We start from the raw sequence: 176,741 nt of genomic DNA on the forward strand, positions 1-176,741 counted from the left end.
GCCGGAGGCGGCGAGATTCTTCAGGCTCTGACCCAGATGAGGGAGATGACCGGCTCGGTTCAGGGTGGATCGGGGGAGATGAAATCGGGGAACGAGCAGATGCTCACGGCCATGCGGAACGTGAGCGAGATCACCCTGCGCTCGCGCGACGCCATGGATACGATCATTGCCAGCGTGGAGCAGATCAGCGCCGCCATCGGCGATATCTCCAGCGTGAGCGATGTAAACCATTCCCAGATCGAGGAGATCCTCCGGGCCACGGGCGAACTCAAACTGGCATCGCGGGACACCCTGGCATCGCAGGAAAAAGAACAGGAAGAAGAGCAGGAAAGAGAAGCCCGTCAGAAAAAACAGCCACGGCGCAAAAAAAAGACCCCCCGGGACGAAAAGGCATCCTGAAGCGCTCCGGGCTCCGGTTTTTTCCCTTGACCTATCCCGAAGCAAAGCCGTATCATGGTGCGATTACTCGTCAATGCGTAGTTTTCAATTCACAGGTGGCAAAAAGGAGAAAACATGCGGCTTTTTTTTAGAGATTTTCGTGCTTTGGCAATTACGGTAGGTACCGCACTTATCATAGGTGGTCTTTTCATTTCCTGCGGTGGCGCCGAGACAGAGGGAGAACATCCGGCAAAACGGGACAACGCCGAGACTCTGGTGGTCGGAATGCCCGGGGACCCCCGCTCCCTGGACCCTCACCGGACAAACGACCAGCCCTCAAGTCGTGTGAAGAAGCAGATCTACGATACCCTGATGTACCAGACGTCGGACCTTACCGTAACGGGCGATGGCCTTGCCGAGTCCTACGAGGTGATCAGCCCCACGGAGTTTGCCTTCACCCTGCGCCAGGGAGTTCTCTTCCATAACGGAGAAGAGCTGACTTCGGAAGATGTCAAGTTCACCTTCGAGCGCATGAGGGAGCTGAACGCCCCCGCCGCCTTCCTGGTGAACGCCCTGGATCGGGTAGAAATTATCGACGATTACAACTTCGTCATGCACCTCTCCTTTCCCTTTGGTCCCTTCATCACCCATCTGGCTCACCCTGCAACGGCTATTATAAACAAGAAAGCTGTCCTGGAAGCCGGTGATAACTATGGCAGGAATCCTGTTGGAACCGGTCCTTTTGCGTTTGTGGAATGGCGCTCCGGAGACTCCCTGACGCTCAGGCGCTTCGATGATCATTTCCGCGGTCCCGCCGCCAGCGAGCGGGTTATCTTCCGGATTATAACCGAGGACACCCAGCGAGCCATCGCACTGGAAACGAGCGAGGTCGACCTGATCTATGACGTGGGACCCAACGATTTTCGTGACCTGGCTGCGATTGAAAACGTTATCGGTTTTCAAACCTCGGGCCTCACGACCTTCTACATGGGATTCAACGTCGGCAAAGAACCCTTCGACGATGTGCGGGTCCGACAGGCTATCAACCTTGCCCTGGACGTGGAAGCCGCAACACAGGTTGCGTTCCGCGGCTACGCAACCACCGCCAAGGGACCTCTGGCACCTACCGTCCAGTTTGCGAACACCGATCTCCCCGGCTACGGTTATGACGTGGAACGAGCCAAAGCGCTTTTGGCCGAGGCGGGGTATCCCGACGGGTTTTCCACCTCGATCTGGACAAACGACAACCCCGTGCGCGTAATGTACGCCGAGATTTTCCAGGAACAACTACGCGCTGTGGGTATCGCGGCCAGCATAGAGATTGTTGAGTGGGCTCCTTATCTCGACAGAACCGCCCGGGGCGAGCATGACATGTTCATGCTGGGCTGGGTTGCCGTGACGGGTGATGCCGACTATGGTCTGTACTCCCTCTTCCACTCGGAAGAGTTTGGCGATGCCGGAAACCGCACGTTCTGGGCCCACGAAGAGGTGGACCGCCTCCTGGTGGACGGAAAAACAAACCCCGATCCCCAGGCTCGTGAGGCAGCGTACCTCCAGGCACAGAAGATCATCTTTGAGGAAGCTCCCTGGACTTTTCTGGCCTTCCGCGATGAGCTGAATGCCACCCGCGATTATGTCCAGGGCTTCCAGCCCCACGCAGCGGGTCACCATATCCTGTACCAGGTATACAACAACTAGGTCGTATCCGGTTTCATCCCGCCCCCCTCATGTGGGGGGAGCGGGTCTGGCCCCGCCGATTCCCGGCCGGGGCTGAACTGTTCCAGTGACGAGGGAAGGCCTCACAAAAAAAACCTGATCCCCTCCCGGAAATCCCGCGAAGTCAGGTTCTTTCTGTGATTTGTTCCCCCGACACCCCACATGGGTACATGCAGGGAACGGCCAGGACGTTCCAATACACAGGCCAAGGCAGGAGAAGATGTATAAATATATCCTACGACGCGTATTATTGCTAATCCCGGTGATGCTGGGAGTTTCCTTTGTGGTCTTCACGATCATGTTTTTCACGCCGGGAGATCCGGCAAAGTTACTGTTGGGAGAACGAGCCCCGGAAGCCGAGGTACAAGCCCTGAGAACCCAAATGGGCCTGGATGATCCCTTTGCAATTCAGTACGGCCGGTTCCTGTTTAATGCCCTCCGGGGAGATTTGGGACGTTCTCTTGTAACGCGGCAGCCCGCTGCAATGGAACTCTTCAACCGCTTTCCCGCAACCCTCCTGCTTGCCGCAGCGGGAGTGCTTGTGGCCGTACTTATCGGAATACCGATTGGCATTGTCTCGGCGACCCGGCAGTATTCTCTTTTCGATACTTTTTCCATGATTTTTGCTCTCATCGGCGTGTCCATGCCCAACTTCTGGCAGGGAATCATGATGGTCCTCCTTTTTTCGATCATGCTGCGCGTGTTGCCCTCCAGCGGCTACGGCACACCGGCTCATCTGGTCATGCCGGCGCTTACGATCGGCACCAGCTCAGCAGCAACGATCACGCGAATGACCCGCTCCAGCATGCTCGAGGTGGTCCGTCAGGATTATATTCGCACAGCCCGGGCCAAGGGCCTCAGCGAGCGGGTTGTTATCAACCGCCACGCTCTGAAAAATGCCCTGATCCCCATCGTGACTGTGGTGGGGCTCCAGTTTGGATACCTCCTGGGAGGAGCCGTTCTCACAGAGACGATCTTTTCCTGGCCGGGCGTGGGCCGCCTTATGGTGGATGCCATCCGCCAGCGAGACTACCCTGTCGTGCAGGGAGGGGTTCTCCTTCTGGCCCTGACCTTCAGCGTAGTGAATCTCTTTGTTGACATTCTCTACGCCTATATAGATCCCCGAATCAAGGCGCAGTACAAATAACGAGGACGATAGAATGAAATCTGAAACACCCGAATCCCGAAACTCCACAGACCCACCGCTTCTGAAAACGGATTTGCTTGAATCGGACAGCCTGGAAGCGGAATCCCTTCTCCACGATCAATCCCACTCCCCGGGAGAATCCCCGGAAGGGCAAAACCCTCCTGCAATAAAGGCCTTCACTGCCCACCGAAGCCAATGGGCAGAGGTCTGGCGACGGCTGAAACGGAACCGCATGGCCATGGCAGGGCTCGCTGTAATCGGGTTAATCATTTTTACCGCCTTTTTTGCCGAGATAATCGCTCCCTACGGGTACCGGGAACAGAATCTTGCCCGTATCGCCGATCCTCCAAGCCGTGAACATCTCCTGGGCACAGATGATTTGGGACGAGATATCCTCTCGCGGATCATTTTCGGCGCGCGAGTATCGCTTCAGGTCGGCTTTGTGGCCGTTAGTATCGCCCTGGTTGTGGGGGGAACACTGGGCGCGCTCTCGGGCTTCTACGGCGGCAATGTGGATAATGTGGTGATGCGATTCATGGATGTGTTACTGGCAATCCCCTCGATACTCCTGGCCATTGCCATCGTCTCCGCCTTCGGAGGCGGTCTGGTAAACGTAATGATCGCCGTGGGAATTTCAAATATTCCTGTCTACGCGCGAATTGTGAAGGCCTCGGTTATTTCCATAAAAGAACAGGAGTTCATCGAGGCGGCCCGGGCGGTGGGAGCCAGCGATTTCAGGATCATTACCAAGCATATCCTTCCAAATTCCATGGCGCCTATCATCGTTCAGGGAACTTTGGGGGTAGCCATCGCAATTCTCTCGGCCGCAGGTCTGAGCTTTATCGGCCTGGGCATTGAACCCCCTACCCCTGAATGGGGAGCCATGCTCTCGTCAGGCCGCCACCTCATCAGAAGAAGCCCCCACGTGGCAACATTTCCTGGCCTGGCTATCGTGATAACCATCTTTGCGTTGAATCTTCTCGGCGACGGTCTCCGGGATGCTCTCGATCCACGACTGAAGCAGTAGGAGGTTGTTATGAGCGACACCTTGTTGGAGATCAAAAATCTCAACGTTACGTATTCCACCCAGGAAGGGGTGGTTCAAGCGGTGGAAAACCTCGACCTCACCCTGAACCGAGGAGAAAGCCTGGGACTGGTGGGGGAAACGGGAGCCGGGAAAACGACTACCGCTCTTTCCATCATGCAGCTTGTCCCTGCGCCCCCAGGCAGGATAGAGACCGGGGAAATATGGTTCGACGGTGAAGATCTGCTGAAAAAGCGTATCGAGGAGATGCGCAGCATCCGGGGAAACCGGGTCTCCATGATCTTTCAGGACCCCATGACATCGCTGAACCCGGTCCTCACCGTGGGATTCCAGATCACCGAGGCGATCACCCTGCACCAGAACCTCACGGCAAAGCAGGCCGAACGGCAGGCCCGGGATATGCTGAAACTGGTAGGAATCCCTGAAGGGCGTGTCGATGACTATCCCCACGAGTTTTCCGGAGGGATGCGGCAACGCGTAGGTATCGCCATGGCGCTCTCGTGCAATCCGAAACTTCTCATCGCCGATGAACCCACCACAGCCCTGGATGTTACGATTCAGGCCCAGGTTCTGGACCTGATGAAACGCCTGCGCGAAGAGTTTGGCACGTCGTTGCTTCTCATCACCCACGACCTGGGGGTTGTTGCCGAGGTCTGCGATTCCGTGGCAATCATGTACGCTGGTTCAGTGGTAGAACACACGACCACGCCTCGTCTCTTCGAAAACCCCCGACATCCCTATACCCAGGGACTCTTTAACTCGATCCCGAGTCTGGATGAAGAGGTTCCCCGCCTGAACCCCATCAGGGGACTGATGCCTGACCCTACCGATCTACCCTCGGGGTGCCGTTTCCACCCTCGCTGCCCCCAGGCTATCCCCCTGTGCAGCACCAGAACTCCGGCCCGCACCGACCTCACCCCGGATCATCACGTTCAATGCATGATCTACGAAGGGTTAGTTCCGGGGGCCAACGGGCCAGACCCCAGGAAGGAGAATAACTAGTATGGATGCAGCTACGCAGAAAGATCCGATTCTCTCGGTTCGAAACCTGAAACAGTTTTTTGAGACAAAGCGCGGAACCCTCAAGGCGGTGAACGATATCTCCTTTGACATCTATCCCGGAGAGACTCTGGGCATAGTCGGTGAAAGCGGTTGCGGAAAATCAACTACAGGCCGATCTGTACTCCGCCTGGTGGAACCCACCGGAGGGAGCGTGGTCTTTCAGGGACAGGAGATAACAACCCTTTCACGGCGAGAGGTTCGAAGCTTCCGCAGGGACGCACAACTTATCTTTCAGGATCCCTTTGCTTCTCTGGATCCCCGGATGAGCATCGCTGCCATCATCGCCGAGCCCTTTGAGATATTTAACCTCTATTCCCGGGCTGAACGGGTTGAACGGGTTCAGGCGCTGATGTCACTGGTGGGACTCAGCCCCCGCCTGGCCAACGCCTTCCCCCACGAGCTTGACGGGGGACGACGCCAGCGCGTAGGCGTGGCACGAGCCCTGGCGCTGGACCCAAAGTTCGTCGTCTGTGACGAGCCTGTCTCGGCCCTGGACGTCTCAATCCAGGCCCAGATCCTGAATCTTATTCAGGATCTCCAGGACCGTCTGGACCTGACCTATATGTTTATCTCTCACGACCTCAGCGTGGTCCGCCACATAAGCAACCGCGTGGCGGTAATGTATCTGGGAAAGATCGTCGAGATAACCACGTATCATAAAATCTTCACCGAACCCCGCCATCCCTATACGAAGGCGCTCTTGTCGGCAATACCGATTCCCAAGGTAGGGGCCAAGCGCGAGCGGATTATCCTGGAGGGAGATGTTCCCAGCCCCATCAACCCGCCCAGGGGGTGCATTTTTTCCGGCCGCTGCCCCTTCGTGATGGACAGGTGCAAGGAAGCGCCTCCTGAACTCTACGAGACAGAACCGGAACACCGCGTGGCATGTTTTCTGGCCCATAACGTGGCGGAAACCCCGGATCAGAGTGATACCTAACCCTGTGGGGGCTTTGAGGACTCTGGGGCGACGCACCTGGAAATCCCCACGCGCCCTGCGAGCAGGAGGAGTGTTTCCTCTCTAACCGAAGCGATGCTCTACGGGGACGCCCAGGGCCTGGGCAAGCGTCCGGGCCAGTTCCTTGAGGCTCTCCCGATTGCGGAGAGGCTCCGTCTGAAGAAGCAACGTTTCCCGGGAAGCCGCGTCGCCTGAATCGGGTCCCGACGGATCGGGCGCAAGTTCCAGAAAAAGCTGTGCATAGCCCCGCTGGAAGGGTGCAGAACCAGCACGGCGGGAGCCGATCAACTCCCCCGGAGCAGCTGCTGCATCGGGGTCGAAGGGAGCGCGCAGTCGCACCAGAACCCGCTCCACCCGGGAGAGGCGGTAACGGCGGACCCGACACAGAAAAAACACCCCTACCCCTGCGACGATCTCATCCGACGAAGGAAGAAAACTCCAGAACTCCTGGTAGAGCGCTGCACCAAAGGATAGGAGGGCCAAAAATCCCACAACACCGCGAACCTCGCCGTCGTAGAGAATGACCCCGAGGAAGATCATTGTCAGGAGGACAAAGAACGCCCTCCACCCCCAGCCGAGACGCAGGGCAAGCCCCCCCGCCGGGAGGGACCTCGGCGCAAGCCGATAGACCGTCACGAGGCTACAACACTCCCTTGGTAGAGCGCACCCCCTTCGAGGGGAGATACGCCGCTCCCAAGGCTCGACCGGAAGCCTTGAAAAGAGCCTCTGCAAGATGATGACCGTTCAGACCGTAGCGGCCGAGAATATGCAGATTAATCCGGGCATTCTGGGCAAACCCGGTGAAGAACTCCCTCACCAGGGCCAAATCAAACCGGCCCGCCCAGGGCTGGGGAAAGGAGACCTGGTAGACAAGATAACTCCGCCCACAGGCATCGACCACCACCTCGCCCAGGGAATCGTCCATGGGAACCAGAGAATGGCCGAAGCGCTCCACCGGGCCAAACTGTTCGGTTACACGGGAGAAGAGCGTTCCCAGGACGATACCCGTATCTTCGACGGTATGATGATCGTCGATCTCCAGATCGCCCTTGGCCCTGATCTCCCCCGCAAATCCGCCGTGAAAGAGAAACGCCTGGAGCATATGATCAAAAAAGGGTATTCCTGTATCCACGGAAATCACCCGGTCCCGGAACCCCTGGCTCGGTGAGCCCGACTCCTCCTGAGGCGGCTCCCGAAACGGCTCCGGAAACGTAAGGGATGCAAAAATATCGGTCTCTTTGGTGGTTCGCGAAACTTCCAGATTTCGTACCATGATCTTCTCCTACCAGGAACGGAAGCGGGTTTGAACTTCCGAGAGTCGCGGAGGATCTGCCCCGGCACGACTACAGGTTTTTGCCGCCACAGCTCCGGCAAAGCGGAGCATCTCTTCAAGCTTTTCCCGGCCCAACTCGCCCACCGACTGCTCATTCAGGGCATCCGAATGATAGAGCCATGCCAGAAGAGCCGCATGAAAGGAATCGCCTGCACCAATCGTATCGGCCACGGAGGCTTTCTCCGCCGGCACCTGCACGGAATGGTCCCGCGAATAGGCCCGGGATCCCTGACCTCCCTCGGTAACGATCACCAGTGAAGGCCCCTGGGCCAGAAGAGTCTGCGCACTCTCGGCCAGATCGGAGGAGCCACTCATCCAGAGGAGATCCTCGTCACTCACCTTGACGATGGTGCTGGCCAAAACGGCCCGGCGAATACGCTGGCGATAGGCATCCTCATCGGCTACCAGGGAAGCCCTGATGTTTGGATCGAAGGAGACCACGCACCGGCCCCGGCAGTGCTCGGCCAGAGAAAGAATGGTCGACCCCACGGGATCAGGAATCAGCGCTATCGATCCAAACTGGATCGCCTGGGTTGATTCCGGAAGCTCGGGAAGATCCTCTGGCTGCAACAGTCGGTCTGCAGATCCTTGGGCAAAGAAGGCATACCGGGCCTCACCACGGTCGTTTTTCTTTACAAAGGCCAGCGTAGAGGGGGCATCGTCACGCACGACCAGATCGGTGGCAACACCGTTCTCGACAAGGCCCTGCATGAGCTGATCACCAAAAAAGTCACGGGAAATTCTTCCGAAGAACGCCGCCGGAGCCTCAAGGCGGGCCACGGCGATTGAAGCGTTATAAGGAGACCCTCCAGGAGCGGGAAAAAAGGCGGTTCGTCCACCGGCATCCCGAACGGGTATAAAATCGATTAAAGCTTCTCCAGTGTGAATAATCATGCCTGACATGATACGCGAGGATGGGCTGTACCGCAACGGCTGATTAGTCGCTATACTGTAACAGGGGGCAGAACTTTTTCTGAAAAAGCACGCGAAGGCCCGGGCGGGAATGACCGGAGGAGTTGCCCCGATCTGTACAGGCACTGTACTGCGATAGAAACAAAAATACAGAGAGGACAAGACCGTGCCCAGCCATATCAGCCATGCCCTCTTGGCAGAATCCTGCATTGAATCTCTTGAGAAGAACCCGCGAGGCATCCCCCGGGAACTTCTGCCAGACACCCCCCACTTGCGTTCGCTGGCAGTGCTGGGTGCCCAGGGCCCCGATATTTTTCTGCATAACCACCGCCGGAAACCCCGGGCTTTCCGCTACGGAGCGATCCTGCACCGCAAGGGGAACGCCCGCGTCCTGGCGAGCCTGGCCCTCACGGCGGGAACATCCCGGGAGAGCACCGCCAAAGAGATCCTGTCCCTGCCTGCCCGGGAGCTCGCAGCCTTCTCGCTGGGCTATATCAGCCATGTCTGGCTCGACCGGTTTGTTCATCCCTTTGTGAATTACCGCTCCGGCTGGCGCGGTGTTCCCGACAAGCACCCCGACCGGCCCGCCATGCATGCCTTCCTGGAGCGGATCATCGATATCCAGCTTCTGCGCCTTCTGCGAAATCAGAGTGTTCAGGAGTACCGCTTTCTGGATCGGATATCTCCTCAGCGGCATCAGCTGGTTTTCCTCAGAAAATCCGTGGCCCGGGCGATCCAGGATTCTCTCCGGAGCGCCGGCGATGATCGGGAACTGGAGCGACGAATTGCCAACGCCCTCTACGACAGCCTGAGTTACTACCGTTTCACCGAGTCTCCCGGAGCTGAATATTTTTCCGTTGGCCGTGCGCGAGAGCGGGCGGGTCTCATAACGCCCCGCTGGCTCTCGGTTGTTCACCCTCCCGAGGAGCTGCTCATTCTGGACGGCTTAAACCGGGACCAGGCCCCATGGAAACACCCCTGTGATCCCAGCAGAACCAGCAATGCCACCGTACCATCCCTCTTCAACCGGGCCCAGGCTCGAACCCTGGAGGTCTTTGGCCTCTGGGTTTCGCTGGTCCTGAAAACAGCCCCCCCGGAGAAGATGATCCAAACCCTGGGAGAGGAAAATCTGAATGATGGCATCTCCGGAGATCCTCCCTGCAGGAAGATCCACTGCGACCCCCTTCCTCTGCTCTCACTCTATCACCAGATCAAAAGTGCCTTTGACAAATAATACCCCGGGATGACTCCCGAAATCCCGAGGGCCCCTCCTCGCCGCCGATGACAAGGCAGGTTTCGTCCATGCCAGGAGACAGCTCGTCCCGAATCATCGCCACCGGCGAAACCAGACCTGCCGGGATACTCTGATCGGAAGCACCCCACAGGGGACCAAACCATTGGCGCTCACTCCCCCGCGCCCACCGGGAGGCCTCGGGTGCTCGGCGAAGAAACTCCCGGGAGTCACCCCACCAGTAACGGGGCAACCCCTGACACCGGGAATCGGAGAGGGGCTGGAATATCACCCCCCGAAGCGAGACAATCCGCCGGTCGGGCCTGGGAATGCTTCTCTCGGTCAGGGCTTTTTCTCCCTCGGCGGTCAGGCTCATCTCCCGCTGGTGGTTGAGCATGTGGGAGACCTTCTGGTCCAGCCGCTCCTTGAGGTCTCTCCCGATATAACGCGAGAGGTCGTTCCCTGCCCCCGGCAGGGAGAGGTAGTACTTTACCGCTACTTCCAGATGAAGGATCTCTCCCGCCCAGTTCAGAATAAAATCAAGCTCCCCTATCGAGCGCCGGGAAGGGGACCGTCTTCCTCCCCTCGTCTCCCGACGATAGACGGGAATATCCGATCCCAGGAGTTCCACCAGGGGGTCCATCTTGAACCACCAGGCGAGGAGTCGTTCGAAAAGAAGCCCCCGCCGTCTCCCCACAAAGGGAGCAACCCATTCTCCAAGCGGTGAGGGATCCTTGTCCAGGGCCGACAATCGGGGCGAAACTCTCTCCCAGCTTGCCAGCAGATCTTCCCTGGACAACCAGTGGGAGGGATCGCTCACCAGACAGGGACGATCCCCTCGTGTTTCCCGATCGTCTGATCCCGGAGGCCAGCTCAGATCCAGCACGGGCGCACACAGGGCCGCCCAAACCAGGTCCCTCACCAGGGGGGAGGAGAATCGTTGAAACTCCTCGGGAGGTATCAGGGTCACCGGGGGGGCTCGGGATCATAGGCAAGAACCGGTGCAAGAAGCCTTTCAGCCTCGGCGCAGGAGATTCCCTTCCGGAGAGCCCAATCGGCAACCTGATCACGCTGGATCTTACCCACGCTGAAATAGCGGCTCTCGGGATGGGAGAAGTAGAACCCGCTGGTGGCTGCAGCAGGAACCATCATGTAGCTCTCGGTAAGAGAGATGCCCAGTTTCTCCGCCTCCAGAAGCGAAAAGAGCATCTCCTTGTCCTGATGATCAGGACAGGGAGGATACCCCGGGGCAGGTCTGATTCCCTGGTACCGCACTGCCAGAATATCCTCCTGCGAAAGGTTCTCCCCAGGGGCGTATCCCCACCATGTTCTCCGCACCTCCTGATGGAGTTTCTCGGCAAAGGCCTCGGCCAGCCGGTCTGCCAGGGTTTGTGCAAGGATTGCATGGTAGTCGTCACCCTCGGCGCGGAATTTCTTGAGATACTCCTCCAGCCCCAAACCGGCACAGGTACAGAAGCCGCCAATGTAATCGGGAATATCCGATGATTCCTCCGTCAGATAATCCGAGAGCGAGAGGGAATAGGGAACCCGCTCCTTTCTCTTCTGCTGACGCAGGGTATGCCAACGAGCGATCACCTCCCGGCGGGATTCATCGCGATATATGTTAATGGTATCCGTGGCTGTACGGGCCGCAGGATAGAGAAAAACCGCCCCGGCAGCGCGAGGGAGGCCAGAAGCGATCATGTCGTCGAGCATATCCTGGGCATCCTGGTAGAGTTTGCGCGCTTCGGCTCCCAGGCGGGGATCATCCAGGATATGGGGAAACTTTCCTGTCATCTCCCAGGCAACAAAGAAAAAACTCCAGTCGATGTAGTCCCGAAGCGACTCCAGCGGATAGTCGGGAACGTGTTTGACCCCCACCATGGCTGGTTTCTGAGGAGGCCTGGAGAAATCAGGCCGAAATCGTCTCTCCCGAGCCTCTTCCAGGGAGAGGAAGGTTTTGGCACGGCTTCGCTCCTCCCGCTTCTCCCGCTCCTTCTGGTGCCCCCGGGCAACTTCCCGGGCAAAGGATTCCCTCGATTCTGACGAAAGAAGATTCTTGACGATTCCCGCCGCCAGCGAGGCATCTTTCACATGAACCACCGGCGCCGAGGGATAGGCCGGCGCAATTTTAACGGCCGTGTGAACCCTGCTGGTAGTGGCGCCCCCCAGGAGGAGGGGGATTTTCATTCCCTGGCGTTCCATCTCCTGGGCGAGAAAAACCATCTCCTCCAGGCTGGGGGTGATCAGCCCGGAAACCCCCACTATATCAGCCGCCTCCTCCCGGGCCGCCCGGAGGATATCCTCGGCAGGAACCATCACCCCCAAATCAATGATCTCGTAGTTATTGCTTGCCAGAACGACACTGACAATGTTTTTCCCGATATCATGAACATCACCCTTGACCGTGGCCAGGATAATTTTTCCCCGGGCCGAAGAACCCTCCCCCGAAGCCTTTTCCTCTTCGATGAAAGGAGCAAGGTAGGCCACGGCCTGTTTCATAACACGAGCGCTCTTCACTACCTGGGGAAGAAACATCTTCCCTTCACCAAAGCGTTCACCCACAATATTCATGCCCGCCATGAGAGATTCCTCGATAACCGACAGCGCTCGCGGCGCCCTTTGTCGGGCCTCCTCCACATCCTCCTCGATCCAGCGGGTGATGCCCTTCACCAGGGCGTGAGCCAGACGATCGTCCAAAGGAGCATCTCGCCACTCCAAATCTTCGGTTTGAGCTGTCTTCCGTCCGGCGTAACTCTCGGCCAGCTCCAGAAGCACCTCCGTGGCATTACTGGTCCGATTCAGCACAAGGTCTTCCACAGCGGCACACAGATTCCGGGGAATCTCGTCGTATACTGCCAGTTGCCCGGCGTTGACAATCCCCATGGTCATTCCCGCCTGGAGAGCGTGGTACAAAAAGACAGCGTGAATTGCCTCCCGAACGGCATCCATGCCCCGGAAAGAAAAACTTACATTGCTCACTCCCCCCGACACTTTTGCCAGAGGCAGATTTCCACGGATCCAGCGGGTTGCCTCAAAAAAATCAAGAGCGTAGTTTCGGTGTTCCTCGATGCCCGTACCAATGGCAAAAATATTGGGGTCAAAAATGATATCCTCCGGAGGAAACCCGACCTGCTCGACCAGGATTCGGTAGCTTCTGCGGCAAATATCCCGCTTCCGATCAAGCGTATCCGCCTGCCCCTCCTCGTCAAAGGCCATCACCACCGTGGCCGCCCCGTAGTCAAGGATCGTCCGGGCCTGGTCAATGAAGATCTTCTCTCCCTCTTTCAGGGAGATTGAGTTCACCACGGCCTTCCCCTGGACACAGGCTAACCCAGCCTTGATCACAGAGAACTTGCTGGAATCAATCATGACGGGAACTCGGGAGATATCGGGCTCCGATGCGATCAGATTGAGAAAGCGCACCATTTCACGCTCTCCATCGATCATGGCCTCGTCCATATTGATATCGATGATCTGAGCTCCCCGCTCCACCTGCTCCCGAGCTACGGCAAGAGCCTCCTCGTAGAGCCCTTCCCGGATCAGACGAGCAAACTTCCGGGATCCCGTGATGTTGGTCCGCTCCCCCACGTTCACAAAGCCCGTCGCTTCCGTTACCTCCAGGGGTTCCAACCCGGCCAGGCGCATCGTACGGGGGTTTTTTCGGGGCTTCCGAGGCGGGATATCCCGACAGACCTCCACGATCTGCCTGATATGTTCCGGTGTGGTTCCGCAACAGCCTCCCACAATATTCAGAAGCCCCTCCCGGGCCATCTCTTCGATCACCGAAGCCATTGCTCCGGGGGTGTGGTCGTACTCGCCAAACTCGTTGGGCAGCCCCGCGTTGGGATGGATACTCAGGGGATGTTCCGCTACACGAGCCAGGGCCTGTGCGTGCTGACGCAGCTGATCCGCACCCAGGGCGCAGTTAAGCCCCACCGAGAGAGGATTCCCGTGCCGGAGAGAGTAATAGAAGGCCTCTACGGTTTGACCCGAGAGGGTGCGGCCACTCTGATCGGTGATAGTCCCCGAGATCATCACCGGTACAGGCTGAGTCCGTCCGCGATTGCAGGATGTTATTGCGTGAAGAGCCGCCTTGGCGTTGAGGGTATCAAAAATTGTCTCCACCAGGATAAGATCTGCCCCACCCTCGAGGAGACCCTCCAGGGCGTTCGCGTAATCCTGAGCCAGATCCTGAAAGGTGATCGCCCGATACCCGGGATCGTTCACATCGGGAGAGAGAGAGAGGGTCTTGCTGGTAGGACCCAAAACACCTGCTACAAGACGGGGGCGATCGGGCGTTCGTTCGGTGTACCGGTCGGCCGCAGTCCGAGCTATCCGAGCGCCCTGGCAGTTCAGATTCCGCACAAAGACCGGGTCCTCGAGACCATAGTCACTCTGGGAAACGCTGGTGGCATTAAACGTGTTCGTCTCGATAATATCGGCGCCAGCGGCAAGAAAACTCTCGTGAATTGCCTCCACCTCTCCGGGAAGTACCAGCGAGAGCAGATCGTTATTCCCCTTGAGCTGACCGGGAAGATCCCGGAAAAGCTCCCCCCGGTAGTCCTCCTCGTTCAGACCAAGCTTCTGAATACTGGTCCCCATGGCTCCGTCCAGAAAAAGGATGCGCTCCTGCATGACCTCTCGCAAACCCTGAAATCGATCGTTTCCCATGTCCTGATCACCCCTTCGCTGGCAGATTATTCACGTATTTCACAATCAAGTATGACAAAAGGAGCTATCTCTTTCTACTGCCGCCAGGACCAGGTGCCGGCAGGATCAGATTCTGCCGGAAGATTCAGGTTTTTCGGCAAGACCATTTCTGATACAGTATTGCCATGACAGAACCACTCTTCTATCAGGACCCCCTGGCGAGCACCTTCCAGGCCCGGCTCATTGAAATCTCCCGGGACCGAAAAGAACTCATTCTGGACAGAACGCTTTTCTACCCCCAGGGAGGAGGACAACCCGGCGACCAGGGGACCCTTGAGAACTATTCCGTGATAGACACCCAGAAAGATTCCGACGGGCGTATCATTCATATCCTGGAATCTCCTCTTCCTGGCGGAGTATTAACGGAAACTATCATGACGGGGAAACTGAACTGGGAGTTCCGCTTTGACTATATGCAACAGCATACAGGACAACACCTTCTCTCGGGAGCGCTTTTCCGTATCGCCGGAGCAAATACGGTAAGCGTCCATCAGGGAACAGAGACAACCACCATAGAGATCGACCTCCAAACCCTCTCCCGGGAAACCCTGGAAGCCGTGGAAGATGAGGTGAATTACCAGATTCGCTTGAACGCACCAGTGAAGACCTTTACCGTGGATCACCAGGAGCTCCACGCCTATCCCCTGAGGCGCCCCACGAACCGCACCGGGATAATCCGTCTGGTGGAGATTGAGGGTATTGATCGTGTTGCTTGCGGCGGCGTACACCTTCCCCGGACGGGACTTCTGAACCTGGTACAGACCGTGGGTAGCGAGACGATCCGCAACCGCCTGCGCCTGGCCTTCAAGATCGGCAACCGGGCACTCCGTGACTACCGGGAAAGCCATCGCGGGATCTCCCGAAGCGCCGATCTCTTCTCATGCCGCCCCGGGGAGGTTCCCCACCGCATCAAGGCCGCCCAGGAAGAGCTTCAAGACCTGCATCGCGATCTTCGCCTCCGGACCGAGGCTCTAGCTCAGCACATTCTGAAAGAAACAGGCTCCCCCGAGAGACCTCGGGAACTGCTTCTTGAGGATGAGCCCGAGGACCTCCTGAAAGCTCTGGCCGAGGCGGCCTGCGATGACCCGCAACGCCGGATCATTCTGGTAAACCGTCGCAGAAATGAAGCTCTCTGGGCGATCGTGGTGGGAGAAACGCACCCTTTTCCACAGGAAGAACTCCGCAAGAATGTCCTGACTCCACTCCAGGCAAAGGGCGGTGGCAAACCGCCTCTCTGGCGCGGCGCTCTTCCCGACGCATCTCCCGAGAGGGTCCGAAAAATGACCACAGCCTTCCTTGATCTGTGGCCCTGAACGCTACCGGTTTTCAGGCAACAAGATAGGCATAGCCCAGCAGAGCCCCGAAAAAGATGGTCATGAAAACCGTGACCTGATTGAAACTGAACTTGAAAACCCTCACCGCCTGAAGAAGACTTCCAATCCGGCACACCAGATAGCGGTAGGTTACCAGCGCCAGTACCAGGGTAGCTGCGAAGATCGCAATCTTTTCCGGGGCCAGCGCACCACCAGTGGCGAGGGCTGGCCCGAAGAAGAGCTCCACCGCAGCGCTGCCGAAGAGTCCCCCCGCCAGACACGCTCCGCCGAAGAGGAGCGATACCGTTGCTACATAGGGATCCCGGGGTGAAGGAGTGGTTGCTGGAGGATCGCCAAGCAGAATGGTCGAGTACTTCACAAAGGAGAGGATCGTCCCAAAGTTGATCAAATACAGCCCCAACTCGGCGGGACTACCCTGGAGACCCTGATGAATAAAATACTTGGAAATGCTTCCATTGAAAAAGGGAGCCCCCGTGATCCCCAGGACCCCCGCCACGGTGGCAATCCCCACAGCGGGCATCCGCCGAAGAACCCCCCGGATCTCCCCGTAGGAACGCGTTCCGTATTCTTCGATGATAATCCCTGCCGTGAGAAAGAGCACTCCCTTGAAGAGCGCATGGTTGATCATGTGATACATCCCGCCCCAGAAGGCGACCTGGGATCCCATATTGAGCCCCATCACGATCAGCCCCACCTGACTCACCGTATGATACGCCAGGATAAGCTTGATATCCTTCTGGGCGATCGCCAAAAGAAAACCTGCCGTGGAAGTGAGAAACCCCAGGACCATGAAAAAGAAGTGGGCATCCACCAGGGGGAGGAAGACCTGCCCCAGACGCACCAGCAGGTACACCCCCACCTTTACCTGAACCCCTGAAAGGACCGCTGAGACGATCGCCGGAGCGCTGGCAGCACCATGGGCACGGGGAAGCCATCCAAAAAGCGGAAGAAGCGCCGATTTGAGGGCCACGGCAGTCATGATAAGCGCATACGGCACAAGCCCCGCCCGGGGATCATCAAGAAGAACCAGCCGTCGATGGATCTCTTCCAGGTCCAGAACCCCTGTCAGGCGATAGAGATAGCCGATTCCCAGAAGCATGAAAGCCATGGCGATAAAGTTCATCATCAGATAGAGCATGGCATCGTAGACAGCCTGCTTTTCCTGTTTGTACATGATGAGAATCGCGATAGCGAGCATCCCCAATTCCATGAGGACGTAAATGTTAAAAAGATCCCCGCTGAGGAAAATCCCCAGAATAGCCGCCTCAAGAACCATGAAGAGGAAGAGAAAGGTCTTGTCCCGATAGGTCCCGCGGGTGCTGAAGAGGAAGACCCCGGTAAAAAAGACTGCCGTCAGCAATACCCAGGGAGCCGACAACTGATCCGCCCGCAGGGTAATCGCCACAGGAACGGGCCAGGAAGCCAGACTCTGGACCACTGCCCCCTCCCAGCGAACCTGCCGGAACAAAGCCAGCGCTGCCAGAGTAAGAACCCCATTGGCCGCGAGAAGCACATTCTGATACCAGACGCGGGGAAGCGCAAACGCCACAGCCCCCACAAGGACCGGGAGAAGAACAATTGCATGCAGAGTCATTCCGAAAGACACCCTCGACACGATCAGACCCAGGAGTTCCATGACTACTTCTCCAACCGCCTGATCAGAATCTTCCAGTCCGCCGTGCCATACCGGTAGGCCACTCTCATATACATGGCCAGACACATGGCGACAACCGAAACACCGATAACGATAGCCGTAATCATCAGCGCCTGGGGAAGAGGATCGGCCATCTGCCCGGGAGGAGTTCCCGAAACGGGAGGCCGCGCACCTTCCTGGTAGTTTGCCATCATGAAAAAGGTAATCGCCGCGACATCCATAATCCCCACGGACATAATCGTCTTGATGATATTACGCTGGGTCATGGCTCCGTAGAGCCCCAGAAAGAAGAGCGCCACCGCCAGATCAGAAACGGTTAGAGCTTCTATAAACGCCATGTTTTCCCCGTACCCTCAAAGAAAGCGAAACGCAATACCGCCACCCCCACACCAAAACCAACCTGAATACCTATGAGCAGATCCATCACTGTCAGATAGAGAGGGCGAAACCGGGGATAGCTGTGGAGTAATCCCGGGAAAAGCACCACCACGGGGGCGATCAGAATAAGGGCGAGAAAGACTCGCTGGTACCGGTGAAGATCCTCACTGTTTATATCATCTCGGGGAGAGACCACGTACCGGGCGACCAAGAGCGTTGCCAGAACACTCCCCCCCTGAAACCCTCCCCCAGGCGTATAATGGCCGTTGAGAATTACATAAAATCCCAGAAGAAGAATAAAAGGATACAGAAAACCGATCACCACCTGCAGAATCAGGGATTGCTCGGCCAGATCGGAGTTACTCATCGGCATCGCGCAGCTCCCGGGACGTGGGCAAAAATTGTTTCATTCCGATGATCGCCGTCAGCAGAATCAGGGCCTCGAACATCGTATCGTACATGCGGTAGTTGAGAAGAATCGCGGCGATCGCATTGTGCGCTGCCGTGTCTCCTTCGAAGGACTCGGTGATGTACAGAAAGATCGTAGGCTCCATCTGTTCCTGATGGAGATTCCCCACAGCAGTAACGCCGAAAAAGACGGTCACAACCAGGAGCGCTGACAAGAGATACCTCACTGTTCCTCCTCGGGATCGTAGCGCACCACCCGGACCCCCGCCTCGGTACCGTGAATCCGGAACATCAACTCCAGTTCTTCCAGGGCGAAAGTATCGCGAGAGCCATAGAGAACGATCTCGTCCTGCTCCTCCACGATAACCAGATCGAAGGAGGAACCCCGAAGAGCCTCGTCCAGGGTCGCCTCCGAGAAAACCACCTGGGGCTCCATCTCGCGAAGTTCGAAAAAGTGCCGTATCTCCCGGAGAGCACGGCTTCGTTCCAGATAGTTTACATAGGCATCGGTCATGCGATACCGGTGCCCCTCGGCCAGGACCGCGATGGTATAGACCTTGTTTCGTTTCAGGGCAGCCAGATAGAGGAGCGTCACCAGACCACTCCCGATCACCGCCTCGGCAATGGCCAGCTCCGGCGCAGCGTAGAGCACGTAGAGGAACGCTCCCAGAAGCGAGAAGACCGCCAGATAGATGACGGCCCGCCGCAGGAGCGTACTGTGGATGGCCAAAGCCGCAAAGACCCCCATGAGAAGAATCGTTCCTGTCTCAATCACGGGGCGCTTCCCTTGTCGTAACGGTGCGGGCACGGTACCCGCTGATCCAGGCGGAACGGACGATTGCGTGGGCACCGGCAGAAACGGTAAGAAGCTCGAAAAGCAGGATCAGCAGGAGCTTCAGCGAGACCGGAGAAAAACCGGACAGAAGAATTGCCCCGGCGATAACCGTCATGAATCCAAGGGCCTCCACCTTGGAGGTCACCACAACACGCGCGTAAAATCCATCCAGCCGAAGCACGGCGTAAACCCCGAAGAGGGTGATCAGAAGCCCGAGAACCATGATTGTCTTGCCCAGGAGAGGAACCAGATCCAGCACGCTCACCGAAGCTCTCCTTAGACAACACCCTGGCGCTCAATAAACCGCGCCAGAAGCACTGTAACCAGAAACCCCAGAACCGCAAAGAGCAGGGCCAGGTCCAGCAAATACGACTCAGGGATAGAAACAGCCAGAAGAACCACCGCCAGGGTTACCTTGCTGGCTCCCAGACCAATGCCCAACAGGCGGTCCCACACGGTGGGCCCCAGGATAACTCGCAGGAGACTTCCGAAGGTCGATATTCCAATCAGAATCAGGGCTGTCATCCGAAACATCAGCTCTCGTCCTCTCTCTTGGGCTCCATCACCGCATTCCCCCCGGAGGATCTTCCCAGAAAGACCCGCTCAAACCGTCCTTTTATCATTTCTCCCGCTTCTTCGGGGTCTGTGGTGGGACAATCGATCCAGACGACTTTGAACCGCTTTGTGTCGTAATCCACAGTAACAGTTCCAGGGGTCAGGGTGATGGCATTCGCCACCAGAACACCTGCCAGAGTATCCCGGAGATCGGTTGGCACGTCTACAATCCCCACGTTAATACGATTTGTCAGCGTTACGTATATGGCGTGAATGCCGGATCGCACAATCTCTCCCAGAAGAACCACAACATAGCGAAAAGCTTTCCCCGGTCCAAGACGATATACCCCCTGATACCGCTCCTTCAAGAGAAAGCGGTTGGTGACACAGAGAGCCATGATTCCCAGGATTGTTCCCTCCAGGAGGGTATACAGCGAGAGCGATTCGTTCCAGACAGTCCAGACCAGGAGCAGCATCGCCAGGGAGCCCAGATAATCGCCCCCCCCTCGCAGGGTATCCTTGATGAAGCGGTTTCTGCGAGGATCAATCATCTACTCATGTTCTCCGCGATTCTCCCCGGGGCTTTGGACTGATCAAGATGTCCGGTTTTTTCTGCGTTGTCCATATGCAAGAACCCTCCCGGTCTGGTTGCTCACCCGCTGCGATGATGGCTGGCACCAGGCACCCGTGGCCGTGGCACGCGTGGTCGAGGCACCCGTTGCCGTGGCACGCAAACCACCGGTAAAGTATGATAAAATCGCCCCGCCCTGTCTACGTGAAGATCCGATTCCCCAGAAGGTTTTTCTCGCCCGCAACACACGCGAGGGGCCGTGACAAAGGGACCTGCCGGCACCACATCATGCAGACTACCCTCTCCTTTCCTGCGAGATCTGGGCCTTTAAGGATTTGGCCGCCATGGCATATCCTCCATCGGCAGCATCGATAAAATGAACTTCCGATCCCGACTTCATGTGCATCAAACAGGTCATCAAGGCGCGGTCAGAGCGATGCATACCATAGAACACTAGCCCCTCTTCCCGACGTTGCCGAAAAAAATCTTCCAGAAGAACCGCTTCTTGGGGAGTCGCCGAGACAACCATCTTGAGCGACCCGTCAAACTTCTGAAAATCAGCGTTAACCATGAAGTTTTCCCTGAGCCTTCTGATTTCCATCCCTTGAACCCGCAGGGGGATCTGCCAACTCATAATCAGTTTCATCATCGGGATCATCATTGCCAGGATCATCCCCTGGAGGTGATACCGCAGCCCCCCCCGTTGGCGCGACATAACCCGTTGTTCGCGGTACATCTCCTTCCGGGATATCTTCAGACTCTCCCTGCTCAAAGGGTGGTACCTCGTTTCATCCCCCAGAATTTTCTGCACCCCCCGGAATACGTCCTGCAAAATGGCAACCTCCCGGGTGGATTCAGCTGCTCGAGCCTTCACAATCAGGGAGATCGTCTCTCCTCTGGAACTGGGAACATCGCTCCACCGGCAGGTGAAACCGGCATAGTCAGCCTGCCCCGTTCGCGGCCAATCATCGGGAACAAGCCAGGGGTTATCAGGAGAGGAGTCTTTCAGCAGCCCCTCGGCCATATCGACACCGTTTCCGGTGATTAGCGCCTGGTGGTAGGAATTGCTGATACATACCTTGGCCACCTTAAGTTCGCACCCCCGGTGATAGACATCCCCCACAGGAACCAAGCCAATCCGCAAATCGAGCGAAAACACATCCTTGACCAGCCCTCGGGTATCAGCCAGAACGTCTTTTACCGGGTTCAGAAGATCCGGCGGGATCAGATAGGTCATTCCATCCCCGCCAAAGAGGAAGGGGAAGTTCATGTCATCCCTGATGTTGCTAATCGCCATGACAGCGATACTCCCGGCCGTATTTACCTCTTTATACAACCCCGACTCGATAGCCTGCGTCGAATTGCGGACATCGGTCATGACCACGTACCAGTCTTCGGGAAGATCAAAGAAACGGGAACTCCTGAAGATCTCAGAGAAATCCTCGATAACGGGCATGTTCTCATAGCTCGTAAAGCTTGTAGTCATAGCTATACTATAACCCCGGCTGGATTCGCATGCCACGAATGAACCCCTTCTGTCCACAAATACAAGCACCAGACCTCTTCCATCCATCCTGAAAGATATGGAAGACCCAATTCTCGCCATAGCCCGGGAGCGTTTCGGCCTGGCTTTTCTTTTTCCCTACCAGCGGTTGGTGATCAGCAATATCCTTGAGGCAGCAGAGAGAACAGACGAGGAATCGCGGGCCCTGGGAAAACAGATTGTTATCCTTCCCACGGGAGCAGGCAAGAGCCTCTGCTTTCAACTCCCGGCGGCGGCCCTCCGGGGGATTACTCTGGTGATATATCCTCTCTTGAGCCTCATGAACGACCAGGCTCGGCGTATGGCCTCGGGAGGGTTCTCGGTTGTTCAGTTGCGAGGAGGGCAGTCAGGAAAGGAACGGAAGGAAGCTCTCACAACCATAGCCCGGGGAGACATCGACTTTGTGATCACCAACCCCGAAACCCTCCAGAACCAGACGATCCAGAGGGAACTTCGACGGGCCCGGGTTATCCACGCCGTGATCGACGAGGCCCATTGTGTGAGCGAATGGGGTGACACCTTCAGGCCCGTTTACCTCACCCTGGGCGAGACCCTGGAACGGTTACAGGTTCCCCTGGTGACCGCCTTTACCGCCACGGCGGGAGAAAAAGTTCTGGCCAGGATCAGGGAGAGCGTGTTTCCCGAGGGAGCGGCCCGCCTCATCCAGGGTAATCCCGACCGGGAAAATATTTCCTACCGTGTGCAGCCCTGCATCTCCCTCTCCCGTGCCGTGAGAAGTATTTTTTCCTCAGCTTCTCCCGGGCCCGTGGAGTCGCTCTGGCGCCCCGGAAAGAATCTGGCGCTTCCGGCGATTATCTTCTGCCGGACGCGCAGGGAAACCCGGCTGTACGCAGCGCTGGTTTCCTCCGTCCTGGAGGGCGATCAGGTGATCTGGTATCATGCAGGTCTGGAAAAAGAGGAAAAAGAAGCCAGGGAAAAAGCTTTTTTCGAGTCCTCCCGGGCGGTACTCTGCGCCACCTGCGCGTACGGCATGGGCGTGGACAAGGGAAATATTCGCTCCGTGGTCCACACCTACCTGCCCGATTCGGTGGAGGCCTTTCTTCAGGAAAGCGGCCGCGCCGGAAGGGACCGCGAGCAGGCTCAGTCGATTCTTCTGGTTGACCCCCAGGCAGAAGAGCAATACCGGAGAGACCAGGCCAGGGAAAAGGCGGGCATCCTGCAAGGCGTTGCCTTTGGCACGACCTGCCGGAGAGACCCTCTTCTGGAAGCGATGGGATCGGTCTCGCAAGGTGCTTGCTCTGGCTGCGATCGGTGTGAGGAGCGCCAGGCCCGTCCTCCCTTAATCGCCCCCTCCTCGACAACCGAGACAGCTGCCGCCCGGGTGGTTCGTTCCGCTGTTTCCTCCCGGCCGGGACAATTCATGGTCCACGAGTGGGTTCGAATCCTCCGCGGAAGGGCTTCCTGGCAGGACCACTGCCGGGGGACACCCTGGATCTCCCACTTTGGATCCCTCCGGCACTGGTCAGATGATGAGGTGACCCAAGCGCTGGAGGGGCTTACTGCCCTGGGGGCGCTGCGCCTTCGGCGAAACCGGCGGCTTGTTCCTTCCGAAGGAGCATTTTCCGCCGGAACGCACTGTTCTTCCGGCCATGATTCCACGGACAGACTCCCTTCGCCGGGCGATCACTCTTCGCCAGGCGATCACTCTTCCCCAGGGAGAAGACAGAAAGGGTCACCCCCCACCATTCCCGAGGCCGAGAAGAGCGCCTCGTTGATCGCTGCGGCAGCGTCGATAAAGGTTCGGGGATAGTCCCGGATAATGGCATCGATCGCTGCCGCCCGGTTTGGCAGGGCCCGGCGAATCCGCTCGGCGATGCGTGTTCCGAAATACCAGTTAGCCGACCTCTCGCCCTGCTGGAGCAGGTACGCCTGGAACTCGTTCACCATGAGATACCGGTCATCGGGATCGTAGGACATCCAGGAGAAGAAGGTCTGCCAGAAGTCCCGTTCACGCCGGGATAACCGATGATCCCAATAATCATAGGCGGCACGGCGGAACTCCGGTTCCTCGTAAAACACACCATGCATCGCCTCATGAACCGTCAGGAGCCTCCGAAGGGGAGAAACGCTCTCCTGGCTGATGCTCAGGACCCCGCCCGTTCCCGGCAGCCACCGCTCACCCGCAGGAGCGTCTCCGGAGGACTGTCGTATCAGCAGACCCTGCTCATGGGCGATATCCCTGAGAACCAGCTCTTCCGAGTTCAGTTCAAAACCGGAAGCCTCGGCAGCGTTAAAAAAGTCGGCCAGACCTTCGGGCCGATAATTATGGGCGTTCCATCCGTGCAGATCTTCCAGCTCCTGATTCGAGAGAAGACGCCCCTGGTATCCCCTCTTTTCCACAAAGAAGGCCAGACGGCGGAACATGCGTGCCTGGGTTTGATAGCTCCGGTGGTCCATCCAGAGTATTCTCGGGTACGCAGACCAGGAAAAGAGCTCGAAGTCATCCCGCCGCCAGAGTTCCCGGGGCCACCGCTGGAGTTCCTCCAGGTCGATCAGGATCGGTTCCCGAGGGTTCTCGGGGAGACTGTGGTGACGAATCTCTTTCAAAACCACCCCATCCAGGAGAGGAATCGTGAGGGACTCAGCCCGGGGAAGCCATCGCTGGGGCCAGAGAACGATCTGTCTCTCTCCGGGCCGAAGCTGGACCTGGACTGTTCGGGATTCGCCATCTGATCCTTCCAGGAGAAGGTTCAGACGGGGACGATCCCGTCGATCCAGAAAGAGCTTCTCCTCGGCCCGGTAGCGAATCTCCAGCGAATGGGTGTGATCCCGCACAAGCCGGGTTGTGACGGGGAGAACCAGAGCTTCGTCGTCTGCGACCAGGGGAAGCAGCATATCGGCCTCGAGGACCTCGCCAAGGGTAATTTTTGGCGCCTTCGACCCGAAAAGCAACTCCTCTACCCGGTATCCCCGGGACCCTCGGGGAGCACGAAACTCCACCTCCCAGGGACCGCTTCGGAGCGAGGCCAAAGGAAAGGAGAGACGATACCGCCGCGGGCTCCCATCATCCCCAAGGGATCTCTTGTCTGTCAGCACTCCTGAAAAGGAATACCGAAGCCCTTCGTCTCCTGCAAAGAGAAGGATCTCCCCCCCCGTGATATCTCCTGAGACCGTCACCGTGAGGCGAGGATCGGGATCCGCCACGAAAAGAGGCTCATCCCCGGCTGCCTCAATGCGGTACCGGAAGGGACGATCGCCCTCCTCCAGGGGACCCACAAGAGCTTCTTCCCCGGTTGGCCGCCGGCCCAGGTCTCGCAACTTTAGAGGCAGTTCTCCCTGATCACCTTGAACGGTCACATCCAGGGATTCCAGGGAATGGTTGCACCCCGTGAGAAGAAGGAAAAGAAGAGCCAGCACGGAAGGAAAAACCAGAATATGCAGAAGAATATTAAGAAACCGGACATCACGGGGAGTCCGGGAAAAAGGAGTCCGGGAGAAAATTGTCATGAGAAAAGCACCTTTCTTTTGCTTCGAAGGATCCGAGATTTCAGATTCAGCCCGCCACCGGTCAGGCGCGGGCATCCGGGGCCTTTCAGGAGAGACGAAGAGCACTCAGGGTGATCAGCCGGGCGATCTCCCTTCTGCGGGTATCGCTTATAGCCACATCGGAACGCAACAGATACGCCAGGCGGGTCTCGAACTCTTCGGGAAGAACCGGCAGCGCCAGGAGCGATTCCTGAAGCGTACGCCCCGGCGGTTCAAACTCCCGGTTTACAGCGAAGAGGAGCGACGAGAGAGCCTCCAGGAAGGCCGCCAGGGAAAGCTGGTAAAAGAGCGCCTCCCCCGCGTAGGCTGCACTGGTGAGATCGGCCAGGACATGGTCCATCCGGGCCTGATAGGCAGCTATCCGGGCGGCCCAGAAGGCATCGGGAAGATACTGCAGGGTCTTTCGGGTGGAACGAAGCCAGTCTCCCCGTTCCAGGATCGCTGTAGCCTGGAGGAGACGGAAAAACCCGTAGGTCGAGGTGACTGAAGCTTCAGCTGCACCGCCATCGGAAGCAGCCAGGACGAGGCGGTCTACCTGGTCCACAGGCTTGTACTCAAGCCTGACGGGAATATCCTCCACCATAATCCGGTCCTTCTCGCCGTCCCGGGTGGATTCAAAACTGACAGCAAAGGTAAAAAGCTGCTCCCGCTCCCCCGGTTCCGGAATTGGCCCCCGGTGGTACACATCGTAGCTGATAAAAAAACTGGGGTCGTAACGGTCAGTTCCAAAACGGAGCACCGAGAGCGCCTCCAGGGAATCCCACCCCTGAAGCACCCCCAGGATTTGTTCGTTGGTAGTACGGAGAATTGCATCCATGATAGATCTACTGTAGCATAGACTGCGGAAAATGCCTATTATTGTGTCAGTATTACGACTTCCGGCCAACATCGAACGATCCTGGATGGACCTCCAGGATGCGCTTTTTCGCCGTTGCGGCCTGGATTCTACACGACTCTTTCCTCCGCTCATTCCCCTTGTCCCCCTGGGAGACCTGATCGCGGGAGACCCGGACGACACAGCCCGCAAGAAGACTCTGACCCACACTCTGGAGGGGTTTCGAAAAAAACACACCCTGGAGATCGTCCCGGACACGCCCTCCCCGGAAAACCCCCGGAAGCTTCCGGAACCAGACGCAACGCTTCCCCCGGGAGTTCCTCTGGAAATTGCAGGATTCGCAGAGCTCCGGTCTGCCCTGTCCCGGGAATTCCCGAAGAGGGCCAGGAAAGACGAGTCGCTTCTGGAACGGTCCTTTCGCTGCCCCGCCAGTAGCCTTCTTTGCTCCTGGGAGCCCCTGGAGGAGACCTCACCCCTGGCACAGAGCCTTATTCTGCACCACCACCAGGAGCAATTACTTCCCCGCACACGAGCCTTCTGGCTCAGTGCGATCGAAATCCTGCCCGGACCTGATCAGCGACACTGGTGGAGAGGGGCTCTCTGGAAGGAGATCTTTTGCCGCCGAACCACGGTGAAACCAGAGCCGCCACCCCCGAGGGGCGGAACGGCCCCTGTCCCTCCATATCCAGATCGGCCATGAGACATCCCTGGAGGCACCGGTCTGGACGGAGCATCTGTATTATGTCCGGGCGATCATAGTGCGGTTTCGGCCCTTTTCCTTGGCCAGATACAACGCTCTGTCGGCTGCTTCATTCAGTGCGGCTGCCGAGGAGAAACGGGGGAAATCAGCTATCCCGCAACTCAGGGTGACCATAAACTCCCTGGATCCATCGCTTTGACGCAGAATGGAAAAATCCTGTCGGATTTCCTCCATAATTGTCTCGGCCCAGGAGGCATCGGTATCAAAGAGAATCACCCCGAACTCCTCTCCTCCATAGCGACCTATGGTGTCGCTACGCCGCAGCCGCTCCCGCAAGAGCCGGGAAAGACTCTTTAACACCCGATCTCCCGCCAGATGGCCATAGCGATCGTTCACCTCTTTGAAATGATCCAGGTCGATCATGACAAATGTGAGAGAGAGCCCGATACGACGCGCCCGCTGGACCTCCTGGTGTAGATGTTCTTTCAAGTTTGTGTGGTTTAGAAGACCTGTGAGAGAATCCCGTTCCATATAGAACCGCATCGCCCTGGTCCGGGAAGCCCTGACACGGATCGATGTGACAAAATGCTCGGGAATAACAGGCTTCACGAAAAATCCATCGCCGCCGCTGCACAGAGCTTCAATTTGTTTTCCCGTGTCCTGCTCAACCGAAAGATAGAGGATGGGAACCCCTACAAAACTCTCGTTCTGACGAATGATCCTGGTGAGCTCTGCCCCGGTGCACTCTGGCATGTACATATCCATGACGATCAGTTCGGGCCGGTACTCCACAAGGACGCGGAAAATATTGCTGGGGTCTGTCACAACCGAAGTAACCATGCCAGCCTCTTGCAGAATCAGGGCCGTGTCAGAAACCTGCTCAGGGTCGTCGTCGATGATGAGAATGTGGTAGGGGTCCTCGCGATCACTCCTCATGGCACTGTCCAGGCGTTCCACGAAGGAGGCCATCTCGAGAGGAACCGGCAAAAACATGCTGGCACCGTACCGCACAGATCGAAGCCGGCTCGAAAAATCATCGTTTTTACCGACCAGGGCAAAGACCAACCTCTGATCGTAGCGCTTCTGAAGCCGGGAGATCACCTGAAGCCGACGAACATCCTCGGAGAAATACTCGAGACTTGCCACCACAGCCATGGTGCGGCAGGTGTCGGGGCAGTCGCCCAGACGCAGTCCACATACTTCGGGAAGCAGATCAATCTCGGGCACCAGGAGGAGGGCAAAGCGGAAAACTGCCATCTGCTCCGCAAAATCCTCGGGTATTCCCGGGACACTCCCCAGAAGAACTACCACCCGGTTTGTCTCCACCTCGACCGGAGAGGCTGCCTCCTGGGGAGTCTGATCGGCCCGATCCTCCCCTGCAGCACAGGGCTCCTCGCTCAGCATCTCCCGGGCCATCGCCAGGAAGGCATCGAAAGCCTCGACGGTCTGTTGCGAGGGGCCTTGATCTTCACGCAGGAGATCCTGCTCTACCCGTTCCTCAACCCTCCGGGCTTCCTGCCCCAGCTGCTCGAAACAAAAGGTGGCGGCGCTCCCGGCAAGACGATGCACTCCCAGCCGGAGCCCCCGCAGGGCTTCCTGGTTTCCCGCCTGGGATTGATCTATCTGGGCCTGAAGGGCCCGGAGATCTCCGGGAAGCCTGGCCAGAAAGGTATCGGCCAACTCCTGCAATCTGTTCTGGACACTCTCGGGGAGCTCCTTCATGTTAATATCCCTCCAGCGCGGTAATTGCCTGTTCTGCCTGAGCCGCAATAATCTCGTCGGCGTCTTCCCGCAATACCCGCAACTGGGGAAGAAGATCCAGCGCCCCGGAGTTGGCCGCTGCGATGCATGCGTTGCGAACCAGCCTGGTTCGCCCTGCCCGCATAAGAGGACTTCCGGCGAAGCGGGCGAGCATATCCTCCTCCCGCAGGGACAAAAGATCTCTCAGCAAGAGGAAGCTCCCCCCGCGATGCTGCAAAAACCCCTCTATCCCGGTGGAAGGGACCCCTTGATTGAAGGGACACCGTTCCTGACAAAGGTCGCACCCGAAAACCCAATCTCCCAGGGAACGGGCGAGATCGGGACCGATAACTCCCTGGTATTCGATGGTGAGGTAGGATATGCAACGGCTGGCGTCGATCCGGTGCGGTTCCATTAAGGCCCGGGTAGGACACGAATCGATGCACCGGGAGCACCGATCGGGGCAAGTCCTGGTGCGAGTAGCAGTAGCAGAAGAGGAACAATCCCGAGAGGGCCGATGCTCCCGGAATTTCAACGTCGAGAGGATTTCCCCCAGAAAAAACCAGCTTCCAAAGCGCCGATGGATAATCAGATTGTTTCTGCCGGAAAACCCCAACCCTGCCAACTCCGCGTAGTACCGTTCTGCCAGAGGCGTTGCATCGGTCCAGCTGCGAAAATGATGGTGGGGATACCGCCCCTGCAGAGCCCGCACAACTCTCCGGAGCCGTTTGCCCAGCTCTTTGTGATAATCTCTTCCCCAGGCGTAACGAGCAACCCGTCCAGCCGGTTTGTCCGGTGCCCGAGGTAGCGGCTGATAGTAGTTGAACCCCACAAAAATCATCGATCGACACCCCGGGAGCAGTCCCTGAGGTCGATATCTCATTTCGGCGTGGCGCTCCATCCATTTCATCGTCCCGTGCCTTCCCTGGGACAGCCATTGTCTGAAGACCTCCTCTTCCTTTTCCGGCGCTGACCGGGCATCCATCACAGCAAGACACTTAAGTCCCTCCTGGCGAGCCAGCTCCCGGAGCTCATCATCAACCATGAAGGTTTTCCGTCTCCTCCCGGGAGGGACAAAGCGCCTTCAGGGGACAGGCGCCACAGGCAGGTTTGCGGGAAAAGCAATAACGCCGCCCGTGGTAATTCAGCCGCATACTTGCGGCGTTCCAGTGTTTGCGCGGCAACAGATCTGCCAGGTCATGCTCCAGCTTTACCGGATCATTCTTCTGGCTGAACCCCAAGCGGCGCACAACCCGTCCGAAATGGGTATCTACAATGATCGCCGGTTCATCGTAGATATGCAACAAGACAACCCCGGCGGACTTCCGCCCCACACCGGGGATCTTCACCAGGGACTCCATTGAGCCCGGAACCATACCTTCATGATAGTCTAAAAGGTGACGGGATGCCCCTATAATGCTCTGACTTTTTCGCCGAAAAAACCCCACCGAGTGAATCAGCTGCTCCACCTCCTCCTGCGATGCCTGGGCCAGCTCCCGGGGGCCGGGGAAGCGGGAAAAAAGACCGGGAAGAACAGCGTTTACCTGCTCGTCCGTGGTCTGCGCCGAGAGGATCACCGCAATGAGAAGCTCGAAGGGAGACCGATAATCAAGCATACTGGGGGTTTGCTGGTACTCCCCTTCCAGAATTTTCAGTATTTTCAGGATTCGTTCCGATGAAACATCCATAGCCCGGGTAAGATACCACCTCCCTTCAGGGAAGGAAAGATAGAAACAGGAGGACGGCATAGCCATGGCGCGAGTATTTGTGATTGAAGATAACGAGGGCCTGCGAGAAGCGATCGTCTCGTATCTGGAGCTTTCCGAACACCAGGTCTATCCTTTTGGCACGATTGACGGGGTGATCGAGGCAGCCAGAACCCTGGAACCGGAGCTCTTTATCCTGGATGTGATGCTCCCCGACGGTGATGGCTTTCACCTTGCCAGGTCGTTACGAAAACATCTCTCCACGCCCATTATTTTCCTCACGGCCCGAACCTCCGAATCTGACCGGATCACAGGATTCGAGTTGGGCGGAGATGACTATGTCACCAAGCCCTTCTCCATGAAAGAGCTTGTCTTGCGCGTTCGGGCGGTCCTGAGCCGCGCTGCCTTGGCGACCGGCCCCGCACGGGAAGAAGCCCTGCTTTCCGGGGGCCCCAGGGCATCCGGCGCAATTACCGCTCGATGGATTCTCCCGGATACACCGGAAGCAGGGATGCTTTGCCTGGAGGAAGAGGCTCACCGGATCACCCTGGGAGAAAAGCCTCTGGACCTCACCGCAGCGGAGTGGCGCGTACTGCACCTGCTTGCCGGAAACGAGGGGATCGTCTTTTCTCGCGAACGGATACTCTCCTCGGCCCTGGATTACATCCACGATGCCTCTACCCGAACCGTGGACACCCATATCAAGAATATTCGCTCAAAACTTGGAAATCCTGCCTGGATCCAGACCGTCCGCAGCTTTGGCTATCGCTTTGCCGGAACGAAGCCGCCCCCGGTTCCCTCCCAACCTCATCAACCTTATCAGAAGGAGCTATAGCGGTGACAAGTCTCTTTCGGAGAACCCTGGGGGCCTTTTCCCTTATGGTGCTGCTTCTGACAACCATCCTGGCAGCAGGTCTTTTTTCGGGATACAACCGATCCATCACCGCCTGGGGCAGGGAACGGGAGAGTTCGGTGGAACCGATTGTTCGGGACATTCTCACGGAACATCGAAAAAAAGCGAGTACCCCGGAGGGCTTCCTGCCGGAGGCACTCTCCCGCCTTCCTCTGGATGTGCCAGTTTTCATCTTTGACACCGACCGAGAGATGATCTACTCCAACCGGGGAGCCGGTCGACGTCGCGAAGCAGAAGGAATGACCCTGGCCGCTGTCAGGGATGACCAGAAACGCCATCTCGGGTACTACACCGTTGGCGCAGCACAGTTCCACCGGGATGCAGCAAACCTGGCCCTCCAGGAGGCGCTTTTTCGGGCCGCCCTGGGGGCGATTCTCGCAGCCGGAGCACTTGCCATGATCGCAGCCGGTCTCCTGGCACGATACCTGGCCCATCCTGCTGCAGAGGTTGCTTCCGGGATTGATCGAATCGCTACGGGGGAGAATCTGTCTCCCATTCCGGAAGTGGGCGCACAGGAAATCAGCACCATCGCCCGTTCGGCCAACATTCTTGTCCGGCGCCTCCAGGAGGAGCAACACCTGCGTGCGCAGTGGGTTCGGGATGTTGTCCACGATCTACGCTCCCCCGTTGCCATGGTGACAGCCCAACTGGAAGCCATTGCCGATGGAATCTACGCTCCGGAGGAACAGAGGATTCACCGAATACTGACAGAACTGGGACGAGTCGAAGGACTTATTCAGAATCTGGACGAGCTGATGCGGCTGGAAGCTTCAGAAATCATCCCGGATATCAAAACCTTCTCTCTGGAAGCCCTCCAGGAGAGCCTGCGGAACCGCTTTGACGACGCAGGAAGAGAAAAGAACATCTCTCTCTTCTGGGAAATTGCACCGAGTCCGGAAGAACCTTCCCCCGAAACATCGACATCCCTGACCGCCCCGTCGATCACGGGAGATCAAAACCTTCTCTACCGGGCTACAGCAAACCTCCTGGATAACGCGATCCGCTACACCCCCCCGGAAGGAACGATCCGGTGCATTCTGGAGCGCATGCCCGGGGAGGCGCGAATCACCGTGACAAACAGCGGCGCTCCGATCCCTCCCGATGAGCTGCCCCATCTTTTCGACCGTCTCTATCGGGGAGAATACGCAAGGAACACCCCGGGGTCGGGACTGGGCCTCACCATAGCCCTCCGGATCGCCCGGATTCACCAGGGATCGATCACGGCAACAAGCTCATCGGACCAGGGGACCAGTCTGGTTATTATCATCCCGCAGTAAATCCTCTGGCAGCAAACCGTCGGGGAACCACATCTTCACAAAACACTCACATATCCTCCCTCCGGAATTCACCAGGAACGATAAGTATGGAAAGATGAAACATAAACGCTGGATACTTGCAGGTGCAGTTTTTTTTGCATCTCTCAACTCCGCCTTTGGTTGTGACTATCTCTACACCATCATGGACCAGGCCGGGACAGAACGCGTCCTGAGAGAGGGCGAGACAGCCCTCCTTCGGGCGAACGAGACGTACACCCTGCGCATGGAATACCGGGAAAACCACCGCAACTGTTCTGTCACTCCGGAACAAACCCTGTACCTCCTGGAAGGAGCTCGCTGGAGGGTAGCCAGGGAAAGCCAGCCACTGGTTCTTGTGGCACCTCCTCAGTGGGAACAGCCCGCTTCCCGCAGCCATCGCGGGGATTTCACCTTTCTGGCTTCTCAGGATGGATACTGGACCCTGGAGGTGATTCGCTCCTGCGACCGGGGGGGGTACCACGGAACGATATATCTGGAGGTGAAACCATGAATAAACCAGGCCGCTCCATGTATCGGGTTCTTCCCCAGACAGCCCTCCTCGTTCTGGTTGTGGCCGGAGCAACTCTCCGAAACAGAGGATTTCATACACCGCTGATCCCTGAGCTTCCCGGCCTGTGCCCCCTGGGGGCAGTACAGGCTCTGGCCTCCCTGGATTGGTCGCGACTGGCAGTTCCGGCAGGAGTTATTCTCACGGCCCTTCTGGCAGGACCCGTCTTCTGCGGACGTCTGTGCCCTTTGGGAACCCTTCAGGAGTGGGCAGGACGGCTGGGAAAGCGCATTTTTGGAAAACCTCTTGCCCCTTCCCCGGCTCAGGATACCACCCTGAGCCGAATCCGCTTCGCAGTCCTTCTTCTGGTCATTCTTGTCAGCGCCCCTATCCCTGGAGTTGCGGGAGGATTTTTCTCTTTCGATCTGGACATGATAAACCCCTCCCCTGCCTTTATTCACCTCTGGACACAGGCAGTACCTCTCTCGGCAGTAATGATTCTTTTCACTCTTCTTGCAGTTTCGATTCGCACAGAGCGGCCCTGGTGTCGCTGGCTGTGTCCCTACGGAGCACTTCTCGGCTTCATCGGGAAAGCAAGCCCCGTGAAAATCAGGAGAGTTAACGAGTCCTGCCTGCACTGCAAAAAATGTGACCACTCCTGCCCTATGGGACTAACTCCCTCTTTGGTGGAGGCTGTTCGAGATGGGCGATGCAATCGCTGTGAGCAATGTATTCCGGCCTGCCCCGTACAGAACACACTATCGATGGCCACGCCCCCCAGAACGGCATTATTTTCGAAGATGCGAAAGCCTCTTTCTGGTCCTTATCAGGGAAGGCCTGGCAAAGAGATATCGGGCTGGTCGCTCACAGCAGTGGCGGTACTTCTTTTTTTTACGCCTCTTCTTGCAACCGGAATCATCGGGACACTCAGGGATTCCGCCGCAACCCCTCTTGCAGGTGCCCCCCTCTCCGCCCGAGATATCTCCCCTACGATGACGCTTCAGGAGCTTTCAGAGCAGGCGGGAAAAGATTCTGCAGAATTACTCGAGTTGTTGCGTCTGCCCCTTGAGCTGGATACCTCGCTCATGCTGATAGACCTGGAGGATGAACCGGGACTGGAGGAGATCACCCTGGGGTACATCCGGGCAATCTTCACAGACACTTCACGAGAGCCCCACAGCACCACTACAGCCCCGGGAGATACTCTAAAGTGAAGAACAAACCATAGGAGGTTTATGATGAAAGGTTTTACAATCACCCTTCTGTTTCTTATCGGAGCAGGAACCATCGCAGCATGGGCTCATAGCCCGGTGCGGGAGCACACACCCTCGGGAGACCTCATTGATCCCCCGGGACGAGTTGTCGCCGCCCAGGGAACTATGGACACACTCTCGGGAAATCTGGTGTGGGAGGATCAGGAGTGGCATCTCCGGGAATCCAGCAGCTCCAGGATGTATGAATTGCACATGGGGCCCTACGGACACCAGGAAGAACCCCTTTTCTCCACCGGTGCCACCGCCACCGTGAAAGGCTTTGTCTTGGGAGGCCACATTGCCCCTGTTTCGGTCGAGTCCGAGGGTTCCACCCGGGAATTCTGGACCCCCGCCAGAATTCCCCGCTGGGCAGGATCAGGAGAAGGGGAAGGAAGAGTTGCCTGGGAGCGCGACGATGTCCCCCAAGGGCACCGCCTGGCGGTGGCCGATCCTGGGAACAGAGCGAATCGGGAAAGCGCTGACGACGCCCCCAGGCTTTTGCGGAACCGCAGAACCGACAGTCCTGACTCCCGGGGCACTCCCCAAACCCGGCCTGTGCCCGAGAGAGGACGCGCAAGAAACCAGTAGTTCCCTGTCCCTTCGGAAGCCCCCCGGCAGGGGGGCTTTGCGGAGAGGGCTCGCCCAAGAATGGCCGGATTCCTTCTTCCAGTATCAGATGATCAGGTATCACTCCGGGATTCACTATCCTCACCGGAACTATCCTCACCGGAGCAGACCAGCCCTGTGGCAAACTCCAGAACCCAGGAGGTCCCGCCTCCTTGCACAGGCTCCCTTTGAAGCGATCCCTTCAACTGGCTACACAGGCTCTCAACCAGGGTCATTCCAAAAGAGTTCCGTCGTCTTCGCCCTGGATCGTCCCCGAAACCTCCTGCAGAACCATCTCCAGGAGCTGACCGGGAAGTAAAACCTACCCCGTTGTCAGAAATCGTTACACGCACTGAGGTGGCTGTAGCAGCCGCAAGAGAGACTTTGATCACCCCCCCTTGCCCGGAAGGAAACGCGTGCTTCACCGCATTCAAAACCAGTTCACTCACGATCAGCCCGAAGGGGACCGCCCGATCCAGAAGGCACTCCAGCGCCGGAGGCCCCTCAAGGTGGAAAGAGAGCTTCCGTTCTTCCCGGTAATAGCCCGTTTCGACCTCCTGCATCACCTGATCAGCGTAACTCACCAGGTTCACCCTATCCAGAAGCTCCGAGTTATACAGCGACTCATGCACCGCCGAGAGAGCGAGTATTCGCGTGCGGAGACTTGACAGAACCTCTTGCGCATCCTCATGAAGATCCTCGGCATGGAGGCTCATCAGGCTTGAGACAAGCTGCATGTTGTTCTTCACCCGGTGATGTAACTCCCGCAGGAGGACCTGCTGGGTCTCGTTGGCCGCCAGAAGCTGCTGATAGAGCTGGGAGTTTACGATCGCCACAGCGGCGTTATGGGCCAGAGCAGTAGCAACCTGGATATCTCCCTGGGAAAAGGGCGCCACCCTGGAACGGTCCATGGTAAAGATTCCCACAACCCGGCCTTCCTGAATCAGGGGAACCCCCAGCCAGGACCGGATATGGGCTGACTCGTATCGCCCCTCCTCGGTGAGAAAAAAGGGGTATTGAGACTGGATATCCTCAACCGCTACGGGAGTCTGTTCTTCCAGAACGAAGACATTCGGAAAACGCCGATCCAGGGGAAACTGCAAGCCCACCACCTTCTCGGGTCGGGAAAATCCCCAGACCTGAACAACCCGCAGATGGTGATCTTCCAGGAGCTGGACCGAACCGGTGTCGAAATATACGCTTTCGGCCAGGAGTGCCATCGTATCCTGATAGATCTGTTGCGGTTGCCTGATGGAGCTGTTCAGCCGTACCGCCGATTCAAGCAACGTCTGGAGTCGCCCTGCCAGCCGGGTTGTCCGCAACTCCCCATAATAGCGCTCGGTGATATCGTGAGCAACGATTGAGACTCCACGGGTTCCCTGATCCGGAACATCCACGGGCGTGAGAAAGATTTCAAAGTACCAGCTTCTGCCGTCCACCCGGTACTGTTCTTCCAGAGAGAAGGATTTTCCCGAAAGCGCGCGCTGACACCGCTCACGCCACAGCCCCCGTGCCTCACGAGGGATTTGCTCAACCAGATCCTGCCCTTCATCGATTCGCACGTGAAAGAGGCGAAAGAAGAGTAACAAAAAACTGCGGTTGTACGCCAACAGCCTGAGATCCCGATCCAGGAAACACATGGCGTCGGAGTTGCTATCCAGGAGCAGGCGGAGATTCATCTCGCTCACAGACTCAAGACTAATGGAGGTTTTCCGGAATGGCAAGGTATATTGCTATATCGATATATAATATGCCGTAGCAACCGCTGCTCACGCTACCGGACAAGCGGAGCCGGCAACAGGTTGCACCCGGAAAGAAGCGGCCTCAGAACGACAGAACGCTAGAACGACAGAACGCTAGAACGCTCCCTGAAGGGGCAGGACAAAAGCGTCCCGAAAAACGCAAGGGTACGCAACAATCGCAATTTTCTGGTACGCCCTGGCAGGTATTCCCGCATCGGCCACCGCGATGCGCCCACACGAACCCTCCTGAAGTCCTGTCTTGGGCAACGCCAGACACAGCGTGCGATCAGGCCTGACGGCGCCCTCTGCAGCGACTCCCGTGGTGGCATCCACCCCGCAGGGAATATCCAGCGAGAGAACCTCCGATTCCTGACGGCGGGCTTCATTGATCCAGCGACAAAGCCGGGCTGTGTCGGGATCATCCAGCATCGCCGGACCCGCCGCCGGCATGGCCTCGACGATCAGCCTCGGGCGCCGGGGAAGTTCGGCCAAAGAAGAGGCAACCACACCCTCCGTCTCCAGAAATGCCCGCCACTGGTTTTCCGCTGCCGATGCAAGCCCGGGGAGAGCGATGCTGTTCTGGTGCGGTATCTCGAGAACAACCACAGAGATACCATGATTGGAGAGGTGGCGAGCCAGGGATAATCCCACCGCTCCCGACAGGGTGCCCCGTTCCGGAAGGATCACCACGGGAAGCTCCCGGGAAGATCTTTCGGCGCAAGCCACTGAATAGGCACTCCTGCCGCTGCACTCGATAATCTCGGCAATTCCCGGCGATTTAGTTCGGTCTGCCACGGCCAGAAGCTGGCGCGCCTCCGCCGCCGTTACAGCCGATACGGGGTCTCCTTTTTCGGTCAGGAACAGACGTTGCATCTTTTCTCCATCACCCGTAGCGAGCCAGCACATCCAGGAAGGCTTCCCGGGTTTTCCAGGGGGCTTCCGAGGTGGGGCAATGTCCGCAGTCCTCAATTCGTACCCGCCTTGACGAGGGAACAGCCTCCTGGAAACGATCCAGGGCAGAGACGTCGGTCACCTGATCGCACTCCCCCCACAGAACCGTTACAGGGGAACGGAGCTCTTGCAACCGTTCCCCCAGAGGATCTTCGCCTTGCGAAAAAAGCTGATCAAAAATTCGTTCCAGCACGTCCCGTTTGATCTCGATCTCCCGCAGGGCCGTTCTGCGCAGAAAGCCCGGCAGGGGCCGGGGCTGGTGATAGAGTGTATGCATCATGACGTCCCACTCCGCTTCGTTTCGGGGAAGCAGAAGGTTTCGTCCTGCCCGGTATTCCTCCCAAAAGGGCGTCTGCCGCAACGGACGAATACCGGCCGGGCCGATAAGGATCACCGCTCGGCAGAGATCGGGGATTTCACAGGCCACAAGGCCGGCGATCATGGCTCCCAGGGATGTGCCGATGATTATCGGTGGCTGTCCCCAGCGGACAGCCAGTTCGCGAAGGAGAGAAACACAGACTCCGGCATACCAGGAGGGGGTATACTGATCATCTTCAAGCGGGTAGTGCCCGCCGAAACCGGGAAGATCCACCGCAACAAGCTCCCGGTTTTCCGAGAGCTCGGGGAAAAACGAGAGCCACGAAGAGCCGTCGGAGCCAAACCCGTGAAAAAAAACGACAGGCACGCCCAACACATTTCCGCCCTTGCTCCGGACGTGATACAACGTCCAGGCTCTGCCCGTTCCATCGTGGATAGTACGGTATCGGGCGCGAGCCGCCCTGCGCCGACGTCGTCGATACAGGGTCAGGCGGAATTGATCTCCCCACATATCAGGATGGCCCCAACTTCATCCTTGTTCCCTGCGCCGACTCGCCACGAGGCGCTGTAAATCATGGATGTTGTTCACCACAATCTTGTCGGGATATACACTCATCCTGTTCTGTTTGACAAACTGATTGACCACAGCCTTAACTCTCTCCGGGGGAAGACCGGCCCAGTGGGCGACATCGTTCACTGTGACGGGAAACTCCCAGCGGTCCTGCTCGTAGTTTCGCGGATTTTGTCCCTCGGAGAACATGAGAAATACATCGGCCACCCGAGCCTGCACATCCTCAAGTTTGAGAATGAGAAAGCGCCGTCGCTGATCGTGGATGCGTTTTACAAAGGTTTTCAGGAGCGTAAGAGCAATCTGGGGATTCCCCTGCATGAGAATCTCGAAGTTTGCGCGGTTGAATTCCAGAAGTATCACCTTGTCCAGGGCGATTGCACTGGCGCTGCGAGGAGCTTCTTCCAGGATTGCCATTTCCCCGAAAAGTTCGCCGGGATGGAGGATATCTACGGCCTTTTCCAGTTCACCCATCACCTTGGTGATCTGTACCCGCCCCTCCTGAATCAAGTAAAAGGTATTTCCTGGCTCATACTCGCAAAAAATCATCTGCCCTTTTTTGTAGGTCTTGGCAAAGCGGTCGAAAGCTCCCACGTTACCCCTCCATATCTTTCAGAGCGCGGTCTATTCTCCTGAGCAGGGCTGAATCGTCTCCACCTGAGGCCCGGGCCTTCCCGAGAATCATTTTTGCCTTTTCGCTATTGCCGTTTCGAGCATAACTGGCCCCCACATAATAGAGAACCTCAGCCATTTGAGGCAGACGAGGTACAGCTTGAATCAGTTGGGAGAAATGTCGAAGCGTTGTGGCGTAGTCACCCTTCTCGAAATAGGAACGACCCAGCTCAACCTTTGCCTTCAGGGCATACTCCTCATCATCGGGATAATCCGAAAGAACCTTCTGGTAGTACCCGATAGCTCCCTCGAAATCGTCCTGGGCAAAGGCTCGCTCGCCCTCAAAAAAGAGGCGCGACGGGGACTGCGGAGCCTCCCTTCGGGATGGGGCCTGGCTCACAGCGGCGGAGCCCCCTCCACGGCCCCCCTCGTCGGCAGTGGCCGCTGCACCATGACCGATTCTTTCGAGGTTTTTTCGGGCTTCTTCAAGGTGGCGCCCGTGTGGATAAAGCTCCTGATAGCGGTTCCAAATGTATGTAGCGTGATCAAACTGGCGGGTGCGGTAGTAAAAGAGGGCGCTGTTGTGCAATCCCTCTTCGGGGTCCATCGTGTCCTGCTGTTTCAGCATGGATGAGACTTTCGTGTGTATCCGTCGCAACTGGGAGGAGAAGACCTTGAGCATCTTTACGATAATTCGGGTGTTGGCGCTTACCACCTGCTCAAACTCGGTCACCGAGAACTGGATCAGCTCTGCATCGGTTGAGACGAGGGCGTCTTCCTCACGGGGGTAGCGCCCCAGAGCACTGCGGACCCCAAAAAACTCACCCATTGTCACCAGGTCGTGAATTTCCTGACCCGTCTCGATATCCTGGGAGCGAAGAACCACACGGCCGGACTTCAGGATATAGATACGCTCGTCGGTATCGCCGTGGAAATAGACAACTGAACTAGCTTTGTATCGGACTGACTTGGGCAAAGGTCCTCCCCTGGATGAACTGTAGCGACTTACCATTCAAAAATCAAGCACGAAATACACAGCCACGAAAGATGGCACTTGCCGGGCCTTCCCTCTTATCCTAGTATGAAAGCAAGGAATAGACCAGAAAATGATTTTCGAGACCACAGGAGCGCGGGTTTTCGCAACAGTCCAGGATTTCTTCTACGCCATGGGCTACTGCTACCAGGTTGCACGCGAGACCGCCCTCTTCTTTCTTAAAAAGCGTTCCCGCCAGGTTCTCACACTCCAGATCCTCTTCACAGGCGTGGAAGCGCTCCCGGTAATAGCACTCCTCTCCCTTGGCTTGGGGGCCATTATTATTGTTCAAGGGGCTACTCTCCTGCCTCAGTTCGGACAGGGAGAGCTGGTCTACGCAATCCTGATCACCGTAATCACCCGGGAACTGGGGCCGATCCTGACCGCCTTTGTCGTGACCGCCCGATCAGGCACGGCTATCTCTACCGAACTGGGAAACATGGTGGTAAGCCACGAAATTGAAGCCTACGTTGCAAACGGCATAGATCCCATCAGTTACCTGGTAGTCCCCCGATTTCTGGGGGTGGTTGTATCGGTGGTTCTCCTTAACCTCTACTTCAACCTCTTCGGCCTCCTGGGTTCTTTTCTGGTAACCTCCCTCATCACAACGATCAATCCCAGAGATTACTTCTCCAACCTTCTCAACGCCCTGATTCTTCCGGATATCGCCATCTCTCTGGCGAAGAGCATTGCCTCGGGCGCAATCATATCGCTGGTCGCCACCTACTACGGATTCAAGGTTGACCGCTCGTCCACGGAGGTTCCCGTCATGGCAATACGAAGCGTGGGCCGTGGGTTCACCCTGATAATCATGGTGAATATGTTCCTGACGATTCTCTATTATCTGTGGATATGATATTTATGGACATGACTATGGAGCGCGTGGACACAGAACACACAACAATAGAGCTCCAAAAAGCAGGGTTTTCCCATAGTGGCGAGACGCTGCTTCAGGAAACGTCACTCTCCATCAGCGAGGGATCCTGCGTTCTTGTGATGGGGCCTAGCGGCGCAGGGAAATCGCTCTTGCTAAAAATTCTGGCCGGCATCATTCCTCTTACCACCGGCAGGATTACCCTGGGCGGAACGGACCTCGGCCAGGCTTCAAATCGCGAGATGAAGAGCCTGCGCACACGTCAGGGCTTTGTTTTTCAGGATGCCGCCCTGTGGCAGAACCTCTCGATTCGCCAGAATCTCTCCCTCCCCCTTCAATATAACGGCCCGCACCGCTCACCCCGGCAAATCGAGGAACGGATCGCCTCCCTTGCAAACCGCATCGGGTTTTACCAATCCCTCGATCTCCGCCCGGCCCGCCTCTCCAGCGGAAGCCAGATGATGGTAGGGATCATGAGAGCGCTCATGACAGATCCCGAAATCTGCTTTCTTGACGAACCCAGCAACGGCCTGGATACCGCAACACAGCAAAATCTTCTGGACATCCTCCAGGATTTGAAGCAGCGAGGAAAAACCCTGGTAATCGCCAGTCACGACAGCACTATTGCTTCGAGGCTGGCCGACCAGTTTCTCCTGATTGATCAGGGCGAGGTGATCTTTTTCGACACAGCCCACAATAGCACCCGCGCCGAAAACTCCCGGGTCCGGGAAATCCTCCAGGGTGTGCTGGGTTTGAGCGCAACCTACGATGCTGATATACTGGATATCCTGGGAGGGGGAGATGAGAACCCCTTTGGCTGATCGGGCAACTGCATTCTCGGGGAGGATTTTGTGAAGTTTCGCATTCGTTTTGCCCAACAGGTGGTGGGCGTGTTTTCTCTCATTGCCCTGGTCTCTATTGTAGGAATAATCGTCGCCATGGGCGCAAACCAGCGCTGGTTTGCACGGAACTACGAGTTTTACAGCCTCTTCCCCACAGCCGAGGGTTTGAGCGTGGGCATGTCCATCAGGTACAAGGGTTTTCCAATTGGACGCATAACGGATATCGCCTTGGGCGAGGAAGATTACGTCCGGGTTTATTTCTATGTTCAGGATACATACAAGGACAGGGTTCGGCCCAACAGCGTTCTCCACCTGGTAGCGAGTCCCCTCGGGCTTGGCAGCACCTTGATGTTCTACCAGGGACGGGGAGAAACAGGATCACTCCCCGAGCATAGCATGGTTCCGGCAATCAATAGTTCAATGGGGCAGGAACTCGTACAAAGGGGGCTCGTTCAAATCCCTCCCGCCACGGATGAGATGGCGCGCATCATGGCCCAGATCGAGCCATCCCTTCGGAGCATGACAGAGCTGATGACATCCCTGGACCAGACAATGCACCATGTAAATCTGGCCCTGGCGGGAGAAACAACAGAGCCCCTGGGGCAAACCCTGGCTCAGACCATAACCCTTCTGGCAGAGCTGGAAGAGACCCTGACAGCCACAAGGGAGCCGACTCTGGACATCCTGGGAAGCACCGCCGTTATAACAGGCAACCTGGAACAGACCACGGAAGCACTCCAGGACCCCACAGGATTGATTCCCCGTCTGCTGGATGCCGACGGTTCCATAACCACCTTTCTCAGGGATGAAAACCGCATTTTTAACGAGATCGAGGACATACTGAAGAGCATTAACGCCTCTCTGGCAGAAGTGAACGAACTGGCGATCTTTGCAAACCAGTCGCAACCTCAAATCGCAGGGATTCTCGAAGAGAGTCGCGAGACCCTGGGCATAACCCAGGATGTTCTGGAGGGATTAAGCAACAATCCCCTCATACGACGCGGGATTCCGCCGGAGCTACCTCAGCCTTCAACATTCCGGAGCCATCGCGATGCACAGTTCTGAGATCATCCCGGGATCCCTCCAGGCACGAAACGCCCTCCGGGGCCACCCGCTCTCCTCGGGAAACAGATCCCCGGGCTCTTTCCCGGCGCGAATTGTGCCGGTCCTGGCCACCCTGATTCTGGCAATCCTCTTGAGCATCTCCCTTGGAGGATGTTCCTCGAAACCCGCCACACCGGAGTTTGAAACAGCCCGGAAGAACCAGGCCGCCCGCTACGCCGAGTTTGGAAACAAACAGATCTCCCTGGGAAACTATGATCTGGCTCTGCGATTCTTCACCCTCGCCCTGGAAGAGAACACCGCCGTGGACCACCTGTCAGGAATTGCCCAGGCCCACAACTCTCTTGGTCGGGTCTATCTGGCGGTGGGAGATCTGCAGGAAGCACAGGAGCGTTTTGAAACTGCTCTGGATTTTGCCGGGTTGGCACAGCACCAGGAGGTGCGGATGCAAGCCCAGGTAAACCTGGGGGTCACGCTCCTCCAGTCCGGCGAGAACCAGCGGGCCCGTGCTCTTTTCCAAGAGGCTCTTGGTGCGGTAGAAACCGGCGAGGCCCCTAGCAACGCCATCTTGTACCACAGCATCGCCACGCTTCATGCCCGGGAAGGGGCCTTCGAGAGGGCCAGGCAATATCTGGAGAAAGCCCGGGACATGAACAAGGAAGATGGCCTCTGGGCAGAACTTGCCAGCAACCACTATATGCTGGCCTCCGTCGCGTCACGGCAGGGCCAATACCAGGAAGCACTCCAGGAAGCCTACCAGGCCCTGGCCTACGACAAGCGGGCTGAAAACAGTCCGGGGATTGCAGAAAATCTTTTTGCCCTGGGGGTCATTCATGAGCGCCTTTCCCGGGATCGCGAAGCCTACCAGTACCACCTCCGGGCACTGCGCGTCTATCTGGCAATCCGCAATCGCTCGGGAGCGATCCGCTCTCTGGAAAATCTGGAACAGGTTGCTTCCCGCCTGGGCCGCGACGAGGAAGCTCTTTCGTTCCACCAGCAACGAAAACAGCTCATTTTGGTTCCCCCGGAAGAACTCACCCCGGAGGAACAGTCTCTGGAGGACCTCGCCGGGGAAGAACCTCCATTACCCCTGCCATCCCGGGAATATCAGAGACCTTCACCAGACATGACGGAGAAAGAGGAGGACCCTTCCCCATGAAAAATACCGTAGAAGCTCTCCTGTCCGGCTACGGAACGCTTTTTCAGCGGACCCTTCGAGCTATTTCAACCCTGATAATACTTGCTGCAGCGAGCGCCCTCACCACGATTCCCATCTGGCTTCTGGCAACGCGTGTTCCCCGCCTTTTCAACGGACTGGTCCTGGTCGTTCTTTTGGCGGGGGGGATCTCGATCTTCCGGCAAAAACGCCGTCTGCGCCGTATTGAGGGGGGTGCCGACGCTGCCAGAACGCCCCTGGTTCTTCGCGGGATCTCGCTCCTGGCAGCGCTTTTCGTTCTTGGCGGAATACTCCGAAATTCCCTGGTCCTTGCGCTAGCGGGGGTGATTCTTCTTTCGGGACACCTCGCCTGGAGCCTGGGCAGCTCCCGAGGAAATTCCCGAAGGCATCACCGGGGGAACTGATTCATGCATCACCGAGCGGCCTTCCGGGGGAAGCACGTTCTGATATTTTTCATTCCCCTGCTTCTCCTCCTGGAAGAGGACCAATCCTTTGGGGCTCAGGAGGTTATGCTCCGTCTCGATCGGGATGACCCGCTCTATCTGCAGCACCAGGAGATGCTTGCCGAGTACCGCCATAGCCAGGCTCAGGAGGAGTCGCTTCCTCCCCTTCAAATCCTGCACTATGCCCCCTCTCGGGAGGATACGCTTTTTTCCCTGGCGACCCGCCTGATGATTCCCTACAGTACCATCGCCACCCTGAACCGTTTGTCCCGCCCCGAAATCTCTCCGGGGAGCCTCCTCTCCATTCCTTCCCAGCCGGGAATTTTCCTCTATCCTCATCCAGAGACCCCCCTGGAGGAGGAAGTAACCCGGCGCCTGTCAGGATCCTCGCGAGCCCAAAGGCTGGTACTGCCCAATCCGGAGGATGCCCCCAACTCCCCAGGGATACTCCGTTTCATTCCGGGGGAGGATTTCACCCGCCGGGAACGGGATCTCTTTCTCCGTCCGCACTTCCAGAACCCCCTTCCCGAGGGAGTTTTTTCCTCCCCCTACGGCTACCGAAGACATCCCATGACAGGCAGCCGCTCCTTCCACCGAGGCCTGGACATCGCAGCCCCTTTCGGCAGACCTGTGCGGTCCAGCGCAGACGGCGTGGTTGCCGCCGTGGAGAGGGACCCTCTCTATGGCCTCTCCGTGCGGGTGCACCATGAACGGGAATACACCTCCGTGTATGCCCATCTCCAGGAAGCCCTGGTAGAACCGGGAAGGGCTGTTCGGGCTGGCGAGCCCCTCGGCACCGTGGGGAGCACCGGCTTCTCCACAGGACCTCACCTTCATTTCGAAATTATTCACCAGGGGATACCTCTGGACCCGGAGCTCTTCATACAATGATACACAAACAGGCTTCTTCCACCTTCCCCATCGGGATGCGTCCTGACTTCCCGGATTTTCCGGCCACGATTTTTCCGGTTATGGCCTTTCTGGCAGCTTTTCTTTCCCTGGCTGGAATCTCCCCTTCTTACAGCCAATCCTTCCGAGGAGAGGTGCAGGCACTGGAGCGCATCTCCTCAGCGGAACCGCTGGAGATTCTTCTTGAAGGAGGGGCGGTACTCCTGCTCCTGGGCCAGGAGGAGTTTCCCTATCTTCAGGGATTGCGGATTATTGCGGACCCTTTGCCCCGGGGGATGCCTCCGGGAGGGTTTTCTCTCCTCGTCTTCGGCGATGTGGACCCGCCTCATGAGGAACTCCTTCAGGACGCTCCGGGGCATCTTTCGCTGGCCGGCCGTTCCCTGGCCCGAATTCCCCTGAATCCCGAAAGGAGAGAATCACTAACCATTGAGCTTGCGCCCCCCCGCCCCTTCCCCGGTGAAGCGGCCCCCGGCCTGAGTGCAGCGACAGCAACCTCCAGTTTCTCCCGGGGAGCGATCGCCCTCCAAATTCTTCCCGCAACAAAGGGGTTTCTTCCCCGGCACGACGAGCACGCCCATCGCCTTCGGATAGAACCGATTGTGGCCCCCTTTGGCGGGATCCTGGTGGAGATGGAAGGAGACGCATCCTTGATGGAGAAAGCAAGCCCCCTGCTCTCGCTCAGTCTGGACGGCGAGAACCTCCAACCGGAAACTGCGACCTTTCTCTCCCCGGGAATATACCAACTCCAGGCTCAGGCGGGAGAGTATCTGCAACACCGCCAGAATATCGGTATCGAAGAAGCCGTCACCACCAGAATAACCCTTCAGCCCCACGAACCACGGTCATTCCTTACGTTTCAGGTCCCCTCCGTGGCCGAGGTATTCCTTGATGGAGAGCCCCTTTCAGCCGACAGCGAAAAACCTCTGGAACACCCCCCGGGACTCTATCTTCTTTTCATTGGCCTGGGTGATTTCTTCATCAGCAGATCCATTCTTCTCGAACCCCACGGAGAGTACGAGATCGGCCTGGATCTTGATGTCCTGATCAGGAAGCGGTAAAGTTCCGGGAAGCACTAAAGTTGCCGTCGGGGGGGGACGATAAAAATACCATCGGAGCCCGGGATAGTTCCCCTCCCAGTTTACTATATCGGGCCGATGTCCTTGGCCGGTTCTGCCGAACCGGTCATTTTTTTTACCTTCTATAGCCCCCCTTCACGCCCCGTCCTCTTCGAATCCGGCGCTCTCAAATGTTGACACAGCCTCGCATTCGTCCGTAGAGTCTCTCTATGGATCGAAGACTTAGAATTGCCCTGGGGATTCTCATTGGCGTGCTGGGGACAGCTGTTCTCACGCTGGGCATCATCACCGGATTGGCAATTGCATCAATAGAAAACATCAGAGACCTGGAAAGCCTTCACGACCAGGAATCAGCTCTCCCGTCGCAGATACTCGACCGCCACGGGCGGCTTATTACAGAGTTTTTCTCCGATGAAAACCGGGAGCTCATAACAATTGACGAACTGCCCCGCCACCTGATCTATGCCCTGATCACCCGGGAAGACCAGACGTTTTTTGATCACCGGGGATTCAGTTTCCGTGGAACAGCGCGGGCCGCCTGGAATTTGGTAACAAACCGCTACGTTTCCGGGGGTTCTACCCTGACCCAACAGCTCGCAGGACATCTTTATGCTGACCGGAACGACTTTTCCCTGTACCGGAAAGTTATTGAACTCTGGTGGGCCTTGCAACTCGAACGGCACTGGACGAAATACGAAATTCTGGAAGCCTATCTGAACCGGATGTGGTTCGGCCACGGCAACTACGGTGTTGAGGCAGCGAGCCAGTTTTTCTTTGGCCACTCGGCTCAGGAGCTGACCGTTGCAGAATCGGTCATGCTGGTAATCCAGCTGGCAAATCCCTCTCTGTATTCCCCCATCCGCCGTCCAAATCAGGCACGCAATATGCAGCGAGTCATCCTGAACAGAATGGTTGATCTGGGCTACGCTACCCAGGATGAGGTGGACCTGAGCATGGAGCAGTATTGGTCCACCTACGACTTCACCAGAGCCAATACCTCCACAGCTTTCTTCGAACGAGAGGACCGGGCCCCTTTCTTCTCCGAATATGTTCGTTACGAACTGGAAAACCGCTATCTGCTGGGAACGCTCAACGTCAATACCGACGGGTACGTGGTCCATACAACGCTGGACCTGGATTTCCAGGAGGCCGCCGACCGCCACGTCAGGACAGGGCTGGCCCGGGCAAACAGCGTGTACCGCCAGAATATCGCCTCCCGCGTCTCCCGGGGAGACGATCTTGTTCCGGTTATCGAGTTGCTTGCTCTTGGTTTTGACACCCCCAATCTGCAGGTGGGCCACTCCAAACAGCGGCACCGGGCCCGTCAGGAGTACCAGGAAAATATAAACCCCCTGGTCGATGCGATTACTCTTCTCTTTGGGACCGGCCATGACCCGCTTCGCCACGCTACGCGGGAATCCTACGCCCAGAGACGAAGCACTTCCTTGCGTTCCACCGTAGAAGGTGCGCTTGTCACGCTGGAGAACGATACCGGCCACATTATGGCCATGGTGGGGGGCCGCGAGTTCGAGTCACGCAATCAGTTCAACCGCGCCCTCAGCGGCGCCATGGAACCGGGCTCAGCTTTTAAACCGCTCTACTACGCAGCCGCCATCGATCAGAGGGTGCTCACGCCGGCCACCATGATCTACGACGCCCCCATGGTCTTTACTGCCGATAACGGGGAACCCTACGCACCGCGCAACTTCCGGAACGAGTGGGTTGGCCCCGTGCTCGCCCGCTACGCCCTGGCACGATCCATGAACGTCCCCTCGGTAAAAATTCTCGATATGGTGGGGTTCTCCACCGGCCTGGATGTCTCGGCCCGACTTCTGGGCATTCCCGAGGAGGAGCGGTCTGCCCGGGGCTTTGAGCGGCGCTATCCTGTTGCCTTGGGAACGGTCCAGGTCTCGCCCATCGAAATGGCAGCAGCCTACAGCGCCCTGGCCAACCAGGGCAGACGCCGCACCCCCCTGGGAATCCGCTACATCGAAGACAGAACGGGCAGGGTCATTATGGAGCCCGAGGCGGAGGTCCGGCGGGAAGACCGCCGAAGCGGTGCGCATCAGCCCGTTATCAGCCCCCAGGCAGCGTACGTTATCACGGATATGCTCCAAACGACCGTTACTAGCGGGACCCTCCGCTACGCCCGAAACGTAGCTGGCGGCTTTGACCAGCCCACAGCGGGCAAGACGGGCACGACCCAAAACTGGCGGGCCGCCTGGACCGTAGGCTACACCCCCTATTATTCCACCGCCGTCTGGTTTGGCTTCGACCGTGGCGGGACAAACAGCTTGGGCGTGAACCAGACCGGAGCGATCACCACCGGCCCGGTCTGGGGACAATACATGAAAGACATCCACCGAAACCTTCCTCCCCGGGAGTTTGTCCGCCCCGATGGCATCGTCGAGGCCACCGTTACGGCACGGCAAGGGCTTCTCCCTCCGGCAGACTACTCGGGACGAACAATTCGGGAAGTCTTCATAGCAGGAACGCAACCAACCCAGTTCGACCGGAGCGATCAGTTTGCACAGCAGCAGGCCCCTGAACTGGTGAGCCGCCTGCGAACCTCTCTGGACAGAGCGAGCTTCTCTCTGGACAGCTCCGGCCCTGCCCTGCACCGCCAGCTCGATCTCAGCCTGGACATCTCCCCCGAAGGGCGCCGGGAGCGCACAGCCGACCGGGAGCCCCCGGAAGACCCGACCGATGACCGATGGGATGGCGAAGGCCTTCCCCTGGAATTACTCCAGGATCAACTTGATCTTACCCCCGCACCATGGGATGATGGAGGCGGTGTGAATCCCCTGCTGGATTAACCCGAATTGAGGAAGCAAGGCACATGAAAAACAGGGAAGTGAAAGAAATATCAATCTCGTCGATACGAACGAAGAACCGGACGCGCCAGGATCTTGGAAACCTTGACTCTCTTGTAGCGAGCATCCGAAAAAACGGCCTCCTCCATCCTATAGTAGTTACGGAAGATTTCCTGCTCGTCGCAGGGCACCGGCGCCTGGAAGCGGCCCGCATCCTGGGGTGGCAGACGATAGACTGTAGCATCATCTCTGATACGTCCCAGGAAGAACTCCTGCAGATAGAGCTCGACGAGAACGCCGTCCGGAAAGAGTTTACCAGTGACGAGATGGCCGATGCGCTTTTGAGACTTGACCGAATCCGCAATCCTTCGGGCCTGAAACGTCTCTGGCGAGGTCTGTGCGACCTCGCCAGCAAAATCTGGCAAACCATGACCAGCCCCTACAGAAGATTGACAAACCGCAAAGACAAGCAGACAGAGGAACGAGAGATCCCGCCTCCTGCAACCGGAGAAGACCCCTCGCTGGAGTAGATGCCTGACGACTTCCCATACCAGCCCCTCTGGGCAGGTCAATTCCGGGGGCTTTTCGCCTTCACCCACCACAAAACCCGGGGAGCAACCGGGAGCACCGCTCCCCCGGGTTGAACACAGCCGTTCTTTATTGCAGGTTCAGTACGCGCAAGTCCCCCCGACTTCCCTGAACCAGCACGTGATCTCCCCGCACAACAATATCAGTGTCGGGACTTACCGCATCGGCAGAACGCCTCACAAGAACCAGATCCGAATCGAACTCGCCCACAAAAGCAGCTCCATTCTCCTCGATCAATGTAAGAATAGAATTTCCCTGAAAGACAACCCTGCTGCCGGGCCGCACAGATCGCTCGCTTTCTGCCCGAACCGAAAGAGATGAAGGCTCCAGAAGAAGCATTCTTCGGGTACCGCGGTGAACCGCCAAAAGCCCTCCCCGATACTCCAGAACAGTCCGGCCCGCCAGAGGGATAATCTGCCGCTCGGCCAAAACCGGGCCATCCAGATTCACCACGGCGATCTCATAGCCCCCCTGACCATCGGCCAGGACAAAGGGAACCAGATCGGGCGGCGCAGCCCGATCATGCAGAGTGGCTTGATCCTCAGCTGTGTCCTGATACAACTCTTCAAGCTGATCCATCAGAACCCCCAGTTCAGCCTCTTCAGCAAGCAACTCCTCCTCGCGTTGGTCCAGGGCCTCTTCGCGTTCCCGGAGAGCCTCTTCATCCTCCAGAGATTCATCCTCCGGAGGGGGGGCAGGAGCATCTTCCTGGACAGGCCGATCCGGTTCAGGATCCTGATCAACTTCATGCTCCGGATCTTCCCGGGGAGTTTCGGGAGGCAGAAGGTCATCCTCATCGGCATGGGGGGTGGCCTCGGGCAAAGGATCCTGAGGATCGGCGTCCAGCGCGGGAGCCGGATCCTGCTGGAGGTCCTCTCTCCTGCGCGCAATCTCCTCCCGTTCCTCTTCGATCTCAGCCCGCTCAAGAGCTATCTCATCGAGACGAACCTCTACAACCCGCTCGATAAACTCGATAATTGCCTTGCGGTCATCGATCCCCAGATCGGCGCGGCTCCTCAAGTCGCCGATAACTGCTGGCCCCACAAGCTGGCCCGGGTCAACCGCGTCAAGATCACCGGGATCGCGCCCTCCCCTGAGGGGAACCACCATCTGGGTCTGTCCGGGCCAGTCCCGATAGGAAAGAGCGATACCAACGCGCTGGGGGTCCAGCGCGTTCGACACAGCCTCGCGATAACGGGCCACAAAAAAATCCATATCTCCACGATGGACAGCGTTGTAGATTGTGATAAACCGCGCCAGGAGATCCGCATCACCGCGCTGGTATCCCCAGGCGGTAATCAGGAACTCCGAAAGAATCCTGCGGACATTTTCGATGTGATCAACCCGGGCAGCAGGAGAAAATTCAATGATGTCGGCAGCCCGGCGACGGTCAAGAGGGTCGCCAATGATGCGGCGGATGATATATCGATTGAAATAGTCGTAGGTCTCGTCTTCGGCAGCTCCCTGGCCCAAAGCAGAACCGATCCCGCGTATTGCCTGGGCGGTATCGAACTGCTGGACTTCTCCCAGGAAGCTTTCAAACTCGATATCTGCCCCGGCTGCTGCTTCAAGCTCCGAGCGATCGATCTCCAGAGCGGAGACCGCCGGGAGAGAGCCCGGGACAAGAGAAACGGGAAGAGCTGCAACACCCCCCATCAACAAAAAGAACGAAAGAACGAACGGGCGCCATCGAATTATCATAACACCAGTCAGTATAACCCATCCCATACCATTTCGAAATAACCATTGCGAAATTGCGAATCAAGATCATCTTCCCGGCAGCAGAATTTTCCTTGCCGGGGTTCTTTTCTCCCGCAAGAAGACGTATACTGCCGCCATGTTCGGTTTCCTCATAAAGAAAGCTTTTTTTGATCTCTGGGACAACTTCCTCCCGGTAATGCTCCTGAACCTCGGATTTATCGCCGTGATAGCGCTCCCCATCCTTCTTCCGGCAGCGGTAGCCCCCTTCGGCCCAGTAGCTGGCATCACCGCCCTGATTATTGGTGTTCTTGTGGTCTTCTGCTACATCGGAGGACTGGCTGGCGTCGCACGGACAATCGTTGACTACGAAAGCCTGGAGTGGAATTCTTTCTTCTCCCCGTTGCGGCAGTTCCTCCCGGTGACCCTCTCCCTGGGCGCAGCTGTACTCCTCCACTGCGCACTTCTGCTTGTGGCCATCCCGGTCTACACGGCCTTGGGAAACCTCTTCAGCATTTTTGCCCTGGCCATCCTCTTCTGGATGTCTCTCATCTGGTGGCTCGCGATTCAGTACGTCTTGCCCGTGCGGGCCAGACTCTCCCGGCAGCCTCTGGCTGTCCTGAAAAAATCATTTATTCTGACCCTGGACAATACTTTTTTTACCATCGCCATCGCTCTGGGTGCCGTGGTAATTGCAGTCCTTTCAACCTTTACAGCTTTTCTGCTCCCCGGAGCAGCAGGTATTGCAATCTGGTACCAGGCAGCACTCAAACTCCGCCTCTACAAGTACGATCACCTGGAAGAGACCGTCGATAAAAAAGCCTCTATCCCCTGGGACGCCCTTCTCTACAAGGACCGGGAACGGGTCGGAAAACGAACGCTCCGGGGAATGATCTTTCCCTGGAAAGAATGATTTCAATCTCCAAAAAAAGAACTCGATGAGCGCGCCGAAAAACCGGCCGCCCACCGAGAGCTGTTACTCGCCTCCCGGGGTGTCCGCCTTTTCCGGCGGCCTCAATCTCAGAGCCAGATACAGGAAGGGCGTGTCCAGAAGCGCCACAATGAGCTTGAAGAGATAGGTTGTTATCACAATCTCTACCATAACACCGGCAGGAAAAACTCCCAGAAATGCAATGAGAGTAAAAACGAGACTGTCTATGAGCTGACTCACACCGGTGCTCAGATTATTTCTGAGCCAAAGCGGACCGGGAAATCGCTTCTTCCAGAACTGAAACGCCCAGATATCGTGGGACTGACTCACCAGATAGGCAGCAAGACTGGCAAGCACAATTCGGGGAAGGAGACCAAAGATCGCCACCAGGTGGATCTGCATCTCGTCCGAGGGGGCTGGAGCAAAGAGGAGCGCCAGCTGCATGAGGACCGTAAAGGCCAGAATGGAAAAAAATCCCACCCAGACGCCTCTGGTAGCACTTTTCTTTCCAAATCGTTCCGACAGGATATCCGTAGCGAGAAATGACCCTGCATAGACGATATTTCCCAGGGTCGCTGTCATCCCAAAGAGAATAACCGTCTTGCTGACCTGGAGGTTCGCCGTTATTCCAGCGATGGCAATCCAGATAAAGAGCCCCTGTTTTCCCCAAAAATACCAAGCCAGGGTGATGAGGCCAAAATTCAACATGAGCATACAGAGCCAAAGTAGTTCATTCATCATGGGCAAGAGATTCCTTTCGTATCGAACTTTTCTCGGGGTTCCTTTTTCCCTGTACCAGCGGATTCTGCTCCGGGGGGCGCATCAGGGAACGTAAGGGGTCTCCTATTATCAGTAAGGCGCTGGGCAAGAAAGATTTTGTCCAGACCAAGATCATTCACAAGACCCCGTAGCGCCTGTTCGCTGATCAAGTTGCGTTCTGCAAAAAGGTATACCAGCGCACGTTCGGCCAGACAGGGCACGAGCAGGGCATTCCTGCACAACTGGTCCCGCTCGGTCTCTTCCCGGTGATGCTGGTAAATCCATTGACCCAGCGCGGAACTGTTTGGATCCTGGTGGAGGAGCATCAGCTCCTCCCGAAGCGGTCCGGGAGCACCTGCAGCAGCCCGCTCACCCAGAGGCTTCAGGATAAGGTAGGTGTATTCCTTGCCGGGGAGGACATGGTGCGCACCGCAACGGGTCTCATAGTTCGGCTCGAGCCCATCGTCATGCGTTTGGTCTCCACCCACAATGATCAGCGGATCAAAATAAAGAGCCGGGCACTCCACCCCTCTTCGCAGATAATAGCGATAGGTATAACTGGAATCTTCCAGGCACGATGGATGCTCACAATAGGCCGTGAGAGGGAAGACATCCTGAGCGGCATCCAGCAGAAGCCCCGCCGTATCGTTAAAGAGGGCGTTGCGAAAGTTAAGAATCAGGGTGGGCAAGATAAAGACCAGCCCGCGCTCCACCGTAAGCCGTCGAATAGCGTAGGCAATACGTTCATCATAGAACGATGCTTCATCAAGTATCCAGGTTCCCGTCTCGGGATGATCATCTACAATTTGCTCCAGTTCGTAGGAGGTAGCAATGTCGGCGATGGCTGCTCCCAGCTTTTCGCATCCTCCCCGGTAGCTCAGAACATCCTCAGGAGCTTCAGCAAAACGGCGCTTGTCCAGACGAGATCGAAGAAAGAAGACGTTGCGAAGATCCGCCTCTGATCCCTGAAGCTGTGTGAGGGTCCGGACAGAATCGCTTTTCTTCAAGACCACCCGGGAATCGCGCCAGACCTGGGCAGCGAAGCCGGTCTTGCCTGACCCCATGGGGCCCACCACCAGAATCACGCGCCCTGGCCGACGAAAATCGAAGTGATTGATCGGATGGTGCACGTGAAGCTTTGGCAATCCCAAGGTCTCGAAGAAAGAACGGTAGTTTGAATCCATTACTTTTGTGCCTAATTGTGCCGGGGATCGAGAACAGGGTTTTTCAGGAGGCCGATCCCTTCGATCTCCACCTCGATCACATCATTGTGTATAAGAGGGCCTACCCCCGCAGGAGTGCCCGTGAGGATGATATCACCCTCACGAAGCGTGAAATTTCGTGAGACGAAGGAGATTATTTCAGCAATGGGTGTAATCATCTGGGCTGTGGACCCTCTTTGCACCACACGGCCGTTGCACCGCGTCACTATCTCAAGGTCCTGGGGGTTCGGGATATCGCGGGAAGAAACAATCCGGGGCCCCAGGGGCAGAAAGGTGTCGAAAGACTTGCCCCGGAACCACCCTGAACGATCTCCATTTTGAAGATTGCGCTGGGACACGTCATTCGCGCAGGTGAATCCGAAGATATACTCCCCGGCCCTGGCCGGAGAAATATCAAAACCGTCCCGACCAATTATGATCGCCAGCTCTCCCTCGTAATCGGTCCGTTCCTCCTCGAAGGAATAGTCATCCAGAATCAAGGGCAGACGGATTGCCTCGTGAGGACCAATAATGGATGAGGGCAACTTGGGAAAGAGAACCGGCTCGGGGGGCTCATCGGTTCCAAAGCCGCGAACCTTGACCGAGAGGCTTTCCTGAATATGCTCACGGTAGTTCAGACCCAAGGCGATGACCTTCTCGGGTTGAACGGCATATGTTCCCCCTCCTGCGCAGGGAAGATTCAGAACCTTCTTCATGAGGCGGATTCTACGTCAAAAAACGGGGAAAACTCAATGGGAAAACTGCCCTTCGGCTTTCCGGGCTCGGTCCTGAAGAGATACACATCAAGCACTGCCTGAACCCTGGCAAGATATTCTCTCAAACGCACGTAGACGTGAAGAACCCCGGTGGCATCCTCGGCAGCAAGACCGATCGCATCGACTCCACGATGAGCCGCGATGAAGAGCGCTCGCTCAACGTGAAAGGGCTGGGAGACAATCACAAACCGCTCCTGCCCGAAGACCTGTTGCATTCGCCACACCGAATCAAGGGTGCGAAGCCCTGCATAATCCAGGACAATCACCGATGAGGCCACACCAGCCTCGCGCAACGCGTTATACATGCTCAGTGGTTCGTTATAGCCAACGCTCGAATTGTCTCCGCTGGCGACGATAGCAAGAACTTTTCCCGTCTCGTAGGCCTTGGCAACAGCCTGAATCCGGTGGTGAAAAAACTGGTTTGGCGCCCCTGATCGGGTGTATCGGCTTGTCCCCAGAAGCAGAATAACCGAGTCGGCCGGGAGATCCCGGGGGTCAGTGAGAATCTTCCCCTCTGCAGCGTGCTTCACCACGGCGTGAGAAAAAAAGACCACCAGGAGCACAAAGAGCACTCCCAGCCGCACCACCCTCCAGACGGTGGAGAGGAGAGATATCAGACGGTGCGACATGGCTTGATCAGCGACCGTGATCCCTCATGTTCACGATAGCATCGACAGCCCGCATTCGCACTGTCCGTATGTACGGGCTTGAAGCTGTCTCGATCAGCGCGTTAAGGACTTCGGGATCGGCCAACCCGCCGTTTGCGTCGGAGAGACGCTCCAGAGAAATAATGATCGAGTAGGCCAGGTTGTTGTCAGGCGTGGCCCGGGCATTTTCCCGCAACAGGGTGTGGACCAGATAATCCGATACCTCTCTGTTGTCGTTTAGCCCGATTGAACCCAAGGCGTAGGCAGCTTCAGCAAGGACCACCACCTCGGGATCATCACGAAGGACACGGAGAAGGGTGTTTTTTGCCCGCTCTCCCCCGACCTGGCCCAGAAGCTCCGTGGCCTCACGACGGATCAAGGGGAAATTGTTCACGATTGATCCCTGGGAGCGCACCTGTCGGGAAACACCCTCGGAGGCAAGCGCCTCCAGCACCACATACACTCCGTCAGAGGCGGCCCCCTGCTCGACCATGGCCCGTATGCTCCGAAGCGCCAGACGCTTCATTTCGGGATCCGTTCCAAGAGCCTGGCTCCGAAGAATCTGAAGCTCGATATCCTGACTCAGGAAGAGATCCTCAATTGTTCTACTCGGAGCACCTTCCTGTTCCTCCGCAATAATCCAAAGAGGCGCCATCAGCAACAGACCAAGCAACAGATATTTCATTTTCATTGTGTCCCTCACATCTCCCTGAAGCGAACTATACCCTAAAAGGTATCGATCTTCCACACATTATTTACATTTCTCAACAGGTACAGCACGTAAGGCCGTTCGTTGATAACCATTATCGCTTCCACCACGTCTTCACTCAGAAAGACCAGATCATCCAGCCGGGCATTGGCCCTGCTGGGAACCACAACGTAGGAAAAGTAATCTTCCAGGGATCTCAAGACGATGTTGTTCCGAACCAGGACGGAACTTTGCGAGCTCTGGTGAAGCGTTTCAGGATCCGAGTAGACCCGGCTATACCGCTCGGTGAGCCTATTCTTCCAGGCCGGGAAATCGCGTCGCCGGATGATCTCGTTCAACTCGAGGATCGTTTCCTCCACTTCCAGAAAGGTCCTGTCGTAGACAGCTTCCGATATTTGGGGAGGCTCGGGCTCCGGTTCTGGTTCAGGCTCCGGTTCAGGCTCGGGCTCGGGTTCTGGTTCAGGCTCGGGTTCTGGTTCAGGCTCGGGTTCTGGTTCAGGCTCGGGTTCTGGTTCAGGCTCGGGTTCTGGTTCAGGCTCGGGTTCTGGTTCTGGTTCAGGCTCGGGTTCTGGTTCAGGCTCGATCTCAGGCCGGAGATCCTCTTGAGGATCGGGGAAACCCGGCTCCTCCTCAAGATCGACCGAGGCGCATCCCCCCAGGACCCCCAGGGCAAAAAGGGAAGCCGCCGCGAGGAAAAGAAGAAAAAATCGCCCCTTGCAGTCTTTCATGAGGTTAGTGTAGCCGGGTCACGAGAGAAGTGTCAATTTTATTGTGTCTCTGCAGGGTTTATTGTTGCCCTGAGTCCGCTCTCTCCGTACAATGCACTCTGGAGAAAAAAGGAAGCAATCATGGCCACTGTCCGGGACGTCCAGAAAATCATACACCGCTATGCTCGACACATACGGGGTCCGCGCTTTTCCCTGCTGGCGCTGATGGAGTACATCCCTTCCTTCGTGCGCCGTTACCAGGATGACCATCCGGAGCTTGAGCTCCTGCTGGGTCCGGACTCGCAGGATCTGCTCTTGGGTCATCTGGACCAGTTGGAGCAGGCAGGGATAATCGAGTTGACTCGAGAAACTCCTTCGACCCCTCCCTCCTCCATATACTACAATACCTTTTACACGGCCGAGATCCAGCGATGGTACACTCGCATGAATGACGACAAGAGTTTGTCTTTCCCGACCGAGGAGGACATTCCCGTCCCCATTCCTTCTCACATTATTCAAACCGTGGCGGTGGCGGAAAATCTGATGCACTGGATTGAGGCGGAGGAAGAAGAACCAGGGCAGATTCTGCGCCTCCGCTTTCCCGACGGGGTCAATCCCTTGATTACCACGGTCCGCTCCCTCCGGGAGCAGATGCTTCCCCTGGTCCTGGCAAAGATCAGAGACTACCTGCGCAGCGACAACACAGCCAGCTTTATGGAGACCAAGCTGCGGGCAATCTTCCGGAACCGGGAGATGCTCGTCCGCGATGAGATAGAGACGGCCCAGATTCGCCCGAACGAGGCCCTGCAGTCGATCTTGAAACCAAATGATTTTCAGTTTCACTTCTGGACCCAAATGTCCAGCATGATTATCAAGGAATACGCTCAAAAAGGGGAAAAGCTGGACCGGGAGCACTCCTTTTGTCAGGCAGCCTACTTGCTGGGCTACTACGTGGTTCACCACAAGACCTCTGTGCAGAAGGATCAACAACGGGAAGAGGCCCGCAAAATTCTCCGGGGCCATCTGCAAAAACCGCCCTACGTCTTCGAGCTTCATGATCTCTACATGCTCACCGACGATCGCGGTGTCCTTTTGACCAAAAAGATTGCCCGATCCGACATCGAAACCTGGATACAGGAGATGCTGAAACGTCCTTCCGAGCAGGAAATATCCGAACTTGTCTCGTTTGACACTCCCGAGAAAAAGGGCCTCATCATCCACTCAGGCCAATATGTACCGCTCTTGCTCCGCCTCATCCAATCAGCAGCACCAGTGCTACGCCGCTCCCTGACGCACAGAATGCTGACCGAGTTGCAGGATGACCAACGGGAAGACTGGCATAAAGACGACGCCGCTTTCGAGTTTGAACTCCTGGAGCAGGTTCGCCGGGAGTTCCCCCTGCTCTACGGCCTGGCCTCGTTTAAGACGCTTTTTCTGGTCCTGGATGGCCAGGATCTTCCCCAGCACGAAAAAACCCCCGCCATGGCCATGATAGATCGCTCAAAGCACTCTCTCCGCAGCTGGTCCTCAATCCTGAAGATTACTCGGGAGGAGGTCTTTCGGGACGCCCGGATACAACTCCCCTTCTGGATGGTGATCCCTGTCCTGGGCAGTCTGATCCGACTCTTCCGGGCAATGTTCTCCTCCTCCGGAGCCGATAAAAAGACGCAAAACAAGGCAAAACCAAAGGAAAAGAACCCACCCCGACCAACCAGCAGCCGTGGCAGGAAGCAGCATTTCCAGGCGCAGATCGAAGATTTACAATCCCGCTACCTCTCCCCCGGACAAAGCCCCCAGGATCGACTCGACCAGCTGAGACAATCCTGGAATCCCCTGATCGATCCCACAGCCCACGAGAATCTTGTCCAGGATGTGAACACCCTTTGCCGTGACATTCTGCGCCGTCGACGGTACGACCGCTCACTTCAGCCGCCCTCACCCGAACACATCAGGGATCTTGCCCGGAAGATCGCGGCCTCCAGCTCCTTCGAGCGCATCAAGCGCCAAAAAGATCTTCAGACCTATCTCGAACTCTACATGCTCACCTTACTCAAGAAGGTGTAATCTACCCGCGAAAGACGATCATGGTCATGTCGTCCTGGGCGGGGGTTCCTTCCGCGAAGGCTGAGACCGACGAAACAACCCCGTTGAGAACCGCTCGGGCGCCGGATCTTCCGGCCTCAACCAGAGCTTCTGCCTCGTTTTGAACAGCCTCAATCAACCGCTGAAGCCCAAACTCGTCACCCTGGCGGTTGACTGCTTCCAGGAATCCATCGGTATACAGAATACCCCAGGAACCCGCTGGAAAGGAAATTGTCCTGGAAGGATATCGCACGTTTGGTTCAATACCCACCGGCAACCCTTCCACATCGAATTCTCCCTGAACCCTTCCCTCGGGGCTTACCAGCAGGAGGGGGTGGTGGCCGGCGCTTGCTACCACGGCCTCGCCACGGGCAGTATTGATGATCACAATGCCCACCGTGGCAAAACGGTCCTCTCCGACGCTGCCACTCACGGCTGCGTTAATCATGCGAAGAACCTCTCCTGCATCGCAGGTTTCTTCCAGGGCCAGCCGGGCAGCTGTGCGGACGATCATCATCACCAGGGCAGCAGGAACTCCCTTGCCAGCCACATCGCCCACAATGAGAGCGACCCGATCGCCATCGAGGGAAACGATATCGTAATAATCACCACCCACACCCCGAACGGGACGACACACGGCCGCAATATCAGCTCCGGAGGCACTCACATCAGCTGGAGCGAGAAAAGACTCCTGTATGGTCGAGGCAATTTCCAGATCGCGTTCGAGCCGCCGAGCCTTGAGAAGGCGTGCGTACGCCTCATAGTTCTCCATGGCAAGGGCAACAAAGTTCACCATGCTCTGGGCCCGCGAGAGATCGGCCCGGTTAAAAAGCTGGGGATTGTCCCGGCGGGCGATCGACACAAGCCCCGATACACGTTGATTGATGACCAGGGGAAGGGTCATGAACGAACGCAGATGCAACACCCGGTCCTCGGCGTGTACCGCCAGGGCAGGATTTTTGCGCGCCTCCGGGATGAGTAAAGGAGTTCCTGTTTTCAGGACCTCCCCCCACAGCGGTGTAGCAAATCCCAGAGGGATCTGTTCCAGGTAGTTCCGCAGGGCAAGGGGTTTTGTCTTCACGATATCAGGAATCGGCACGGGAGGAGGAAAGAAACCGTGCACGGCACGAATACGGAGCTCTCCCTCCACTTCGGTAACCACGGCACCGCAGTCAGCATGGGTAGCTCGCAGTATTGTTTCCAGAGCGGGAGGAAGAATCAGATGGGTATCCCTCTCCCGAAGATCTCCTATCTTCGACATGAAGTCGAAGATGTAATCGGTGTTTTGCTGCTGAAAACGAACTTCCCGCTGGAAGGCCCTGACTGAACTGGGGAAAAGCGCAACTCCAGCGGTCCAGAAGGGCGCCGTCCCCGCCAGGAGCAACGCGATCTGAAACCGCCCCGACGCCAGAGGCCATAACAGAAGCGAAACGGCACTCACCACGAGAGCTGTCCCCAAATACGGACGCATATCCTCAACATCCTGGGCCGAGGCAAGATTGTACCGATCAACCCTGAAAAGAGCGATTCCGGCAAGACCTGCCAGAATCGGTGGCAGAAAAAAAGACCGCCGGTAGATTCCCGAGGGAAAGAGCAGACACAGAAGCCCCACCCCAAGAGTGACACCGATCGCCGTCCAGAGCGTCCTGTTTGTCCGCCGATAGAGGCCTGTCCATACGATGAGGCAAAGAAACCCGCCGGTCATCCCCCAGACAAGAAAGAGCTTCCGGACTGGAGGAGAAAGAGGGGCAAACCAGATGATCCCATCACGCAGAAGAATGATCAGAGCCGCAAGAATCAGCGGCCTGACGTCCTCACGGTTGCAGATACGGGAAAAAAACACAAAAATTGCAACAAGGGAGAGAGAGAAAAAGAAAAGGACCCCGGCAGACGAAACAGTAATATTGTTGACCATTGGGCGCCTTTCAAGCTATCACCAGGAAGGTTTCCGGTCAATCAGGCAGAGACCGTCTGCCGGGAGAGGATTCAAACAGCCATGTCCAATAGTAGCCCGTCAGGAAAAAGGCTCTCGTCTATCGCAGCAGGCATCCTGCATTCTGCTTTGCTCGGCACGTTGCTGGGGGTGGTCCTGCTGGGGACAGCCCTCTCCTGCAGCCGGGGAGAAACGGCACAGACCACCCCTGGGGACCAAGGCGCCTCCCCGCATGATGCGATCCGGACCGCCCGGGATTTTCAAGTCCCATCCTCCTTTCTCCAGGGAACTCTGGTCTACTACCGGCCCGATCGTGACGAATCAGGCTGCGTCGAAGCAACTCAGCACGGACAGGGAGACCTCCTGGAAACGGCAGAACCGGTTCGCCCCCTTGACTGGGGTCCCCGGGATGAACTACCCACCGAAAACAGGCGGCCCCGGGTGTATGTAACCTTCGATCAGCCCCTGGTGCCCCTGGCCATGCTCGGCACGGAACAACGGGAAAGCTCTGTGCTGACTCTGGACCCACCGATTCCCGGACGATATCGCTGGTACGGCTCCCGCACCATCGCCTTCACCCCCGACGAACCAATCGACGGCCAGCGACCGATCCGGGTCAGCCTGGGGCAGGCCCTTCTTTCCGGAGACGGGTCTGCTCTCCACAGGGACTATCGGGACTTTAGCTTCAGTTTTTTCCGGGAACATCTGGATCTGGTGCAGGTCCTTCCCGATGGCGGTGATCAGATCCCGAACCCTCTTCAGCTTCCTCCAGATCAACGGCGCTTCACGCTCCTCTTTAACGGGCCTGTCGATCCAGACCATGTAAAAAATTACATCCGCCTTGAAGTGGGCCAGAGAGAAGGAGCAGGCCAGAAAGAAACAGAAGAAAAAAAGACCTCACCCCCTGAAGCTCCCGGCTTCTCCCTGACCCATCCCCGGCACGAATCGGTTCAGGGAGATCTTAATCTTCGCGCACGCAGCCTGGTGCTGGAACTGGAGGAAGCCCTCCCGGAGAACAGAGAAATCCGGATTATTCTGGAAGCTGGAGCGAGTCCCTTTCCGGGATACATCGCCACAACCGGGGATTCGGTTCACACCTTTCACACCATCACTCCCTTCAAAAAGACCGGTTTCTCAACCCGTTCCTACGCTTTTGCCCGCAGCCCCCAAGGTGACAGCAACCCCCTCTACATCGAGTTCAGCCACCCCCTGGATAAGGATAGTCTCGATGGAAACATCACGGTGAGCCTTGACCTCAAAGACGAGGCTGTGACGGAGTTCCTGGACGTTCATCGACAGATCCTTCGCGTAAACAATCTTCCCGTGGTCTACGAATCGACCTACACCCTCACCCTGGGAGCAAACCTGAGGGACATCTACGGCCGAACCCTGGGCACCCCCCGGGATCTGACGATCGAAGTCCCCCGGGCTACCCGCTATTCTCACTTCCCGAACAGGGGCAGTCGCTTTCTTGAAGCTCAGTTTGAACCGAAGATCATTTTCGAACATCAGAATATCGACGACGGAGTCTGGCTCGCAGCTTCCATCGACGATCCCTTTGAATCCTTTCCGGCAGAACGCCTGGAACCCTACGATTTCAGCGACGTTCCCGAGAACACCCGCTGGTTTGATGTGCTGAATTTGAGTCCCTATCTGAAGGCCAACGGCACAGGCTGGGTAGGACTCTCCTGGAACTTTGCAGAAAAAAATCACCGGGGAGAACGACCTTCCTGGGCCCAGGCGAACCTCCAGTTGCAAGTAACAAATCTTGGCCTGAGCGTTCGCTATGGCTACAACAGGGTCCTGGTGTGGGTGCGGGACCTTCGTGATAACAACCCCGTAGCGGGCGCCATGGTCAGCCTCCTCCCGTCTTCAAGAGAGACTGACCATGGGCACAGGGCCCTCACCGACTCCAGGGGGCTGGCGGCCATTGATATTGCGCCGGGAGTCTTCCGTGGCATCTACACAAACAGGAACGACTGGGATGATTTCATCATCCGCGTGAAGAGTGACTCCGATCTGGTGGAATTCAAGCCGAACCACAGTCATAACGCCTGGGCCCAGGGCATCAGGGCATCCCGAAATCCCGGTGGAATCGAAGACCCTCAACGAGCAACCTTTCTTTTCAACGACCGGGGAATCTACCGTCCGGGAGAGACCATAACCTTTCGGGGAATAGATCGCGATCTGATTCTTGGAGAATACCAGGTCTACCAGGGTGACTACACGATAAAACTCGTTTCCAGCGACTGGCGCGCCCAGGGTGACTACGGTTCGATTTCAGGCATTACCACTGAAAACGGAGGCTTCCATGGCAGCTTTGAACTCCCCCGGGAGATGAACCCCGGATTCTACTACCTGGAATACGCTCGTGAAGGAGCACCAGCTCACGACCGGGAGCGCCTGCCCGTGCAGGTGGCGTATTTCCGCCGGGCCGCTTTCTCAGTGAGCCTTCAGCCTCCTGACTACCAGGTTCTGGCCGGAGAACAGGCCGCAGTGGGCATCTCTGCAGAGTATCTTGCAGGGGGGGCCATGACTGCGGCTCCCTATCACTACGATCTGAGCCGGGAACCGGTAGTTTACCAACCACCGGGCAGAGAGTGGGAGGATTATCGTTTTGGACCAAAGCAACCCCGGACAGGCCGGAGTCATCTTGCCCAGGGCCAGGGACAGCTTGATAATACCGGCCGGGCTCTGGAGCAGATATCCTTCGATTTCTCCGGGACTGCCCGGGGAGTGCCCCAGAAGTACCAGATCGAGGCACGGGTGCAAGATGCCGACAGCCAGGAAATAGCCGGCCGGACCAGCTTTATCGTTCATCCAGCCGAGATCTATGCCGCCATGAGAATATCCCGGAAAACCCGGGGTCACTGGGGCGGTTATTTCGTCGAAGCACAAACCCCCTTCCAGGTAGACCTTCGCCTGGCAAGAATCGACGGCAGTCTTCCCCCGGAGGATTATCCCGGCAAGGATACCTTTGAACTGGAGGTTGTCAGAACCGAATGGAAGATGGTGCAGCAACAGGGCCTGGGCGGGCGCATCCACACCCGCTATGAACCCGAGGAAGTGACCGTCCTTCGCCGGGAGATATCCTTCCGGAATTCTGCCGGTCGGCTGGAACTAAACCTCCCCGAGTCAGGCAGCTATACCCTTCGCCTGGACGGGACCGACAGCCAGGGACGGGCTGTTCTTACCGAACTGGAACTCTACGCCTCGGGCAGCGGCTTTACCCGCTGGGGAGGCGACACGGCCCGTTCCATCCGCCTACAGCCTGACCGAGCCGTGTACCAGGCGGGAGACCTGGCACGGATCTTTGTCCAGACGCCGCTTCCCCGGGGCGAGTACCTTCTGACCACCGAACGGGAAGGTCTTCTCTCTCACGAAATAATCACCATCGAGGGTAGCCAAAGCGTGATCGAGATTCCTCTGGAAGAGGCCCACGTACCGGTTCTCTACGTTATGCTCACCAGCGCCAGCGAACGCCAGGAGACTCCATCAAGTTATTTTGAGCCGGACCTGGGAAAGCCCAGAGGTTACTTTGGCGCGGCCCTGCTGGAAATTGATCCTGATCCGAGGCGATTCGATATAGAGATCAATCCTTCCCGCCAGGGCTACGCGCCGGGCGAAACAGCCCGGGTGCAACTACGTGTTTCCCGTCAGGGTCATCCCCTGGAAGGAGCAGAAGTCACCCTTATGGCAACAGACCGGGGCGTGCTCGACCTGATCGATCATCGGGTGCCTGATCCAGTGAGTTTTTTCTATAATCCCGGGCGATTTCCCCTGGGAACGGCCGGGGCCGACTCGCGATCTCTCCTGATCGACCCCGTCACCTACGACATAACGAGTCTTCAGGGAGGAGAGGCCGGTGCAGGAAAAGGCATGGACCGAAGCGATTTTCGTCCCACGGCGTTCTTTGAACCCTTTCTGACAAGCGACGCCGACGGCCTGATCGAGGTGGACATTAATCTTCCCGATACCCTGACCACCTACCGGCTCACCGCTCTGGGTGTAAAGGATAACACCTTTGCACTGGAAGAGTCCGAATTGCTCGTAAGCAGTCCCCTGCCGATGAGGGCCAGCCTGCCCAGGAAACTCCGAGAGCGGGACACAGCCCGAGCCGGGGTGGTCTTGAGGAATCTTTCGGGCACCTCCAGAAATGTTCGCATCACACTCGATCTCCAGGCCCCTCCCGATGGCGATTCTCCGGCAGGGCTTGTTCTGGATGGAGCCGAAGAAATCACTCTGACCCTGGAGAACAACGAGTCCAGGGAGGTCTCTTTCCAGATCGGCGCTCTCCGACAGGGAACGTACGATCTGGTCTTTGATCTCCATGCCCGAGACATCGAGGGAGATATCTTCCAGGACCGCCTTCGAGCCAGCCTGGAGGTTGAACGGGGGATAACCAGCGAGAGCGTCGCAGTTTTTGGGACAGTGCCCCCGGGAACCGGCGAAGACCCCGGAAAGGTACGGGAGGGTTTTTCCTTCCCCCATGCCGCAGCCCCGGGGTTTGGAGAACTCCGGCTGCAGTTTCACACAACACGGCTGCACCAGCTCTCACGGGAAGTTGCCGCCCTGGATGAGATCTGGCACGTTTCACTCTCTTCACGAATCGCTCGTCTTACCTCACCGCTCCTCCTGGGCAAGGGTTTCACAGAGCTTACCGGAAGAAGAGGGGATCATCAGGAAGATTTGAGAACCCTTGTGGCGGAAATTGAGACCCTCCAGCACAGCGACGGAGGATTTGTCGAGTTTACCGATCTCCTGGCGGGGATCACATCATCGAACCCCTGGACCACTCTGAGAACGGCTCATTTTCTGGCGGAATACACCCGGCTCTACGAGGAAGAACTCCCGCGAGGTTTGGACAAGGAATCCCTGGGCCTGTACCTGGGCCGCCTGGTTCAGGACTCCCGGCAAGATATTCATCTCCGGAGTTATGCCTTTTTTGCAGGATCGCTCCTTCAGGGGACAAGCCTGGGGGCAGCCCGCACCCTGTTGCAAGAAGAGACCGCTCTCGGGATGGATTGCCTGGGGCTGATTGCCCTGGGAGTCCTTCAAAACCCCAAAGATCCCGGTGCAGCAGAAACCATTGCCCGGGATGTTCTGCGAAAAATGATGAATCTCGTGAACATCAGTCCCCGGGGAGTCGAATTTCTTCAGACCTACCAGGCCAGACACTACTTTGACTCTCCTGCCCGCCGGCTGTCGCTTCTCTCTCTATTACTGGAGACCCTGGAGCCCGATTCACCGCATCTGGATCGGGTAGCTCACAGCCTGGTGCAGGAACTTACAGCCCAAAACTGGAGCGGTCGGGACGACCTGCTCTGGGGAGTGAGGGCACTCGCGCGGCCGTTGGCTCACGGCGATACGTCGCACATCGAATCCCCGGAGGAGGAAGCCCTGGGTGTCTCTATCAACGAGACAGAAGTTCTTTCAGCGAAAGCCCCCGGCCTCTACGACGGAACAGACCTCTTCACCTTTCCCCTCCACGAGCCCCCCCTTTCGGCACTGCCCCGGGACACGGAAGTCCCCCTGGAGCTGTTCCTGCAGGGATCGCGGGATCTGCACTATGCGGCGGTTATGACCTATGCCTTACCCGGAGAGATTCTCCATTCCCGCGATGAGGGGCTGGGAGTCAACCGATGGATAGAGACGCTGGAGGGCGAAACCCTTGCGGCTCAGGAACTGCAACGGGGAGAAACCTACCGCATGGTCATACACCTGGAGGCTCCCTCGCAGTACTATAATCTCGCGCTCCGGGCACCCCTCCCATCGGGGGCAGAAGTGATCGACGGGAGCCTCAAGACCAGCGGGCAATACACAGCCCGGGGAGGGATCGAGCAGCGCAGCTGGCAACGGGAGACCCAGTATGGTGACACCCGGGAATACATCGACGAGGGGTATCTCTATCCAGGACCAGACGGATGGCACCACCATTCGCTGCAACCGATCCGCCGGATCTTCGATAGCGAAATTCAATACTACTTCTCCTCTTTTTATGCGGGAAGCCAGACCATCAGCTTTCTTTTCCGGGCTCTTTATCCCGGCATGTATCCCCTGCCCCCGGCCCGGGCTGAACTCCTTCAGGAACCGGAGGTCTTCGGACGAACCGCAGGGACGCTCTCGATCATACAATGAGGTATCGGAGTCTCAATCAGGTAAGGACCACCAAGGGCCGTCCCCCGGGGAAGCGCCCCTCTGCTGTCCCGCCTCCCTTGATCATTCTTCTGGGGCTGGCCGGGGCCGTGGCGATCACCCTCTACGGGTTTGCACGGTTCTCGGCTTTCCCCGAACTGGAGGAATTTCTCCGGCATCCCCTCTCACGGGACGTTCTTGATCGTCGGGGGAGGGTGCTGTACCGGGAAGACCTCCATGACGGAACCCGGCGTGAGTGGACACCCCTGGAAGAGATCCCCCGAGGTGTTGTGCAGGCCTTTATCGCCGGGGAAGACCAGCGTTTCTTCTCGCATCGTGGAGTAGATCCCCTGGCAGCAATACGAGCGGCCTTCCAGAACCTGCGAGAAAAACGCACCATTAGCGGCGCCAGCACCATCACCATGCAACTGGCCCGAATCATTGCCCCCCATGGGGGAGGAATCCGGGGAAAAGCTCTCGAGAGCTGGAACGCCCTGCGGCTGGAAACCCGGCTGAAAAAGCAGGACCTTCTTGAATTATACCTGAACAGAATCCCCTTTGGACGAGGGGCCGAGGGTGTCGCCAGCGCTGCAATGGTCTATTTCGGCCGCCCCCTGGAGACGCTTTCCCCGCCCCAGGCGGCACTCCTGTCAGTATTTCCCCGCAGCCCCTCACGATACAACCCGCAAAACCACCCCGAAGGCCTGCAGGAAGCAGCCGTCCTGATCGGTCGCCGCATGAACCCGCCCCAAGTCGCGGCAGAAATACAAGCTGCCCTGGACCAATGCGCCAGCCTGCCCCGGCAGACCGGGACGATCAGGGCCCCTCATTTCGCCCTCCGCGTACTTCGGGAACATCCCCAGGACACAACGGCGCCCCCCTCCTCGCGAAGCCGCCTGCGCACTACCCTGGATATGTCGGTTCAGCAGACTGCCGAAACGCTGGCTGCGTCAGCTCTTGCGGAGGCCCGGGATCAACGCCTGCAAAACGCCGCTGTTCTGGTTATCGAGAACTCCTCGGGAGACGTGCTGGCCTACGTGGGCAACACCGATTTTTTTGACCACTCCAGGGGAGGTCAGATCGACGCGGTTCGAATACGACGTCAGCCAGGAAGCACCCTGAAGCCCTTTCTCTACGCCCTGGCGCTGGAGCAGGGATACACCGCTGCATCGATCCTCCCGGATATTCCTCTGGCCCTGGGCAGCTACGAGACCTACATACCCCGAAACTTCGACCATAGTTTCTCCGGGCCGGTCCGCCTGCGCGAGGCCCTCGCCTCAAGCCTGAACATACCGGCCGTGTGGATGGTTTCGCGCCTGGGCGTGGGGACCTTTGTGGACCAGCTGGTGAGACTGGGCTTTGATCTGGAACCGCAACGCACCAGCGCAGGAGCGGGCATTGCCCTGGGAAGCGTTGAGGTCACCCTGGAGGAACTTACCCGCGCCTACACCGCTTTTATCAACAACGGCCGCGCCCTGGAACTCCGGTTCATACCCGGCCAGGGCCCTCCCGAATCTCTCCCCGGAAGAGGTTGCAGCCCCGCCACGGCGGGGATCATCCGCGATATCCTGGGCGATGCTCCGTCGCGATTTCGAGGCTTCGGCCACTACAGCCTCTTGCGCACGGCCTACCCCTCCTTTTTCAAGACCGGCACGGCAAACCAGTTCTCGAATATCTGGGCCGTGGGGGCTTCTCCGGAAATTACCGTCGGGGTCTGGATGGGAAATGTTCACGGCCAGACCGTGCAGGGTCTCACTGGATCAAGTGTCCCGGCCCGCGTGGTTGTGGGTATTCTTGACCACTTCAGCTCACCCGGGAGCAGGTTCCCCGAGATTCCCCACGTCCAGGAGAGATGGATCTCCAGCATAAGCGGCGGCGAGGTCTCTGCCGATGACCCCTACGCTGTGCTCGAGTACTTTCTCCCGGGAACCGGACCGGATCCCGATACCTGGCACCGGGGGCCTGCGGGAGAGGTCCTCTATCCTCCCGAGTATGCCCCCTGGGCGCAGGACCATCGCCTCGCTTCCCGCCCCACCCCGGCGACACCAGGCTCTACCTGGGGAAAGCCGGATTCCACCTGGGGGCGAATTACCCATCCCAACAACGGGGCACAGTACTTTCCGGACCCCTATCTCAAGATTGATGAATCCCAGGCCCTTCGCATAGAGATTGTGGGGGAAGGCTCGTGGCTGGGACTCTACAAAAACTCTGTCCTGATCAAACAAGCCTCTCCGCCCTTTCGGGTTCATCAGCCCCTCTCCCGGGGCCGGCATATCCTGGAGCTCAAGGATCAGGCCGGAGAAGTTCTGGACCGGGTGCACTTTCACGTGGGGCGATGAGAGGGGGCCTCGGCAAAGCGGGCCAAATCATCGCCCTCAAAACGATAATACTCCTTCTCTGATACCACCCGTGCACCCAGGTCCCGATAAAACGTTCCGGCACCGGGGTTTGTCGCTTCTGCCGTCCAGTCGAAGCGGCTACATCCTCTGGCCCAGGCCAAACGGGCCAGGTGTTTCATCACCCTCTTCCCGACTCCCTGCCCCCGGGCCCGGGAGGAGACAAAGAGCTCTTTCATGTAGAGTTGCCCCGATCTGCCAGGAGCGGGATACATGATCGCGTAGGTAGCAAAAGCCAGGACACGCTCGTCATCGCAAGCCACAATCACGGACACTCCCGAGGGTTCCGCCAGAATCCTCTCCAGATAGGCCATGGCCTCTTGGCAGGAGCTTTCCTTCTTGCCTCGATAGAAGAGTTCCCACTCCCACAACAGCGGCACCAGAAGACGAAACAGATCTTTCTCGAGAGGTTTAATATCCATCACGACCTCACACTTCTTTTGCCACAGGCCGGATCACTCCCTGTTCCAGTCCCGTTTAATCTGCGCCGGGACACCATTCACCAGCACCATCTACTCTAAATCCGGAACGCCGACGATTCAGGCCTCACAAACCCACGCAAATCATTATAATAGGGTTATGGATCGACCGGAATCGTTTTTTCTTGCACCGGCTCTCTTCCTCCTTCTGACTCTACCGTTGCCGGGGCAGAACCAGGAAGATTTTCTCCTCCAGGAGGTCCTCTGCTTTCGCGAGGTCCAGGGAAGTCAGGCTCCGGCGGTCGAAGAGCCCCTTCTTCTTCAGGAACCTCTCTTTCTTGATGAGGCAGCCCTCAGAATCCTTTTCTATCCCGGCCACGAGAGGGACCTCAACAGCGAGATCCACCCCGGGAAAGAGCATCCTGGAAGGAATGAGTCAGAACCCTTCGGGGAAGCCCGGGAACTGGAGAGACTCCCTTACCACTACTCGTCCCGGTCGTTCAGGGGAGCAATGTACCGCATTGTTCTGCCACCAATCACAGTGGACAGCGGAACAAGCCCGGCCCTGAAGCTGGGACACGTGGTCGACTTCGATACGGTCTACGTGAACGGCTGGTTTCTTGGACGCAACGGAGGCGTTTCCCTGGGCGGAGCCGACGAAGCTTTCGGCATCTCCCGCCTCTATCGAATCCCCGCAAACCACCTCTATCGGGACAGGGAGAATATCATCTCGATCTACACATCGGCCCGGCCCTGGGGCCAGGCAGGAACCTACTCGCGCCCCCTCCTTGGGCCATATCATCATTTTACGCGGCAGCGGGCCGTGACCGATACGATCAAATATATGCTGACCGCCTGCTACGCCATGACGGGGCTTTTTTTCCTCACCCTCTACGCCCGTCGAAGATCTTTGGCAGAGCACTTTTTTTTCGGACTCTTCTGCCTGGCCGTGGCAGTATATTTTTTCTTCCGGATTCAAACGAGTCTGGTATTTCTTGATAACTACGCCAGAGCTGCCCGCTTTGAACTTGCTTCTCTCTGGGTAGCAATCCCCTGCTTTATGCTCTTTGTGATGCAGTACTTCAAAGAGCCCGTCAGAGCGATCCACGCCGGATACCTGGCCTTCTCCGCGATATGCCTGGTCCTCGTTCCTCTGCACCCCAGCACTCTCTTTCTGACCAGGATCAATTTCTCGGTAATTCAGCTCTCCTGGGTTCTTCCGCTGGCGGTGGTCATGAAAACACTCTTCAAGAACTTCCGCAGCTCCCCCGCAGCGTATCTTATGTTTGTCTCTTCCTTGATCATGGTTTTCCTCACGATGGTAGACATCTATATCAGCAGAAACCATAGGGGAAGCAGCAACATGGCTTTCATTACCCAGTACGCCCTTTTCCCCTACACCATGGCCATCGCTCTGGCCACGATTCATAACCTGGTGCGTCTCTATGACGAGGTGGAGCGCCTCACCGTGCTGGCCCACCGCGACAGCCTGACCGGGGCGTTTGCCCGGCATCAGGGAGAAAAACTTGCTGCAGCCTTACTGGATCAAGCAGCCCGAACCTCCAAACCTGTAAGTTTTCTCGTTCTTGACCTGGATCACTTTAAGTTGGTGAACGACACCTACGGTCACGCTGCAGGGGATACCGTTTTAAGGCGGATCGGAGAACTCTTGAGAAATACCTTTCGCAAGAAAGATCTGATCTTCCGCTTCGGCGGCGAAGAGTTTTGCCTCCTCCTGCCGGACACATCGTGTGCCGAGGCCCAGGCCATTGCAGAACGGCTCAGGAGGACGGTAGAATCCCTGAAAATTCCCGAAGTCGATCCCGGGCTCACTCTGAGCGCGAGCATCGGAATCTCGGTCTACCCCGAGTGCGGGTCAGCCCAGGAGGAACTCTTCCAGCGGGCCGATCAGGCCCTGTATACTGCCAAGAAGCAGGGTCGGAATATGGTGGTCTGCTGCCCCACACAGCACCCCTGATCTGACACAGCAGCTGTTCCCCCTGTCGCATCACCCCCCAAGGCATTATTGTTCCTCCCTACTTGTCCCTCCTCGTGGTATTATCATCCATGAAAGGGCTACACCGGGAGAAGAAAAATTTGGCCACCCTACGAGACACCCTGAAGCGCAACACCCGCCCCCCGCAGGGCCGATACATCCTCATCCTGGGGCTGGTCATCCTCGCCGGCACCTGGTCTATCACCTTCTGGGTGATCCGGGATGATTACCATCTCGAGATCAGCCGGGGCAAAGACTATGCTCGCAGCGTGGCCACGGTTCTGGAAAAACACGCCGCCGGAACGTTCTCACAAATCGAGTCGTCTCTTCTGCTGCTTCGGGAAAATTGGGAATCGGACATCAGCCCTGAAGAAATGAGCAGCCTCCTGGAAATTTTTGTGGCCTCCCGCAGCAATCTCTTTAACCTGATATCGGTGATTGATTCTTCCGGAGAGGTAGTTGCAACAGATCAGTCTATTTTTGAGCCGACCTTCAGCGGCGACCGGCCCTTTTTCCTGCACCACCACCAATCAACAGGAAGATCCCCCCATCTGGGAGAACCCACCCTGGGGCGTCTCACGGGAAGGTGGTACCTCCCGGTAAGCCTGCGCCTCGAAGATTCCCGAGGGACTTTTGCAGGGGTTCTTCTGGCCTCGGTGAACCCTTTTTATTTCTCCGAGCTCTTTCGGGATCTCCAGATGGAACGAGGATCCCTTATCTATCTTTTCGACCGTCAGGGGACTCTATACACGGGACTGCAGGATGGCAATGAACTTGACCTGACCCGAGACCTCACCCGTCTTTCCCTCAATTCTGATCTCCCGGGACTTGGCCGAAACCCCTTTTCCGGCGTGGGCGCGAGCGATCTGGATCAGATCCAACGCATCAAACACCGCCGTCCAGTGAGAGACCGGGAAATCTTTGTAGCGGTAGAAACAGACTATGCCCTCTGGATGCAGCGGTTCTATCTGCGACGCAACTACTACGTGGGTATGCAACTTATCTTTTCCGCAGCCGTTGCCCTGGTTATTCTCCGTCTGCGTCACCTCCTGGCCGCCCGGGAGGCAGCCAACCTGGAGCTGGACAGGTTCTTCTCCTCGGCCATCGACCTGCTCTGTATAGCCAACACCGAGGGAACGCTTCTGCGAGTTAACCGGGAATGGGAGAAGGCCCTGGGATACCCCGTGGAGGAAATCGAAAACAGGAAATTTCTTGATTTCATTCATCCTGACGATCTAGCAAAAACACAGGCCACTATAGAAGATTTGAAAACCCAAGGAACAGTGGAAAACTTCATTAACCGCTATCAACGGAAGGACGGCCAGTACCGGCACATCGAATGGCGCACGAGACCCCACGGGGACCTGCTCTACGCAGCAGCCCGGGATATCACCGATCGAATCGAAACAGAGCAACGCCTGCGTGCAGCAGAAGAGCAACTCCGGCAGCAGCTGGCAGAGAAAGAAACACTCCTGGGCGAACTGAATCACCGGGTAAAGAACAACCTCTCCGTGGTAGCAGGCCTTCTCAATCTGCAGGCCGAGGAGATATCCTCACCCGAGGAGGCGGTGGCCGCTCTTGCCAAAAGCAGGGATCGAATCATGGCCATGTCCGTGGTACACCAGATGCTTTACTCCCGAAAAGACTGCTCCAGCATTTCCATGCGGGACTACATTGAGGAACTTTCACACCACCTGGCCTGCGCCCATTCAGGCCAAAGGGTCTCCCTTGAGCTTGACCTTGAAGACCTCTTCGCCCGGATCGAGACGGCGATACCCCTGGGAATTATACTGAATGAACTCATAACAAATGCCTTCAAGCACGCCTTCGCCGATCCACACGCAAGAGCAACAATCCGGATAACCCTCGCGGCACACCCCGGTTTCTGGAGACTTACCGTTTCCGACAACGGTCCGGGCTTCCAAGACGATGCACGGAGAAGCTCCTCGCTGGGACTCACCCTGGTGGAAATGCTGATGAAGCAGCTCAAGGGAACCCTCACGATCCTCACCGACGAGGGCAGTTTTTTTCAACTCGACATACCGGAAACGGTCGTCCACGAGTCCTGATACCCCCGAAAATCGTCCTTCCCGATAATCCTGTACGATTTACTCCCCTCTTTCGCGATATATCCTCTCTTGTTGCGGATGCTCCGGGAAGAGCGGATACTCCGGGAGAAATTATCCCCCTGTAATGCTTTTCTTTCTTCCGCAAAAACCAACCCCTTCAGGGAAGGACGCCCATGGTCTACAAGAAGAACCAAACCGATGAAAAAGCGACTGATGAAAAACCCGGAACCGCTCCTGGGGGATGGCGGAGAATGAAACCCCTCAGGATAAAAACGTTGAAGCTGCAAACAAAACTCAGCGCACTTCTCTTTCTGTTAACGTCCCTGATTATAACGATTTTTTCTGTAACAGGCTTCATCTCTTCCAGAACGCTTTCAAGCCAGATGGTTTTTCAGGGACTCCGCCAGGACCTCTCTTCACTCCAACAGAGCGTAGAAAACTGGGCTGAAAAAAAACTGGTCCTCATAGATAGCGCAGGACAAATCTTTGAAACCCCCGGCATGTATAAGACTCTGCGACAGTTCGGTCCGGGCCATACAAACCACCATCCCTTTCTTCAATCCTCAGGTTACGACGATGCCGTGGGCACACTCTATTTGGCATTTCACGATGGCCTTCACACCACCGGGAGCGCCTGGAACATCCCCGATGACTACGATCCACGGGAACGGGGTTGGTACCAAAGCGCGGTGCACCAGGAAGGACCAGGTTTTTCCGATTCCTACGTCGATGCTCACACAGGAAATCTTGTCATAACTGCCGCGCGCCCCCTTTTCGATCAGGAGGGAGACATCTTTGGTGTGCTGGCAACAGACATATCCCTGGAGCAGGTGACAGAAGCTATCTCGGCGTACTGCCTTGGTGACGGAGGATATGCCTTTCTTCTGAATGAAGAAGGAAATCTGCTGGCTCACCCCGATGAAAACTTGGTTGGAACTCCCCTCCAGGAGAATGACGGTTACAAGGATGTGGCCAGAATGCTCCTCGGCCATCCCGATCAGGAAGACCCGGAAGAAGTCTTCTCTGCTTCAATCAACGGTTCTCCCCACATCATTCGCTCCGTGTCATTAGCTGATTTCGGATGGCGCCTGGCCATGGCCGTTCCCCGGGAAACCCTCCAGGCCCCCTTGAGAAGGCTTAACGGTCATTTCATTTTTCTGGGAATTATCTCGCTGGCTACGGTGCTTTTTGCCTCTTTCATGGTCGGCCTTCGCCTGACCAAACCAATAAAGGAACTTTCAAGCTATCTCGACGTTCTTGCCGGGGGCAGACTTGATTGTGCCGTCCCATCGTGGACAGAAAAACGGGAAGACGAAATAGGAGTCCTGGCCTCAAGCACCCGCACGCTCCAGCATCGCCTCTCCGGCGTGGTCTCGTCGATTCGGGAAATCTCACATCGTGTGAACAGGGATAGCGGAAGCCTTCAAAACATCGGTCAAGAGGTATCGAACGGTGCCGGGAACACCGCTCACGTGGCCCAGCAGCTTTCGGAGGGGGCTTCACAACAAGCAGCTTCGGTGGAGGAGGTCTCCTCGGCCATGGAAGAGATGGCGGCCAACATACGGCAAAGTGCCGATAACGCCGAGGCCACCGAAAAAATCGCCCTCGAGTCATCCCAAAAGGCACAGCAAAGCGGCCAGGCCGCCGCAGAAGCCGTGGAAGCCATGCGGCAAATCGCCGACAAAATCGGCATCATCGAGGATATCGCCCGGGAAACCAACATGCTCTCCCTGAACGCCGCCATTGAAGCAGCCCGGGCAGGAGAACAAGGCAAGGGCTTTGCCGTTGTCGCCGCGCAGGTGCGAAAACTCGCAGAAAACTCTGCCAGCGCCGCACGAGAAATCGGAACTCTCAGCGCCCGGTCCATGGAAACTGTCCAGAACGCGGGGGAACTTCTGGACGAAACCGTCCCGGGGATCAGGAAAACTGCTGATTTGGTCCAGGAGATCACCGCTTCGGCCAGGGAGATGAGCGCTGGGGCACGACAGGTAAGCGAAGCCATGGTCCAGCTCGATACGATGGTGCAGCACACCTCTTCAGCCTCCGAGGAAGTGGCTGCCACAAGCGAGCAACAATCGGTACAAACAGGCCAGCTTTCTCTGGAAACAGGAAAACTCCGGAATCTTGCCCGGGAGTTGGAGCAACTGGTGGACTTTTTCTCGACCTAGCCTGTGCCCGGAAGGCTTGTATGATCAGAATAACTTCCCTCCACGGGATATCAGGAGCTCTGCAATGATGATTTCGATTCCCCAAGTCTTTTGCCTCTTGCTGCTGCTTGCGGGATATCTTTTCCTGCTGTGGCGGAGAGCGCTCTGTTCAAGACAGAAGCTATACAGGGATACTCTCACCGGCCTGCCCAGCCGCACAGCCTTTGACCGGGATTATCTGCACCGACGGAATAAAGCTGCGCCGGAAGCAGTCATCTTTCTCTCTGTCAATAATCTCCGCAGGGTGAATGAACTCTTCGGATATCGACAAGGCGACGCGATGCTCCAAAAAGCATCACGACACATAGAAGGTCTTCTTCCACCTTTGGCAGAGCTGTACCGCTTTTCCGGAGAGACCTTTGTCATTACCTGTCCCAGGGAGTACCACCCGTCACTTCTGGCCCAGACGATTCTGGAAGGCCTGGGAGAGCTTTCTCCCGAAGGGACCGCACCCTTTACCCTCCTTTGTACGGCGGGGATCGCCCGGAAGGGGCAGGAAGGACTCCATACCGTCGATGATCTTGTTCGCGGGGCAGCTGCGGCGAATGCAGAATCACAGCAGATCAAGGAGCCCTTCCTCTTCTACACAAAAACTCTGAAGACAACAGCTCTCCGGAAAGTCCACATTGCCCGCCTGCTCTGCGAGGCTGTGGAGGAGGAGTCCTTTACCCTGCACTACCAGCCGATCCACGATGGCGATGGAGAAATCGCTGCCCTTGAAGCGTTATTGCGCTGGAGCCCGCCACCCCTGGGTCCGGTGTCGCCTGCCGAGTTTATTCCCCTGGCGGAGTCATCGGGGCTGATCACCCCTTTAGGCGATACGGTGATTCATCGAGTCCTTGAAGAAATATCTTCGCTTCCCCCGGCTGTTCGTCCCCCGGTCCACATCAATATATCACCAGTGCAGATGCAATCCTCTCATCTCCTGGAAACCCTAGACCAGGCCACCCAAAAAAGGGGAATCACCAGGAGCGGGATAGTTTTGGAGATAACAGAAAGCCACTTGATTAAAGAACTTCCGGCGTGCAACCGCCTTCTGAAAGAACTCCGCCGAAGAGGATACAAAATAGCACTCGACGACTTTGGCACCGGCTTTTCCTCGCTTCAGTATTTGCAACATCTTCCCGTGGACACCCTCAAAATCGACAGATCCTTCTTGCAATACCGACAGGCACCAGAACGAACCTCCCGAATTCTGTCTGCCCTGAACGATCTTGGAAACCATTTACATCTTTCGGTAATTGCCGAGGGTCTGGAAACGGAGGAACAGTTTCATCTGCTTCGAAGCATCGGCTTTCGTCAGTTCCAGGGATATTTCTTTTCCCGTCCCAAACCCCTCGTTGATCTGCTCCCCCTGTTTTCGGGGAGCCCTCTCTCTCGAGAAACAACACCGGCAGAACATTAAAACGAGACACAAAAAACAGAACCAACCAAAACCCAGAACCAAGGAGAATCACAGCTCATGAACATCTTGAGACAATCTACTCAACAAAGCAGACGCGGTTTCAGAACGCTCCAAACGTCGATGATTATCGTTTTCGGGGCATCTACTGCTCTTATCCTTCTTATGACAGCGGTCATTCTGCTGCACCATGTCCGGGCTACGCTGACAGACGAGACGGAAGAATCTCTCCTGGAGCTGGCTCAGACAGCAGGAGTACTTATGAACGACCGTTTTCAGGACATGATCACATCCCTGGATTCTGTCTCCCGCCAGGATATTCTCACCGATGGAACACCCTGGGCAGAGATTTCCGAAAACCTGCAGGACCAGGCGGAAGCCCTGGGATACGATACCTTCGGACTGGTTGACCTGGAAGGAATAAACCGGCGAACCCTGGACCAGGCCGTTACGGACGTATCCGATCGCGATTACTACCGGCTGGCCCGCAGGGGCCAACCGAACGTGTCAGAGGTTCTTATCAGTCGGGCCACGGGGGAACCAATTATGATCGTGGCCGTACCGGTGATGCGCCAGGGAGAAATCCAGAGTGTACTCATCGGCGTGCGCGATACAAGAGTTTTTGAAACCCTGGTGAACACCGTGGGGATCGGGGAGCGAGGGTACTCCTACGTTATTAACGATGAAGGAACAATTGTGGGACACAGGGATCACAAGCTGGTCCAGGAACGGTGGAACGCAATGGATGAAGCGCGCTCGAACCCTGACTATAGGGAAATGGCCCGTGTACTGGGCCATGCTGCCCAGAGGGAGTCGGGAACGGGCCGGTACTTTTATCAGGGAGAGGAGCGCCTCATGGGATACGCTCCCATTGGAGAGACAGGATTTTCCGTTCTTGTAGGATCCTACTGGCACGATATCATCGCGCCCCTGCGGTTGTTGCAATTTATCTTTGCCGGTGTGGCAATAGCGGGTCTGCTCCTGGGAACAGCCACTATCGCCGTTGTGAGCAGGACAATTACGAAACCAATCACAGATCTTGTCCCGGTGGTAGAAAAAATTGCACGCCTCGATCTCTCTGTGCGGGACCTCGCGGCTCACGAGATTTCGAGAATGGAATCGGTTCGATTGCGCCGTGATGAGATCGGTGAAATGGCCCGAAGCATAGCAAAAATGGAAGAAAGCCTGCGCGATTCCGTCACCAGAGTTCAGGCCGTGGGTATCGCTGTGACAGGAAAAACCGAAGAGCTTGCCGATATCGAGCGGCTGGTATCTCAGGGAGCTGGCCAGATGACAACTGTGGCAGAAGAACTTTCCCAGGGATCTTCCGAGCAAGCAGCTTCGGTGGAGGAGGTCTCCTCGGCCATGGAAGAGATGGCGGCCAACATACGGCAAAGTGCCGATAACGCCGAGGCCACCGAAAAAATCGCCCTCGAGTCATCCCAAAAGGCACAGCAAAGCGGCCAGGCCGCCGCAGAAGCCGTGGAAGCCATGCGGCAAATCGCCGACAAAATCGGCATCATCGAGGATATCGCCCGGGAAACCAACATGCTCTCCCTGAACGCCGCCATTGAAGCAGCCCGGGCAGGAGAACAAGGCAAGGGCTTTGCCGTTGTCGCCGCGCAGGTGCGAAAACTCGCAGAAAACTCTGCCAGCGCCGCACGAGAAATCGGAACTCTCAGCGCCCGGTCCATGGAAACTGTCCAGAACGCGGGGGAACTTCTGGACGAAACCGTCCCGGGGATCAGGAAAACTGCTGATTTGGTCCAGGAGATCACCGCTTCGGCCAGGGAGATGAGCGCTGGGGCACGACAGGTAAGCGAAGCCATGGTCCAGCTCGATACGATGGTGCAGCAAAACGCTGCGGCCGCCGAAGAGGTGGCTAGTACCAGCGAAGACCAGTCCGGCCAGACCGAGAACCTCTCACTTTCGACCCGGGAGCTCCGCAGTCAGGCTCAATCTCTGGCCGAGGTTGTCTCCCGCTTCACTCTTTCCGCGGAGCTGCACAGTCAATCTAAGGACGACCACGAGGCATGAAGAATCGCTTCCCCCGGCTCGTCGGGAGCAGGAGGGAAGTTTCTAAATCATCAACACCCGGAAAGGCCCTGGAGTTCCCAAGGGCCTTTCCGGAGTTGGAGAATATCAGTCACATCGTTATGTAAAACTCGATTCTACTGCCAGAAGCGTGTCGGCAGGGTATCGGGATGGATGACCTTGCGGTCGATACAGCCAGACCACGTTCTGACTCATTCCTCTTGCTCGGCCGAGGCATTTAACCGGCAGATCTCCTGCACGCTGAAAACTTTATCGATATCAAGGATGATAATAAACTCATCATTCCTCTTTCCCATACCCTGAATGAAGGAATTTTCCAGAACGGTTCCGAACTTTGGCGCAGGTTCAATCGAATCTGCCCCAAGATCAATTACCTCCTGAACAGAGTCGGTCAGAGCCCCCAGAACTGCGGCCTCTCCCTTCACGGTGACTTCCATTACTATTATGGCCGTATCGATGGTTTCCTCGGTTCGATCCATCCCGAACTTTTGTTTCAGATCGATCACGGGAACAACCGTTCCCCGCAAGTTGATTATTCCCCGAACGTATTCAAGGGTCTTGGGGACCTTCACGATGCGAGGTAATTCCAGGACTTCCCGAACCCGGTCGACCTCCACACCGTATTGCTCTCCTGCCACGGTAAAGGTCAATAGTTGCACGTCCTGCCTCACAGTTCCTTCCAGAGACACGTTTCTCAAATCCTTCCCGTCCGAGGGGTTCTCGACGGGAGTTTCTCTCATTTGCTGCACAGGAGCTCCTCCTTTGTGTATTCCATGGAAAAGTTATTTTTTGATATCTCTTCAATAATTTCTCCATCTACCGATAGAGATTCAAGAAGTCTGGGAATATCAAGAATGAGAGAGATATCCCCATCTCCCAGAATCGTCGAGCTGCTGATCTCCGCAACTCTTCCCAGAAGACCCTTCAGGGGTTTGATCACCACCTGGTTCTGGCCGATGATCTCGTCCACTACGATTCCTCCTCTGTGAAACCCTGAATCGACCACAACTACATGGGCCAGCTCGGGATGACTCCCCCCGATTCCCAAATGCCCCCTTAAATCAACCAAGGGCAGAGGCTTGCCCTGGTGATGCAGGATCCGCTGCGTTGAAGAGAGCAGTTGCCGGGCCTGCGGCAGGATAAAGCATTCCTTCACATCGTTCAGGTGGATCGAGAAATGGTGATCCCCCAGGCGGACCTGCAAGCTGTCGATAATCGCCAGAGTAAGGGGAATTCGAATGGTGAAGGTCGTTCCCTGGCCCTCGCGAAAATCAAGAAAGAGATGACCCGCCAGTTTTTCCACTTCGGCAAGAACGGCGTCGGTGCCTACGCCCCGACCGGAAACGGAGGTTACCCGGGAAGCCGTTGAGAATCCTGGCCGGGAGAGCAGGCCCAGCACTTCATCATGCAATAGCGAACTGTCAGGAGAAAGAAGCCCCTGGGCGACGGCTTTCTGGCGAACCTTCTCTATGTCGATTCCCGCCCCATCGTCGGCAACGTCTATCTCGACCTGGGAACCAACATATCGGGCTCGCAAGGAGATCTTTCCCCGCGAGGATTTTCCCCGTTTCATGCGGTCCTGAGGCGACTCAATGCCATGATCGATGCTGTTGCGGATCATGTGAACCAGACAAGATTTCAGGGAATCCATCACCGTTTTGTCCAGCTCGGTTTCCCCGCCTTCAATCTCCAGATCCACCTCTTTGCCCATCTCCACCGATAGATCTCTCACAATCCTCCGGAAACCGACAAACATATTCTGCAACGGAACCAGGCGCATTCCCATGATCCGCTCACGCAGATCGCTGACAAGAAAATCAAGCTCTTCGCTGATCTCATCAAGAACAGGATCCTTCACCTCCCCCACGTGCAACGACAGGCGCTCTTTCAGGGTAACCAGTTCTCCCACAAGATCAACGGCAGCATTCACTTTTTGATCCGATACAAGAAGCGCTGCGGCCTGAGACGTCTGATCGCGAGTTTTTTTCTGCTTCTGCAGAAATTTCTGCTCTTCCAGGGCTGTCTCCAGCTCTTCTTCATCGACAATGCCTTGCATTACTGCCAGCTCACCCAGCTTTTTGTTCTGTTTCTGTGCCTCCAGAAGCTCCTGGATCTGCTCGTCCGTAATGTGACACCGCCTCTGGAGAATCTCTCCCAACAGGGGAGTTTTATCTCCGTCCCAATCGAAGGGGATTGTCTCCACCGAGAGAGTGCTCCCGGATTCCACAAAAAGGAAAACCTCCCGTACCGATTCTTCGCTTTTCGGCGTTACCAGAAGAATATCAAAATCCAGGTAACACAGGGTGGGATCGAAGGAATCCCAGGAGGGCAACCGAACGTCCTGAGCGCTGATCTGCACAGGACCCAACGATGCCAGTTCGTGGAAGAGCCCCCTGAGACGCGTTCCGTTCTGAAGTATTCCGGGGGCGGGATGAAAGCGCAGGTGAAAGACCTGTTTCCCGGAACAAGGAGCACTGTCTTCCCTAGTCATACCACAGGCTGCTTCTGTTACTTCCTGCCACCCCTCCACATGGGGCGGCAGATCGGGATCTTCCAGCATTGCCGTGATTCTATCCAATCCCGCAAGGGACTCCTCGATCACTCCCCTGGTAACGGTCATCTTTCCTGCCCGAATACTATCAAAGGCGTTTTCCATGGCATGGGCCTGGGCCGAAATGTTCTCAAAACCGAACATGGCTCCGGACCCTTTCAGAGTATGCATGTTTCGAAAGATCCTCTGGAGAAGATCTCCGTCCCGAGGAGCCTCCTCCAGGGAGACCAAGTCCTGCTCCAGGATTTGAAGAAGAGAACGGGATTCCTGAAAAAACAAGTCCGGCGAAAAATCCATCAGGCTCCACCTTCCTGGCTCATCCCGGCCAGGGGGGCCCTCTCCAACCGGGAAAATTCCTCTTCGGAGCAAGCAAGGTCGGGGAAATAATGGTGGCAACCAAGATCAATGATGGCCTCTTTCACCGCCGAAGACATGAGCGACATGAAATCAACGCGGATTCCCCTGGAGAATGCCTCCCGATCGAGGATAACAAGAATCTGCACAAAAGGAAGTCCTGTACTTGTCACGCCTCGGGTGTCAACCTGAATCGTCTGTTCGCGTTCCGCCCTGTGAAGGGTCTCATGAAACTCCGCAAAAATTCGTCCGGCGTCGCGGAGGGAAATATCTCCAGCGAAGGCAATTCGAAAGCCCCGGGGGGTCGCTTCAACAGATATATCTGCCATCTTTTACATCTCCTCAAAACTGTAGTCCAACTCATCCTGACTCAGAAGCGCCTGCTGCTCCAGGACCGATATGCCCCGCTCCTCCCTTGTATGCGAAGAGCGCCCTGGCAGGGCGGGTTTCCTGTCGGGAGAAACCTTCCGGGAGGGTGATTCTTCGGGCTTCCTGGCTTCTTCGGGCTTCCTGGCTTCTTCGGGCTTCCTGAATTCCTCAGGTTCTGACAGGGCCTTTGGTTCCTCGACCTTCCTGTCCTTCCCATGCTCACCAGATTCTCCTGAGTCTCCTCCGCGAGAACGGCCCAGAAGGGTGAAATACTCGGCAATCCCTTCAAGCTTTTGCGCCTGCTCAAGGAGAGCCTGGGAGGTTTTTGCCAGGGCATCGGTCTGCCCCGACTGCTCCTCACTGGTGGCAGCAACCTCTTCGGAAGCCGATGCTGTTTGCTGGACTACCTGGTCCAACTGCAGCACCGCCTGACTCACCTGGTCTGCGCCAGCACTCATTTCTCTGGTGGATGATGTTATCTCCCGAACCAAATTAGCTGTTTTCTCTATCTCCGGAACGGTTTCATCTAGCAGGTTCCCGGCTTCCTCGGCGATGCGCACCGATTCAGCGCTGATTTGGCGTATCTCCCTGGCTGCGTCACCGGAGTTCTCCGCCAGTTTTCTCACTTGGGCAGCCACAACGGCAAAGCCCTTTCCCTGCTCTCCGGCCCGGGCCGCCTCAATGGCGGCGTTCAGGGAGAGCATATTTGTCTCCCGGGCAATATCTTCGATAATGTTGATCTTTTCGGCGATCGTCTTCATGGCAACTACGGTATCTGACACAGCAACACCACTACGCTGGGCCTTTTCCGCCGAAAGGACCGCTATCTGCTGAGTTGTCTCGGCATTGTCTGCGCTTTGCCGAATATTTGCGGCCATCTGCTCCATGGACGCCGAAACCTCCTCCACCGAGGCGGCCTGCTCCGAAGCCCCCTGGGATAGCTGCTGCGCCACGGCCGCCATCTGGGAGGTTCCTGAAGAAACATCGCTGCTTATTTTTGCCAGCCCCCGGCTACTGGCAGTTATTGCCTGGGCTCCGTCTTGAATGTTCCCCACAATCTGGTTCATCTTTGCGCTTATAGCTCCCTGAGCCCGAGCGAGATCTCCCCACTCATCGCGTTTTCGAAGGTAGTACTGCTCGTACTCGGAGGAAAGATCCCGAGTCAGGTCCCCCCTCGCATATTCCTGGGCCTGATCAACAAAATCTTTCAGAAGCAATGCCGTACTTCGCGCCACAAGGAAAGCAGTAGCCACAACGGCCAGGACTGCCAGGACGACCAGCCCCACAATAACCCAGGAGATCCGCACCAGAGGAGCGGCCAGGTCAGAATAGGGCAACAGGTAAGCCACAGACCAGTTGGGAGACCCGGGAACGGGTGCATAGATTGCGTGATATCGCTCCCCTTCAGGGTTTCGATAATCGCCCCTGCCAGAAAGGCCCTGCAGGATTTCCCGGGCTATAGAGTCCAACCCCTGGTATCCGTCGGCTTGGGCGATGTTCAGACTAAGTACCAGGGCAGACTGTGCATCACCGATGATCATTCCCGTGCCGTCTACAACGGACCCCCGGCCGTGACGGCCAAAGCGCATGGCCCGGGTAAGATCACCCAGAGCTTCCAGGGTAACAGAGGCTCCAAGAATACCCGTGACCTCGCCCTGGCTATCCCGCAGGGCCTGAGCGACCACGGCTATTGGATTTCCCGTGGCCACACTCCTCATTCCCTGGCTCATAGCGTAGTCCCGACCCTCCTGGTAGATAGCCCGGACGTAATCCCGGTGAGAGAGATTTCCCGTGAGTCCGTCGCTGGTCATAAAATCGCCCGACGGGTCCACAAAAAAGAGATTTTCGAACTCTTCAGGAATCGTCTCGTGTCTTCGAAGAACTTCCTGAATAATCCGGTGGGGTTCTCCTGTCTGAAACTGTTCTCCCCGGGAAATCTGGCGGACCGTGTTCAGATGCCCCTCCAGCCATCGTCCTGCCTCGGAACTGCGGGCATCCACAATTTCCCGGGAGAGTTCCTCGACGGTGCCATTCTGGATCTGCAGGATTTGCCAGAGGAGCACGGCTCCCACAAAAAAGAGAACGCCCGCCGAGACACCTCCAAAGAGGAGGGTCATCTCTGTTCTGATTGTCTTGAAGCCTCGCCACCGATAGCGCCATTTTTTTTCGCCTGTTCCCACGTTTGTGCCTCCCCGAAAATTTCCAGAGACCAGAGAAGCACGAAAATCGTCGTCTGATCGTCCAGATTTATCGGAGAGGACCCGTAAAAGGAACTACAGGGCCGCCAGGGATGCTTCCTCGGAGGATTGAGGTTCTTCGCAGAGTTTTCGGTACTCCGTGGGTGTCATGGAACAATAGCGCTTGAACAGAGCATTGAAGCTCGATTTTGAACGGAACCCCGAGGCGAAGGCCACATCGATTAGTTTTATCCGGCCTGACGATTGGTCGCGCAACAGCTCCTGGGCACGCTGAAGACGATAGGAGTTGATAAACTCCGAAAAGTTCTGTTGAAGAACCTGATTCAGGGCCTGGGAAAGCGAATGCCGACTCAGGGTGAGTTCTCCTGCCAGCTTGTCCAGTGTAAGTTCAGGATCCAGATATCGTTCCCGAACCTCCACGTGGTGACGCGTCCGAGCCAGAATCTGCACCGCTTCGACCAGACTCAGGGAAGATCGAACGTAGCGGTTCATACTGCGCTCCCCCGCCCTCTTGCCTGGTGGAATTACCGGATCGTCTGTTGCGTCAAGAGCTTCGGTCTCTTCTGGGGCATCCTGCCGGGCTCCCTCGCCAAAGGGCCGGGGAAGAAGTTCACGAATTCCCGTATCGAGGCCCTTGTAACCTGTGTAATGGAGCAGGAGGAACATATAGACCGCTGTAATTCGATGAAACGGGAAATACGTCGAGTGCAGATTAAAGACCATTATTTGCAAAGGAACGGAAAAAAAGGCGTAGCCCACGGTGAGGGCCAGAAAAACCGCCGTAGTAACCCGAGCTGCCGTGACAACCGTGAGTATCCAGGCCTGACGCTGTGCCTCAAGACGCTGGTTGCCAACCCGTTCAAGGGATGCTTCGAACAACTCGGTATTCATTCGCCCCACATAGCAGAAAAAGTGTAGCACCTGGACCAGGACAGGCCCCACACAGAGAAGATATCCCAACCCTCCGTCCTCCCTGGTGGGAGTCAAATCGGGGAGCACATACAGCACAAGGGGTGCTATGACAATGAAGTGCAGAATGAAAGGAATACTGTGAAGCAGGATATCTCGCCACCCCCGGAAATGGCCGGGTCTCATCACCGACCGGACATAAAAAAGCAGGGCAGGTCCGTAGATCCAGCGAACCGAGAGCCAGGCCATGAAAAGAAAGGGGTTTTCTGCCGGCTGGTGAAACTCGCGGTACAGGAGCCGCGCAAGAGCGATCCCGAAGCACAGAAAGAGCAGAGAAAGCCACGTTCCCGCATGGCGATACTCCCGGGCGGAGGCGCGGGCCTTCCAGGAGAGGAAGGCAAAGAGAAAACTATTTACAATACCGATTGTCGTGATGAAATATACAAACGATGACACACCTCCACCCCTCTGCATGCCCGCCAAGCCACCCCGAGTCCTCCAGGACACCCCGGAAAACCGCATCGAGACCTGTCGGGAGAATTATTGTATTGACAGTTTTGATTACATCCGCCCGATACGCTTCAGACTCATAAAGAGGCCCATGGAACGAACCAAGGCAGAATACACCGAGGTTTCGCAAAACACAACATTTTTTTCGTAATATGGAAGACAATTTTCAGAAAAAACCTTTTTTTCTTGACGGTAGAAAGGAGGAGTGTTTAACTGGTCTCACCCCCGCATCCCGGGCATTTCCTGAAACCCCGACGGTCCGGGAGGAGCCCTCACAACCCAGCTAAGGAGCACTAACCATGAGCAAAACCGATCGGGCGCAACACTATCTGGCAATCGACCAGGGAGGACAAGCAACCCGGGCCATCCTCTTCGATAATAATGGAACTGCCCTGGCAGAGTTCAGCGCACCCATAACGACGAGCCATCCCGCCCCCGACCAGGTCGAACACGATCCCGAGGAGATGGCTCGATCGGTTCAGGAGGCCCTTTCGGGGCTGGCTGAGATACTCGGCGACCAGCCCCCCCCTGTGCAATCTGCGGGTTTTGCCACACAGCGCTCCAGTGTGGCCTTCTGGGACCGCTCTTCGGGTGCAGCTTTGGCTCCAATTGCCTCGTGGCAGGACCGTCGTGATGCTTCGCATTTGGAGACACTCCCTCGTGAGGCATCGCAAGAGATACCCCGTATTACGGGCTTGCGAATATCTCCTCACTACGGAGCAAACAAGTTGCGCTGGTTTCTCAAAAACCACGAAGCGGTCAAGGCAGCGGCCGAGGCGGGAACGCTCTGCTGTGGCCCCCTGGCAAGTTTTCTTCTGGCTCGATCTCTCCATGAAAGCCCTGCCTTCGCTGACCCGGCCAACGCATCCCGGACGTTGCTCTGGGATGTACACACCAAAAACTGGTCTGACTATCTTCTCCATCTCTTTCAGATACCACAGGACGTGCTTCCCGAATCGGTACCCAGCAGGCATGCCTACGGCACGATCAGCCTGGGCCAGCAGGTCATTCCCGTTACCGTTTGTACCGGGGATCAATCGGCTGCGGTCTTTGCGGCAGGCAAGCTGGACGAGGAAGCGGTCTATGTAAATATCGGAACCGGCGCATTCATCCAGAAACCAACCCGAGCCCGCCACGATGATGCAGCACCACTCCTGCAAAGCGTTGTCTGGGACGATGGCAGTGAGGGCATCCGCGTTCTTGAGGGAACGATCAACGGGGCAGCAGGGGCCCTGGTGGAGTGGATTGGCCAGGAAGAACCAAACTGGGCCAGGTATCTCAATGGCTGGCTCGAAGAGACCCAAGATCCGCCTCTCTTCCTCAATGGAGTCTCTGGCCTGGCGGCTCCCTACTGGATACCTGATTTCCCCTCCTGCTACGTCGGTCACAACGCTTCCGAGGCCCCTTTGAGCGCCCGTGCCACGGCTGTGGCCGAGAGTGTGATCTTTCTGCTGGAAGAAAACCGACGGGTTCTGGAGGAAAAGGGCGAGCCTGTAAAACGAATCATCATCACCGGAGGGCTGGCAAAAAGCGATGCCCTGTGTCAGCGTCTGGCTTCCCTGACGAAATGCGAGGTGATTCGGCCCAGCTACAGCGAAGCCACAGCCCGGGGACTCTGCTATCTCTTGAGAAGCTGCGAAGAAGACGCCACGGAGGAATCCTGGCAGGCTGCGTCGGGGGCATCCCTGCACTTTTTGCCGCGCCAGGCCGTAGAACTCCACCGGCGATACCAGGCCTGGCGGGAAGAGCTTCTTCGCCGCCTGACCTGACCCAGCACTTATCCGGCCCTGAAGCAGTCGAAACGCTTCAGGGCCGGATCGAGCGGCCCCTATTTCATCTTGAGCCGGCCCACAGCGGCCTGGACCAGCCCGAAGTAGTCCTTGAAATCCGAAGCTGTTGCCCGGGTCACCACATCGGCCAGACGCCATCGATCGTCGTTACCTCGGGTAATCTCGTCAAGCTGGAAGCCCGGGCCAATCCGTTCTACTGCGTCCTGGATAGCGTTCATGTTTGCTTCCCAGCCGAGGCCACTTCCGTTGCTCCAGTAGGACGAATCCCGTTTGGTGACGCCGCCGTAGGCGGTGGAGGTCACCGGGAGAGGGTCTCCGTCAAAACTCTGGTGGATCGCGAAAGCTCCTTCCTGGATTCCATGAAACCACCGGGCCATGGTCTCCTGGTTTCTCAGGATCTCCAGATCCAGAAGAACGTTTCCGGCAGGATTACCTTGATCGTCGGCGGCGACGTAGGCCAAAGCAGTTCCCACGGAGACTCCCCTGTAGGGTTTCCCCTGGTAGGAGACATGGCGAGCAACAAAGATCTCGTTTCCCCGCACCTGATAGGAGAGGGTATTCTCCCGAGTCCACTGGTCCGAGTCGATATCGACAATGGCCAGGGTATGGGGAAGAAAGGCCTCGTCTATGTGAGCCGAAAGGGCTCCCTTATCATCGGTGGTGACCACAGCCATGCCCACATAGCCTCCGTGGACGTAGGCGTAGGCCTCGGAACGTTGGCCCGGAGCAAATCCTGCAGGTGGCGGGGGAGCTCCACAAGCCACCAGAAGTACCACAGCTGCCACAAAAAGGGTAAAAACACCAAAAACCATTTTCTTGTTCATCATTATCTCCTTGCAATCGCATCTATCTGCAATTACATGATAATTTTACTACACAAAGAGAGAAAAAGGAAAGCCTTTCACTCTGGTATTTCTTGATGGCATCGGATATCTTGGATCGGACGATTCAAAGGAGCAGAAAGACAGTGACGCTGTACCAGTTCGCGCGAATAGTAGAGCTCCGGACCAAGATTGTGAGCATCTCTTCCTTCAGTCTGGGAATCCTTGCGGCGGTTGCCTCGTCGGGCAGATTTCTCCCGGGGCGGACAGGATTAATGGTGGCGGCCGTTCTCGCCGTGGACATGGGAACCACAGCCTTTAATACCTTCTTTGACTACTGGACCGGGGTTGATCGACAGCAGACAAACCGGGAGGCCGATAAGGTCCTGGTCCACCAGCGGGTAGCGCCGGGAATCGCCCTGATTGTGGCGCTTATCCTGTACGCCCTTGCCATAATCCTGGGACTCCTCCTTGCGATTCTGGTAAACCCCCTGATAGCGCCAGCAGGAGCCCTCTGCCTGGCTGTGGGGTTCCTCTATAACGGAGGCCCGCGCCCCATTTCCCGGACTCCCTGGGGCGAGTTTTTTGCGGGGGGGTTTTTGGGGTGGTTTCTGCTGTGTCTCACCATCTTTGTTCATAACGGAGGAATCGCTCCCGGGGAGTTGCTCCTGGGCATCCCCTCGGGATTCTTCATCGCCTCCATCCTGACGGTGAACAATACTTGCGATATCCAGGGAGACGCCCTGGCTGGACGAAAAACCCTCTCGATACAAGCCGGGAGAAACGTCGGTGAATCCCTGGTCTACATTCAGGGGTTTCTCGCCTACGGGTCTCTCTTCATCCTGGGCTGGGCGGGGTTCCTCCATCATACCGCGCAGATTACAGCCCCCCTCTTTTTCGCTCTCTCAATTCCCCTCTACGCGCTCATGCACCGTCAGGGCTTTTCTCACGAGACAAAGAGCGCGTCAATGCAACGAATCTCGGCAGCGTTTCTTCTCTTCTCGGTCAGCCTGGCGTTGCCCCTGGGCCTTGCAGCCCTGGAAAGCATCATCAGCGGGGGTCAGTAAGTATTAAGCACGACCTGATCTAGGCGCTTCTGCGCAAAAGCCGTGTTGTAGCCTCCTGGAGGGTATCACGATCGGCCCCCGGAGGAAGGCGCAGAATTTCCCGCTCTGCCCGGCGGGTATAGCGTTCCGCCACAGACCAGGTTTCCTGAAAGGCGCCGCACCGGGAAACCAGTCGGCGGACCTCCTCAAGGGCATGAACTCTTGTCCTGCGCCATCGGGCATGGCGAGCCTGATCGGCGAGTTTTGGCAGAATCTTTCCGGAATCCTTTTGCATCGCCAAAATGAGTGGCAGAGTCACGACACCGGCACGCAGATCAGTTCCTCGGGGCTTCCCCGTCTTCCGGGGATCTCCTGCGATATCCAGGAGGTCATCTATAATCTGGAACCCCACCCCCAGGTTGTATCCCACTCGCCTCAGGGGCTCTATCAGATCTTTCGAGGGAGTATCGGCCTCAAGGGCACCGGCATGAAAACTCAAGGCGAAGAGAACCGCCGTTTTTCCCACAATCCGATGCAGGTAGCGGCGCGGAGAGAGGTTAAACCGAAGGGAACCCCCTGGCAAACCAGAAGCCGGGGACTCATCAAGCCCTGACGATTCATCAATAACCGACGAGACAAGCCTGGCCACCGAAGGCGTAAGAAGGCGCAGACCCTCCTGACCGCTGGACTTTGCAAAGAGGGCAAAACTCCGGGCAAAGAGATAATCACCGGCAAGGACAGCCCGCTTGCTCCCCAGGGTGATATGAAGGGAATCTCCTCCACGACGTGTTCTGGCGCCGTCGACTATATCGTCGTGAATAAGCGATGCCATGTGAAGCATCTCTATCGCGGCAGCCCGCTCTATGGCCCCCTCTCCCAGGGGCACTCCCCCGTTACCAATCCTGCCGGCGAGAACAACAAAGCCGGGCCGCAGAAATTTTGCGTCTCTCCTGGTGAGGTCCGAGAGAGCCCTGGATATGAGCCCCCCGGGGCCTGCCGTCTCCTGATCTATAAGATGTTGCACTCGTTCCAGCTCATGCTGAACCTCGGGATATCCTGCCCAGAAACTCAATCTCGTGGTTCTCCTATGTAGAGGTAGGTTTTTTTCGCGATTGACCGTTTGTTCCACCAGCGCTTGAGCCAGGGCATGAGATAATGATCCAGGCCGAATCCTCGACCTCCACCTCCGAGCATCACCAGCGAAGCAGCCATGTACCAGAGAAGTTCCGGGTTTCCCCAGCCGGAACTGATGAAAAGGAGGCTGAACACGATGGAGACCCCCGCAGCCAGGAAGGTAAAACACCCGGCGATGAGAGCCAGACCAATTCCAATTTGTCCGATCACCACCGCTGCCTGCAGCAGGAAGGCCAAGAGGGGCGATGCGGAGAGAATATTTTCCGCGAACCAGGTATAAGGAGCAATAGCCTCGATTAGAGGCTGACCGTAGGCATCGGCTCCCTCGGTTGCGGCCGAGACTGCATCAGCGGCGCCAAAGGAGACGCCGGGCAACTGAATTGATTCGGGCCAGACGTTCATAAGCCCATCGTAGCCGGGGTAGAGCCACCCCTCCCGAATATGCTTGATCCCCTCGTGAAGCCATTTTCCCCCCAGAAAGAGACGCAGAGGCACCGTCCAGTAGACAGGAACCTTCCAGGAAAAGTGCCCCCGAAAAAGAGATCGCCCTCCCTGTATGGTGAGGAACTGACCACTGATGTACTCCCAGCAGGCGTTTACTCCGGCCAGACCGAAGAGATAATGCAGGTTCACCAGGTGCTTCATGGCCAGTGCCCAGAATCCCGCCAGCGAAACCCCCAGAACATCCGCAACTCCCCACTTGCTCCCCACGGAAACCATGAAGCCATGATAGGCCGAGCGGAAGGGACGAAGCTCCTTCCCTTCTATTGATGCGATGATATTATGAGCCGCCGTGTCGGCCGTCTGAAGCGCCGTCTCTACGATCTGGGGAACCACATGCTCCTCCTCAACATACCAGAGCACGTCGCCCACCAGATAAATCTCATCCCTGTCCACGGACTGCATATAATCGTTTACCAGAATGCGCCCACGCTGTCCTACCACGTAGCGCTCTGATTCGTCGAACCAGCATCCGGCCATGCCGTGGATCCCCTCCACGGAGGCGACGGAGCATTCTCCCCGGGCTGTGTGGCCCTTCGTAAGGTTCAGGCGATTGCTGAGCTCACCCCCGTGGACCCCGGCGGTCCATATGAAGGTCTCCGTATGAATGGTTGTGTCGCCCAGGAAAACCTTTCCTGCCTCCGCAGCGGTAACAGGAGCCCTCAAGAGAAGTTCTCCCCCCATCGAGCGGAGGCGCTTTTCCGCCTTCTTTTGCAACTTCTCCGGGAGGATAGGAAGAATACTATCCTGGGCTTCCACCAGAAGCACTCTCACATCCCGCTCGTCGATGTGATAGGCAGGACACAGTTCCTTTTTCCGTTCCAGCAGTTCTCCTGCCAGCTCCACCCCGGTGAATCCCGCTCCTGCAATGGTGAAGGTCAGCATCTGGCGTCTTTTTTCGGGATCAAGCTGTTTTGCAGCCTCGCGAAACTGCCGTTCCACGTGACCACGTATCCGCAGAGCATCCTCCAGAGACCAGAGAGTAAAACTGTATTCCTGTGCACCAGGTATATCAAAGAACTCCGGCGCTCCACCGGAGCCGATAACCAGAAAATCGTAGGGATATCGCGCCGCCGAGGACAGGAGCTCCTTGCCATCGAGATCTATACCCGTTATCTCATCCACCACAACCCCGACGGGCGAGGCTCCAAAGATTTTCTTGAAACTTACCTGAACAGCCTCGGGCCCGGTCCGTGAACCGGCGACCTCGTGAAGCTCGGTCATGAGGGTGTGGTAGGGGTTTTTATCGATCAGGGTGATCTCCACGGAAGGGTTTCGAGAGAACCGCTTCAGCAGCTTTTTGGCCACCTGCACCCCTCCATAGCCTCCCCCGAGAATTACTATACGCTTCTTTTCGCTCATTTCTTTCCCCTTCCTTCGCAATCAATACACAATATTACAAATACTATCATGAATTTCCAGTGCTTGAACGAAGTTCCTGACCTTTTCACAAAGAATCCCCGAAGGAGCCGCTTCTGAGGTTGATTGCACCCGATCCCGAAAAATGGAGGCACTCAACCCCAGGCCGCCTCAGAAAAGACTCGTGAAATACTCCGCCACGGCCTGTTTGGGCAAGCGGTAGCGGACTGTCACCTGGGGATCAACCACCTGGGCAATCTCGGTATGGCCCGCCAAACTCATCAGCATGGTCGATTCTGCCAGGGAGAGTCCCGTCTTGTGCTGAACGAGATCTGCCATGGTGGCCACGGCCCGTTTTGTGGCGGAGTCCAGGGTCTCTCCCGAAACAATGGCGTAAAAATCCTGGTCATCCTCCAGCAGGGGATGCTCCAGCGGAGGAATGGTCGAGGCCGACCCGGGAATCACCGAGAGCCGGAAGGTGAGTTCGGCAGCCACCTCAAGGCCGCTCACGCCGATTTCCCCATCACCCATGGCACCATGGACGTCGCCGGCACCAAAAAGAGCACCCTCATGAAATACGGGAAGATACAGGGTCGCGCCCTCCCGGATTACCCGATTATCCATGTTTCCGCCGTGATCCCCGGGCACGCCGTTCGGAACAGCCTCCCCCCGGGGCGCCACTCCAATGACACCGATCATCTTGTTCAGAGGCAGAGAAATTTTCTCGTTAAAACGAACCCGATCGTCCACAGAAAGGATCCTGACCTGGGCAGCCTCGATGCGATCACCCAGAACCCCCGCCCCGGGAACAACGCAAACGATCCCGGAATCGGCGATCTTGATTCCCAGAACCTCTACCTTCAGAATATCCCCTGGTTGTGCACCGCGAAGAGCGACAGGGCCTGTAGCAGGGTTCACCTGGTTCCAGTCGAGGCCCGAGAAGTCTTCGGGGGTGGAAATCTGGTTGGAGAAGCAATCTCGTGTAACCATCTGAATCTCGGCACCGCTTTCAACGGTGACCACCGGTATCAGCTCGCTGTGAAAGGCGTAAAAAATCGATTCATCGTCGATGCGCATGTATTCCTCCTGCTTTTTTCTGGTGAAACTCCAAGAATATCATGCTTTCTGCAACGTGTGGTTCCCGGAAGACCTCTGCAGGCGAATGCCCCGGACCCAACGGACCTCACGACGGGCGTGATTGACAGCATCCATCCGGTGGGGCAAAGTTCTATCGGGAAGGCATATCAAACCGGCCAGGGAGCTTCCCCTTCCGGAAAAATCGCCCCCGGGTCAAGGAGCACACCAATCAGCACCAATCGCCCCCCCCACCGGACAGCCTGCATCACCGGCGCCACCAGCGGAATCGGTAAAGCCTTTGCCCAGGCCCTCTCCAACCAGGGATGGAGCCTCATCCTGACAGGCCGTCGCCGGGAAGTTCTTGAAGATTTTGCCAAAGAGCTATCCCGAAACGTGCCCCGGAATCCTCCCGTGAGGATTGTCCTAGGGGATCTTCGGGAGTCCGAAACCCGGGAGCAGCTCATGGCGGTGCTCAGGGAGACTCCGGGGCTGGAACTGCTCATCCACAACGCCGGCTACGGTCTGGACAGACCCTTTCTGGAGGCATCACCGGAAGATGTCCTGGCCATGGGGGAGCTCCACGTTCAATGCACAACCTTTCTGGTGAACCAGACAGTGCCGCTACTCTCTGGCCAGTCCTCCGTCTCTGGCCAAGCTCCAGGAATCATTCTGGTCTCATCGGCAGCGGCCTTTCTCCCCTCACCAGGGCCGGCCCTCTACACCGCCACCAAGGCCTTCATTGTCTCTTTGGGGATCGCCCTCTTTCCGGAACTCTCCCGACGGAATATAGCCCTTCAGGTACTGTGCCCCGGCTTCACCCGCACTGATTTTCATGCCCGCCTGGGCTGGCACCCCCGGAGGCTCCAAAACCGGGGGCTGATTCGCTGGATGGACCCCCGGAAAGTGGCGGAACTCTCGCTTCGCCGACTGTGGAACGGCCCCCTCGGGCTCCATCGGCGATCACCCGTCTACATTCCAGGCCTCTCCAACCGGCTCATCCTGCGCCTTGCCAGGCTGATACCGCGAAGAATCTACACCATTCTGGCCCGATCCTGGTGATCCGCAACCATGTCGGGCAACCAGCACAACCCGACAGAACCCCAAAGGCAAAGTGATCGCGCTCCTTGCCTAAGGGGCCAAGCCCTTCTATACTCTGGCCACGATGATAGACCTGAACGTAACCTATGCAGGCCTCTCCCTGAAGAGCCCGGTGATCGTCGAGTTTCTTGACACCCTTCCTCCACCGGAAATCGTGGAAAACCTGAACGCCATCGGTGCCGGAGCCGTGATCTTGCCGCCCCTGGACGAGGAACGTCTCTCCTGGAGCGAAAACGATCAGGAAGTAACCGGAAACAACCAGACCGACGGAGCCGTTCGCGACAGCGAGAAAATCCGTCGGCGACTGAACTATGACGCCTATCTGGAGCACCTGGAAAAAATTTCAGACCTGACGGAAATACCACTCCTCACGCCCCTCCAGTGCACGAGAAGAAGCGACTGGCTCAACACCACCCGGGCTATGGAAATGGCCGGAGCCAGCGCGGTTATCCTGATGCCCCTGAGGGAGGACCGTTGGCGAGCGATGCGGTCTGACCGTCTGGAAAAGGAGATCCTCAGGACAAGCGTCGGCGTGGCTCCCAAGACAAACCTTCCCGTGACCGTTCAACTCCCTGCTGCACCCTACGGAATGCAGGCCCTGGTCCACGCCCTGGGAGAAGGCTCCATCAAGGGGATATTCCTCAAAAGCTCTTCGGCCTTGACCGCCATCGATATCGAGACCATCTCCACCGATTCCCGGGCTATTCACGACCGCCGTTCTGACGCGGAATTTGTCACGATCCTGTCGTCTATCCAACTCCTCTACCGTCGGGTCACCCCCCATATCGCCGCACGCCTGCCCCTGGGCCAACCCGACAGCCTGGCAGAAAGCCTCCTGGCCGGCGCAACCCTGGGAACCATTCCCGTCCCCGCAGGAAAAGAGGTTGAAGCAGGCTCCTGGGCCAGGGACTACCAGGAAGCGCTCCTTCGGTGGATGCGCCGAAAAAACTTTACCAGCCTCTTCGATCTTCGGGGAAGCCTCAGCGAAAGCCGCCGCTCCAGCTCCCTGGAAAACCCCCGGGAACCCGGGAGCTAACCGGACACCTCTCCGGCACACCCCGGGAAAATCCCGGCGCCACCCGCCGGGCCGGCGGGTCGGGCTCTCCGCTCCAATTCCTCGGTGGCGCCGGGTCGCGGCTGCCTTCCCGGCTCACTCCCGCTCGCCGCGCAGCCGCTGCGCCCCCTGCGGGATTTCCGCTCCGATCCCTGGCGCAAAACCCCGCAGCAAGCGAATCACCCCTTTCGTCAGGAAGCAATCCGCAGAGCAAGACGGGAAAACCACCATCGCAACCGATCCCAGCCCCGGCGCAGAACTCCCCCCGCCTCTATGGGCTGAGTAAACCACAACGGAACCTCCAGCAGAGGCTCCGTACCCAAACGATACCGTACCATTCCCGCAGGTGAAGCCCTATCCTGGGGAGCCCAGAAACTATCAGGCACCTCCACCTCCCCCCGGAGCAGACTCTCCGTCCCGGCAGGAATCACAACAGACAGGTTTTGGGTCGCCGCCACCGTTCCATACCGCTCCTTCCCCCCCCAGATGGGAACCTCCTGCGGCGGAGGAAGGGTCAGGGAGACGGTCTGAAACGAGGAAAACGCCCAGTCAAAGAGACTGATCGCATCGCTGGAACGCCGCCGCCCCCCCTCAAGGTGTGTCGGCCCCGCCACGCCAAGAACCACAGCGATCAGACGCTGATCTCCCCGCCGTGCTGTGGCAACCACATTATATCCGGCGGCACTGGTGTAACCCGTCTTCATTCCATCAACCCCGGGATAATCCCGCAAGAGAGTGTTCCGGTTGTACTGAACAATCGTGTTTCCCTGAAGCCGCCCCCCCGGGAAATGCTTCGCCTCGGGGTAAGCAAAAGACTGCATTGAAAAGAGCTGCGGCAACGATTCGGGCCAGCGCTCTATCAAAATTCGGGTAAAATAAGCGATCTCCCGGGCTGTAATCCTGTTTCCCGGGCTCAGCCCCGAGGGCTCCTCAAAATAGAGTCGTTTCAGGCCCAGGGAGTGGACTGTATTGTTCATCTCGCCGGCAAAAGCACTAACTGATCCAGCCACGCGAAGCGCGACCTCCACGGCAGCATCATTTCCGCTTGATACCGCCAACCCCCGCAGAAGGTCCCAGCCGTTCACCCGCTGGTCAGGACCAAGAAACATGAGGGAACTTCGCGGAGGCATGGCGCGGGCATAAGCCTCGGGGTGTACCGGCAAGGCCTCATCCAAAGGAAAAGCTCCCCGTCGTGACGCTTCCAGCGCCGTATAAACCGTAACCAGCTTTGTCACTGAAGCGGGAACCCACTCATTATCAAGACCCTTCTCGTAGAGGATCGTTCCCGTGGTATAATCCATGATCGCCACAACCGGAGCGTATTCTACAATCGGCGGGGGAACCGAAAAGCGTTCCGCTGCAGTCTCTTCCCCGGAGGACCTTGTCGACAGGACAACATCCTTCAGCCTGTCGGCCTTCCCTGTCTCATCGGCCAGAGCAGGCCATGGCACAAGAGAAAGGGCAAGGGAAAACAGCAGGGTCCGGAAGAAACCCCGTGAAAAAAGCGACATCCTTTCCAGGGAACGCTTCTCTCTTTCCAGGGAACGCTCCTTTGAAGATTCCTCCGGTTCGATGAAAATCCTTCGTGATGAAATCATGTACCCTGTACTATCAAGAGATCTTCAAAATGTCTATCCGGGGGATGGTAAAACTATTCCGAAAGCTCCTGTCCGTTCTGGTTTCAGGGGCGAAGGGAGAACAAAAAATCCCTTTGCGTTGCAGGAGAAGTCGGTGTATACTACTGTATGTAAACGATTGCATTGCTCAACACGAACCTGCAGGAGAGGAACTCATGTCTGAAACACGAATGCCTGTGAATCCCCCCGCCGAGCGGTTGCGGGGCAACCTGCCGCGAATAGGAATCCGTCCAACCATTGACGGTCGCCTTCGGGGCGTTCGGGAGAGCCTGGAAGAGCAGACCATGAACATGGCGCGCGCCGCAAAGAAGCTCTTTGAGGAAACCCTGCGATACCCCAACGGGCTCCCCGTAGAAGTAGTGATCTCCGATACCACCATCGGCCGGGTCGCCGAGGCGGCCCAGTGCGCGGCCCAGTTTGAGCGCGAAGGGGTTGCAGTATCGCTCACGGTAACACCCTGCTGGTGTTACGGTTCGGAAACAATCGATATGACCCCCCTTATCCCGAAAGCAATTTGGGGGTTCAACGGAACCGAGCGCCCCGGCGCGGTTTACCTGGCAGCGGCCCTGGCCGGACACGCCCAGAAGGGAATCCCCGCCTTCGGAATCTACGGCCAGGACGTCCAGGATAGCGACGATCAAAGCGTCCCCCCCGATGTGCGGGAAAAACTCCTGCGCTTTGCCCAGGCCGGCCTTGCCGTAGCCTACATGCGCGGGAAAAGCTACCTCTCCATGGGCGGTTCCAGCATGGGGATCGCCGGATGTTATGTGACCGAGAGCTTTTTCAAGGATTACCTGGGAATGCGCAACGAATACATCGACATGAGCGAGTTCATCCGCCGCATGGAGCAGGAAATCTACGACAGGGACGAATACGCCCGGGCTCTGGCCTGGGTGAGGGAGCTCTGCCAGGAGGGGGACGATCCCAATCAGCCCGAGCACCAGCGCACACGGCAGCAGAAGGACCAGGACTGGGAGACCAGCGTCAAGATGGCTCTGATCGCCAGGGATCTGATGACGGGGAATCCCCGTCTCGCCGAAGAAGGCCACGGCGAGGAGGCCCTGGGCCATAACGCCCTGGCCGCAGGGTTTCAGGGCCAGCGCCAGTGGACCGATTTCATGCCCAACGGCGACATGATGGAGGCGATTCTTACGTCAAGTTTTGACTGGAACGGCATCCGCCAACCCTACATGGTGGCCACAGAAAACGACAACCTCAACGCCATGACCATGACCTTCGGCCACCTCCTCACAGGGAGCGCCCAGATTTTTGCCGACGTTCGCACCTACTGGAGCCCCGAGGCAGTTCATCGCGTCACGGGAACGGAGCTCACCGGCCGGGCTGCCGGCGGAATCATCCATCTGATTAACTCCGGCCCCGCGGCACTGGATGGAACAGGGGAGCAGGAAATTGACGGGAAACCGGCGATGAAACCCTGGTGGGAGATCACCCCCGAAGAAGCCCGCCGGTGCCTGAAGGCAACAAAGTGGCGTGCTGCAGAGCTGGGCTACTTCCGGGGCGGAGGCTGGAGCACAGACTACACCACCCGGGGAGAGATGCCTGTAACCATGGCCCGAATCAATATTGTGGCCGGCTTGGGGCCAGCCCTCCAGATCGCCGAAGGATGGGCTGTGGAAATTCCCGAAGACGTTCACACCACTCTGGATGATCGGACAAACCCCACCTGGCCCACCACCTGGTTTGTTCCACGCCTGGCCGACAACAGCCGATTCCGCGATGTCTATACAGTTATGGCCAGCTGGGGTGCGAACCATGGTGCGATCGGCTACGGCCACTACGGAGCGGACCTGATCACCCTGGCAGGAATGCTGCGAATCCCCGTCTACATGCACAATATTCCCGAGGATCAAATCTTCCGGCCCAGCGCGTGGACACTCTTCGGAATGGACCTGGAATCGGGTGATTTTCGGGCGTGCCAGAACTTTGGCCCTCTCTACAAGGGATCCTGAAAGGAGAAAGCGCGATGCTTCGAGGAATAAAGAGCATCATCAGCCCCGAACTTCTCCACGTGCTGGCCTCGATGGGTCACGGTGACGAGCTGGTCCTGGGCGATGGAAACTTCCCCGCCGCGACCCTGGGTCGCCGGGTCGTCCGGGCCGACGGTCATGGAGTTCCGCCCTTGCTGGAGGCAATTCTCCAGCTCTTCCCACTGGATACCTTTGTGGCTCAACCGGCGGCGCTCATGGAGGTCCTCCCCGGATCGGGGGATCCGCCTCTCATATGGGAGACCTACGAGAAGATCCTCCGCGAGGCTCACCCCCCTCACGCCGGGGCGGGCTTTGAGATGGTGGAACGCTTCGCCTTCTACGAGCGGGCGAGCCAGGCCTTTGCCGTGGTTGCCACAGGCGAGACGGCTCTCTACGCGAATATCATTCTCAAAAAGGGCGTCATCACCGACTAACCCCCGCCTTCACGAGGCTGCCCCTTCCGGGCAGCCTCCGTTTTGTCTCTGCCCCTGCAACCTGGCCCTTTCCACCTTTTGCATATCACTCCTTGCAGGCTCTCCCTCGTCCATCCCTGAGATGACCCGAGAAAATTCTTGCGTATTTCTTTCTTATGACTTATTATTCTCTAATGAAAGGCGGATCAAAAGGTTATGATTCCACAGCTTAACGAAAAGGAACAGCAAATACTCACCCTTCTGGTGAGAGATCCCAATCTGGGCGTGACCGATCTTGCAGAGCATCTGGCTGTATCGGCTGTAACGATGCGCGCCTACCTGAAAAGCCTGAGCGAAAAGGGTTACCTCTACCGGGTCCGGGGAGGAGCGGTTCCCACCATTCACCCGGAGATCATAGAACGAGAACAGTCACGGCAAGCGGAAAAACACGCCATAGCCCGGGTTGCAGCAGAGATGGTTCAGGACGGAGACACCATTATGATCGAAGCGGGCACCACCACAGCTATGATCGCCCGATTTCTTCTGGGAAAACGGGATATCAGCGTTGTCACCAACAACGCCTTCGCTCTGGGACACTGCCGGGGAAACCCGGGACTCCGCGTTCAGGTTGTAGGAGGAGAATACCGCCCCGCAACGGAGAGTATCGTAGGTCCCGTAGCACTGGAACACATCAAGCGTTTCCGCGTGCGCATTGCCTTTGTGGGAACCGACGGATTCTCGGCAACCCATGGCCTCTCGACCCATCTGGTTGAGGGGGCCGAGGTGGTGAAAGCCATGGCCGCCCAGGCCGATCAGGTGGTCGTCCTGGCCGACAGCAGCAAGTTCAACAAAAGCGGCTTTGTCAAGGTCCTCCCCCTGGAAGAGGTTACCACCATTATCGTGGACAAAGACCTTTCCCCGGAGGACGCCCGGGCAATCGAAGAAACAGGACCGCAGGTTCTGCGGGCAGGAACAGAATCGGAGGAATAATGGCAGATACAGTACTTCTTCCGCAGCAGGGAAACTCTGTGGAGAGCGTAATCCTGTTGCAGTGGACAAAACAGGTGGGCGAGACGGTGGAACCAGGAGACGTGCTTTGCGAGGTGGAAACCGATAAAACCACCATGGAGGTGGAGTCTACAGCCCGGGGAACTCTTCTGAAGCAGCTATTCCAGGAGGGAGACGAGGTTCCGGTAAAGACGGCCCTGGCCCTTGTGGGAGAACCGGGGGAAGAGGCAGACACCACCACTCCCGGCATCGCAGAGAGCAGGGAACCCCGGAATCCTCCTGAAACAGCTTCGCCCAGAGCACCGGGAACCGATTCTGCCCGTGAGAACAGGGCCGCTCCGGCGGGCACTCTCGAGAGTGCCGCAAGCCCCCGGGCAAAAACGAGAGCTTCTGCCGAGGGCATCCTGCTTGAGGAACTCCGCGGTTCGGGCCCCGGAGGAAGAATCATCGAACGTGACGTTGTCGCTTCGATTGCCCGTCAGGACGATCTGTTTCAGGAAGATCGCCAGCAGGACACCCCCTCCCGGACTGATAAAATCAGGGAACCCGAGGCCCGCCCCGACGCGGAAACGCCTCCGCCCGTGGAGAGCACCCTGCCCCTTCAGGGCGTGAGAAAAGTAATCGCCCAGCGCATGCGGGAATCTCTCGCCACAACGGCCCAGTTCACCCTCCAGACCAGCGCCGATGCCAGGGCACTTCTGGCCCTGCGCAGCCGTTTCAAAAAAGACGGCGCGCCCCTGGGCCTCGATCAGATCACCATCAACGACATGATCCTCTTTGCAACGACCCGGACCCTTCCCGACTACCCGGCCCTGAACGCCCATTTGGTGGAAGGAGAAATTCGCCGTTTCAACCGGGTAGATCTCTCCTTTGCCGTCGATACCGAACGGGGACTCATGGTACCAACCATAGCCGCCGCCGAAACCCTCTCCTTGAAAGACCTGGCCGAAAGAGGGAAAGACCTGGTCCGGCGATGTCTCTCGGGCAAAGCCTCCGGGGAAGATCTCGCACCGGGAACCTTCACCATCACAAATCTGGGGTCCCTGGGAATTGAAGCCTTTACACCTGTCCTGAATCCCCCTCAGGTGGCGATTCTCGGCGTGAACACCATCACTGTAAAAGCAGTTCTGGATGAGGACGGCCAGGTTCAACACTATCCGCATATCGGGCTTTCCCTCACGGTGGACCACCAGGTGGTAGACGGAGCGCCGGCGGCACGCTTCCTCCAGGAGCTGGCACGTCGCGTGTCCCGAATCGACCTCCTGCTGGCGCAATAAGGGAGGCAACGGTGAAACACTACGACCTGATCGTTCTGGGAGGAGGCCCCGCCGGGTACATTGCAGCCGAGCGTGCCGCCGCCCTGGGAAAAACCGTACTCCTGGCAGAGAAAAAAGCCATCGGGGGAACCTGCCTGAACGAAGGCTGCATCCCGACCAAATCTCTTCTTTACGGGGCAAAGATATACACCCAGGCCAGAAACTCGGCTTCCCTGGGGGTAACAGCCCGGGATGTCACCTTCGATCTGGCGGTGGCCATGAAACACAAAGCATCGGTAATTGCGACGCTTCAAAAGGGAATCCTGGGTCAATTAAAACGCCTGGGAGTGGACCTTCGCACGGGCCAGGGCACGTTCCTGCGACCGGGTCTTGTCTCCATTGAGGGAGAGGAGATCGGGGGAACCTTCATCCTTCTTGCCCAGGGAAGCTCCAGCGCCCGCCCGCCCATTCCCGGGTCCCGGGATAACCCCCGAGTCGTGACCAGCAGGGAGATTCTGGAGATTCAGAAGCAGCCCGAACGGCTCGCCGTGATCGGAGGTGGCTACATCGGAATGGAGTTTGCCGCCTTCTTTGCCTCGATCGGCACGGACGTAACAGTGATAGAAATGATGCCCGAGATCATCCCCTCGCTGGAGCCGGAGATGGCCCGGAATTTGCGCAAGCATCTGCCGGAGATATCTTTCCGCACGGGGTACCGGGTAGACCGGATTCAGGACGAAACGATCCATATCAGCCCCGTTGCGGATGATCGCTCGGGCCCCGCCGCAGAACCGGAGACGATCCAGGCCGATCTGATCCTCCTCTCCACAGGACGCGTCTCCCGCGCCGTTGAGGAAGGCCTTGGATCAGCCGGCGTGGCCCTCCACCAGGGTTGCGTGGTGGTCGACGAGTACCTCCAGACGAACCTTCCCGGTGTCTACGCGGCAGGGGATATTACCGGAAAAATGCTCCTGGCCCACGCGGCGTATCGCATGGGAGAGGTCGCCGTTTCCCACATGTTTCGTGAAGATTCTCTCTCGAAGGAAGCCACAAGCGCCGCCGGACGGCAGAACTGGCCCAACAGGATGCGCTTCGATACCATCCCCTGGGTGGTATTCACAAGCCCCGAGGTGGCAGGCTGCGGCCTCACCGCCCGGGAGGCTGAGGCCCGGGGGTACCAGACCCGGACAGTTACTCTGCCCCTGATGGTGAGCGGGCGCTACGTGGCTGAACACCCCCGGGAAAAGGGCACCGTCACCGTCGTGGTCAACGCCGGCGACAGGCGCCTTCTGGGGGTTCAGATGCTGGGAAGCGGCACCAGCGAGATCATCCACAGCGCCGCCGCCATGATTGAAACGGGCTGGACCGTGGAAAATCTGCGAAAAATTGTCTTTCCCCACCCCACAGTAAGCGAAGCCCTGCGCGATGCCCTCTGGGCGGTCCCCTCGGGAGCACCCCGGGATATGACATCTCATACCGCCGGATCACAGAATACCGCTGGAGCGAAAACACACAGAAAGGATACCAACCATGCCTAAGGAACAGCTTGTCCATCCCCGGGACGTACGAAAAAAAGATACCCTCACGATCGCCCCTATCGCCGTGAATCACTACCGGAGCGATCCTGGAGCAGAGAAGAAGCGCTACGGAGTTCAGCGCCTTCAGCGGGTGTACCACGATATGGTGGTGATTCGTGAGTTCGAGACAATGCTCAACACCATCAAGATGACCGGCGAGTGGGAAGGAATCTCCTACAACCACGCCGGCCCCGCCCACCTTTCCATAGGACAGGAGAGCGCCGCCGTGGGCCAGGCCATGCATCTGGATGCACAGGATTTCATCTTTGGCAGTCATCGGAGCCACGGCGAGATACTTGCCAAGTGCTTCTCAGCGATTGCCCAAAGCGATGAAGCCACCCTCCAGGGGGTGATGGAAACCTATCTGGAGGGTGACATTCTCCGGGTTCTGGAGAAACAGGGCACGACCGGGTCCGTAACAGACCTGGCTGAAGATTTTATCCTCTACGGAACCCTGGCCGAGATCTTCGCACGCAACACAGGACTCAACCGGGGGCTGGGCGGATCCATGCACGCCTTCTTTGCCCCCTTCGGGAGCATGCCCAACAACGCGATCGTCGGAGGAAGCGCCGATATCGCCCTGGGATCGGCACTGTACAAACGAATCAATAAAAAGCCGGGAATCGTCATCGCGAACATAGGCGATGCCAGCGCCGCCTGCGGCCCTGTCTGGGAGGCGATCATGATCTCCGCTATGGATCAATACCGTACACTCTGGCCCGGGGAGATCGGAGGAGCACCTCCGGTGATATTCAATTTCTTCAACAATTTCTACGGCATGGGCGGACAAACCGTGGGAGAAACCATGGGCTTCAAGGTACTGGCGCGTTTGGGAGCAGGCGTCAACGAGGAGAACATGCACGCCGAACGTGTGGACGGGTCTAACCCTCTGGCCGTTGCCGACGCGATCCTCCGCAAAAAGACCATTCTCGCCGAGGGACGCGGACCGGTTCTTCTGGACACCATCACCTACCGGATCAGTGGCCACTCTCCCTCGGACGCCTCAAGCTATCGCTCCAAAGAAGAGGTCGATCTCTGGAAGGATCACGATCCGATTCAGGAGTTCCGCTCGTATCTGCTGAAAAACGGCATGGCCGATGAATCATCACTCCAGGAGATAGACCTCCAGGTCCGGGAAAAACTGATCAAGGCGACCCGCCTGGCGACAGACCTGACGGAAAGCCCCCGGATGAATCCCGAAGACATCGCCCGATACATGTTCAGCAACAGCCGGGCCGAGGCCCTTGACCAGGGCGATCCCCAGGTGCTTCTTCCCCTGAACGAAAACCCCCGGCTAAAACAGCTCGAGAAAAAAGAGCGCTTTGGCATCGGACCCGACGGCACAGCCTTTTCCAGGATGAAGACCTATCAGCTCCGGGATGCCCTTTTCGAGGCGATGATCCACCGCTTTTACAAAGATCCCACCATGGTCGCCTACGGTGAGGAGAACCGGGACTGGGGAGGCGCCTTCGCCGTTTACCGGGGTCTCACCGAAGCGCTCCCTTATCAGCGCCTCTTCAACAGCTCCATCGCCGAGGGTGCTATCGTCGGTAGCGGCGTGGGCTACGCACTCTCGGGTGGTCGCGCTGTGGTCGAACTGATGTACAACGACTTCATGGGGAGAGCCGGCGACGAAATTTTCAACCAGATGGCGAAATGGCAGGCCATGAGCGCCGGTGTTCTCAAGATGCCTCTGGTAGTTCGGGTCTCGGTGGGCAGCAAATACGGCGCACAACACTCCCAGGACTGGAGCAGCATAACCTCCCACATCCCCGGCCTGAAGGTCTACTTTCCGGCAACCCCCTACGATGCCAAGGGAATGCTCAACGAAGCCCTGGCAGGAACAGACCCGGTAATCTTCTTCGAAAGCCAGCGCCTCTACGACATTGGCGAGCTCTTCCACACCGATGGCGTACCCCGGGAATACTACGAGATACCCCCGGGAGAACCCGATATCAAGAGAGCAGGTACGGATCTCACTATAGTCACCATCGGCGCAACCCTCTACCGGGCCCTGGACGCAGCGGACGATCTGCAGGAACGCTACGGAATATCTGCAGAAGTGATCGATGCCCGCTTTATTAACCCCCTGAATCTGGAACCGATCGTCGAATCGGTGCGCAAGACAGGCAGGCTCGTTCTTGCCTCCGATGCCGTGGAACGGGGAAGCTTCCTCTATTCCCTGGGCGGGACCGTGGCACAACTCGCCTTTGACCACCTGGACGCTCCACCTGTGGTGGTGGGGTCCCGCAACTGGATTACTCCCGCCTCGGAGCTGGAAGATTCTTTCTTTCCCCAGAAAGAGTGGATCATCGACTCAATCCACGAGAAGATCCTCCCCTTGCCGGGTCATCAGGTATCGACGGTACAAACCAACGGAGAGCTCCTCCGTCGTTATCGGGAGGGGGTCTGATTTCATGAAAAATCTGACACCCGAGACGTTTCAGGCAGCCCTGCGGGGCTGCTCCTGGAACGGCTTCAGCGCTCTGACGGTCCGCGCCGCCTCCACGGAGGAGGCACAGCGGTACGGGGACACACAACCAGAAGATGACCCGGCGATACTCCATATCTCCCCGGAAACAGACTCCGTGGAAGATCTGGTGGACCAGTGGATCGCCTATACCCGCCGCAGCGGGAAGACCCCGGGAGTCGTCCTCTGGGATTCCCGGTGTTTTCTCCTGGGCGAGAACCAGGATTCCCTGGGAGCACCTTCTTCCCTCGTCCCGGAGAAGCTGGGCCTTCCCGAGGAGCGTTCCTCAGTAATTCGTAACAAGGTGACGCTCATCACGGGAGGAGCCCAGGGATTCGGCCTCGAAATTGCCCGGGAACTCGCTGCAGCGGGAGCCCAGGTCATCCTGGCGGACCTGAATCTGCAGGGCGCCCGGAGGGAAGCGGAAAAACTCAACACCCTTTGCCAGGGAACACGCCATCTTGCGCTGAGTCTCGATGTGACGAAGGAAGAATCGGTGCAGGCCCTCTACAGGGAGGTTCTCCGCCACTACGGCGGCCTGGATCTGGTGATTAGCAACGCCGGAGTTCTGAAGGCGGGAAGCGTCCGGGACCTTCCCCTGGAGGATTTTCAGCTGGTAACAAGCGTAAATTATACCGGCTTCTTTCTCATGACGAAACACGCCGTCCCGATTCTGGCAGATCAAAACGCTGCGGCCCGGATTGCAGCGGCCCGGGAGCATCACCCCCGGCCACCCTTCAGCACCGATATCATCGAGATCAACTCCAAGAGCGGACTCTCGGGGAGCAACCGGAACGGAGCCTACGCCGGGAGCAAGTTCGGCGGCATCGGCCTGGTCCAGAGTTTTGCCCTGGAGCTGATCGGGGAGAATATCAAGATCAACGCCGTCTGCCCGGGGAACTTTCTGGACGGCCCCCTCTGGAGCGACCCTGAAGAGGGGCTCTTTGTGCAGTACCTGCGAACGGGGAAGGTCCCCGGGGCAAGAACGCTGGAAGATGTCCGCCGTTTCTACGAGGAACGGGTCCCGATGAAACGGGGCTGTACCGGCCGGGACGTGGTGCGAGCAATTCTCTACGTGGTGGAACAGCAGTACGAGACGGGCCAGGCCCTCCCCGTTACGGGAGGGCAGGAAATGCTGCGATAGCGCCTTCGAGGAGATCCTCGGGACGGTGGAGATCGCTCTGGCGGGCGATCTCGCCGTACCGGGCAATCCGCTCTGGCAAAGAGAGACTCCCCAGGGGGTTTCCCTGGTGAAAGAGCCCCCAGCGAGGATCCAGGGCAGAGAGCTTTTCGTGAGCGATCAGCCCCCAGGTGTTGGTTATCAGGTGGCGAAACTCCGGTTTCATCACCTCGGGGCAGGTAAAAACCTGACGACTGGAATTGATGTCGACACCGCTGATCTCCATCAAACCATGACATTCCGAGAGCTCTCTCACCCGCTTCAGCTGCTGAGGGGTGTTCCGGGGCGGCATGTACGTGACGGCGCGAAACCCGATCCGGGGCAGCTCCAGAAAGAGCTCATCAAGAAAGGCATCCTCGAAAGCCTGGGCAGCCTTGTCACCCGTGGGCGATTCTCCCACGTCGCCCAGATAGGCGTAAGCTGGAACAGCCCCGACCTCGTTCCCGAAGGCCACCACCTCCTCCACGGGCAGACACTCGGCCCGGGAAGGCTGGATAAAGAAGCGTTCCACAAAATGTCCCTTGAAAGCCCCCAGGAGATCGTAGCGGTAATGAGGGTTCTTCCGATCAAGGAGAGCCTCTTCCTGCGACGGCGAAAGGGTCAGACCGAAATCACCCCTCAGCGCCTGGACCAGCTTCTCTCCCCGGCCAAAATGCTCCTCCACCAGAGAGGCAAGAGCAAAAAGAATGTGCCTCTCGGTGACGCTCCCGCCCCGGTCTGCCCAGGAAAGAGGGAGAACGTGACGGTCAAAATCGACCTTCGGGAGCCCCCGGGAAGCGAGGATTTCGTTAAGGCGTTCCACTTGGGCGCGATTGCGCTCGTTCCGGACATCCTGAAGCGGGGCCAGGAAAGCCTCTACCCCGGGAACCTGCGGGAGAGGAACACCATGAAGAACCATGTAGGCGATACCGATGGAGTCGGGGTTGTTCAGGCGCTTTTTCGCGAAGGGGGTGTTCTCGAAGCTGACCCGCAGTTCTGCTCCCACGGTGGAACCAATGCCCACAATGCGTGCCGCCTCGACAAGCTCCCGGGCAGCACCTATAGAATCGTGATCGACACTCCCCACAGCACGAAGCCCGCTCCAGCGAGCCAGGAAGGCTGCAGCTGCCGGTGAGTAGGGACTGAAGGAATAATGGGTATGGATGTGGTTATTGACTTCCTCCGTGCAGGGCCGATCGGCGAGATCCCCGGCACGAGAAGAAACCAGATCACTCAGGGCTTGCAGGCGCTGAGCCTGACCATCCTGCTCCAGCGCGGCGAGATTATCAAAGATGTCTGTCATCGGTGTCTGTACTCCCGTGATTCCCTGGTGCGGTGGCAGATTGAGAGGCTTTCAACAGCAGGATCAGGACTCCTGCAGGACCGCTACGACCTCCTGGATCACCCGCTCGGCGTCTTCGTTGGCCACCTGGCAGGTTCCGGCTGCTACATGACCACCCCCACCGTAGGAAAGCATGAGTTCGCCGATATTTGTGGTGCACCCCTCGTTGAAAATTGATTTTCCCACGGTGAGGACCGTATTTTGCCGCTTGAACCCCCAGAGGATTTGTACCGAGACGGTCGATTCAGGAAAGAGGGCGTATTTTACAAAGCGATTCCCTGCGTAAATTGTCTCCTGGGTTCGCATATCGACTACCAGAACCCGGTCATCCATTTTACCTACGGTCCTGAGCTGTTTCTGGAAGAGCTCCCGGTGCTCCTGATAGAGTTCTACCCGTTCGGTCACGTCGGGAAGCTCCAGGATATCCTCAATGTCGTGATTTCGGCAGTAATCGATCAGGTCCATCATGAGCTGGTAATTGGAAATACGGAAGTTTCGGAACCGGCCAAGCCCTGTCCGTGCGTCCATGATGAAGTTCAGGAGGTTCCATCCTTCGGGGTTCAGAACCTCCTCCATGGTGAAATCAGCGCTATCGCCCTTGTCCACGGCAGTCATCATATCGTGACTGATCGATGGAAACGCCTGTTCCCCCCCGAAGTGATTGTACACCACCCGAGCAGTGCTGGGTGCCGAGGGATCGCATATGTAGCGCTCCTGCTCTCCCACCCTTACCGATTCGGAATAATGATGATCGAAGGCCTGATATACCCCCTCAACGTAGGGAAGGTTTGTGGTTATATCATCGCTGGAGATTGCAATAAGACCATCCTGCATATCCTTCGGGTGAACGAACTTTATTTCGTCTATCAGGCCCCGGTCGCGGAGCAAAACCGCACACACGAGCCCATCGAAATCACTTCGAGTCACGAGCCGGAACTTCTTGTCGCCTGATTCCATTACACCTCCGCCTGCGGAAACAGTGTACCCGAATAAAATTGATTTCTCAAGTAAAACAGGAAAAATGGCATTTGCCCCGGGGAAAGGGATCCTCAAGGAATATTGAATGGACAATTCCATCTCCTTGTACTATAACGGCACTCAATGGAACGAAAGGAATCATACCAGACAGACCCCACTCTCCAGGAGACCTTTCTGGCCTGTGACGTGGGAGGAACCAACACCAGTTGCGCCCTGGTGGGGCGCAGGGGGACCGGGTTTACAATTCTTGAACGCTATCAGTACAAGTCGCAGCAGCTCTCCTCCCTGGAAGAGGCCCTGGAGGATGTAAAGGCCAAACTTCCGGCTCTCCCGCCCTCTCTGAGACCCCGGGCAGCCTGCGTAAGCGGAGCAGGCCCGGTCCGGGCGGGCCGTTGCCATCTTACAAACCTCTCCTGGAACATTGAGCAATCTTCCCTGGAGTCTCTCCTGGGAATGGCCGTGGCTGTCATAAATGATTTTACCTCGATCAGCTACGGGATTCCTCTCCTGGACACCACCGATTCCGAAAGAATTACACGAGTATTCACCCCCCCCGCTGGTTCTCCCGAACCAACGCCTGCTGGACACACCGTGCGGGCCGTGGTGGGAGCGGGGACGGGCCTCGGCGTGGGGTACGTGGTGGAACACCAGGAGGGGTACATAGCCCTGCCCTCGGAAGGCGGCCATGCTCCCTTCGCTCCCTACGACGATTTCAGCCGGGATCTTCTCGATTTTGTTTCCCGTCACGAGCCTGCCCCGCCGGGGGCTGAATGCTTCGTCTCCGGTCGGGGGATCACTAACATCCTCAACTTTTTCCGTGAGACGGGCCGGATTCCCCGGGAATCCCCCCTCGCCTCGCCGCCTCCGGAAACAGATCAGGCCCAACTGGTTTCCCGTGAGGCCGCTCGGGGAGACGCCTGCGCCGGGGAGATCATGCGCCGTTTTGTCACCAACTACGGCCATGCCGCCAAGGCTGCGGCGCTTCATTTTCTCCCCCTGGGAGGGCTGTATCTTGCGGGAGGAATCGTAACAAAAAACGAAGCGTGGTTTCTGGAAGACCACCGCTTCACAGAGGCTTTTCAGGGCAGTTACAGGGAGAACATCCAGGCGCTGCTCCAGAGCATCCCCGTCTTTGTCGTGCGGGATTACGAAGTCTCCCTGTACGGGGCTGCCTACGGGGCGTATCTGACGACGCGATAAAAACCCGCTCCCACCCCGATAGGAAGCCCTTGCACTGCCATTGGGTGCCACCAGGCACCCCCAGAGAGGAACAACCAATGAAGAGTGACAAGACCCCCCAGGACGCAACAACAATCCCCCCGGCTCTGCGACAGCGATTACTTGAGTCGGGCCTGGACGCCGACCGATCGATCCAGATCCTGAATAACCTGAACCAGGGCCGCTACGATGCAATCGAACCGATCCGTCCCCAGGGAATCCCCCGGATCGACGGGCAACAGGTGATCGACCGAACCGTACCGACAACACTGGCCATCCCCGATGAACGTTACCAGACCCGGCTCCGGGAGCTGGCACCGGAGATCCCCCTGGAACGCTTTGGCCGCCTGGAAGGGAGCGACCGCCTTTTATCCCAGGAAGATCTTGAAGATATCGGAGTGCTCCTCTACCCGTACCTCTCCTACGGAGTCCTCAACGGCGGTAGCGCAACCAGCTATGGCGACAGAAAAAAGAACGAGTCCCTCGATCCGGGGCTACTGGATCTCTACCAGGAGGAGTTCTCCCGGCTGGCGCCGGAGCTTGCGGGAAAGCCCAAGGGAATAACCCCCGCCTGGGTAAACCCCGACGGTTCCCGGGGGGCAAGTTTTCTGGAACTCAAGTTCCGGATGGTTCTTCTGGCAGGGCTTCGGTACACACGCAGAGCAGCCCGTTTTCGGGTGACGCCTCCCGAGAATTTGACTCCCGGCCTGCCCTTTTTCGAGATGACCAGCCAGGCCACGGAGGCCCCTCTGCGAGAAGCCTACCAGGCCTTCCTGGAGAGCCCTCTCCTGAAGGACTTCCCCGGCACAAAGAAAGCCCTCGAGACCGAACACGCCCAGCAACCCCTTCTGGCGGCTTTTACCCACAGTAGCCAGGGACGTCCCCGAGCGATCTTTGCAGAAGCCTTCGGGAAACCCGGAGAACCTCTGGGCCTCCCCGGGGGCCACGGCCAGAACTTCTCCGTCCTGGCACCGATCTACCGAAAACTTTTTGCCCGAGGAAAACGCTTTGTCTATATCGGAAATGTGGATAACCTGGGATTTACCCTGGACCCGGTGTCGCTGGCGATCACAGCTCTGCGCCAGGCCCCCGGAGCCTTCGATTTTTCCTTCCGCACTCCCGTGGACGTAAAAGGAGGCGTTCTCGTATTCGACCAGCAGGGCAAGCTCAACTGCGCCGATATCGGCGCGGCCATATCCAGGGAGGACGTTCTTGCGGCGGAGGAACAGGGTGATCGGATACTTTTCAACTGCGCCACAGGCCTTTTGGACCTGGAATACCTGACGAACCACCTGGACCGGATTATCCGGGATCTGCCCATGCGGATTTCCGATCAGGACAAGGATGCGGGGCGTTACAGCCAGGCCGAACAGGTCACCTGGGAGGTGATTGCCATGCTGGAAAAACCCCTGGTCTTCGGAATTGATAAATACCGGCGCTTTCTTGCAGCCAAGATGCTCCTGGAGACGCTTCTCACCAGCGGCCTGCACCTCGAGAAAGCCCGGGAGCTGCAACCTACGGTGGACCAGCTCTCACAGGGACTGGAGCGGCTTCTGAGGGAAGAATACGGCATGAACCTTGAAAAGGGGCGATGGGTACCCCAAAGCCCTCAGGAAGTGCTCTGACCGCGTCTGGCCGGCCGGAACTCCCGGACCGACCGGAACTCTCGGGCGGCCAAGAACGGGGCACCCGGAAGCGCTCCGGGAACCTGAAGCAACAGAAAGGTTTCAGGAGCCCTGGAAATCCCGGTACAGGAGACTGTGCTGGATTCCCTGGTTATTCTGATACTTTCCGCTCTGGTAGGGCTCGTAGGCCCCCTCCAGGGTGTGGTAGAAGATCTGGCAGATCTCTACCCCTGCGTAGATGCGGATCGGCTGCACGCAGAACATCTCCAGCGTCCAGAATCCGCGAAACCCCACATCACCAAATCCGGCCGTAACATGAATAAAGAGACCTAACCGCCCCACCGAGGAGCGGCCCTCCAGCATCGGAACAAACCCGTCGGTAGCAGTAAACTCCACAGTTCGGCCCAGATACAACTTCTGGGGCTCCAGGAGCAATCCCTCGGGGGGAATCGAAACCTCATCGGAGAAGTTTTCTACCCGCATATCCAGCGTTCTGTTTCGGTATACCCGAAGCATGTTGTGGAGTTTGAGGTTATAGCTGTTCGGATTGAGCTGACTATCGCTGAAGGGATCGATAACGATCCGCTCGCCCAGGTGGGACTTGATTTCGCGTCCCGACAGAATCACGAAGCCCCTCCCTGCGAGCGGTGTCCATACAACCGCCGCGTTGGATCGCGACGAACCAGTTTCAAGGGGATGCCTTACATCAGGTCTTTGGGACGACGCCCCTGATGACCCGTTTTTTCACAGACAGCGAAGTGGCGCATTTTCCCGTTCTCGAAGGTACTCTTCATAACAATCTTGCCACCCCACCGACTCATCAAGTCCTGTGCACCCTCACGGCGGGCGTTCTTTGAAATTTTCCCTGCCATTTGTTTGCCTCCTCTATCAGACACATAGAAGCGCCGATGTTTACCGGCGCTGCGGTACTATGGCAAAATACGGCGTCTCTTGCAAGGGCAGAAGCCCTTTTTTAGGATTATTCCTGCGCCGTATCAAACCGAACATAACTAACCGCCGAACCGGACATCGCCCGGGGCTTGCGGAGCTCCACAATGACCCGTCTCACTACAGGATACGAAGTTGTAATCAGCGAGGCAACCCCAACTGCCGCAGCCTCGAGCAAACCGTAGCGACTTTCCCGCAGATGGTCCGCGACAAGACGCGCCACCGCCGAATAGTCCACCGCATCGGCCAGATCGTCGCGAGCGGCAGCGCGGGAGAAATCATACTCCATTGCAAGATCGACCACCAGGGGTTGCTCGGCCTGGCGCTCGGCAGGGCGAACGCCGATGATGCAGGAGACCTCCTGGTCCCGAAAGCCCGTTGTTCCGCGCATCTACCTGGCCTCCTCCGGGGAAATCCTCGACATATCCTGATCGTCCTCAAAGAAGACCATATCCTCGGGACGGGCGATGATGCGCCGGGAGCGGCCCGTTGCAAGAATCTCTCCAGCCTCGGAGGTGTGCTTTCCGGCCAGCGCCTCAAGCTCGCTACTTGAAAAAGACGAAACGATCTTCACTCCCTCATTTACCATCACCACCGAACCAGCCTCAAAGGATCCTTCCACAGCGACGATCCCCGAGGGAAGGAGGCTGTTGTGGTTTCTGATCGCCTTCATGGCCCCGGAATCGACGATGATTTTTCCCCGGGGTGCGCTGTGGAGAAGCCAGCGGGAGCGGTTCTTCAGCCTTCGACGAGCGCCAAAGACGGTTCCGACCTCTTCCCCCTCGAGGATTCGTGCCAGAACACGCTCCTCCCGACCATGAGCAAGGATCACGCGGCACCCTCCCTCGGCAGCGATCTGGACAGCTCGCAACTTGGTGGCCATCCCTCCTGTGCCCAGCGATGACCCGGCCCTCCCGGCGGCGGCGATCATGACAGGTGTCACCGACTCTACCCGGGAGATCAGCTCCGCCTCGGGGCTGGTTCGGGGATCGGCCGAGTAGTAGCCCGGAACGTCGCTCAGAAGAACCAGAAGCTCGGCGTCGACCTTGCTGGCGATAAGTGCGCTGAGTTGATCGTTATCTCCAAAGGCCCGAGATATTTCAGCCACGGCCACGCTGTCGTTTTCATTGAAAACGGGCAACACTCCCAGTTCCAGAAGGCGTTCCACAGCATTTCGCATCTGAACGTAGCTCGTCCGGTCGTTCAGAACCTCCCGGGTCAGCAGGACCTGGGCGATTGGCACACCCTGGCGGGAAAAACTCTCGCGATAGACCTGCATCAGCAAAGGTTGCCCCACGGCCGCGCAGGCCTGCCGGAGCACTACATCCTGAACACGTCCGGTGATCCCCAGTTCCCTGGCCCCCAACCCGATCGCTCCGGAGGAGACCAGGCAGACCTCACGTCCCGCCGAGCGAAGTGCGGCGATCTGTTGAGCCAGTTCCTCAATGTACGCCCGGTCTATCCGGTCATTCAGGGTGAGAACATTGGTACCAACCTTCACCACAACCCGGCGAAGCCCCTCAAAATTACGCATCGTCCTCCCCGGAACAGGAACTCTCCCGAAGCGGAAGCTCCCGGTGAGTAAAAGACCGCACCCCCGAAGCGTAATCGGCCACAATGTGGCCTGCCCCGGCAAGAATCCATTTGGAACTTAAAAGGCCCTCCACTCCCACGGGTCCCCGGGCATGAATGCGGGTAGTACTGACTCCCACTTCTGCACCCAAACCGTAGCGAAAACCATCGGCAAAGCGGGTGCTGGCGTTCCACATGACCGAGGCTGAATCAACCTCGGCGATAAACCGCCGGGCCCGGTCCTCGTCGGTGGTGACGATGGCATCGGTATGACCGCTACCCCAGGTATTAATGTGATCCACCGCTTCCTGAAGAGAATCGACGACCCGGACCGCCAGAATCTTGTCCAGATACTCCGCAGCCCAATCCTCATCGGAGGCAGCCTCGATCCCCGGGAGAACCTCCCGGGTACGGGGACATCCCCGCAAGGCCACGCCCTGATCCTGCAACGCCCGGGCCACGTCAGGCAAGAGCCGGGAGAGCTCATCCTGATGAATCAGAAGCGTCTCGGCGGCGTTGCAGACCGCCTCGTACTGGGTCTTGGCGTCCACCGTCACAGCCCGAGCCACGGCCGGATCGGCACTGCGGTCCAGATAGACATGGCACACTCCATCAGCGTGGCCCAGCACGGGTATTCGGGTATTGTCCATAATGAACCGGACAAAGTCGTTGGAGCCTCGAGGGATAATCAGATCGATCCAGCCATCGAGCCGAAGCAATTCCCCCACATCCTGACGAGTCTCGATCAGGGCCAGCCATCCCGGGGGGATTCCTGCCGAGACGGCGGCATCGTGAATAATCCTGGCCAGGACACGATTGCTTTCCAGGGCCTCGGAACCACCCTTGAGAATCACCCCGTTGCCGCTTTTCAGCGCCAGGGAAGCGATCTGGATAAGTGCATCGGGCCTGGATTCGAAGATCATGGCGATCACCCCGATGGGCGTTGTCCTGCGCGTGAGAAGAAGCCCCTGGTCAAGCTCGCGGCGTTCCAGGACGGTTCCCACCGGATCGGGAAGAGCTGTCACCGAACGAAGGCCTTCCAGGGCCTGGCGTCGCTTCTCGGGACCAAAACTCAACCGGCGTTGCAGGGGATCAGCCAGATTCGCTTCGCGGGCCCGGGCACAATCAACCTGGTTGGCCGATTCTATCTGCCGATCGGCCGCCTCCAGGGCCCGGGCAACCTCTTTCAGCGCGGCATCCCGGACCCGACCGGAGCAAGCTGCCAGCACCCGGGCTGCCCCCCGAACCCCTCGGGCCCGATCTTCTACGGTGGATCTGCTCATTTCGCACCTCCCCCCCGTGTGTGCAGGGCATCACCCGGGCCGGTATCGTTGCGTAACCGCCCGGCAGCCTCCCTGAGAAGCCCCACCGTCTCGTCCCAGCCGATGCAGGCATCGGTAATGGACTGGCCATAGACAAGCCGGGATGGATCTCCTGCAAGATCCTGACGCCCGGCCACAAGGTTGCTCTCCAGCATGAACCCCGTGATAGATCGCCTTCCCCCAAGCCGCTGATCCAGGATCGACGAGAGAACCTTTGTCTGCCGCCGGGGGTCTTTTTCGCTGTTTCCGTGGCTGCAATCCACCAGGATGTTCAAGGGCAGATCCATGGAACGCAGAAGCTCCTCGACCCGCACAATATCCCAGCTCTGATAGTTGGGGCCGCCCCGCCCTCCCCGAAGGATAACGTGGACGGCTCTGTTGCCGGTGGTATGAATCACGGCGGTGCTGCCTTCCTGATCGATCCCGATAAAGCTGTGGGGCCGGAGAGAGCTGATCATGGCGTTCAGGGCAGTCTCGATACTTCCATCGGTGCCGTTTTTAAACCCCACAGGCATGGAGAGACCACTGGCCATCTCACGGTGCGTCTGGCTTTCGATCGTGCGGGCTCCGATGGAGGCCCAGGAGACCAGATCATCGATGTACTGGGGAACGATCGGATCCAGCATCTCGCTACCGGCGGGAACTCCCATGGCGGTGACCGCCAGAAGAATCTCCCGGGCTGTATGAAGCCCCTGATCGATATCGTAACTACCGTCCAGATTGGGGTCCAGAATAAGTCCCCGCCACCCCAGGGCAGTGCGGGGTTTCTCGAAGTAGACCCTCATCACCAGGAGCAGGACATCGGAGAGCTCTTCCTGAAGGACCCTGATCTTCCGGGCATAGTCGATGGCAGAGCGACCGTCGTGGATCGAGCAGGGCCCCACTACCGCCACCATCCGGGGGTCACGGCCCTCCAGGATATCGGTGATCTCCCGGCGGCTTCTCAGGACCGTCTCGGCGCAGGCATCGCTGATAGGCAGGCGCCTCTTGAGTTCAGCCGGTGCCAGCAGAGGCGACTCGGCAGTTACATGTATATCACTGATCTTCGGCATACCCGAGAGAGTACCCACTCCGGCGATCCCTGTCGATACCGTGGCACACCACAGGCCAGTGGTTTCCCCCGGGACTTATCTTGAGAGCTCAATCGGGTGGGTGACTCGGGAGACTCTTTTCGGGCTTCCAGGGTTGCGGGGCTGCGGGTTTCCGGGGTTGCGGGGCTGCGGGGCTGCGGGTTTCCGGGGTTCCGGGGTTGCGGGGCTGCGGGTTTCCGGGGTTCCGGGGTTGCGCTCTTGCCTCGGGGGCTCCCCTGTGATACCTATTACCTCATGAACAACCAGGCCATGAACAGGATCGCACGCCGGCGAATAGCCCAACTGCTGCAGAGCAGCCCCTCGGAGACCATCCAGGAAGTTCCCGGCTGGGTCCGCACCAAACGGGACTCCAAGAACGTCTGTTTCCTCGAACTCAACGATGGAAGCTCTCTCCAGGGCCTTCAGGCGATCATAGACAAGAGCGCCACCGATCTTCAGAACACCCTGGATCGCCTCCAGACGGGGGCTTCCGTGATTGCCCGGGGAACTCTGGTGGCATCTCCCGGAAAAGGTCAGTCCGTCGAACTGTCCTGCACGGAGCTGGACCTCCTGGGCGAGGCGCCGGCCGAGAGCTACCCCCTCCAGAAGAAACGCCACTCCTTCGAGTTTCTCCGGGAAATTGCCCACCTCCGGGGCCGCACCAATACTTTTGGGGCAGTCATGCGTGTGCGCAACCGCCTCAGCATCGCCGTGCACCAGTTCTTTCAGGAACGGGAGTTTCTGTATCTCAATACTCCCATCATCACTGCCAGCGACGCCGAGGGAGCGGGAGCCCTTTTCCAGGTAACAACCCTGGATGTGAACAACCCGCCGCGCCGGGAGGATGGCTCTCTGGACTACAGCGAGGACTTTTTCGGGAAACCGGCCTATCTCACCGTGAGCGGCCAGCTCAACGCCGAGGCCTACGCCACGGCCCTGGACCGGGTCTATACCTTTGGACCGACCTTTCGGGCAGAGAACTCCAACACCACGCGCCACCTGGCAGAGTTCTGGATGATCGAACCGGAGATGGCTTTCTGCGATCTTGAGGGTAATATGAGCCTGGCCGAGGATTTTGTCCGGTTTCTCCTGAAGGATATACTGGATCGGTGCCCTGAAGACATGGCCTTCTTTGACAAACGAATCGAGCCGGGCATCGTGGAAAGCCTCCGCACAGTTGCCGAGAGCGATTTCCGGAGAATGACCTACACCGAGGCGATCGACGTCCTTGAAAAGAGCGGCCGTTCCTTCTCTTTCTCGCCACACTGGGGGATCGACCTTCAAACGGAGCACGAGAAGTTTCTCACCGAGGACTACGCCCAGGGGCCGGTGATCGTCACTGACTACCCCCGGGAGATCAAGGCCTTCTACATGAAGCAGAACCCTGACGGGAAGACCGTCCGCGCCATGGATGTGCTGGTTCCCCGCCTGGGAGAAATCATCGGAGGAAGCCAGCGCGAAGAGGGGCTTGAACCATTGGAGAAGGCGATCCGCCGTTGCGGCCTCGAGACCGAATCCTATCAGTGGTATCTGGATCTGCGGCGCTTTGGAACGGTGCCCCACGCCGGGTTCGGCCTGGGTTTTGAGCGCCTCGTGCGGTATGTCACGGGAATGCAGAACATCCGCGATGTAATTCCCTTTCCCCGGGCCGTGGGAAGCGCCGAGTTTTAGCCAGTTCCAGGCGGCCCCAGGGCCGCCTGGAATGGTTCTAGCCCTGCCGGACCCACTCCCGCACGCAGGCTACCAGCTCGCGACCTCGCGTGGCGATCAAATCCAGATCGTCTTCTTTTGGAGCACCCAGAAACTCCAGGGGCTCAAGGAAGTCCCAGTTCATCTTGTAGCGCGTCATAATCTCGTCCAGCTCTTTCTGGGCGCCACCGGACCAGCCGTAACTTCCAAACCGGAAGGCCTTCCGGTTCAGGGCTTTCTTTCGGCCTAACTCATCCAGGACCACCGCCATGGGGGCAAACATCTTGTACTCGTAGGTTGGCATGGCCAGAACTACACCGCTGGAACTCCAGACATCGCGGAGGATCTCGGAATAGTGGCTCTGGGGAACCTGGTGCTCGTGAACCGTAACTCCCTCGGCCTCAATCGCTTCAACTATTCTCCGCACTCCCCGCTCGGTATTCCCGTACATGGAGCCCCAGATCACGGTGATCTCTTCCTTGGCAGGCCCCTTGCTATAGGAGGCATATCGCTTGTAGTCGTCGATTATTTTCTGGGGGTTGCTGCGCCAGACGATCCCGTGTCCGGGAGCAATGATCTTGACCGGCAGTTTTTCCGTCTTGGCGATCGCCTTCTGGGTTGGCCCCGAAAAGGGCCCGACAATGTTCGCATAATATCGGCTGGCCTGGCGCTCGAAAAAATCAATCTCCTCCTGCGAAAGTTGATCGTCGTAGGGGGAATCGGTGATCGCGCCAAAGGAACCGAAGGCATCACAGGGGAAGAGTGTTCCCGTCTTGGTATCGAAGGTGGCCATCGTCTCGGGCCAATGGACATTCGGGATCTCTTCGAAGGCGAGAACATGACCGTTTCCCAGATCCAGGGTGTCACCGGACTTGACCACCATTACCTCGTTGTCAATCTCGAAAAAAGCCTTCAGGAGCGCCTGGGCCTTCGCAGTGGTCACAATCTTGAAATCGGGACGGATTTTCTTGAAATCCTCAAGCCATCCCGAATGATCAGGCTCCATATGGTTGATAACCACATAATCGATATCGTTATAATCTATCCCCATTTGGGCAAACTGATCAAAGAGCACCTGCGGGGTGCCGTCCCAGTTGCACACTCCATCGATGATAGCGACCTTCTCGCCCTTTACAATGTAGGAGTTCATGGAGACACCCTCGGGAATCGGCCACATCCCCTCGAAGAGGATGTCCGTGACATTGGCCGAGAGGCGCCAGGTATTTTCGGTAACGTGCGTAGTCTTCATTGGTTAATTTGCTCCGTCCTTGTAGCGTTGTGGAGGATAAGGTACTACCAGAGCAGGCTGGTCATCAAGAAAGCGGGATATCTTTTTCCGCAGCCCCCCTCGGCCTGGGGGGGGTTGCAAGAAACCGGTCCAGGGCATCGGCAAAAGCCTTTTGCTCGCGCTTTCCGAAGGTCACCGCCCTGGTCATGGTCTCAAGCCCCTGGGCACGGATCGCTGCCCGGGCATCGCGCAGGGAACGAAGCTCCCGAATCGAATCCCGCTCAAAGAGCCGCCCCCGGTCGTTCATTACCGGGATACCCAACTCGACCAGACGCTCTGCCAGAGGGATATCCCGCGTAACCACCAGGACAATCCCCCGGGCAGCGACAGTTTCCCGCAAAAGGTAGTCATCGACGTCCTCCTCCTGGATGACCAGCATCTCCAGGAGATCCCCTCCGGTCTTTCCGAGAGGAAGCGCACGGTTGGCGCAGAAACGGACGGGGATGCCCCTCCTCCCGGGAATCCGCTGAAGGATCTCCCGAACCGGCACGGGGCAGGAATCGCCGTCAACCCAGATCTCTACCCCGACAGCAATGGAGTCAGGGTGTTCATGATCGTTCATCACCGGACACCCCGGATACAGAACCCTCAGCTCCGACACGAACCGTGGCGGGCGTGAAAGAAAGCGTTCCTGGAAGAGCCGCGATATACGCCGAGGCAACTCCAGGACCGGAAACGTCCCACTTCTCCGCAGCGTGATCAAGAAAAACCGACTCTCCCGATTCCAGAAGAAGACCATCACAAACAACAGGCCCCTCTGTGGCAAGAAGGATCGCCGGCCCTTCCCGCTTTTCTATCCGGCCCTCCCGGGGCACGCGAACCAGCTCGAACTCCCGGGCTGGTGTAACGTAGACCCGAAGGCCCTGCTGATTGCATCCCGAGGACGGATGGGGCAAAAAACTCTCGAAAGAGAGAATCCGGGCCAGCTCCCGGCAATCCACGTGTTTCTCGGTGCACCCCGAACGCAAGACGTTGTCAGAGTTTGCCATGATCTCCACTCCAGCACCGCGCAGATACGCATGAAGCACCCGAGACCCCAGGAAGACAGCCTCACCGGGTTGGAGATGAAAAAGATTCAGATAAAGCGGCGCGAACGCCCCGGGATCTCCGGGATACTGGCCCAGAAGTTCCCGGACCCACCAGTAGCGGTCCCGGGTTTCGTTGCGCCCCTCCAGGCAGGAACTCAGGGTCCGAACCAAGTCGTCCCGGAAGGAACGGTCGAGACCGCACTCAAGGAGCGCTAGAAAAAGCTTTTCCCAGGTCTCCTCCCGGGGATCCTCAAGAAACGGCTCCAGCGCCTCGTCCAGCAGGGGGTGGTTCAGGCGCGCCAGCGAAGAAGAGAGAACCAGAAACTCCCGGCGCAACTCCTCCAGAGGCCGAAAGCCGCACAACCCCCAGAACTCCGTGAGCGCACAGATGAGTTCCGGCTTGTGGTTCTGGTCTCGATAGGTTCGGAGCGGAGCGTCCCGGGGAACTCCCTGTGCCTCTTCCCGGGCAAATCCCTCCCGAGCCTGCTCCCGATCAGGATGAGCCTGAATGGAGAGCCCCTTGCCCGCAGTCAGAACTTTCAGCAGAAAGGGCAGACCCGGCATATCCTCGCCGGGAGCCTGCAACTCCAGGGACCGGGGCCCCAGCAAAGCGGGAGATTCCGCAAGAAACGAGGCCAGGGAGACCGTCTCTCCCCGGGGGGTTACAATCTGACTTGCCCCGTTCGGGTGCGAGCCCATCCATAATTCCGCCTCGGGGCGCCCCCCCGGGGATCGCCCCTGGATCTTTGCCAGCAAATCAGGGCTTCCCCAAGCATACTGTTTCACCTGATTGATCATTTTATAGTGTGCCACACAGCGATGCTACCGGCCTCTTCAGGTCCGGTCAAGGGTCTTCTCCAGGGCCAAGCTTCACCGTAAGCCAGCCCTGCGCCGTTGCCTCCAGAAGGCCTCACCGGATAGAATAGGGCCGTTATGAAACAATCACAGCTGCAAAAAATTCGGTATACCTACGAACCCAAGCTTCCCCCGGCCATCCGGGGAGATATCGCATCGATCTCCCTTTCCCTGGGAGAACCCACCCAGGCCCTCAGCGATCAGGAGGCCCTGAAAAAAACATTTGCCCACACCTACGGCAAACCCATCGCCACCATGCAGGCCAGCGGCAACAATCCCCAGGCATCGGTGCAGCGCACCGTGGGCGTCATCCTCTCGGGAGGACAGGCCCCAGGCGGTCACAACGTCATTTCGGGCATCTTCGACGCCCTGAAGAAAGCAAACCCCCAAAACAAGCTCCTGGGGTTTCTGGGAGGACCCTCGGGCCTTGTGGAAGACCAGAAAATCGAGATCACCGCTGAATACATGAATGATTTCCGCAACACTGGAGGATTCGATATAATCGGCAGCGGTCGCACCAAGATCGAGACCCCGGAACAGTTCGCCGCAGCCCGAAAAACCTGCCAGACCAACAAGATCGATGCCCTGGTCGTAATCGGCGGTGACGACAGCAACACCAACGCAGCCCTTCTGGCCGAGTATTTTGTTGCCCAGGGAGATCCCGTACAGGTTATCGGCGTACCCAAGACGATCGACGGTGACCTGAAAAACGAATATATCGAGGCATCCTTTGGCTTTGACACCGCCGTGAAGACCTATTCAGAGCTCATCGGCAACATCCAGCGCGACGCCAACAGTGCAAAAAAATACTGGCACTTTATCAAGCTCATGGGTCGCTCGGCCAGCCACATCGCCCTGGAGTGCGCCCTCCAGACCCGGCCCACGGCCTGCATCATCTCTGAAGAGGTGGCCGAAAAGAAACAAACCCTCCAGCAGATCGTCTCCTCCCTGGCAGAAATCGTGGCAAAGCGCGCCGAAGGAGGTGAAAACTTTGGCGTCGTCCTGATTCCCGAAGGCCTGATCGAGTTCATTCCCGAGATGGGGCGCCTGATTTCCGAAGTGAACGATCTCCTGGCTATTCACAGCACGGAGTTCTCCGGAATATCCGGACCCGACGAACAAGCCCGCTGGCTTTCCGGAAAGCTGAGCACCGAGAGCGCACCGGTTTTCACCTCTCTGCCCCGGGATATCCAGCACCAGCTCCTGATGGATCGCGATCCCCACGGAAACGTTCAGGTCTCCCGAATCGAGACGGAGAAGCTCCTGATCCAAATGGTGAGCGAAGAACTCAACGAACGAGCCCGGACAGGGTCCTACCAGGGCATATTCAACGCGCTGAACCATTTCTTTGGCTACGAGGGTCGTTGCGCCTTCCCCAGCAATTTTGACGCCGACTACACCTACTCCCTGGGATACAGCGCGTTTGTGCTGATCGCCAACGGTCTCACGGGCTATCTCTCCAGCGTCCGGAAGATCGCTCAACCTGCCAGTGAGTGGGTTGCAGGCGGCATCCCCCTGACAATGATGATGAACATGGAGCAACGCCACGGCGAGAAGAAACCGGTTATCAAGAAAGCTCTGGTAGAACTGGAAGGGGCTCCCTTTACCTATTTCGCCCGCCATCGGGACGAATGGGCAACCCGAACATCCTTCGTCTATCCTGGCGCCATCCAGTACTACGGACCCGACGAGATCTGTAACCAGCCCACGATCACCCTGCGGCTTGAACAGGGCCTGGAGGCCTGACCGGCAGAACCGCTGCGTCCTTCCCGGACGTAGCAAAATTAAGCCCCGGGCACAAGGACCCGGGGCTTTTTATCCTGCCGATACCGGCCTCCCCTACTCCTCGGGAGAGCCCTTGAGAACCGAAAGAAACGCCGACTGGGGCAGCTCCACGTTCCCCACAGTCTTCATTCGCTTCTTGCCTTCCTTCTGTTTTTCCAGAAGCTTTCGCTTCCGGCTGATATCACCACCGTAGCATTTGGCGGTCACATCCTTTCTCAGAGCCGGGATCGTCTCCCGGGCAATAACAGTTCCCCCGATTGCCCCCTGGATGGGCACCTTGAACTGATGCCGGGGAATCTCCTGTCGCAACTGCTTGCAGGCAGCCCGGGCGCGGCGCTCGGCGTTTCCCCGATAGACCAGCATGGAGAGGGCATCCACGGGCTTGCCATTCACCAGAATATCCAGTCGCGCGAGCTGGACCGGCCTGCGATCGATGAGCTCGTAGTCAAATGACGCATAGCCTCGCGAAAGAGATTTCAGGTTATCATAGAAATCAAAGAGAACCTCCGCCAGCGGCATCTCGAAGACGAGTTCGACCCGGGAGGTATCGAGATAGATCATATCTTTCTGAATGCCCCGGCGGTCGTTGCAGAGGCTCAGCATCGGCCCCAGATAGGTATCGGGAGTAATGATCGAGGCCCGGATAAAAGGCTCCATGGCAAGCTTGATCGTCCCCGGATCCGGATAATCCATGGGACTGTCCACCAGAAGCCTGGTCCCGTCGTTCAGTTCGATCTCGTATTCAACCGACGGAGCCGTCAGGACCAGGTTCAGATCAAACTCCCGCTCGAGTCGCTCCTGGATGACCTCGAGATGGAGCATTCCCAGAAAGCCGCAGCGGAATCCGAATCCCAGGGCTGCGGAATTATCCTTCTCGAAGACCAGCGAGGCATCGTTGAGGCGAAGTTTATCCATGGCCTGAACAAGCCCCTGGTACTCGTTCGTGTCAACAGGGTAAATGGAAGAGAACACCACAGGCTTCACTTCCCGAAAACCGGGAAGCGCAGTCTTGCACCGCGCGTCGGGACGCGTCACGGTATCACCCACCCGAACATCACGGATGGTCTTGATTCCGGCAATAAGATACCCCACATCACCAGCCGAGAGTTGCCCCGTTTTCTCCAGGGCGATCTTGAAACGGCCGATCTCCTCCACCTCGTACTGGAGTCCACTGGACCACATCTCAATGGTATCGCCCGGTTTCAGCGTGCCGTCAAAGACGCGCAGGTGAACGATAACCCCGCGATAGGGATCGTAATGGCTGTCAAAGACCAGGGCCTGAAGCGGTTTCTCGGGTTCTCCGGCGGGAGCGGGAATATGCTCTACAATGGCCCGCAGCAGGTCCTCCACACCCTGGCCGGTCTTTCCACTCACCAGGACGGCCTCGTCGGGATCAAGACCCAAATCATGGTTGATCTGATGGAGGCAGTTATCGATATCGGCGGCCGGCAAATCGATCTTGTTGATCACCGGTATAATATGAAGGTCGTGATCGAAGGCAAGATAGAGGTTGCTCAAGGTCTGGGCCTCCACGCCCTGTGCCGCATCGATAAGCAACACAGCGCCTTCGCAGGAAGAGATAGCCCGGGAGACCTCGTAGGAAAAATCTACGTGACCCGGTGTATCAACCAGATTAAGGAGGTATAACCCGTCCTCGAACTCCACGGGAAGAGTGACAGCCTGGCTTTTGATCGTGATTCCCCGTTCACGCTCAATGTCCATGGAGTCCAGGAGCTGATCACGGAAATCCCGCTCTTCCACAATTTTGGAGCGCTGGATAAAACGATCAGCCAGGGTAGATTTGCCATGATCAATGTGTGCAATAATGCAAAAATTACGGACGTTCCTTTGGTTCATCAAGATGCAGTTGTACTACGCTGCACGGGAGGATTGCAAGCGCACCGAAGCAACACCCCCAGGGACACGGAACGCCCGGGTATCAGAGGATCCTGGAGACCCCGCGCTGTCCCGCGCGGCGAGGAGATCAGAGAGCGAAGCCGAGCTGGGCCATCGTTGCAAAGAGCTTTTGTTGCTCGATGGGCTTCACCAGATACGCATCGGCCTCGCCATGGTAGTAGGCATCCACCACGTTTCGGGGATCACCCAGGGCGGTGGTCATGATGACCGAGACCCGGTCCTTATGGTGGACGCCGATTGATTCCTCGAACTTCCGGATTTCCTGAAGTGCCTCATGACCGTCCATATTCGGCATCATGATATCCAGCAAGATCAGCTCATAGGGGGTTTTCTCCTCCCAGGCAAGCTGGAACGCCTGGACCGCTTCGTCCCCGTCGACAACCACATCGACATACACCTCGGGCATCCCCTGGAACAGAGCCTGAAGGAACCTCCGGCTGCCAAAATCATCTTCCACTATCAGAATCCGCATGGGCTCTCTCCTTGCACATAGTCTGTATCCATACACTTAACCGATACCATGAATTGCCTCTGTTATCACCGATCGGGCACCCCGGATATTTCCTCTCCGAAGAAGCAGATAGACCCGGAAAAAAACTTCGGAGTTACCCAACCCCGGCGTGCTTTTACCCTCCAGGGCATGACGCTGCCTTTTTGCGTAGGCAGCCGCTTCGGAGACCTTCTCCTGATCAAGAAGATCCAGCAGCCGCTTGAAGGGCTCGGGAACGGGGGGCGCCTCTGGCAGTTCTTCCTGATTTTTCCCGGAACCTCCCGGGTTCGGATCGGCCCAGGAAGAATCCTCGCACCCCCGGGAAAGGACCGAGATGATAGATCGGGCCGTTACAGGCTCGGCCACGTAACAGAGTGAATCCCCGTGCCCCGAGAGGCTTCTACGTTCACGGGCAGGGCCGATAACTATTACCCGCTCCGCTACACCACCCCATTTCCCGGAATCTCCCCTGTCTGCGGGGTCATCTCCTTCTCCGGCTCCTTCTCCGGAAACCCGGCCGGAGGCGCATGTCCTGTATTCATCAAACCCCAAGAGGAGCACTCCTCCAGGGGGAAGATCTTCCTCCCTTGCCACCACTGCTCCGCCATAGCGGGTGATCCAGGGGGTAATAACCCTGCTGATGAGATGGTCCGACACAGCCACGGTGATCCCTGAGAAATCAGGCATCAGTTCGGGATCATCCTCAAGACAAGTCGGGAGAGTCAGAGAGCAGCACGCCCGAGTTCCTCCGTTTTCCCGGGACTGAAGCGTAATATCCCCCCCCATGGCGTGGGCAAAGCGCCGGGCGATAGCCAGCCCGAGGCCGGTCCCTCCGGCAGTGCGGGTGCGGGAGTCTTCCAGCTGCAGGAAGGCCTCGAAGGCTGATTCACGGTGCTCATCGGGGATTCCCACGCCAGTATCCTCGACCTGCAGTTCAACACGCGCCTGTCCGGCCGGGATATCATCGGAGGATCCCCTGGAGACGGAGAGAGACACTATGACCTCTCCCGAGGGGGTAAATTTTATCGCGTTCGAGAGAAGATTGTTCAGTATCTGCCGAATCCGCTGAGGATCGCCCTGAACCTCACCTGGTATCGGGGCAGCCTCCACCAGGGCAAGCCGTATCCCCCGCGCCATAGCTTCGGGAGCATGGGCCTGGACCGTGGATTGAACCAGTTCGGTGAGGGAAAAGGGATCCTGCAATAACCTCCCGAATCCCGCCTCGTAGGTAGAGAAATCAAGAATATCCGTCACCAGGCGGATCATCGTCTCGGCAGAGCTATGGGTAATTCGAAGATACTCCTGAAACGATGGATCATCGGGCGAATCACGCATGAGACGGGTCATACCCAGAATCGCGTTCAGGGGAGTGCGAAACTCGTGACTCATCCTCGCCATGAACTCGCTCTTTGCCCGGGCAGCGCTCTCGGCGGCATCGCGGGAAGCGATCAGTTTCTGCTGGTACTCCAGGGGCTTGGTCACATCCCGGAAGACGATGACCCAGGCCCCTCCGCTCAGACCGCAGTCTTCCACGGGAATCCTCGATAGCTGTGCAGGAAAGGAGGTGCCATTTTTCCTGCGAAGCCTGACAACCCGTCCGGGCATTTCGTCCAGGATATCCGGGGTTTCCTGAACAACAAGAACGTCCGGAAGACTTTCTCCCAGGGCATCCTCCCGCTTCCACCCCAGAAGTTTCTCTGCAGCGGCGTTGATGAGGATTACCGTTTCATTTGAGGAGGTAGTGAGAACGCCATCGTCGATCGTGTTCATGGTGGCGTCGAGAATCGCCCGCTGAATGCGCAGGTTCTGCTCGGCGTAATGCTTGAAAAGGGCCATCTCGATAGAGATTACCAGCTCGCGCTCCTGAAAGGGCTTCAGCAGATACCCGTAGGCCTGGGCCTCCTTGGCCCGCGCCAGATTCTGTCGATCAGAAAAGGCTGTAAGAAATATCGAGGGAATCCCGAAGCGCTCGCGAATTCTCTCAGCCACCATGATTCCGTCAAGTTCCCCCACGATCTGGATATCCATCAGGGCCAAATCAGGGGATTCACTCTGGGCCAGAGCGAGAGCTGTATCGCCATCCCTGGCAATACCTACCACCCGGAATCCCAGCGATTCCAGGCGAGTCTGGATATCGAGTGCAACAATCCGCTCGTCTTCAACGATGAGAATCGATGCTACCACTGCGCCCCACCCGTTCAAGAACGTTTCGAACGATCTCGTTTAATCCAACGATCTGGTCAACAGCACCACGTTTTACCGCCTCCTGGGGCATCCCGTAGACGATGCAGCTTTTCTCATCCTGGGCGATCGTCCAGGCCCCGACATCGTGCATCTCCTTCATTCCCCGGGCTCCATCGTCTCCCATGCCTGTCATGATCACACCGATTGCGTTTTGACCGGCACTCTGGGCAGCGGACCGAAAGAGGACATCCACCGAGGGGCGATGGCGACTCACCAGCGGGCCCTCCCGAACTTCCACATAATAACGGGCTCCGCTGCGCCGAATCAGGAGATGCTTGTTGCCAGGAGCGATGAGAGCACGGCCCGTGAGAATCGTGTCATTATGCTCGGCTTCCTTCACAGTAATCTCGCAGAGCGAATCCAGGCGGGTTGCAAAGGCGGCGGTGAACTTCTCCGGCATATGCTGAACAATAACGATCCCCGGAGCGTTCAGAGGCATCTCTTCCAGGAAAACCCGCAACGCTTCGGTTCCTCCCGTGGAAGCTCCGACACAGACGATCTTTTCCGTTGTATCGGGGATTCTCTTTCCAGTGGGGGGCGGCAGGATGGCGTCGGCGGTTTGCTTGGGCTGAAGGCCTTCCTCCCGGCGAGAGCGACTGCCAGGGGGTATATCCTGTTTCCGTGGCGGCGCAGGAGCCTCCCGGGATTCCACTGAACCCGAAGGGGCCGAGCCGTGAAGCGAGGGGATTGAGAACCGCGCTGCGTAGGCAGCCCGGACAGCGTCATAAACCCGGACCCGGGACTCTTCCAAAAAGGTCTTGGTACCAACCTTGGGTTTTTCCACAATTTCCAGAGCGCCGTATTCCAGCGCCGTCAGGGCATTCACGGAACCGGATTCTGCCATGGAGGAGCAGATCACCACCGGCATGGGGTGCTGACGCATGAGATGGCGGAGAAAACTCAAACCGTCCATGCGGGGCATCTCGATGTCCAGGGTTATGACATCGGGAGCACAGGAGGCCATTTTCTTGGCTGCTATGTAGGGATCAGGAGCGATTCCAACCACTTCGAAATCGCTGTTCTGCTCAAAGATCTGGGTAAGGGTTTGCCGGACCACAGCAGAATCATCAATGATCATTACTTTTATTTTTCCTGCCATTATCTCGCTCCTCCTATTCTGTTGATCCTTCAAGACGGCGATACACAGTAGGGGCCACCGATTCAAAGGGGAGGTTGCTGCTTGCCATGCTTTCGGAGTGACCAAGAAAGAGATACCCCCCGGGCACCAGGTAATCGCAGAGACGCCGCAAGAGCGCCTCCTGGCGATGCCGATCAAAATAAATAATCACATTTCTGCAGAATATTACGTGAAACAGATCACGCATGGGGTATTTTTCCTGCATCAGGTTAAGACGCTTGAAGAGGACGTTCTGACGAACCTCGGGGCGCAGGCGAACGAGGTCGGCAGCGCGATCGCGGCTCCGCAGAAAATAGCGTTTCCGCAGAACCTGCGAAACTGGCTGTATCCGTCCGGCCGGGTAAACGGCTTTTTCTGCGACATGCAGAACCGCCGTAGAGATATCGGTACCCAGAATGCGGTAGGAAAAAGCAGGGTTCACCCGACGGAACTCCTCGAAAGTCACGGCCAGGCTGTAGGCTTCTTCCCCCGTTGAAGACGCCGCAGACCAGGCCAAAAAGGGTTTCTCCATTCCCCACCCCTGTGATGCCTGGCGGGGCAGAAGGGAGTCTCTCAAGTAATCAAAATGCTCGGGTTCCCGGAAGAAATCGGTCTTGTTGGTGGTCACCACGTCGATCATGTGCACGATCTCACCGTCGTCGCAGGAAAAGACGTGTTCTACATATTCATCGAAGGAAGCCATGGAAAGCGCCCGCAACCGTTTTCGCAGGCGCCCCTCCAGCATGACCCGTTTCACCGGAGGCATCTTGATTCCCACCTCACCCTCGATAAAGGCACTCAGGCGCTGGAACTGCTTGTCACTCAGCGAGGCTTCCGGCATGACTTATCTGACCTGTGAGGCGCTGAATATCCAGAATTAAAGCGACGGTACCATCACCCAGGATGGTCGCGCCGCTTACGGCTTCGATGGAACGATACATTTGTCCAAGATTTTTTATCACCGTCTGATGTTCTCCCACAACTTGATCTACAATAAATCCAACCCGGCCAATTCCCGTCATGACCACCACAGCCTGCTCGATAGCAGGCCGCTCACCGGAGACACTAAAGATCCGGCGCAGATTCACCAAAGGAAGTAGTTCTCCCCTGTTATGTATCGTGTCTTTCTCGCGGGAGTCATGTCGTTGATACTCGACACACTCCTCAACATTTGCCAGAGGCACCACAAAGCGCTCGGAGCCGATCCTGACCAGCAACCCGTCGATGATAGCCAGGGTAAGGGGGATTGTCATCACCAGCGCCGTTCCCTGAGCGGGCCGAGGGTCAAAACTGACCGTTCCACCAATGGCGTCCATCTCGCGGCGGACCACATCCATCCCGACGCCTCTTCCTGAAACGGTGGTTACCTCCCGGGCCGTTGAAAATCCCGGCTGGAAGACCAGATCGTAGACTTCCTGGTCTTCCAGGGAGATGCCCGGCGATACCAGCCCCTTATCAATAGCGATTGAGAGGATTCGCTCCCGGTCGAGTCCATGGCCGTCATCTTCCACGCGGATTTCAACGGAGGCTCCCACGTGGCGGGCCCGGAGAGCAACCTTTCCGCAGGAGGGCTTCCCCGCAGCCTTGCGAACCGCAGGGGGCTCTATGCCGTGGTCAATACTGTTTCGAATCACATGGACCAAAGGGTCCTGAAGCCGCTCAAGGACCGACTTATCCAGCGCGGTCTCCCCTCCCGATGTAATCAGCTCGACATCCTTGCCGAGGTCTCGCGAAAGATCCCGAACCAATCGTCTGAACCGGCTGAAGATACTCGCCACAGGGAGCATCCTGATGCTCATGGTGTGATCCCTGAGAGACGCGATAAGACGCTCAAAGGTTTCGGCAACCGTCTCGAGAGCAGCCTGGTCAACCTGGTCCTCCTGGGCAACCTGGGAGAGACGGGCCTGCAGGGTTACCAGCTCCCCCACCAGATCAACAAGATCATCCAGCTTTTCAGACTGGACGCGAATGCTGGAGGTTCCTTCCCCACTAACACCTTTCTCCCGGGTCTTGCGGGCGTGTTCCTGCTCCCGAAGAGCAGAATTGATCTCATCGGAATCAACCCCCTGCTCGAGCAGGACCTGGCCAAGTTTTTTCTGTCCCTCCAGGGCCTCCTTCACCACCTCGGCAGCAACAACCCCTCGATCGACCAGTATCTGCCCTAAACGCTTGTACTGCCCGCTGTCATCGGAGAGATCGATCGAATCGAACTTGCTAATCGAGAGAGTGCTGGAATCCTCCACAAAGAGAAAAACTTCCCGGATTGACCCTTCAGTGGCTGCGGTGGTTAAAAAAATATCCCATGAGACAAGGCAGTCCAGGGCTTCAACCGCCTCGAGACTGGTAATTTTTCCGGTATGAGCCACGACGGTACAGGACCCAAGCCCCTGGAGTTCTTCCAGGAGAAGCAAAGGATTGGTGCCGTTTCTCATGATTTCCCGGTGGGGAGAAAAGCGGATAAACCACGTCTCGGGAGGGGCTGACTCGGAGGGTTCCCTGGATGACGTCTCCTTCAGGGAAGAGCCGGGGGAAGATGGCACCGGAGAGGAGGTGTCTTCTCCGAACTCCGGGTCAGATTCAGTCTCCTTCGAGGAAACCCCGTCCCCGCCGGCGTCCTCCCCGCGCTCCGGAATCTGCTCCCGGGATATGGAAACAATTGAAGCCAGCATATCCTGGAGCTCCCGAGAGCGCACCGATCCTGAGGGATCATCAGGCTCATCCAGCATGAACAGAATATGGTCCCGGCAATGGAGAGTCGCATCTACCAAGTCCTCCGTTACCGGGACAATACCGTCACGCACCTCCTGCAAACTGGACTCCACATGGTGTGCAAAGGCCGAGATTTTATCGAACCCGAACATCCCGGCCGATCCTTTGATGGTATGCATCACCCGGAATACCGCAGCGATGTTCTCGGAATCCTGCGGATTCTGTTCCAGCTCCAGCAGGGACTGCTCCAGACCGTTCAGAAGCTCCCGCGCTTCGGTACGAAAACTTTCCTGAAAACCGTCAATCATGGAGGTTCCCCGTTTTTGCAAAACCCGAGAGCGTCTGATCAAGCTGACGCCCTTCACGGACCATTTCTGCAATGAACCCGCCCTGATACAGCCGCCGGGCGACCTGGTCGGGTACCGCTCCCGTGATATGCAACTCTTTCCCCTGAGCTTCGGCGTACCGGCGTGCTCCGTAGAGGAGCTGTATGCCGGCTAGATCTATTTCATCGGCCTGACTGAGACTTATTAACACCATGGGCACCGTCTCAAAGGCCTGCCGGATCTCTTCGGCCCTGGCTTCGACGGTCGTCAGGGTAACAGCCCCAACCAGATTTACCACTTTGACATTCGAACTCATCCCGTCCTCGCTTACCGCAGACATCCCAAGGAAATTCTGCTCGAAATATCGCGCCACCGGAAACACCAACCCCAGGTGACCGGCAACACGCACCATCAGTAGTATAAGACAGAACGGCGATACTTTGCCTTCCCGAGGGGAAAAAACTCCCGAAAGAGGCCAGACAAATTTAATTAGAGGAAAGAATCGGTCTCGAGAAAAGACCCGAGCTGAAGACCACTCTCAAGGAAACCGGCTTTTCGCTTTTTGATCACGATCTGAATGAAAGCGGCCCGAAGATCGGTATCAACGCGCCAGTTGCGCAACGAGAAGGGGTCGTTTGGTGAGAGGCTGGACTCATCGGCCGATGTTCCGGGAAAAACCTCGGTTATTACATAGTCGGGTCCCCAGGGAGGACTGGATATCTCCTCCACGTTCATACCGAAGAGAACAGGAAACAGGGCCTCAATAGGCTGCCTCTTTAGAGCCTCCTCAACGGGGCTGAAAGGACGGGAGTCCAGGGCGATCACCCGGGATATTTCTTCCCTTCGGTTTTCCCTGGACCATCGGGTGTGTAAAAGATCCCCGGGACGTCGCTCCAGGATAATGTCCTGCGCCGAGGAGAGAGTCTTCACAGGACGACCCTGGATCGAACGCAGGATTTCCCCCTCCCGAACACCGGCCCGGTGGGCGGGAGACCCCGGAGCAACGTAGACGACCCGGAGCCCTTCCCGACCGGCATGAACGGCAAAGCCAAGCCAGGGGTGAACCACCTCTCCTCCCAGGAAAAGGCGAGGAAAAAAATGCCGCACCCAGTAGGAAGGAATAGCAAAGTTGACCCCTTCGAACTGCGGTATTCCTGCAAAGACGATTCCCGCTACCTGTCCATCGGGCAATATGAGGGGCCCACCGCTGTTTCCGGGGTTCACAGGAGCATCGATCTGGACAGCCTCCCCCATCTGGAAGAACCGCCGACCTTCAGCAGAGACAATTCCTGCTGTTATGGTGCTGTCGAGCCCCCCGGGGGATCCCAAAGCAAGGACTCTTTCCCCGGGAGTAAGACGTCGCGTATCGCTGAGAGAGAAGACATAGGGTGCATCCAGCTCCACCTTCAGGAGAGCCAGATCAAAGACGCGATCATACCCGATCACCCTTGCAGGAATCCGCTCATTGGGACGGCCGGCAAGTTTCACGTAGAGCCGGGAAAACCCGTTGTAGGTAGGATCAACCTCGCTGTAGATGACATGGTAATTTGTCAGCAAATACCCCCGGGGATCGATGAAAAACCCGCTTCCGATTCCGCGATCGGGGACTCCTACGCCCTGGGAGATCCTCATCCCCCGGTTTACCCAAACCGTAACGGTCCCGGCGAGCATTTCCGGCGGCGTTCGGGAAGAGACCGCAATGAGCGGCGGCAGATCATCACCCTCGTCACGTTCCTTCAGAGCTTTCAGAATCCGCTCTGCCGCTTCATCGTTATTAAAGGTCCGGGCAATTTCCAGAAAACGCAGTGCTTCGTCCTGACCAAGATCATCCAGGGTAGAGCGACGAAGCAGGAGATAGAGCGCCAGGACAGGCTCTTCACGATCCAGCTCCTGCCCGGCCCAACGGAGAAGCAAATCGTCCCGGGAGAGAGAATCTTCCTGAAGGAGCTCCGGTGGCGCCTTGGTCCCTACGTTGAGGGGGTCTTCCTGAAGGACGGCCAGGTTCCAGCGAGCCTGAAGCGCCAGGCTGTAATCCTCATCAGCCAGAGCCTGCCGGTACTCCTCATGCCACTGCCCAAAAACGCCCTGAAGAGTTTCCCGAACCCACTCCGGTTCCAGCAACTCCCGGTGCAGGCCGTAGGTAAGGCGGTCGATAGCGGCACCCACCTTTCCTTCCTCCAGGTGTTGCTCTACCCGTTGCACCACAAGGTCTCTTCTGTCCAGGGGGGGGCCAAACTGATCGGGACCGGAGGAGACGCATCCCGCCAGCGCACAGGCCGCCAGCACCATAGATATCACCAGAAACGAAGACTTTCGTTGATTGCTTCTCATCGTATCACTCCCAATTCCCGCAACTGCTCCGTCGCCTCCCGAGCCTGATGACTATTGAGGGTTCGGGCATCGTCGGACCCGAGCTGACGAAGAAAGCGGTCATCTCTGGGGGTCAAGGTAACACGCCCGGCCAGACCATTCCAGAGGGAGAAGGGCTCTCCTCCGACCCGGGAAGGAAGGTCCGTGACGAAACCATCCGTCTCTTCCAGGCGCAACCCGATGTCATGAGGCACAGGCCGTGCCGGAATCCAGAGAACACTTCGGGACGGGCACACCCGCTCGGCAGGGGGAACCTCACTCCACCGTGATCCCTGGCCCTCTTCCTCACGGTCCAGATGGTAACGAACCACCCTGGATACCAAAGGATAGCGGGAATAGTACACCCCAAGGACGCTCTCAGGCTGCTCCTGTTTTGCGCCGTCCACCCGGTCCTGATCCTGGTTGTAGCTCTGGCGGAAGAAGAAAACCAGGTTGCCTTCAGCCCCCCCGGAGAAAAGGAGAACCTCGTCAAAAAGACCATCGCCGGTTCTGTCCCGTTTCCAGGCGGCAAGGCTCCGGTCCTCAAAATGATACTCTTCAAGCCCGAGGCGAGGCGTATCATGAAGAAAAAGCCTGACCGTCTGATCTCCCGAGATCTGATCCCAAACAGGTCCAAAGAGCCCCCCCGGGGGAAAGGGTCCATCCTTCCACGATCGCTCCTGAGGATCGTTTCGGCGAAGGGTTTGTGAGGCAGCTTCCCAGAGACGCTTGTCCCCCTCGTGAAGCGCCTGCTCGACCAGAGAGCGTGTTTCCCGGGAAAGGGCAAAGTCTTCCCCAGGCACCCCGGGAACGTCTAAAAGAAAGGGCACAGCGAAGAGAGGATCCTCTCCACCCAGGTAATAATACCAGCGAGTCAGATGGTGCCGGGTCCGCCCCGCCTGACCGGAGAGGGTGTGGGGAAAATGAGACAGGACAGCGCCTATGGCCCGGGCTAGATCAAGTTGCTCCTGGATATCTCCTGGAGGCTCAGCCAGGGCTGCTTCGAGCCATTCGAGCTGCCCCAAGCTCACCCGGCGCGAACGCTCGAAATCCATGGTTGCCAGGGCCCGGTCCCGGGGAAAACGGGAGCGGAACCGCTGCATCAAGGCCGAAAAGACCCAGAAGGGCTCTGTTTCGAGAAGGGCCTTCAGGAAGAGGTAATCCAGCGCATCTAATTCCTCCGGACCGGGATGTTGGGGCATCTCCGAATCAGCGGAACGGGCCATTTTCAGAGCCACCGCGAGCGCTCCCTCGCCCGGCTCGTTTCGGCTGTCATGAAAATCCTCCAGGAGTTGCCGGGCCTGGGCAGGGCGATTGGTCTCTATCAAAAGCTGTGCCAGCTCCGCCACAATCAACTCCAGGGAAGTCTCCCGAAGAGAAAGGTCCCTTGATTTTTGCAACAGGCGCTCCCGCAGGGAGGAGTGCAACCGGTCTTGGGGAAGCATCCGGGCCAGGAGAAAGAGGGGATCACCCGTTTCGGGATCCACTCCGTAGGCCCGGCGCAGAAGAAACTGCGCCGTCTCCCGATCACCCGCTTCAAAAACCGCCCGAGCCTCTTCCAGAAGATCCCGGGAAATCCCTCCCTCGAAGGAGAGGGGCGCTGAGAAGACCTGGAGGGACACTCCTCCAAAGAGAAGGAGCAGAACCGCACAAACAAGAAATCTACTCGGAGCGATCCTGCCCGGAATCGGCATCTCCTTCGGTGTCTGAATCCTGGGAATTTTTCTCGGTTTCACCGGAACCTCCCTGATCATCCTCTTCCCCCTGGTCTGACCCAGGGCTGTTTCCGGGATGATTCTCCTCTTCCGCATGAGGATCAGCCTCTTGAGGACCTTCCTCACGAGACTCAGTCTGTGGCGTTTCTGTGGCGGGACTCGCGAGAGGATCATTGTGGTTCGTAACCAGCGGGAACCCGAAGAGCTCCCGTATCTCGTTATCCGACAAGGTTTCTTTCTCGACGAGGGTTGCCGCCAGGAGTTCCAGCTTATCCTGATGCTCCTGAAGAATTTCTTCGGCTTCCCGGAAGCAATCCTCAAGGATCTTCCGGACCTCGCTATCAATCGCATTGGCGGTGCTTTCGGAGTAATCCTTGTGGGTAGCTATCTGCTTTCCAAGAAAGATAGGCTCGTCTTCCTGACCAAAAGAGACCGGCCCCAGGCTACTCATCCCCCACTCCGTCACCATGCGACGGGCCATGTCAGTGGCTTGCTTGAGATCGTTTTGAACTCCCGTGGTGGTGTCCTGATAAAAAAGGCGTTCCGCGATGTATCCGCCAAAAGAGATCTTTATCCGGTCCCGCAAATATCCCGATCCTTTGCTGTAGCTGTCCTGTTCGGGCAGGGAGAAGGCCACCCCAAGGGCTCGGCCCCGGGGAATCACCGTCACCTTATGAAGAGGATCAGCATGTTCCAGGTAATAATGAAGGAGGGCGTGCCCCGCCTCGTGGCGTGCTGTCTTGAGTTTTTCCTCATCGTTGATGATTCTCGACTTTCGGGCAACTCCCATGAGCAACTTGTCGCGAGCTTCCTCAAAATCCTCAGCCTCCACCAGGTCTTTGTTCTTGCGAGCTGCGTAGAGAGCCGCCTCGTTCACCAGGTTTGCCAGATCAGCGCCACTGGATCCTGGCGTTGCCCGGGCGAAGCGATTGAGGTTCACCGAGGTATCAAGCTTGATCTTTGCACAATGAACAGCCAGGATCGCCTCCCGCTCCTGAACATCGGGCATATCCACCGTCACCTGTCGATCAAAACGACCGGGCCGAAGGATAGCGGGATCGAGAACATCGGGCCTGTTTGTCGCCGCCAGGACAATAACACCTGCCTTGGTATCAAAGCCGTCCATCTCTACCAACATCTGGTTGAGGGTCTGTTCCCGCTCATCGTGGCCCCCGCCGTAACCGGCCCCACGCGTTCGGCCGACCGCGTCAAGCTCGTCGATGAAAATGATGCAGGGGGCGCTCTTTCTCCCCTGTTCAAAAAGATCCCGCACCCGGCTGGCTCCCACACCCACGAACATTTCCACAAAATCGGAGCCACTCATATGGAAAAAAGAGACACCAGCCTCACCGGCACAGGCCTTGGCGAGAAGGGTTTTACCCGTTCCGGGCATCCCTACCAGGAGCACTCCCTTGGGAATCTTTGCCCCGATACGGGTAAATTTGTCGGGGCTTTTGAGGAACTCGACAATTTCCTGAAGCTCGTACTTTGCCTCGCTTTGCCCCGCCACATCGGAGAAGGTTATCTTGATACCCTCTTCCAGATACCGTTTGGCCTTGCTTTTACCAAAAGAGAACGCCCGGTTTCCGCTTCCCTGAAGCTGGCGAAACATGAACCAGATAAAAAAGAACCCTATCATCCAGGGGAACAGTTCTGCCAGCATCTGAAAGGGAGAGACCGGACGAGGTGCTCCGGAAAACCGGACCCCCTGCTCCTGGAGGATTCGTATGAGGTCGTCATCAAAATAGGGGATGTTCGTTGTAAAGGAACGGCTCTCCCCATCCCTGGTGCGAAGCGTCCCCTGGATCTCGGTCTGATCTACAATGCGAACCGTTTCAACCTGCCCCTCCTTCAGATATCCCATGAACTGGGAGTAGGGGATTTCCTGCCCCACCGTCTGGGTATTGGAGAAGAGCATCATCAAGAACATACCCAGAAGAGCGACCAGAAAAACCAGAGCGAACCGATTATTCCTGAAATTAAAGTTGAAGTTGTTGTTATCGCGGTTATTATCGTTGTTGTTTTTCATGGTTTTTTTGCCGCCACGATTATCTGATCCCCCGTTGCCCTTCTGGTCGTCCAGAGGATCCTTGTCATTCCCGTTCTGCATAGTCTTCAGCTTCCTCATAAGCAACCTCCAGAGTAACAAACCCCGAAGGCCGCGCGTGTATGTCGTGAGTATACTGTACCCCATCACGGATACAAAGGGGTGAAGTCTGACCCAAGAGAGCTACAACCCCGCGTTGATCTTCCACCACCGGTGCGCACGCCCGAACCAGAGGCGAAACCCCTGATGATTCCAGAATACGGGCAACCTCACGCTGCTTCCCCCTCTGGAAGACCCGCTCCCCCTTCCGCCGGGAGCGCAAAACCACCGGAGGGATCACCGGCCCCAGATGCCACCCGCCCCTTCGGGCAGGAGCCTCCTCGACAGCATGCACCGTAGAGCGCCCCTCACAGACTAGGCGAATCCGGAGCTCAGTGTCGACCACCCAAAGGTAACCAATCGAGACGGGACGGACAACCGCCCGACGAATCTGAAGACGTCCATCGCGAAAAAACGCCCTGAGTCCCCCTGCAACAACCGACAGATCTTCCCCGGCCAACCCCCGAAAGGGACGAAAGGAGACCCGATTCCCCGGAGCAAGGCGGTATACCGCCTCCCGGAGCACCAGTTCCCGCGCCGCCCGGGGAAGGGAGCGAAAGAGACCTGCATCAAGCGACCAGCCCTGCTGACCAAACTCCCCCCAGGCCTCGGGGGGAATCAGGGCCCGCAGCCCCTCCCTCAGAAGATCCAGCTCCTGAAGAAAGGAAGCGGTCCGGAGGGCGACATCGGAGGGAGAAAAAATATCCTCCAGCACAGGCACAGCCCGAAGGCGCACCCTGTTTCGCAGATGAAGGAGATCATCGTTTGTTGGATCGTGAAACCAGGGGAGCCCCGACTGCCGGACGTAATCCTTCAGTTCCTGGCGACGGCACCCCAAAAGGGGGCGAACCACCCTGAACCGGACGAGCGCTCCTTCATCGTCCCCTGTCAGCCAGCGATCCCGGGGTATGCCCAGAAGCCCCAGGGGAGACCTCCCCGAGAAAACCTTCATCACGAAGGTCTCCAGCTGGTCCTGAAGGTGGTGAGCCGTGAGCAATACAGGATCGGCGCCGGTCTCCCGGGCTGTCTCTTGAAGAATTTCCAGAAGCAGGCGATAACGTTCCTCACGGGCCACTTCTTCCAGACTTCGCCCTTCCCTGGCTGCCCGAGCCGTAATCATGCCGGGGGAAACACCTCTCCGCATAACCGGAGCAGCGAGAATTTCACCAAGGCAGTCAACGCATCGACACTCTTCCTGCCGGGAAGAGGCCTCGCGAAGGCCATGATCAATGTGGGCAATCACCAGGGGCTGGCGCACGGCAACAGCCCGGGTCAGGGCCACGCTGTCGATTCCACCGGAGCAGGCCACAACAAGCGGCGCATCCCGGTTCACCTTCAGCTCCAGAAGGTTCCGTGCCACCAGGATCTCTACAGGATGGGTCGGTGAAGAAGCGGAGCTCACCGGGGGAGACCCTGAAGAAGGGCTTCATCCTCCGGGGGGGGGCGGCGCAGATCGTTGACAGCGGAAATTTGCTGATCCAGGGAAAGCCCTTCGGTTCCCGTAAACAGGGGAAGGATTCGCTCAAAGGCTGCCTCAACCCGAAGACGCTCCTGAGGGTTGAAGGAACCCAACACGTGCTCTACCGTATCTGCGCCGGCGCCAGGCCTGCCGATTCCCACATACAGACGAGGGTAGTCATCGCTCCCCAGAACGGCGTGGATCGATTTTAGCCCGTTGTGCCCCGCAGGGCTTCCCTTGCGCTTCATGCGAACTTCCCCCACGGGAAGATCCATGTTGTCCACAACAACGCACACTTGAGCTGGCGAAACCTGAAACCGGGAGAGAAGATACGGAAACACCCGGCCACTCCGGTTCATGTACGTCCGGGGCTTCACAAGGACCACGGCAGAGGATCGGGCTATATGAAAGGGGCGAAACCAGGGCCTCCGCCAGGGGAGGCCCATAGAATCCGCAAGGCGGTCAACAAAATCAAACCCGACGTTGTGCCGGGTTTGATCGTAGTCCGGCCCGGGATTTCCCAGACCGACAAGAATCAGCGGTGCAGCCAAAGAGGCCTTACTCTGCCGAAACTTCGCCCGCGCCTTCGTCATCACCCTCTTCGGCCTCAACCTCGGCCCGGGGCATAACGATGGAAGCAATGGTCTGCTCGGGAGCGGTAAGAATCCGAACTCCTTCGGAGAGGACAATATCACTCACATGAATCGACTCATCTCTGCCAAGACCACTGACATCGATCACGATGTGCTCCGGGATATCCTTGGGAAGACACTCGATCTCCACCTGGTGAAGGTTATGATCCAGGATACCACCCTCGCGAACACCAGCCGGAGAACCGGTCAGTTCGATCGCCACATGGGTGCGCAACTTCTTGCCCTTCTCCACCTCGTAGAAATCGAGATGGACTATGTTGCCCGTGGTAATGTCCTCGTCGTATTCCTTGATGAGAACATCCCGATGGCTGGAGCCAACCTCAAGAGTCACGATAGTGCTCTCCGAAACGGTGTTGAAGGTCTTGAAAAAATCGCGACTGCTCACCGAAAAATGAACCGGTTCGGTGTGACCATAGACGACAGCCGGGATGCGCCCATCGCGCCGCAATTTCCGGGCCCCGCCTTTTCCGGTTTCTGTCCGCGGCTCGCCGCGAAGAATTGTCTGTGCCATGCTGAAAACTCCTTGAAACAATGAACGGTCTTCCTGGGGCGGCAGGAATCGAACCTGCGCATGCCGGGATCAAAACCCGGTGCCTTACCGCTTGGCGACGCCCCACCGTCTCTCAACCGAGGCGAAACCCTACCCCGGGAAGGGGCATCTGGTCAAGAGTAAGCCAGCCAAGCGCTGGAAGCAAGGGAGTGCGCTACTCCTCGGAAAAAGCGGCGTCATCATCCCCGTTGGAGGAAGGAGGCCCGTCTTCCAGGGATGCCTTGTAGGCTCGGAGGATCTCGTTTTGCAGGGTCGTCCGGAAATCGGAATTGATCGGATGAGCCACATCCTTGTACTCACCGGCGTTGGTTCTGCGGCTTGGCATCGCGATGAAGACCCCTCCCCTCCCGTGAATTACTTTAATGTTGTGAACCACGAAACAATCGCTAAAGGTCACCGTTACGTACGCCTTGAGCTTTCCCTCTCCGCCTACACGACGCACACGAATATCAGTTATCTCCATTGTTAGGCTCCTGCGCGAACCGATTCATATCCTTCCAGTATACAAGCCCCTCGGGAGGTGTCAAACAAATTTCCGTCTTTACGCCTCTGCTCCCTGGTCGATCTTTTTTTCTCCTTCCTGGCCGGGAGTATTCCCTTCCTTCCAGAGAACTGTGGCATCGTACCAGAGCCTCTCCAGCCCATAGAACTCCCGCTGCTCCTGCAGCATGAGATGAACGATAACCGATCCGCAATCGATTAGATACCAACCGCTCTCGTCACCCCGTTTCCGGTGGTTCGAAGCGAGCAAACCCAGCTCAAACAACCGCTCCTCTACCTGCCTCTGAAACCCCTGCAGTTGCCCACGGCTGTTTGCCTCGGCTATCACAAAAGCGTCAGTAAAGGCCGACTGGGAACTGATATCCAGGGCGATCACATCGGTTGCCCCCAACTCGTCGAGAAATCGGGCAACCTCACGGGCCGCGCTGCTACTGTCCAGAAGTCCGTACTGCTCTTCCATCAAAATCCCCTCCCAATATGAGCGTCACATCGACGCTACTCTCCGGAATAATCTCTTTTACGACCCGCCGGGTGCCGATCACCTCTGCTACCTGCGCTGCCGTGTCTCCCAGTCCCCGACGATCGATCACAACGGTGTGCTCCAGAGACGACGTTTCGGCGTTTCCCACACCCTGCACATCGAACCCCATCTCCTGGAGGTAATCAGCTGTCCGTCGCGCCAAACCGGTTCTGGACGTTCCATTGAGAACCTCCAGGACCACAGGAATTTCCTGGCCGCTTGCCACTTCTACATTCTGAAGGGCTGTAAATATCTGCTGCACCGTCTGTTTCAACCACTGCCCCTCGAAATGAGGAAACAGCAACTCCCTGGACTCTCCTTCCACCTCGACCTGGCGAAGAGTTCCCTGAATACGCCGCCGGATAATTCGATCAGGGTCCATTCTTCCAAGAATATCAAAAAGGACGCTCAACCCTCTCGACTCCAGGGATGTTTCGATAAGCTGGTCCCGAAGGGGGACGACCTGGCGATGCTGCAAAAAGTCAGCGCTCGTCTGGATCTCTCTCAACAAGGCCTGCACAAAGGCCTGTCGCCGCCCCACCTGCTCCAAATCCCCCGATAGATCCCCTTCTTTCCGAAGATAGCGAACCGCCTTCTCGCCATCCAGGCGCACTGTCCCGGAGGGCAGCAACATCGGATCCGAACCGGCATGATCCCGATAATCAGAAATAACAAAAATATCGAGACCTCCAAGAAGATCGATAAAATCGATCAGCTGATCGGCAGAATAGGTCAAGACGAAGGGAATCGTCGTTCCGGCAAGAGATTCAACCTGCCTGCGATACAGATGGGTATCGGCCGGATTAAAAAGGGCATCGATACTATCCACCCTTCCCAGGGGACGCAGAACTCCGCCTACCGATCCCGGAATATCCAGAACCGCCCCCCGCCCGGTTTTTGCATGTGCAAAGAGCAGGAACGAAAGAAAAGGGGCGGTCTCATCATGAGCCACCACCAGAACCCGCACCATGGGATCCTCTGCCACAGAAGCGCTTACCGCATCGGTGCGCAATTGAAAGAACAGAAACCCCAAGGTAATCACAAGAGCCGCGAAGATGATCGCAAGAAATACCGTTGTTGCATTAAGTCCGTTACGCGCCATTTCCGTTCACTCCGTTCAGTCGAGCATACAACTGCTCCGTCGGTTCTTCAAGTTCTCCAAAGATCGCGCGGGTCCTGGCAATTACCTCCCGAACCATGCAAGGCAGATCGGCCAGGGCCAGAATTTCTTCCTGCATCGCGCCATCAACACTGGCACGGAGAGGATCACAGAAATCAGCCACAAAGAGAACTTGCCCCACCTGGTGAGACGGTTCGGCAAAGCAGGGATGCCCCAATGTATGATGGCGAACAGCCTGCAGAACCGCTTCATCGACAACGTGATACTCCCTGCGCAGCCGATCGGCAGCCACAGGCCCATGGAGCAACACAGGATGCGCCAGATCACGTCTGGCCAAGGGAATACCCCGCTCCCTGGCGCAGGAGAGCAAGTCCGAGTGACTCCGGTCACGTTCCAGATCATGCGCCAGGGCTGCAAGCCCTACAGGAAGGAGAGGCAGGGAAAATCGCCGCCCCAAAGCCTCCGCCACCTGCCTCACCCGCAGGGTGTGGGAATAGCGATCGGGCGAGAGAAAACGGGGAAGCTCTCGCTCCAGGCGTTCAATAACAGGAATCATGTCGGCAAAGGAACTCATACACCGCCTCTGGCAGAAGGTGAGCCACGGAATCACGGGAGGCCCGTTCACTCAGTCCCCGACGTATCTCCGTGGAAGATACTCTCAGCGGATCCCCGGGGATCGCCACCACCCGGGCCGCGGGATAGGAGTCACAAAAGCGCTGAACAGCCTGGACCTGGAGATCCCGCTGAAGAACCAGCAATACCACCGTCTCCAGAAGGCGGGGAAAGGCATGCCACCGGGGCAGTTCCTGCAAGAGATCATCCCCCACGATCATTCCCGGAGACGGCGCCAGAACTCCCTTCTGAAGAAGGTGTTCCACAGTGTCCACCGTGTACGAGGGTCCGGGGCGGTCGATCTCAACGGAGCTCACACCGCACCACTCCCAGTCAACCGTGGCCCGATGGACCATCTCCAGTCTCTGGGCATCCCCGGCATGGGGGGCTCGCTCTTTCAGGGGATTCAACCTCGCCGGGATCAGAAGAATGTTGTCTCCGGGCCTGGCTTCCTTTACCGCCCTCAGCGCATGGAGATGACCCAAATGAATTGGATCAAAGGACCCCCCCAGGAAGGCCTGATAGCACCGCACCCCCGCCATGGTCACCCCTCCCGGGGTTCCAGTCCATCCCAGAGCGCTCTGCCAGGAGGAACAGCCCGGGGGGCATCGTCCTCTGCGGGAGCATCCGGGCGCACCGGGGTTTCCCGGGAAGCGAGACCTCCGGCCCCTCCTCGTGGTCCTTCTTCGGGTTGCTCTTCCGGCACATTCGCAAGCTCGCACAGCGCTGCCCGAAGATCATCCAGATTTTCCCGGGCCAGGGCCGAGACCTCCACCACCGGCACGCCGCCGGGCAGAGAGGCCCTGAAGAGATCGACCTCATCCCGATCTATCTCCTCTGTGCGGAAACGATCGGTTTTCGTCACCACCACCAGGAACGGTTTCTCCAGAAGAGCTTGGGAGAAAACGCCCAGTTCATGGGTAAGGATTGAGAAAGCCCGGGCCATGTCGGGTTCTCCGGCATCCAGAACAAAGGCGAGTCCACGTGTCCGGGCGATATGCTTCAAAAACCGGGTTCCCAGACCAGCACCGCTTCCCGCGCCCTCGATCAGACCGGGAATGTCAGCAAGAACCACATCGCGCTCAAAATGATGCATCACGCCCAAGTTGGGGATCACTGTGGTGAAGGGGTAGTTGCCGATCTTCGGGTCTGCCGCAGTGAGCACCTTCAGGAGCGTGGATTTCCCTGCGTTGGGTAACCCCACAAAACCTATATCGGCGATAACCTGGATCTCCACCTTCACGGAACGGTCCTCCCCCTCTTCTCCGGGCTGGGAGAACCGGGGCGTCTGATGCCGTGATGACTTGAAATGGGCATTACCCTTGCCGCCACGACCGCCCTCAAGCAAGATCGCTTCCTGGTGCTCTGTAACAAGATCGAGCAAGCGCTCGCCTGTTTCCAGATCCGATACCACCGTCCCCGGCGGCACCTCGATCACCACATCTTCTCCGGCGGAACCGGTTTTGTTGCGTCCGGCACCGGGGCGACCGTTTTGAGCAAAAAAACGCTGCCGCATACGTATATACGACAGCGTTTTCACGTTGCTTTTTACGCGGAAGACTACATTCCCGCCCCGTCCGCCGTCTCCTCCGTCGGGACCGCCCCGGGGGACATACTTCTCCCGCCGGAACGAGACCGCGCCTGCTCCGCCCTTTCCGGAACGAACCAGAATTTTTGCCTCGTCTACAAACAGAACGGGTATCCTTCCGTCGGTTACACCGACTCTACAGAAACGACCTTTTTGCCACGACGGGTATGAAACTTCACCCTGCCATCAGCTTTTGCAAAAAGGGTATCATCTTTTCCACGACCCACATCGTCACCAGGGTGAACCTTGGTTCCCCGCTGGCGGATGATAATACTGCCAGCCCGGATAAGCTCGCCACCAAACTTCTTGACTCCCAACCGTTGTGAGTTGGAGTCTCGTCCGTTTTTGGAACTTCCGCCGCCTTTTTTATGTGCCATCGCTGTTCTCCTCGATTCTTGAAAACTCGGTCTTTGACAACTCGTCTGCCGAAAAGCAGACCTCTTCGGGCCAGGCCAGAGCGATCTCCTGCAGCGTTTGCCCGAGCAGATCCGCGACCCCTTGCAACCAGGCCTGATCGCGACAATCCTTTACCGTCAGGACAAACGCCCCGGGCCCTGCAACGCTCCCCTGGACCGTGCAGGAAGAGTTCTCCACCAGGACAACTCCCAGCCCCTTCAGCACAGCCGAAACCGCAGCGCAGGATGCACTGCGGTGATCGGCACCTCTCAGGCCATGCCCGTTTGCCTCGATTCGTACCGGGATTCCATCCCTTGTACGAACCGACACGGAGATCATGCTACCCCGGCGATTTCTTTGACCCGGATCAGCGAGTAGTGCTGCCGGTGCCCCTGGGTCCGCCGATAATTTTTCCGGCGCTTGTTTTTGTAGACGATGATCTTGGGATCACGACCGTTGCTTTCTACCGTCGCCTTGATCGCCACACCCTCTACGTAGGGTTTCCCCAGGGTAATGTCCTTTTCGGTGCGCACCATCAGAACCTTGGGGAACTCCACGTCGGCTCCCTCTTCTGACCCCAGGAGATCAACCTTGATCACACTGTCCTGCGCTACCTTGTACTGTCTGCCTTTAATTTCTACCAATGCGTACATCGATTACTCTCCCGCTTTATGAACACGCCATTTAACCGTTTTATGCCCGGTACGTCAAGCCCGGCACAGCCGGGTCCATCTCGCCCCTGGCGAAAACCTAGGGTAACTCCGAGAACCCCATGAGATACCGGTCTATTTCCCGAGCGGCACCGCGCCCTTCCTTGATAGCCCACACTACCAGACTTTGCCCCCGTCGTGCATCCCCTGCCACAAAAATTCCAGGCTTCGAGGAGAGAAAATGCCCCTCTTCGGCCTGAAAGTTCCCTCGACCGTCCCGATCCAGGGGAAAATCCCCCACAAGATATTCCTCGGGACCCACAAACCCCAGCGCCAGAAGAACCATATCGGCGGGATGAACCTCTTCCGTGCCGGCCAGATCCACTGGCCGGGGAGTTTCACCAGGCTCCTTCTCCCATCGGACCTGGATCGTCTCAACACCGCGAAGGCGGCCAATTTTATCCCCTACAAAACGAAGCGTTCTGCGGGAAAAGAGTCGCGGATCATCTCCGAAGGTGGCCGAAGCCTCCTCATGGCCGTAGTCGCTTTTCAAGGTTCGGGCAAAGGCCGGCCAGGGCATCTCCCGAGTTCGATCCAGCGGAGGCTGGGGAAGTATCTCCAGGTTCAGAACTGAAGAACAGCCCTGACGCAGAGCCGTACCAAGACAATCGTTCCCGGTATCGCCTCCGCCGATAACCACAACCCGTTTACCCTGCGCCGAAAGCTCTTCGGGGATGCTCCAGGATGAATCAAGAACCCGGCGGGTGGAAAGGGTAAGATAGTCCATGGCGAAGGTTACCCCCGACAGGTCTCTCCCGGCCACAGGCAGATCCCTGGGCTTGGTGGCCCCGCAGGCAAGAAGCACGGCGTCATACTCCCGCTGAAGTTCTTTCAGGGACACATCACGCCCCACATCCACGCCGGTGCGAAATATTACCCCCTCGGCCTGGAGCAGATTATTGCGACGCTGAACCAGCTTTTTATCGAGTTTCATGGCGGGGATTCCGTACATAAGCAATCCCCCGGGGCGGTCTGCCCGCTCGAACATCGTTACCTGATGACCGGCCTGATTCAACTGATCCGCAGCGGCGAGACCGGCCGGACCGCTTCCCACAATCGCAACGCTCTTCCCCGTGCGGACAGCAGGAATACGGGGCGTCATGAGGCCCGCCTCGTAGCCCCAGTCGATGATCGCCGCTTCGTTTTCCTTTATCGTTACAGCAGGATCGTTCATGGCAAGCACGCAGGCGTGCTCACAGGGAGCAGGACAGACTCTCCCGGTATATTCGGGAAAATTGTTCGTTTTCATTAACCGGTAAAACGCCTCTTCCCACCGCCCGTGATAGATGAGGTCGTTCCATTCGGGAATAAGATTATCTACAGGACACCCATAGTCAGACTGGCAGAAGGGAACCCCGCAATCCATGCACCGGGCACCCTGCTCTTCCTGGTCTTTCCGATCCAGGGGACTCTTGAACTCGTAGAACCCTTCCAGACGTTGCCCGGGAGGAACAGAACCAGCCACCTTCCGGGAATATTCCATGAAACCGGTGGGCTTACCCATGAAGGACCTCCTCTTTCTGATCAGCCTTCGGAGAGTTTCCCTGGCTGATGCCAGGAAGGCGAAGATCACCAGAGCTCCGCTCCCGAAGGGTTTCCATTACTCCCCGATAGGCCGGCGAGATTACCCGGACAAAACGCTCCCGTGCCAGAGGCCAGTCATCCAGAAGTTGCCGGGCACGAACACTTCCGGTGTACCCCTGGTGACGACGCAGGAGCGGAAGCAATTCTTCCTCGTCAAACCGGTCCAGAGGGGAAAGCTCAACCATCTCCGGATTGATCAGCTGGGGCAACATCTTCAGGGGATCCCAAACCCAGGCTACCCCACCGCTCATGCCGGCGGCAAAGTTTTTCCCCACCTCTCCCAGAACGAGAGCACGTCCCCCGGTCATATACTCCAGACCATGATCGCCCAGACCTTCAACAACAACCCAGGCCCCGGAGTTCCGCACGCAAAATCGTTCCGCCGCCAGGCCTCGCACAAAAGCCTCTCCCGAGGTCGCTCCATAGAAGGCCACATTTCCCACGATCACGTTCTCCTCGGCTGCAAAGGCAGACTCCCGGGGCGGATAGACGATCACCCGCCCTCCCGAAAGGCCCTTTCCCACGTAATCGTTGGCCTCGCCCTCAAGCTCCAGGGTGACACCCCGAGCCAGCCAGGCACCGAAACTCTGCCCGGCGCTTCCCCGGAGACGGATATGAATTGAGTCCGGCTCCAGCCCCTGCGGCGCCAGACGAGTGACTATCTGGTTACTCAGAAAGGTCCCCACCGATCGGTCGGTATTTTCCAAGGCGAACTCCAGAGATATCGGTTCCCCGGGACCCGAGCCGCCGGCCGGATCGAGCAACGGCTCCACCTGGGCAAGGATTGCCCGGTCCAGGATATCTTCCAGGCCATGGTTCTGGGGCTGGCAACAGATCACACCGGAATGCTCCGGGGAAACAGCCAGTGGCGCCAGCAAGTCCGAAAGATCAACACCGGCGCTCTTCCAGTTTTTCCTGCCCGAACTCATTCGCAGGAGATCTCTCCTGCCCACCATCTCGTCGAAACGCCGAAACCCCAAGCGTGCCATGATCTCTCGAGTCTCCTGGGCGATGAACTGCATCATCGCCACCACATCTTCGGGCTTTCCCTGGAACTTCTCCCGGAGTTTTTCGTTTTGTGTGGCTATTCCCACGGGACAGGTGTTTTTTTCGCACTTTCGCATCATGACACAGCCCAAACTGATCAGAGCGCTTGTGGCAAACCCCATCTCCTCGGCCCCCAAAAGCGCGGCGATCACCACATCACGCCCCGTCTTGATCTGGCCGTCAACCTGGAGCACCACACGGCTTCGCAGATCGTTCATCACCAGAGTCTGGTGCGTCTCGGCCAACCCCAGTTCCCAGGGGACCCCGGCGTTCTTGATCCCCGTGAGCGGACTCGCCCCGGTTCCCCCATCGTGGCCAGAGACGAGTATGTGATCGGCATGGGCCTTGGCCACACCGGCCGCAACGGTTCCGACCCCTACCTCGCTCACAAGCTTCACACTGATCCGGGCCGCCTCGTTGGCGTTTTTCAGATCGAAGATAAGCTGAGCCAGATCCTCTATCGAGTAGATGTCGTGGTGCGGTGGCGGACTAATAAGCCCCACCCCCGGGGTTGAGTGACGGGTGGCTGCAATCCGGTCAAAGACTTTATGACCCGGCAGCTCCCCCCCCTCGCCCGGCTTTGCTCCCTGGGCCATCTTGATCTGAATCTCGTCGGAGTTGGCAAGATATTCGATAGTCACTCCGAAGCGCCCCGAAGCGACCTGTTTGATAGCCGAACGCTTGCTGTCCCCTCCCGGAAGGGGGTGAAACCGGGCAGGATCTTCCCCCCCCTCGCCAGTATTCGATTTTCCCCCAATCCGGTTCATGGCCACGGCCAAAGCCTCATGAGCCTCGGCGCTGATCGAACCGTAACTCATGGCCCCCGTAACAAAACGCCTCATGATTGCTTCCACGGGCTCTACCTCTTCCAGAGGAATGGGTGGTCCCCCATCGTGAAACGACAAGAGGCCCCGCAGGGTAGCCCGGGCAGCGGACTCCTCGTTCTGGCGGGAGCTGAAGCGGGAGAAGGCCTGGCGATCATTAAACCGCACCGCCTGCTGGAGATCGGCTATCGCCTGAGGACCCCAGAGATGCACCTCGCCTCCGGCACGCCACTTATAGTCGCCACCTTCCAGATAGCCAGAACCGATCAGGGGAGGCCTCAGGGGAAAAGCCATCCGATGACGCAAGAGGGACTCCCGAGCAAGCTGGGCGAAGCCTGCACCGGCTATGCGGCTGGCTGTTCCTTCAAAGCACCGCTCCACTACTTCCCGTGAGAGCCCCAGAATTTCGAAAATCTGGGCTCCTTTGTAGGACTCCAGGGTGCTTATTCCCATTTTTCCGAAGACCTTCCTCATGCCCTTTTCCAGGGCCGATCGATAGGAATGAAAAAGCTCTTCCCGGGACAGACCGGATTCTATCTCTCCCCGGGCCTGCATATGCGTGATCGCCTGGTAGGCCAGGTAGGGATGAATTGCGTCGGCACCGTACCCCAAAAGGGTGCAAACATGGTGCACCTCCCGAGGCTCGCCACTCTCTACCACCAATCCAACCCTGGCCCTCTTCCCAACGCGAACCAGATGATGGTGAACCGCTCCTGTAGCCAGGAGAACCGGCACAGGAACCCGACCGGAGGAGATATTCCTGTCCGAGAGAATAATCAGGCTCACTCCCTGATTGATTGCCGACTCTGCCTGTTCTGCCAGAGACGCCAGGGCAGCTTCCAGAAGCTGCCCTTCCCTGTTCATGACCTGTTCGGGATCACTGAGCCTGACGTCTTCACTGGAAGGAGATTCCTCCAGAGAATAGGTGCAGTCAAGCTGGAGAGAGCGCCATCCCCTGTGATCAAGGCTGGATATTTTCTCCATCTCTTCCTCCGAGAGGATCGGCTGATCCAACCACAGCCGGTGAACAGCCTCGGCCTCTTGCGCCAGAAGGTTTCCCTCGGGACCTATGAACGATCCCAGGCTCATGACGATCTCTTCCCGGATGGAATCGATGGGAGGGTTGGTGACCTGGGCAAAGAGTTGCTTGAAGTATTCACAGACAAGACGAGGACGTTCCGAGAGAACAGCCAGGGGCGTATCGTTCCCCATGGACCCCAGAGGCTCCTTGCCTGTCTCGGCCATAACCTTGAGGATCAGCTCAAGATGCTCCCGGGTATACCCAAACTCTCGCAAAAGCGTGGGCACATCGGGAGAATCTGCGTCGCCTGACTGCCCACTCCCGGATGACCGGGAACGCCCGGAAGGGTCACCGTCGGGAATCATCTCCAGAGTCAGTTTTTGCTCGTCAATCCAGGTCCTGTAGGGATGCTTCCGGGCGTACCCACGCTTTATTTCCTCGTCGTCGACAATACGTTGACGGGAAAAATCCACCAGAAACATCCGGCCGGGCTGAAGCCTTCCCTTCTTCACCACCCTCGCGGGATCGAGCCCTACCGTTCCGGCCTCGCTGGCCATAACCACCAGCCCCTCGTCGGTAACGCAGTAGCGACTCGGCCGCAGGCCGTTTCGGTCCAGCACCGCCCCCAGAACTGTACCGTCGGTGAACACAATCGAGGCCGGACCATCCCAGGGTTCCATCTGGGCGCTCATGAACTCGTAGAGCGCACGCCGCTCATCGCTCATCAGGCGATCACCCTGCCAGGCCTCGGGAACCATCATCATAACTGCCTCGGGCAACTCCCGCCCGCTGCGCAGAAGCAGCTCCAGAAGATTGTCGAAGCTTCCCGAATCGGAGAGGTCCGGTTCAAAGACCGGAAGCATTCCCTCAAGACCATCGCCAAAGAGATCGCTCCTGAGAACTCCCTGGCGAGCCCGCATCTTGTTCACGTTTCCGCGAAGGGTGTTTATCTCACCGTTGTGACTCATGCAACGCAGAGGCTGAGCCCGATCCCAGCTGGGAAAAGTATTGGTCGAGAACCGACTGTGGACCATCGCGAAAGGTGTGAGAAATCGCGGGTCCTGCAGATCCCGATAGTAGCGGAATAGTTGCTCCGGCGTGAGCATACCCTTGTACACCATGGTGCGGGAACTGAGACTGGCAATATAAAAGTGGTTGTCCTGGTCGAAGGAACTGCCGCGCAAGGTCCGGGTTGCCTTCTTCCTCAGGACATAGAGCTTTCGCTCGAAAGACTCTTGATCCATACCTGCGGGGGCACCCAAAAACATCTGGACCATCATCGGCTCCGATGCCCGGGCCGAAGGACCGATCATACTGTTATCCCGGGGAAGATCGCGCCAGCCCAGGAGCGGGAACCCTTCTTCCCGGGCAATCCAGGCGAGAGAATCCTGGCACGCCTGACGCTCCTCTTCCGAGGGAGGAAGAAAGATCATCCCCAGGGCGTACTGCCCCGGATCAGGGATACTCAACGAGAGCTCTTCCCGAAGAACGGCCCGCAGAAACTCCTGAGGCAGGGCCGTAAGAACCCCTGCTCCGTCGCCGGTGTTCTCTTCGGCTCCCACAGCACCTCTGTGGGTCATTCGAACCAGAACATCCCGGGCCAGGGGCAATATATCAGACCGGGGGGCTCCGGCCAGATGAGCCACAAAGCCGACCCCGCAGGAATCGTGCTCATACTCAGGGTTGTAGAGACCCTGGGTTCCGGGACGAATAGTTTGTTCCATAGATACTCCTTCAACACAAAGATAAGCAATTTTCGTGCCAAAAAAAGTATTTTTTAATTTCTTTCGGGGAAAGGAGATAGAAAAACCGGAAAAATGAAGAAGAAAAAGCCCTACATATCGGTCGGAAAACCGCCAATATGTAGGACCGATATGTAGGACTTATCCTCGAAACACGGGCCGCTACATCACTTCCAGAAACGGGATGTTCAGAAGCCCCAGGCCGTGCTGCATTACCTGCATCACCGAGCGGGACAGACCCAGACGAAACGTCCGCACCTGAGGGTCCTCGGCCACCGCGATGGGATGATCGTGATAGAAACGGGAGAAGGTCTTTGCCGTCTCGTAGAGATACCCTGCCAGAAGCGAGGGGTTGAAACCCTGGGCAGCTTCGGCCACCACCTGGGGATACCCGGCGATCCGGTGAAGCAACTGCCACTCCTCCTCTACCAGCTCCCGAGGCGGCTCAACCTGGGGGGGAGCCGCCTCCTTGCGAAGCATACTGGACACGCGAGCCCCAACGTACTGCAGGTAGGGGCCGGTATTACCCGTAAAAGCAAGCGATTCCTGGGGATTGAAGATCATATCCTTCACAGGCCCCGTTTGGAGCAGGTAATAGTGAAGCGCACCCAGAGCGATCGCTTCGGCCCGGCGGAGGGAATCCTCCTGGTCTTCGTCGCGGCCTTTTTTTCGGATCTCTTCCAGAGCCAGCGAGGCCAGTTCGTCGATCAAATCGTCGGCATCCACCACTGTTCCCTCGCGGGACTTCATTTTTCCCTCGGGAAGGTTCACCATGCCGTAGGCCAGATGGTGCAGATTTTCTGCCCAGGGATACCCCAGACGACGAAGAACCTCAAAAAGAACCTGAAAGTGATAGCGCTGTTCGCTGGCGACCACGTAGACCAGCTGATCGAAGGACCAGTCCTGTTGCCGCTGAATGGCGGTACCAATATCCTGGGTCAGGTATAACGACGTCCCGTCAGCCCGGAGGAGGACTTTTTTATCCAACCCGATATCGGTCAGGTCAACCCAGACAGTACCCTTTTCGTCGCGCGAGAAGAGTCCTTTCTCCAGGCCACGCAGAATTTCGTCCCGTCCCTGGGTGTAAGTCTCGCTCTCGTAATAGACCTGGTCGAAGGAAATCCCCGTGCGTTCGTAGGTTTTTTCTATCCCCTCGATGGCCCAGCGGTTCATGGCAAGCCACAGTTCATGAACCTGGCTATCGCCTTTTTCCCAGGCCTGGAGGAGCTCCCGGGCCCGTTCTTCGACGGAAGGGTCCTTCTTCTCCCACTGGGCGTAGCGGACGTAGTAATCGCCCACGAAATGATCGGATTTCTTTCCTTCCGACTCCGGGGTCGCGCCCTCTCCGAACTCCTGGTAGGCCAACATGGACTTGCAAATGTGAATGCCCCGATCATTGATCAGGTTGACCCGGCGAACCGTGGCACCGGCAGCCCGTAAAAGACGCGCCACGCTCTCACCCAAAGCGTCGTTTCGCAGATGGCCCAAGTGCAGGGGCTTGTTGGTATTGGGACAGGAGAACTCGATGGTTATTCGCTGCCCTTCCAGAGCATCGCTGTTACCGTAGGCTCCGAGGGAACTCAACACATCGTTCACCACCTGGGCGCCAACCGAAGGCCGGTCCAGAAAGATGTTCACGTAGGGACCCAGCGCTTCGGCGCGTCCACCGGGGATGTCCCTGCCGACCTGAGCCTTTTCCACTTCCATCGCCACGGCCTGGGCGATCGCCTGGGGGTTGGCACGCAGAACTTTTGCAAAGGGAAACATGGGGAAGGCGATATCCCCTTTCCCGGTATCGGGAGGAGTCTCCACCGAGAGAGCCTGCTCCACCTGTTGCGGGTCGGCATCGGGGAAAGCCTCTTGTACTGCCCCGGCAACGATCCCTTTCCAAGTACTCCAATAGTGTTTCATACCGCCCCAGCATAGCGGAAAAGCAGGAACAGGGGTAGCCTTTTCAGCGGAAGATCCCCTCGGCTGCTAGAGAGCGGGACGCAGGAACATATCGTTTTCCGAGGCCCGTTTTTCCAGAGCACCGATCTCTCCGATAACTCCCACCAGACGCTGCAGGGCGGAATGAATCTCCTTCAGCTCGTCAATAAGCTCGGCGTTTCGCCGCCCTCCAATCTGTCCGTAGTTTGCGATGGTATCGTAGGAGCTCCCTGGCCGGGAGTAGAGGATTCCTCCCAAAAGGTTTTTCATCATCTCCAGGGTCGTCTGAAGGCTGGTGATGATCATCTCGATCTCCCGATCCACCCGGTCGGCCATCTCGCGACGCCGCGAAAGCGGCTCATCGCTGTGGAGCACCTGCCCCCAGTCCCCGCCAGGCATGACAAGAGCCTCCAGACCAGCCAGATCATCGGGGATTTTTTCGTACTCATTGAAGGTGTCATTGAACTGGGCACGATTTGAGCTCTTGTAAAAGTCTGCTCCGTTCAGAATCTGGCGAAGAGGAGACATGGTATTGCGCCAGAGGCTGGACGCAAAGGTCTGCCCGGCCAAAGCCAGATGCCAGTGCCCAAGAAAAAGCCCATCGCTGCCATCGGGAAGCCCCTTGATCCGTGTGACACGATCATCGACAACTTCTTCCAGAAGCAGAACCTGATCCTGGACCTGACGGTGCAGGGAAACTCTCAAGGTCTCCCGGCGAATACGCTCTTCGAGTTTTCCCCGATATATTGAAAGCCAATCGTTCCCGCTGTACTCGGCATCGGGTGGATTCCACCAGGGATCCTCCCGGATCAACCGTACCAGAAGCACCAGCGGGTAGTGATCGGCAAACTCCCGGAGCCCGCGGATTACCGTCGCAAGAATTGCCAGCCCCGCCTCGAGCTCTTTCTGCAACGCCTCGGGTGTATCAAGAGCAATCTGGTCGCAGGAAAGAAGCACCATGTTCTCCAGAGCCAGGGGCTCCAGCGGATCCGAGAGAGAAGACACATCACTGGCAAGACGCTCAATGGAGTGGGTTATATAATCGAAGGGACACTGCCGGTCCCCCGTCTCGGCGGAACCGGAAAAAGAGCCGAGAACGCTGTGAAAAGGAAAGGAACCGATCCGGACAAGATCATCGGCCTGGGAGAGGGCCCGGCGAATGCGAGCGCTACTTTTGGAGGGAATATCAGCAATGCGGTCCTCCAGGTAACGGGTGAGATCATGTTTCAGCGTTCGTTCGTTTTGCTCTTCCTGCTGGCTCAGATACTCTTCGGAGGTGCGCTTCAACAGTTTTCCGTTGATCACAGGAAACTGATCTGCGGCAAGGTGAAAGACCAGCTCCTCCCGCCGCGTCGCCGCCGCGTCAAGATACGGGGTGGCCCGATGCAGAGTGAGCTGCAAAGCCTCCAGAGAATCGGCGAATCCTCCAAGGAAAATGCCCCGCCGTGCATCCAGGGCATCGCCAGCGATTTTTTGTACTTGCTGTCGCAAACCCGCCAGAACCCACCCTGTGATTATTGCTTCTCGGGTCTCACTGGTAAAAATCTGCAGAAAAAAGAGTTTTATCTTCCCCCACAGGCCAAGGGATTTTATCTGCTCCTCCAGAGGTGGCGGCGTATCAATCTCCTCACTAACCAGAGGAGCAAGATCCTGTTCCAGGGATTGCCGGATCGAGGCGAGAACGCTCTCCCGCTCCTCGCGGGAGATGGACCGTGCCAAGCGATCAAAAACACTGTTGCCAGCTTTCGTCTGTGCCATATCACCTGCAATATACCAGATAACAGCCCCTGTGAACAAAAAACAACCCTTTTCTTTTTCTTTTCGAGGGTTATTTCCTTTCCCGAGGAGTCTGTTCCTGAGAAAAAAGCGTCCGGAAAGATTTTTTTCTTGACAGATATCCCAAAATCGACAAGTATCTAGGGAAATGCGCGGAATACTGAACGTGACGATCATCCTACTACCCCTTCTCGGCCTCATTATTATTGGTGGGCGTGGAGTAGGTGTGGGAGGATAACCCCCGGCGATTCGTCGTGGAACGAGGCCGTCTTCCCACCGGGAAGACGGCCTTTTTTTTCGCCACAGCAGTTGGCCGCATAATGGGCTTCAAGGAACCAACACGGAAAAGGGAGAGAGGAAATGGAAAAGATTCAGATTTTTGACACAACCCTGCGGGATGGCGAGCAATCACCCGGCGCGTCCATGGATGTGGAGCAGAAACTCGAGATAGCCCTGCAACTGGAGCAGCTGGGTGTTGACGTCATCGAGTCGGGTTTTCCCGTCTCTTCGCCGGAGCAGTTCCGGGCGTGCAAACTGATCTCGGAGAACGTAAAGAACAGCACTATTGCCGCCCTGGCCCGGAGTACCGAAAAGGATATCGACGCCGCAGCCGACTCGATTGGCAAGGCTGCCCGCTCCCGAATTCACACCTTTGTCTCGACATCACCCATCCACAGGGAGTTCAAACTGAAAAAAACTCCCCAGGAGGTTATCGAGATGACCCGCAAAGCCGTGCGCTACGCCCGAAATCGCTGCGCCGAGGTCGAGTTCTCGCCGGAGGACGCCACGCGCACCGAACTGGATTTCCTGTGCAAGGTTCTGGAGGTGGCCATTGAAGAGGGGGCAACTATCCTGAACATCCCCGACACCGTGGGGTATACCGTTCCCGACGAATACGCACAACTGATCACAACTATCCGAAACCGCGTGCCCAACATCGACAAGGCAATCCTGAGCGTCCACTGCCACAACGACCTTGGTCTCGCTGTGGCCAACACAATCAGTGCACTGAACGCCGGGGCCCGGCAGGCCGAGGTGACCATCAACGGCATCGGCGAACGGGCAGGAAACGCTGCCCTGGAAGAGGTTGTGATGGCCCTGAACGTTCGCAAGGACATCCTTGGCCTTGAAACGGGAATCAACACGCGCCAGCTCTACACAACCTCGCGAATGCTTTCCACCATGATCGGCTTCCCTATTCCCCGCAACAAGGCGATCGTTGGCGAAAACGCCTTTGCCCACGAATCAGGCATACACCAGCACGGAATGCTCAGCCACCGGGAAACCTACGAGATCATGACCCCCCAATCGGTCGGTCGCGATACAACCAGGATCGTCCTGGGCCGACACTCGGGGATGCACGGCTTCCGCAAACGCCTGGCGGAACTGAACATCATCATCAACGAGGAGGAGCTGAAGCGAGCCTACGAGGCGTTCCTGAAGGTAGCCGACCGAAAGAAGGAGATCTTCGACGAGGATTTGTTTACCATTGTCAGTGAACAGTTCGGCACCACCACAGGCTCTCTGGTTCTGGAGTATTTGCAGTTCCACTCGGGCAACACCTCGGTGCCCACCGCAACGGTGCGCATCAAGGATCAGCAGGAGATCTATGAAGAGGCCTCCACGGGAGACGGGCCTGTAGACGCCGCCTTCCGGGCAATAGAGCGGGCTCTGGATATTACGGCAACGCTCATTGAGTACAACGTTCAGGCTGTCACCCCCGGGAAACAGGCCATGGGAGAAACCTCGGTGATCATCGAGATCGACGGCCGCCGGGCAACGGGACGAGGCTCCAGCACCGACATTGTCGAAGCCAGTGCGAAAGCCTTCGTTAACGCCATCAGCAGATACAGACTACTCCAGGAGGTAGTACACCCATGATCAACCAAAGCAATCAGAATACCGGCCGTCAGGTCATGATCTACGACACCACCCTGCGGGATGGAATGCAGGGTATCCAGGTCAGCTACACCCTGGATGACAAGATCAAGATCGCCCACGCCCTGGACGAGATGAAGATCGACTACATCGAGGGGGGCTTCCCCCTCTCGAACGAGAAGGAAGCGGCCTTTTTCAGGCAGATCAGAAAAGAATCACTCGGGCACGCCAAAATCGTCGCCTTCGGATCCACCCGACGGCCGGGAATGACCGCCGAAAAGGACCCCATGGTACGGGCTTTGGTGGACGCCGAGACCCCTGCGGTAATCGTGGTGGGAAAAACCTGGAAAGCCCACGTCGAGACGGTCCTCAAAACTGACCAGGAAGAGAATCTGCGCATGATCTACGACTCTGTGCAGTTCCTCAAGTCCCAGGGACGGCAGGTCTTCTTTGATCTGGAACATTTTTTCGACGGTTTTCGCGACGACCCCGCCTACGCGCTCCAAGTTCTCCAGGCAGGCAGCGACGCCGGGTCGGATTGCCTCATTCTCTGCGACACCAACGGGGGAACCCTCCCCGGAGAGGTAACCCGCATCATCAGAAGCCTTCCCCGGGAGAAACTCTCCCCCCTGGGAGGGCACTTCCACGATGACTGCGGTGTGGCTATAGCAAACAGCCTTGCTGCCGTGGACGAGGGAGCTCTGCAGATTCAGGGAACGGTCAACGGCTGGGGGGAACGGTGCGGCAACGCCAACCTTTGCAGTTTCATACCAAACATCGTCCTGAAAACTCCCCACCAGGCACACTGCGCCCCCCACATCCAGCGACTGACCCACCTCTCCCGCTTTGTAGCGGAAAAAGCAAACATCATCCCCGATCGAAGGATGCCCTACGTAGGTGACGCCGCTTTCACGCACAAAGCGGGACAGCACGCCGATGTGATCAACAAGGACTCCTCCTTGATGGAGCATATCGACAGCAGGCTTGTGGGAAACGAGCGGAGGATCGTCCTTTCGGAACTGGCAGGAAAATCAACAATTGTCGAGAAACTTCGGGAGTACGGAGACTTCACCAAACAATCACCGGTGGTGGATGAACTGACCCGCCTGCTAAAGCAGAAGGAAAACCAGGGGTTTGAGTACGAAGCAGCCGAGGCGAGCTTTGATCTGCTTATCCGGCGTGCCCTGAAGGTATACCAGCCACTCATTGCCCTGAGGAACTACCACCTGGAGAGCTATAAAACGGCGGAGATGCCCTCAAAAACGGTAGGCCGTCTGTTTCTTGAGACCCGGGGACGAGAGCTGCTGGGCGCATCGGTCTGCGTGGGACCCGTGGATACCCTGGACCACGCCCTGCGGGACGCCCTGGAGCCACTCTACCCCTGGCTCAAAAAAATCACCCTGAGTGACTACCGCGTGCGTGTACTCAACCCCGAGAGTGGCGTCTCTGCCAAGGTTCGAGTCTTCATTACCTACACTGACCACGACACCACCTGGGATACTGTTGGCGTCCACGAGAACATCGTGGAAGCCTCGTGGCAAGCCCTGGTGGACGCGATCGAGTTCTATTACAACACGATTATCCTGGCTGAAGAAGCCGCCCTGGAGGAAACTCCCGGCTGACCGACAGGGGAGCGGGAAAACCCCCGCTCCCGTCCTGCACGATCAGGCCCTGTCCTTCAAGGACACTCCTTCGGGGAGGGGCTGCACATGAACGCTCCCTTTGCGCAAATACTGAATCGCCTCCACCGCTGCCTGGGCAGCCGAGATGGTGGTGGTATAGGGTATCCGCTGCTGAAGTGCCGCGATTCGGAGGTAATCATCATCGGCCTGGCTAAACCGCCCCAGGGGAGTATTAATCACCAGATCAATGCGTCCCGATTCCAGATGATCCAGGATGTGGGGGTGTCCCTCGTGGACCTTCAAGACAACCTCGGCCATGATCCCCTGCTCAAAGAGAAAGGCTGCTGTTCCCCGGGTGGCCGCCAGGGAGAAGCCGTTTTTCTGGAGATCACGCACCACCGGCACCAGAGCCTCCTTGTCCGAATCGTGAACAGATACGAAGACCCGCCCCTTTCGCGGTAAAGGTGTACCGGCAGCAGCAGTCGCCTTGGCAAAGGCCTCACCGAAAGAGGCGCCAATCCCGATCGTCTCTCCGGTGGAACGCATCTCCGGCCCCAACAACGGATCGTGGCCCATAAATCGGTCAAAGCTGAACATTGCCTCCTTGACGGCCCATCCCACGATGCACCGTCCCCGGGCGACCCCCGAACCCGGCACGGCAGGATCGAAAATCTTCTGGACCAGCCCCTGATCCACCAGGTTCTCGCCCTCCCAGAGACGAACCACGGCCTCGACCAGGTTAACCCCGGAAGATTTGGAGAGATACGGTACCGTTCGCGAGGCCCGGGGGTTTACCTCCAGAAGATAGAGCTCTCCCCGCTGCACCGCAAACTGGATATTCAGAAAGCCCCGCACTTTCAAGGCTCGTGCCACTGCTGCTGCGGCACCTACCATCGCCTCTTCCACAACGGCATCCGAGTGGTACGGAGGAAAGACGCAGGCGGAATCTCCCGAATGAACCCCTGCAGCCTCGATGTGCTGCATGATTCCGCCCACATAGACGTTTTCTCCGTCCGAGACGGCATCCAGGTCGTATTCAAAGGCGTCTTCAAGAAACTGATCCACCAGAATGGGCCGCTCCGGGGAGAATTCCACCGGGCCCTCGAGATACCGCTTCAGCTCCTCCTCGGTGTAGGCAATCATCATGGACCGCCCTCCCAGAACAAAGGAGGGGCGAAGCAGAACAGGATAGCCGATTCGCGCTGCCTCCCGGCACACCTCCTGGGGAGTTCCGGCCATACTGTTCCGGGGCTGCTGAAGCCCCAGCCTGTTCAGAAGGTCCGCGAACCTGGCCCGATCTTCGGCAGTATCTATCCCTTCAAGGGAGGTGCCCAGAATCTCGGCCCCCGCCTCTTCCAGAGCCCGGGCCATGTTGAGCGGCGTCTGACCACCCAACTGGACAACAACCCGACGGATCCCCTCCTTTCGGAGGATGCCTTTAATATCCCCGGCCGTAAGAGGCTCCAGATACAGACGGTCGGAGATATTGTAATCCGTGGAGACAGTCTCGGGGTTGGAGTTCACCATGACAGTCTTGCGTCCCAGTCGTCGAAAGGCCATGGAGGAGAGGGTGCAACAGGTGTCGAACTCCAATCCCTGACCGATCCGGTTGGGACCGCTGCCGATCACAAGAACCCCCTCAGGGCCGACCGGTTCACCCTCATCCTCCTCTCCCCAGGTGGAATAGAAATAGGGGGTCTCTGCCTCGAACTCTCCGGCGCAGGTATCCACCAGATGGTAAACACTATGCAGGCCCAGTTCCTCCCGCCTGCCAGCGATCTCTCCCGAGGAAACACTGCAGAGCGCCGCAATTCTCCCGTCGGTGAGCCCCGCCTGGAGCGCCCTCAGGAGCAACTCTTTCTCCAGCGGCCGGGGAGCGTCGGCAATCTCCTTCTCGAGGAAGGCCAGCTCCCGAAAAATGTCGAGGAACCAGTGATCGTAGCCGCTTTCGTCGTAGATCCAGGCCAGGAGCGGTTCCAGTTCCTGCTCTTCTGCCACAGCACGACGAATCAGGGAGTAGATCGCAAAAATCCTGCGGGGATGCAGCGTGCTTACCATGGTCTTGAGCTCTTCCCGAGAGTATTCAGGAAGATCCTGAAGCCCCTCGAAGCCATACTCGGCGGCGCGAATCGCCTTGTTGAGGGCTTCCAGAGCGGTGCGGCCCAGGGCCAGAGACTCTCCCACAGACTTCATCTGCGTTCCCAGTGAGGCATAGCCCGAGGGAAACTTCTCGAGCTCGAAACGGGGAACCTTCACAGCCGTGTAATCCAGGGTTGGTTCGAAACAGGACACGGTTTTCCCGGTGATCTCGTTGACCACCTCATCCAGAGTGCAGCCCACAGCCAGGCGAGCCGAGGCCCGGGCGATGGGGAAACCCGTGGCTTTACTGGCCAAGGCAGAGCTGCGGGAGACCCGGGGATTCATCTCGATCACAACCATGCGGCCGTCGACGGGGTTCAAACCGAACTGGACGTTCGACCCCCCACAGTCCACCCCTACAGCTCTCAGAATATCAATCGCAGCGGTTCTCATCCGCTGGTACTCCCGGTCGCTCAGGGTCTGAACAGGGGCAATGGTAATACTGTCCCCGGTGTGAACCCCCATGGGATCGATGTTTTCGATGGAGCAGACGATCACGGCGTTATCAGCGGCGTCACGCATCACCTCCAGCTCGAACTCTTTCCAGCCCAAAAGCGATTCTTCCACCAAAGCGGTATGGACGGGACTTTCGGCCAAGGCATGTCGGATCGCCTTGCGCGCCTCCTCTGCCGTAGCAGCGATGCTCCCGCCCTTCCCTCCCAGGGTATAACTGGGACGGATTATCAGAGGCAATCCAAATTGCCCCATCATTCGCTCTCCCTCTTCCAGGCTCCCCACCAGGGCGCTGAGAGGGCTCTCAAGACCGATGGAGTCCATGAGCTTCTTGAACTCACCCCGGTCCTCGGCAAGGCGAATCGAATCTATTCCTGCTCCGATAATCTCCACACCATACTTCCGGAATACACCAGCGGCATCCAGATCCATGGCAAGATTGAGCGCCGTTTGCCCGCCCATGGTGGCGAGAACAGCATCGGGCCGTTCCTTCCGGATAATCTCCTCGAGATATTCCACCTCCAGAGGCTCCATGTAAATCGCGTCGGCCGTGCCTGGTGTGGTCATGACCGTGGCGGGGTTGGGGTTCACCAGAATCACCCGGTACCCCTCTTCACGCAGAACAGTTACTGCCTGATTTCCTGAATAGTCGAATTCGCAGGCCTGACCGATTACGATGGGACCGCTACCGATCACCAGAATGGACTTGATATCTCGTCGTGCGGGCATCTCAGATCACCTCCAAAAAAGCAGAAAAAATCCAGCGGCTGTCAATCGGCCCGGGAGCACTCTCGGGGTGGAACTGGGCGGTACGAATACGCCGACGCTCATCCCACAGCCCCTCAACCGTGTTATCGTTGGCGTTGCGGAACCACACAAGCACCCCCTCGGGCAGAGACTCCTCCCGCACGGCAAAGCCGTGATTCTGGCTGGTAACAAAGACACGTCCTTTTTCGCGTTCTCCCTGCCAGACCTCTTCCCGAACGGGATGATTTACCCCGTGATGGCCAAACTTCATTTTGAAGGTTTCGGCTCCCACAGCCTCGGCGATGATCTGGTGGCCCAGACAGATACCCAAAAGTGGCGTTTTCCCCAGGAGTTTTCGAACCTGCTCAACCTGATGACCGAGGACGGCCGGATCGCCCGGGCCGTTGGAGATCATCACGGCGTCACCTCCTGCGGCCAGAAGCTCCTCGGCCGTGGCCGAGGCAGGAAAGAGCGTAAGAGAGCACCCGAGATCATGAAACTCTCGCAGAATATTGGCTTTGGCTCCGCAGTCGTAGAAAACAATGTGGCGCCCCTGGTCCGTGCCGGCAGCCGCGCCCGAGGTTGAAGCTGAAGTTGAAGTTAAAGCTGAAGGTGAAGTCGAGGAAGCAGGGAGATGGACCATCGAGGCCGTTCCCACCGTATCGATCAGGCCCCGCCCCTCCATGGCGGGAAAGTCCCGCAGAAGCTTCAGAGCCAGTTCCGTCTCTTCGGGAGTGAGATCACTCCCCTGTGCGGGACGACAGACAAGACCGTTCCTGCTTCCGCGTCTGCGCAAATCCAGGGTGAGTGCCCGCGTGTCGACCCCGGTAAGACCGGTGATACTATTCCTGGCCAGATAGTCAGCAAGTTTTGTCCGTCCCTCCGGTACCGGACCTTTGTAGAGACTTCGCACTATCAGCGCAGCGGGCTTCACCTTGCGTGCCCTGGCCGATTGGGAGCGCCCCTCCTGAGGACCGGTTTCCGACCAGGCCTCGTCTATGCCGTAATTTCCGGCGTGGGGGTACGTCATGACAACGATCTGCCCGGTATAGGAAGGATCTGTCAGGACCTCTCCATAACCGCTCATGGCGGTATTGAAGACTACCTCTCCAATGTCGCGCAATCGACAGGAGAGATCGGATCGTCCCCCCTCTCTCCCTTCACGGCCCTCGTGCGCAGCAGCGCCAGCCATCTCCTCTAGCGTTGGTGCCGGGGCACCGAAGGATTTCCCCGGGAATACCGTTCCATCTGACAGAATGAGTAGTGCGTGATCCAACCTGGTCTCCTTTTCGTGTGCTTCGCGATTGTGCCCGGTCAGGAGGGACCGTTACAAGTGCCCGAGAACGGTAAATTGCACAATAGTGAGGGTGTCGAAAGTGGAGAAACAGCAGATACTTAGAGTCGGACCTGATCGTTGACGAGGGTAAAGTCAGATTCAACAAGGCGCTGTAAATCTTCAAGGGCTGCTTCCTCGTCGGGGCCGTCAGCCTGGATCTCTATCTCCTGCCCCTGACAGACATTCAGGAGGATCATCTTGATAATGTTCTTTGCGTCAGCGCAAGCACCATTCTTCCTGACTGTTATGGCGCTCTGATAGAGTTTCGCCGTGCGGACAAAAAGGTCCGCCGGCCTGCTGTGGATACCCGTTTTTGTCAGTACCGAGAGTGTAGTTGATCGCACAGACCGTTCCTTTCACAAGCTATTGCCGGGTTAGACGAGAGTTCAGCCGATTTGAGCCGATACCGTTCATCAAGAAGCGCGCGAATATCCCCGTGGGAGACAGACGCCAGGACGCTATCAGCCAGGAGAGCAGCTTCCTGAAGGGGGGTGGTCCGAACCAGCCATGTGGCCTCGGCCAACTGCCACGGCAACATGCTCAACTCACGAACTCCCAGGCCAATCAGGGCCGGGATCGCCAGGGGATCTCCCCCCAACTCACCGCACACACCCACCCAGCGGCGGTGACGCCGGGCAGCCTCAACCACCTGCCGTATAGCAAGAAACACCGCAGGATCATATATGCGGTAGTACCGGGAGACATCACCGTTCAAACGATCCGCCGCCAACAGATACTGGGTAAGATCATTCGTTCCGATGCTGAAAAAATCAACCCGCTGGGCCAAAGCATCGGCCATCCACACCGCCGAAGGAACCTCCACAGTAATCCCGATCTCCATGCCGGGGTCAAAGGGTATCCTCTCTCGCACCAGCTCCTGGCGAGCCACTTCGATCATCTCGAGAGCCTCTTCAAGCTCCGGAACCCCTCCTACCAGAGGCAGCATGAGTTTCACCGATCCAAATGCACTGGCTCGCAGAATGGCCCGAAGCTGGGGAAGAAAGAGCTCCGGCCGGGCCAGACACAGGCGAATTCCCCGGTTCCCCAGAAAGGGATTGTCTTCGCGGGCTGCGGGAATTGAGGCCACCTGTTTATCCCCCCCCACGTCCAGGGTCCGAATGATTACAAAGCCCCGGGAAAAGGCCTTGGCGGCTTTCCGGTACGCCTGAAACTGAGTCTCTTCCGAGGGAATCCGGGAGGAGCCAAGAAAGAGAAACTCGCTGCGATAGAGACCCACGCTACAGGCCCCGGCGGTGCAGGCCGAATCGATCTCCTGGCTGGACCCCAGGTTCACCGAGAGGGTTACCTCTTCACCATCGGGCGTAACCGTTTCCTGGCCGCGATAGTCCTCGACCCTGGATCGCCAGGCTACCTGCAGGGCCTTTCGGGAACGCACATGCTGCAGCATGCGCCGGGGCGGATTCACCATAACCCGAGCGATCTCCCGGTCGCCTCCGTCGAGCACTACCTGATCGTGAAAAGCGATTCCGGCCATCGCCCCGGAAACCCCCACGGCAGCAGGAATTTTGAGACTCTTCGCAAGAATTGCCACGTGAGAGGCGACACCGCCCCGTTCGGTAACAATAGCTACGACACGATCGGTATCCAGCATGGCCGTATCGCTGGGATAGAGATCCCGGGCAACAATAATCGACCCCTGGGGAAGATCGGAAAGATCAGCCGCCGGCAGCCCGAAAAGATTGCGCCGTATTCGCCTTGCCACATCCTCCAGATCAGCCGAGCGGGCCCGGTTATGATCTTCGCTGTCGAGCTCCGCAAAAAGTTGTATATACTGGTTAAAGACAAGCTGAACCGCTCCCTCGGCAGAAAAGGAGCGATCCCGAATCAGGGACTCCACCTCGGCAAGCATCGCTTCATCTTCGGCGATCGTCTGCTGGGAGCGGAAAATATGGGCAAAGTGGCTGCCCAGCCGCTCTTTCACCCGATCCTGAAGTCGCTCAAGTTCTCCAATGGAGGCTGCCAGGGCGCCCCTCAGACGAGACATCTCCTGATCGGGGGTTCCGATGTCCCGATTACCGGGAGTGGTCAAGGGAGGGGCAAAGAGCACCGCCTGCCCCAGGGCAATGCCGGGAGACGCCACCAGGCCGGTCAGTTGCATCGAGCCTCCTCCTGGCAGGATTCCACCGCCGAAACAAGGATCTGATACATCTCTCGGGCATCTTTTGACCGAAGAAGGTCTTCCAGCATTTGCCGCCGTTGATAAAGGGTTATCAAGGTCTGAAGAACATTCCCCACCAGGTCATCGTTCTGCAGGGCAAACATCGATACAAGCTGCACCGGAAAGGTCACTTTGGGATCTCCCATGGAGGCAAACTCCACAGGTGTGCGCAAACGGACAAAAAGTAGCGCCGATCGATGAACATGGATTGTGTCGGTATGGGGGATTGCGATTTTGGGCCCCTCCAGGGGAAGCCCCGAGGGATAGAGGCGTTCCCGGGCAAGAATCGCCTCAACAAAGGTGCGGCGACAGCGCCCCTCCTTGACAAGGTACTCTGCCATGGTCCGGAGGATCTCCTCCCGGGAATCACCGGCAAGATCATCCAGAACCAGCGAGGGCTTGAGCATCCCTTGAAAATCCGAAAGCACGTTACGCATCACCCCCCCTTCGCGCGCCTCTACAAAACCCTATTATAACCAATTCTATCGATGACATGCAACGAGCACACAGAAGAATGAAAAAAAATTTCAAAAATGAGAAAATCAGACAAACTGATTGCCCATACGGTCCTTTCTTGACATTCCTCTCGGGAAAACCCGATACTTTCCGTGAGGGAACATCATACCCGGCCAGAAGAACCGGGGGATCAAAAGCGATTCGGGAGACAAGAAATACTGCGCATCACCACAACACCGCACCCTCTGGGAGGGACGTTTCTTCTCGCTCTCCTGGGCCTGCTCCTGGGACCTCTCTCTACCACTGTTTCCCATAGCGCAGCCCCGCTCCAGAGCGGTCCTGTCAGGAACATCTCGGTCCTGGAAGATCCCACGGGGCTTATGACCCTCCAGGATATACTGTCCTTGGGAGAAGGGGCTTTTGAACGCCACCAGGAAGACCGGGCCCCGAGCTATTCCTACAGCAGATCTGCCTTCTGGTTAAGGTTTCCTCTCTCGGGGGCGCCGCCAGGAACCACCTGGATCCTGGAGGTTGCCTACCCACTCATCCAGAAGATGGACCTCTATCTGGTCAGTCACGGCGATTCCAGGGAGGTCCTTCACCACAGGGGTGGTTCGCACTACCCTTTCTACGAGAGGCCCGTTTCATACCGGAACGTGGTTTTCCCCCTGGGAGGGCTCCAGGGCTCAAGCTATCAGGTGTACCTGCGGGTTCGATCCAATGGCGCCCTGGTCCTCCCCTTGAACCTTTGGCGGGCCGGAGATTTCACCGCCTCTCTGGCAAGAGAATATCTCTTGTTGGGGGCCTACTTTGGCATCCTTCTGATCCTGGTGCTCTACAATCTCTTCCTCTACCTCTTTGTGCGCCGCCGTTCCTACCTGTATTACCTGCTGTATGTTTCCTGCATTGCCGGATTTCACCTCTCCCTGACGGGTCTTGCCTTCCAGTATCTCTGGCCCGGCCACCCCTGGTGGGCAAACAGATCGGTCATGATCTTTATTGCAGGTTCCGTGGCAACACTCCAGGTCTTCGCATCGGAGCTCCTCTCGCTGAAAACAGCAGCGCCCCGCTTCTATCGTCTCCTCAGGTGCTCAGCGGCCGGAGCAGTGCTCATGATCGTTCCAGCCCTGGTTCTCCCCTATACGCCGGCGATGCTCATGACGATCGCGGGCTTCATCATGGCCTCTGTTATCTTCTGCGTAACAATTCTAAGCACCCTCAGAGGGCGGGATCGGCTCACATGGTATTTTTTTACCGCCTGGATGCTCATGATCATCGCGGGGATTCTTCTCAGCGCCCGCAGTCTGGCGATCCTCCCTCATTCTTTTCTTACGCTCTTTGGCATCCAGGTTGCGTCCATTCTGGAAATCGTCATACTGTCCCTTGCCCTGGCTCACCGGGCACGGTTGCTTGACCAACAGCGAAAAATTGCCCGCCACCAGGCGGCAACCGATGGCCTGACAGGCCTGACAAACCGGAGGTATTTCGAAGATTACGCGAGCGAAATTATTCAAAGCTCCCGTGCTTCTGACACTCCCCTGGCGCTGGTACTCTTCGACCTGGATCACTTCAAGAAGGTGAACGATACCTACGGCCATGATGCAGGTGATACTGTGCTGCAGACAATAGCCCAGCGACTAACCAATCATCTAAGGTCTTCCGATGCCCTGAGCCGCTACGGAGGCGAGGAGTTTGTCTTTCTCCTCCCTCAGGCTACCAGGGAAGAGGCTCTGCAAAAGGCTGAAGAGGTGCGAAGCATTCTTTCCCAGCAACCAATCAGCCTGGACGATCAACAGCCGATCACCGTCACGGCCAGCTTTGGAGTAGCCTGTCTCAAAAACGAGCCGACCCTGCGGGAACTCATGAAGCGTGCCGATGCGGCTCTGTACCAGGCAAAACATCACGGGCGAAACCGGGTCGCCTCTGGATGACCCCGAAGGAAGAACCTGAGAAGAAATCCCCCGAAGACCCGCAAACCTTGCGCCGTCCGAAAGATTGCGTTATCTTTGAAGCACATTATGAGCAAGCAAGCGATACTGTGCGTTGATGATGAGGTTATCATCCTTATGGCCCTCAAGCAGGAGTTGCGGTCCCATTTCAAGGACCAGTTCATCTACGAGGGTGCAGGAGATGCCCAAGAGGCGCTTGAAACAATCAACGAACTGGAACGCGACGGCGTCTCGGTGATCCTCATCATCTCGGACTGGCTGATGCCGGGGATCAAGGGAGATGAGTTCCTCTTCCGCGTCAATGAATCCCATCCCAACATCGCAGCGATCATGGTAACTGGCCATGCAGACCCCGAGTCGATCCAGACGATGAGGGAGCGCCTGGGCGATATCCGGGTAATCCACAAACCCTGGCGACATGCCGATATCATCAACGCGGTGCAGGCCTGCCTCACCCGGGAAGACCCTAATCAATTAAACTGAGAGGCCCTCGGCCGGGGACAGGCCCTCTCCCGGAGATGTCCTTCGATCTTGGCATACCCCTGTATCTTAATCGGGTTTATTCTGGTCTTCCTGTCGGGTCAGTCCTTCCGGAGGAATGTCCTGCTCTGGTGCGGCGGGCAAAACCACAACAAAACGCGTTTTTCCCGGTTCCGAGCTGAACCAGATGGTCCCCTGGTGTTTGGTAATTATGGTCCGGCAAATTTCCAGCCCCAGGCCTATTCCCTCACCGTGTTCTTTCGTTGTGAAGAAGGGATCAAAGATTCTGTCCTTCACCTCAGCAGGAATACCCGAGCCGGAATCCTCAATGGTAACACGGACATCGCCGTTCTCTCTCTCTGTGGTGATCACAATCTCTCCCTCACCAGGCCCGCTTTCAATCGCCTGGACCGCGTTGAGGATGAGGTTCATCCATACTTGTCCGAGCTGATCGGCCGCGCCCAGCACACGAAGTCCTGCAAAGTTTCGATGCAACCGCACGCCTCGCTTGATGCGATTATACAGGATCGTAAGAACGCTCTCGATCCCCGCCTCCAGGGAAACCGGAAGATGCTTCCCTTCCGATTCGGGGTGCAAATAGGTCCTGAGGGCAGCCACAACCTTCTCTCCCTTCTCGGCGGCTACAGCCACTACCTGAGCTGTCCTTCGGGCCCCCACCAGAGCGGCGGCCCGGCGCAGAACCTCCCCACTGCGGGGATCATACAAAAAGGGAAGGAACTGCTCTACTTCGTCGTCTATTTCCATCTCCACCAGAAAATCGGCGGTCTCTCCCGGATGAGGCACCCGCTCCTGCTCAAGAAAGACCCGGAGATTCCCCTTGCGCGCGCGCGCACCTTGAGAGAACACAAGCTCACCACACCGGGGAAGAGCTGTCTGCAACAGACGCGAGTACAAATCACCCATCCCGCTACTCCAGGGATTTTCAAGGATCACGTCATTTGTTTGCCGGGAATCGAAGTAGCGAACCAGGGCACCCCCCGAAGAAGAGATGGCAGCCAGGGGAGTGTTGAGCTCGTGGGCGATCCCGGCCGAGAGTTTTCCCAGAGCAGATAACCGCTCCGATTCCACCAGGCGACTTTGAGCATTTTCCAGCTCCTGGAGCGACCGTTGCAGTTCCCCGGTTCGTTCGACCACTCGTTCTTCCAGGCTTTCTTTTGCTTCGGTGAGCTGTGCATTTTTTTCCAGGATATGGCGGGCCATATTGTTTATCAGGACGATCAGACTATTCAGGTCATGGTACGGCCCCAATTCAATTGGTTTCCCGTAATTTCCTCGGGATATTTCATCGATACCCTGGCGGATGGGAACAAACTCCCGGGAAATTTTCTTGATTATGAGAAACCGCGTGGCTACCAGGTTGGCCAGAACCACCGCTCCAATAATCACCAGGGCAAGCACGACAAAGCGGAAGCGCATGCCCCGAATCTCGGCATCGCTGAATTCCAGATACACTTCTCCCAGAACGAGCCCTTCCCGCTCCACCAGGCGGTGCACAGGAGGGATATACCGTGACGGGACAGAAGCCGGCCGAGAGACTATTTCACCCGTGGCGGAAGAATTCAGGACGATACCCGATATACGCCCCGACGAAAGCAGAACCTCGGCAATTCGCCGGGCCTGATCGTCATCGATGTTGTATAAAGGATCCTCCAGGATCACCTCGATTTCATCGGCCACGGTGCGGGAACTCCTGATGAGATCGTCGGTCATGGCATTGGTCATAAAGAGAATTGTTACAATTTCAAAGGCAACGATAATCGCTGCCGAGACCAGGATTGTCATCCTCTGGGCGTCCGAGAGAAGCCCTCTTGATCGTTTCATCGGTACCCCTCAAGAATAGTTGCCACAACGCCCTCGTCAATAATATCCCGGAGTATCTTCTCTAAAACAGGACGAAGTTCCATCGCGGGCGAGGCCCGGGAGAGGGCAATAAAAAGATCCGTTCCGTGGGCAGGCTGATAGATCGCGGGGCCCACCAGAGACTCCATCCCCAACTGGCGTATATCCCAGAGAAGATTCGGTATGGTGCCCACCAGAACTGACACCCGGCCATGGTACAGCATCCTGAGAAGCTGTCGCTCCGAGGAAACGGTGATCTTTTCTATCTTCGTATCCGAGTTGAAGGGTTCAAAATAGACCGAGTCGCGCACCTGACCTACCCGCAGGGAATAAAGATCCCGATAGCTCTGGAGAATGTCCTCAGAGCCCCGCAGGGTATAGAACGCAGGAGAAACGGCCGTGTAGGAAGGCGAAAGATAGTGGAGGTATGTTTCCCGCTCGGCCGACCAGGCAATGCCGGTCATGATGTGAGCTTCTCCGGTGCGCAACATTTCCAGCGCCCGCGGCCAGGAATGACGCTGGACCACAACGGGAATGCCCAAGCGCGTTTCGATTTCCCGAACGAGTTCCAGATCTATCCCCGATACCAGATCTCCCGAGGAATCGGCAAGCCGAAAGGGGGGCCAGACATCGGTTGCCAGAACAAGATGCTCCGGCAGGGCCTCACCAGAGGAGACCAGGAAGACGCTCAGCACAAGAACCAGACCTGCCCGTTTCAGGAAAAAGAGACTTCGCTGATCTGGCCAGGCCCTATTCATGATTCCTCCTGCTGCAGAAGCGCTTCTCTCACGCCCCCTCTTAAGGGGGATGCCTTTGAATGTAAGAATACACGATGAACCCCCACTTTGCCATAACAGGATCTCTTTGTTAGACTCAGGGGAGCAGGAAAATCGTGGAATCGGGGAGTGCCGATCAGGGAGTCCCCGGGACGCTTCAAAACCGGTTGTTTCAGAAAAAGGTCAAATGCCAGTGAAATGGAATCAACGGCGGGCTGTCGCCCTGGAATACCTCCGGAAAATCTACCGCTACGATCCGGAAACCGCCTCCTACACCATTGATGTGCGTCTTCCTGATTACTCCTACGCCTTCAGCCAGTGGGCTCACCCCTGGGAAGAGGTGCCCGAGGTTAACCCGGGGCTTGTCCAATATTTGAAGGAGTGTTCCGACGATATTCCCTACGAGGCGCCACTGCAAATTGTCTTCGGGATCGAGGGGCCCCGAGGCCAGGCTATGGAGCGGGAACTCAGTATCAGCATCCGGAAATATTTCCGCTACGAGCTTTTTATCGAACGTCGGCGCCTGCGCCGCCTCTGGCAACGGGCGCTCCACTACATGGCAATCTCCGTGGTGTTTCTCATTGCGGGAACTCTGCTGGGACCTGAAACGGGGGACCATCTGGTGAGACTGACCCTCAGGCAGGGCCTCAATGTGGGCGGTTGGGTTTTCATGTGGGAGGCGATCCACCAGATCACCTTCCAGCAACAGAATCTGCGCCGGACCATCGCCGACTACACCCGATTTCTTGATGCCCGGATCAGCTTTGAGAGATCAGAACTATGATGGCCGCGCTGCTCAGGAGATCTTTGTCGTCCCTGCTCCAGGAGATTTGGAGTGATGGAGTCGTCCTGATATCTTCATGAGCTGTTGAAACAGTTTCAGGTCCCGCAGGCGTTTTTGACGCTCCTGGGAAACCCGAACACTATTCACCAGCATAATGCTCATCAGAACCAGTAGCAGAGCGAAGGGCAGGCCGGTGCTGATAACTGCCGTCTGAAGCGCCATCAACGCCTGCTCACCGCCAATCAGGAGCAACACCGCCGCTACTGCACCCTCAAGAACCGCCCAGAAGATTCGCTGTCCCACGGGCGTCTTGATTCGGCCGCCCGATGTAATGTTATTGATCACCAGCGAGCCGGAGTCACTGGACGTGACAAAAAAGAAGATAACCATTGCTGTTGCCAGCACACTCAGAGCCAGGCTTATCGCCCCCTGCAGGACCGGTATATTGATGCGGGCCAGCATTTCGAAGAGAGCCACAGGGAGATTCCCCTGTACGGTCGCAAACAAGGCGCCCTCACCAACCTGGTTTACGTAAATTGCCGTGCTGCCAAAGACCGACATCCACAGAAATGACAACAGGGGAGGCACTACCATAACGGCGGTCACAAACTCGCGAATGGTGCGCCCCCGTGAAATTCGGGCAATAAACATGCCCACGAAAGGAGACCAGGAAATCCACCAGGCAAGATAGAAAACCGACCAGCTCCCCTGCCAACTGCTCTGTTCGCCCGATCCGATAAAAAACGATGATTTGATCAAATCACCCAGATACAGGCCAAGCGCGTTGGTAAAGAGCCGGATAATGTAGCCCGTTGGGCCCACGACCAGGATAAATACAAGAAAGGCTGCGGCAAGCTTCATGTTCAGCTCGGACAAGATACGAACACCCTTGTCGATACCGCTAACCACAGAAATTGTTGCGATGGCTGTCACACCGGCAATGAGCGCAATCTGAATCATCGTGCTATAGGGCAGTCCGGTTAAATGGTTCAAACCGCTGTTGATCTGCTGGACACCCAATCCCAGCGACGTAGCCAGGCCAAAGAGTGTTGCCAGAATGGCCAGTATGTCGATCAGGTCACCCCAAAACCCGAATACCCGTTTTCCCAGTAACGGGAAGAACACTGACCGCAGCGACAGCGGAAGCCCCTTGTTATACGCAAAAAATGCCAGGGCCAACGCAATAATGGTGTAGACACCCCAGGGATGAAGGCCCCAGTGAAAGAACGTGGTCGCCATAGCGCTGACGGCCGCATCGGGGCTGGTGAAAACCGGTGGTGTAAAGGCTGCATGATACAGGGGCTCCCCCACCGCCCAGAACATCAGGCCGATACCCATCCCGGCTGAGATCAGCATGGAATACCAGGCGAAGTTGGAGAATTCCGGCTTGGCATCAACCCCGCCAATCTTGACGGTCCCCAGGCGCGAGAAGGCAAAGACCAGACTCACGACAATAAAAAAGTTGCTGGCCAGTATGAATACCCAGTCAAAGCGGGTAATTATGAAGCTCTGTACCGTGGCAAACACCGCATTGGCACGTTCCAGATCGAGCATCGCCAACCCGGCAAAGAGCAAAATAAAGGCCGCCGCCGCCAGGCTGACCACGGGGTTCATGTCCAGGCCCCATCGGGTGAAGTTCCGCTCAAAGAGGCGCTGTTCTGCTTCCCGGGCTAACTGTTGCCGCTCCTCATGTGCGGGATCATGAATATCTGTTGCCATACGACGATTATAGGAACCAGGCGTTTCCCCTGTCAAACAGTGTATGCAAGATTATATCAGGCAATTGCACGGAGCCCCGTCGGGTCAGTATACACCAGCGGGTTATGGCCCACATAGGCATACCAGTTGCCCCCGTCCCGGGCGGGGTCTTCCGAGGTAAAGCTGCCGATCGTCGCGTCGTACCACCGGGCGTTGAAGTAGTATAGTTCGATATCCCTGTCGTATCCCTTACCCGCGAATACCCACGCCTTCCCCGGTGACTGCTGTTGATACCTCCAGGAAACAGGAGTAGTATATCTCCATGGATCGTATCGAGCGGCCGCTGAATCCCATGGCGGATGTTTTCGTCCGGTAT

The 176,741-nt window shown here is 57.5% G+C and carries 142 protein-coding genes and 1 tRNA gene; 53 read left to right on the top strand and 90 right to left on the bottom strand.

All coding sequences use genetic code 11. The features are described from left to right. The 6 genes from BW950_RS15070 to BW950_RS04780 form a co-directional block, all read left to right on the top strand. The coding region (locus BW950_RS15070) for a methyl-accepting chemotaxis protein (RefSeq protein ID WP_159438720.1) at positions 1 to 399 on the top strand (399 nt) is incomplete at its 5' end. 114 nt (positions 400 to 513) lie between these two features. Then, positions 514 to 2,076, top strand: a complete 1,563-nt coding sequence (locus tag BW950_RS04760) for an ABC transporter substrate-binding protein (RefSeq protein WP_076488157.1) — start codon at positions 514 to 516, stop codon at positions 2,074 to 2,076. A gap of 238 nt (positions 2,077 to 2,314) precedes the next feature. Next, positions 2,315 to 3,241, top strand: coding sequence for a nickel ABC transporter permease (gene nikB / locus BW950_RS04765; protein ID WP_076488158.1), 927 nt, complete (start codon positions 2,315 to 2,317; stop codon positions 3,239 to 3,241). A 13-nt stretch (positions 3,242 to 3,254) separates the two neighbouring features. After that, positions 3,255 to 4,268 carry an ABC transporter permease gene (locus BW950_RS04770; RefSeq protein ID WP_083943731.1) on the top strand — a complete coding sequence of 338 codons (1,014 nt, stop codon included), beginning with the start codon at positions 3,255 to 3,257 and terminating at the stop codon, positions 4,266 to 4,268. A gap of 9 nt (positions 4,269 to 4,277) precedes the next feature. Then, positions 4,278 to 5,288, top strand: a complete 1,011-nt coding sequence (locus tag BW950_RS04775) for an ABC transporter ATP-binding protein (RefSeq protein ID WP_076488159.1) — start codon at positions 4,278 to 4,280, stop codon at positions 5,286 to 5,288. Position 5,289: 1 nt separating this feature from the next. Beyond that, positions 5,290 to 6,285 carry an ABC transporter ATP-binding protein gene (locus BW950_RS04780; protein ID WP_076488160.1) on the top strand — a complete coding sequence of 332 codons (996 nt, stop codon included), beginning with the start codon at positions 5,290 to 5,292 and terminating at the stop codon, positions 6,283 to 6,285. An 81-nt stretch (positions 6,286 to 6,366) separates the two neighbouring features. Here the strand turns inward: BW950_RS04780 and BW950_RS04785 are convergent, their stop codons facing one another. The 3 genes from BW950_RS04785 to BW950_RS04795 are packed head-to-tail and all read right to left on the bottom strand — an operon-like array spanning position 6,367 to position 8,530. Next, on the bottom strand, positions 6,367 to 6,939 hold the full coding sequence (locus tag BW950_RS04785; RefSeq protein WP_076488161.1) for a hypothetical protein: 573 nt from the start codon (positions 6,937 to 6,939) through the stop codon (positions 6,367 to 6,369). Between the two features lie 4 nt (positions 6,940 to 6,943). Then, the gene (locus BW950_RS04790) at positions 6,944 to 7,576 is read right to left on the bottom strand and encodes an imidazoleglycerol-phosphate dehydratase (RefSeq protein ID WP_076488162.1); all 633 of its coding nucleotides are present in this window, start codon (positions 7,574 to 7,576) and stop codon (positions 6,944 to 6,946) included. A gap of 9 nt (positions 7,577 to 7,585) precedes the next feature. After that, positions 7,586 to 8,530: a carbohydrate kinase family protein gene (locus tag BW950_RS04795; RefSeq protein ID WP_076488163.1), complete on the bottom strand. Its 945-nt coding sequence runs from the start codon at positions 8,528 to 8,530 to the stop codon at positions 7,586 to 7,588. Between the two features lie 184 nt (positions 8,531 to 8,714). Between BW950_RS04795 and BW950_RS04800 the strand changes: the two genes are divergently transcribed. After that, on the top strand, positions 8,715 to 9,782 hold the full coding sequence (locus tag BW950_RS04800; protein WP_076488164.1) for a zinc dependent phospholipase C family protein: 1,068 nt from the start codon (positions 8,715 to 8,717) through the stop codon (positions 9,780 to 9,782). On the opposite strand, the gene BW950_RS04805 is transcribed toward BW950_RS04800, so the two are convergent. After that, complete coding sequence (locus tag BW950_RS04805; RefSeq protein WP_076488165.1) at positions 9,760 to 10,749, bottom strand: DUF1853 family protein; 990 nt, start codon at positions 10,747 to 10,749, stop codon at positions 9,760 to 9,762. The two genes, BW950_RS04800 and BW950_RS04805, sit on opposite strands and share 23 nt — an antisense overlap. Continuing rightward, positions 10,746 to 14,453 (bottom strand): methionine synthase, encoded by a 3,708-nt coding sequence (gene metH, locus BW950_RS04810; protein ID WP_076488166.1) that lies wholly within the window; start codon positions 14,451 to 14,453, stop codon positions 10,746 to 10,748. The genes BW950_RS04805 and metH overlap by 4 nt, the downstream gene beginning before the upstream one ends. A 164-nt stretch (positions 14,454 to 14,617) precedes the next feature. Here metH and BW950_RS04815 point away from each other — a divergent pair, with 164 nt between their 5' ends. Then, positions 14,618 to 15,805, top strand: coding sequence for an alanyl-tRNA editing protein (locus BW950_RS04815; protein WP_076488167.1), 1,188 nt, complete (start codon positions 14,618 to 14,620; stop codon positions 15,803 to 15,805). A gap of 13 nt (positions 15,806 to 15,818) precedes the next feature. Here BW950_RS04815 and BW950_RS04820 read toward each other — a convergent pair whose 3' ends face one another. The 9 genes from BW950_RS04820 to BW950_RS04860 form a co-directional block, all read right to left on the bottom strand. Further along, complete coding sequence (locus BW950_RS04820) at positions 15,819 to 17,420, bottom strand: complex I subunit 5 family protein (protein ID WP_076488281.1); 1,602 nt, start codon at positions 17,418 to 17,420, stop codon at positions 15,819 to 15,821. 44 nt (positions 17,421 to 17,464) lie between these two features. Further along, complete coding sequence (locus BW950_RS04825; RefSeq protein ID WP_076488168.1) at positions 17,465 to 17,818, bottom strand: sodium:proton antiporter; 354 nt, start codon at positions 17,816 to 17,818, stop codon at positions 17,465 to 17,467. Continuing rightward, positions 17,806 to 18,225: an MnhB domain-containing protein gene (locus BW950_RS04830; protein WP_094336451.1), complete on the bottom strand. Its 420-nt coding sequence runs from the start codon at positions 18,223 to 18,225 to the stop codon at positions 17,806 to 17,808. Before BW950_RS04830 ends, BW950_RS04825 begins: the two co-directional genes overlap by 13 nt. Next, positions 18,218 to 18,493, bottom strand: coding sequence for a Na(+)/H(+) antiporter subunit B (locus BW950_RS04835; RefSeq protein WP_076488169.1), 276 nt, complete (start codon positions 18,491 to 18,493; stop codon positions 18,218 to 18,220). Before BW950_RS04835 ends, BW950_RS04830 begins: the two co-directional genes overlap by 8 nt. Then, positions 18,490 to 19,041 carry a Na(+)/H(+) antiporter subunit B gene (locus tag BW950_RS04840; protein WP_076488170.1) on the bottom strand — a complete coding sequence of 184 codons (552 nt, stop codon included), beginning with the start codon at positions 19,039 to 19,041 and terminating at the stop codon, positions 18,490 to 18,492. The genes BW950_RS04835 and BW950_RS04840 overlap by 4 nt, the downstream gene beginning before the upstream one ends. Beyond that, positions 19,034 to 19,366, bottom strand: a complete 333-nt coding sequence (locus BW950_RS04845; RefSeq protein ID WP_083943736.1) for a cation:proton antiporter — start codon at positions 19,364 to 19,366, stop codon at positions 19,034 to 19,036. Before BW950_RS04845 ends, BW950_RS04840 begins: the two co-directional genes overlap by 8 nt. Before the next feature lie 11 nt (positions 19,367 to 19,377). Then, positions 19,378 to 19,635: an MrpF/PhaF family protein gene (locus BW950_RS04850; protein WP_076488171.1), complete on the bottom strand. Its 258-nt coding sequence runs from the start codon at positions 19,633 to 19,635 to the stop codon at positions 19,378 to 19,380. Beyond that, complete coding sequence (locus BW950_RS04855; RefSeq protein WP_076488172.1) at positions 19,635 to 20,207, bottom strand: Na+/H+ antiporter subunit E; 573 nt, start codon at positions 20,205 to 20,207, stop codon at positions 19,635 to 19,637. The genes BW950_RS04850 and BW950_RS04855 overlap by 1 nt, the downstream gene beginning before the upstream one ends. Positions 20,208 to 20,522: 315 nt before the next feature. After that, a complete protein-coding gene (locus tag BW950_RS04860; protein ID WP_076488173.1) occupies positions 20,523 to 21,713 on the bottom strand; it encodes a DUF3095 domain-containing protein in 1,191 nt (396 codons plus the stop codon). Between the two features lie 97 nt (positions 21,714 to 21,810). Here BW950_RS04860 and BW950_RS04865 point away from each other — a divergent pair, with 97 nt between their 5' ends. After that, positions 21,811 to 23,541 carry a RecQ family ATP-dependent DNA helicase gene (locus BW950_RS04865; RefSeq protein WP_076488174.1) on the top strand — a complete coding sequence of 577 codons (1,731 nt, stop codon included), beginning with the start codon at positions 21,811 to 21,813 and terminating at the stop codon, positions 23,539 to 23,541. Here the strand turns inward: BW950_RS04865 and BW950_RS04870 are convergent. Together BW950_RS04870 and BW950_RS04875 are read right to left on the bottom strand one after the other, a co-directional pair. Then, entirely contained in the window at positions 23,433 to 25,238 is a 1,806-nt protein-coding gene (locus tag BW950_RS04870) for a hypothetical protein (RefSeq protein WP_143559122.1), read from the bottom strand. The genes BW950_RS04865 and BW950_RS04870 overlap by 109 nt on opposite strands. A gap of 85 nt (positions 25,239 to 25,323) precedes the next feature. Further along, a complete protein-coding gene (locus tag BW950_RS04875) occupies positions 25,324 to 26,094 on the bottom strand; it encodes a DUF4037 domain-containing protein (protein ID WP_076488176.1) in 771 nt (256 codons plus the stop codon). A 43-nt stretch (positions 26,095 to 26,137) separates the two neighbouring features. On the opposite strand from BW950_RS04875, the gene BW950_RS04880 reads away from it, so the two are divergent. Continuing rightward, positions 26,138 to 26,812: a hypothetical protein gene (locus BW950_RS04880; protein ID WP_159438721.1), complete on the top strand. Its 675-nt coding sequence runs from the start codon at positions 26,138 to 26,140 to the stop codon at positions 26,810 to 26,812. Between the two features lie 39 nt (positions 26,813 to 26,851). Here the strand turns inward: BW950_RS04880 and BW950_RS04885 are convergent, their stop codons facing one another. Genes BW950_RS04885 through nth form a run of 3 tightly spaced genes read right to left on the bottom strand, consistent with a single transcriptional unit; the run spans position 26,852 to position 30,240 of the window. Next, entirely contained in the window at positions 26,852 to 28,534 is a 1,683-nt protein-coding gene (locus tag BW950_RS04885) for a diguanylate cyclase (RefSeq protein WP_076488178.1), read from the bottom strand. Position 28,535: 1 nt separating this feature from the next. Continuing rightward, positions 28,536 to 29,597 carry a tRNA epoxyqueuosine(34) reductase QueG gene (gene queG, locus BW950_RS04890; RefSeq protein ID WP_076488179.1) on the bottom strand — a complete coding sequence of 354 codons (1,062 nt, stop codon included), beginning with the start codon at positions 29,595 to 29,597 and terminating at the stop codon, positions 28,536 to 28,538. Beyond that, on the bottom strand, positions 29,590 to 30,240 hold the full coding sequence (gene nth / locus BW950_RS04895; RefSeq protein ID WP_076488180.1) for an endonuclease III: 651 nt from the start codon (positions 30,238 to 30,240) through the stop codon (positions 29,590 to 29,592). The genes queG and nth overlap by 8 nt, the downstream gene beginning before the upstream one ends. A gap of 64 nt (positions 30,241 to 30,304) precedes the next feature. Here nth and BW950_RS04900 point away from each other — a divergent pair, with 64 nt between their 5' ends. From BW950_RS04900 to BW950_RS04920, 5 genes are all read left to right on the top strand, one after another. Then, on the top strand, positions 30,305 to 31,093 hold the full coding sequence (locus BW950_RS04900; RefSeq protein WP_076488181.1) for a response regulator transcription factor: 789 nt from the start codon (positions 30,305 to 30,307) through the stop codon (positions 31,091 to 31,093). Between the two features lie 2 nt (positions 31,094 to 31,095). After that, on the top strand, positions 31,096 to 32,448 hold the full coding sequence (locus BW950_RS04905) for a HAMP domain-containing sensor histidine kinase (protein ID WP_076488182.1): 1,353 nt from the start codon (positions 31,096 to 31,098) through the stop codon (positions 32,446 to 32,448). A gap of 94 nt (positions 32,449 to 32,542) precedes the next feature. Beyond that, entirely contained in the window at positions 32,543 to 32,977 is a 435-nt protein-coding gene (locus tag BW950_RS04910; protein WP_076488183.1) for a hypothetical protein, read from the top strand. Continuing rightward, positions 32,974 to 34,188 carry a 4Fe-4S binding protein gene (locus BW950_RS04915; RefSeq protein WP_083943737.1) on the top strand — a complete coding sequence of 405 codons (1,215 nt, stop codon included), beginning with the start codon at positions 32,974 to 32,976 and terminating at the stop codon, positions 34,186 to 34,188. Before BW950_RS04910 ends, BW950_RS04915 begins: the two co-directional genes overlap by 4 nt. Positions 34,189 to 34,212: 24 nt before the next feature. Then, positions 34,213 to 34,815, top strand: a complete 603-nt coding sequence (locus BW950_RS04920) for a hypothetical protein (RefSeq protein WP_076488185.1) — start codon at positions 34,213 to 34,215, stop codon at positions 34,813 to 34,815. A gap of 92 nt (positions 34,816 to 34,907) precedes the next feature. Here the strand turns inward: BW950_RS04920 and BW950_RS04925 are convergent, their stop codons facing one another. The 5 genes from BW950_RS04925 to BW950_RS04945 form a co-directional block, all read right to left on the bottom strand. Next, positions 34,908 to 36,512, bottom strand: a complete 1,605-nt coding sequence (locus BW950_RS04925) for a sensor histidine kinase (RefSeq protein ID WP_076488186.1) — start codon at positions 36,510 to 36,512, stop codon at positions 34,908 to 34,910. Between the two features lie 177 nt (positions 36,513 to 36,689). Further along, the gene (locus tag BW950_RS04930) at positions 36,690 to 37,448 is read right to left on the bottom strand and encodes an NAD(P)H-hydrate epimerase (RefSeq protein ID WP_076488187.1); all 759 of its coding nucleotides are present in this window, start codon (positions 37,446 to 37,448) and stop codon (positions 36,690 to 36,692) included. Between the two features lie 10 nt (positions 37,449 to 37,458). Next, positions 37,459 to 38,355, bottom strand: a complete 897-nt coding sequence (locus BW950_RS04935) for an alpha/beta fold hydrolase (RefSeq protein ID WP_083943739.1) — start codon at positions 38,353 to 38,355, stop codon at positions 37,459 to 37,461. 18 nt (positions 38,356 to 38,373) lie between these two features. Then, positions 38,374 to 39,006: a Crp/Fnr family transcriptional regulator gene (locus BW950_RS04940; RefSeq protein ID WP_076488189.1), complete on the bottom strand. Its 633-nt coding sequence runs from the start codon at positions 39,004 to 39,006 to the stop codon at positions 38,374 to 38,376. Position 39,007: 1 nt separating this feature from the next. After that, the gene (locus BW950_RS04945) at positions 39,008 to 40,000 is read right to left on the bottom strand and encodes a cyclic nucleotide-binding domain-containing protein (RefSeq protein WP_076488190.1); all 993 of its coding nucleotides are present in this window, start codon (positions 39,998 to 40,000) and stop codon (positions 39,008 to 39,010) included. Positions 40,001 to 40,130: 130 nt separating this feature from the next. Between BW950_RS04945 and BW950_RS04950 the strand changes: the two genes are divergently transcribed. From BW950_RS04950 to BW950_RS04990, 9 genes are all read left to right on the top strand, one after another. Then, a complete protein-coding gene (locus tag BW950_RS04950) occupies positions 40,131 to 40,913 on the top strand; it encodes an ABC transporter permease (RefSeq protein WP_200796788.1) in 783 nt (260 codons plus the stop codon). Between the two features lie 5 nt (positions 40,914 to 40,918). Further along, positions 40,919 to 41,752 (top strand): ATP-binding cassette domain-containing protein, encoded by an 834-nt coding sequence (locus tag BW950_RS04955; RefSeq protein ID WP_159438722.1) that lies wholly within the window; start codon positions 40,919 to 40,921, stop codon positions 41,750 to 41,752. A gap of 30 nt (positions 41,753 to 41,782) precedes the next feature. Then, positions 41,783 to 42,838 carry an MlaD family protein gene (locus tag BW950_RS04960; RefSeq protein WP_076488192.1) on the top strand — a complete coding sequence of 352 codons (1,056 nt, stop codon included), beginning with the start codon at positions 41,783 to 41,785 and terminating at the stop codon, positions 42,836 to 42,838. Continuing rightward, positions 42,825 to 43,994, top strand: a complete 1,170-nt coding sequence (locus BW950_RS04965; RefSeq protein WP_076488193.1) for a tetratricopeptide repeat protein — start codon at positions 42,825 to 42,827, stop codon at positions 43,992 to 43,994. The genes BW950_RS04960 and BW950_RS04965 overlap by 14 nt, the downstream gene beginning before the upstream one ends. Beyond that, positions 43,991 to 44,416, top strand: a complete 426-nt coding sequence (locus BW950_RS04970; protein WP_076488194.1) for a hypothetical protein — start codon at positions 43,991 to 43,993, stop codon at positions 44,414 to 44,416. Before BW950_RS04965 ends, BW950_RS04970 begins: the two co-directional genes overlap by 4 nt. A gap of 3 nt (positions 44,417 to 44,419) precedes the next feature. Further along, entirely contained in the window at positions 44,420 to 45,346 is a 927-nt protein-coding gene (locus tag BW950_RS04975) for a LysM peptidoglycan-binding domain-containing M23 family metallopeptidase (protein WP_076488195.1), read from the top strand. Continuing rightward, positions 45,343 to 46,422, top strand: coding sequence for a hypothetical protein (locus BW950_RS04980; protein WP_076488196.1), 1,080 nt, complete (start codon positions 45,343 to 45,345; stop codon positions 46,420 to 46,422). Before BW950_RS04975 ends, BW950_RS04980 begins: the two co-directional genes overlap by 4 nt. 227 nt (positions 46,423 to 46,649) lie before the next feature. Continuing rightward, positions 46,650 to 49,256, top strand: coding sequence for a penicillin-binding protein 1A (locus BW950_RS04985; RefSeq protein WP_076488197.1), 2,607 nt, complete (start codon positions 46,650 to 46,652; stop codon positions 49,254 to 49,256). A 23-nt stretch (positions 49,257 to 49,279) separates the two neighbouring features. After that, complete coding sequence (locus tag BW950_RS04990) at positions 49,280 to 49,783, top strand: ParB N-terminal domain-containing protein (RefSeq protein WP_076488198.1); 504 nt, start codon at positions 49,280 to 49,282, stop codon at positions 49,781 to 49,783. A 127-nt stretch (positions 49,784 to 49,910) separates the two neighbouring features. Here BW950_RS04990 and BW950_RS04995 read toward each other — a convergent pair whose 3' ends face one another. Continuing rightward, entirely contained in the window at positions 49,911 to 51,542 is a 1,632-nt protein-coding gene (locus tag BW950_RS04995) for a P83/100 family protein (protein WP_076488199.1), read from the bottom strand. A 136-nt stretch (positions 51,543 to 51,678) separates the two neighbouring features. Here BW950_RS04995 and BW950_RS05000 point away from each other — a divergent pair, with 136 nt between their 5' ends. Next, entirely contained in the window at positions 51,679 to 52,452 is a 774-nt protein-coding gene (locus BW950_RS05000) for a hypothetical protein (protein ID WP_076488200.1), read from the top strand. Positions 52,453 to 52,515: 63 nt separating this feature from the next. On the opposite strand, the gene BW950_RS05005 is transcribed toward BW950_RS05000, so the two are convergent. Genes BW950_RS05005 through BW950_RS15235 form a run of 6 tightly spaced genes read right to left on the bottom strand, consistent with a single transcriptional unit; the run spans position 52,516 to position 57,291 of the window. Next, a complete protein-coding gene (locus BW950_RS05005) occupies positions 52,516 to 53,211 on the bottom strand; it encodes a queuosine precursor transporter (protein WP_200796789.1) in 696 nt (231 codons plus the stop codon). After that, positions 53,208 to 54,413 (bottom strand): thymidine kinase, encoded by a 1,206-nt coding sequence (locus tag BW950_RS05010; RefSeq protein ID WP_143559125.1) that lies wholly within the window; start codon positions 54,411 to 54,413, stop codon positions 53,208 to 53,210. Before BW950_RS05010 ends, BW950_RS05005 begins: the two co-directional genes overlap by 4 nt. A gap of 11 nt (positions 54,414 to 54,424) precedes the next feature. After that, positions 54,425 to 55,147, bottom strand: coding sequence for a fumarylacetoacetate hydrolase family protein (locus BW950_RS05015; RefSeq protein ID WP_076488201.1), 723 nt, complete (start codon positions 55,145 to 55,147; stop codon positions 54,425 to 54,427). Next, a complete protein-coding gene (locus BW950_RS05020; RefSeq protein ID WP_076488202.1) occupies positions 55,144 to 55,836 on the bottom strand; it encodes a SanA/YdcF family protein in 693 nt (230 codons plus the stop codon). Before BW950_RS05020 ends, BW950_RS05015 begins: the two co-directional genes overlap by 4 nt. 7 nt (positions 55,837 to 55,843) lie before the next feature. Further along, entirely contained in the window at positions 55,844 to 56,545 is a 702-nt protein-coding gene (locus tag BW950_RS05025) for a HEAT repeat domain-containing protein (RefSeq protein WP_076488203.1), read from the bottom strand. Between the two features lie 35 nt (positions 56,546 to 56,580). Next, the gene (locus BW950_RS15235) at positions 56,581 to 57,291 is read right to left on the bottom strand and encodes a hypothetical protein (protein ID WP_200796790.1); all 711 of its coding nucleotides are present in this window, start codon (positions 57,289 to 57,291) and stop codon (positions 56,581 to 56,583) included. Positions 57,292 to 57,411: 120 nt separating this feature from the next. Here BW950_RS15235 and BW950_RS05035 point away from each other — a divergent pair, with 120 nt between their 5' ends. Then, positions 57,412 to 59,334 (top strand): hypothetical protein, encoded by a 1,923-nt coding sequence (locus BW950_RS05035; RefSeq protein WP_076488204.1) that lies wholly within the window; start codon positions 57,412 to 57,414, stop codon positions 59,332 to 59,334. A gap of 1 nt (position 59,335) precedes the next feature. Here the strand turns inward: BW950_RS05035 and BW950_RS05040 are convergent, their stop codons facing one another. Then, complete coding sequence (locus BW950_RS05040) at positions 59,336 to 61,267, bottom strand: PP2C family protein-serine/threonine phosphatase (protein ID WP_076488205.1); 1,932 nt, start codon at positions 61,265 to 61,267, stop codon at positions 59,336 to 59,338. Positions 61,268 to 61,348: 81 nt separating this feature from the next. On the opposite strand from BW950_RS05040, the gene BW950_RS05045 reads away from it, so the two are divergent. Together BW950_RS05045 and pbpC are read left to right on the top strand one after the other, a co-directional pair. Continuing rightward, complete coding sequence (locus tag BW950_RS05045) at positions 61,349 to 67,423, top strand: alpha-2-macroglobulin family protein (RefSeq protein WP_083943742.1); 6,075 nt, start codon at positions 61,349 to 61,351, stop codon at positions 67,421 to 67,423. Beyond that, a complete protein-coding gene (gene pbpC, locus BW950_RS05050; RefSeq protein ID WP_083943743.1) occupies positions 67,420 to 69,759 on the top strand; it encodes a penicillin-binding protein 1C in 2,340 nt (779 codons plus the stop codon). The genes BW950_RS05045 and pbpC overlap by 4 nt, the downstream gene beginning before the upstream one ends. Here the strand turns inward: pbpC and BW950_RS05055 are convergent. Then, the gene (locus tag BW950_RS05055; protein ID WP_076488207.1) at positions 69,744 to 70,238 is read right to left on the bottom strand and encodes a GNAT family N-acetyltransferase; all 495 of its coding nucleotides are present in this window, start codon (positions 70,236 to 70,238) and stop codon (positions 69,744 to 69,746) included. The genes pbpC and BW950_RS05055 overlap by 16 nt on opposite strands. A gap of 157 nt (positions 70,239 to 70,395) precedes the next feature. Between BW950_RS05055 and BW950_RS05060 the strand changes: the two genes are divergently transcribed. The 5 genes from BW950_RS05060 (at position 70,396) to BW950_RS05080 (ending at position 79,946) form a co-directional block, all read left to right on the top strand. Then, positions 70,396 to 72,213, top strand: coding sequence for a sensor domain-containing diguanylate cyclase (locus BW950_RS05060; protein ID WP_076488208.1), 1,818 nt, complete (start codon positions 70,396 to 70,398; stop codon positions 72,211 to 72,213). Between the two features lie 119 nt (positions 72,214 to 72,332). Further along, complete coding sequence (locus BW950_RS05065; RefSeq protein ID WP_076488209.1) at positions 72,333 to 74,300, top strand: sensor histidine kinase; 1,968 nt, start codon at positions 72,333 to 72,335, stop codon at positions 74,298 to 74,300. A gap of 275 nt (positions 74,301 to 74,575) precedes the next feature. Continuing rightward, positions 74,576 to 76,468: a methyl-accepting chemotaxis protein gene (locus tag BW950_RS05070; RefSeq protein WP_159438723.1), complete on the top strand. Its 1,893-nt coding sequence runs from the start codon at positions 74,576 to 74,578 to the stop codon at positions 76,466 to 76,468. Between the two features lie 64 nt (positions 76,469 to 76,532). Continuing rightward, the gene (locus tag BW950_RS05075; RefSeq protein WP_076488211.1) at positions 76,533 to 77,912 is read left to right on the top strand and encodes a putative bifunctional diguanylate cyclase/phosphodiesterase; all 1,380 of its coding nucleotides are present in this window, start codon (positions 76,533 to 76,535) and stop codon (positions 77,910 to 77,912) included. Positions 77,913 to 77,969: 57 nt separating this feature from the next. Continuing rightward, positions 77,970 to 79,946, top strand: a complete 1,977-nt coding sequence (locus BW950_RS05080; protein WP_076488212.1) for a methyl-accepting chemotaxis protein — start codon at positions 77,970 to 77,972, stop codon at positions 79,944 to 79,946. A 209-nt stretch (positions 79,947 to 80,155) separates the two neighbouring features. Here the strand turns inward: BW950_RS05080 and BW950_RS05085 are convergent, their stop codons facing one another. From BW950_RS05085 to BW950_RS05105, 5 genes are all read right to left on the bottom strand, one after another. Further along, on the bottom strand, positions 80,156 to 80,704 hold the full coding sequence (locus BW950_RS05085; protein ID WP_234969027.1) for a chemotaxis protein CheW: 549 nt from the start codon (positions 80,702 to 80,704) through the stop codon (positions 80,156 to 80,158). Continuing rightward, positions 80,701 to 82,812 (bottom strand): chemotaxis protein CheA, encoded by a 2,112-nt coding sequence (locus BW950_RS05090; RefSeq protein ID WP_076488213.1) that lies wholly within the window; start codon positions 82,810 to 82,812, stop codon positions 80,701 to 80,703. Before BW950_RS05090 ends, BW950_RS05085 begins: the two co-directional genes overlap by 4 nt. Further along, entirely contained in the window at positions 82,812 to 83,198 is a 387-nt protein-coding gene (locus BW950_RS05095) for a hypothetical protein (RefSeq protein WP_076488214.1), read from the bottom strand. Before BW950_RS05095 ends, BW950_RS05090 begins: the two co-directional genes overlap by 1 nt. A gap of 3 nt (positions 83,199 to 83,201) precedes the next feature. Beyond that, positions 83,202 to 85,418 (bottom strand): methyl-accepting chemotaxis protein, encoded by a 2,217-nt coding sequence (locus tag BW950_RS05100; RefSeq protein WP_076488215.1) that lies wholly within the window; start codon positions 85,416 to 85,418, stop codon positions 83,202 to 83,204. 93 nt (positions 85,419 to 85,511) lie between these two features. After that, positions 85,512 to 86,801 (bottom strand): helix-turn-helix transcriptional regulator, encoded by a 1,290-nt coding sequence (locus tag BW950_RS05105; protein WP_159438724.1) that lies wholly within the window; start codon positions 86,799 to 86,801, stop codon positions 85,512 to 85,514. 353 nt (positions 86,802 to 87,154) lie between these two features. On the opposite strand from BW950_RS05105, the gene BW950_RS05115 reads away from it, so the two are divergent. After that, positions 87,155 to 88,624, top strand: a complete 1,470-nt coding sequence (locus BW950_RS05115; protein WP_076488218.1) for an FGGY family carbohydrate kinase — start codon at positions 87,155 to 87,157, stop codon at positions 88,622 to 88,624. 59 nt (positions 88,625 to 88,683) lie between these two features. Here BW950_RS05115 and BW950_RS05120 read toward each other — a convergent pair whose 3' ends face one another. Next, positions 88,684 to 89,472, bottom strand: coding sequence for a hypothetical protein (locus BW950_RS05120; protein ID WP_076488219.1), 789 nt, complete (start codon positions 89,470 to 89,472; stop codon positions 88,684 to 88,686). Between the two features lie 140 nt (positions 89,473 to 89,612). Between BW950_RS05120 and BW950_RS05125 the strand changes: the two genes are divergently transcribed. Further along, on the top strand, positions 89,613 to 90,533 hold the full coding sequence (locus tag BW950_RS05125; RefSeq protein WP_200796791.1) for a prenyltransferase: 921 nt from the start codon (positions 89,613 to 89,615) through the stop codon (positions 90,531 to 90,533). 19 nt (positions 90,534 to 90,552) lie between these two features. Here the strand turns inward: BW950_RS05125 and BW950_RS05130 are convergent, their stop codons facing one another. The 3 genes from BW950_RS05130 to BW950_RS05140 all read right to left on the bottom strand — a co-directional run bounded on the left by BW950_RS05130 (position 90,553) and on the right by BW950_RS05140 (position 94,583). Further along, the gene (locus BW950_RS05130; protein WP_076488221.1) at positions 90,553 to 91,584 is read right to left on the bottom strand and encodes a polyprenyl synthetase family protein; all 1,032 of its coding nucleotides are present in this window, start codon (positions 91,582 to 91,584) and stop codon (positions 90,553 to 90,555) included. Further along, entirely contained in the window at positions 91,581 to 93,509 is a 1,929-nt protein-coding gene (locus BW950_RS05135) for an NAD(P)/FAD-dependent oxidoreductase (protein WP_076488222.1), read from the bottom strand. The genes BW950_RS05130 and BW950_RS05135 overlap by 4 nt, the downstream gene beginning before the upstream one ends. A gap of 168 nt (positions 93,510 to 93,677) precedes the next feature. Continuing rightward, positions 93,678 to 94,583 (bottom strand): acetamidase/formamidase family protein, encoded by a 906-nt coding sequence (locus BW950_RS05140; RefSeq protein WP_076488223.1) that lies wholly within the window; start codon positions 94,581 to 94,583, stop codon positions 93,678 to 93,680. 117 nt (positions 94,584 to 94,700) lie between these two features. On the opposite strand from BW950_RS05140, the gene BW950_RS05145 reads away from it, so the two are divergent. Further along, a complete protein-coding gene (locus BW950_RS05145; RefSeq protein WP_159438725.1) occupies positions 94,701 to 95,642 on the top strand; it encodes an SDR family NAD(P)-dependent oxidoreductase in 942 nt (313 codons plus the stop codon). Between the two features lie 103 nt (positions 95,643 to 95,745). After that, on the top strand, positions 95,746 to 96,717 hold the full coding sequence (locus BW950_RS05150) for a beta/alpha barrel domain-containing protein (protein WP_076488225.1): 972 nt from the start codon (positions 95,746 to 95,748) through the stop codon (positions 96,715 to 96,717). Positions 96,718 to 96,926: 209 nt separating this feature from the next. Here BW950_RS05150 and BW950_RS05155 read toward each other — a convergent pair whose 3' ends face one another. Continuing rightward, positions 96,927 to 98,333 carry a D-alanyl-D-alanine carboxypeptidase family protein gene (locus BW950_RS05155; protein WP_076488226.1) on the bottom strand — a complete coding sequence of 469 codons (1,407 nt, stop codon included), beginning with the start codon at positions 98,331 to 98,333 and terminating at the stop codon, positions 96,927 to 96,929. A gap of 194 nt (positions 98,334 to 98,527) precedes the next feature. On the opposite strand from BW950_RS05155, the gene BW950_RS05160 reads away from it, so the two are divergent. The 7 genes from BW950_RS05160 to BW950_RS05190 all read left to right on the top strand — a co-directional run bounded on the left by BW950_RS05160 (position 98,528) and on the right by BW950_RS05190 (position 108,228). Continuing rightward, a complete protein-coding gene (locus BW950_RS05160) occupies positions 98,528 to 100,342 on the top strand; it encodes an L-fucose isomerase (protein ID WP_234969025.1) in 1,815 nt (604 codons plus the stop codon). 14 nt (positions 100,343 to 100,356) lie between these two features. After that, positions 100,357 to 100,794 carry an RbsD/FucU family protein gene (locus tag BW950_RS05165; protein WP_076488227.1) on the top strand — a complete coding sequence of 146 codons (438 nt, stop codon included), beginning with the start codon at positions 100,357 to 100,359 and terminating at the stop codon, positions 100,792 to 100,794. Positions 100,795 to 100,989: 195 nt separating this feature from the next. Next, on the top strand, positions 100,990 to 101,763 hold the full coding sequence (locus tag BW950_RS05170; protein ID WP_083943747.1) for a DeoR/GlpR family DNA-binding transcription regulator: 774 nt from the start codon (positions 100,990 to 100,992) through the stop codon (positions 101,761 to 101,763). Beyond that, the gene (locus tag BW950_RS05175; RefSeq protein ID WP_076488228.1) at positions 101,763 to 103,058 is read left to right on the top strand and encodes a dihydrolipoamide acetyltransferase family protein; all 1,296 of its coding nucleotides are present in this window, start codon (positions 101,763 to 101,765) and stop codon (positions 103,056 to 103,058) included. The genes BW950_RS05170 and BW950_RS05175 overlap by 1 nt, the downstream gene beginning before the upstream one ends. A gap of 11 nt (positions 103,059 to 103,069) precedes the next feature. Then, positions 103,070 to 104,575: a dihydrolipoyl dehydrogenase gene (gene lpdA / locus BW950_RS05180; protein ID WP_076488229.1), complete on the top strand. Its 1,506-nt coding sequence runs from the start codon at positions 103,070 to 103,072 to the stop codon at positions 104,573 to 104,575. Then, complete coding sequence (locus tag BW950_RS05185; RefSeq protein WP_076488230.1) at positions 104,568 to 107,027, top strand: alpha-ketoacid dehydrogenase subunit alpha/beta; 2,460 nt, start codon at positions 104,568 to 104,570, stop codon at positions 107,025 to 107,027. The genes lpdA and BW950_RS05185 overlap by 8 nt, the downstream gene beginning before the upstream one ends. A 4-nt stretch (positions 107,028 to 107,031) precedes the next feature. After that, the gene (locus BW950_RS05190) at positions 107,032 to 108,228 is read left to right on the top strand and encodes an SDR family NAD(P)-dependent oxidoreductase (protein WP_076488231.1); all 1,197 of its coding nucleotides are present in this window, start codon (positions 107,032 to 107,034) and stop codon (positions 108,226 to 108,228) included. On the opposite strand, the gene BW950_RS05195 is transcribed toward BW950_RS05190, so the two are convergent. Next, entirely contained in the window at positions 108,200 to 109,546 is a 1,347-nt protein-coding gene (locus tag BW950_RS05195) for a PHP domain-containing protein (RefSeq protein ID WP_076488232.1), read from the bottom strand. The genes BW950_RS05190 and BW950_RS05195 overlap by 29 nt on opposite strands. A gap of 63 nt (positions 109,547 to 109,609) precedes the next feature. Next, on the bottom strand, positions 109,610 to 110,542 hold the full coding sequence (locus tag BW950_RS05200; protein WP_076488233.1) for an exopolyphosphatase: 933 nt from the start codon (positions 110,540 to 110,542) through the stop codon (positions 109,610 to 109,612). A 144-nt stretch (positions 110,543 to 110,686) separates the two neighbouring features. Here BW950_RS05200 and BW950_RS05205 point away from each other — a divergent pair, with 144 nt between their 5' ends. Together BW950_RS05205 and BW950_RS05210 are read left to right on the top strand one after the other, a co-directional pair. Beyond that, a complete protein-coding gene (locus tag BW950_RS05205) occupies positions 110,687 to 111,763 on the top strand; it encodes a glucokinase (protein WP_076488234.1) in 1,077 nt (358 codons plus the stop codon). A 77-nt stretch (positions 111,764 to 111,840) separates the two neighbouring features. Beyond that, positions 111,841 to 113,406: a UTP--glucose-1-phosphate uridylyltransferase gene (locus BW950_RS05210; RefSeq protein ID WP_083943748.1), complete on the top strand. Its 1,566-nt coding sequence runs from the start codon at positions 111,841 to 111,843 to the stop codon at positions 113,404 to 113,406. A gap of 102 nt (positions 113,407 to 113,508) precedes the next feature. On the opposite strand, the gene dcd is transcribed toward BW950_RS05210, so the two are convergent. The 6 genes from dcd to BW950_RS05235 form a co-directional block, all read right to left on the bottom strand. Then, positions 113,509 to 114,033, bottom strand: coding sequence for a dCTP deaminase (dcd, locus tag BW950_RS05215; RefSeq protein ID WP_076488235.1), 525 nt, complete (start codon positions 114,031 to 114,033; stop codon positions 113,509 to 113,511). Positions 114,034 to 114,107: 74 nt separating this feature from the next. Continuing rightward, positions 114,108 to 114,278: a hypothetical protein gene (locus tag BW950_RS15240; protein WP_094336449.1), complete on the bottom strand. Its 171-nt coding sequence runs from the start codon at positions 114,276 to 114,278 to the stop codon at positions 114,108 to 114,110. Positions 114,279 to 114,385: 107 nt separating this feature from the next. Then, positions 114,386 to 114,745 (bottom strand): dihydroneopterin aldolase, encoded by a 360-nt coding sequence (locus BW950_RS05220; RefSeq protein WP_076488236.1) that lies wholly within the window; start codon positions 114,743 to 114,745, stop codon positions 114,386 to 114,388. Then, a complete protein-coding gene (gene proB, locus BW950_RS05225) occupies positions 114,746 to 115,888 on the bottom strand; it encodes a glutamate 5-kinase (protein WP_076488237.1) in 1,143 nt (380 codons plus the stop codon). Then, positions 115,881 to 117,209: a glutamate-5-semialdehyde dehydrogenase gene (locus tag BW950_RS05230; protein WP_076488238.1), complete on the bottom strand. Its 1,329-nt coding sequence runs from the start codon at positions 117,207 to 117,209 to the stop codon at positions 115,881 to 115,883. The genes proB and BW950_RS05230 overlap by 8 nt, the downstream gene beginning before the upstream one ends. Then, positions 117,206 to 118,300: a 3-deoxy-7-phosphoheptulonate synthase gene (locus BW950_RS05235; RefSeq protein WP_076488239.1), complete on the bottom strand. Its 1,095-nt coding sequence runs from the start codon at positions 118,298 to 118,300 to the stop codon at positions 117,206 to 117,208. Before BW950_RS05235 ends, BW950_RS05230 begins: the two co-directional genes overlap by 4 nt. A 288-nt stretch (positions 118,301 to 118,588) precedes the next feature. On the opposite strand from BW950_RS05235, the gene asnS reads away from it, so the two are divergent. Beyond that, positions 118,589 to 119,989: an asparagine--tRNA ligase gene (asnS, locus tag BW950_RS05240; RefSeq protein WP_076488291.1), complete on the top strand. Its 1,401-nt coding sequence runs from the start codon at positions 118,589 to 118,591 to the stop codon at positions 119,987 to 119,989. 37 nt (positions 119,990 to 120,026) lie between these two features. Here asnS and BW950_RS05245 read toward each other — a convergent pair whose 3' ends face one another. From BW950_RS05245 to manA, 3 genes are all read right to left on the bottom strand, one after another. Further along, the gene (locus tag BW950_RS05245) at positions 120,027 to 121,256 is read right to left on the bottom strand and encodes an FprA family A-type flavoprotein (protein ID WP_076488240.1); all 1,230 of its coding nucleotides are present in this window, start codon (positions 121,254 to 121,256) and stop codon (positions 120,027 to 120,029) included. Positions 121,257 to 121,320: 64 nt separating this feature from the next. After that, the gene (locus BW950_RS05250) at positions 121,321 to 121,857 is read right to left on the bottom strand and encodes a DUF188 domain-containing protein (protein ID WP_076488241.1); all 537 of its coding nucleotides are present in this window, start codon (positions 121,855 to 121,857) and stop codon (positions 121,321 to 121,323) included. After that, positions 121,844 to 123,136, bottom strand: coding sequence for a mannose-6-phosphate isomerase, class I (manA, locus tag BW950_RS05255; protein ID WP_143559127.1), 1,293 nt, complete (start codon positions 123,134 to 123,136; stop codon positions 121,844 to 121,846). The genes BW950_RS05250 and manA overlap by 14 nt, the downstream gene beginning before the upstream one ends. Positions 123,137 to 123,256: 120 nt before the next feature. Here manA and BW950_RS05260 point away from each other — a divergent pair, with 120 nt between their 5' ends. Next, the gene (locus BW950_RS05260; protein ID WP_076488243.1) at positions 123,257 to 124,924 is read left to right on the top strand and encodes a diphosphate--fructose-6-phosphate 1-phosphotransferase; all 1,668 of its coding nucleotides are present in this window, start codon (positions 123,257 to 123,259) and stop codon (positions 124,922 to 124,924) included. Between the two features lie 93 nt (positions 124,925 to 125,017). On the opposite strand, the gene lepA is transcribed toward BW950_RS05260, so the two are convergent. The 27 genes from lepA to BW950_RS05395 all read right to left on the bottom strand — a co-directional run bounded on the left by lepA (position 125,018) and on the right by BW950_RS05395 (position 157,990). After that, a complete protein-coding gene (gene lepA, locus BW950_RS05265) occupies positions 125,018 to 126,820 on the bottom strand; it encodes a translation elongation factor 4 (RefSeq protein WP_076488244.1) in 1,803 nt (600 codons plus the stop codon). A gap of 127 nt (positions 126,821 to 126,947) precedes the next feature. Beyond that, on the bottom strand, positions 126,948 to 127,352 hold the full coding sequence (locus BW950_RS05270) for a response regulator (protein WP_076488245.1): 405 nt from the start codon (positions 127,350 to 127,352) through the stop codon (positions 126,948 to 126,950). Positions 127,353 to 127,388: 36 nt separating this feature from the next. Further along, positions 127,389 to 129,554: an ATP-binding response regulator gene (locus BW950_RS05275; protein ID WP_076488246.1), complete on the bottom strand. Its 2,166-nt coding sequence runs from the start codon at positions 129,552 to 129,554 to the stop codon at positions 127,389 to 127,391. Further along, the gene (locus tag BW950_RS05280; RefSeq protein WP_076488247.1) at positions 129,529 to 130,713 is read right to left on the bottom strand and encodes a protein-glutamate methylesterase/protein-glutamine glutaminase; all 1,185 of its coding nucleotides are present in this window, start codon (positions 130,711 to 130,713) and stop codon (positions 129,529 to 129,531) included. Before BW950_RS05280 ends, BW950_RS05275 begins: the two co-directional genes overlap by 26 nt. Before the next feature lie 13 nt (positions 130,714 to 130,726). After that, positions 130,727 to 131,572, bottom strand: a complete 846-nt coding sequence (locus tag BW950_RS05285; protein WP_076488248.1) for a CheR family methyltransferase — start codon at positions 131,570 to 131,572, stop codon at positions 130,727 to 130,729. Beyond that, on the bottom strand, positions 131,550 to 133,748 hold the full coding sequence (locus tag BW950_RS05290) for a chemotaxis protein CheA (protein WP_200796792.1): 2,199 nt from the start codon (positions 133,746 to 133,748) through the stop codon (positions 131,550 to 131,552). The genes BW950_RS05285 and BW950_RS05290 overlap by 23 nt, the downstream gene beginning before the upstream one ends. Further along, complete coding sequence (locus tag BW950_RS05295) at positions 133,741 to 134,082, bottom strand: STAS domain-containing protein (protein WP_159438726.1); 342 nt, start codon at positions 134,080 to 134,082, stop codon at positions 133,741 to 133,743. The genes BW950_RS05290 and BW950_RS05295 overlap by 8 nt, the downstream gene beginning before the upstream one ends. 173 nt (positions 134,083 to 134,255) lie before the next feature. Beyond that, positions 134,256 to 136,097 (bottom strand): S1C family serine protease, encoded by a 1,842-nt coding sequence (locus BW950_RS05300; protein ID WP_076488250.1) that lies wholly within the window; start codon positions 136,095 to 136,097, stop codon positions 134,256 to 134,258. After that, positions 136,094 to 137,851, bottom strand: coding sequence for a hypothetical protein (locus BW950_RS05305; protein ID WP_143559128.1), 1,758 nt, complete (start codon positions 137,849 to 137,851; stop codon positions 136,094 to 136,096). Before BW950_RS05305 ends, BW950_RS05300 begins: the two co-directional genes overlap by 4 nt. Then, complete coding sequence (ftsH, locus tag BW950_RS05310) at positions 137,778 to 139,859, bottom strand: ATP-dependent zinc metalloprotease FtsH (protein WP_083943758.1); 2,082 nt, start codon at positions 139,857 to 139,859, stop codon at positions 137,778 to 137,780. The genes BW950_RS05305 and ftsH overlap by 74 nt, the downstream gene beginning before the upstream one ends. A 64-nt stretch (positions 139,860 to 139,923) precedes the next feature. Beyond that, complete coding sequence (tilS, locus tag BW950_RS05315) at positions 139,924 to 141,336, bottom strand: tRNA lysidine(34) synthetase TilS (RefSeq protein WP_159438727.1); 1,413 nt, start codon at positions 141,334 to 141,336, stop codon at positions 139,924 to 139,926. A 38-nt stretch (positions 141,337 to 141,374) separates the two neighbouring features. Then, positions 141,375 to 141,986 carry an aminoacyl-tRNA hydrolase gene (gene pth / locus BW950_RS05320; RefSeq protein ID WP_159438728.1) on the bottom strand — a complete coding sequence of 204 codons (612 nt, stop codon included), beginning with the start codon at positions 141,984 to 141,986 and terminating at the stop codon, positions 141,375 to 141,377. 7 nt (positions 141,987 to 141,993) lie between these two features. Beyond that, complete coding sequence (locus BW950_RS05325; RefSeq protein WP_076488255.1) at positions 141,994 to 142,599, bottom strand: 50S ribosomal protein L25; 606 nt, start codon at positions 142,597 to 142,599, stop codon at positions 141,994 to 141,996. A 33-nt stretch (positions 142,600 to 142,632) separates the two neighbouring features. Beyond that, a tRNA-Gln gene (locus BW950_RS05330) sits at positions 142,633 to 142,704 on the bottom strand. A gap of 88 nt (positions 142,705 to 142,792) precedes the next feature. After that, positions 142,793 to 143,101 carry a septation regulator SpoVG gene (gene spoVG, locus BW950_RS05335; protein WP_076488256.1) on the bottom strand — a complete coding sequence of 103 codons (309 nt, stop codon included), beginning with the start codon at positions 143,099 to 143,101 and terminating at the stop codon, positions 142,793 to 142,795. A 78-nt stretch (positions 143,102 to 143,179) separates the two neighbouring features. Beyond that, positions 143,180 to 143,599: a ribosome silencing factor gene (gene rsfS, locus BW950_RS05340; protein WP_083943751.1), complete on the bottom strand. Its 420-nt coding sequence runs from the start codon at positions 143,597 to 143,599 to the stop codon at positions 143,180 to 143,182. Further along, complete coding sequence (locus tag BW950_RS05345; RefSeq protein ID WP_076488257.1) at positions 143,568 to 144,761, bottom strand: LCP family protein; 1,194 nt, start codon at positions 144,759 to 144,761, stop codon at positions 143,568 to 143,570. Before BW950_RS05345 ends, rsfS begins: the two co-directional genes overlap by 32 nt. Further along, positions 144,751 to 145,353, bottom strand: coding sequence for a bis(5'-nucleosyl)-tetraphosphatase (symmetrical) YqeK (gene yqeK / locus BW950_RS05350; protein ID WP_076488258.1), 603 nt, complete (start codon positions 145,351 to 145,353; stop codon positions 144,751 to 144,753). Before yqeK ends, BW950_RS05345 begins: the two co-directional genes overlap by 11 nt. Next, positions 145,319 to 145,933 (bottom strand): nicotinate (nicotinamide) nucleotide adenylyltransferase, encoded by a 615-nt coding sequence (nadD, locus tag BW950_RS05355; protein ID WP_076488259.1) that lies wholly within the window; start codon positions 145,931 to 145,933, stop codon positions 145,319 to 145,321. Before nadD ends, yqeK begins: the two co-directional genes overlap by 35 nt. A 2-nt stretch (positions 145,934 to 145,935) precedes the next feature. After that, positions 145,936 to 147,093 (bottom strand): GTPase ObgE, encoded by a 1,158-nt coding sequence (obgE, locus tag BW950_RS05360; RefSeq protein ID WP_083943752.1) that lies wholly within the window; start codon positions 147,091 to 147,093, stop codon positions 145,936 to 145,938. An 11-nt stretch (positions 147,094 to 147,104) separates the two neighbouring features. Further along, positions 147,105 to 147,356 carry a 50S ribosomal protein L27 gene (gene rpmA / locus BW950_RS05365; RefSeq protein WP_076488261.1) on the bottom strand — a complete coding sequence of 84 codons (252 nt, stop codon included), beginning with the start codon at positions 147,354 to 147,356 and terminating at the stop codon, positions 147,105 to 147,107. After that, positions 147,346 to 147,705, bottom strand: coding sequence for a ribosomal-processing cysteine protease Prp (locus tag BW950_RS05370; protein ID WP_159438729.1), 360 nt, complete (start codon positions 147,703 to 147,705; stop codon positions 147,346 to 147,348). The genes rpmA and BW950_RS05370 overlap by 11 nt, the downstream gene beginning before the upstream one ends. A gap of 5 nt (positions 147,706 to 147,710) precedes the next feature. Then, positions 147,711 to 148,028, bottom strand: coding sequence for a 50S ribosomal protein L21 (gene rplU / locus BW950_RS05375; protein ID WP_076488263.1), 318 nt, complete (start codon positions 148,026 to 148,028; stop codon positions 147,711 to 147,713). Positions 148,029 to 148,125: 97 nt separating this feature from the next. Beyond that, on the bottom strand, positions 148,126 to 149,589 hold the full coding sequence (locus tag BW950_RS05380; protein WP_076488264.1) for a glutamate synthase subunit beta: 1,464 nt from the start codon (positions 149,587 to 149,589) through the stop codon (positions 148,126 to 148,128). Next, on the bottom strand, positions 149,582 to 154,285 hold the full coding sequence (gene gltB / locus BW950_RS05385; protein ID WP_076488265.1) for a glutamate synthase large subunit: 4,704 nt from the start codon (positions 154,283 to 154,285) through the stop codon (positions 149,582 to 149,584). The genes BW950_RS05380 and gltB overlap by 8 nt, the downstream gene beginning before the upstream one ends. Before the next feature lie 180 nt (positions 154,286 to 154,465). Continuing rightward, complete coding sequence (gene argS / locus BW950_RS05390) at positions 154,466 to 156,214, bottom strand: arginine--tRNA ligase (protein ID WP_076488266.1); 1,749 nt, start codon at positions 156,212 to 156,214, stop codon at positions 154,466 to 154,468. A gap of 66 nt (positions 156,215 to 156,280) precedes the next feature. Next, positions 156,281 to 157,990: a DUF5312 family protein gene (locus BW950_RS05395; RefSeq protein ID WP_143559129.1), complete on the bottom strand. Its 1,710-nt coding sequence runs from the start codon at positions 157,988 to 157,990 to the stop codon at positions 156,281 to 156,283. A 378-nt stretch (positions 157,991 to 158,368) separates the two neighbouring features. Between BW950_RS05395 and BW950_RS05400 the strand changes: the two genes are divergently transcribed. Together BW950_RS05400 and cimA are read left to right on the top strand one after the other, a co-directional pair. After that, positions 158,369 to 159,889, top strand: a complete 1,521-nt coding sequence (locus BW950_RS05400; protein ID WP_076488268.1) for a 2-isopropylmalate synthase — start codon at positions 158,369 to 158,371, stop codon at positions 159,887 to 159,889. Then, the gene (cimA, locus tag BW950_RS05405) at positions 159,886 to 161,508 is read left to right on the top strand and encodes a citramalate synthase (RefSeq protein WP_076488269.1); all 1,623 of its coding nucleotides are present in this window, start codon (positions 159,886 to 159,888) and stop codon (positions 161,506 to 161,508) included. Before BW950_RS05400 ends, cimA begins: the two co-directional genes overlap by 4 nt. 42 nt (positions 161,509 to 161,550) lie before the next feature. On the opposite strand, the gene carB is transcribed toward cimA, so the two are convergent. From carB to BW950_RS05430, 5 genes are all read right to left on the bottom strand, one after another. Then, positions 161,551 to 164,829 carry a carbamoyl-phosphate synthase large subunit gene (gene carB / locus BW950_RS05410; protein WP_076488270.1) on the bottom strand — a complete coding sequence of 1,093 codons (3,279 nt, stop codon included), beginning with the start codon at positions 164,827 to 164,829 and terminating at the stop codon, positions 161,551 to 161,553. 1 nt (position 164,830) lies between these two features. Continuing rightward, the gene (gene carA, locus BW950_RS05415) at positions 164,831 to 166,123 is read right to left on the bottom strand and encodes a glutamine-hydrolyzing carbamoyl-phosphate synthase small subunit (RefSeq protein ID WP_076488271.1); all 1,293 of its coding nucleotides are present in this window, start codon (positions 166,121 to 166,123) and stop codon (positions 164,831 to 164,833) included. 119 nt (positions 166,124 to 166,242) lie between these two features. Continuing rightward, on the bottom strand, positions 166,243 to 166,527 hold the full coding sequence (locus BW950_RS05420) for an HPr family phosphocarrier protein (RefSeq protein WP_076488272.1): 285 nt from the start codon (positions 166,525 to 166,527) through the stop codon (positions 166,243 to 166,245). After that, the gene (ptsP, locus tag BW950_RS05425) at positions 166,500 to 168,302 is read right to left on the bottom strand and encodes a phosphoenolpyruvate--protein phosphotransferase (protein ID WP_076488273.1); all 1,803 of its coding nucleotides are present in this window, start codon (positions 168,300 to 168,302) and stop codon (positions 166,500 to 166,502) included. The genes BW950_RS05420 and ptsP overlap by 28 nt, the downstream gene beginning before the upstream one ends. Beyond that, the gene (locus BW950_RS05430) at positions 168,293 to 168,799 is read right to left on the bottom strand and encodes a PTS sugar transporter subunit IIA (RefSeq protein WP_076488274.1); all 507 of its coding nucleotides are present in this window, start codon (positions 168,797 to 168,799) and stop codon (positions 168,293 to 168,295) included. The genes ptsP and BW950_RS05430 overlap by 10 nt, the downstream gene beginning before the upstream one ends. Positions 168,800 to 168,970: 171 nt before the next feature. Between BW950_RS05430 and BW950_RS05435 the strand changes: the two genes are divergently transcribed. Together BW950_RS05435 and BW950_RS05440 are read left to right on the top strand one after the other, a co-directional pair. Further along, entirely contained in the window at positions 168,971 to 170,749 is a 1,779-nt protein-coding gene (locus tag BW950_RS05435; protein WP_076488275.1) for a sensor domain-containing diguanylate cyclase, read from the top strand. Between the two features lie 87 nt (positions 170,750 to 170,836). Continuing rightward, positions 170,837 to 171,250, top strand: a complete 414-nt coding sequence (locus BW950_RS05440) for a response regulator (RefSeq protein WP_076488276.1) — start codon at positions 170,837 to 170,839, stop codon at positions 171,248 to 171,250. Positions 171,251 to 171,316: 66 nt separating this feature from the next. Here BW950_RS05440 and BW950_RS05445 read toward each other — a convergent pair whose 3' ends face one another. Both BW950_RS05445 and BW950_RS05450 read right to left on the bottom strand, forming a co-directional pair. Continuing rightward, positions 171,317 to 173,089 (bottom strand): sensor histidine kinase, encoded by a 1,773-nt coding sequence (locus BW950_RS05445; RefSeq protein ID WP_076488277.1) that lies wholly within the window; start codon positions 173,087 to 173,089, stop codon positions 171,317 to 171,319. Further along, the gene (locus BW950_RS05450) at positions 173,086 to 173,865 is read right to left on the bottom strand and encodes a substrate-binding periplasmic protein (protein ID WP_083943753.1); all 780 of its coding nucleotides are present in this window, start codon (positions 173,863 to 173,865) and stop codon (positions 173,086 to 173,088) included. The genes BW950_RS05445 and BW950_RS05450 overlap by 4 nt, the downstream gene beginning before the upstream one ends. Positions 173,866 to 174,076: 211 nt before the next feature. On the opposite strand from BW950_RS05450, the gene BW950_RS05455 reads away from it, so the two are divergent. Continuing rightward, the gene (locus tag BW950_RS05455; protein ID WP_143559130.1) at positions 174,077 to 174,667 is read left to right on the top strand and encodes a hypothetical protein; all 591 of its coding nucleotides are present in this window, start codon (positions 174,077 to 174,079) and stop codon (positions 174,665 to 174,667) included. A gap of 12 nt (positions 174,668 to 174,679) precedes the next feature. Here BW950_RS05455 and BW950_RS05460 read toward each other — a convergent pair whose 3' ends face one another. Together BW950_RS05460 and BW950_RS05465 are read right to left on the bottom strand one after the other, a co-directional pair. Next, positions 174,680 to 176,386 carry a BCCT family transporter gene (locus tag BW950_RS05460; protein WP_076488279.1) on the bottom strand — a complete coding sequence of 569 codons (1,707 nt, stop codon included), beginning with the start codon at positions 176,384 to 176,386 and terminating at the stop codon, positions 174,680 to 174,682. A gap of 56 nt (positions 176,387 to 176,442) precedes the next feature. After that, the coding region (locus tag BW950_RS05465; protein ID WP_143559131.1) for an RHS repeat-associated core domain-containing protein at positions 176,443 to 176,741 on the bottom strand (299 nt) is incomplete at its 5' end.

It is taken from the genome of Alkalispirochaeta americana, assembly GCF_900156105.1.
In the GTDB taxonomy this organism is placed as follows: domain Bacteria; phylum Spirochaetota; class Spirochaetia; order DSM-27196; family Alkalispirochaetaceae; genus Alkalispirochaeta; species Alkalispirochaeta americana.

Bases quoted from the DNA above. Each gene is read 5' to 3' on its own strand.
- BW950_RS05295 (WP_159438726.1), bottom strand. From the start codon at position 134,082: ATGAGTTCGAATGTCAAAGTGGTAAATCTGGTTGGGGCTGTTACCCTG.
- BW950_RS05155 (WP_076488226.1), bottom strand. From the start codon at position 98,333: ATGATTTCATCACGAAGGATTTTCATCGAACCGGAGGAATCTTCAAAG.
- proB (WP_076488237.1), bottom strand. From the start codon at position 115,888: ATGCGTAATTTTGAGGGGCTTCGCCGGGTTGTGGTGAAGGTTGGTACC.
- BW950_RS05060 (WP_076488208.1), top strand. From the start codon at position 70,396: ATGGATCGACCGGAATCGTTTTTTCTTGCACCGGCTCTCTTCCTCCTT.
- pbpC (WP_083943743.1), top strand. From the start codon at position 67,420: ATGAGGTATCGGAGTCTCAATCAGGTAAGGACCACCAAGGGCCGTCCC.
- BW950_RS05185 (WP_076488230.1), top strand. From the start codon at position 104,568: ATGCCTAAGGAACAGCTTGTCCATCCCCGGGACGTACGAAAAAAAGAT.
- yqeK (WP_076488258.1), bottom strand. From the start codon at position 145,353: ATGAGTTCCTTTGCCGACATGATTCCTGTTATTGAACGCCTGGAGCGA.
- BW950_RS05160 (WP_234969025.1), top strand. From the start codon at position 98,528: ATGTCTGAAACACGAATGCCTGTGAATCCCCCCGCCGAGCGGTTGCGG.
- BW950_RS05010 (WP_143559125.1), bottom strand. From the start codon at position 54,413: ATGGATTCAAACTACCGTTCTTTCTTCGAGACCTTGGGATTGCCAAAG.
- BW950_RS05245 (WP_076488240.1), bottom strand. From the start codon at position 121,256: ATGAAGACTACGCACGTTACCGAAAATACCTGGCGCCTCTCGGCCAAT.
- BW950_RS05085 (WP_234969027.1), bottom strand. From the start codon at position 80,704: ATGAGAGAAACTCCCGTCGAGAACCCCTCGGACGGGAAGGATTTGAGA.
- argS (WP_076488266.1), bottom strand. From the start codon at position 156,214: ATGAAACACTATTGGAGTACTTGGAAAGGGATCGTTGCCGGGGCAGTA.
- BW950_RS05095 (WP_076488214.1), bottom strand. From the start codon at position 83,198: ATGGCAGATATATCTGTTGAAGCGACCCCCCGGGGCTTTCGAATTGCC.
- BW950_RS05345 (WP_076488257.1), bottom strand. From the start codon at position 144,761: ATGGCGCGTAACGGACTTAATGCAACAACGGTATTTCTTGCGATCATC.
- nadD (WP_076488259.1), bottom strand. From the start codon at position 145,933: ATGGCGGGGGTGCGGTGCTATCAGGCCTTCCTGGGGGGGTCCTTTGAT.
- BW950_RS04930 (WP_076488187.1), bottom strand. From the start codon at position 37,448: ATGCAACGTCTGTTCCTGACCGAAAAAGGAGACCCCGTATCGGCTGTA.
- BW950_RS05040 (WP_076488205.1), bottom strand. From the start codon at position 61,267: ATGGTCAACAATATTACTGTTTCGTCTGCCGGGGTCCTTTTCTTTTTC.
- BW950_RS05300 (WP_076488250.1), bottom strand. From the start codon at position 136,097: ATGAGAAGCAATCAACGAAAGTCTTCGTTTCTGGTGATATCTATGGTG.
- BW950_RS04920 (WP_076488185.1), top strand. From the start codon at position 34,213: ATGAAAGGTTTTACAATCACCCTTCTGTTTCTTATCGGAGCAGGAACC.
- queG (WP_076488179.1), bottom strand. From the start codon at position 29,597: ATGGTTGATGATGAGCTCCGGGAGCTGGCTCGCCAGGAGGGACTTAAG.
- BW950_RS05115 (WP_076488218.1), top strand. From the start codon at position 87,155: ATGAGCAAAACCGATCGGGCGCAACACTATCTGGCAATCGACCAGGGA.
- BW950_RS04820 (WP_076488281.1), bottom strand. From the start codon at position 17,420: ATGACTCTGCATGCAATTGTTCTTCTCCCGGTCCTTGTGGGGGCTGTG.
- BW950_RS05210 (WP_083943748.1), top strand. From the start codon at position 111,841: ATGAAGAGTGACAAGACCCCCCAGGACGCAACAACAATCCCCCCGGCT.
- BW950_RS05150 (WP_076488225.1), top strand. From the start codon at position 95,746: ATGATAGACCTGAACGTAACCTATGCAGGCCTCTCCCTGAAGAGCCCG.
- BW950_RS05025 (WP_076488203.1), bottom strand. From the start codon at position 56,545: ATGAAAATGAAATATCTGTTGCTTGGTCTGTTGCTGATGGCGCCTCTT.
- BW950_RS04875 (WP_076488176.1), bottom strand. From the start codon at position 26,094: ATGGATGCAATTCTCCGTACTACCAACGAACAAATCCTGGGGGTGCTT.
- BW950_RS05450 (WP_083943753.1), bottom strand. From the start codon at position 173,865: ATGAATAGGGCCTGGCCAGATCAGCGAAGTCTCTTTTTCCTGAAACGG.
- BW950_RS04830 (WP_094336451.1), bottom strand. From the start codon at position 18,225: ATGAGTAACTCCGATCTGGCCGAGCAATCCCTGATTCTGCAGGTGGTG.
- BW950_RS04970 (WP_076488194.1), top strand. From the start codon at position 43,991: ATGAAAAATACCGTAGAAGCTCTCCTGTCCGGCTACGGAACGCTTTTT.
- BW950_RS04790 (WP_076488162.1), bottom strand. From the start codon at position 7,576: ATGGTACGAAATCTGGAAGTTTCGCGAACCACCAAAGAGACCGATATT.
- BW950_RS05325 (WP_076488255.1), bottom strand. From the start codon at position 142,599: ATGGCACAGACAATTCTTCGCGGCGAGCCGCGGACAGAAACCGGAAAA.
- BW950_RS04775 (WP_076488159.1), top strand. From the start codon at position 4,278: ATGAGCGACACCTTGTTGGAGATCAAAAATCTCAACGTTACGTATTCC.
- nikB (WP_076488158.1), top strand. From the start codon at position 2,315: ATGTATAAATATATCCTACGACGCGTATTATTGCTAATCCCGGTGATG.
- rpmA (WP_076488261.1), bottom strand. From the start codon at position 147,356: ATGGCACATAAAAAAGGCGGCGGAAGTTCCAAAAACGGACGAGACTCC.
- BW950_RS05120 (WP_076488219.1), bottom strand. From the start codon at position 89,472: ATGATGAACAAGAAAATGGTTTTTGGTGTTTTTACCCTTTTTGTGGCA.
- BW950_RS05005 (WP_200796789.1), bottom strand. From the start codon at position 53,211: ATGATGAATGAACTACTTTGGCTCTGTATGCTCATGTTGAATTTTGGC.
- BW950_RS05235 (WP_076488239.1), bottom strand. From the start codon at position 118,300: ATGCCGAAGATCAGTGATATACATGTAACTGCCGAGTCGCCTCTGCTG.
- BW950_RS05260 (WP_076488243.1), top strand. From the start codon at position 123,257: ATGAAACAATCACAGCTGCAAAAAATTCGGTATACCTACGAACCCAAG.
- BW950_RS05400 (WP_076488268.1), top strand. From the start codon at position 158,369: ATGGAAAAGATTCAGATTTTTGACACAACCCTGCGGGATGGCGAGCAA.
- BW950_RS05170 (WP_083943747.1), top strand. From the start codon at position 100,990: ATGATTCCACAGCTTAACGAAAAGGAACAGCAAATACTCACCCTTCTG.
- BW950_RS05280 (WP_076488247.1), bottom strand. From the start codon at position 130,713: ATGGCAGGAAAAATAAAAGTAATGATCATTGATGATTCTGCTGTGGTC.
- BW950_RS05200 (WP_076488233.1), bottom strand. From the start codon at position 110,542: ATGGAATCAGGCGACAAGAAGTTCCGGCTCGTGACTCGAAGTGATTTC.
- BW950_RS04990 (WP_076488198.1), top strand. From the start codon at position 49,280: ATGAAAAACAGGGAAGTGAAAGAAATATCAATCTCGTCGATACGAACG.
- BW950_RS04760 (WP_076488157.1), top strand. From the start codon at position 514: ATGCGGCTTTTTTTTAGAGATTTTCGTGCTTTGGCAATTACGGTAGGT.
- cimA (WP_076488269.1), top strand. From the start codon at position 159,886: ATGATCAACCAAAGCAATCAGAATACCGGCCGTCAGGTCATGATCTAC.
- BW950_RS04985 (WP_076488197.1), top strand. From the start codon at position 46,650: ATGGATCGAAGACTTAGAATTGCCCTGGGGATTCTCATTGGCGTGCTG.
- BW950_RS04980 (WP_076488196.1), top strand. From the start codon at position 45,343: ATGATACACAAACAGGCTTCTTCCACCTTCCCCATCGGGATGCGTCCT.
- BW950_RS05220 (WP_076488236.1), bottom strand. From the start codon at position 114,745: ATGCGCGGAACAACGGGCTTTCGGGACCAGGAGGTCTCCTGCATCATC.
- BW950_RS05250 (WP_076488241.1), bottom strand. From the start codon at position 121,857: ATGAACGATCATGAACACCCTGACTCCATTGCTGTCGGGGTAGAGATC.
- nth (WP_076488180.1), bottom strand. From the start codon at position 30,240: ATGGATGTTTCATCGGAACGAATCCTGAAAATACTGAAAATTCTGGAA.
- BW950_RS05190 (WP_076488231.1), top strand. From the start codon at position 107,032: ATGAAAAATCTGACACCCGAGACGTTTCAGGCAGCCCTGCGGGGCTGC.
- BW950_RS04950 (WP_200796788.1), top strand. From the start codon at position 40,131: ATGATTTTCGAGACCACAGGAGCGCGGGTTTTCGCAACAGTCCAGGAT.
- BW950_RS05165 (WP_076488227.1), top strand. From the start codon at position 100,357: ATGCTTCGAGGAATAAAGAGCATCATCAGCCCCGAACTTCTCCACGTG.
- BW950_RS05075 (WP_076488211.1), top strand. From the start codon at position 76,533: ATGATGATTTCGATTCCCCAAGTCTTTTGCCTCTTGCTGCTGCTTGCG.
- BW950_RS04975 (WP_076488195.1), top strand. From the start codon at position 44,420: ATGCATCACCGAGCGGCCTTCCGGGGGAAGCACGTTCTGATATTTTTC.
- BW950_RS04910 (WP_076488183.1), top strand. From the start codon at position 32,543: ATGAAACATAAACGCTGGATACTTGCAGGTGCAGTTTTTTTTGCATCT.
- spoVG (WP_076488256.1), bottom strand. From the start codon at position 143,101: ATGGAGATAACTGATATTCGTGTGCGTCGTGTAGGCGGAGAGGGAAAG.
- BW950_RS05175 (WP_076488228.1), top strand. From the start codon at position 101,763: ATGGCAGATACAGTACTTCTTCCGCAGCAGGGAAACTCTGTGGAGAGC.
- BW950_RS04860 (WP_076488173.1), bottom strand. From the start codon at position 21,713: ATGACTACAAGCTTTACGAGCTATGAGAACATGCCCGTTATCGAGGAT.
- rsfS (WP_083943751.1), bottom strand. From the start codon at position 143,599: ATGGAAGAGCAGTACGGACTTCTGGACAGTAGCAGCGCGGCCCGTGAG.
- BW950_RS04995 (WP_076488199.1), bottom strand. From the start codon at position 51,542: ATGATAATTCGATGGCGCCCGTTCGTTCTTTCGTTCTTTTTGTTGATG.
- BW950_RS05000 (WP_076488200.1), top strand. From the start codon at position 51,679: ATGTTCGGTTTCCTCATAAAGAAAGCTTTTTTTGATCTCTGGGACAAC.
- BW950_RS05430 (WP_076488274.1), bottom strand. From the start codon at position 168,799: ATGCGTAACGTGCTTTCGGATTTTCAAGGGATGCTCAAGCCCTCGCTG.
- BW950_RS05445 (WP_076488277.1), bottom strand. From the start codon at position 173,089: ATGAAACGATCAAGAGGGCTTCTCTCGGACGCCCAGAGGATGACAATC.
- BW950_RS04855 (WP_076488172.1), bottom strand. From the start codon at position 20,207: ATGATTGATCCTCGCAGAAACCGCTTCATCAAGGATACCCTGCGAGGG.
- BW950_RS04935 (WP_083943739.1), bottom strand. From the start codon at position 38,355: ATGTGGGGAGATCAATTCCGCCTGACCCTGTATCGACGACGTCGGCGC.
- BW950_RS04850 (WP_076488171.1), bottom strand. From the start codon at position 19,635: ATGTTTCGGATGACAGCCCTGATTCTGATTGGAATATCGACCTTCGGA.
- BW950_RS04915 (WP_083943737.1), top strand. From the start codon at position 32,974: ATGAATAAACCAGGCCGCTCCATGTATCGGGTTCTTCCCCAGACAGCC.
- BW950_RS04955 (WP_159438722.1), top strand. From the start codon at position 40,919: ATGGACATGACTATGGAGCGCGTGGACACAGAACACACAACAATAGAG.
- gltB (WP_076488265.1), bottom strand. From the start codon at position 154,285: ATGGAACAAACTATTCGTCCCGGAACCCAGGGTCTCTACAACCCTGAG.
- BW950_RS05270 (WP_076488245.1), bottom strand. From the start codon at position 127,352: ATGCGGATTCTGATAGTGGAAGATGATTTTGGCAGCCGGAGGTTCCTT.
- BW950_RS05285 (WP_076488248.1), bottom strand. From the start codon at position 131,572: ATGCCGGAAGCCTCGCTGAGTGACAAGCAGTTCCAGCGCCTGAGTGCC.
- BW950_RS05195 (WP_076488232.1), bottom strand. From the start codon at position 109,546: ATGACAGACATCTTTGATAATCTCGCCGCGCTGGAGCAGGATGGTCAG.
- rplU (WP_076488263.1), bottom strand. From the start codon at position 148,028: ATGTACGCATTGGTAGAAATTAAAGGCAGACAGTACAAGGTAGCGCAG.
- ptsP (WP_076488273.1), bottom strand. From the start codon at position 168,302: ATGCAACTGACCGGCCTGGTGGCGTCTCCCGGCATTGCCCTGGGGCAG.
- BW950_RS04900 (WP_076488181.1), top strand. From the start codon at position 30,305: ATGGCGCGAGTATTTGTGATTGAAGATAACGAGGGCCTGCGAGAAGCG.
- BW950_RS05290 (WP_200796792.1), bottom strand. From the start codon at position 133,748: ATGATTGACGGTTTTCAGGAAAGTTTTCGTACCGAAGCGCGGGAGCTT.
- ftsH (WP_083943758.1), bottom strand. From the start codon at position 139,859: ATGAAAAACAACAACGATAATAACCGCGATAACAACAACTTCAACTTT.
- BW950_RS05380 (WP_076488264.1), bottom strand. From the start codon at position 149,589: ATGGGTAAGCCCACCGGTTTCATGGAATATTCCCGGAAGGTGGCTGGT.
- BW950_RS05020 (WP_076488202.1), bottom strand. From the start codon at position 55,836: ATGTCGCACCGTCTGATATCTCTCCTCTCCACCGTCTGGAGGGTGGTG.
- BW950_RS05205 (WP_076488234.1), top strand. From the start codon at position 110,687: ATGGAACGAAAGGAATCATACCAGACAGACCCCACTCTCCAGGAGACC.
- BW950_RS05015 (WP_076488201.1), bottom strand. From the start codon at position 55,147: ATGAAGAAGGTTCTGAATCTTCCCTGCGCAGGAGGGGGAACATATGCC.
- BW950_RS04865 (WP_076488174.1), top strand. From the start codon at position 21,811: ATGGAAGACCCAATTCTCGCCATAGCCCGGGAGCGTTTCGGCCTGGCT.
- lepA (WP_076488244.1), bottom strand. From the start codon at position 126,820: ATGAACCAAAGGAACGTCCGTAATTTTTGCATTATTGCACACATTGAT.
- BW950_RS04870 (WP_143559122.1), bottom strand. From the start codon at position 25,238: ATGACAATTTTCTCCCGGACTCCTTTTTCCCGGACTCCCCGTGATGTC.
- BW950_RS05135 (WP_076488222.1), bottom strand. From the start codon at position 93,509: ATGAGCGAAAAGAAGCGTATAGTAATTCTCGGGGGAGGCTATGGAGGG.
- BW950_RS04795 (WP_076488163.1), bottom strand. From the start codon at position 8,530: ATGATTATTCACACTGGAGAAGCTTTAATCGATTTTATACCCGTTCGG.
- BW950_RS04925 (WP_076488186.1), bottom strand. From the start codon at position 36,512: ATGAATCTCCGCCTGCTCCTGGATAGCAACTCCGACGCCATGTGTTTC.
- BW950_RS05140 (WP_076488223.1), bottom strand. From the start codon at position 94,583: ATGCGCATCGACGATGAATCGATTTTTTACGCCTTTCACAGCGAGCTG.
- metH (WP_076488166.1), bottom strand. From the start codon at position 14,453: ATGGGAAACGATCGATTTCAGGGTTTGCGAGAGGTCATGCAGGAGCGC.
- BW950_RS05440 (WP_076488276.1), top strand. From the start codon at position 170,837: ATGAGCAAGCAAGCGATACTGTGCGTTGATGATGAGGTTATCATCCTT.
- BW950_RS05055 (WP_076488207.1), bottom strand. From the start codon at position 70,238: ATGGATATTAAACCTCTCGAGAAAGATCTGTTTCGTCTTCTGGTGCCG.
- BW950_RS05460 (WP_076488279.1), bottom strand. From the start codon at position 176,386: ATGGCAACAGATATTCATGATCCCGCACATGAGGAGCGGCAACAGTTA.
- BW950_RS15240 (WP_094336449.1), bottom strand. From the start codon at position 114,278: ATGGCAGGGAAAATTTCAAAGAACGCCCGCCGTGAGGGTGCACAGGAC.
- BW950_RS04885 (WP_076488178.1), bottom strand. From the start codon at position 28,534: ATGAAGGAGCTCCCCGAGAGTGTCCAGAACAGATTGCAGGAGTTGGCC.
- BW950_RS15235 (WP_200796790.1), bottom strand. From the start codon at position 57,291: ATGAAAGACTGCAAGGGGCGATTTTTTCTTCTTTTCCTCGCGGCGGCT.
- BW950_RS04815 (WP_076488167.1), top strand. From the start codon at position 14,618: ATGACAGAACCACTCTTCTATCAGGACCCCCTGGCGAGCACCTTCCAG.
- carB (WP_076488270.1), bottom strand. From the start codon at position 164,829: ATGCCCGCACGACGAGATATCAAGTCCATTCTGGTGATCGGTAGCGGT.
- BW950_RS04825 (WP_076488168.1), bottom strand. From the start codon at position 17,818: ATGGCGTTTATAGAAGCTCTAACCGTTTCTGATCTGGCGGTGGCGCTC.
- BW950_RS05090 (WP_076488213.1), bottom strand. From the start codon at position 82,812: ATGGATTTTTCGCCGGACTTGTTTTTTCAGGAATCCCGTTCTCTTCTT.
- BW950_RS05395 (WP_143559129.1), bottom strand. From the start codon at position 157,990: ATGGCACAGACGAAAGCTGGCAACAGTGTTTTTGATCGCTTGGCACGG.
- BW950_RS04780 (WP_076488160.1), top strand. From the start codon at position 5,290: ATGGATGCAGCTACGCAGAAAGATCCGATTCTCTCGGTTCGAAACCTG.
- BW950_RS05080 (WP_076488212.1), top strand. From the start codon at position 77,970: ATGAACATCTTGAGACAATCTACTCAACAAAGCAGACGCGGTTTCAGA.
- BW950_RS04965 (WP_076488193.1), top strand. From the start codon at position 42,825: ATGCACAGTTCTGAGATCATCCCGGGATCCCTCCAGGCACGAAACGCC.
- BW950_RS05035 (WP_076488204.1), top strand. From the start codon at position 57,412: ATGGCCACTGTCCGGGACGTCCAGAAAATCATACACCGCTATGCTCGA.
- BW950_RS05230 (WP_076488238.1), bottom strand. From the start codon at position 117,209: ATGAGCAGATCCACCGTAGAAGATCGGGCCCGAGGGGTTCGGGGGGCA.
- BW950_RS05045 (WP_083943742.1), top strand. From the start codon at position 61,349: ATGTCCAATAGTAGCCCGTCAGGAAAAAGGCTCTCGTCTATCGCAGCA.
- BW950_RS04770 (WP_083943731.1), top strand. From the start codon at position 3,255: ATGAAATCTGAAACACCCGAATCCCGAAACTCCACAGACCCACCGCTT.
- asnS (WP_076488291.1), top strand. From the start codon at position 118,589: ATGAACAGGATCGCACGCCGGCGAATAGCCCAACTGCTGCAGAGCAGC.